Here is a 185,978-nt window from a genome sequence, read left to right on the forward strand (position 1 = left end):
TGTGTGATTGGCGGCGACGGCTTTGGCTTTGCCCCCCAGCCGGACGGCTCTTATAAGAAAGTACCCCAGATCGGTAACGTGGTGATCCATGACGATGTTGAAATAGGCGCCAATACCACCATAGACCGCGCCACCATGGGCTCTACCGTGATCCGTAAGGGGGTTAAGCTGGACAACCTGATCCAGGTGGCCCATAACGTAGACATCGGCACCAATACCGTGATAGCTGCACAAACAGGCGTTTCAGGCAGCACCAAAATAGGCAAAAACTGTGTAATAGGCGGCCAGGTAGGCATGGTAGGCCATATACACATTGCAGACAATACCAAGATCAATGCGCAGAGCGGTTTGTCCAAGTCCATTACGGAACCCAACACTTCCTGGAATGGGTCTCCCGCGTTCGATTATAAAAGTTCGCTGAAAAGTCAGGCAATTTTTAGAAATTTGCCGGACCTTGAAAAACGCGTGAAAGAGCTGGAAGACATGGTAAAACAACTTCTCTCCGAGCGAGAGGGGGTTTGATGGACGTATAGACAAACTTCTTATATATTATGATTGAAAATCAAGAGTCGCAGAACCAACATACGCTAAAGGGACCTGTCACCATATCAGGTGTTGGACTGCACACGGGCGCTCAGGTAAATATGACCCTGAAACCGGCCCCTCCGGGTTTTGGTATAAAGTTCCAGCGGATCGACCTCCCCGAACAACCTGTTGTTAAAGCAGATGTGGATTATGTAGTTGATACCACCCGCAGCACCACGCTGGAGCACAACGGCGCCAGGGTAAGCACCATAGAACATATTATGGCAGCGCTCGCAGGTACGGGTATTGATAACGTGCTGATAGAGCTCAACGGCCCTGAAGTGCCCATTATGGACGGCAGCGCGGCTCCCTTCATGGAAGTGCTGGACGAGATCGGCTCCCAGGAACAGGATGCTAAAAAGGTCTATTATTCTATAGATACCAATATATCTTATTACGATGAGGTGAAAAAGGTGGAAATGGTAGCCCTGCCCGCAGTGGATTACCGCATTACCTGCCTGATCGACTTCAACAGCCCGGTACTGGGCACCCAGCACGCCAACTTAAAAGGCCTCCATGAGTTCAGAAAGGAAATAGCAGGCAGCCGCACCTTCTGCTTCCTGCATGAGCTGGAATACCAGCTGTCGCTCAACCTGATCAAAGGCGGAGACATCAACAACGCCATTGTAGTGGTAGACAGGCCGGTAACCGAAGAAGAGCTGCAACGCCTGGCCAAAGCCTTTAAGCGCGACAATATCTCCGTTCAGCGCGAAGGCATCCTGAACAATATACAGCTGCGTTATCCCAATGAGCCGGCCCGGCATAAACTGCTGGATGTGGTGGGCGATCTGAACCTGATCGGCTTCCCTATCAAGGCGCATATCATTGCCAACCGCCCGGGACACGCTTCCAACGTAGAATTCGCCAGGAAGATCAAACAATATATCAAGAAGAACAGGCATGCAAAGGATATTCCTATCTATGATCCTAACCAGCCTGCTATCTTTGACCTGCGCCGCATTGAAAAAATGCTGCCGCACCGTTATCCCTTCCTGCTGGTAGACAAGATCATTGATCTGTCTGACACGCAGGTGGTGGGTATCAAGAACGTAACCTTCAACGAATACTTCTTCCAGGGGCATTTTCCCGGTAACCCGGTAATGCCGGGCGTGCTGCAGATAGAAGCCCTGGCGCAGACAGGGGGCATACTGGCACTGAACACCGTGCCTGACCCAGAGAACTATGACACCTACTTCCTGAAAATAGACAACTGCAAATTCAAACAGAAAGTATTGCCGGGCGATACCATGATCCTGAAGATGGAGCTGCTGAGCCCTATCAGGAGAGGAATTGTGGAGATGCGGGGTACCGTATTTGTCGGTAGCAAAGTTGTAACAGAGGCCGACCTGGTTGCTCAAATCGTTAAAACAAGAGAAGGCAAGAACTAACAGCATGATCCACCCGCTCACGTACATTCATCCGGACGCCAAAGTAGCGCCAAATGTAAAAATAGATCCCTTCACCGTTATCCATAAGAACGTAGAAATTGGGGATGGAACCTGGATAGGTTCCAACGTTACTATTATGGAAGGCGCCAGGATCGGTAAGAACTGCCGTATCTTTCCGGGATCTGTTATCTCAGCAATTCCACAAGACCTGAAATTTGCAGGAGAAGATACCATCGTTGAAATTGGCGATAATACCACCATCCGCGAATTCGTAACCATTAACCGCGGCACCAAAGACAGGTGGAAAACCGTGATCGGCAAGAACTGCCTGATCATGGCCTATTGCCATATTGCGCACGACTGCGAAGTAGGGAACAACTGTATCTTCTCTAACAACACTACCCTGGCAGGCCATATTACCGTGGGCGACCACGTGGTGCTGGCAGGGATGGTAGCCGTTCACCAGTTCTGCAAGATCGGCGATCACGCCTTTGTAACCGGCGGTTCGCTGGTGCGCAAGGATGTGCCGCCTTATGTTAAAGCTGCCCGTGAGCCGCTTTCCTATGTGGGCGTAAACTCCATAGGACTGAAACGCCGCGGCTTCTCTCTTGAAAAGATCAATCACATCCTGGATATCTACCGCGTACTGTTCGTGAAAGGATATAATATATCCAAAGCCCTCAGCATCATTGAAGCGGAATTCCCCGCCACAGATGAGCGGGATGAGATCCTCTCCTTTATCCGGGACTCCGGACGGGGTGTGATGAAAGGATATACCACCCGTAACAATGACGATATCGCTTAACCAGGCAGGCAAGCGTTTTAACTACGACTGGATCTTCCGTCGGGTTAGCTACACCTTCCACGAAGGCGGGCGCTATGCCATACTGGGGCCTAACGGATCGGGAAAATCCACTTTATTACAGGTTATCAGCGGACACCTTCATCACAACGAAGGCACCCTTTCATACAGCAATGCGGAAGAACCCATCGAACCCGATGCGTTTTTCCGCTATTGCGCTATTGCTGCCCCCTACCAGGAACTGGTTGAGGAATTTACCCTGGCAGAAAGCATCGAATTCCACTTACAATTCAAATCATTCCTACCGGGCTTCACGCCCAAAGATATCGCCGCCATTGTTGGCCTGGAAAAAGCATGGAATAAACAGATCCGGTATTTTTCTTCAGGCATGAAACAGCGTGTGAAGCTGGCGCTTTCCATTTTTTCCGATGTCCCAGTACTGCTGCTGGATGAGCCCTGCACCAACCTGGATGCCGCCGGCGTACAGTTATACCAGCAACTGATAGAAACGCATTGCGGCAACAGGATGCTGATCGTGAGCTCTAATGATGAACAGGAGTACTATATGTGCCCGGAGCGGATCAATATTGTTGATTACAAGTAAGAAGAAAAAAGAATTACTTTTAATTTATGCAGACTGCCAGTAAAAAGGTGATCAACGGCTGGGCCATGTATGACTGGGCCAACTCAGTATACAACCTCGTTATCACTACTACCTTTTTCCCTATTTACTTTACAGAGATCACCAAAGCCGAATTTAAAGGCGAGATCATTCCCTTCTTCGGCGCCGGTTTTGTAAACTCTGCCTTGTATGATTATGCCTCTGCAGCGGCTTACCTGCTGGTTGCGCTACTCTCCCCTATCCTTTCCTCTATAGCGGATACCAGGGGCAATAAAAAACGCTTTCTTTTATCCTTCACCATGCTGGGTGCAGTAGCATGCAGCTCCTTATACCTGTTCACAGGAAGGAATGTGGAGTTTGGCACCATCTGTTTCCTGTTGGCAACGGTAGGATACTGCGGCGGACTGGTATTCTATAATTCCTACCTGCCGGAGATAGCCATACCGGAAGACCGCGACCGTATCAGCGCCAAAGGCTTTGCACTGGGTTATATAGGCAGTGTGATCCTGCAGCTGGTTGGCTTTGCACTGGTGGCGCTGAAACCTTTCGGCATGGAAGGCACAGCACCCGTGCGGATCACCTTCCTGCTGGTGGGTGTGTGGTGGCTGGGCTTTGGCCTGTTCAGCATAAGCCGTTTACCTGCATCCAAAGCTACCGTGCAGAAGCACTACGCCAGCGCATTTACGGAAGGCTTTACCGAGCTGAGAAAAGTGTATGCACAGGTGAAGCTGATGCCCGTGCTGAAACGCTTCCTGCGTGGCTTCTTCTTCTACAGCATGGGTGTGCAAACCGTAATGCTGGCGGCTACGCTCTTTGGCAGCAAAGAGCTGAACCTGCCTTCTACCAACCTTATCATAGCAGTGGTGGTGATACAGCTGGTGGCCGTACTGGGTGCATGGGGCATTGCCAGGCTGTCTGGTAAATTCGGCAACCTGCGTGTGCTCATTGCCGTTATCATTGTATGGCTGGGTATCTGTATTGCCGGTTATCGTATGCAAACGGCTATGGACTTCTATATACTGGCCGCTGTAGTAGGCCTGGTAATGGGCGGTGTACAATCACTCAGCCGCTCCACCTACGCCAAACTGATGCCGGAAACAGAAGATACCACCTCCTTCTTCAGTTATTACGACGTAACAGAAAAGCTGGCAATCGTAGTTGGTATGTTCAGCTTTGGCTACATAGAAGAACTCACCGGCAGTATGCGTAACTCCGTACTTGCACTGATGGCTTTCTTTGCCATAGGCCTGGCGTGGATTGTATCGGCATTGCTGCAACAAAGGAAAGAAAGTTTGAATTTAAGCGTTTAAAAGTTTAAGTGTTTGAAAGTCTGAGCGTCAGAAGGTGTTTTGTTGTGGCAGGCGCAGCAGGTAGCTAACTTCTGATTTTTGACTACCTTCAGACGCTCAAACATTCAAACTCTCAAACATGGAATTATATTCGATAGACACCGGCTTTTTTAAACTGGATGGCGGGGCGATGTTTGGCGTAGTGCCCAAAAGTATCTGGCAGAAGCTGAACCCGGCAGATGAAAATAATATGTGCAGCTGGGCCATGCGCTGCCTGCTTATCAAAGACGGAAAACGGCTGATATTGGTGGATAACGGCATCGGCAACAAGCAGGAGGCAAAATTCTTCAGTTATTACTACCTGCATGGCGATGCAACGCTGGACAGCTCACTGGCCGCACACGGTTTTCACAGGGATGATATCACCGATGTATTCCTGACCCATCTGCATTTTGACCATTGCGGCGGCAGCATTATACGCGAAGGCGATCGCCTGGTTCCCGCATTTAAGAACGCCGTATACTGGAGCAATGAAGCTCACTGGAAATGGGCTACCCAACCCAATGAGCGCGAAAAGGCTTCTTTCCTGAAAGAGAATATCCTGCCCATACAGGAAAGCGGACAACTGCAGTTTATACCACAACAGCCCGGCGTTACCTTTACAGAAAATATCTCCATCCGCTTCGCCAATGGCCACACCGATGCCATGATGCTGCCACAGATACGTTACAAAGGGCGTACACTGGTATTTATGGCAGACCTGCTGCCTTCTACGGGCCACCTTCCCATTCCGTATGTAATGGCGTATGATATGTTCCCGCTTACCACCCTGCAGGAAAAGAAGAGCTTCTTACAGGAGGCGCTGGAACAGCAGTATATTCTCTTCTTTGAGCATGATCCTAAAACGGAATGCTGCACCCTCCGGCAAACAGAACGGGGCATACGCGCAGGTGAGCTTTTCACGGTAAAAGACATCGTATAAGAGCTGTCAGAATGGCACCCTGTTTCCCGGCAGCACGCATTTTGCAATACCTTTGTTCTGAAATTGAAAAAGGAACAGATAATGGCAATTCACCTTACACCCGACAATAAATTGAAAAAGCTGATCGTAGTAGGCGACCGTGTATTGATAAAGCCCACACAACCCAATGAGCGTACGGAAAGCGGTTTATACCTGCCGCCCGGCGTACAGGAAAGAGAGAAGGTACAACAGGGCTACGTGATCAAAACCGGACCGGGATACGCCATCCCCGTTCCGGCAGAAGAAACGGAAGCCTGGAAACCGGAAGAAGAGAAAGTGAAGTATATTCCTTTACAGGCCCGGGAAGGCGATCTGGCCATCTTCCTGATCAGTGGTTCTACCGAAGTACTATACCAGGGAGAAAAATACTTCATCGTGCCGCAGGGCGCCATACTGATGCTGGAAAGAGAAGAAGAACTATAAATACAGGCAAAATGCCGGATGCTGAACGCTTAACGCTGAGTGCAAATTGCAGGAGGTGTTAAGCGTTTTGCATTCAGCGTTCAGCGTTTATTAATTATCTTCAGGAAAAATTTTTACATCATGGCAAATCAAGCAGCCTTCCTGGAGACTATTAAGAACGGATACACCTTCAAGGGTGAACATTTCAAACTGGGTTGCGCTATATTGGATGGAACAGTAGTAACAGGCGCAGATGTATTCCTGCCCCTGAAAACGCTGAACAGGCATGGCCTTATTGCCGGCGCCACCGGTACCGGTAAAACAAAAACCCTGCAGGTAATTGCAGAAGGATTGAGTGATGCCAGCGTGCCTGTATTACTGATGGATATCAAAGGAGACCTGAGCGGGATAGCCGCAGCAGGTACCAGTAACGATAAAATAAAAGAACGCTACCAGAAAATAGGCGGCGAATGGTCGCCGGCGGCCTACCCCACAGAGCTGCTGTCGCTCAGTAAAGAAAAAGGATGCCGCTTACGGGCCACCGTCAGCGAATTCGGCCCCGTACTGCTGTCAAAGATCCTGGAGCTGAACGACACACAGGCAGGCCTGGTATCTATGATCTTCAAATACTGTGATGATCATACATTGCCCCTGCTGGACCTCAAAGATTTCAAAAAAGTATTGCAATACGCTACCGCAGAAGGCAAAGCGGAGCTGGAAAAAGAATACGGCAAAATATCCTCCACTTCCGCAGGCACTATCCTGCGCAAAGTAATAGAACTGGAACAACAGGGCGCCGACCGCTTCTTCGGAGAAAAATCCTTTGAAGTAGACGACCTGCTGCGCATCAGCGATGACGGCCGCGGCATGATCTCCATTGTGCGTGTAGCCGATATACAGGACAGGCCCAAACTGTTCTCCACCTTCATGCTCTCCCTGCTGGCTGAACTATATGCCACCCTGCCCGAAGAAGGAGACCTGGACAAACCCAAGCTGGTGATGTTCATTGACGAAGCCCACCTGATCTTCCAGGAAGCCAGCGCTGCGCTGCTGCAACAGATAGAAACCATCATCAAGCTGATACGCTCCAAAGGCGTAGGTATTTTCTTCTGTACACAGAACCCTATGGATGTACCACCTTCCGTACTCGGACAACTGGGCCTCAAAGTACAGCATGCCCTGCGTGCCTTTACCGCCAATGATCGTAAGTCCATCAAACAAACCGCAGAAAACTATCCCTTATCAGATTTCTATAAAACAGACGAGCTGCTTACCCAGATAGGCATCGGCGAAGCACTGGTAACCTGCCTGAATGAAAAGGGCACCCCTACCCCGCTGGCAGCTACCATGCTGGTATCTCCACGCTCCCGTATGGATATCCTGACTGATGCAGAAATGGACCAGCTCCTGGCCCAATCCAAACTCGCAAAGAAATATAACCAGGAAATTGACAATGAAAGCGCTTACGAGATACTGACCGCTAAACTGGAAGAAGCAGCAGAAAAAGCCGAAACGGCAGCACCTGCTAAAAAAGGCAGGCAGAAAGAAGAGAAAAGTGTGCTGGAAAGTGTGCTGGACAGCCCGGTAGCAAGACAGGTAGGCCGCACGGCAACAAGTATGATCACCCGGAGTTTGCTGGGAGCGCTGGGATTGGGGGGAAGAAGCAGGAAGAAGAGCAGCAGCAGCTGGTTTTAGAGAGGACGCAACTGAACACCACAGGAGGAGATTGCTTCCACCCCGCTGCACGTGATCTTATGTTTACAACTAATACGATGAATATTGCTCAACATCTATTTTCGCTGACCCTGGGCCTTACAGGACTGCTCTATATCCCCGGCGGATTATGGCTGTGGAAAAAACCGCCTGCAAAGATCAGCAGGATATACGGCTACCGCACGCCGCGTTCGATGAAAAGCCAGGCCGCCTGGGATTTTGCCCAGGTATATGCAGGCAAAGCCTTATGCTGTTGCGGTATTGCGCTAACCTGTTTAGCACTGTTATCACTGCCCTTTACGCTTGCGCAAGACATCAGTACGACCATAGCGGTGCTGGTAGTGCTTGTATTTACGGCCTTGCCTGTCTATCTTACAGAACGAAACTTAAAACTCAGATTCGGACAACAGCAGTAACCACTTAACTGATATGGAAAAGATCATTAAAACAGGCGTATGCTCTTACGGCATGTCGGGCACGATATTCCACGTTCCTTTTATTCATGTGCACCCGGGTTTTGAATTCACCGCAGTGGTGGAAAGAAGCAAAAACCTGGCAAAGCAGCAGCACCCTGATGTAAAAGTATACAGAAGCCTGGAAGAGATGCTGCAAGACAGCTCACTGGACCTGATTGTAGTGAACACACCCAACTATACTCACTACGATTATACCAAGGCCGCACTGGAAGCAGGCAAGAACGTGATCGTTGAAAAACCCTTTACCGTACATAGCGATGAAGGTGAAGCCCTGATCGCCCTGGCAAAGCAGAAAGGCCTGTTCCTGAGCGTGTACCACAACAGGCGCTATGACAGTGATTTCAGGATCAGCCGGGAAGTAGTGCAGTCAGGCATACTGGGCGATATACTGGAAGCAGAGATCCACTATGACCGCTTCAAGGAAGAGCTGAGCTACAAGAAACATAAGGAAGAACCCAACCCGGGTACCGGCTCCCTGTACGACCTGGGCTCTCATATCATTGACCAGGCACTGTTGCTGTTCGGTATGCCGAAAAGCCTGTGGGCCGATATACGCGTCATCCGCAAAGATTCTATTGTAGATGATTATTTTGAGCTGGTGCTTTTCTATGAGCAGCTGCGTGTAAGGGTTAAATGCAATTACCTGGTAAGAGAGCCGCTGGCCTCCTACCAGTTCCATGGACGCATCGGTTCCTTCATCAAAACAAAATCTGACATACAGGAAGCACAGCTGCAAAAGGGACTGCTTCCGGGCACACTTGACTGGGGCGTGGAAAGTCCGCATGAATGGGGGCTGCTGCATACCGAGAAAGACGGGAAAGTGCTGAAACAATACCTGCCTTCACCCAAGGGTAACTATATGGACTATTACCAGGGCGTGTATGATGCACTGGTAAACGGCGCTCCGCCACCGGTACAACCGGAAGATGCCGTACGCATCATCAGGGTGATTGAAGCCGCCTTCAGGAGCAGTAAAGAAAGAAAAGTGGTGGACCTTTAAGTTTGCGCCTATTGGCGCTTGCTTAACAGGCCGTCTTTGTCACGGATAATTTTCTCTTCGGCAACGAGGAACTGCAATACATCCATCAGCCGGTCCTCCGGGATACCAGGCAGCATCTGCAGCAGCGAAGCAAGCGATACAGGCTGTTGCAGATGCTGTATCACCAATTTCGCAATATGATCTACCGCGCCATGATCCAGCGGCCGCGTTTTACGCTTTACACATACATCACAAACGCCGCAGGCCGTGTCATTCTTTTCTCCGAAGTATGCTACCAAAGTTTGTGTACGGCACTGTTCATTACTGCGGATATAACCGAACATCGCTTTCAGCCGGGTAATATAGGCCTGCTTCCGTTCTTCCACCCGCGCCATGTTGATACGCAGGTTCCCTGCCTGTAATCTTTCCTGCAGAAAACATAATTGCGGCTCATCTCTTTTGGGCCTGTAACGAATAATGCCCTGCTGGTGCAGCTGCCACAGCTTCTCTGTTACCTGTGCTTCGGTTTGCCGTAATATGCGGCTGAGCTGCTTTTCAAAGATGCGCACTTCGTTATCGAAGATGCCTTCATAATTGCGCAGCAATGCTTTTATTAAAGGCTCCAGTGCGGGCTGCGCATCTTCCACCGCGTATAAGGTTTCCTTATTGGTAACGAACATGGCGCGGGAAGGCAGGTATACACTTTCACTCAGCTGCAGTATGCCTTCCTGTTCCAGTATGCGGATAGCGCTGTAAGTAACCGTGATATTGAGCTTGAACTGCTTTACAAATTCATTGATGTCAAAGTTGAAATAAAGCCCTTCGGCACTGCCCACCGGCAATTGCAGGTAGTTCACAATACACTGGTATACGTGCTTTATTTCCTGCAGGGAGGGAAACAGCAAAGGGATGCGGTCTTCCATATCGCCCAGCTCCTGCTCATCGTACAACAGCACGGCATAGGCTTTCTGCTCATCACGGCCTGCGCGACCGGCTTCCTGGTAATAGGCTTCCAGGCTGTCGGGCACATCATGGTGGATCACCACCCGTACATCGGGTTTATCTATCCCCATCCCAAATGCATTGGTGCAGACAATTACACGCACCTCATTCTTTATCCAGGCTTTCTGCCTGGCGGTACGGTCTGCAGGGGATAATCCCGCATGGTAGTAATCCGCTGCGATACCCCGCAAACGCAGGCCCTCTGCCAGTTGCCGGGTACGCAGCCTGTTGCGGCAATACACAATGGCGGAGCCAGGTACACGGTCCAGTATATGTTTGATCTTATCCAGGCGGTTGGCTTCTTCCGATACGCTGTAGGAAAGATTGGCGCGGGCAAAGCTTTTGGCAAACACTTTTGGTTGCTGCATTTCCAGCTTTGCACAGATATCTTTTTGTACAAGCGGGGTAGCCGTAGCCGTTAGCGCCAGTACCGGTACCCCGGGAAACAAGCGGCGGATGCTGGCGATCTGCAGGTAAGCCGGGCGAAAATCGTAGCCCCATTGGGATATACAATGCGCTTCATCCACCGCCAGCAGGTTCAGGGGCATGCCATCGCAATAGTCCAGGAAACGGCGGCTCTGCAATCTTTCCGGTGATACGTAGAGAAATTTATAGTGACCGCGGCGGGCGTTCTCCAAAGTTTGTTCCACCTCCCGGTTGGTAAGTCCGGCGTAGATGGCAACGGCTTTAATGCCGCGTTTTTCAAGATTGTCTACCTGGTCGCGCATCAGGGCGATGAGCGGGGTCACCACCAGGCAGATCCCTTCCTTCATCATGGCGGGCACCTGGAAGCAGATGGATTTTCCGCCACCGGTAGGCATGAGGGCCAGCGTATCGCTGCCCGCCAGTATAGCGTTGATTATATCCTCCTGTAGGGGGCGGAATTGAGCGTGGCCCCAGTATTGGCGCAGTATGGAGCTTGGATCGGTCAATCTTGTTTTTCCGCTAAATTACCCGTTTATATCTTAACCGCACGGAGTTAATGGCCAGCACCACATCTGATACCGCCATAATACCGGCGCCCGCAATAGGGTTCAGCAGGCCCACTGCTGCTACAGGCAGCGCCACCACATTGTAGATAAAAGCCCAGAAAAGATTCTGTTTAATGGTAAGGTAAGTATGTTTACCAAGGCCCATGGCCAGTGGCAAGGTGGCCAGGCTGTTATTGAGCAGCACTACGTTGGCGCTCTGCATGGCCACATGGGTGGCGTCGCTGAGGGATACGCCGATAGTGGCTTTGGCCAGTGCGGGGGCATCGTTGATGCCATCGCCTACCATGGCTACCGGCGCCTGTTGCATCAGCGCATCTATGCGTTGCAGTTTTTGTTCCGGTGTTTGTTCTGCGTATACTTCTGTTATGCCCACTTCCTGTGCAAGGTCTTTACATTTCCGGGCGGTATCGCCGCTTAACAATACGGGTTTGATACCGGCCTGTTTCAGTGCGGCAATGGCTTTGGCAGCGCCGGGGCGCAGTTCGTCTGTGAAATCGATCCAGCCGGCCAGCTTGCCGTTGCGCAGCAGGTAAATGTTGTGGCTGTCATCTGTTGTGGCTTCTCTGGCCATGATGTAAGAGCCCAGCTGCCACTGGTTGCCGTCCTTATCCTGGGCCTGCATGCCCCTCCCTTTATATTCGCGTACCTGCTGCAGCATCACTTCGCCGTTTCCCTTCCATTGAGCGCTGACAGACCTCGCTATGGGGTGGGAGGAGTATTTCTCCAGGCTGTATACGATCGCCTTAAATTCGGCCTCCTGCATATCAAAGCAGCGGAAATTGCCCATCTGCAGTTTGCCGGTGGTAAGGGTGCCTGTTTTATCAAACACCACGTAGCGGATGTTCCGGAATGCCTCCAGCGTTTGCGCGCCCTTGATCAGGATTCCATTGCGGGCGGCGCGGCCCAGCCCTACCATCACGGCGGCGGGGGTGGCCAGTCCCATCGCACAGGGACAGGCTATCACCAGTACGGCTATACTGCGCATCATGGCATTCCCCGCCGTATCCCGGGCAATCAGCCACCAGCCCAGGAAAGTAAGGAGCGCAATGCCCAGTACTGCGGGTACAAAAATGGCGCTGATACGGTCTGCCAGTTTTTGCATGGGGGGCTTGCTGCCCTGCGCCTGCTTTACCAGCTCTATGATGTAAGACAGCACGGTGTCTTTACCGGTGGCCGTCACAAACATTTTCAGTGTGCCTTCTTCCAGTATGGTGCCGCCTATAACTTTATCTTTCTCTTTTCTTTCTACGGGCGTGCTTTCGCCGGTGATCATGGATTCGTTCACCGTACCGCCGCCCCAGTAGATGGTGCCATCCATCGGTATCTTATCGCCGGTGTTCACCAGTACCTTGTCGCCCGTGCGAAGGGTCTGGTTATCTACTTCGTGAATATGTTCATGCCCGTGGTCGTCGTTGATCAGGCGGGCGGTGGTAACCTGCATTTTGGCCAGGGCGGTAATAGCGGTAGTGGTTTGCTTCACCGATCTTTCTTCCAGCAGGTTGCCCAGGAACACCAGGGTGATGATGGCGGCCGTGGTTTCGTAGAACATATAGTCAGGCCCCAGGTGCTGCAAGGTACCGATCAAACTGTATACATAGGCGGCGCTGGCGCCCAGCGTAATGAGCACATCCATATTGGCCATGCGGTTGGCCAGTGAGCGCCATGCGCTGCGGCCAAAATGCCACAGCCCGATAATATACACCGGGGTGGCAAGCGCCAGCTGTACGTTAGGGTTATGGAGCCAGGGCCATTTCACCCACATATGCAGCAGCAGCGGCGCCGTAAATACTGCGCATACCAGGAATTTGAAATACAGGCTTTTGAAAAACACTCCCCTGGGCGCTTCCTGGTTGGGCAGCACTACCTGGTATCCCAGTTCATTGATGCCTTTGAGCACGTCCTGAGAATTGCTGACGCCCGCAGGCAGGGTAAAGCTCAGCTCCTCCGTGGCAAAGCTTACCTGCACATCCTGCATGCCCTTGTTCTCCAGGTATCTGGATACCGTAAGCGCGCAGCTGGTGCAATTCATTCCTTTTACCTTGCAACTGATCGTTTCCATGTTATTCAACTGACGGTCATCAGACCGCTCCCAACAAATTTAGAAAAGGGGGGTATTTGGCGGTAAAATATTAATGCAACGGAAAGGCAAATTTGATGGACGGCGACTTGTAACCTGTTGACCATCCGGACAGATCAACCGGTTGTCCGGGAAGGGATTATTAATGCAACGGGATGGCTAATTTGACGGATAAATGACCCGGGAAACATTAATTTTGGTGATGGAATGGACATTTACCGAAGCGGAGCTGCCCGAAACAGCCCGCGCTTTCTGGACGCATTTTGACGGAGAGCGGGTTTTCACCCTGGAAGGGCAGATGGGAGCCGGCAAAACCACCTTTATCAAGGCGCTTTGTGCAGCCCGGGGGGTGGAAGATGCCACTGCCAGTCCCACGTTCGCTATTATCAATGAATACGTTTATCATAACGGGGAAAATCAGCCGCATACCATCTACCACCTCGATCTTTACCGGCTGCGGGATGAAGAGGAGGCGATAGCGGCAGGTATAGAAGATACCCTGTATCAGCCGGATGCCACCTGCTTTGTGGAATGGCCCGGGATCATCAGCCGCCTGCTGCCGCCAGACACGGTGCACCTGCACCTGGAAGTACTGCCCGATCAGCGGAGACGGTTAAGCACCCTGTAGAAACATGTGACAACATGTATTGAATCACAGGCGCTTATAAAACCTGCGGCTGGAATCGCAATCTTAAATAGCTTATCTTTGAATAAGACGTAATTTCACAGAACAATTTTGACACGAATATGGAGCAAAGGCAAAAACCTGTTGTGAGTGCTGGCTTTACTTATTCACCAATGGAGGAAACGTTGGATATTCCGCAGAAAAACTCACGTTTATTCATTGGCATCCCAAAAGAAACCTCTTTCCAGGAAAACCGGATTGCCTTAACGCCCGATGCTGTAAGCATTCTGGCCACCAACGGGCACCATATTGTAGTGGAACATAAAGCCGGCGATGGGTCGCATTTCTACGACACAGACTATTCAGAGGCAGGGGCCGAGATTGTTTACGACAAAAAAGAAGTATACAAGGCGGAGATCATTGTAAAATCAGCCCCCTTGAACGACGAGGAAATTGAACTGCTGCACCCGCACCAGATCGTAATATCCCCCATTCACCTGGCAGCGCTGAAGGCACACCAGGTGGAAAAGATGATGGATAAACGTATTACCCTCCTTTCTTTTGAGAACCTGAAAGATGACGCCGGCACCTATCCCATTGTAAGGGCCATGAGCGAAATTGCCGGCGGCGCAGTAATGCTGATTGCCGGACAGTATCTCAGCAATGGCAACAAGGGCAAAGGCATCCTTTTGGGCGGCGTTACAGGTATCCCGCCCACCAAAGTAGTGATCATCGGCGCAGGCATTGTAGGGGAATTTGCCGCCCGTACAGCACTGGCCTTAGGCTCTTCCGTGAAAGTATTTGACAATAATATCTATAAGCTGAAACGCCTGCAGAATAACATCGGCGTTCGGATATTCTCTTCCGTTATACAGCCCAAAGCGCTGGCAGAGCAACTGCGCAATGCCGATGTGGCCGTGGGTGCGCTCTCTTCCCAAAGCGGCCGTACCCCTATTGTAGTAACTGAATCTATGGTGAGCAATATGAAAGCCGGTTCCGTGATCGTGGATGTAAGCATAGACCGTGGCGGATGCTTTGAAACCTCAGAGATCACCAGTCATGAAAACCCCGTGTTCAAGAAGTATGACGTGGTACACTACTGCGTGCCCAACATTCCCTCCGGCTTTGCACGTACCGCTTCTGAGGCCATCAGTAATGTGCTCATGCCCCTGCTGATGGAAGCAGCCGACGATGGCGGCTTTGAAAACCTGGTATGGATCAAGCGCGGTGTGCGCAACGGCATCTACCTGTACAAAGGCGCGCTTACCAACTACCACCTCAGCGAAAAATTCAAACTAAAATACACAGACCTGGAACTGTTACTGGCCGTGAAAGGATAGGCAGGTACTGTTTAAATGTTTGAAAGTTTGAAGGAGTCCTGAATGTTTAAGGCCACCATCAAACTTTCAAACGTTCAAACCCTTACAACGCAAACCTTGCAATCACCTGTAGCGAGCGAACGCTTGTGTTGAGGCTGATGTAGGGAGAAAAGCCATTGCTCCACGCATAGCGGCCTTCTATTTGTATCCTTTTATACTGTACACCGCCTCCGGCGAGGAAAGTGGTTTCATGCTTACGGGGACCATTTATTGCTTTTTCCACATCATCTTTACGGTCTGTACGATACTTTTCGTTTTTGTTTTCACCGATCATAACACCGTTGCCCCAGCCCACATTGGCAAAAGGCTTCACCGTGCCTTTAGGATAGAGATAACGGAAGAGCAGATTCAGCTGCGCGTAAGAGAATTTCATGCTCACCTGCTCCTGCCAGGACTCCAGGATATTGGCATTCGTGAACGTTCCGGAAGCTGATTCCGTTTTATAGAACGCTTCAGCGCTGAGCCAGTATTGCTGCCTGTTACGGCTTACAGGAACATCAATGAACAATCCCGCTAATGGAGTAGTATTGCTTTTATAGCTGGCCCTGGTCATGGAATGACTGCCGCTGAAATTAAAGCTGTTAAAACCAGTTCCCGCCAGCAGGCCCCATCTCACATTTAATTTTTCCTTTGCTTTCACCGCGATCTTCTCTGATGGATTTCTACACTGGTGATAGTCCGTAAATAGTTTGCGCAGCGCATCTTCCGAATACCGCACATCAGCGGCTTTCCTGGCCACTTCGGGGCAGGCGGCAAACAGGTAGCTCAGCTGCCGCTGGTAAAGCGGAAAGGTAGCGATTGCGTTAGAGCCATCACTTGCCCTGCTTTTAACGAGCCTTAACTCTTTAGCAGGCACCCCGGCGCTGTCATACACGAAATGCGGCTGATCATTCCTGTCGTTGAACAGGTACAGGTTATAGGCGCCTTTCACAATAGTCAGCAGGAACACCGTATCATTCCTGGTAACCCGCTCTCCTGTGGCAAGCAGGTTGTCGATGGTCTGCACCGTTACATCCAGTTCTACCTGGCGGCTTACATACAGTTCATTTTCAGCAGTAACCAGGAAACCGGCTATGTCACCGGCGCTGAATCGCTGCTCATGGCCCTGCAGGTCTTGTTTAAATGAGATCTGTTCAGGATTGATACGCCAGTTGCGGTAATCTATAAAACCACGGAGCGAATCGTTTTGCTGGCTGATAATAACGGCTGGTACATAGTTCTTTTGTGCGCGGGCAACAACGGAGCTAAGGACTAACAAATACAACAGAAATTGTTTCATAAAAGTATAAGGATTGAAAGTTTGAGGGTTTGAACGTTTGAAAGTGGCCATAATTATCAGGGCACCTTCAAACGTTCAAACCCTCAAACCTTTAAACATCTAAACATTTAATTTATACCCCATGGCGATCGCCGCCAGGATGATAATGCCTACAACAATGCGGTAATAACCCCACATTCTGAAGCCGTATTTCTTTAATGAGTCAATGAAAAATCTGATGGCCAGGATGGCTACTACGAAGGCTACTATGTTGCCGATCAGCAACAGTTTCAGGTTTTCGGGGTAAGCGGTGAGCAGTTCTCTTCCTTTCAGCAGCTTATAACCCGTGGCGGCAGCCATGGTAGGCACGGCCAGGAAAAAGGAGAATTCAGCGGCCACATTACGGGTCAGCTTCTGCTGCATCCCGCCTATGATAGTGGCAGCGCTGCGGCTTACGCCCGGTATCATGGCAATACATTGCCAGAAACCAATGCGAAGCGCCTTGAAAACGTCTATTTTTTCATCTGTATCCACTTCCGGATGCAGGAACCAGTTATCTACAAAAAGCAGCACAATGCCGCCCAGCAGCAGGGTAATGCCCACCACCAGCGGGCTTTCCAGCATGGCGTCTATTTTATCGCCAAAAAGGTAGCCCACGATCAGCGCGGGGATAACGGCTATAAATAATTTGAAATAAAAATTCAGGCGGTGTTTGTCAAATACCAGGAACTTTCTCCAGTAAAGCACTACTACAGCCAGGATAGCGCCCAGCTGTATACATACTTCAAATAGTTTGGTGAACTCATCTTTGCTGATGCCCAGCAGCGCGCTGGTAATAATCATATGGCCGGTAGATGAGACCGGCAGAAATTCAGTCAGCCCTTCTACAATGGCAATAACAATCGCTTCAAATATGGTCATTCTTTACAGGTGTGATCGGGTCAGGCTTTAGGTTTCCGCATTATGGCATATACTTCAATGAGCAGGCCCAGTACAATTACAATGGGTGCAAGGGTGATCCTGCGGAAGCTGTATACTTCCTCCGGTTTGAAGTTATTGGGATCATCGCTGGAACCGCCCAGCATCAACAGGAAGCCGATTACGATCACTGCCAGCCCGGCCAGCATGATCTTAAAATTATCTTTTGCAAACAGCGGACGGCTGTCTGTGATCAGTTTGTCTGCAGGTTTAGTTTCTTTGACCATACCAGGTTAAATTTCTTATCAGTTAGAAATGATTGGTTTTAATAAAGATCATCCAGTTTCAGCTTCAGGTACTTCATTACAGAACGATGCGTGCTCACCAGGGAGATACAGATACCGATGATGATCATTCCCAGGAACAGCACGGTGATCATAAAGTAATCACGCAGACCGCTTAATTCAGGCAGCCACTGGTCGGCAAAATAGATCAGGCCTACCAGTCCGGCGATAGCGATGATAGCGCTCAATGCCCCGTTGATAATACTACGTATATCAAATGGCTTGGCAATGAACCAGCGGGTGGCGCCCACCATCTGCATGGTCTTTATCAGGAAACGGTTGCTGAACATAGCCAACCGTATCGTATTATCAATCAGTACGATCACGATGATGGCCAGCAGGGCGCTGATGGCCAGCATTACAAAGCCTATTTTCCGCACATTCTCGTTCAGCTTGTCTACCAGCAGGCGCTGATAGGATATTTCACGTACCACACTCTGGCGCGTCAGGTTATTTTCTATAATACGTAAACTGTCTGCATTCACATAACCGGCATTTGCCTTAATATTGATGCTGGCATATAAAGGATTATATTGCAGCAGGTTAATAAAGTCTTCCCCGAATTCCTTTTTAAACCGGGCGGCGGCCATATCTTTGGACACGTACTCAATAGACTTTACATATGGCTTTTGTGCAATAGAATCCCGGAGAGCGGTGGCCTGCTCTTCCTTTACATTATCGCGCAGGATCACCTGGATCTCAATACTTTCCTTGAAATAGGCGCTCAGCCGGTTGGCATGGATAATAATGAGGCCGAGGGTGCCCAGCAGGAACAATACCAGTGCTACGCCGATGATTGAGTATAAGTATGATGGTTTTGATCTCTTTGCTGATGATTTTCCCGGTTGCGCCATTAACCTAGAGTTTATCGGCGAAAATAATAAAAATTGGCAGTTATGTTTAATTTTGCCAATCCGAACGGATTTTTTTAACAAAATGGAATACAATTACAGAGATATAGAAAAAAAATGGCAGGAGCACTGGAAGCAGACCAATGCTTACCGGGTAAGTAATGATAGCTCCAGGCCCAAATGCTATGTATTGGACATGTTTCCCTATCCCTCCGGCGCCGGCTTACACGTAGGCCACCCGCTGGGTTACATTGCATCAGACATCTACGCCCGTTACAAACGGCTGAAAGGATTCAACGTACTGCACCCCATGGGTTACGACGCCTTTGGCCTGCCGGCAGAACAGTATGCGCTGGAAACCGGGCAGCACCCCGCCATTACCACCGGGCAGAATATCACTGCTTTCCGTAAGCAGCTGAATAACATCGGCTTCAGCTTTGACTGGGAAAGGGAATTCCGTACATCGGACCCCTCTTACTATAAATGGACCCAATGGATCTTCCTGCAGCTGTTTGACAGCTGGTACAACCGCCAGTCCCGCAAGGCCGAGCGCATCGCCGTACTGACCGCCATCTTCGAAAAAGAAGGCAACCAGGCGCATGAATGCCCGGGCGACCGCTCCATCCGGTTCAGCGCGGCTGAATGGAAAAGCTTTGACGAAAGCCGCCAGCGTGAAATACTGATGCACTATCGCCTGGGCTACCTGGCGTTTGCAGAAGTGAACTGGTGTCCCGCATTAGGCACCGTACTGGCTAACGATGAAGTGGTGAACGGCGTAAGCGAACGTGGCGGCCATCCCGTGATCAAGAAAAAGATGCGCCAGTGGTTCCTGCGCATTACCGAATATGCCAACCGCCTGCTGGAAGGCCTGGAACAGGTAGACTACAGCGAGGCCCTGAAAGAGATGCAGCGCAACTGGATCGGTAAGAGCCAGGGCGCGGAGATCACTTTTCAGATCCAGGATTCCTCCCTGCCCCTCACCGTGTATACCACCCGCCCGGATACTATCTTCGGAGTGGACTTTATGGTGCTGGCGCCCGAGCATGAGCTGGTGAGCCAGATCACCACACCGGAACAGAAGGCCGAAATAGAGAAATACCTGGACTATGTACAAAGCCGTTCAGAGCGCGAACGCCTGGCTGAAGTGAAACAGATCACCGGCTGCTTTACCGGCGCCTATGCCCTGAACCCCTTTAACGGAACACCTATTCCTATCTGGATCTCAGAATACGTGCTGGCTGGTTATGGTACCGGCGCCATTATGGCCGTACCCTGTGGCGACCAGCGCGATTTCCTGTTTGCCCGCCACTTTAATATTCCCATCACTAATATAATCGGCGATGCCTTTAACGGAACAGAGGCCAATCCCACCAAGGATGCCGTGCTGCAGAACAGCGATTTCCTGAACGGTGTGGACATGCGCTCCGCTATAGACATCGTGGCGCAAAAGGTGGAAGAAATGGGCATCGGCAAACGCCAGATCAATTATAAAATGAGGGATGCCGGTTTCAGCCGCCAGCGTTATTGGGGCGAACCCTTCCCTATTGTGTATAAAAACGGTATAGCTTATGCGGTAGATGAAAAAGACCTGCCCGTAGAACTGCCGCACGTAGAAAATTACAAGCCCGGCGAAGAAGGCGAAGGCCCGCTGGCCAATGTAGCTGACTGGGTGGACATTGCCCCCGGCGTTCGCCGCGAAACCAATACCATGCCCGGTTATGCAGGTAGCAGCTGGTACTTCCTGCGCTATGCCGACCCGCATAACGACCAGGCATTTGCAGACCGTAAAGCCACTGATTACTGGAACCAGGTGGATGTTTATGTAGGCGGTACCGAACATGCCGTAGGACATTTGCTGTACTCCCGTTTGTGGACAAAGGTGCTGTACGACCTTGGCTATATCAGCTTTGACGAGCCTTACAAAAAGATCCTCAACCAGGGTATGATCGGCGGCAGCTCCCGCCTGGTATACCGCGTGCGCGGCACCAATACATTTGTTTCCGCCGGTCTGAAAGACCAGTATGAAACAGATGAGCTGCATGTGGACGTGAACATCGTAGACGGTACAGAGCTGGATACTGCGGCCTTCCGCCAGTGGAAGCCTGACTACAGCGCAGCTGAATTTATTCTGGAAGATGGTAAATACATCTGCGGTACCCTGCTCGAAAAAATGAGTAAGAGAAGTTACAACACCGTCAACCCGGATGATATCGTAGAGAAATACGGCGCAGACACCTTCCGTATGTATGAAATGTTCCTGGGTCCCGTAGAGCAGTCCAAACCCTGGGAAACCAAAGGCATTGAAGGGGTGCACCGCTTCCTGAAAAAGCTGTGGCGCCTTTATGCAGACGAGCAGAAAGGCCTGATCGTAAAAGATGCACCCGCCACCCCGGAAGAGCTCAAAGTGCTGCACAAGACCATCCAGAAAATAGACAACGATACCAGCAACTTCTCTTATAACACCGCAGTAAGCCAGTTCATGATCTGTGTGAACGAGCTGGCCTCCCTGAAGTGCAACAAGCGTAGCATACTGGAGCCTTTGCTGATATTGCTGGCGCCATTTGCACCGCATGTCAGCGAAGAGCTGTGGCACCTGTTGGGTAACACTACCAGCATCCTCGATGCTGCTTACCCGGTGTTTGAAGAGCAGTATGTAAAGGAAAGCGCCTTTAACTATCCCATTGCCATCAATGGTAAAACCCGCACGGAAATGGGCTTTGCCCTCGATGCAGACAATGGATCCATCGAACAGGAAGTGCTGGCCAATGAAGTAGTACAGAAATGGATGGAAGGTAAGCCGCTGAAGAAGCTGGTGATCGTAAAGGGCAGGATGATCAATGTAGTTGTGTAAGAAAGATATAACAAAACAGAAGGGTGTTATGCCGTATACAGCGGTGTAACACCCTTTCTTATTGTATACAATTACCGCTCATAATAACTTAACAGCTAAGTACTACAACTTCGCTGCAGCATTGTTATTTTTATAAACCTAAACTAAAACCATTCATGAGAAAGACATGCTTATTGTACCTGTTGCTGCTCATTGGTACTGTAGCCGCAGCGCAGACGCCACTAAACGTTATGACCTTCAACATCCGCTATAACAACCCCGGAGACAGCCTGGACGCCTGGCCCTACCGTAAGGATAAGGTTGCCAGTGCTGTACTGTTTTACGAAGCCCAGCTGCTGGGCGTGCAGGAAGCTTTGTATGAGCAGATAACAGACCTGCAGCAACGACTGCCACAATACAAATACATCGGTGTAGGGCGCGACGATGGCAAAACACAGGGCGAATACTCCGCTATCTTCTATGATACCACCCGTTTACAGCTGCTGCAAAGCAAGACCTTCTGGTTATCCGCCACGCCTGATGTGCCGGGCAGCAAGGGATGGGATGCCGCTATCACACGTATTGTAACCTGGGGAAAGTTTCGCGATAAAAAGACCAAACAGGTATTCATCCATTTTAATACGCATTTTGATCACATAGGCACGGTAGCCCGCAGGGAAAGTGCACATCTGTTGCTGAAGCAGGTAGCCGCTATTGCTGGTAGAACACCAGCTGTGATCACCGGAGATTTCAACGCCACGCCCACTGATGAGCCGATACAGGTGATCATGAACAACAGCGATCCGCTGCATTTAACAGACAGCAAAGCCGTCAGCAAAACACCGCACTTCGGTCCTGATGGTACTTTCAATGGGTTTAAACGCGCAGAACGGGGAGATGCGCCGATTGATTATATATTCCTGAAAGGAAATATCTCTGTATTACAACATGCTTCGCTCTCCAATACCTGGAAAGGGCATTTTGCCTCAGATCACTTCCCGGTGTTCAGCAGGATCATTATCAAATAACTATTATAAAGCGCCGTGTTGCCTGAGAATGGTGGCAATTGCTTCAAGGCCCCTCCTGTTTGCCCAGGCCAGGGGCCTTGCCCATGCAGGGCTGACAGGCAAATTGGGATCGGCCTGATGCTCCAGCAGGAACAGTACCATCTCTTTTTTACTGAATTTTACAGCATAACCTAATGGCGTAGCACAGTACTCTTCATCCACCGCATTTACATCAGCCCCCTGCTTTATAAAGAGTGCTGCATTTGCGGTGTCTCCGTACTTGGCAAAGAAATGAAGCGGCGTGATACCCAGCCAGCTTTTAAAATTGGGATTCATACCATGGCTGAAAAGGAATGACGTCAGCTCCTGTGTCCTTATCGGGTCCTGGGATCCCTGTGTTCGTACCCCCACTGCAATTTTCCGGGCCAACCCGGGTTGATATCGCAGCATCAGGCGTACAAAAGCATCATGTCCCTGACCTGCAGCATTTTCAAGCGCATCCGGATTATTTGCCAGCGAGGGGTTTACTGCAAACATCGCAGCTGCGGTGCGTATATCTCCCATATAGCCCAGCATATGTACCCGTCTGGCTGCACCATAAGAACAAAGCAGTTCCACCATGTCAGTATGCCCGTTATTGATGGCCATACTAAGCGCATCAGCAGAACTTTCCACCTCTGGATTGGGAAAGGCGCCATGTTCCAGTAACAGTTTTGCGATAGCCAGATGTCCCCTGGCGGCAGCTTTATGTAAGGCATGGCCTTGCGGTGCAACACCTTCCTCCCGTAAATTGGGATCAGCGCCACGTTCCAGCAGCAATTGCACAATAGCTAAATGTCCGCCAGCCGCTGCATTGGTAAGTGCGGCGCCAGAACCACCATAACCGGTGAAGCAATCAGATATACGATTGACAAGTGAGGGATCCTGGTCCAGCAGCTCGCGTACCCGCTCTATGTTTCCCTTCAGCGCGGCCATGTAGATGTCCAGGTAAGCGCCCTTCGCCACCAGCAGCCGGTAGATATCATCTGGTGTGGCCACCGTATCTGCAGGTACGTCACGCCAACCACGGTAGTCATAATCGCCGTTGCAAAGATGTATGGGCCGTGCACCATCTCTGCGCGTTGCATTTATATCAGCCCCGCGCGCCAGCATTTCATCGATCAGCGCCGGTTGCCGGGTCATTACGGCCCAGTGAATGGGCTGATTGGTATTTTCATCACAGGCATGTATCAATGCGGGCGATGCATCCAGCAGTGTACGCACCTGCTCATGGTCGCGGTTCCTGATGGCAGCTGCAATGGCCACTCCTTCAGGCCGTCCTCCCTTCCCCGCAATGGTATTCTCCAGCAACTGTTGTATTGCAGTATACCCGCGATCTCTTGCCATCTGCAATAAGGTATCGCTGGCGCCCGACCTTAAGGGATTAGCACCCTGCTCTATCAGGTACGCAACTGCTTCCGGCTGATTTTCGCGTACAGCAAAATACAGGGGATTACGATAGTCGTAATGGCAGTTGACGAGCGCAGCATCCTTCTGCAGCAGCCGTCGGATAGCAGGCAGATCGCCCTGCATGGCTGCCTGGAATATGGCCCATACATCCGTCCCTGTTCCGGGTGACCAGCACAATTGTTCATCTTTGGCAAGCGCTTCCGGTTGTGTCATAGCGGTATTTTTGGGTGCATAAAAAAAGCAGGAATAAGGATGTAACCTGGCAAGCGGTTGTTATTCCCTATTCCTGCTAACGGAAATCAGTAAGATCTTTTCAGCTTAGCTTAGTCATTACCACGGCGATGATCACAGCTTACGCCGTTTTCAAGACCGTCTCTCACTTTCTTACCTCTCTTATCATTTACGTTGATGTTGATCACCAGGTGGCCGCCTTCCATTGTACCGGTAAAGTCGCCTACCTGCAATTTGGCCATTACCAGTTTCAGGTCAAGTTTCAGTTTGCCTTTGAAGGTCAGCGAGGTGTCAGACACCACAACGTTCTTTGCATCTGCTTTCATCGTAGCAGTCCCGGAAAGACGGATGGTGAATGGAATATCATTACCATCCCAGGTGATCTTCCCGCTCATGATCGCCGCAGGTTTAGGCTCTTCGCCGGCTATTTTTACGAATACTTTTACATACTTGTAAGTACCCTTTGGAATGTCTATTACCCCAAGAAAACCGATGGCTTTCAATACATCTACCAATCTGTCTACCTTTGCACTGAACTCAACTTCGCTATCCCCTTTTTTAGCTGCAAATTTTAATTCCCGTACCCTTACCATTACCTCGGTCCAGGTGAAGTCAAAGGCCGTGGTTTTAGCCATAGACGGGTTGTTCGTGATAGAAGCCAGCCGTTCAGCTCCGGTGGTGGCATCGCCACTGAGCCTTGAAGTGGGATTAACGGCTACCATTTCATAGCTGATCTTGCCCTCAGCTTGTGGGTCTGGTACCGTACCGGCAGAATCTTGTTTCGAACAGGCGGAGAACATTACAACTGACATCATTGCCAGTGCTCCGCAAAGTTGGTGGAGTTTAGGTCGCATTTTGATATGGTTTAAAATGTGGAGATAGTGGAATTCTCCCATGAAAATAACGCTTCTTTCTGAGAAAAAGTGTATTTCGTGGGAGAATCAGACAAAAACCATATACGTTACCGAACGGCTATCAGGGCTTTTTTGCAGAACCCGGTGCAAGGCTCTCCGGTTGAATGCGTGTGGGCGTATCCTTCCCGTCTACTATAGAAACGGCGCTTTTCGCAATCGCTTCGATCGTGTTGGTAATGTTCCGGATATCAAGACTTTCTACCTCATCATTAACGGTATGATACAGGGAATCCACATCGATCTGGTCAGTGGAAATAGTATGGGCGGGCACACCTAAACGTGCAAGGGTAGCATTATCAGAACGGAAGAAAAGCTGTTGTTCCGGGTATGGATCCGGGTGAAAGCGGAATACGGAACCTTCCAGGTTACGCTGCAGGATCTCTCCGAAATCAGAGCGTTCAAAACCAGTGATGAAGGCGCTGTTCTTCCCGAATTTGGCCTCTTTACCGATCATCTCTATGTTGAACATGGCCACTACCTTTTCAGGTGCAAACTGCTGCGAAAAGTAGCGGGCGCCGTAGCTGCCCATCTCTTCGCCGGTAAAGGCGGCAAATACCAGGGTGCGTGCGGGATGATGGTGCTTGTAGTAATTAGCCAGGCAGATCACTGCGGTGGTACCGCTGGCGTCATCATCGGCGCCGTTGGCGATGCTGTCCTGTGCTACCGCGGGTATAATGCCGAGGTGATCATAGTGAGCAGAGAAGATCACATATTCATCCGGCCGGGTGCTGCCGGGTATCATGCCTACTACGTTAAAGAGCGGAAGCGGCGTTACCTGCTGGCGCACTTCCAGGTTCACGCTGTGAATGGCAGAGTCAGCGGGCTCCTGCAGTACCAGCACCAGGTTAGCGCTGTCTGCCATCAGGTTGCTGGATTGCAGGTACTGGCGGTACTGGCGGAAGGCTTCACTCTGGGCGGCATCTACCCATACAAACGTATTGCCCTTATGCTTGCGCAGCTCACGGATGCGCTCGTAGAAATTTTCTCCGGCTTTTACATGCTGTTCTGCCACCTGTCCTTCCTGGTTCCAGGTAAGCTGGCCGGCAGTACTTTGCACAATAACGTTATCGGGTATACGGGGTTCTTTATTAATGGTAAGTTGTACAGACACCGGCTTAATGCGGTACATATAAAACGATTGCCGGAAGCCTTTGGCGTTCTGCCAGGGCTGCAGACTAGCCTTCTGGAATTCCTGTTCTATAAAAGTGGCAGCTTTGTCTATACCGGGCGTAAATGTTTTTCGTCCCTGCATATCATCTGCTGCAAGTGTGGTAATAATGCGTCTTACTTCCGAGCTGTCGATGGTATCCTGGGCGTGTCCGGCAGTGCAGAAGGCCAGTAGCACTAAACCGGTAAGGCAGATCCTGTTCATATTGGGTGTGGTTTTAAGCTGTCAGCTGTTGGCATTTAGCAGCCAGCTGAAAGCTGATAGCTGCTATTAATGCACAAATAAACTAATATACAAATAAACATGCAAACCCATACGCCATTAATTACGTATTTTTGGGCACTTTCAGCAGAGTATGTCCAATCCGCATATAAGACCAGATGAGACCCGCCTGAGTGCGGCCGAAAAAGAGTTTGAGAACAGTATACGCCCCCGGGAGATCATAGAATTTTCCGGGCAGGATCAGATCATTGAAAACCTGAAAGTATTTATCAAGGCCGCCAAAATGCGGGGAGAGGCGCTGGACCATATCCTGTTCCACGGGCCTCCCGGGTTGGGTAAAACCACCTTGTCGCGCATTGTGGCCAATGAACTGGGCGTAAACATCCGCGAAACATCGGGTCCGGTAATCGAAAAACCGGGCGATCTCGCCGGACTGCTCACCAACCTGGAAGATAAGGATGTGCTGTTCATTGACGAGATACACCGGCTCAGCACCGTGGTGGAAGAATACCTGTACTCCGCCATGGAAGACTACCGGATAGATATCATGATAGACACCGGTCCCAGTGCACGCTCCATACAGATCAACCTCCACCCGTTTACCCTGATAGGGGCCACCACCCGCAGCGGTTTGCTTACGGCGCCGCTCCTTTCGCGCTTCGGCATTAAATCAAGGCTGGAATATTATACTGCCGCCACCTTGCAGAAGATTATCTGGAGGGCGGCCGGACTGCTGCAGACAAAGATCACTTCAGAAGCCGCCATGGAAATAGCAAGGCGCTCCCGCGGCACCCCGCGTATTGCCAATGGATTGCTGCGCCGGGTGCGCGATTTTGCACAGGTAGTAGGCAACGGCACCATCGACCTGGACATCGCCAGGTTCAGCCTCAAAGCCCTGAACGTAGATGAATACGGGCTGGATGAAATGGATAACCGCATCCTGAACGTAATCATTGAGAACTTCAAAGGCGGCCCCGTAGGTATCACCACCATTGCTACCGCCGTAGGCGAGGAAGCCGGCACCCTGGAAGAAGTATATGAACCGTTCCTGATACAGGAAGGCTTTATTAAGCGCACACCAAGGGGAAGAGAAGTAACAGAAAAAGCGTATGTGCATTTAGGAAAGACGCCAAACAGAGGAGGGGCCAACATGTTGTTCTAGCTGTTAGCATTTAGCTGCTGGCACTTAGCTGCCGAAAGATTAACCAGCTAACAGCTAAATGCCGGCAGCTGATAGCTATTCCTTCACCACTAACCGGAAACCGTTTCCGTGTATATTCACTATTTCAATATCCGGATCATCTTTCAGGTACTTGCGTAACTTGGCAATGTACACATCCATGCTGCGGCCGTTAAAGTAAGTATCGCTGCCCCAGATCTTTTTAAGGGCCAGCTCACGGGGAAGCAGGTCATTCTTATGCTCGCAGAGCATACGCAGCAGCTCATTTTCCTTGGGAGACAGCGTATGAGATGCTCCATCGTGATTGAGGGTGCGCAGCCGCGCATTAAACTCATAGCGGCCTACGGTAAACTCATGCTGATCTTCTTCCTTACTGTTGAGCTCCTGGTTACGTTTCAGGATAGCCTTGATCTTCAGCAGCAACAGCTCGCTGTCAAAAGGTTTAACGATATAGTCGTCGGCCCCCAGCTTGTAACCCTGGATGATATCTTCCTTCATGGTCTTGGCAGACAGGAAGAACAGGGGAATATCGGGGTCTACATCGCGGATCTCTTCCGCCAGCTTAAAACCATCCATATTCGGCATCATAATGTCCAACAGGCACAGATCAAATTTATCGCGCCTGAAGGCAGCCAGGGCAAGGATCCCATCACGGCAAAGCTCCACGTCATAGTCATTCAGCTCCAGGTAATTCTTCAGTACCATACCAAGGTTGGTATCATCTTCTGCCAGCAATATCTTAGGTTTACGCTCTTCCATAGTACGTATGGGTTGATAATTTGAACAAATATAGAATTTTATACCGCAAGGAAGTGTTAAAATGGACCATCGACCATGAACTCCCCCGTTCACTTCTTCTTCAGCAAAGATGACAGCGGATGCCGCAGGTTCCTGTAATTGATCATGTCTACCACCACACTGCCTACAGATATCTCGCTTTCAATACGGAGGGGTATCTTATTGGCATCATCGCTTACCCATACATCCATTTTCTCACCGCCCTTGAACATGGTTCCTTCAATCAGCAAGGGCTTGAAGTGAATGGCCCTGAACTTCCCGAACTTGGTGTTCACCTCCTCCTTGCCGATATAGCGGATGTAGATGTTGTACACCTTATCGTCCAGGAACATGCTGAAAGTGATCTTATCATTCGGCTTGTACTTGTCAAAGTTGATGTTGCGTGCGTAATAAACAGCGCTCACCACATCCTGTATGCAATCAGGTACTTTAAAGGTACCGTTGGTGCTGCTGGCTGTATTATTAGGATGATCAAATGTAACGTTGTTGTATATAGTATGCCCGCCCTCACTCACATTACGTATAAATTTAAGGGGCTTCAGGGTGGCGGTATCCACATAACTTTCGTATCTGTCTCTCACTTTAAAGAACCAGTCATATGCGCGGTAAGTTTTGCCCTCTCCTACCAGGTGATATACGTCACGGCCGTTCAGCTTTTCTGCCAGGCAGTTAAAGGTGGCCTCTCCTGCGCCAATGTACACACCGGTAAGGCGGTAAAATACTTTCAGGGTCATAAACTCTCCGGCATGGAAACTTCCATTGGTAATACCACAAAACTCGTTCTGGGCTTTAACGGGATAACTGCAGAGTAAACCTACCAGTAAATTTATGAGTATAAAATACCTCATCGATGGATCTATTTATCCTTAAAAATCTTTACTCCCAGCAGCAGTATGCTCCCTAGTATAGCAGGTAACAGGAGGTTGATCAACCAGATACCTACGGTGGCGGCAATGATTGCTGCGGTATTGGTGCTCAGCAGGCCGAGGAAATACAGGCTTACTTTTCCTCTCAATCCCAATTCTGCTACGGCTATTGTGGGCACCAGGGCCATTACCAGGTAGATCACAGCATTCATCAGAAAACCTTGCCACCACAGCATTTCCACACCGAACGTGTCAAGCAAAATCAAATACTGTGCCGAGAAGACCACGTACCGGCAGGCGGAAAGGAGCAGGAGGTACTGCAATTCTGCATTGGTATAGCGGGTAATGATCTGTACAAACACCTTTGCCTTCCTTAGGGCTGGGATCCTTTCAAAAATGGCAACAATGATCTGTAACCGAAAATATAATAATATAGTCAAGGCGCCAATAAGGATCAGGAGGCCCAGTAAAATTTTTTCCCAGAAATTAGGGGCAAAATAACCGTTGGCCTTTACCAGCGGGAAGTTGTTGATATAAAATATCAACCCTGTTAACCCAAAGATAATAGTGATAATGAGCTGGCTGAGGCTTCCTACCACGGTAGCGGCAATGGATTTCAGCTTGTTCTGGTTGCTGAGATACAGCATTCGACCCCCGTATTCGCCTATACGGTTAGGCGTATTGATCGATAAAGACACCCCCGAAAGGATCGCGCTGAAGGCCTTCAGGAAGGACACCTCTTCGAGCGACCGTACAAGCAGCTGCCATTTACGGGCCTCCAGGCCCCAGTTAAAAAGCATGAGGATCAGCACAAGCGCCAGGGATATACCCCCCTTCTGCTGAAGGGTGAAAGACATCTGTTTCAGGGAAGTAGAAAGGTCTGGCTGATGTATTACCTGGTTGTAGATGGAATAGGCCAGCCAGCTAAAAAGGCCTGCGCCTAACAGGTAATTGAGAATTATTTTGGTACTTTTGTTCAGACATTCAAGATTTTGGCAAAAATAAACTCCGGTTGGCAAAGAAGTCAAAAATAATTCTTGGGATTGACCCGGGAACGCTGGTAATGGGGTACGGTCTGATAGCGGCGGAAGGCAAAAAGGCCAGTCTTATAAAAATGGATGTGCTTAAACTATCCAGTCATAAGGACCACTATGAAAGGCTGCAACTGATCCACGCCCGCGTAAATGAGCTGATCCATCTGTACAAACCTGACTGCTGCGCCATCGAAGCGCCATTCTTTGGCAAGAACGTGCAAAGTATGCTGAAACTGGGCCGCGCCCAGGGAGTAGCCATTGCAACGGCCATGCAGGCCGGGCTTACGGTTGCAGAATATTCTCCCAAAAAGGTTAAACAATCCATCACCGGTAACGGTAATTCAGACAAGGAGCAGGTATGGCAGATGCTGCAGCGCATCCTGGCATTCTCAGAACGACCTGAGTTCCTGGACGCCACGGATGCCCTCGCAGTAGCCGTTTGTCACTTTTTCCAGGAAAGCAGCCCCCTGGCAGGCCTTCCGAAAGCAAAAGGATGGGAACAGTTCTTGCAGCAAAATCCGGAGAGAGTGGCCAGTCGTTAGCGGTTATTTACCAGTCGCTGACAGAAACCTTTTAACAACTAACGACTTACAACTATCGACTGAACAGTGGCCCCCGTCAAAAGGTTATTTCTAAAATTCAGAAATTGTATTTACTTTGACTAAAATTCTAATAGGTAACTCCATGACAAGGGCCCGGGACAGCGCCATAACAATCAGTAATTACCATTAATGCGACTATGGTAGAGTATGTGACATTTTATATTAATCAGCATCACTGCAACTATGAAAGCAAGAATCCTATTTGTGGAAGATGATCCGAACGTTGGTGCGGCAACAAAGAAACGGCTGGAAGAGGTGGGATATGAGGTCAGACATTGTACAGACGGCCTTATGGCCTGGGAAGAGTTCCAGCACCGCACGTTCGATATCTGCCTCCTGGATGTGATGATCCCCAAGAAAGGGGGGACCCCCGAAAAAGATAACGGATTTGAACTCGCCAGGCAGATCCGCAAACGAAACGATGTGATCCCCATCCTGTTCATCACAGCCAAATCAATGGTAGAGGACAAAATTGCCGGTTTCAAGACCGGGGCGGACGACTATATCACCAAACCGATCAACCTGCAGGAACTGGTATTGCGCATAGAGGTATTCCTCAAAAGGACCAAGAACATGGTACAGGCCAGCCAGGCGGCAAAACCCTCCCAGTACGTGATCGGTAAGCTCGTATTTGATTATAACGACCTTCGCCTGCACGACCAGATACAGCAGAAGTCTGTTACCCTCACCCAAAAAGAGGCCGACCTCCTCAGGTACCTCTGCGATAACGCCAATAAGGCCCTGAAAAGGGAAGATATCCTCTTCAATGTATGGGGTAAGGACGACTACTTCCTGGGACGCAGTATGGACGTATTTATCACCAAGCTGAGGAAATATTTCAAATCAGACCCTGATATAAGGCTGGAAACCCTCCATGGCGTAGGTTTCCGGTTCAATGTGCCCCATGCCCCTAATGTGTCAACATCTCTGCCCTGATCTTTTCCTGCACTGCTTTAAACTCCGCTTCAGATAATTTCAGTTTCGGCCGGGCAAAGTTCATGTCGTCCGCTGAATTGATGGGTATCAGGTGCATATGCGCATGCGGAACCTCCAGCCCTACCACGCTTATTCCTACGCGGTTGCAGGGAAAAGAACGCTCCAAAGCTTTGGCAATCGGCCGCGCAAATACCAGCCATTCTGCCAGCAGCTCATCAGGCACATCAAAGAACTTGTCGACCTCCAGCTTCGGCACCACCAGGGTATGCCCCTGTACCAGCGGAAAAATATCCAGGAAGGCATAAAAACGGTCGTTCTCCGCCAGCTTATAGCTGGGAATCTCTCCTTTAATGATCTTGGTAAATACAGACATGGGATGACAACATTGAGTGGTGAAAAAAATCCCGTCCGGTTAACACGAACGGGATAAGTGGATTGTATCAGTTTTTCATCCGTGGAATCAAATCGAAATATGATCGATCTTGAATTTTAATTTTCCATTGGGAGCATGCACATCCGCAATCTCCCCCACCTGCTTACCCAGCAGCCCTTTACCGATAGGGGAGGTAACAGAGATCTTACCCGCTTTCAGGTCTGCTTCTGTTTCAGACACCAGCTGGTAAGTCACCGTTTTCTTATTAGCAACATTAGTGATCGTTACCTTACACAAAATCGAAACCTTAGATGTATCAATAGAATCAGCCTCCACTACCCTGGCCGTTGCAATCGCATTTTCCAGTGTGGCAATCTTGGCTTCATGAAGCCCCTGCGCCTCTTTAGCCGCATCATATTCTGCATTCTCCTTGAGGTCCCCTTTCTCCCTCGCTTCCGAGATGGCCCTGGCAATTTCAGCCCTTCCCTTAGTCTTGAGCATGTTCAGCTCCTCTTTCATTTGCTCAAGGGTTTCTTTCGTTACATAGTTAACGCCAGACATAACTTTTTGGGTTTTAGAAATAAGAAAAAAAAATCAACGCCTCCATTTGCACAGAAGCGTTGTACTATGTGGTATTTTTACAAATATAGCCCCCATGGTGGGAAATTCCAAATCGCAGTGCAAATACCAATACCAAATTCCAAAATGCGGAGATCTTCGCTACGATCACTTTGGAATTTGGGTTTTGGAATTTGGAATTTAAATATTCAACTTGTCTAACACATATTGCGGCATTTTAATGCTTGCTTCATGGGAGTAGCCGGCAATGTGGGGGGTTAATACAACATTGGGGAACCGTAACAGCTTTTCAAACTGCGCCTGTTCTGCTGCACTGTAGGTAGCCAGCTTTTCATTTTCCAGTACATCCAGGCATGCGCCCGCGATGGTACCGGTTTCCAGGGCGGCAATAAGATCAGGGGTGTTCACGATCTTCCCCCTGGCTGTGTTCAGGAAATATACCGGTTTGGCAAACGCGCTGAAAAAAGCAGCATTGGCCAGGTGATAGGTTTCATCTGTCAGCGGCAGGTGCACACTCACTACATCTGCTTCGGCATAGAGCTGCTCCATACTGGCTTCCTGCACATAACCGGCGCTGAAGCCGGTTTTATACTTATCATAGGCCAGTATTTTTACATCAAAGCCCTGCAGCTTGCGTGCAAATGCACCACCGGTATGGCCATAGCCAATAATGCCCACTGTCTTGCCATTCAGCTCAAAACCCCGGTTGCCGTCGCGCTCCCATATACCGCGCTGCAACTCCAGGTTGCTCTTCAGCACATTGTTCATAAGGCACAGCAGCATGCCCAGGGCCTGCTCGCCAACCGCATCGCAATTGCCTTCCGGGCTGCTTACACATCGTATGCCCTTGCTCTCAGCATACGGCACATCTATCAGCTCCATACCAGAGCCCAGGCGGCCTATCCACTGCAGCTGCACCGCGCGGTCCAGCAGTTGTTTATCTACTTTAAGGCGGGTGGTTACGATCATACCCGCGCACTCAGGGATGGCGGCCAGGGTCTCATCATAAGTAACAGAGGGCCGGTAGATCACCTCATAGCCGCTTTTTTCCAGTCTGTTGATCAGGTACTCATGTACTTTGGCGGTAATTAACGCTTTCCTGCTCATATCATCTTGTGCGATAATGCTACGAAATCTGCTACAGACAGCTCCTCGGCCCTTTTGCTGAAGATACTGTCCTGCAGGTATGTTTTGTCAAATAATCCTTTCAGCGGGTTCCTCAGCTGCTTACGCCGCTGGTTGAAAGCCGTTTTTACCAGGGTAAAGAACTTCCGTTCACTGGCAATATCATAGCCCTGCTCCAGGCGCGTAATGCGGATCACAGCAGATTTTACCTTGGGCGGCGGGTTAAAGCACTGCTCATGCACCTCAAACAGGTACTCTACCTTGTACCAGGCCTGTATCAGTACGCTCAGAATGCCGTAATCCTTGTTACCGTGCCCTGCAGCAATACGCTGGGCCACCTCTTTCTGGAACATCCCCACCACCTGCGGCACCTGGTCTTTCCACTCCAGTACACGGAACATAATCTGGGTAGAGATGTTATAGGGAAAGTTGCCGATAATGCTGAAAGGCCCTTCAAAAGGCGGCTGCATCTCCAGGAAGCTCTGGTTGATGATCTTCCCTTTAATAAGGGGGTAGGTCTGCTCCAGGTACTGCACCTTCTCGGTATCCAGCTCTACCGCCCGGAAGCTGATATCAGGGATCTCCAGCAAATACTTAGTAATGGCACCCGCACCGGGCCCCACCTCCAATACTTGCTGGCCGGGAATTACAGGTAAGGACTGGACAATCTTCCTGCTCATCTGCTCGTCTCTGAGGAAGTGCTGACCCAGCGATTTTTTAAGTGTATACATCGTTAGGGGTCAAAGTTAGTATATATGAGTATATTTGTAAGCTATTTTGGCGTTTCAAGCATGAGTAACACGCATATCAACAAGCCGGTAATCGGCATCACCGTAGGTGACCTCAACAGCATAGGCACAGAGCTGGTGATCAAAACCTTTGCAGATAACAGGATGCTGGAGTTTTGCACACCGGTGATCTTTGCGTCTAACAAGACCATCAATTTCTACCGGAAACTGATGAACGAGAGCAATTTCAACTACCAGAGCCTGAAAGAACTCAACCGCCTCAACCATAAGCAGGTGAACGTTTACAACTGCTGGGAAGAGGAAGTGCAGATAACGCCCGGCGTGCTGAATGAAACCGGCGGAAAATATGCCGCCCGCTCACTCGCCGCCGCCATCCAATGCCTGAAAGACGGGGTTATACAGGGACTGGTAACCGCCCCTATTCATAAGAAGAATATCCAGACCGCCAATTTCAGCTACACCGGGCATACCCCCTACCTGCGGGATGCCTTTAACGCCAAAGATGTGCTGATGTTCATGACGACAGATAATATGCGCGTCGGACTGCTCACCGAGCATGTGCCCGTGGCAGAAGTGGCTAAATATGTAACCAAAGAAAATATCCTGGCTAAGCTGACGCTCATGAAAGACAGCCTGGTAAAGGATTTCGGTATCGATAAACCCCGCATCGCCGTGCTGGGCCTTAACCCGCATGCAGGCGATGAAGGCCTGATAGGCGATGAAGAGATCAAATACATCACCCCGGCCGTTAACCAGGCCAAAGCCAGCGGCATACTGGCCTTCGGCCCCTACAGCGCCGATGCCTTCTTTGCCCGCAGCATGTACCTGCAGTTTGACGGCGTACTGGCCATGTACCACGATCAGGGCCTGATCCCCTTCAAATCACTGGCCAGCGGCGAAGGTATCAACTACACCGCCGGACTGCCCATTGTGCGCACCTCTCCTGACCATGGCACTGCCTTTGACATTGCTGGCAAAAACCTGGCAGACGCCGCCTCCTTCCGGCAGGCTATCTTCAGCTGCCTGGATATACTGGAAAAACGTCAGACCTACGAGGAAAACACCCGCAATCCACTAAAGAAGATGGAACTGGCATCGGAATAGCGCTGTTAGCTGCCAGCTATTAGCCATAGGCCATGCCAGCTGCTAACAGCTACAAATGGAATGCAGCCATTTCAAGCATGCCGTCACCGGGCTGGTAATAGTCCCTGTTGCGGCCGTGCATAATGTATTCTACGGCCTGCATATCATAGATGTTATATACTTCTGCGTTCAGCAGTTCAAGTGTGTTCAGTATTTTTTTACGGCTGTAGCGGTGAAACTTTACGTTCAGCGCTCTTTCTGCCAGCTCTCCTACTTCGATGGCCATGCTGCGGTGCATGGGATTGCTGATCTCCTCCGGTATCAGGCCATAGTCCATGATCACGGTATTGCGGCCGTTACGGGTAGTAAAGCACTGCATAATATCCCGGAACTGCTCTTCCGTAATGTAGTGGATGATGCCTTCAAATATGATGATGGTGGGCTGTGCCGCATTGTAGCCGGCATCTCTCAGCTGGCGTTTCAGTTGAATTGTATTGGTGATGTCTGTCTGTATAGACACGGGTAAAGGCAGGTGTGAGGACAACTGCGCATAGATGCTGATCTTTTCATCCATCCATGCCTGGTCTACTTCAAAGATGCCATTGAGCAGCTGGGGATAATCTTCACTGAGGGTAAGGGCCAGGGGATCAAGTCCCGCCGCAATGATGCACACCTGTTGCCTTGGGTACCTGTTAATGAACTGTTTGATCAGGTACCGCACCATTCTTTTACGCAGCCTTATTATCGCTCCAAAATGAGCGCTGATATTGTTCATCGCTACAGCCAGATCCTGTACAGCGCTGAAATCGATGTACTGCATGTACTTTCCGCTCAGCCCTTCGGTATACAGGTCTTTTACGTACGACAATACAAGTGCCGAGGTGGGAGCCACTCTCAGCCGGGATCCAGGGGTATTCATGGGAGTAACATTTACTGAATGAAAAGGCCGATCTATGGCTTCTTATAAAGTTATTTCTTAGAACTGAAGTAACACCGCAGTCATGGATGGCTGGTTCAACCGGTTTTCCCGGGTTTAAGGTAAGATTGAATGGCGTTTACGTAGCTCTCAAAAGCCAGCCGTCCTGCGCCGGTTATCCTGCAGAGGGTTTGCGGGTAATTATCACGGAACTGTTTAATGACCTCAATATAGCCTGCTTCCTTCAGCTTATTGATCTGCACACTCAGGTTACCAGCTGTAGCATTTGTTCTTTCCTTCAGTAAGGTGAATTCCGCTTCCTGTACACTCACCAGTATTGACATTACTGCCAGTCGAAGCTGCGAATGTAAAACAGGGTCCAGGTCTTTAAAATACATCATCACACGCTGCTCAATAGTTAACGATAAGTGTAAAGGTAAGAAATGAAGTTCATGGTCTATAGCCCACAGTCCATAGCCTGCCCCATCAGGTAAGTCGTCTACCTCGTTGGAACATGCCATAGACTATGGACCATGGTTTATGGACTACTTTCCTGCCTCCTCCAACAACTGTTTCGCTCTTGCTTCACCCCAGTGCGGAGCGATGCTGTCGGCGGGTTTGAAGGCGGCGAATTTTTCGAGGGACAGCTTCAGGGTTTCTTTTGCCTTCGCCTTATCGCCTCCAAACTGTTCGGGTGTGTAGTAGAGGGCCTGGCCTTCCAGCAAATACACCCTGGGGTTTTCGGGGTTGATCTGCTTGGCTTTCTGGATCTGCATACCGGATTCAGGGCCGTATTGAGCGCCCCGGCCCGGCGGATCTACAGAAATGCGTACGGTAGCGATCAGGGATTTGATCAGGGCTACTTCATCGCTGTTCTTGTTCAGCTCATCGGCTTTTGTGGCATTGGCCTCCGCCTTGTCTGCCAGCTCGTCCATCCTGGTTTTGTCCTGCTGCATGAAGGCAGACATCACCTGTGCATAGGCGGCATAGTAGTAGGGCAGCCACTGGCTTTGCTCGGTAGCGGCTATACGTTCAAAGGTGTTGGAAATCTCCAGCAGCGTTTGGGGGTTATAGCTGCTGCCCTGGTCTAAAAGAGCTACCTGTTTGGCCATGGCCTCCTGGTACTGCGGACTTTGCGCTTTAACGCCAACAGCAGCGAAAGCCGCTAAAAAGAAGAGAAGGGTAAACTGTTTCATATATCCGTTTTTAGTTTTTAGATGTATACAATGATGCAATAGTGATTACAGGTTGTTGATCACATCCTGGCGCCTGTCTATACCAAAGTTCATGAACATGCCTACAAACACGAAGCGCGGGGCATTGGGCACAATCTCTTCCCTGCGCAACCTGTCGGAAGAATAACGGTAGCCATACACCTGCTTGATGTCAAATACGTTGGTAACAGATACCACGAACACCGTGAATGCCTTGCCCACTGTGGTCAGGTAGCTGGCGCTGAGCCCCAGGGTATTGAAGTCGATTGTCTTTTCAGACATGAACTTGCTTTCCGGCAGGTTGGGATTATAATACGGCCGCCCGGTAGCAAAGCTGTAGGTAAGGCCTATATTGGTCGTGATCTTCGGGAAGTATTTCTTCATTACCAGGCTGGCGGTATGTTTGGCCGCAAAATCCGGCTGCACTTCAAAGGGATAGTACAGGTAATTGCGTTTGGTATCAAGGTAAGAGTAAGATACCCAGTAGTCCAGGTTTTTCACCGTCTTACGATCCCGCCAGAACAGTTCTATCCCTTTTGCATAACCGGTTCCCGTGGTAGATGTATCGGGCACCGTCTTTACCAGGTCTTTATACTTTTTGTAGAAAGCTTCCACGCGGAAGGTATAATCGCCTGCAACCCGCTGAAAGCTGCCAATGTAGTGGGTAGCTTTCATATACCCCAGCTCATCGCGTTTAAAGCGGAGGTACTGCGGCTCCGGCTTCTGGTAGTAATCGCCGTAGGCCAGGGAGAACTGGCTGTAATCATCCAGCTTATAGGCCAGCGATGCGCGGGGTGCAATATTCACTTTATCAAGGATGGAGGAATATTCTGTACGTCCGCCAAAACGCCCTACAAACCTGGGCGTGAAGTAAACATCCGTTTCGGCAAAACCGGCTGCATAGTTATCGTCATAGTTGGCGGCAAAGCTGTTAAAGCGGGACCTTTCCGTGGCATACTGGTATTCGCCGCCAAAACGCAGTACAGACAGTACGCCCAGGCTCTTGCTGAACATCAGCCTCAGCTGCCCCAGGTTGGAATTGCTACGTATACTGGTTTGCGGTGTCTTCTGCAGGGTGTCAATGGCGATCTTATCGCGGTTGGCGCTGAAAGAAAAACCGGTGTTCACCCGCCATCCCTTGCCCAGGCTTTCCTTATAGGTGAGGTTCGTATAGATGTTCTGGTTACGCACATCAAACTGTTCCTGGTAGCCGGGATATTCAATGCTGCTTTTGCGGAAGCCCATTTTGCTCCAGTTGCCATAACCATAGAACTTAATGATACCGGTAGAAGAGGTTTTCCTGCGGAAATTGGCAGATGTACCAATGATCTCCGGCGATATGCTGGGCTCCTGTTTAGGCTTGGCCACATCAAAATAAGGCCCCAGGTTGGTGTAATCCGCTTCAATACCATAAGAACCTTTCTTGTCTTTGGACAGTTCATCCAGTCCGCCGCTGATGCCGATCAGCGAAGCGCCCAGGCTATACGAAGAGCGGGCGGGCAGATCTTCCGATTCCAGTACCAGCGCAGAAGAAAGCCCCTGTCCATATTGGGCGGAGTAGCCGCCGCTGCTGAAGGTGGTGCCTTTAAACAGGAAAGGGGAGAAACGCCCCCTGCCGGGCATATCGGGCAAGCTGGTGAAGAAGGGGTTGCGTACCAGCAGGCCGTCTATAAAGATCTGCGTTTCGTAACCGGTGCCACCGCGTACAAAGAGGCCCTCACGGTCATTGGCCTGCTGTGTACCAGGCAGTGTTTTCAAGGCCTGCACAATATCTGCAGTGGCGCCGGCGGTGGTAACGATGTCCAGGGGTTTCAGCACGGTGTGCTGTTTATCGCTGCTGGCTTCAAAGCTCCCGGCAGAGATGGTTACCGCTTTCAGCTCATTTACCGCTGTTTTCAGCATCAGCGTAAGATGCAGCGGGCCGCCTACGGTAACGGGCTGTTCCAGGGTTTGGAAGCCCATCAGGCTGGCCACCAGCACCTGGTTACCCTGGGCAGTAGTGGTAAAGGAAAAGCTGCCGTCTGCCCCGGCAGTAGCGCCGTCATAGGTGCCTTTGATATAAATATTTACGCCCGGCAGGGGTCGTTTTCTGGCATCTGTAATCTTACCAGCGATCTTATGCTGGGCAGACAGCATGCCTGGGATGAACAGACAGAATAATAGGGAATAGTAAATTTTCGACATGGCGGAAGAAGATTTACGTCAAAAATAGGCTGGTTTACAGTGTAAACAAAGTTACAGGATAAACAAATCGGCCAACAAAGGGGCGATTTCCGGTAAAAGCGGGGAATTTGCCGGTAAACTTAGCCGCCTTTGAACCAATTGATTATCAACTGATTTCCATGTTCCATCTTCGTGAGCACCAATAGTTAACCGCGCTGTAATGCAGTACCATTCAGGCTTTGATAGGAGATATCTCCTTGTTGATCCCTTGTTACTCCCTTATTGATCCCTGGTTCATCCCATTCTAATAAGGAAGGAAATATCAAGGGATGGAAATGGAATAGAGATGATGTCGGGATGGGATCACCTGGAATTATAGCAGCAATAAAAAAGCCATCCCGCGTAAGCAGGATGGCTTCTTGACTAAGATTCAATATGTTATGCGAAGCGGGGCTTCAGCTCATTGGCTAAAGCTACCATACGCTTGATACCGTCTTCAGCGAGGTTACCTTTCTTGAACTCGTTGAGCACATCGGGCAGACGCACTTCCATTTCATGCAGGAAGGATTCTTCGAAAGCTCTTACGCTCTTAACGGGTATTTCGCGCAGCAGGCCCTGGGTACCCAGGTAGATCATGGCTACCTGTTTTTCTACAGAATAGGGGCTGAACTGGGCTTGTTTCAGGATCTCCACGTTACGGGCGCCTTTGTCCAGTACTGCTTTGGTAGCAGCATCCAGGTCGCCGCCGAATTTGGAGAAGGCCTCCATTTCGCGGTACTGGGCCTGGTCAAGTTTCAGGGTACCGGCCACCTTCTTCATGGATTTGATCTGGGCGTTACCACCTACGCGGCTTACGGAGATACCCACGTTGATAGCGGGACGTATACCGGCGTTGAACAGGTTGGATTCCAGGAAGATCTGGCCATCGGTAATAGAGATCACGTTGGTGGGGATGTACGCGGATACGTCGCCTGCCTGTGTTTCGATGATGGGCAGCGCGGTAAGGGAGCCGCCACCTTTTACCAGGTGTTTGATAGACTCCGGCAGATCGTTCATCTGGCGGGCAATTTCGTCCTTGGCGATCACTTTGGCAGCGCGTTCCAGCAGGCGGCTGTGCAGGTAGAATACGTCGCCCGGGTAAGCCTCACGGCCGGGGGGACGGCGCAGCAGCAGGGACACCTCGCGGTAAGCTACCGCCTGTTTAGACAGATCATCATAAATGATCAGGGCAGGACGGCCGGTGTCGCGGAAGAATTCACCGATAGCAGCGCCTGCAAACGGAGCGTAGAACTGCAGCGGGGCAGGCTCAGAAGCAGAAGCGGCAACGATGGTAGTGTAAGCCATAGCGCCATTGTCCTGCAGGGTTTTCATTACACCTGCAATGGTGGAGGCTTTCTGGCCGATGGCTACGTATATACAATATACAGGCTTGCCTGCATCGTAAAATTCTTTCTGGTTGATGATGGTATCGATACAGATCGCGGTTTTACCGGTCTGGCGGTCGCCGATCACCAGCTCACGTTGTCCGCGGCCGATGGGGATCATGGCGTCTATCGCTTTGATACCTGTTTGCAGGGGTTCTTTTACCGGTTCGCGGTAGATAACGCCGGGGGCTTTACGCTCCAGGGGCATTTCATACAGTTCACCGCTGATAGGGCCTTTACCGTCTATCGGTTCGCCCAGGGTATTGATCACACGGCCTACCAGACCTTCGCCTACCTTGATGGAAGCGATACGTCCGGTACGGCGTACTTTATTCCCTTCTTTAATTTCGGAATACTCACCCATTAATACCACACCCACATTGTCTTCTTCCAGGTTCAGGGCAATTGCTTTGGTACCGTTCTCAAATTCCACCAGTTCACCGGAGCGAACGTTATTCAATCCATATATACGGGCAATACCATCGCCCACCTGCAACACTGTCCCTACCTCTTCCAGGTCGGCAGCAGCATTGAAGTTGCTTAATTGCTGGCGCAATATCGCCGAAATTTCATCAGGTTTTATCTCAACCATAATTATGCTTTTTAAAAGGGTAATTGCTTATTTTTTAGCTGTTGGCGGTTAGCGGTTAGCGATTAAAGCGAGATTCAACTTCTAATAGCTAAAGCTAACAACTGATAGCTTTTTATCTGATATTGGGTGTGTAAATGTTCTGTGTAAACTGTTTCTTGATATCCTTCAGGTCGCGGAGCACAGAGGCATCATACAGCCTGTCTTCTGTTTCCAGCACAAAACCACCTATCAGATCCGGTTCTACGGCTATTTCCAGTTCGATCTTCTTATCTGTTCCAGCTTCTACTTTCTGCCTGATGGCGCCCAGAACGGCGGCATCTATGGGTACTGCAGTAGTGATCTTCACATTGCTGATGTTCTTCAGCTGGTTATATTGTTTTTCGAATGCTGTAGTTATTTCGGGCAGATTGCTTTCACGGCCTTTTATGACCAGCAGTTTGATAAAGGCGTTAGAGATCGTGCTGATCCTGTTCTCAAAGATGGCGGTGAGTATCTGCTGTTTTTTATCCGGTTTGATGATGGGGCTCTTCAGCAGGTTGGCCACGTCGCGGTTACCGCGAATGATCTGCTGCAGCACCTGCATATCTGCGCGCACTGCTTCCAGCTGGCCTTTTTCAGCAGCCAGATCCACCAAAGATTTTGCATACCGGGATGCGAGACGGGGATTTACCATATTTTAAGCTGTTGGCTATTAGCTTTTAGCTGTCAGCGTTAGACGCTGACAGCCGGCTGCTAACTGCTGTTAGTTCAGTTTAATGCTTTCTGCCTGTTGTTTAATGTATTGTTCCTGGGCTGCTTTATCAGACAGCTCTTTTCTCAGCACTTTCTCTGCTACTTCAATAACGAGGTTACCTACCTGGTTCTTTACATCGGTGAGGGCTGCCATCTTCTGGTTTTCGATAGCAGTGTATGCTTCGTTAATGATCTTTTTGGCTTCTGCCTGGGCCTGTGCCTTGGCTTCGCTGATAATCTGGTCTTTCGCGTCTTTGGCCTCTTTCAGTATCTTGCTTCTTTCTGCTTTAGCTTCTGCCAGTACGTGCTCATGCTCTGCCTTCATCTGCGCCATTTCCTCTTTTACTCTTTCAGCCGCTGTGATAGCGTCTGCTATAGAGGTTTCCCTTTCCTTGAGTGTGGAAAGAATGGGTTTCCACGCGAATTTCTTCAGGATGAGGAAAACGATAACGAATATTAAGAATGAAATGGTAAACAAGCCTAATGCCGGCATTAACAGATCCATGATTCAGAATTTATGTTTGGTTCGCATTTATTTAATAGCATTACTGCATCCATTGCCCTGTGCGCCGGATGCAGTAATAAATGTTGTCTTACAGCACTACTGCCAACAGACCTGCGATAACGCCGAACAGGGCAACACCCTCTACCAGCGCAGCAGCCAGGATCATGTTTGCACGGATGTCATTAGCAGCTTCCGGTTGACGAGCGATGGATTCCAGCGCGCTCTTACCGATGTTACCTACACCGATACCTGCAGCGATAGCAGCAATACCAGCACCAACGGCACCACCAGCCTTAGCCAGACCAGAAGTAGCAGCAGCCTGCAATAAAATTGTTAAAAGAGCCATAGTTTAATGTATATATGTTTGTTAAGAAAATTTGCTGTTTATTAATGATGATGTTCATCATGACCACCTTCCATGGCCTGGCCGATGAACACGGCTGTCAGGTTCGCGAAGATGAAGGCCTGGATAAATGCTACCAGCAGTTCCAGCATCATCATGACGATGTTGAAGGCGATGGTTACCGGTAAGAATCCGTAACCGGCGATCTTGCTGAGAGAACCGAAGATAAACACCAGTGAAATAATGCTCAGGATGATGATGTGACCTGCCAGGATGTTGGCGAACAGCCTGATGGCCAGTGATACCGGTTTGGTGAACACACCGATCAGTTCTACCGGGGCCAGGATGAATTTAACGCCAAACGGAACGGGCGGGTTAAATATGTGTCCCCAGAAATGTTTGTTGGAGCTGAACAATATCGCGATGAAGCTGATGATAGCCAGTGCGGCGGTTACGGCGATATTGCCGGTAACGTTGGCAGAACCGGGCAGCAGTCCCATCAGGTTATTGATCAGGATAAAGAAGAAAATAGTGAGTATGAAGGGTGTGTATTTTTCGTAGTGTTTACCGGGGATATTGGGTTTTACCACTTCATCACGCATGAAGATGATCACCGGCTCTATCAGGCTCTGGAAGCCTTTGGGCGCCTGTTTGGAACCACGTACGCGGTAGGCTTTGGCTACATTCAGCATCAGCAATACCAGGATGATGGCGGCCACCAGCATAGAGGTGATGTTCTTGGTCATGGAGAAGTCGTAGATCTTCTCGCCGGTAGGATTATCGTTAGCATCTACTGCGATCACTTTACCATCGGGGTACTGGCTGGCATCCAATCCTTTCTCGTGGAGATAGTGGGCGTTTACCAGGCGGTAACCTTCGTAGGAGGCGTGGCCATGCTCAAAGCGGGAAGAGGAGAACACTTTCAGTCCTTTTCCGGGGCTGTAGATGATCACCGGCAGCGGCAGTGTAACCGGGGTGCTGCCAAGATCCATCAGGTGCCAGTCATGGGCATCTTTTACGTGGCCCAGGATCACTTCCTTGGCGTCGAATCCCTTTTCTTTCTGCTCACCATGTGCAGCAACAGCGTGCTCATCATGCTGTGCAGCGGCATGTACATCTTTTTCCTCATGTGTTTGTGCCTGAACAGATGAGTTAATTCCAACTATGTTAAAGGCTAGCAAGAGCGCTATCAGACTATGTTTGAACAGTTTGCAGGGAATCACCGTTTTCTGAAATTTTGCGCAAAGATAACCGATTTTAGTTCAAAAAGAGAATCGTTTCAGAAAAAAGGTTAGAAGGAGATTAAAAGGAGAAAAATGGATTGGTAAATGATTGGAATGCAGGGGATTGTGGGGATGGCGTTCATTAAAAATCCCTTTATTCTTATTGTGTATTATATTATAAAAGTACTTTATTGGTTTGGAATGAAGACCTGCTTGCCGTTTGGAAGATTGCTTCGCCGCCACCTGCGCGCAGTGGTTCCGCGGCGCCTCGCAATGACGGGAATGAGGGCCTGTTTGCTCCTTATTACCGGTAAAAACGGCAAATCAAACACTGGCCGTTTTTTTAAACTGCATGCTGTGCAGTTTATAATAAAACCCTTCCAGCTTCAGCAACTCCTCGTGCGTACCCATTTCACGGATCTCGCCCTTGTCTAATACAATAATTTTACTGGCCTTGCTGATGGTACTAAGCCGGTGGGCAATCACTATCGCTGTGCGGCCGGCGATCAGTTTATCAATGGCGTGCTGGATCAGCGCTTCGGATTCGGTATCTACAGATGAAGTGGCTTCATCAAGAATAAGAATGGCAGGATCATACAGCAGTGCACGTACAAACGAGATCAGCTGGCGCTGCCCCAGTGAGAGAGTGCTGCCCCTTTCCATTACCTGGTAATCATAGCCGCCGGGCAGCTGCATAATGAAATCGTGCATGCCAATGAGGCGGGCGGCCTGCTCTACCCGCTCGCGGGTAATTTCAGGATTGCGCAGGGTAATATTTTCATAAATGGAGCCGGAGAAAAGGAACACATCCTGCAGTACCACGCCTATCTTGGTGCGGAGGGAACCGAGGGTATATTGGCTGATGTCCACGCCATCAATCTTTATCTGGCCCTTCTGTATTTCGTAGAGGCGGTTGAGTATGCTGATGATGGTGGTTTTGCCCGAGCCTGTATGCCCCACTATCGCGATCGTATCACCGGGATTGGCATGGAAGGAGATATCCTTCAGCACATAACGGTCTTCCGTATAGGCAAAATGAACATGATCAAAGATGATGTCTCCCCGCATGCCTGCCGCATCTTTTGTTCCTTTATCGGGGATCTGGTCTTCGTTGTCCAGTATCTTAAACACCCGTTCGCTGGCCACCATGCCCATCTGCAGCGTATTGAACTTGTCTGCCAACACACGCAGCGGACGGAACAGCAGGTTGAGGTACATGATAAAGGCGATCATCACGCCCTGGGTCACCTCGTAGCTCAGCACTTTATTGGCGCCCCACCACACCATGAGGCCCAGCGAGATAGCCAGGATAATTTCCACCACGGGAAAGAATACGGAGTAGGCGAAAATGGCGTCTATATTGGCGTTGCGATGATCTTTATTGATCTTCTTAAAACGGGCAAATTCCCTTTTCTCTGCAGAGAAAGCCTGCACCACTACCATACCGGTGATATGTTCCTGTACAAACGCGTTGAGGGCTGCAACGGCATTCCTGACCTGGTGAAAGGATTTGTTCACGCTTTCCTTGAAGATCCAGGTGGCAAGGATAAGCACCGGGAAAGGCGACAAACTGATGAGCGTCAGGCGCCAGTCTTCTATGAACATCACTACCAGTATGGCCACGATCATCAGCAGATCTGCCACAATGGAAATAATGCCTTCTGAAAAAACATCGTTGATGGCTTCTATATCGTTGATGGTACGTGTAGTTAAAGTACCGATGGGCGTTCTGTCAAAAAAAGACAGGTTCAGGCGCACGATCTTCTTATATACCGTAACGCGAAGATCCTTTACTACGGACTGTCCCAGCCAGTTGGTGAGATAACCGAAAAAGAAACGTACCAGCGTTTCCAGCAGCAGTACGCCAATCTGAACAATGGTGATAATGATCAGCATGCGCATCCACTGGTTGGCGATATACTTATCTACTGTTACCTGTATAAGCCAGGGACGTAAAGGTGATAATACGGCCAGTAGCACCGTAAGGAACATGGAAAGATAAAAGGAGCGCTTATATGGAGCAGCAAAAGAGAAGAGACGCCGCAACAAACTGAAATCAAATACCCGCTTTATAGTTAAGTTGTCCATGGATCATACAAACTTACGAAGAAAAAGTGGTTAGTGATTGCGGGGGACTTCAGCAGCCGTCATTGCGAGGCCCGGAGAGCCCTGGCGGGGCGCCGGGCCGAAGTAGTCTTTTAAATGACAAATGGCAAACGGTTGAATGTAGTCATTACCGTTTGCCATCTGGTATTTGGTATTTGCTGTTTAAAGATTGCTTCGTCGCGCCACGCGCATTGGCTCAGCGGCTTCCCGCAATGACGGGAGTGAAGACCCGGGGCTGCGCCAATTATTTATCATCTTTCATGATCTGCTTGTACGCTTTGATAAATATAGCGCCCAGGTTTTTGTGCGGAGGAACATAATCGCTGAAAAGTTCCTTGTTGCGCGCATCGCCGGCAAAGCGTTTGCCGAGTGCGGCCCACATATTTACCCAGTCTACATTCCTGCCGCTGCGGATCACTTCTTCAAGACTGCGGATGATGGGCTCATTTACAAAGCGCGTACCTACCTGTTTGGAGGAGATGATATGCGCTTCAGGAGATTTTTCCAGCACCTTGGCCAGGTTGTGGTAACCGCCGCAGGAGCCCAGCACTACTATCTTGGCAGAGCTTTGCAGGTTATCCATGGTAGTATTTACATGGTAACTGTGGCCACGGTGTATGAATACAGTGGGATGTATATCTTTTTCATCCAGGTACTCGCTGAGCTTCTCGATAGCCGTTTTGTCTTCCGGTTCATCCAGCGGGAGGTTGGCGAAGATGGTGATCGGCTTGCCTTTCTGAGAGGTGATGGTGGTCCAGTATTTACCACGGCTCACGCTCCAGTCTCCGCCGCCAAAGCTGGTCATAAAGCTGGCGTAGGATTCCTGTCCGTCCTTATCGCCGTAGAAGAACACCTGCTGATAGATACGGCCGCTGTCGTTCACCAGTCCGGAGAAGTTCACATAATTGATGGGCGGCAGGCTCAACCTGGCTGCCATATCTGAAGCCTTGGAAGAATCGTTCTGCTGGCCAGACTCCGTTTCAAACAGGCTGGAAAGCAGTTCGTAGATCACTTTACCGCGGCGGTCATTCTTGCGGGATACGAATACATAATTCTTTTTCACTTCTTCACGCAGGAAATCCAGCAGCTTGGGATCGCGTATGCTGCCAAAGGAGTTGGCCACATCCACCGCATCTTCCAGGTCTTCGGTTTTTTCCAGGCTGCTCACATATTTCTTCATGAGGTAGTTGGCGTTCTCCGGTTCCATGGATTTCAGGAAGTGGTCCAGCGTGTTAAAACCCGCAGCCATGGCGATGAACTTCTTAAAGCGGTCAAAGCTCACCAGCATCAGCAGGCTGTCTCCACGGGGTGGTTTCATACGGGCCATCATCTGATCGTATAAACCGGCGTTGCCATGGTTGGTATAGCTGGACGTGAACAGTTCTTCCTGTCCGTTCACGATCAGGTAATACAGTTCTTCGGGTGTAAAGTTCTTTACAACGGCAAAGCGCACATTGTTGGATTCTTCGTGCAGGTCGTTCACCTCGCGGATGTAGCGCAGGGAGCGGGATTGCAGGTTCTCCATCATGGCTTTCAGTCCCAGCGGGTTCTGCCCGTTACTTTTCTTCTGCTGCAGCACAATGGAGGTTTTCACCATCTGTTTAAAGTAGGAATAATCGCCGCTTACCACTCTCTCCAGGGAGTCTACGCTCATGGAACCATCTATCAGCTCGTCAATAAAGGGCAGGATGCGGGTAGACTGGCCCGAGTTACCGATTTTCACGATCAGCTGCACCACGGGATCCTGGTTCTTTTTGATGGCATTGGCCACCGGCGTATAAGAAGTAGCGTAGGTAAGCACCTGGTTGGGATACTTGCGGGCTACGGCCGCTACGATGGAGTCTGTTTCGGGGTAGTCAAGATACTCCCCTATCCTGGACATTACCGTTTCCAGGTTGTCATAAGCGTATTTGGCAAACATCACGCCCCTGGCCTCTTTGTAGCCGGGGTTATCTTTGAACACTTCGATCACTTTTTCGCCGGCGTTGAAAGACAGGCCCCGTACTATCGGCAATATGGTCTGGCCATGGATATCGGCTTTCATCATATCGCGGTAGGCGGCTACCATGGCGGGGGCTTCAGCCGGATCTATCTTGCGGTAGGCGCGTTTGCTGTTATAGTCGTGCAACATCACGTACAGCCCGGAGAGATACTTGGTCTTCAGGCGGTGGTCAAGCAGGGTATCCCGCTCAATGTCTAACTGCATATCGTCTACCTGCCTGATAACGGCATTGGTCACCTGCAGATTGATCGTTTTGTCATCGGACACTTTAACAAAATCATCCGCCTTGCCATCAAATTTGGCGGCGGCAGCCTGCTCTTTATCAATATTATCGTGAAAACCCTGGCGGCCGATAGGGATGTCTATCTTCTGCTCGCCCTGTGCAAATACCCGGCTACCTTGAGAAGCCACCAGGCATAACAGTATTAAAAATTTCTTCATCTATTATATTAATATATACTTTTCTCCTTCCCTTATAGCAAATTTACGACCAATTTCATAAAACGCCCTGCGGACGGGAAAAGTTGACGGGTTTGAGGCTGGAAGTTTGAAGTTTGACGTTTGAGGCTGGAGGTTGTTTCGAAGTGATAGGTTGGCCGGAGGCGGGGAGCCTGGTTGGAGCTGCTTAGCAATTGGAGTTTAGACCTGAGTCCGGAAATCTTTTTCTGAACTTTTAAACCTTTAACGAACTTCAAACTTCAAACTTCAAACTTCAATCGTTAATCGTTAAACATGCAGACATTTAAAAGCGACCTGTCGGGAAAACTGTTTCCTACCACAGAACGGGTGAGCGGACATGGCATCCGGCAGGAGCTGCTGGAACTGATACGTAAGGAGCACCCTGCGTTCAATAACCGCTGCAGCCTGGCCATTTCAGAACTGAACCATTATCGCCAGCAATATTTTGAGACCATTTTCTCCAAAGAGATCGGTGAGCTGACGGAATTGGAAAAAACAGTGATGGAAAAGCTACGCGACCACGAAACCCTGTCGGATAAACTGGAAGACAGCATGGAAAATACCCAGCTGAGCCTGGGGCAGCGGCTGGCCGATAAAATAGCCGACTTTGGCGGCAGCTGGTCCTTCATCCTCCTTTTCCTGGGCTTCATACTGGTTTGGATGGGCCTCAACCTCCTCTGGCTGTCCAATAAGGGCTTTGACCCCTACCCCTTCATTCTCCTGAACCTGCTGCTCAGCTGCCTGGCCGCCTTACAGGCGCCGGTGATCATGATGAGCCAGAACCGCCAGGAGGAAAAAGACCGCCAAAGGGCGAAAAATGACTATATGATCAACCTGAAATCTGAGCTGGAAGTGCGGATACTGCATGAAAAGATAGACCACCTCATTATCCGCCAGCAGCAGGATGTGCTGGAACTACAGCAAACGCAGATTGACATGCTGAATGAAATTACCCACGCCATCAAAAAGCTGCATGCTAAAAATGACCATATTAACCAAAAAGATACAGATAATACTAAATAGATATATTATCCCAGCCGCTGGCTGTCTCTGCATTATCAGTAAGTTTGCAGTACCAGCCGCTGTTGCTGACGGCTGTGTTAACAATTATATAATGTTAACTTAACCCGGTGGCGAATTAATTTTGTGCCATCTTAACAAAAGGATATTTATGATAGACCAAGCGGTTGCAGGTAAAATATTAGTGGTGGATGACGAATTGGATATTCTGGAAATCATCAGCTACAACCTCAAATCTGCAGGATACGACACCGTTACGGCCAAAGACGGCAGCGAAGCTATCCAGAAAGCCAAAATATTCCGCCCCGATCTTATTATGCTGGATATCATGATGCCTAATAAGAATGGGATAGACACCTGCCGCGAGATCAGGAAAATACCCGAATTCAGGGATACTATGGTGCTGTTCCTCACAGCGCTGAACGATGAAAAATCTGAAATAGACGGACTTAACATGGGCGCCGACGATTATATCGCCAAACCCATTAAACCCAAATTGCTGGTAAGCCGCATCAATGCACTGTTCCGCCGCCTGCACAAAACAGAAGAAACACAGCTGCAGCTGGGAGACCTGATCATTGACCGGGAAAAATTCACCGTTAGCTATAAAGGCCAGGAAATCATCCTCGCTAAAAAGGAATTTGAACTGCTACAGCTGCTGGCGTCCAAACCCGGACGTGTATTCCTGCGCAACGAGATCCTGAACCAGGTATGGGGCACAGAGGTGATCGTAGGCGACCGTACCATTGATGTGCACATCCGTAAAATACGCCAGAAAATAGGCATTGACCTGATCACTACGGTGAAGGGTGTGGGCTACAAGTTTGAAATGTAGGGGGACGCGGAATGTGCCAAGTAAAAAAATTGGCTTAATTTCCCACTATCACAATAATTACTCACACTGGAGTATGTTCAAAGCTAAAAACCTTTCCCCGCAGAAACTGGCGGGGTTCACTGCATTTATTATAGCAGCAATTATAGCCCTGGGAAGCCTTATTACCGACGGTAGCTGGCAGCTTATGCTCACCGCGTTCGTACTGACATTCCTGGTATCCTACTACCTGTACCTGTATACCTTACAGAACTTCATCTACCGTAAGATAAAGCTCATATACAAGTTCATTTACCAGACCAAGGCCTCCAAAAGGGAAGAATTCTTCAACAAGAATATCCTCCCCCTGAAGACGATTGAAGAAGTAAGCGCAGATGTGGAAAAATGGGCCGCTCAGAAAAAAGAAGAACTGGAATTGCTGCGCCGCAATGAAGAATTCCGTAAAGAGTTCCTGCTGAACCTGAGCCATGAGCTGAAAACTCCCGTATTTGCTGTACAGGGGTATATACACACCCTGCTGGATGGCGCTGTAGAAGATCCGAGCGTGAACAAGGTTTTCCTGAAGAATGCCACCAAGAACATTGACCGCCTCTGCCACCTGATAGACGACCTGGACGAAATATCCAAGCTGGAAAGCGGCGAAATGACCATCAACAAAGAACCTTTTGTAATACAGGATCTTATCAGGGACGTGTTTGATACCCTCTCGCTGAAAGCCAATACCAAAGGCATTAAGTTCAATATCAAAAAAGGATGCGAAGCGCCGGTAACCGTACTGGCGGACAAGGAAAAGATACGACAGGTGCTGATGAACCTCGTGGACAACTCCATCAAATACGGCAAGAACGACGGCCATACTATCGCCAGCGTATATACGATGGACGACCGGCAGGTACTGATAGAGATCTCTGACGATGGCATCGGCATGGCCGAAGAACACCTGCCCCGCGTATTTGAGCGTTTTTACCGTACAGACAGGGCCCGTAGCCGTGACATTGGCGGTACGGGACTGGGGCTGGCTATTGTTAAACACATCATTGAAGCACATAACCAAACCATTAATGTGCGCAGCAAACCGGAGATAGGATCTACTTTTGGGTTTACGCTGGAGACGGGGAAGAGTGATTGGGTGTAATTAAAAATTAAGAATTGGGGAGGGGGTGTGGGAGATGCAAGAATGTTATTACTGTATTGTCAGCCAAAGAGACATATGAAAACCAGGCTCCCCTAGCGGAAGATGAAGCCCGTACAGCATGGGAGGCGTTTACCCGGGAGGATGATATTGCGCCTTTTGAATGGCTGTACCGTAACTCCATTACTACCTTGCTGGACTACAGTTATAAAATAAGCGGCGAAAGATCGCTGGCAGAAGATGCAGTGCAGAATGTTTTTACTTACCTGCTGCAACACCGGCGGCAATTGCCTGTTCCCCGCTCTGTTAAATATTACCTGTTGCGTTGTGTGCGCAACGAACTGATAAAACTGCTCAAACGTCACCGCAAGGAACTGCCTGCACAAGAACTCTTCGATACTGTGCTGCAGCTGGAGCCTTCCCTGCAAACACCTGCGCTGGAAACGTACCTGCAAAAAGAACAGCTGTCTGTGCTACAGCATTATATTAACCAGCTGCCCAACCGGCAGAAAGAAGTGATCTACCTGCGCTTCTTTCACGGGCTGGGTTATGAAGAGATTGCGGCGATCATGGACATAGACCAGAAATCGGCCTACAAAACCGTATACAAGGCCCTTGATACCTTACGGCAGCTGCTGCCCGGCCCTTCTCTTGGCTGCCTCTGTTTCATTTTACAGGCCAGCAGGCATATTTAGACGATATTCAAAAAAGCCGCCGGTTTTTAGACAACATCCATTTCTGAAATATTTTCAGCCGCCGGGGGATAAAAACGGAGATCCCGTTACTCTGTATGCAAATGACACTGTGAATAGTCATTCGTCCTGTCTGCCAACCGAAGCCGATCCGGACTAATGACCGTCACTAACAGCTAACAACTAATGGCTAATGGCTCTTTAGTATGAAATCGTCTGCCTTCTATCAACATTACACTACCTGGCAGCTGGCGCTGGATGATGATTTCATCCGCTGGGTAAAAACACCTGACGCCGGTTTGAATGCCTTCTGGGAACAGTTTCTGCAGGACTACCCGGAAAAGGCGCTTACCGTACAGGAGGCCCGCAGCCTGTTGCTGCACTACCGCTTTGCGCAAACACCGGTTGAGCCGGCGGTAGTAGAAAGGATATGGCAACAGCTGGAATTGCAGCACCGTAGTCTCAGCGCCCGTCCGCGGCGTGCGGTGCTAAGACGGCTGATCTGGTATGCAGCGGCGTCTGTGCTGCTGTTAATAGCAGGTGTGTGCAGTTACCGTTACCTGGCCAATACGGCTACCGTTATTGAGACCCAGGCCGGAGAGCTGCGGCGCATCAGCTTCCCTGACGGATCGCAGATCATGCTAAACCAGCAATCGAAGCTTGTTTACCATCGTTTCAGTCCGCACCAGGTAACCCTGGAGGGAGAAGCCTATTTCTCCGTACCCACCCGGCCCCATGCGCCTGTATTCACCGTTCGCTGTGATAAAGGCGAGATACGGGTACTGGGCACCGCATTCAATGTAAGATCGCGGCAGCAGCAATTGCAGGTGGTACTGGAACAGGGCGCCGTGCAGGTAAACCCGGCCATGCGGAATGCGCGTGCGGTAAAAATGCAGCCCGGCGATATGGTAGTGATGGATGATAAAGGTATGCGCAGCAAAAAAGTGCACACACAATGGCACACTGCCTGGCGCAGCAACCAGCTGGTGTTCAGCAATGCACCGGTAGAAGAGATATTAGGATACTTAACAGATACATACGGATGGCATTTTAAGATAAATGCGCCTGTTACCTTAACGAATAAACGTTTTAACGGTACAGCGCCGGCGAATGAACCCGACCAGTTGCTGCAGAAGATCAGTACTATTTACCAGCTGAAGACAACCCGGCAGAAAGACACAGTGATAGTTGATGCCCGATAGTCCATCGGCCATTGACTTCCTAACACTCAACATTTTAAATTCCAGTTATGACGCACCTCCTTTACTTACACAGGGCGATGGTATGTTTCCTATGCTGTATGTTGTTCATACACCCTGATACCACCGCGCAGGATATTTCCTGGAACGGGCGGCAGGATCAGCATCAGAAAAACACCCGTATGAAAAGCATGCCGCTCACAGCTGCCCTTCACAACATCGCCCAACGATACCAGGTAAGCTTTGATTATGACAGCGAAACACTGCAGCAGAAACAGGTAACTGCAGAGAAAGTGCTGCTCCATCTTCGCAACCAGCAGGTACAGTACAACAACCTGGATGCGCTGCTGAAAGACCTCTTGCAGCCTTTTGGCATGAAGGTAAAACAGTTCGGGCAGCACAGCTACACCATCTATACACCGCGGGAAGCAACGCTTCCCGCCAATGAGCTAAGCGCGGTGATCAATACGTTCATCACCACGGATACCACCATTGCAGGCAAAGTAACAGACGCTGCCAATGGACAGGCATTGCCGGGTGTAAGCGTAATGATCAAAGGCAGTACTAAAGGCACGGTAACAGATGCCGACGGGCATTACCGTTTACAGGCGCCGGATCGTAATGCCGTACTGCTTTTCCAGTACATCGGCTTCGAAGCAAGAGAGCTGGCTGTTACAGACGGCGCTACTGCCAATGTAACACTGTTATCCGCCACGAGCTCTCTATCAGAAGTAGTGGTAACCGGTTATACCTCGCAGCAGAAAAAAGACATCACCGGGTCTGTAGCAGTGGTCAAAACCAAAGACCTGCTCTCAGTACCCGCCGGTAATTTTGGCCAGCAGTTACAGGGGAGGGCCGCCGGGGTTACCACCACCAGTAATGGCGCACCGGGCGCGGGGGTCAGCATCCGTATCAGGGGTATCGGCACCATCAATGATAACGGGCCGCTGTATGTAATTGACGGCGTATCTACCCGCAGCCAGAGCCTCAACAGCCTGAACCCGAATGATATTGAATCTATACAGGTATTGAAAGATGCAGCCGCCGCTTCTATTTACGGCGCGCAGGCCAGTAATGGTGTCGTGATCATTACCACAAAGAAGGGTAAGGCAGGCGTATCAAAGATCTCTTACGATGCTTACTACGGTATGCAATACCCGGGTAAAGGACCGGAGCTGCTGAACACCAGCGAGTGGGCAGACCTTATATGGACCAGCCTCAGAAATGCCGGACAGGTAGGCGCCAACGGCAATCCCACACATCCGCAGTTTGGAAATGGTATGCAACCGGTCATTCCTTACTACATACTACCTTCGGGCAAACAACAGGGTGAAGTAGATGAAAGCGCCTATGATCTTACTACCAACCAGATTGTACGCGCCAGCCAACAGGGAACGGACTGGTATAAACAGATCTTTGCGCCGGCCGCTATACAGAATCATCAGCTTACAGGCTCCGGCGGCACAGATAAGGGCAATTATGCTTTTGGTCTTAACTACTTTAACCAGGAAGGCATCCTGAAGTATACTTATTTCAAACGCTATTCAGCGCGTATTAACACCTCGCTGCTGGTGAAAAAGAATATCCGTTTCGGTGAGAACCTGCAGGTAGCGTTTACCGAAAACACCGGCGGTGATTATGCCAGCGGTGAAGGCAACGCCATTGTACAGGCCATGCGTGTGCCGCCTATTATACCGGTATATGATATTGACGGACATTTTGCAGGTACACGTGGCGCAGGGCTGGGCAACTCTTCCAATCCCTATGCATTGCTGTACCGCGGCAAAGACAACAAAACAAAAGGTTTCCGCGCTTTTGGCAATGCGTTTGCAGAGATCACTTTCCTGAAAGATTTCCAGTTCAGGTCCAGCTTCGGGATAGACTATACCAACTGGAACGGCTATAGTTTTTCCTACCTCAATCCAGAGCATTCAGAACCGGCGGCCAACAATGGTTTCAACGAGAACTCCAACTACAACCTGCGCTGGGTGTTCACCAACACCGTTAACTATAAGAAAACATTCGGACGGCACAATGTGAACCTCGTGCTGGGTACAGAAGCCATCTCTGAAAAAGGACGCAACCTGAGCGGCGGCAGGGTAAACTATTTCAGCACATCAGAACTGATCTGGAACCTGAATAACGGTGACCCCAGTACGCAAACCAATGCCAGCAGCCAAACGGAAACAGCATTGGCATCCATATTTGGGCGGGTGGATTATTCCTACCGCGACAAATACCTCTTTACCGGTATCCTGCGCCGCGATGGCGTATCAAGGTTTGCACCCGCAGAACGTTATGGCATCTTCCCCGCTGCCAGTGTGGGATGGCGCCTCTCTGAAGAGCCCTTCCTCAAAGGCCTCAGCTGGCTGGATGAGCTGAAGCTGAGAGCAGGTATCGGCGCTACCGGCAACCAGGAAATTCCCCGCGCATATAACTATGCATATGAATACAGCACCAGTCCGCGTAACTCCAATTACGACCTGGGAGGTACCAGCAACAGCACCGTGATCGGCTACTACCTGGCTAACCTCGGTAATCCCGCTACCGTATGGGAATCTACTGTGATGACCAATATCGGTCTTGATATCGCCATGCTGAGAGGCAAACTGGAAGTAAATGCAGAAGTGTACGACCGCCGCACCAACGATATGCTCACACAACCACAGCTCACGGCGCTCGCAGGCAGAGCCACCGCGCCATTCGTGAACATCGGCGACATGCGTAATACGGGTATTGACCTGGGTATTAACTACCGTGATAAAATACGCGGACAACTGCAGTACGATATCGGCATTACCTTCAGCCACTACAAGAATGAAGTGCTGCGCCTGGGAGAAACCGGAACGGAGCAGATATTCAGCGGCGGCACCCGCTATGGCACCATTACCCTTACCGAAAAAGGAAAGCCGGTATCTATGTTCTACGGCTACCAGATAGAAGGCATTTTCCAGAACGAGTCAGAAGTAAAAGCGCATGCTTTGCAAACCGGTATGGATAAAAGCAACCCTGCAAAATTTGTAGGCAAGTATAAACTGAAAGATATTGACGGAGATGGTACGGTAACGCTGAACGACAGAACCATCATCGGTAACCCGCATCCTGATTTTACCTACGGGTTCAACCTCAGCCTGGCCTGGCGAAATTTTGATTTCAACATGTACCTGTATGGCTCACAGGGGAATGATATTTACAACATCACCAAATACTATACAGACTTCCAGACCTTTGCAGGCAACCGCAGCAAACGCATGCTGTACGACTCCTGGCGGCCTGATAACCCGGATGCAAAGCTGCCGATACTGGACGCCAACGATAATATCAGCAACGGTATTTCGCACAGCTACTATATAGAAAATGGCTCCTACCTGCGTGCCAAAAATATACAGCTGGGTTACTCACTACCGGCTACTTTGCTGAAGAGAGTGAACATAGACCAGCTGCGGGTGTATCTACAGGCCACCAATCTCTTTACCATCACCTCTTACAGCGGGCTGGAGCCGGATATTATGAATGCTGGTTTTGGCGGCGGCGGCGATCTTAACAAAGGTGTGGACTATGGATTCTATCCCAACGCCAGGCAGGTACTGGTGGGGCTTTCGCTTACTTTCTAATTCCTGATGTAAAAAATCTACGCATGAAAAAACTCATATTCACCGGCTGTACTGCACTACTCCTGCTATTGGGCTGGCGCTGCTCAGACAGTTTCCTGGACAAACAGCCGCTGTCACTTGATGAAAACGCACTGGCCAACAAAAAAGGGGTGAATGCCATCCTGGTTGGCGCTTACTCCCTGCTGGACGGCATAGGCGCCGGCGGCAGCTATGAGCAGACCGCTTCCAACTGGAGCTTTGGCAGTATTCGCGGCGGCGAAGCCCACAAAGGCGCTGATCCCAGCAGTCAGCCGGATATCAACAACATTGAAAGATATGAATCCAACCCTACGGATAATTACTACCTGGGTAAGTGGCGTACCTTGTACGATGGCATTGTAAGGGCCAATAACACGCTGAAAGTACTGCGCAAGGTAACAGACATGAGCGAGGCAGAAAAAATCAATGTAGCGGCACAAGCACGCTTTCTGAGGGCATTCTATCACTTCGAGGCCAAGAAGCTGTGGAACAGGGTGCCCTACCTGGACGACAACGTAACAGAGCTGAACCCGAAGGTACCCAACGATCATGATATCTGGCCGGAGATTATGAATGACCTGCAGTTCGCAATGGACAACCTGCCTGAAACGCAGGACGCTGTCGGGCGCGTGAACAAGTGGGTGGCCACCGCCTATCTCGCTAAAGCGTATATGTATCAAAGCAACTACACAGCAGCCAAACCGCTGATAGAAGCCGTGCTTACCAATGGCCAGAACTCACGTGGGGTAAAATACCGGCTGAACGATTGCTTCCATGATAATTTCAACCCGGCAACAAAGAACAGCCCTGAAGCCATACTGGAAGCACAGACCTCTGTAAACGATGGCGCCAACGGCGGTAACGGCAACCAGGGCGACGCACTGAACTATCCCTATACAGGAGGCCCCGGTAAATGCTGCGGCACCTTTCAGCCCAGCCAGGATCTTGTGAATGCCTACAAAACGGATGTTAACGGGCTGCCCATGATGGGTACTTATAACCTGGAAGATGTGAAGAATGATGAGGGCATTCCCTCCGATCAGCCTTTCACGCCCTATACCGGTGCGCTGGACCCGCGCCTGGACTGGACCGTTGGACGCAGGGGCATTCCTTACCTGGACTGGGGCCCGCACCCCGGCGCTGCCTGGATCCGCAACCAGGCTTATGCAGGGCCTTATAGCCCCAAAAAAAACGTCTACTACCAGGAGCAGCAGGGCAAATTTACCGATGCCTCCAGCCCTACCGCAGTAGCCAATAATGTGAAGCTGCTGCGACTGGCGGAAGTGATCCTCTGGGCAGCAGAATGCGAGGCCGCCATCGGCGACCCGGATAAGGCCAGGCTGTATGTGAACCAGCTGCGCAGCCGCGCCCGCAACGGTTGTGTGGTACAGCTGCCCGATGGTACACCTGCCGCCAATTACAACGTAGATATCTACAAAGAAGCCTGGACATCCCGCAGCGCAGCCATGCAGGCTGTGCGGTTTGAAAACAAGCTGGAACTGGCGATGGAAGGCCACCGCTTCTTTGACCTGGTAAGATGGGGCATTGCAGATACAGCATTGAACACCTACCTGGCTAAAGTATCCGTAAAAAGAGTATATCTTAAAGGAGCCGTTTTCACGAAAGGCGTAGATGAATATTACCCGATTCCACAGACAGAGATACAGAACAGCTACCTGAACGGTCAGGCTACTTTACAACAAAACCCGGGATATAAATAATCAAACTAACATGATGAACATACGTAAACTAAGAACAGGCATTTTAACCACCCTGCTGGCATTACTGGCAGGCGGCCATGACGCTGCCGCGCAACCGGCAGACAGCTATGACATCTGCGTGTACGGCGGCACCGCTGCGGGCGTAACTGCAGCCTATACGGCAAAGAAACTGGGCAAGAGCGTATTGCTGGTAGAACCTGGCAAACACCTGGGCGGCATGACCAGCGGCGGACTGGGATATACGGATATCGGCAACAAATTTGCCATCACCGGACTGGCGCGCGATTTCTACCGGCGTATTGGCCGTCATTACGGCAAGTTTGAACAATGGATCTTTGAGCCGCATGTGGCAGAAAACATCCTGAATGACTATATACAGCAAGCACAGGTACCGGTGCTCTATGGTTACTATATTACCCAAGCTGATAAGCAGCAGGGCAGCATACAATCCATCACATTGGATAAAGCAGAAGGCAACGGCCCCGCACAGCGTACCATCAGGGCAAAGATGTTCATTGACTGCAGCTATGAAGGCGACCTGATGGCCCGCGCAGGGGTGAGTTATACCATTGGCAGGGAAGCCAACAGCGACTATAACGAAACATGGAACGGTGTTCAGCTGCTGGATAAGCACCAGTTTCCTGATGGCATTGATCCTTATAAAGAAAAGGGGAATGCTTCCAGCGGATTATTATGGGGCATCAGCCCCGAGCCGCCGGCTAAAAACGGTGCGGGCGATAAAAAGGTACAGGCCTATAATTTCCGTATCTGCCTGAGCAGCGATCCTGCCAACCTGATACCCATTACACAGCCTGACAACTACGATCCTTCCAGGTATGAGCTGCTGGTAAGAGTGCTGGAAAAGAACCGCTGGAAAAACCTATGGGGCGGACTGAAGTTTGACCTGATGCCGAATAATAAAACGGATATCAACAACAACGGTCCCTTCTCCACAGACATGATCGGTATGAACTATGATTACCCGGAAGCTGATTATGCCACCCGCAAAAAGATCATCAAGGCGCATGAAGATTATAACAAAGGCCTGCTGTATTTCATCGGCCATGATCCCCGGGTACCAGAAGATTTGCGTACCGAGATGCTGAAATGGGGTTACCCCAAAGATGAGTACACCGATAATGGCGGATGGTCTTTCCAGCTCTATGTGAGGGAAGCCCGCAGGATGATAGGCCAGTATGTAATGACACAACACAACTGCGAAGGCAGGGAAGTAGTAAAAGATGCGATCGGCATGGCTGCCTATACCATGGACTCTCACAACTGTCAGCGCGTAGTGGTAAATGGGATGGTAAAGAATGAAGGAGATGTGCAGAAAGGTACACCCGGCCCCTACCCTATTGCATACCGTTCGCTGGTGCCCAAACCAAAGGATTGTAAAAACCTGCTGGTGCCCGTGTGCTTATCTGCCACGCACATTGCCTATGGTTCTATCCGTATGGAGCCGGTGTTCATGGTGCTGGGCCAGTCTTCTGCCACCGCTGCAGTAATGGCTATCAATGACGGCAAAGCAGTGCAGGACATCAACGTAAAAGCTTTACAGCAAAAGCTGAAAGAAGACCCGCTGGTAGACGGCAGCATTCCTGAAGTACTGGTAGATGATGCTGATAAAACATTCCTGCAGACAAAAGGCCAGTGGCAGCAAACGAAAGCTTCGCACAACTATGGCACTTCTGTTACCACCGCCAACAGCGGCAGCATCCGCTTTACACCGCCCATGCAGCATGAAGGACGGTACACCATCTATTACTACAACATTGCCAAACAGGGCAAAGCGCCCGCTGTTAATTTCAACATCGTATCTGCAGATGGCAACAAAACCATGCGGCAGCCGCTGGAAGAACATGGCAATGAATGGGTGCCACTGGGATCTTACTCCTACAAGAAAGGTTCACCTTATTACATAGAGCTTTCCCTGCCGGAGGGCGTACAGGGCGATATGATGGCAGACGCGGTATTGTGTGTACCTGAGTAGCGGGTACTAAAACCTGAATTGCAGGCGGCAGGTAAATATGTCGTCTTTAACATCTGTGGTATAGCCTTGAAGGTCTGTTGACTCATTCCTTACAAGGTCATACCACAGTGTTAACCTGAGATGTTCATTAATGTGATAAAGATAGCCTGCGCCGAAAGTATCGAAGCGAAGATCGGCCTCGGTGGTGTTGCTGCCAGCCTGCCCTACCTGGTGGCCGCTGATATCGCTGTTGGGATCATACCAGTCGTATTTCAGGCCCAGCTGGTGCTGGGGGCTTCCCAGATGTTGCAGGAAGTAAAAGTAAGCGCCGTCAAATTTCCTTACATACAAAGGCAATTTAGCGCCGGCAGCATCTTCGGGAATAGCGCCCGGCGTTTCACTGGTAGCGGCGGTAGCGGTTTGTGTTCCGCGAATGTATTCTGCCCTGAACTCCGTAAAACCCTTTTTGCCATTTGGTATCTTCAACTGTACATCCGCACCGTAATAATGGCGGGGCGCTATCTTTCCTTCATTTGAAAGCGTGGAATCTACATTAAACCCTGGCTTACCATCCACCACGGTGCCTGATCTGTAAATGTAGCGGGTGAATTGCTGCATGCCGCCGTACAGGCAGGAGATACCTCCTGAGATACGCCAGCCTTTTGTATTCAACGTATAGGGTTTGAGCGCTATACGGGCAATGAGATCCTTGTGGCTGTCAAAATCAGACGGGCCGGCCAGCCCCTGGCCATTGAACAAGCCCGCATCTATCCTGAAATGCCGCAGCGGATGGTCTTTGCGGCGTGGCTCAAAAGTGACCATCGCGCCAAGATCGCGCTCTGTTCTCATAAGTATCTGCGACATACGTCCGCGTTCCGGGCTTTCGCGGTCTACAGAGGCCAGGTTCACTTCATAGCCGAAGGGTCTTGCAAACATCCCCCCGCTTATGGAAAACACATTCCACTTGTTTTCAAACACACGCCCGTAAAAATCTCTTGCAAATACCCCTCTCTCTGTGCCGTCAAACTGGAAAGCGAAGGCTACCATGGGCATGCCATTATCGTAATAACGTTCATAATCCAAACGAATGCGGCCCCTGCGCAGCATAAAGCGGTTATTGACTGCTTCCGGAAAATCGCCCCCGGAATAGTTTTTAGCGCCTTTACTGCCGGCATACTGGAACTGCGGCTGAATATAGCCACTGAAACGCAGCGCGTCGTACTTCTTGTACATAGAAAACATTCCCTTTCCCAGGGAGGTGGAAGTGTCTATCATATCCATAAGGAACTGTCCCCTGGCAACACCCGCCAGCAAAAGGAACAGGCACAACACCGGCAAACGTCTCATTGTCCGCATATTTTTTGGTTGAACATTAAGCCGCAAAAGTAGGGCCAGGACCGATACAATCAAAATTGGAAATAGATCGGTATCATGGGCTGCGTGGTTTTTACCTGGATCAGCAGCCAGATGAACAGCACCATAATGGCAATACTGCCTGCTACCGGTACCCGGGTCAGGGCTCGTTCCATCTGTTGCTGCCCCCCGGCGCCCGCGAGGAAATGCAGCGCAAAACCCAGCAGCATCAGGCCGAATACGGTACTGTAGCCCTGGTACAGCTCGCGCCATATACCGGGTTGAAAGTCGTACGCAATCTGGTGCAGCAGGGCCCAGGCGTCCTGGAAAGTTGCGGCCTTAAAGAAGATCCAGCAGAAGCACACAAAATGGAAGGTGATGAGGATGCCCAGTACTTTGAAGGCGTATTTGCCTACACCTTTGAACCCGATGCCGGAACGCTTTAACCAGGTGATCCTTACCTTATCCACCGCCAGCGCAAAGCCATGCAGGCCGCCCCAGAATATGAAGTTCCAGCTGGCGCCATGCCAGAAACCGCCAATCAGCATGGTCAGGGCCAGGTTCAGGTATTGCCTGAATTTTCCTTTGCGGTTACCGCCCAGGGGTATGTAGAGGTAATCACGCAGCCAGGAAGAAAGGGAGATATGCCATCTGCGCCAGAACTCCGTAATGCTGGCGCTTTGATAAGGTGTTTCAAAATTGGGGGGTATTTTGAAGCCGGTCCAGCGGGCAATACCGATGGCCATATCTGAATAGCCGGAGAAATCGCAGTAGATCACCAGCGCATAACCATATACGCCCAGCAGGCACTCCAGACCGGTGTGCCGGGTAGGATCGTCAAAAATATACTGAACAAAGTTCAGGTAGATAAAATCAGAGACCACTACTTTTTTGAATAGTCCGCTGATGATGAGATACATGCCTTTACCAATGTCTTCCGACTGCAGATGGTAGGGCTGGGAGATCTGCGGGATGAAGTCTGCCGCCCTTACGATCGGTCCCATCATCAGTTTCGGGAAGAAGGACAGGAAGAAGAGGTAGTCCATAAAATTGTCTACCGGCTTTATCTCCCGGCGATACACATCAATGGTATAGCTCAGGTTCTCGAAGGTGTAGAAGGAAATACCGATGGGCAGCAGCAGGTGCAGGGGACGAATATGACCGCCCGAAATATCATTCATGATACCGATAAAGAAATCGGTATACTTGAAATAGAACAGCAGGCCTATGTTGATGATAATACTGAATACCAGCAGGAATACCCGCAAGGGGCGTTTCTGCGCATGATAAATCCAGCGGGAAAGGTTGAAATCGACAATGGCCGATAAGATCACCAGTCCTACATAAAAGCCGCAGGCCTTATAAAAGAAGTACAGGGAAAACAGCGTGTATACCCATACCCGGCCTGTTTTACTGCGCGCTACGGCCAGATAGCACAGGAGAAAGAGCGCAAAGAAATAAAAGAAGAAGGCGCTGTTGAACAGTACGGGATCCTTAGGATTGTACAGGAGTACTGACAGCAGTTTGTGAATGTCTATATCAAATATCCTTTCCATGGTTTTCCAGGTATGCTTTATATGCCTGCTGCAACGCTTCGTACAGTAAACGGCCCTGCAGCTGGTAACCGCGTGCGTTAAAGTGTATATGATCCGGCGCCCATCCGGCGGCAAAGCTGCTCTTCATGGCTTTATTCAGCGCATTGAAGTTCCAGCAGGCCAGACCATTATCGCGGCAGTATTGAACGATCTGTTGTGTTACCATTCCTATAGCCGGGTTAGGATAGTGACTAACACGGTAATAGGTCCGGTATTTTTGCCCCACCTTCTTACGGAAAGCCTTGCGCGTAGTGCGCATACATTCCGGCGGTGTAGTCAGCAGGATGGGCACATCCGGCTGCTGTTGCCGCAGCAGGTGCACGGTACTGTCTATCTGTGCGGTGATGGCAGTTGCACTTAAACCGCTGTAAGCTTCGTTGGTGCCCAGTGAAATGATGACCAGCTGCGGTTGCAGCACCTGCATCTGCGCCGTTAGCGTGAGCGGGTTATCCATATAGTGCTGGAACATTGCACCATTGATGCCGATAGCGTGGTACAACACCCCATTGCTGCCATTCTGTATGATCGCACCGTAGAACAGGAAAGGCCCTGTGCCTTTGTTGTCCCAGCGCGTCTGAAAAGACTGCACGGCAGACCGAAATTCAAGCGTGGCCTTACTGAGCGTAGGTGTACCCACAAATGGCGCAGGCGTAATAGTGACTGCTGCACCCGGCGCCAGTACGCTGCCTTCGGTAGAACCCGCGTCGTAAAAGAGCTGCGCCCTGCTGACGGCATCATCCAGCCCGTTCACCGAGCGGCCATTGAAATACAAGGCAGGCGATTTGCTGCCTGTAGTGATCACAATAGCTCCCGGTCCCGGTGCATATTCTTTATATCGGTCTATCACCTTATCTGTCTGCCACCTTACCGTACTGTTCCAGCGGTAATCGTCCGGGCCGTTGGTACCTGCCAGGTTGTAGGGAAACGTCCATCCGCGGCCTGCATTCCCGAACTCCTTTTGCAGTGCTGCGCCGGTGGCCACGGGGTAGCTGCCCGCCTGAATGTGTGAATCCCCCAGGTGAAGGATGCTCACCACATTACTGTCTGCCTGCTGCAACGCTTCAAAAAAGCGGTACAGCGCAGTATCCTGCTGGATGGTGTTAGGCACAGCGGGTTTAACGCTTTGTGCCAGAACTGTTCCGCCGGTAATGACTGCTCCTATGAAAACCGTAAATGCGAAGCTGACGCTTTTTTTACGGGAGTTCCTCCTCGCTGAATTCATCCATGATCGCTTTGTACAACAGCGCTCCCACCCTGCGCGCTCCGTATGTGGTAAAATGTGTATGATCTTTTTTGCCGTAGGCAGGACTCTCCTGTACCCAGCGTGCCATTGAGCCTTCGCCACCCATGGCGGCAAAAAGGTTCCAGTAGGCAGTGCCGTTATCTTCGGCCAGCTCATGTTGTGTTTTGAGCAGCGGGCGTACACCCGGCGCCGTTACAAAATGATCTTCCTTCATGTATCCTCTGTCTGCAGTGCCTACGATCAGGAAGGAAGTATTGGGCCAGTTCTTACCAAAGGAATCCATTACTTTCTGCATGGACTGCCCGTACCAGTTATAATCTGTGAGTTCGGGGCGGAACAGCACGTTGGCGCCGTAGTGGATCACCACCAGGTCGTACGTGTGCGCCTGCTGCATTTGCCGGATCATCTGGCCGCTAAGGTGTGCCAGTTCCAGGCCGGTGATGCCCCTGAAAGAATAATTGTCTACAAACACGCCGCTATCGCTTTCAAAACTGAGGCCATAAAGAGCAGGCGGAGTGTCGCCGCCACCAAATTTCAGCGTCACGGATTGCTGTACATCGCTTTGCGGCAGCACCAATTCATTCAGCACATCAGCACCATTCAGCGTATAAGGTTTGTCGTTAATCAGCAGGTTGGTGTTGGCAGCCGGACCATAGAGCAGTCCTACCCGGTTAAAGTGGTTCAGTCCGGGCTTTTGTACGGGACTGTATTTCACCCAGCTTTCGGGTCCGGGTACAAATGCATGGCCGCAAATACCCAGGAGTGTATTTTCGGGCGGTTTATTCTTGAAGTGATAATCTCTCCAGTCTTCAGAAAAAGTGTGGCGGATAGATGTGCGCCATTGAGCCACCACGGAAGTGATCTGTACAAAACCAATGCCTTCGCCGCCAAAACGGGCCTGGAGACTGTCACGCAGATCGCCGGTGATCAGGTCAGCCTCTATCATGGAGTCACCAAAATAGGCAATACGTACTTTCTTTCTTTTATGGGCGTGAAGGTCCTGGAGCGCGTTGAGGAAGTGCGTCAGGTCTTTGCTCATACCGGTGGAATCCTGGTATTCCTGGATCCCGGTATAGGTCATGTAATCGTAGGTGCGGTGACGCCGGCCGGAGACCGGGGCCACTACTGCCTGGATAGTGTCTGCAGGCGGTGCAGGTTTGATGAGGGCTACCGGCGGCGCGGCAGGTGCGGGGGCAGGGATGGTGCGCCTGATATCCGCCAGCATATCTACCTGGCGAATGCTGAGCCCTTTTACGGAAATGTTTTTGCTGACTACAGACAATCCAAAAAGGCACACCATGGTACCCGCAATAATATAGAAAGGATGTGCAGACCTGTTGTTGGCTGGCATGTGATGTATAGTTAGGATGAATGCTGAATGCTAGTGGTGAATGTTTAATGCAAGTCACACCTGCGTTCAGCTTTCAGCATTCTTTGCATAATCCATTTGGGTGTCCAGTTTATACAATTTATACTTCTTAATGAGATTAGAGACCCTTCTGATCCATTCATGACCGGCGGTACTGTAACCGGAACGGTTCATATGGTCCAGCCATACGGCATATTCTGCTTTACCTTTCAGCTGGGGATACCATTTTTTACGGGCGAGCAGTTTTACGAAGTGCTCATAACAGGCGGTATCAGACTTGAACTCCCTGTATTTGGAGCGGTAGGTAGGATGTTTTTTAGCGAGCGAATTGCGGCCTACAATGCCGAAGTGGTTATGTAATAACCTGGCGTTACGGCTGGTGCCCATACCCGATTCCAGCATGCCTACACCCAGTATAACGCTGGCGGGTATACCGGTTTCGTTCATTAGTTTGATGGAAAGATCCTGGAACTTATCCAGGTAACGTCTTTTAACCTGTTGCGCGTGCGTAGTCTGCGACGGCAACAGGAAGAATATCACCGCACAAAACCATACCAATCCGCTGAGTAGTTTTTTGCCTCTCATGGCAGTACTTTTTTGTGTTTAGTCAATTTACAAAATTATGTAATATAATTGATAGTTGTGGTTAAATCCGCGCTTTATTTATAACAATCCCCTTTGATACCTTATTTCATGAGGCGTCAAAGGGGATCCTGGTTTAAAAGGGCAGCTGCCTATTGCAAAATATATGTCGTTATTGTTTTATTTCCTTTACGAGGTCTATCCTGAGCTCCTGCAGCTGGGCGTCGTCTATGCTGCTTGGAGCGTCGAGCATTACATCGCGGCCGGAGTTGTTCTTCGGGAAAGCGATGAAATCCCGGATGCTTTCGCTGCCGCCCAGCAATGAACAGAGGCGGTCAAAGCCGAAGGCGATACCGCCGTGGGGTGGAGCGCCATATTCAAAGGCCCCCAGCAGGAAGCCGAATTTGTGGCGTGCTTCGTCAGGGCTCATACCCAGTGCGGCGAACATTTTTTCCTGCAGGTCGCGCTGGAAGATACGTATGGAGCCGCCGCCTATTTCTGTTCCATTCAGCACAATATCGTATGCATTTGCTTTGATCTGTCCGTATTTCGTGGTGTCGTCCATCAGCGCCAGCTGGTCGGGCTTGGGCGATGTAAAGGGGTGGTGGCGTGCCACCCAGCGGTTTTCCTCTTCTGCATACTCAAACAGCGGGAAGTCTATCACCCATAACGGTTTAAACTCGTTTTTGTTGCGCAGTCCGAGGCGTTCGCCTATTTCCAGGCGCAGCTCACTCATGGCCTTGCGGGTACGTTCTTCCCGGCCAGCCAGCACCAGGATGAGATCTCCGGGTTGCGCCTGTGCTTTTTCGGCCCAGGTTTTCAGTTTGGTTTCGTCAAAGAATTTATCCACAGAGCTTTTCAGCGTACCGTCGGTGTTATACTTCACGTAGATCAGGCCATTCATGCCTATCTGGGGGCGTTTCACCCATTCTGTCAGCTCGTCCAGCTGTTTGCGGGTGTACTCGCTCAGGCCTTTGGCGTTAATAGCCACCACCAGCTCTGCTTCGTCAAACACTTTAAAGCCCTGGCCTTTTACCAGGTCAGTGAGGTTAACCAGTTTCATGTCGAAACGGATATCCGGTTTATCGTTGCCATAGAACTCCATGGCATGATCCCAGGTCATACGGGGGAAAGGCTCGTTGAAGGTAATGCCCTTGATCTCCTGGAAAACATGTTTTACCATGTCTTCAAAGGTGTTCAGGATATCTTCCTGTTCTACGAAGCTCATTTCGCAGTCAATCTGGGTGAATTCAGGCTGGCGGTCAGCGCGGAGGTCTTCATCGCGGAAACATTTTACGATCTGGTAGTAGCGGTCGTAACCACTTACCATCAGCAGCTGTTTGAATGTTTGCGGAGATTGCGGCAGGGCGTAGAACTCGTTGGGGTTCATACGGCTGGGCACAACGAAATCGCGGGCGCCTTCCGGGGTGGATTTGATCAGGAAGGGCGTTTCAATATCCATGAATCCCCTGCTGTCCAGGAAATTGCGTACAGACCTGTTCACGCGGTAGCGCAGTTCCAGGTTCTTCTTCACCTCATTACGGCGCAGGTCGAGGTAGCGGTATTTCATCCGCAGCTCATCGCCGCCATCGGTATCATCCTGGATGGTAAAGGGTGGCGTTTTCGCCGTATTGAGGATCTTATACGAACTCACGGTGATCTCTACATCACCGGTAGGGATATTTTTATTCTTATTGGTACGTTCGGTAACGGTACCGCTTACCTGCAATACAAATTCGCGGCCCAGGGGAGTTTCGTCCAGCTGGTTATTGAGGGACTCACCAAACAGCAGCTGGGTAATACCATAGCGGTCGCGCAGGTCAACAAAGGTGATGCTGCCGAATTTTCTTACTGTCTGTACCCAGCCTGCCAGGTTCACCTCCTGACCCACATGATCCATCCTAAGCTCTCCACATGTATGCGTTCTGTACATATCTAAAAATTGAATTGTTTGAGGTTTGAGGTCCGACGTTTGACGTTTGGCTACAGGCATGCTTCCCTGAACTTCAAACCCCAAACTTCAAACCTCAAACTACGTTTGTTGGGGGGCAAATATACATTTTAAGGCCTGCATTTGCACCAGTTCACCCATTAAAATATCGTCTAATATCAGTTTCAGGCAGCAGGGGAAGGCCCTCCAGGAGGTGACGGCTCAGCATATCTGCCATATAGGGAGCCAGTGAGCAGCCCTTGGTACCCAGGCCGTTAAACATGCCGAGCGCCGGACAAGCCGGGTGCAAACCCATGATAGGGCGGCGGTCTTTACCCGAGGGGCGTATACCCGCCTGCTGTTCCTGTACGGTGTAGGGCACTTTCAGCAATTGCCGGAGCCCCTCTTCCAGGTAGGCCCTTTTTTCCGGGGTAGGCAGTTCATCAGGATAGTCCCAGGCAAAGGTGGAGCCTACCCAGAAAACCTCTTTCTCCTGGGGTACCAGGGTGATGCTGCGTTTGATGATGTTTTCCGTGATCAATCCCGGTACATGTACTTTCAGCACCTCACCCTTGTTGAGGAGGTAGGGAATGTGAGGTCCGAACCAGGGGTTGGCGACCGTTTGCGCCCCTTCGCAGAAAATAAGGGCGCGGGCACTGATGCCTTTGTAATTTACTCCCTGTGCACTGATCTGTAAATGGTCCGTGTCCAGGCGCTCTTCCCGCAGCAGCTGTCTCTCCTGTAAATAGCTCCGCCAGGCGGGAAGGAGATTATGCAGCAGTACCGTAGCGCCTTTTACAATAGCTGCGCCATAAGGCTGGTGCAGCCAGGCGTCCCAAAAGGAAGTGTCTGCAGGCTGTGTATATTGCCGGGCCGCCCCGGAGGTGGTTTTGGTATTAAAAGCCGTTCGCAGCTGTTCGGAAGGCAGCACCATCCAGATATCTCTTTCCCGGAAAACCGGCACGTTTAACAGCTGTTGCAGCTGCTGATAGGTACGCATGGCAAAAGGGTATATCTCATCGTACATCCAGCCCATTTCAAACCGGCGGCCTGAAACCGGGTTGATCACACCGGCGGCAATGCGGGAGGCGCTGTTGGCCTTGTATTCATCGATTACGAGTATACGCTGCCCCGCCTGCAACAGTGTGTAGCTGAGCATAGTGCCGGCTATTCCCTGGCCTGTAATGATGTAGTCAAACTCCATGGCACTCATTTCACCACATTTACATTCATCCCTTCACTGTGTGCGCTGAACTCAGGCGCATACATACACTGCGCTGTGCTGATACCATTGGAGAACTTACCTTCATGCGTTACGAACAGGGTGTATTCAAACACATGAACACCTTTGGGCAGATAGCTGAAGAAGAAATCCGTGGAGGCATCTTTGGTGCTTTCGTAATAGCTCAGCCCATTCTGCCATTTGTTGGCGCTGATCACATTCAATGGTTCAAAGCAGGCAGCGCGCATATCGCGGAGATGAATGTATTCCATATCCTTGTCTGCACGCAGTACCACCCGCACTTTCACCCGGTCGCCTATTTTCAGCTGCCTGCCTGCTGTGATGGGCGTTAATACAGGGCCTTTCTCATTGATGGCCTGAATGAACAGCTGCTTTTCAATTGACAGCGGCGTTTGAGCGGCAGTTATTTTATCCAGCTGCTCAAAGTACTGCCAGTATACGGCGCCCCAGGCTGGCTGTCCCTGGCTGTTCTGCAATGATACCTGTATATTGCCCATGGCGGCCTTTACTGCTTTGGCATCTATACGTTTTTTGAAATAACCCGTACCTGCTTCTGCAGGCTGATTGGCGGAGCTGATAGTTTCAGCGCCCAGCTGTATGCTTACCTGCGGATTGGCAGTAAGCCAGTTATTGCCGCTGAGCAGCATGGCATAGCAGGCATCAGCTGTAGCTTTGGTGGTATGCCAGTTATTGGTTTGCTTATTCTTCAGCAGCCATGTTTTCATATCATCCACAGCGGCGGTGTCGTTGGCCACTACATCAAAAGCCTCTATTAGCATGGCCTGGGTTTCTATTGGCGCCTGGTACCACCAGTATCCCCATTGCTCTTTCCAGTACATACCCATTTCTTCACTACGGATGGCATGTTCTTTCAGTGACTTTAATATAGCCGCAGGCGTTACTTTGTCATTATTCCTGTACAGGGCAATGGCTGCCATAGCCTGTACATAGCGGTTCTGCTGCTGCCAGTATGTTTTAGCCTGGGAGAAGTAGTAATCATATGCAGGCTGTATTTCCTTTGCCACCGGTCTTTCCTTAAAGAAGCTGCGCATGTAGAGGTAGTGCAGCTGGATGCCGCTGACCTGCTGTTTCTTCATGTCCGCCTTTGATTTGAGCAGGGCATGATAGTCCTGGTCCAGGCGAAGGTCCAGATAGTTCAGGGCATTATTCATCAGCTGCTGCAGGTCGCTCTTTTGTTCAGGCGTAAGGGCATTCAGCTGTTGCAGGCGACCCATACCTGCAACAATGTACTGAGTAATAAAACGGTCTTCCCACATGCCGTTAAACCAGGGGAAAGCGCCGGAGGGCAGCTGCATTTGTTTCAGCTGGTCCAGCGCGTGAGACAGTTCTCCGCTCATACGGTGCAGGTCAAACAGCAGGGCAATACGTTTCTTCTGCTCAGCTTCGTTCCTGGCCTCCAGCACCCAGGGCGTTTGCTGCAGCAGTACTGCTTTCAGCGCTTCATTCTTCTGCAGGTTGCTTTGCAATGCAACCGTATCTGTTTTTGCCCATTTGCCGAAGATGGTTTTGATTTCAGGCAGGGCATTTACCATATGCGCTGCCAATGCATTTGCGTAGTAACGATTGAATACCTGTTCTGCACACTGATGCGGATACTCCATGAGATAAGGCAATGCCTGTACGGCGTACCAGGCAGGGTTGCCGGTAAACTCTACCGTTACCGCATGCTGACGCAGGGTTTCGGAAGTATCACTGTGCAGCAGTTTATTGAAGCTGAACTGGCGTGTACCATCGCCGCGCAATGCCAGGGGCAGGGTTTCTGTTACCAGCATACTGTTGGTGAGCACCGGTAATGCGTTCTCTTCCCCATCGCTGAAGGCGCCTGACTGGGCTACTATGCGGTACAACAATGCGCTGTTGAAGTTGTACGGTATCTGCACGGGGAAGGTGACCAGTGTGCTCTGTCCTTTCTGTACGGTAAAATGCTGTACCGGGAAGATATTCTGGAACCATCCATCTACCGGCTGCATGGTAGTGGCATCCAGCAATTCCAGCCGCGCCTGGCCAATGAGGGTGCTATCTGCCAGGTTACTGATCTTGGCGCTGAACTGCATGTTATCGCCTTCACGCATAAAGCGCGGAGCGTTGGGCTGTACCATTAAAGGCTTTTGTGTGACGATGCTTGCTTCCGTGTAGCCCATCGCCATCTCCCTGGTATGCGCCAGGCCCAGGAAACGCCAGCGGGTAAGGGCTTCGGGCACTGTGAATGTCAAAGAGATGTTGCCTTCTTTATCTGTATGCAGATCAGGGAAGAAGAAAGCGGTTTCATTAAAGTTCTTACGGGGAGTAACTGTTTGGGGGGCTTCTGGTTCGGGTGTGGGTGTGGGTGTAGCCGAGTCCTGCGCCACTACTGATACTTCCAGCCTGGCGTTGGCGTTCATGGCTGCCGGGGCAGGAGGCGCCATTGCCATCACCTCCCTGCTGTCATCTGCTCTTGCGGCCTCTGCTCTGACGGCTCCTGCATACATTCTTTTATACTGCACATTTCCTTCCAGCCAGTCAAACCAGTTCAGCGCATCATAGGTAATGGCGCTGTCTTTTACTGGCGGCTGCGGCGGGAAGCGGTTGAACGATTGCCGGCTGGTAAAGTTATCGGACTGTTCCCATTGCGGACCGGCGCTGAAGCTGGGGTAAATGGAGGGCAATGACCAATCCTGTTTCCGGAATGCATCCAGGGAAGCATCGTACATAGCGCCCAGCAGTTCTGCGGCTACCTGGTCTTTTTTAGGGCCTTTGATCTGCACTTGCCATTGTTCTGATGCACCAGGCAACAGTTTATCCCGATGTGCCGCCAGCTTTACTTCCAGTACTTTATCGCTCCAGGGCACATTTACTGTTTGTGTCCATTCAAATACACGGTTATCTCTCACGGCAGTGTATTGCAGGCGCAGCCCGCCGCGGTCCTTTTCTGTTAACGTAAGCGCAGCTGGCTGCCGGCGGTCTGAAAGCCGGATAAAGTTGTCTTCCGGCTGCTGATCCCAGCGTTCCAATGTTCTCAGTACATAAAGATCCTTTACAGTAGTGCCGAGTACAGGTGCTATTTTTTGTCCGGGCAGATAGGCGCTATCCTCAAATTGTACACTGAAATACGTTGGAAATGGAAGTGACTTTTCATCTTCATCTATCCGGTTGAATACTTTCTTTTGTATTACCGTATTACCCAGGCGGTCTTTAGCGCTTACCACCAGCTCATACCATCCGGGCGGGTTGTTTTTACTTGTCCAGTTAACGGCGCCGTTCGCAGTGGTAGTGAATTTCGCTTCATACACTGCAGTACCGCGCTGCCAATTTGCCGGCTGATCTTCCTGTTTATATACATCCAGGGGGAAATAGTTGAGGTATTCTTTTTCAGAAAGCACAAACTGATCGGGCGCTTTCCAGTAGCGGGGACGAATCAGCCTGCCGGGATGCTGCAAAGGCACCAGCTGCACATTTACTTCAGCCGGTTCAAATGTACCGTTCAGATTTGTTGTAGTGATCTTCAGTTTATCAAAACCTTTGGCGGTTACCTGGATGGGCAGGTCTACCTTCACTTCCAGCAGCTGGTAGGCGGCGGCTACTTTTTCCTGGCCGCTGCGGGTTTCGCCATTGAGATCTGTTACATCTGCATAAATACGGTAAGTAAAAATTGGCTTCAGTTCAGGTTTTACCGTCTTGTCTGGCACTGCGGCAAAGCGAATGGTGAAGCTGCCATCTGCAGCCGTCTGCAATTCGCCATGTGTTATTTCGCGGCCTGCAACGGAGGGAGCGGGCCTGAAGCTAAACATCCAGAAGTAGGGATAACGTGCTTCACGTACTACACGATACTTTACTGAAGCGCCGTCAATATTATTACCGGCGTAGGCAAGGGCTTTGCCGTGTATAGTAACTGTATCGCCTATACTGTAACTACCCTTTACGGTATCAAATTCTACGTAGAATTTAGGACGTTTGTATTCTTCAACAGAGAAATCCGTTACACCCGGCGCGCGGGTATCTGCCAGCGTGAATGAGCCATTAAGGCGGCCTTCGGGCAGTTTGAAACGCCCGTTGTAAGAGCCATAATCATTGGTGGTTACTCCGATGGTGTCTATTTGTTCGCCGTTGGCATCCATTAATTTTACGGTAGTGCTATAGTTGGGCAATACAGCACTTTCCCTGCTGCCATTATTCTTCTTAACAACGATGCCTTTGAAATAAACGGTTTGCCCGGGGCGGTAGATGGCGCGATCAGTGAACAAAAAGCTCTGGGGCAGTTCCGGTTCCCTTCCTTCCACTTCATTGTTCCGGTAAAGGTATTTGAAGTTATCAGGGAAGAGGGTGTCTTTACCTGATATCCATTCCAGCCTTACGTTGCGGTACTGGTTGCTGATCGCTTTCGCTGTGCTTAGCCTGCCGTTATTATCTGAAGTGGCGGTGCTGATCAGCTGCTGGGTGGTTTCCATTCCTGTACGGTTGCTTCTGAGTGTTTCCCATATACGTAACTGTACGTTTTGTAATGGTTGCCCCGTTTCGCGGTGCAGTACCACATAGTCATTTACACGGTTAATATAGCTGATCTGTGACACATGAATGAATTGTACGGCCAGCATGCTGTTCTTTAAAGACATGTGCGGCATATTGGATGCTACGATCATGTACTGGCCCAGGGGTAGGGCATCGGTCTTTATTTCAACGCTATGTTCCCGATAGTCGCCAGGGTTCGGCAATGTCTGCTCCCATTGTTTCAATGCCTGGCGGTATAGGATCAATCGCCAGTATTTGTTGGTGGTATCACGATAGTCCTGCTGGGCTTTACGCAGCTCCTGGCGGAAAGCTTCATCTACACGCATAATGCGCAGGTAGATCTTGTCCAGGTTACGGTAGCTGACCAGTGTGCGAAAGGGTTTATCCGGCAGGTTAACCAGTTCTGTCTGCAGCCCGATGGATGCTGCTGTGATTCCCTGCAGCAGCTGGCGGCAATGGATGGCGCCATAGCTGCCAGGCGCATGTTCAATTGCTTTTTTACAGAGGGCCAGCGCCTGGGCTGCATAGCCTTTGGCGGCGGTATCCTGCTGCTGATCCAGCTGGTAATAGTGCTGGGCTAACTGGTACATGACCTGTGTTACCTCCTGTTCCTGTGAGTATGCCTGTTGCATCTGCTCCAGCGCTTTTGCATACAGTTCCTCTTTATTTTCCATTACTGCCACCTGGTATACGTACCTGATGCGCTCCAGGTCTGCATCCAGCAGTGGCGCCCGCCCTCCTTTCGCATGAAAGCGCAGCAGCTCCTGTAACAGTAGCAAGGCTTTATACTGCAGGGAGCTGGAGTCTGTTGTTGTAAACAAATGTGCGGCAAAAGCAGCTGCAGGCGCAAAGGCCTGAGCATCTTCCAGTTCGAAGAGATTGGCGGGTTGTGACAAACCGCTTTCACCTGACTTGAAATAATCCAGGGCCCGATGGGCCAGCAGATCGAACAAGGTAGGGCGCAGCGTACGGGCATTGCCTTTCTCGATAATATCATCATAAGGGGCCAGAGAAGTTTGCTGCAGGGCGGGAACATCTTTCAGCGATGCGCTGTAGGCGGCGCTTATTTCACTGTGCAGGCGGTCTATCCCCCAGGTATTGAGATCAGTGGTGGTATCTCCTTCCAGAGTAGTGCGGTTGTATAGCTGGTAGCGGTTGCGGCGCAGGTATTGCTGCAACAGCTCTCCCTTCATACTCAGTAGTATGGCGCGGTGTGCGCCGCGGCTGGATTGGATCTCCTTATCTATTTCGGTAAGGCTGGCAGCCCGCCCGTTATCTGTCAGCTGCTCACTGTATTTCATCCGGAAGATAAGCGCTTTGAGCTGCTGGCTTTCCTGTTTATCCTTACGGGCCTGGCGGTAAATTGCATCTACCGCTTCCATCGCAGAGCGGGGAAGCCCTTTAGCATCCAGGTCGCTGACTTTCTTCCATTCGTTCGTATAGTTATACTGGGCCATAACAGACGTATAAGAAACGGTGAATAACAGGGCTGCTAAAACAGTTAACAAGCGCATATAAGAGGTGTATTTTCCGGAAATATACCCAATAATATTTTTTTTCATTCATGCCATTGGATTAAATTTACCTATGTAGAATGCGTGATTAGCTCCAGATACCCTCTTTTAACCGCGTATGCACAACTTAGCTATAACCCTGGAAGGGCCCTCAAAATCTCCCGGCAACCGGCAATTACGACCGGTTATTCTTACTGCTGATACACTTTTTCATGGCAGCATAACCACTACCATACCTGATCTGCAGGCGAGCTGTTTCCTTATTCCTTCATTAAAGCAAGTGCCTGAGATACTGCAGCCGAGCGGAGACGACCTGTTGTTATTTGTGGATATAGATGCTTATGGCATTGCATCGCTGGGCAGGTTTATCAAGCAGCACGCGGCCCCGCCACAGATCACGGTGATCGGGCTGTCTGACTGCAGTGAGCTGAACCTGGTGATCCGGTACCTGAGATCAGGCTTACAGGGCTATTTCCTGAAACAGGAGCTGAACGCGGAGCTGATCATACAGAGTATTACTACCCTGCTGGGCAATGGCTTTCCCTTATCCCCCGGCATTACGCTGAAGATCATTCAAATGCTGATCGGCCGGCAGCAGGTTTACCCGGCAACGCTCAGCAGCCGTGAACAGCAGATCCTGAACCGGCTGGTGAACGGCAGCAGCTACAAGCTGGTAGCCAATGAGCTGAATATCTCACTGGAAACGGTACGATACCATATCAAGCGGATGTATAAGAAGCTTGATGTCAATTCAAAGGGAGAGATCATTGCGAAGATGCTCAGGAACCGTAAGAGCCCTCCGCCTTTCATGGGCTAGCGATATAAAAAAAGCCCCCCGGGCCAGCCGGAGGGCGTTCATATACCAATTCACTATAATACGGTTATTTTACCAGCTCTTTCTTCAGCACTTCCGCCATTGTTTTACCAATGTTGGCGGGGCTTTCCACTACGTGAACGCCGCACTCAGACATGATCTTCATTTTAGCGGCAGCGGTATCGTCTGCACCGCCAATGATAGCGCCGGCGTGGCCCATACGGCGGCCGGGAGGAGCGGTTTGACCGGCAATAAAGCCTACTACAGGCTTAGTGCCGTTCTCTTTGATCCAGTAGGCGGCTTCTGCCTCCATGCTGCCACCAATCTCACCGATCATGATGATGCCGTCTGTTTCAGGATCGTTCATCAGCAGTTCTACGGCTTCTTTGGTAGGGGTGCCGATGATGGGATCACCACCGATACCGATGGCGGTAGAGATACCCAGGCCGGCTTTCACTACCTGGTCTGCCGCTTCGTAAGTCAGGGTACCGGATTTGGATACGATACCGATACGGCCTTTCTTGAATATGAAACCGGGCATGATACCCACTTTAGCTTCTTCTGCGGTGATCACGCCGGGGCAGTTAGGCCCTACCAGTCGGGTATTTCTTCCCTGCAGGTAGCTCTTGGCTTTCACCATGTCCTGAACGGGGATACCTTCTGTGATACACACCACCAGCGCAATACCAGCCTCGGCGGCTTCCATAATAGCATCTGCAGCAAATGCAGGGGGTACAAATATGATAGATACATCGGCGCCGGTGGTCTTAACCGCGTCACTTACCGTATTAAAAACCGGGCGATCCAGGTGTGTGGAGCCTCCTTTACCGGGGGTAACCCCTCCTACTACCTGTGTACCGTACTCTATCATCTGCGTAGCATGGAAAGTACCTTCTGTACCGGTAAATCCCTGCACTATGACCTTGCTATGCTTATTAAGTAAAACACTCATTGCGCTTGGTTTATTAGTTAACTGTTATTTGTATAATGGTTTTGATGGGCAAAAATATAACTACAAATGCCAAATACCAAACCCTGGGCTAGTCGTTCCGGTCGTTCTTTTTGAGCCGGTCCCGCCAGTTTTTGTCCCGGAACATCTCCATTTGCCGCATTTCCTTGGCGTCGCGGAGGAAGTCTGAGGCAAAAATAAAGTCGTTCAGCCGCTCATCTTTGGCAAAAATGATGTCTTCATTGCTGCCCTCCCACTGTTTCAGGCCTTCAAACATGTAGATGATATGGTCACCGCTTTCCATTACGGTGTTCATGTCGTGGGTATTAATAACGGTGGTGATATTGTATTCTACTGTCAGCTCTTTGATCAGCTTATCAATGAGCAGGGAGGTCTGCGGATCGAGGCCGGAGTTGGGCTCATCGCAGAACAGGTACTTGGGATTCAATACGATAGCCCTGGCGATGCCTACGCGCTTCTTCATACCGCCACTGATCTCTGCGGGAAATTTGCGGGCGGCTTCTGTCAGGTTTACACGGTCCAGGCACTCCATTACCCGTTTTTTCTTTTCCTTGTAATTGCCCATCCCGAACATGTCGAGCGGGAACATCACATTCTGCTCTACCGTCATACTGTCAAACAGCGCGGAGCCCTGGAAAAGCATGCCTATTTCCTGGCGGATGATCTTCTTTTCCTGGTCATTCATCACGGTAAAGTCCTGTTCATTATACAGCACCTGGCCACTGTCTACCGCTATCAGCCCCACAATGCACTTCATCATCACGGTTTTACCGCTGCCACTGGAACCGATGATAAGGTTCACCTTGCCGGCTTCCATCGTAGCGGACACGCCTTTTAACACCTGTTTGTCGCCAAATCCTTTTTTAATGTCTTTTAACTCGATCATAAGTTTGATATAGTCCGGCGGAACCGCTTAGAGTAATATTGCCGACAATGCATAGTCCATGAATAATATCAGGATACAGCTGACCACTACGGCGGTGGTGCTGGCCTTACCTATTTCCAGTGCACCTCCCTGTACGTTATAACCGTAGTAGGCAGATACGCTGGATATGATGAATGCGAACGTATATGATTTGCTGAGAGCAAAGAATATGTTATACACTCTAAGCTCCTGGCGCAGGCCCAGCATAAACTCATCGTTGGAAATGATGCCAGCGGCTGTTCCCGCCAGCTTACCGCCATAAATACCCAGGAAACCGGAGATGACCACCAGGCAGGGAATAGTGAGCAAAGCCCCCAGTATCTTAGGCAGCACAAGGTAGCCTTTGGTATTGATACCCATGATCTCCAAAGCATCTATCTGTTCTGAGATACGCATATTGCCGAGTTCTGAAGCTATCTTGGAACCTACCACACCTGCCAGTACAATGGAGGTTAGGGTGGGTGCAAATTCAAGTATGATGGTATCCCTCACTATCTGGGCGATGGTGGCTTTGGGGATGATTGGACTTACCAGCTGGTAGGACGTCTGAAGCGTAGTAACACCTCCCATGAACAGCGAGATGATAAACACGATCCCCAGTGAGCCGATGCCGATATCCACACTCTGCTGCATGAGCTGCTTCCAGTACATCCTGGGGTTCTCCGGCCTGGAGAACATGCCCTTCAGCATCAGCAAATAGGTACCAAAATGGTGAAAGAATTTAAATTCCATAGATGGTCAAAGATAGTAAATATAGTTGTCAGTCACTAACGGCTAAAGGCTAGCGGCTAAGCGCTTTACTTCAGGCTTTTCACCAGTAAACGTTTCAGGCTTCTTTCTATGATTTCGCCCATGGTGCGGCATTTGGCAAATACAGGATCTTCATAGTACTGGGCCAGTTCACTGCCCAGCTGCTGCACCTTTTCAGGGAAGGATACATAGTCTGTCATGATCACATCACGGAGGTCTTTGATACGGTGCCGCTGCCCTTTGATACGGCGGGCAATCAGTGCCCTTTCTTCCTGCTGATACTGTTTTACAACTTCAGCATTCAGGTGTTTCATGGCCAGCTCTACAAACACGCGGTTCTCTTTAAAATACTGCGGCATATAAAGCGTACGCTTCCCTTCATAGAACTGCTGGTCAAAATCAATGGCGCGTATGCGGAACTGTACATCATCAAAATCCGGCGTGATATCGAACACGAAATTGTAAGACCGCATATCGCCCAGCAAACGTACAAAGCAACGCTCATTGAACTTTACAAACTCCTTGGCTATACGTTTTGGATTAAAGCCGGGCCGGTGCATCCAGTGGAGGATGAACTGGTCTCCGGGCACACCGGCAATATGCTCTTCCACGAGGGTACTACCGTCTACCAGGAAGTTCATCCAGTAGGGCGAGAGGATATGTTCCAGCTCCAGGCCGTAAATACGGGAAGCATCTGCAATCTTAATATAGAAATAATCGTAGACCTCGTTGTAGTTGTTGACGATCTTAATGCGAAAAGGATGTGAGTTCCCAAAAGTGCAGTAATCTATCCGCTCAATGTGCAGGTGTTCTTCTGCTGCCTGGTCGCCACCGGCCTTCAGGAAAGAGTAAATCCGTTTGAGGCCTGCGTGCAGCTGGCCGATCATGCTTTGCGGATAAAGCACGGTTTCCCATAAAGTATCTTTCCCCTCTGCATCATATACCGGAATGCCGCCTTCAAAATAGCGCAGCTCCTCGTAAGACACCGGGAGATTCAATTCCCGCTCATACAGCTTCAGGTATTTTCTGAACGCCGGATTGAGCGGGAAGAATATTTTTTTACGGGAGATACTTTGCATAACCGATATGCTATATGCTTATCCGCACATTATTTTTTCTTTTTCTTTCCGTCGCCGGTGCTTACATCCTCGCGGCAGCATTTGTGCTGCGCATCTACCACGGCAATATTCACCATGTTAACGATCTGGCGTACGGTACTGCCCAGCTGCAATATGTGCACCGGCTTTTTCATACCCAGCAGAACGGGACCGATCGCGTCAAAACCAGCTACTTCCTGCAAAAGGTTATAGGCAATATTACCAGCGCTGAGGTTGGGGAAAATGAGGGTGTTCACTTCTTCTCCCACCAGTTCAGAGAAGGGATAGCTGTCTTTCAGTATCTCCTGGTTAAAGGCCATGGCCGCCTGGATCTCGCCATCCACGATAAGGGTGGGATCCATTTTCTTTACCAGCTCGCGGGCCTTGCTCACCAGCTGGGCCTCCGGCGTAGGACTGGAGCCAAAATTGGAATAAGACACCATGGCTATACGCGGTACAATGTTGAACAGTCTTACCTCTTTGGCCACCATGATGGTGATCTCTGCCAGCTCTTCCGCGGTAGGATTGAAGTTCACGGTAGTATCTGCCAGGAACAGAGGTCCGCGTTTTGTATTGATGATATACATACCGGCCACCCGCTTGGCGCCTTCTTCCATGCCTATTACATGCAGGGCAGGACGTATGGTATCCGGGTATTTGCGGGTAAGGCCGGAGATCAGCGCGTCTGCCTCACCGGTTTCCACCATCATACAGCCAAAATAGTTACGCTCGCGCATGATCTTGCCGGCTTCATACTTGTTAAAGCCTTTACGCTGGCGCTTTCTGAAGAACAGGTCACCGAAGTAGTGCCGTTTTTCATGCATTTCATCGCTTTTGGGATCGATGATAACGGTATCTTCCAGTTCAATGCCATTCTCTTCTGCCAGGCGGCGTATGCGGGCTTCATTACCCAGCAGGATAGGAAAGGCGATGCTTTCCTCGCGTACCACCTGGGAAGCTTTCAGCACTTTCAGGCTGTCTGCTTCTGCAAATACCACCTTTCGCGGATCTTTACGGGCTTTGCTGCCAATAACGCGGAACAGCTGGTTATCCAGGCCCAGGCGATGATTCAGCTCATCGCGGTAGGCGTCCCAATCGATAATGGCCCTTTGCGCCACCCCACTCTCCATGGCGGCCTTTGCTACGGCAGGGGCCACTTCAGATAAGAGGCGCGGATCCAGGGGTTTGGGAATGATATAATTCGGTCCGAAATAAAGGTTTCTTTCATTGTAGGCCAGGTTCACAATATCGGGTACAGATTCTTTGGCCAGGTCTGCCAGCGCGCGTACCGCCGCCAGTTTCATAGCTTCGTTGATCTGGGTGGCCCTTACGTCCAGTGCACCGCGGAAGATATACGGGAAACCCAATACGTTGTTTACCTGGTTGGGATGGTCTGAACGACCGGTAGCAAAGATGATATCCGGCCGCGCTTTAATAGCTACCTCATAAGGGATCTCCGGATCAGGATTGGCCATGGCAAAAACGATGGGATTCTTGGCCATGCTTTTCACCATCTCTGCGGTCACCACATTGCCTATGGAGAGACCGATGAATATATCCGCGCCTTTCATAGCGGCTGCCAGTTCCGTTACTTTGGAGCTAGTGGCAAACTGCATATGCATTTCGGTGAGGTCTGTACGCTCTTTCGTGATCACCCCGTTCTTATCGAACATGATGAAGTTCTCGGGTCTGGCGCCCAGGGCTACATAAAGTTTTACGCAGGCCATCGCTGCAGCGCCTGCGCCATTCACTACAAACTTTACTTTCTCTATCTTTTTCTTCACCAGCTCAAGCGCATTCAGCAGGGCCGCACCGGATATAATGGCGGTACCGTGCTGATCATCGTGCATGATGGGAATTTTCAGCTCTTTCTTCAGGCGTTCTTCAATGGCAAAGCACTCAGGGCTTTTGATGTCTTCCAGGTTGATACCCCCGAAAGTAGGCTCCAGGGCTTTTACCACCTTTACAAACTCATCTACGTCCCTACAATTCAGCTCAATATCAAATACGTCGATGTCTGCAAATATTTTGAATAATACCCCTTTCCCTTCCATTACGGGCTTACTGGCCTCAGGACCAATATCGCCCAGACCCAGCACGGCGGTACCGTTACTGATAACGGCCACCAGGTTGCTTTTGGCAGTATATTTATAAACCTTCTCTACATCTTTGTGAATTTCCTTACAGGGCTCGGCTACTCCGGGAGAGTAGGCCAGCGACAGATCCCACTGCGTTTTGGTGTTTTTCGTAGGAATGACTTCTATCTTCCCCGGTCTTCCCTGCGCATGGTAATCCAAGGCATCCTGCTTGTTCAATTTTTTCGCCATAAAGTAAATATAAAAGACAATTGGGGCTGCAATATACAAAGTATTGCAGGAACGGTCACTAGCACGAAAGAGGCAGGTATAGTTAGCATACTGTTAAAATTGCTTACATTTACGGCGGTTAAACATTCGCGAATATCATGATACAACGTATTCAGAGCCTTTACCTGCTATTGGCGGCCGCAGCCGGAACCGCTACCTGGTTTCTCAATCTATGGAAAGCCAAACTAAGCAATAGTACTGAAAGCTATTTCAATGCCCAGTCCAGCTACCTGGTATTTGTTGTATATATGATCATCGTACTGCTGGCCCTAATCTGTATTTTTCTCTACAAGAACCGTAAGCTGCAGTTCAGACTTACTGTTGTTAATATACTGCTGTCTGTTGGCGCCATTACTTTACAGTATTTCAAAGTGCAGGATCATGCCAATGCACTGGTGGCTTCCGGTGTAAGCATCATATCCGCCACTTACCTGCCCGGCGCCTTTTTACCGGTGCTGATCCTCATCTTCCTTTACCTCGCCGCCCGCGGCATTTATAAAGATGAGAAGCTGATCAAATCACTTGACAGGCTTCGCTGAGACAGTTAATAATTAAGAATTAATAATTCTGGGGCTAGTGTCCAGCGCAGATCACAGGCCCTGTGATTCTTAATTATTAATTCGATTGTCACAGAAACTTACCCGTGTAGCTGTCCTTTACCTTTTTGAGGCCGGTGGGTACGCCGGTATAGAGTAGCTGACCGCCGCCGGCGCCACCTTCAGGGCCCAGGTCTATTACCCAGTCTGCACTGCGGATCACGTCGAGGTTGTGTTCGATCACCAGTACGGTGTGCCCCTGGTCTATCAGTGCGTTGAAGGAAGCCAGTAATTTCTTGATATCATGAAAATGCAAACCGGTGGTAGGTTCGTCGAAGATAAAGAGAATATGACCCTGTGCGCGGCCTTTGCCCAGGAACGATGCCAGCTTAACACGCTGCGCCTCGCCACCGCTCAGGGTATCGCTGCTCTGGCCCAGCTTTACGTAGCCAAGGCCTACATCGCTTAACGGGCGGATCTTATTGCAGACATCCTTTTCATCCTTGAAGAATTCGAGTGCTTCATCTACGCCCATTTCCAGCACATCATAAATGTTCTTTCCTTTGTAGGTCACTTCCAGCACTTCTTCCTTAAAGCGTTTACCGCCGCAGCTTTCGCAGGTAAGATGCACGTCTGCCAGGAACTGCATTTCAACGATCACTTCTCCTTCACCTTTGCAGGCATCACAACGGCCACCGTCTACGTTAAAAGAAAAATGTTTGGGCAGGAAACCGCGCATCTTGCTCAGCGGTTGCTTGGCAAACAGATCGCGGATCTCGTCATACGCCTTAATGTAGGTAACGGGGTTGGAACGGGATGATTTACCGATGGGATTCTGGTCTACCATCTCCACCTGGGTAATGTCGTCTAATGCGCCTTTGAGGGCCCGGTGCTGTCCTACCCGCTCTGCAAACTCACCTTTCAGCTTCATGAGCGCAGGATAGAGTATCTGCTTTACCAGCGTGGTTTTGCCGGAGCCGCTAACACCACTTACAACGGTAAGCACCTGCAGCGGAAAATCAACATCAATGTTCTTCAGGTTGTGCTGACGTGCGCCTTCTACGGTAATGGCCTTTTTCCATTTACGTACATGCGTGGGCGGTTCTATGGTCATTTGCCCGCTGAGGTATTTGCCGGTAAGGCTTTTACCGTCTTTCAGTATCTGCTGGTAATTACCGGCGAAGATCACTTCACCGCCCAGGTGACTGGCCAGGGGGCCCATATCTATGATGTAGTCTGCTTCCTGCATCACCTGCTCATCGTGCTCCACGATCACTACGGTGTTGCCCAGGTTACGCAGCTCTTTGAGCACACCTATCAGGCGGTGCGTATCACGGGCGTGCAGGCCGATGCTCGGCTCATCCAGAATATAGAGGGAATTGGTCAGGTTACTGCCCAGGGAACGGGTCAGCTGTATACGCTGGCTTTCGCCACCACTGAGGGTATTAGCCACACGGTTCATGGTAAGATATCCCAGGCCTACATCCAGCAGGGTTTTGATGCGGTGGTGCACCTCTATGAGGATACGCCTGGCCACCTGCTGGTCAAACTCGCTGAGTTGCAAATCATCAAACCATTGTTTCAGATCTGTTACCGGCATGTCTACCAGGTCTGCAATGCTCTTACCGCCTATCTTGATATAGAGTGCTTCCTTACGCAGCCTTCCACCATTACATTCCGGGCATACGGTACGACCGCGATAGCGGGCCTGCAATACGCGGTACTGCACCTTGTACAGGTTCTGTTCTACCATTTTGAAGAACTCATCGATACCGTAGAACTGGTCGTTACCTGTCCACAACAACTTATATTGTTCGTCTGTCAGATCGGCTATTGGCTTGTGTACGGGGAAGTTGATCCTGCGGGAAGCCTTTATCAGCTGTTCCTTGTATTCTCCCATTTTTTCGCCGCGCCAGGGAGCGATGGCGTTTTCGTATACACTCAGCCGTTTGTCCGGGATCACCAGGTCGGGATCAATGCCCAGCACCTGGCCAAAACCTTCGCACACAGGGCATGCGCCGTAAGGGTTGTTGAAAGAGAAGAGGTTGGGCACCGGCTCTTCAAACTGCAGGCCGTCCAGCTCAAAACGGCTGGAGAAATGCTGCTGACGGTTGCCATCCACTTCCACCAGGCAATCGCCTTCGCTTTCGTAAAAGGCAGTTTGCACACTGTCTGCAATACGGTGCTTATCATCTTCTTCAAACGCTTTCACTACTACGCGGTCTATTAGCACGTAAGCATCCCCGGGCATTGCCGGCTTCTTCTGCTCCAGCAGCTCTTCAATACGCTGCAGCTGGTTGCCTGCTGCGCTGGTGAAGTACAGTCGGGAAAAGCCTTTCTGCATGAGGATGTTCAACTCCTCCTTTATATCGCGTTTGGCGTGACGGCGGAATGGTACAAGTATCTGCACTTTGGCGCCCACCGGCAGGCGGCTGATAAAGTCCACCACATCGCTCACCTCATGTTTCTTTACCAGCTGACCGGAAATGGGAGAATAGGTTTTCCCGATCCTTGCAAAGAGCAGGCGCAGGTAGTCGTATACCTCTGTCATAGACCCCACAGTAGACCGGGGCGTACGGGTGATCACCTTTTGTTCTATGGCTATTGCCGGGCAAATGCCTTTAATGTAGTCCACATCGGGCTTGTTCATACGCATCAGGAACTGGCGGGCGTAGGCGCTGAGGCTTTCTGCATAACGCCGTTGTCCTTCGGCATAGAGGGTATCCATTGTCAGGGAAGACTTGCCGGAGCCTGAGACCCCGGTCACCACCACCAATTTGCTGCGAGGGATGGCTACGCTTACGTTTTTCAGATTGTGTACCCTTGCACCCTTTATAAAGATATGATCCTGCGCGCTAACTGACTGATCATCAATTACTGCTTCCGTTTTCTTAGTTTTTGTTGCCATGGTTATTGCTTCGAAGTCCGCGGCCGGTAGTCCATTATCAGTACCCTGGACTATTGGCCATGGACTGATAAAAGTACGCCATTAAATCCAAAAATCAGCTCCCCGGCAGGGCGCATGCGTTCATGCTGACACGTAAAGTCCATAAATTGTTAGCACCCCTAATATCTTAGGAAAAAAATATACCTATTGATACTGTTGAAGTTATCGTTAAAAACCACGTATACGCTTCCCCAGACGGGGTTTTCCGTGTCAATTTTAGGTTACAGGATGTTGTTTATTTAAACTATTCGCCTATATTTGCAATAGACGTGAACTATACCTTGGAATTGGCGCTGCTATTGGACAATATCGAACTTTAACCAAAAAAACATCAATTTATAGCATAAACTCTACTTAACTAAACAACCTACAGACTGTTAAGTCCGTATTATTTACTAACCCGACTATTAGTAGATGTTTATGCAGATAACGTATAAATTAAGTGACGAGCAACTGATCACCCTCTTCAAGAAGGGTCATACTTCAGCATTGGAGGAGCTTGTACACCGGCATAAGGACAAACTGTTCACTTCTATCGTATTACTCGTAAAGGATCCCTTCCTGGCAGAAGACATTTTTCAGGATACATTCATTAAAATCATTGATACCATCCGCGCCGAACGGTATACGGAGAAGGGAAAATTCCTGCCCTGGGCCATGCGTATAGCTCATAACCTCTGTGTCGATCATTTCCGGAAGATCAAGCGGACACCTGTTATCAAGACCAGCGATGATAAAGACATTTTTAACATGCTGGGGTTCAGCGACTGCTGCGCCGAGGATATGATGATTACACGCCAGAGTCACGATCGCGTTCGTAAAATGCTGGACATGCTGCCGGAGGAGCAGCGGGAAGTAATTATCCTGCGACATTATGCAGAACTGAGTTTTAAAGAAATTGCAGACCTCACGCAAGTGAGTATCAATACCGCATTAGGCCGTATGAGATATGGCTTAATCAATCTCCGGAAGATGATGACGGAGAAGCAGATTTGTTTGTGATCCCTTTTTTGCTTGCCATCAACGGGCGGCCGGATGTACCGACCGCTCGTTTTTTTTAGCTGTGGACTGTTAGCATTTAGCTGCTGGCTTAAAGCAGCGCTTACCCGGCTAACCACTAAGTACCAAAAGCTAAAAGCTTCTCTCCACCACGATCGCAGCTCCCTGCCCCACTCCTACACACATGGTAGCCAGTCCGTAACGGATGTTCTGCCGCCTCATTTCATGTAAAAGCGTGGTGGTGATGCGAGCGCCGCTACAACCAAGTGGGTGCCCGATGGCAATAGAGCCGCCGTTCACATTCACTTTCTGAGGATCCAGCTCCAGGTCGCGGATACAGGCCAGGGACTGGGAGGCAAAGGCTTCGTTCAGCTCGATCAGGCCAAGATCGCCGGTGTGCAGGCCTGCCCGTTGCAGGGCTTTCTGGCTGGCGGGTACGGGAGCCACACCCATAATGGAAGGATCTACCCCGGCTACGGCCATGGCCTTTATTTGCGCCAGGGGCTTTAAGCCGAAACGTTTCAATGCGTTTTCAGATACGATCATTACCATGGAGGCACCATCATTGATGCCGGATGAGTTGCCCGCCGTTACGCTGCCATCTTTTTGAAAGGCCGGTTTAAGGGCTGCCAGCTTCTCGAGGGAAGTTTCACGGGGCGGCTCATCTTTGGAGCATACCACCTGCTCTTCCTTGTTGGGGGTGATCTGCACGGGGATGATCTCATGCTGCCACTTACCTGCTTCCAGGGCGGCCCGGTATTTCAGCTGGCTTTGCAGGGCAAAAAGGTCCTGGTCTTCGCGACTTACATTCCACTGGCGGGCTACATTCTCTGCAGTCTCCCCCATGGAATAGGGATGGTACATGGCGGCCAGTTTCTTATTTGTGAAGCGCCACCCAATGGTGCTATCGTATATTTCTGTTTTACGTGAAAAGGGCCCCTCCGGCTTGGGCATTACAAAGGGGGCCCGCGTCATGCTTTCTACTCCCCCTGCCAGGTATACATCCCCTTCTCCACACATAATGGCGCGGGAGGCGTCCATAATGGCCTGCATACCACTGGCACAGAGGCGGTTCACGGTATTGCCCGCCACGGTAACAGGCAGGCCTGCCAGCAGGGCTGCCATGCGGGCCACATTGCGGTTATCTTCGCCTGCCTGGTTGGCGGCACCCGCAATCACATCTTCAATAGCCAGGGGATCCACTCCCGGGTTACGGTCTACCAATGACCGGATCATCAGGGCCAGCATATCATCCGGCCGGATAGTGCTGAGCGCCCCGCCATAACGGCCGATGGGCGTACGCACTGCGTCAACTATATAAGCAGCCTGCATTTTTTAAAATTGAGGTGTAAATGTAGGGAAAAAGTATGTAGTCCATTGTCGATGGTCGATAGTCCATAGACCATGAACTATGGACTAATTTCCTTACCTTTGCGGTTGCTTTCCGACTGCCGTAAGGCAGCCATTTGCTCATTTAAGGACGATGACCGATCATAATACAGCACGTTCCATCTGGCTTTTTCGAGAACAAAACGGCGTAGGAGGCTTTCCAGGGCGATAAGGATTCAGCGCCTTAGCTGCCTGTAAACAAATTGTGAACGACGTAAAGACAAACAAATTTTTCAGATGAAATCTGATAAGCAAAACATCCGGCACTTAAGCTTGCCGGCCCTGCAGGAGTATTTCAAAACCATTGGAGAAAAACCCTTCCGCGCAAAGCAGGTGCATGAATGGCTGTGGCAGAAGCACGCCGGCAGCTTTGAAGCCATGACCAACCTTTCCAAACAGCTGCGCGGCTCCCTGGAAGAAAATTTCAGCCTCCCTGCATTACAGGTGGATCATACCCAGCATAGCAATGACGGCACTATCAAAAGCCGTTTCCGCCTGCATGATGGCCACCTGGTAGAAGGCGTGCTGATCCCGACGGAGAACCGGCAGACGGCCTGCGTATCTTCCCAGGTAGGCTGCAGCCTCAGCTGCAAGTTCTGCGCTACCGGGTATATGGACCGCAAACGTAACCTGGATTTTGACGAGATCTATGATGAAGTGGCACTGCTGAACCAGCAATCCCTCGAGGCCTCCGGCAAAAAACTCACCAACATTGTATACATGGGCATGGGTGAACCACTGCTCAATTATAAGAACGTGCTCCAGTCTATTGAACGCATAACAGCAGAAGACGGGCTGGCCATGTCGCCCAAACGTATTACCGTTTCTACCGCCGGTGTGGCCAAAATGATCCGCCAGCTGGGAGATGACAAGGTAAGGTTCAACCTGGCCCTGTCTTTACATGCCGCTAACGACAAGAAGCGCAGCGAGATCATGCCCATAAACGACAGCAACTCACTGAAAGTACTGATAGAGGCCCTGAACTATTTCTACAAGGCTACCCAGAACCAGATCACCTTTGAATATATCCTGTTCAAGGACTTCAATGACTCACTGAAGGATGCTGATGAGCTGATCAAGATCTACCGCCAGGTACCTGCAGACCTCATCAACATCATCGAATATAATCCAATCGATAAAGCCCGTTTCCAGAAGCCGGAGGAAGATGCCGTTGAGCAGTTCATGGCTTACCTGGGTAAAAACCGGGTGAACGCCCGCCTCAGACGCAGCCGCGGTAAAGATATTGACGCCGCCTGCGGACAGCTGGCCAATAAAGGATAAGATTATCACCTGTTCAACATATGGAAAGATCGTGGCAATCATGAGCTTTCAAATAAAACATTCAAATAAGAACGAATGAAGAAACAAAAACCCGCTGCAAGCAAAGGGTTCTCTCCTTTCAAAGAAAGTAAGGGCAGTAGTTTTAAACTCAATGACAACGCAGACCGTAAACGGGAAACCGGTGACAAGCCCGCCCGTCCAGCCCGCGGTAACCAGCAGGCTGGCGGTAATAAAAGAGCCGCGAAGCGGGATGAGGATAACAGCAGCTTCCATGGCAATTTCAGTGACCGGAAAGACAAGCGCCCGGCCCGGGAAACACCCAGCGGTTTTAACCGGCAGAAGTTCTTTGACCGCGCCAATGAACGTTTTGCCGACAAACAGGCCCGGAAAACCGAACGTAAACAATTTAAACAGGAACAGGAAAGCCTGGGCGGTAAACCGGAACGCAAAGCTAAACACAACGCCCCGCCCGCTGAAAGCGAAGGCATGCCCCTGAATAAATATATTGCCCATTGCGGGCTTTGCTCCCGCCGTAAGGCGGTAGACCTGATCAAGGAAGGAAAGGTGACAGTGAACGGTAAACCCGTACTGGAACCTGCTTTTAAAGTAACCGGTAAAGATGCCGTGAAGGTGGCCAACAAAGCTGTCTCCCTGCAGAAAAACCTGGTGTACATCCTGCTAAATAAACCCAAAGGCTACATCACTACCACCGACGACCCGGAAGGTCGTCAGACGGTAATGGAGCTCATCGCAGACGCCACCAATGAAAGAGTATTTCCGGTGGGGCGCCTGGACCGCAACACCTCCGGACTGCTGCTGCTGACCAATGACGGTGAGCTGGCACAAAAGCTGGCCCATCCCAGGCATAATATCAAAAAGATATATCACGTAGGCCTGGACAAAGCGCTGACCAAAGCAGACTTTGAACAGATACTGTCCGGCGTTACCCTGGAAGACGGGGTGGCACTGGTAGACGCCCTGGGTTATGTGGACAGTAAAGACAGAACCCAGATAGGTATTGAGATTCACAGCGGCAAAAACCGTATTGTACGCCGTATCTTCGAACACCTCGGCTATAACGTGGAAAAGCTGGACCGTGTAATGTACGCGGGGCTTACCAAAAAGAACGTTAACAGGGGTAAATGGCGCCTGTTGAGTGAAAAAGAGGTTATTATATTGAAACACTTTAAATAACAGCGGTTGGCTTTTAGCCTTTAGCTAGTTACCAGAGCGGATCAAAGCTAATAGCTAAATGCCAACAGCCAACAGCTCCCTTCAGATATGCGTGTAAACGACTGGCTGATCAAAATAACAGACGACTTTATAGTATTAAATAAGCCTGCAGGCCTGCTCACCATACCCGACCGGCATGACGGCGAGATACCCTCCCTGCAAACCTTACTCAAAAAGGCTTATGGTAACATATTCACCGTTCACCGGCTGGACCGGGATACCAGCGGGGTTATCCTGTTTGCCCGTAATGAAGCGGCGCACCGCTATTATTCCCAGCTGTTTGAATCCAGGGAGATTCGGAAATACTACCTGGGACTGGTAACCGGTCAACCGGAACCGCCGCAGGGCAGTATAGATGAGCCGATCATGGAACATCCCGTGCAGAAGGGAAAGATGGTGACTAACCGGAAAGGCCGGCCCGCCCTCACCGACTACGAGGTGCTGGAAACTTTCGGGTTGTACAGCCTGGTAAAGCTCCAGATCCATACGGGGCGCACCCACCAGATACGCGTACACATGAAACACCTGGGGCATCCCATTGCAGTAGACGAGCTGTACGGTAAAGCAGTACCCGTACTGCTTTCTGCTATCAAGAAAAAGTACAAGCTGGGAAAGTTTACAGAAGAGGAACGCCCCCTGTTAAGCCGCCTGGCCCTCCATGCCTGGCAGCTGCATTTTACAGATCAAAATGGTTTGGCACATGAGCTGGAAGCGCCGCTGCCCAAAGATATGCAGGCGGTTGTGAGCCAGCTCCGAAAGAGTAAAGGGCCGATTATTTAGTCCAAGGACCGCGGACTTTTTATGACAAAAAAAAACGGGGAAAAATCCCCGTTTCGTAAAAATCAAAAACCAACCATTAAAAAATCTTATATAATATCAAGTTTTATCTTATATCAGTCTAATGTACTGAAAAATCCTAAGAAATCATCAATTGGCCGCTATCCTCATGAGTAAAAACCAATTACCCATTTGTGCCGGCCCCTGATATCCTTCTTTTGCTGATCTGCCGCAGGTGGAGGCTTCCTGAACCATCGCATCACTATCCTGATCCACTTTTGCATAACAAACCATTTTATTTATTTGTTCGGTTGCGGCGTTGTTCTCAGGTAGGGCTTAATGATCTTATGCCCTTTTGGAAAACGCGCAGGAATTTCGTCTGTAGGCACTGCCGGTACCACTATCACGTCTTCTCCATCCTTCCAGTCGGCAGGGGTGGCAACGCTGAAATTGGCGGTCAGCTGCAGGGAATCTATCACGCGGAGCACTTCAAAGAAGTTCCTTCCTGTAGAAGCGGGATAGGTGATAGTCAGTTTTACCTTCTTATCCGGTCCTATTACAAACAGGGACCTTACAGTAAAGGTTTCTGACGCATTCGGGTGGATCATACCATAGAGGTTGGCCACTTTCTTGTCTTCATCTGCTATGATCGGGAAAGTTACTTCGCATTGCTGCGTTTCGTTGATATCGTTGATCCAGCCAAGGTGCTTTTCCAGCGGGTCCACGCTGAGGGCCAGCACTTTAACGTTGCGTTTGGCAAACTCGTCCTTCAGCAGGGCGGTTTTGCCTAATTCTGTGGTACAAACCGGCGTATAATCTGCCGGGTGCGAAAAAAGGACACCCCAGCCATTTCCGAGGTACTCGTAAAAATCAATATCCCCCTGGGTGGTCTTCGCCTGGAAATTAGGCGCTATGTCTCCTAGTCTTAAGCTCATGGTAAGATTGTTTTTAGCTGTTAGCACTTAGCTATTAGCAGTTAGCTATAGGTACTGTTTCGTTTAAAAGCTGGCAGCCGGCTGCCAATAGCTTTTTGCAGATTCAAATGTAATAATTTCCTATAAATATTATAGACTTTAGGGTTGTTTTTTGAAAAAAATTTCCCTACCCCGGGCGGGGTAGGGAAAGGTGTTAACAAACAACTGTGGATCAGGGGAATGGCGGGGTTAACGCAGCAATGCGGTAAAGGATAAAAAGGAACTGCATAGTGGGGTTTCTCAATCGGGGTTATGTGGCTATTCAATGTTGTTGTTTCCAGGCATGATAGGCCATGGTATATTTAAGATCGTCTGTCAGGTTGGCTTCCTGGCGGGCAGCAGCGTCTTCAAAATCCAGCTCCAGGTAGCCCAGGTACAACTCATAGCTTTTACCCAGTAAAGCCAGGCACTGATCTATCTCCTGCTGCGGTTCCGCGGCGGATCTGGCTGCAGGTGGCGCCGGTGCTACCCTGGTAATGTAATAGCACTCTCCTTCGGTATACTCTATCCATTTGCCATGCTGCTGCAGACGGGGGCGGCTAAGCTGGAAGCTGATATTATCGAACACCACGGCTTCTCCACGGCCGGCCTCCAGGTCTATCACCTCTGGGATATTGCGCATATCTTCCAGGTGCTGTACAATGCTCATCTGGATATTGTCATCCTGGTGACCGCTGTAACGCAGCATGTCGTTCAGCACATCGTAATTGGTAATGAAATCACAACGATGCCAGCCATCCTCCTTCCGGATATTACCCCAGAAAGTCAGGTAATTGGATTCATCCAGTATGATCTGGCTGATGGATATTGCCTCACATGTGGTTGCTGTTGCTGTATTGACCTTATTCATATCGTCAGGTGTTTATAACGATAGCAAAACTATCAGGGCAAAACGCAGGGAATTTGCGTAGTGACAAATCGAAATACCAAATACCAAAAAACAAATACCAAATCCCAAATTCCAAATCCCAAACTCGAAATGCAGGGATCTCCTGTAATTTGAAATGGGATGTTTGGTACTTGGAATTTGGTATTTGTTTTTTGGAATTCGGATTTTGGGATTTGGTATTTAGCGTTACATTTAAGGTTCAAAAAATCAATCATGCCAAAGAATAAAGATGCACTTTCACGCTATCGGTGGATAGATGAGCGGCTGCGCAACAAGCGCCTGCCCAAACCTACCCTGGAAGCGCTGATAGCTTATGTGTCAGAGAAAATGGATGCATCTATCTCCACCCGCACTATCCAGAAAGATATCCAGGACATGCGCCAGGACCCTGAGCTTAATTATATGGCCCCTATTGTATATGAGCGCAGCACGGGTACCTATCGCTATGAAGACGAATCCTACTCTATTGGTAACTTACCTATTGAAGAAGCCGATCTGCAGGGTCTCGAGATCGCCATCGGCATACTGGAGCAGTTCCGCAGCCTGCCCGTTGTGCAGCAGTTTGAAGACGCCATCCTGAAGATAGCCGCCAGTCTTAAAATGAACCGGCAGGCATTGGAACATAAAGGCCTTATCAAATTTGCCCGGGCTACCCAATACAAAGGAGCAGAACATATACCGGAGATAGTGGACGCGATCAAGAACCTAGAAGTGCTGCGCATTGCCTACCAGAGCTTTGACCGTAATGAACCCAAAGAGCACTGGGTAGAACCCTACCACCTGCGTGAATACCAGCACCGTTTTTACCTGATCGGTAAAAGTCAGAAAGCAAAGGGCGGCACGCTGCTCACCTTTGCGCTGGACAGGATCGTGAAACTATGGCCCACCAACAAACAGTTTGACGAGAAGAATTTTGACGACGCCAGCTATTATCAGCACGCCATCGGCGTTACGGTAACAGAAGGAGAACCACAGCACGTAGTACTGTCTTTTACTCCGCACCAGGGCAAGTACATTAAATCACAGCCGCTGCATGCCACACAACAGGTGCTCGCAGACAATGAACAGGAATGCCGTATATCCCTCAACGTTGTAATCAACCATGAACTGCAAATGTTGTTACTGAGCTATGGTGCCAACGTAAAGGTACTGGAACCCCGGCAGCTGGTGGATAAAATGGCAACGGAAACTGCCGCTATGAAAGCCCTGTACCAATAGCTGCAGCGCATTGTACAGTACGCTCCTGCCAAAGAATAGTACGCATAACAGACAACCTTTTTTGAGTTCCGGCGTATTACATAGTAGAACCAAAATCCACTGTCATGCGTACCATTCATTCCTTCCGCCCCAAAGCAGTGGCGATCTGTACAACACTTCTTTTTATTTCGTGGTCATTTAACGGATGTAAAAAACATGATGATCCACGCCCCAAAAAAACGTACACGGTGAGCGCAAAGCTCAACGGCGCCAATGAAGTGCCCCCGAATGCCAGTAAAGGGGTAGGCGTTTTAAGCGGCACTTACAACAGTGCCAACCGGCAGCTTTCATACAGGGTTGTGTGGACACTGCTCACCGGTGGCGCGCAGGCCGCGCACTTTCACGGCCCTGCGACACCTGGCGTAAATGCAGGCGTCCAGGTACCTATTATTGGTTTCCCTGCAGGAGGTGATGGAATGGTGTCGGGGAAAGCTACCTTAACACCTGCACAGGAAGCAGATATGCTGGCAGGCAAATGGTATGTGAATGTTCACACCGTTAAGTATCCGGGTGGGGAGATCAGGGGTCAGGTAAAAACTGTGCCCTGGTAATAAGCCGGGTTATCCAAACTGAATGCTGTACTACTGAACCTGAACGCTGAACGCTGCACGTATTACACGCAAAGCGTTCAGCGTTCAGGACCTCTTTATTTTTTGGGCATCTGGAAAAGCGTGTCATCTACCGGGTTATTCACTTCCATTTTAGTGAAGCTGATTTTGGTGCCACCCGGCTCCTGGGAAACAGAACCCGGATAGGCGTACCCGTTACTGGTCTTTTTATAATCGGAGAAGGTAACAGCAAATTCTGCTGCCTGCCCATTAGCCTTTACCTGCCCCTGCATTCTATCCAGGTAATAAGTAGCTGCATCAATAAACAGGTGCACCTCTGTACCATCAGGATGCGTAACTTTCAGCTTGTAGGCTTCCACACCGCCAGTGGTTTCTTTACCTTCCAGTGTTACCTTTTTTCCTTTTGCTTTATAGTCAAACAACTCCCCGGCCATATCAAGGCGGGGCTGCATGATCTTTACCATAGCAGAGTCCATTGGCTTGGGATCAGGCATGCCCATGATGGGCATCTGCATCCAGCCGCCGGTGCGGGTGGCCACCTGAACATTGGTATTGCCCATTACCTCCAGTTCCATACGCACGGCTTTATCATTTACCACCCATAATTTTACCGGTACTTCCATTCCATGCATTTCCATGATGCCTTCTGTATACGAGGTTTTCATTTCTTTCAGCTTATCCTTTCCGCCCATTGCAGCGATGTGTTTATTAACAATCTCATCTGCAGATTGCGCCTTTGCATGGCCCACCGCCAGCGCGGATATAAGCAGAAAGGTAAACGCCTTGTTTATTTTCATATAATCTGTTTTAAGCTTTACAAATTACAAGAATTACACCAATTACCGTTCCCTACAGTTATTTTATATTTAATTACTGGCCTATCTTTATTCAATGAACTCTTTCCAGCTTTCCGGTAACCTGATCGATATTCTGCAACAGCAGATATATCCTGCAACTATACATATTGAAAACGGGCATATCCGCCAGATTGTAGCCAATAGCAACAGTTATGATCAATACCTGTTGCCGGGTTTTGTAGACGCACATGTGCATATAGAAAGTTCTATGCTCACCCCGGCGGCATTTGCAAGGCTCGCGGTAGTGCACGGTACGGTAGCTACGGTATCAGACCCGCATGAGATTGCCAATGTGCTGGGCGTGGAAGGAGTGAACTACATGATCGACAACGGGCTGCAAACACCTTTTAAATGCTGCTTCGGCGCCCCTTCCTGCGTGCCCGCCACTACCTTCGAAACAGCGGGCGCCACCGTGAGTGTGCAGGACGTAGAAAAACTGTTGCAGCATCCTGAGATCAGGTATCTCTCTGAAATGATGAACTTTCCCGGTGTACTGCAACAGCAGCCAGAGGTAATGGCCAAGATAGCCGCCGCACAGCAGGCAGGCAAACCCGTAGACGGGCATGCGCCCGGACTGCGTGGTGCCGCTGCACAGCAGTATATAGCGGCGGGCATCAGCACAGACCATGAATGCTTTACACTGGAAGAGGCCCAGGAAAAGCTGCAGTACGGCATGCATATACTGATACGGGAAGGTAGCGCCGCCAGGAACTTCGATGCGCTGATCCCACTGATGCATGATCATGCTGAAAAAATGATGTTCTGCAGCGACGACAAACATCCCGACAGCCTGGTGGAAGGCCATATCAATGTGCTGGTTAAAAGGGCGCTGGCCTACGGTATTGACCTTTTCAAAGTATTACGCGCCGCCTGCATAAACCCGGTGCTGCATTACAAGCTGGGCACTGGCCTGCTGCGCGAAGGCGACCCGGCAGACCTGATCATTATCGACCATCCGCAGCATTTCAATATTAAAGCAACTTACATCAATGGCATACAGGTAGCCGACAACGGTAAAACGCTGATAGCCCCTGTAAAAGCGGCCATTATCAATAATTTTAACTGCCGCCTGCAGGAGGTATCCGATTTCCATATTGCAGTCAATGCTAAGAACGGGGATACCGTCCAGGTGAATGTAATTGAAGCGCTGGACGGGCAGCTCATCACCAACCGCATCCGGGCTTCACTGACTGTCAGCAACGGCGCACTTCACAGCGATCCCTCGCGGGATGTATTGAAACTGGCGGTTGTAAACCGCTACCATCCTGCTCCCGCAGCACTGGGCTTTATCCGCAACTTCGGCTTTAAGAACGGCGCTATCGCATCTTCCGTGGCGCATGACAGTCATAACATCATTGCCGTAGGCGTAGACGATGAGAGCATCTGTGCCGCCGTCAATGCCGTGATCAGGGAACAGGGCGGCATCAGTGTAGCCAGGGGCAGTGAAGTAGAGGTATTGCCACTACCGGTGGCCGGACTAATGAGCCACCTGGACGGGTATGAAGTGGCCGCACAATACAGCGCGTTGGACAAAGCCGCCAAAGCGCTGGGCAGCCCCCTGGGTGCTCCTTTTATGACACTCTCGTTTATGGCTCTGCTGGTGATTCCCCACCTGAAATTAAGCGACCAGGGACTGTTTGACGGGGATAGCTTTCAATTCACTTCCCTGGCAGGTTAATTTTTCTGGCAGGCAGCATGTAACAAAATCATGACAAATTATACTAATGCTGAAAAGTAGGCCCTGCATTTGAATAACAAGGAAAAAGAATTTCTGGAACTGATTGAGGCCCATAAAGGGATCATTCATAAGATATCCAAAATGTATATGGACACTGCAGAAGATCAGGAAGATCTTTTCCAGGAGATCATATACCAGCTTTGGAAATCGTATGACTCATTTCAGCAGCAAAGCAAATTCTCTACCTGGATGTATCGCGTGGCCCTGAACACCGCAGTAGTGTTCTTTAAGAAAGGTACAAGAAAGATCAATGGCTCAGCAACCATACCGGAAAACATGGCAATGGAAGAAAGCTCCTTCGCTGCTAAAGAACTACAGCTGGCACACTTTTATAAAGCCGTTCAAAAACTGGAACGGATAGAGAAAGCACTGATATTCTATCATCTGGAAAACTACTCCCATAGAGAGATCGGGGAAAACCTCGGCATCAGCGAAGTGAATGCAAGGGTAAAGCTCAGCAGAGCGAAAACCAAATTGAAAGAACTTATTAAACTACAGGGTTATGAATTTTGATGATCTGCAATCCGCCTGGCACAGCGACAAGGGAAATGATATTGTAGTACCTGACAGTGTAGCAAAGTTAAGGTCTGCGGTAACGCCGGTACAACATATCAGAAGGAATATGCGCAAGGAATTTGTTGTGATGCTTGTCATCATCATTGCCTTCCCGTTCTTCCCGCTGACAGTTGCCAAAGGCCTGGCCCTTGTTCCCTTTTACGCCATGTATGCTGCCATGGTGATCCTGACCGTATTCTACTTTATCAAATTTTATCTTTTCTATAAACGCCTGGACACTGTTACGCTCAATTCAAAAGACAGCCTGTATGAAGTATACTACGACATCAAGCTGAATATTGAAATGTACCGGTCTTTCAACTATGCCATCATACCCCTGTTACTGCTTTACCAGGTAATGGTGATGATCAGCCTTCCCTCCAGGGGCGCAGCGTTCGCCAACAGGAATGTCTATTTCATTATCATCTTCTCCGTCACATTCCTGGTTTTCATGGGGATCATGCTGGTATTTGTTGAATGGTGGATAAGCTATTTCTACGGCAGCTACCTGAAGCAAGTGAAAAAGGTGCTTGATGAGCTGAAAGAGGAATAGCCCGCTTTAAGATTGCCACAGTGCCCCGCCAACACTATCCTTTTGCGCTCCTGTAACAGAGGATAATACATTCGGCTCCTGCCGCCAGCGCAATGCCCCTATCAATGCCATGATCAACGCCTCCTTGTACTTGATGGTCTGCTCATCCGGCACTACTACCTTTATATTCAAAGGCTGCAGCCGCTCCTGTAACAGTTTTACCATAAACCGATTGAACGCACCGCCACCAGTGATCAGCAATTGCTGTTCTTCCTGCGGCACTAGTCCCTGCTGTAGTTTTTCCACCGCCTTTGCTACCTGCACGGCTATATGATTGGTGTAGGTATTCAACCTGCCCTGTACAGACAAGCGGGCACGTTGCACCAGCGGCAGTACAGTACCGGTGCCAAATTCGTTGGCCAGTGATTTGGGCCAGGGCATTTCATAATAGGGCAATGCGTTCAGCGCTTCCAGCAATGGTTTATCGGTAAGTCCGCCGGCCGCCAGCGCGCCGTTTTCATCATATTCTCGGCCCAGTTCTGCCGCCAGGGCATTCAGTACCCGGTTAGCCGGACAAATATCAAAGGCAATAAAGGTCTCTCCCTGGCGGGCAGATATGTTGGCAATGCCACCCAGGTTTAAATAGTATGCATAACCAGGCAGCAGCAGTTGCTCACCTATAGGAACGATCGGCGCTCCTTGTCCGCCGAGGGCTACATCCATGGCGCGCAGATCGCTGATCACCGGCAAACCGGTAACCGCCGCAACAGCGGCACCCTCTCCCAGCTGGGCGGTCATTTTTTCACCGGGCAGGTGAAAGGTAGTATGCCCGTGCGATGCAATGAAATGTACCTGGTGATCCAGCTGGTGCCTTGCAATGAACTCGTTAACTTTCTGGCCGGTATAATGGCCGTAACGGCTGTGCAACAGCAGGTATTCCATTGCGGGCAGCGCAGTGGCGCCGGACAGCTGCGCTACCCACTCCGGTTCATAGGGCAGGCATTCCGCTACCCTGATCTCGTATTCCCATTTGCCCCTTACTTCGGTCAGCTGCACAAAGGCTATGTCTAACCCATCCAGTGAACTGCCTGACATGATCCCTATTACGTTATATACCATGCTGAAAAATTTCAGCAAATATAATATGGAATTTTACCCGCCGGCTGCATCCTGTTGGCAGATCAAAACAATTCGTTATGCACAGATACCTTTTTCTGCTTTTACCGGCCTGCTTTAATGCCCTGTTGGCGCCCGCCCAGCAGCAACGTATGATCACCGGAACCGTACAGGATGCCGCCAGCCAAACCCCCTTAGCCGGTGTAACGGTCTCTCTCCTTGGCTCCCGCCAAGGCGTCACTACCGATGCAAAGGGCGCCTTCAGTATTGCTGTACCCCAGGGAAAGGCGTCACTGCGGGCTTCCTATATAGGCTACCAACCACAGACGGTCGTAGTGAAGCCCGATGAAAAAGAGGCCCACTTCAAACTGGCTATTTCAACAACGATACTGGCAGAACAAGTTATGGTGGCTGCATGTGTACAGACCAGTAAGGGGTGGTTGAAAAGATCCCGCGCTCTCGGCTACAGCCCGGGCCGCGGCAACATCCGCCATTACAACACGGAAGATTACAGCCCTATCAATGAAAATGATTTCCACACGGCCAAAGATCAGCCCCTCAGCACCTTCTCCATTGATGTGGACCGTGCGGCCTACAGCAATGTGCGCCGTTTCCTGAACAGTGGCCAGCTGCCCCCTGCCGATGCGGTACGTGTTGAAGAAATGATCAATTACTTTGACTATCAATATAAAGCGCCCACAGGGCCCGACCCCGTAGCCATTTACACCGATATGGCCGTTTGCCCCTGGAACACGAAACATCAATTGGTGCGCATCGCACTGAAGGGCAAGACCGTTAAAACGGAAGATATTCCCGCTTCCAACCTCACTTTCCTGATAGATGTTTCCGGTTCCATGGAATATCCCAATAAGCTGCCCCTGTTAAAACAAGCCCTGAAAGCACTGGTGCAGCAGTTAAGACCGGCTGATAAAGTAGCTATTGTAGTGTACGCAGGCGCCGCCGGACTGGTATTACCTGCCACTCCGGGCAGTGAGAAAACCACCATCCTGGATGCGCTGGATAAACTCCAGGCAGGCGGTTCTACCGCCGGGGGCGAAGGCATCCTGCTGGCGTATAAAACGGCTGCATCCAATTTCATCCGTGAGGGTAATAACCGGGTCATACTGGCTACAGACGGTGATTTTAACGTGGGCGCCTCCAGCGATGGAGAACTGCAGCGTATCATAGAAAAGGAAAGAGAAAAAGGTATTTCTCTTTCCGTGCTGGGTTTCGGAATGGGCAATTATAAAGACAACAAACTGGAACTGCTGGCAGATAAGGGCAATGGTAACTATGCCTATATTGATAACTTTGAAGAAGCCCGCCGCACATTTGTAACAGAATTTGGCGGTACGCTGTTCACCGTTGCCAAAGATGTAAAACTGCAGATTGAGTTCAACCCCAGATATGTAAAGTCCTACCGCCTTGTAGGTTACGAGAACAGGCTGTTGCAGAACGAGGATTTTAATAATGACAAGAAAGATGCAGGCGACATGGGCGCCGGCCATACCGTAACCGCCCTTTACGAAATTATTCCCTTAGGGGCGAATTCAGGCTCCGCGAGCGAAGTAGACCCGCTGAAGTACCAGCAGCGTCAAATGGTGAACAACAACAGCCAGGAAGTGCTGACGGTGAAACTGCGCTACAAGCAACCGGCAGACAGCCGCAGCAAGCTGCTGAGCCAGGTGCTACATTACCAGGTGCAGGATATTGACCAGGCGCCGGCAGACTTCAGGATGTGCGCTGCGGTAGCCGCCTTCGGACAACTGCTGCGGAATTCTGCCCATAAAGGAGCAACCAGTTACACCCAGGTATTGGCCCTGGCGTCCAATGCCAAAGGCGAGGACCCTGAAGGCTACCGCTCTGAATTTATACAGCTGGTGAAAAAAGCGGCTTTGTTAAAACAATGATCCCCATACCTATATACAATCATCCTCTCCCCTGGGGCCGGTAATGCTACCGGCCCCAGGGGTATATGGAAGGTAGGTGGAAGGTATATGGAACATGGAAAAAGGTAGGGGAAACGAAGGTTTTTTGGTATTTTGCCCCACAAACGGCTAGTAATGATAATCAACCTTAGTGATACTAACTCATTGGTAGGTGAATGGTTAAGTGAGATCAGGAGCATGGAAATACAGACAGACCGCATGCGTTTCAGAAGAAATATGGAGCGCCTGGGCGAGGTAGCTGCCTTTGAGATCAGTAAAACACTGGACTATGAAGAAAAAGAGGTGCAGACCCCCCTGGGTATTGCCACCTGCCGGGTGCTGAAACAGCAACCCGTACTAGCCACCATCCTCAGAGCCGGCTTGGCCCTGCACCAGGGCCTGCTGCACTATTTTGACAAAGCAGACCATGCTTTTATATCCGCCTATCGCAAACACAACCGCGATGGCTCTTTTGATATCAGCCTGGAATACGTTTCCAGTCCCTCCATTGAAGACCAGGTAGTGATCCTTTCTGACCCCATGCTGGCTACCGGCGCCTCCCTGGTGAAAACCATCGAGCACCTGACAGACCTGGGGAAACCCAGGCACATCCACCTGGTGGTAGCTATTGCCTGCACTATCGGTATAGAGTACGTACAACGCCATGCCAGTACCAACATCAGCATCTGGGCCGGGGACATCGACGACGAACTGACCGCCAAAGGCTACATCGTTCCCGGCCTGGGGGATGCCGGAGACCTTGCCTTCGGCAATAAGCTACAAGGCTGAGGCGTTACATATTATATGAATTTAATTTGAAATATTAACCACTTTTCGTACCTTACACTGGCAAAAGTGACTGTAATCCTATCCTATACCATAATGTATTAACCTTTATGAAAAAGGCATTACTTATTTTAACCATTATTCTCTATTTAATACCTGCTAGCCGGGCACAGGATCCGCATTTCTCGCAGTTCTTTGCCTCACCGCTGACGCTTAACCCTGCCTTTACAGGTCTGTTCTCAGGTGATTACCGCATTGCCGGTAACTACCGCTCTCAATGGAGAAGCATTGCCACTCCCTATATAACAGGTACCTTATCTGCCGATTTCAGTATATTGAAAAACGTTATATCCTATACGGATATATGGGGCGTAGGTATCATGGCACTGTATGATAAAACAGGCGGCGGCGCATTGGTTTCCAACTATATAGCTATCAGTACCTCCTATCATAAAGGCCTTGACCCCGAGGGTAACCATACCCTGGCCATCGGCCTGCAGGGCGCATGGATGCAGAAAAGGGTAGACCAGAGCAAACTGATTTTTGAAAGCCAGATTGATAACAACGGTTATAACCCGGGACTGCCCAGCAGCGAAACCCTTACCAATCCCAAGATCTCTTATTTTGATCCGAACATTGGTATCCTGTATAACGGCCTGGTAGGCGAAGCGTCCAACATTTACCTGGGTGCCTCCTACTATCACGTTACACAACCTACAGAGACTTTCATGAGCCAGAACAATAACCGGCTCAGCTACCGCTATACCATACACGGTGGCGGCTCCTTCCCGGTACATGGCATTAACCGCATTCACGCCAGCGCCCTGTATATGAAACAGAGTACGGCTTCTGAAACCTCTTTCGGCGCTGCTTACGGGTTTAACCTGAGCGGTGTGCCCGATGATAATCCTACCATGTTCTACCTGGGTAGCTGGTACCGTTATAAAGACGCTATCAACCCCTATGTAGGCCTGGAGATCGGCGGATTCAACGTAGGCCTCACTTACGACCTGAACGTATCCAGCCTTAAACCGGCCTCCAACTACCGTGGCGGTATGGAAATATCCGTCATCTATGTTCACCGCTCCAGCCAAAGCAGCAAGTACAAGACATTGTGTCCGAAATTCTAAAGGATTACAGCATTATAGTTTAAAAGTTAAAATGTTTGAGGGTCTGACATTAGCGAACGTGTCAGACCCTCAAACATTTTAACTTTTAAATTTTTTTAGTGTGGCCGATTTTTAGTTACTTACCACTTTATTCTGTCATAATAAAATCAGCGGACCTGTGTTTTCGTTCAGAGAAGTACTAGCAGCTATTCAATCTTACGGTAAGGCACACCAGTTCATCACCCAGCAACGGCTGTGGAAGTGGATATTGTTGCCCGGCATTATTTACTGCCTTTTATTTATTGCTGGTATTTACTTTGTATGGAGCTATTCAGGTGAGTTCGTGGAATATCTTTTCAACCTTCTGCCGTTGCGCACCTGGATACAGGACCTGGAAAGCAGCTGGGTAAGCTTTGTATTTATCCTCCTCGCATTTTCTATCCGCATCCTCTTTCTCTTACTTTATTTTTCCTATTTCAAATATCTCTTTCTGATAGTGGGCTCGCCCCTCTTTGCTTACCTGTCTGAAAAAACAGAAGCTATCCTGCAACGCCGGGATTTTCCCTTCAGCTGGAAACAGCTGCTGAAAGACATTGCAAGGGGTGTTCGCCTTTCATTCCGCAACATGCTGTACCAGACCATCTGCCTGCTGCTGTTGTTTGTCCTTTCCTTTATTCCCATACTGGGATGGCTTACACCACTGGCCGGCTTCATCATAGAATGCTATTTTTACGGCTTCTCTATGATGGACTACAGTTGTGAACGCCATCGCATGAATGTAAGGCAGAGCATCGCCTTCATCAAAGAGCACAGGGGTATGGCACTGGGCAACGGCATGGTATATTACCTGATGATGTTTGTACCAATTGCCGGATGGATACTGGCCCCCTCCTACGCTGTAATAGCCGCCACCATTCATTTACAGGATAAACGACTGTTGTAATGAACGCTCCCGGCAAAGTATACCTGATACCGACAATGTTGAGCCCCGATGCATTACAAACCATCCCGGCCTATATTACGGCCGCCGTACAGCCGCTCAGGATCTTCTTCGTAGAAAATGAACGTACCGCACGCCGCTACCTGAAAGCGCTTGACAGGAACATTAATATAGATGAGCTGCAGCTGCACCTGATGAACGAACACCATCCTCCTGATACAACGCTGGCTAAAAAATTACTGCTGGAAGGTCACAACATCGGTATTATGAGCGAGGCCGGATGCCCTGCCATTGCAGACCCCGGGCATCTGGTAGTACAGGTGGCACACCGTATCAATGCCGCGGTGATACCACTGGTAGGCCCCAACTCCATCCTGCTGGCCCTGATGGCCTCCGGTATGAATGGACAGCATTTTCAATTTGTGGGATACCTGCCGGTGAAACCGCCGGAGCGTGTAAAAACCTTAAAAGAATTGGAAATTGTTTCTCAAAAGAAAGGACAAACGCAGATATTCATTGAAGCCCCTTACCGCAATAACCAGCTGCTGAAAGATATACTGGCTAACTGTAAAGACCATACGCAATTGTGTATAGCCGCAGACATTACCGGGCCTGAAGAATACATCCGCACCAGGACCGTTAAAGAATGGAAGAACGCAGTACCCGAACTGCATAAACGGCCGGCTATTTTCCTGCTGTATGCAGACCGTTAATTCAGCGGCGGCTCATTTCTTACCGCCACAATACTATCCACTATATATTTACTGAAACCGCGCCAGGGAACGGCGCCGAGGTATTCTTTGTAATGCAGCTCCACCACTTTACCACTGCTGGTCATTAGCTTCTGCGCTACCTCTTCATTCACCACGGAGAACTCAAATTCATTGGACTGCAATGAGCCGGGCTGTTTGGAGCGATAGCCGGACTGTATCAGCCTTCCTTCATAGGTTTTAAAGATATAACCCTTCTGCACAAAATAATTCAGCTCGCCAGCCTTTACACCACGACCAAACACAAAGTAATATCTGTAGGAAAAGTATCCCAGCAGCAGCAGGAAGACAATCCCCACGATCATGAATACAAATTTGCGCATAACGATAATTTAGTTTGAGGGGTTGAATGTTTATATGTTTGAGCGTTTGAAAGTTTTGAAAGTGCGTCCCGCCATTAGAACATCATTAAACTTTCAAACGCTCAGCCTTCAAACCTTTCAATATTAAAGTCCATACTTGTCTACCAGGTGAAGCAATGCCGCCATACTGAATGCACCCAGCTCCAGCTCTCTTTTGTTCACTGCTTCAAACACATCTGACTGTGCATGGTGGATGTCAAAATAACGCTGCGAGTCAGGAGAAAGTTCACCAATGGGTATGCCCAGCTGCTCATTCAGCGGTCCCACATCTACGCCGCCGCCTTCTTCGTCAAAATCGTACAGGCCGTAGGGCAGCAACAGCTTAGCCCAGCTTTTTACTTTGGCGCGCTGCCCGGGTGATGCAGTGAGTGAAAAACCACGGGGCGTAAAACCACCGGCATCGCTTTCCAATGCAAAGATGTGCTTTTCACCGGCTGCCTTGGCAGTTTCGGCATATTTCTGTCCGCCTCTTGTGCCGTTCTCCTCGTTGGCAAACAGCACTACACGCAAAGTATGTTTAGGCCGCAACCCTGCTGCCTTTAAAGCGCGGAGCACTTCTATGGATTGTACACAACCGGCGCCATCATCATGCGCCCCCTCGTTCACATCCCAGGAATCCAGGTGGCCGCCCACCGTGATCACCTGTTCAGGATGCTCACTGCCTCTCAGCTCGGCAATCACATTATGACCAATGGTATCAGGCAGGAAATGACAGGTAGTGCGCAGATAGACCTTCATATCCTTATCATCGCTGATCCGGTTGCTCAGTTTATCGGCATCTTCCAGGCCAATCGCTACCGCCGGTATTTTAGGGAAAGAATCGTTATACCGCATAGCGCCGGTATGCGGGAAATTATTGGCTGCATGCGACATGGAACGGACAATCACCGCCAGTGCGCCATATCTGGCAGCCCTGCTGGCTCCCGCAGCCCGGTACATGAATGCATCGCCGTAGGCATGAAAAGTTTTGATGAAAGTTGGATTGAAATGGTAGTTGTAGAATACGATCTTCCCTTTCACCTGGTCTTTCTTAGCCTCCAGGTCGTCAAAAGAAGCCACTTCTATTACAGGAGCGGTAACGCCTTCGGGCCCGCTGCCCACGGAATTACCGAGCGCCAGCACCTCCAGCGGCGGAATAAAATCCCGGCGTTTTGATATAATACGTACTTCTTCCTTATCGCCCCTTACCCAGTGAGGCACCATACATTCCTGCAGATAAACGGTATCTGCACCGGCAGCTTTCAGGGCCGCAAAGCCCCATTGTTCTGCCTTCGACATTTGCGGAGAGCCCGCCAGGCGGCCTCCTATCTCCTTGGTAAGCACTTTCAGGTTAGCGTAGGCGGTGCTGTGTGTAAGCACCTCGTCGGCCAGCTTGCGTAGCGTAAGGGAATCGTCGTTCTGTTGTGCATGAGCTATAGATATGGAACAAGCTAAGGTTAGCGGTAAAAGAAAGCGTAGCATAAAGCAGGCAAATTTTTGGACCTAAGCTAATCAATTAACCCTGTTATTACAAATTTGTGACGGATGACGATGTGACGGCCGGCGACAATTGCTGATGGCAAAACGCTATCTTTGTACCCTGCTTTAGGCACTGAGCACTGTGCAGAAGCGCTAAGCGGAAAAAAATGTAATTCCATGCGAATCGGTATAGTATGTTATCCTACCTACGGGGGGAGCGGCGTCCTGGCGACTGAACTGGGCAAAGCACTGGCAGATAAAGGCCATATGGTTCACTTCATCACTTATCAGCAACCCGTAAGGCTCAACGCATTTCACGCGAATATTTATTATCACGAAGTTCAGGTGCCTACCTATCCCCTGTTCGATTTTCCACCCTATGAATCTGCGCTGAGCAGTACCATGGTAGACGTGATTTTGAACCAGCATCTTGACCTGCTGCACGTGCACTATGCTATTCCGCACGCCAGTACGGCCTACCTGGCCAAACAGATCGTGAGTAAGCAGGGCAGGGTTGTACCTTTCATCACCACCCTGCATGGTACAGATATTACGCTGGTGGGCAAAGACAAAACCTATGCGCCGGTGGTAACCTTTTCCATCAACGAATCAGATGCCATTACGGCCGTATCCAGCAACCTGCGGGAAGAAACGTATAAATCATTCCAGATAGAGAAGGATATTGACGTGATCTACAACTTTGTAGACATTGAGCGTTTCAAACGCCGCGAGCTGCCGCCATTCAGACAAGCCATTGCGCCTAACGGCGAAAAAATCTTACTGCACGTATCCAACTTCCGTAAGGTTAAACGCGTGCCCGATGTGGTGAAGATCTTCCAGCGGGTTCGTGAACAGGTGCCGGCCAAACTCCTGCTGGTAGGAGACGGGCCTGACCGTCCGGCTATTGAATGTATGTGCCGCGATCTGCATTTATGCGATGATATCCGCTTTGTTGGTAAACAGGAACAGCTGGAAGATGTAATGTCTGTCAGCGATCTGTTCATCCTGCCTTCAGAATACGAAAGCTTTGGCCTGGCCGCCCTGGAAGCAATGGCTTCAGAAGTACCGGTGATCTCTTCCAATGCAGGTGGTTTACCTGAGGTGAACATACACGGTAAAACCGGTTACCTGAGCCCTGTGGGCGATGTTGCCTCCATGGCTGCACATGTAATAGAGCTGTTTACAGACGAACGTAAGCTGGCTGTCATGCGTAAAGGCGCACTGGAACAGGCGCAGCGTTTTCACATCAACAATATTGTTCCGCAATACGAGGCTTTGTATGAGCGCGTGAGAGAGAAAGCAACTGCGGCAAGCTATTGACTTAAAAAGCTGTTAGCTACTAGCCGCTAGCTAAATGCTAACAGCTTTTTATCATCTCTTCATGATCCACCACTCCGGGTTTTGTTTCACAGTGCCTTTATAGATCTGTAGTTCTACTTCGCCCTGGTTTTCTATATCATTGGTGCTGGCTGTACCGATCATCTGGCCGGTGCGCACCTGGGAGCCGGTTTTCACGGTTACCGTTTGCAGGCGCACATAGTTGGTGAAATACTGACCGTGGCGTATCATTACCACGTATCCGCTACCGGGTATTACCATTACCCTTCTTACTTCTCCTTCAAATATGGCTTTTACGGCAGCGCCTTTCGAGGTGGCGATGATGATACCGTCGTTCTCTACGTTGATCCGTTCAACTACTGCGTGGTGCTGTTTACCAAAGTGGCCAATGATATTACCATTGCTCACGGGCCAGGGTAGCTTGCCACGGTTACTCTCAAAACTTTCTGACAGGGCCAGTGCTTCAGGAGTAGCTTCCAGCACGTTGGCGCTGCGGGTAGGCGCTGGCGCCGGTTTTTCCGGTTCGGGTTCAGGTGCTTTGGGGGTTTCCTTTACTACCGGCGGCGGCGGTGTGGCCGCTACACCGTTGTTATTACCGGCGGCCGCCTTAGCTGCCGCTTCCCTGGCGGCGGCTTCCCTGGCAGCAGCAAGGGCTGCTGCTTTGCGGGCTGCTTCTTCCCGCCGGCGTTTTTCTTCTGCTGCTTTGCGGCGGGCCAATTCTTCGGCCTCAGCACGTTTGCGTTCTTCCTCAATTTCACGGCGGATCACCGCGCGGATGGCAGCTTGTACATTCTGTGCATCCTTCTTTCGTTTATTGATATCTGCCAGCAGTTCTTTTTCGCGGCCTTTCAGTTTGGCCAGCACTTCATCTTTTTCCTTACGGTCCAGCTCCAGCGTTTTGCGTTCATCCTGCTCACTTTTCAGCGTGCTGGCCCTTTTCTCTTTCTGTTCCTGAAGGCTGGCTATTTTCTGGGACAGCAGATCCTGTGTTTCAACAATGTTGGAAGCCTGCCGCCGGCGATAGTCGCGATACTGTTTCAGGTATTGATAGCGCTTTACCGCATCGTTGAAGCTCTGTGCGGAAAAGATAAAGTTCATGAGGTCATATGCGCTGCGGTTCTTGTAAGCATATACCACCAGCTGTGCATATTGCGCCTTCAGGGTATCAAGGTCTTTCTGTAATGTTTTTACATCACGGTATGCGGTGTTGATATCACCGTTGATGAAGTTGATCTCTTCGTTGATGTTATTGATCAGGCGGGTGCGCAGGTAGATCTTGTTCTGCAGAGCCCTTAGCTGCCCCAGGCTTTCCTTGGTAGAGCGCTTGGTTTCTTTCAATGCTTCGTTGGCCTCGTCTATTTCTTTCTGCAGCTCTTTTTTCCTGCGCTCCAGTTCTTCACGTGAAAGCTGGTTATTGTTCTGCGCATGGGAAACCGCAGGTAACAACCATAATGCAAACAAAAACGGGATAAGCTTCTTCAGATACAACATTTGTTAAAAATACCAATTTTAAAATTCCAAATTCCAAAATCCAAATTCCTGATTCCAGCCCGGTTCCATATTCCTGATGCTGTACACTGCGATTGGGAATCTGGATGTTGGAATTGGAGATTTGGATGCCGGAATTTACTCCAGTGTATAGCCTGAAGCCGGCACCGTAAACGGAAAGCTGAGCGGCTGGTTAAATTCCACGCGGTTAAAGTCCATGGCTATCCTGGTGATATTCTTCTCCTCTACAAAAATGCGGCGGGTGGTTGCAAACCTGCGGCCATCCATCACCTTGTACTCGCCGTAGGTGAGTTCGCAGGACCTGTTGCTGGCGGGGTTTTTATCCATCACCTTGCTTTGCTGCAACAGGTAATCATCTGCAAAGACATTGAACAGACTGGTATATAACGTGCTATCGCAGCTGAATGATATAATGGCGGGTGTTTTTACCACCTGGAAAACTGAATCTGTGAGAAATACCGGGTTGCCGATGATCATGTCCTGCAGGGTACTGAACTCAAATGGAATGTTCAGCAGGTCACGGGCATCGTTGAGGGCGCGCAGGTAAAGCCGCTTGTTGAACTTGTCATAGGCCTTCAGGCTGTCGGGCGTAATGATGGCGCGGGCCACCTCTCCAATAATCGGTGCGGATACGGAGATCCATATCACGCTGTCTTTCTGCATGCGGATGTTGGTACTGATATTCTGCTGCCGCTGCTTATCGTTCTCAAAATCTATCTTGAGCTTGGCAGAGAAAGTAGTATACTGAACGCTGTTTTTCCTGACACCTTCCAGCAGTGTGCCCTTTATGGCCGCTGCCTCTGCAGCTGCGCTATCGGTAACTGCTGTTACCTGGGAGCTGTCTCCCACTGTGAACACAGGCCGTGCTATCTGGCGCGAATGCCTGCAGGATACTAATAAAAGACTGGCTACTCCTAGTAGAACTATTTGCTTCATAACCCAATTATCCAGTTACGCTGAATGCTCAATGTTTAATGCTGAACGCTATTGCTTAATGTATTTCGCGTTCCGCGCTCAGCGTAACACTATAAATCAATATACCTTTTTTCTGCAATTTTCCTGGCCAGCCCAACAGAAGAAGCTCCCTTCTCCCTGGCGCGCTGCCAGTATTCGAGCGCCTTCGCCACATCTTTCAGGTTAAACAGGATATCGCCGTAGTGCTCCAGTACGCTCGGATCTTTCTGTGCATCGGGATCCTGCAGCGCCTTTTCAATCCACTCCCTGGCCTGCTCATATTTACCCATGCGGAACAGTATCCAGGCATAGGTATCCATATAGGTGGCGCTTTCAGGCTGCAGCTCCAGTGAGCGGCGCGACATCTCTTCGGCTTTTTCCAGCTGCTCGCTCCGCATGGAAAGATAATAGCTGTAGTTGTTAAGTACTACCGCATCATCCGGCCGTATCATTAAAGCTCGCTCGTAGCTGCTGTCTGATTGCTGATGCTGCCCTACGGCATGGTAAGAGTCGCCCAGCAGGGAGTATACATCTCCCATAAAGCGCTTGTCAGCAGTGCCCATGGTCAGTGCATGTTTCAGTGAGCCAATGGCGTCCGGGTACTGTTGCAGCAGGTATGCCGCTACCCCCTGGAAATAAAAGCCCATAAACTCTTCCGGGAACCTGGCGGTAACTATCTTACTGGCCTTCAGCAATTCAGCCGGCGCTTCCTTGCGTGAATAGATCCACATCAGCTGGTACCAAACCGAAAAACGGGTAGAGTCGAGGCTGATGGCCCTGTTGTAATTATCCAGCGCGCTGTCCAGCATATCCGCCTGTGAATACATGTCTGCCTGCAGGGCATAGGCTTTCGCTTCTGCAGGATGGGCCTGTATTACAAGGTGGGTAAGCTGCAGCCCTTCATGCAGTTTGGTGCTGTCTATCTGCAGCATCTGCAGGTAGGGATATACAAAGGCTACTTTCTCGTCTATACTGTAATCCGGGTTGGAAAATGCTTTGGTAAGATATTGCCAGTAAACGGCGCTGTCGCCGCGCTGTTTGGCGTAATTGGCCAGGGCAATCAGTGAGCGGGCATTGGTGCTGTCGCGCGACAAAATGCTTTTATAAATGGCACTGGCTTCTTCTACACGGTCGTTTGCATCATACACTTCTGCCAGCAGCTGGTAATAACGTAATTCCTGCGGGCTTTGGTTGATGAGTTTGCGGATCTCATTTGCCGCTTCCTCTACCTTGCTCTGCTTCAGCAGCAGGCGTTGCTTCTGGTAGGTCAGCTCCTCTACCACCCCTGTTTTTTCTTCCAGCTGGTTCAGTACGGCGAGTGCATCATCTATTTTACCGGCTTTGGAAAGCAGCATGGCCTTATTAAACATATAGTCCTCGCTTTCCGGGTACTGCCTGCTGAGCCGCGCATATACAGCGGCTGCACTGTCAAACTGGTTATTAATACCCATGGCATCTGCCAGCGCCAGCTGAAACCAGCGGTTGGTAGTATCCATGTTGGCAGCCCTGCGCGCAAAGCCCAGCGCATAGGCTGGGTTGTTCACTTCCATGAAAAGACGGGCCAGCTCGTAATATACGGTAGGATTCTGCCTGTTCAGGCGGAGATAATCTGAGAACTGTGTAATGGCGGTTTTATAATCGCCCAGCATTTTGGAGCGCTGAGCGGCGAAGAAGAGGCTGTCTGAACGCTGCTGAAGCAGGGTAGGATCTTTGATGGCATAGGCACTGTTTGCCGCACGCGCTTTCCTGGCAGCCGGATATTTCTGACTACTGCAGGCACTCCATAAAACAAGAGCACATCCCAACCCTATTAAGGTTCTCAATACACGCATTCCTCAGGATTTTCCGGTGTGGCCGAAACCACCGTGCCCCCGATCTGTTGTTGTTAATATTTCCACTGCTTCCAGACTTACCTGGGTAACCGGGGCTACCACCATCTGTGCTATACGGTCGCCGGGAGCAATGATTTGCGGTTCGTTGGACAGGTTGATCATAATCACCTTCAGCTCTCCCCTGTAATCTGCATCTATCGTGCCAGGGGTGTTCAGCAGGGTAAGCCCCTGCTTGATTGCCAGGCCGCTGCGGGGCCTTACCTGTGCTTCGTAGCCTGCTGGTAATTCAATGAATAAACCAGTAGGCACCAGCATTCTTTCCAGGGGCTGTAGGGTGATTGCCGTTTCCAGGTGCGCCCGCAGGTCCATACCTGCCGATTCGGCAGTGGCATATGACGGCAGCGGGTTGGCCGACCTGTTGATGATCTTTACAATTATTTCAGCCATTTGACAAAGATAATCAAATAGTCAATAGTCTATGGTCCACAGTCCATAGAGTATCCTACTTTAGCAATATCTTAGGAAATGGCTAATAGTCCGTGGACCATCAACTATCTGCTCACCTGCTCCAGCAGGACGGCGGCATAGGCTACTACTCCCTCCTCGCGGCCTACAAAGCCCAGCTTTTCAGTGGTAGTGGCTTTGATAGATACATCGTCTATGCTGATATGCAGGATACGAGCGATGGTTTCCCGCATTTGTGGCACATAAGGCTTTATTTTAGGCGCCTGCAGGCAGAGGGAACTGTCTATATTCACCACCTGGTAGCCTTTTTCTGCTATCAGGGTGTTGCAGCGCTCCAGGAGGATCTTGCTGTCTATGTCTTTATAGGTATTATCCGTGTCCGGAAAATGGAAGCCAATGTCTCCCAGGCTCAGGGCGCCCAGCATCGCGTCGCAGATGGCGTGCAACAGTACATCTGCATCGCTGTGGCCCAGTGCCCCTTTATGATGCGGCACCAGTACGCCGCCTAACCAGAAATCACGTCCTTCTGTCAGCTGGTGGAAGTCTACTCCCTGTCCTATTCTTATTTTCGCCATTATTATCTTACCAGTTACTTGTAGTGCTACCGCCTTCTCCTTCGCCACCCAGGTTGAAACTAAGGGTAAAACGCAGCGTGTTGGAAAGCGGGTTACGCTGGATACCGGTGCCCGAAGGTACAAGATAAGAGAAGTTCAAACCAAATACATCATACCTTACACCGATACCTGCTGTGAAATATTTACGGTTGCCTTTAAACTTATTCTCGTTGTAATAACCGCCCCTTACGGCAAACATGTCGTTATACCAGTATTCTGCGCCTACAGAGAACATCAGTTCTTTCAGCTCTTCGCTGAAACCGCCGGGCGCATCGCCAAAGGAAGAGAAGATGGATTCCACCACGCCTTTATCACGCCACTCGTTGCTACCGTTAGCGGTATCAGGGGTGGGCACCAGCAGCTTGTTGATGTCAAGCGCCAGGGTGATCTTATTAAATTCATCCAGTCCGAAAGTATAGGCAGTACCAATACCCAGGTTGGTAGGAATAAAGTCTTTATACTGTGCAGATTGTGTGTAGGATATCTTGGTGCCGATGTTGGTAATGGCCACACCAAAGTTCCAGGTGTTCACCGTACCGTTATCCTTTTCGATCTCTTTGGTATGGAAAGCGCTGATATCGCCTGCAAATGCTTTACCCGGGCGTACCACACGGCCGTTGATATCGCCGCTGGCCAGGTTGGAGTAAATATAGCGAAGGGCCACTCCTACCGACCAGTTGTCAGACAGTTTACGCGCATAGCCCGCATCGAACGCGTATTCACGCGGACGGTAATCATAGGTGGGCATGCCGGTAATATCGGTAAAGTTGATGGTGCCCAGGGAGAAATACCGTAAAGAGGCACCCAGGGTCTCAATGTCGTTCAGTTTATAATAACCGCTGAGATTTGCCAGGAACACATCGTTCACCAGCTCTTTCAGCCATGGCGTATAGGTAACAGCCACACCGGCATTGCCAGGTGCAAAGGGCAATTTGGAAAGGTTCCAGTACGTGGAATTTGCATCTGGAGAGAGGGCAACCCCCACATCACCCATCGCGCCGCTTCTCGCATCAGGCGAAATCCGGAGGAAAGGCACGGCAGTATTAATGGTATTGCTGGTGCGCCCGTCCGTTTGCCCAGGATTAACAACTTGTGCTGAGGTTTCTAAACAGATGACAGTGCTAAAGATGAACACGAGGCTCAATGTTACCTTACGGATCATGTAATGATGGTATTTGGAATAAGATGTAAAAATAATGCCTAATTTAAAATATTCAACAAAAGGGGCCTGGCTTGGGACTTTGAAATTAGTGTTTTTTTTCATAGGTCTTTTAGAATATGATTAGTTTGCCACCTGAAACTCTTTTGCTCTCTTTGGTGCTGACAGTAATCCGGTAAAAATAGATTCCTGGTGGTACCCTCGCTCCGGAATCGGCCATCGCATTCCATTGCATGCCTTCATAACGGTTCCCCGATGCATTTATTGTTTCCTTGATCGTTTTTACCAGCTGCCCCTGGCTGCTGAAAATCTCCAGAACTACGTCCAGCTGTTGCCCTTGCTGATTATGTGTGAAGAAAAACCGAGTTTCCACGGTAAATGGGTTCGGGTAATTTCCCACCTCCTGCACTGCCAAAGTAGAGGAGCCTATCACCACAAAGCGCAAAGTGGCTGTGGAAGAGTTATTATAGTTATCCCAGGCCTTTATGGTCAGCTCATGCGGCCCTTCGGGCAAACCATACAGGGGGAAACGGATGCTCCCGCTCCTGAAATCATTTAACGAGGCCGTATAATAATCATTCAGCACAAAATACTTGCTGGCGGTATCCAGTATTGCCACCATATCATGCCCGATGCCATAGCCGGAGGTATTAATGCCGCTGCTGTCGCTCAGCTTTACCAGCAGCACAGGGTCTTGCCCCGTTATGCCGCCGTTGCGGAACAATTCTGTATCCAGGAAAGCCTGTATAGCCGGTCCGGTAGTATCCGGCCGCACACTCTCCGCCGTACCCCCTACCTGGTAGCCAGTGAACCAGCCCCCGGCATCTGCCTGCTCATTGGCCGCGTAGTAGCTGATCTTACCCGCACCGGGGCGATAGTCAATATCTTTTGGCACTACGAAGGTAACGCTGAACTGCCCGTTTTGTACCTGCTGCTGCCCGCGGAATAATACCTGCTGCTGCAGGGTATAATCAGCCGCTTCGCTGCCTGCATCATTGCCCCTGGTACGCAGGACAGACGGCTTATCATACACCGCGATGTCCAGGATGCCGTTAAAACCTGTTACGGGGTTTCCCTGGGCGTCTGCAATGTGACCTTTTATTACGTATTGGCCCAGGGCTTTCAGGGTATCCGTTACCGTATTTACATCCTTCCCGTTAATGGAATCTGTTAGTACCCGATAGCGCGGAAAGGCCAGCCGCAGGGCCGGATCGCCCAGCAGCTGAAACTTGCGGTTGTTGGCCACATCACTGTAATTAGTATAGGTAAGGTTCTTGCCCAGCATGGCGGCCTCTCCCAGGGTAGGCATCTGCCCGTTTTGCAGCGGACTAAACACCTGGCTCAGGTAATTGGCGTTCATGATCCGGTTGGAATAGGCAAATACCGCACGGGTAGTGGTCATCAGGGCAATAGCGCCACCCCGCTGCTGCAATAGTATCTGTTCGCCCAGGGAGTTATGGGCCGGGTTGTCAAAAGGCGCAAAATCACAGGTGGCGGTGATCATCAGCGGCAGTTTATTGACATTGGTCCAACCCCTGATGGAAGCGGCATCTACCACCACTTCTTCCGCGAGGCGCGAATAACTGCCATGCCCTGTATAGTTCCACACCAGGTTACCGCTGTTCATATCCCGCTGGATGGCGCTGTTCACCTCCGGGTAACGGCCGCCACCGGCGGAAGCTATCTTCGGATAAGCGTCCAGGTAGATCTTGTCGGCCACCATTCCAGGCCCGCTGGCAGCAGCGGCAGCGCTTACAGCTTCCGCATCCTGTACGTGCAGGTTATTATCTCCATCATCTGCCACAAAGGTGATGTGGTTGCGCCAGGGACCAAAACCTGCCGGCGTATTGTACCTTATGATTTTATCCACCATCTGCTGCGCCTGGTCCAGTGTCTGAACAGGCAGGCGGCCAACGGCAATATCCAGCAGGTTACGTGTATTGATATCAGTTATATCATCCGCATCGTCCAGGAAACCGAAGAAATCATCAGAGGGATACGAGTTAATGAGATCCAGGGAGGCTTCGCTTTCCCAGGTAGGCACCAGGTTGGTATTACCAGGCACACGGTTTTTATAGTCGAAGGAGGCATCGCCGAACAGCAGCAGGTACCTGGGCCGTTTGCCGCCACCTGCGGCCCTGTCGTAACACATCTTCACAAAATCGCGGATGGCAGCAGGGTCGGGTGTGCCGGATGCAAATTCATTATAGATCTCGTGCGCCATCACTACCTGCACCTGTAGCTGATCCTGCGCGGTATGGAAAGCGGCCAGCCTGTCGGCAGCTGCCTTCAAAGCAGGAATGGTGATGATCAGCATATCGGCAGGCGGGATGGCGTGCAGGTCCTGGTTGGGCACCGTACCTGCATATAAAGGCTGCGGCAGCTGCTCCGGGTTAAAGGCCACATACTCCCGCAGTATGGAAGCATCGCGGGCAAACTGCAGCTGGCTGCCATTGCGCTGCACATTCAGCTGTACCGGCTTCCAGGCGTCTGTCACATCCCATACCCGCGTATCCGGTCCGGTGTTGTTCACCATAAACAGGGCGGTTGTTCCCGGCGCCACACTGGCCGCATCCCTGAACTGCAGGGACGCCTGCCCCGGTATGATAAGAGGGCAGCGGGCATGCAGCTCCAGGTAGTCCAGCCAGCCCTGATCACCGTTATTACCGTTGTACTGCAGGCCAACTTCCAGCTGGCTGCTGTTCACCATCACGCTGAAGGTACCACTTGCGGACGTAGCAAATGCCTCGAAGATATTGCCGCTTACGGGCGACAGCTGCAGGCTGCCCGCCGTTTGCTGGTTCACGGTGATATCAAAACGGCTGCCGGTACTGCGGGCCGCCGCCCGGGCCTTCAGCTGCACCGGGCCCGAAGGCGCGGCCGGTAATGTAAATGTATAATTGCGGGTAAGCGTAGCACCCGGACTGTTGCTGAAAACAGGCCCCCACCATTGTTTGCCGCTGCTGACCAGGTTAATGCTGTCTTTTTCATAAAAGGCAATGTGATCAAAAGCGTTTACGGTTACAGAAGGGCTGGCCGCCGGTGTATCAGGCGTCAGACGCTGCCCGGGTTGATCCACATTCAGGAAATACCAGGCGGTGTCGCTGTACAGGTTATAGCGGTGCGTAAACGTATGCGAGGCGGTCTGGTACTCCCATGCATGCGGCCCCGGGGCGTAAAACAGCAAATAATCATCTCCGTTCAGCAACCCATCGCCACCGTCGGCCACCAGCACGGCCGTTTCAGGCAGGTCGTCTTTATAGGTGCCGCTGTTTTTTTCTGGGAGCATGGCGCCACCTTTACCTGCAATGCGTATATTGGCAGACGATAGTGCCTGTGTATTGATACCCATGCTGCCAAGCTGGGCCACCGTGATTTTGTAAACACCGGCTTGTGTTATGCCCAGTTTATACCAGGTGCCGGTAGCCAGCTTGGAATGAGGAACATAGGAACGCTGGCCCATGGCAGCGGGCAACCACGCACCTTGCAGCAGCAATAACCACAGGAAGTAAGGTCTCATAGAGGCTTTCGTTGGCTTAACAGAACCGTAACTTGGATCCCGGAGGACGAAAATAACTAATCCTTTGAAATACAAATAACTAAAGCTAAATTAAGGCCAAATCATTACAAATTAATTTTTTTCACTATAAAATAATTTATACTAAATTTGCGTTTACCTATAAAACCAATACTAAAGCTGAATCTCATATGCACAGATTAACCTCTCTGTCTTTGCTCTTAGGCACCAGTGTGATGCTGGCCATGACCGCCTGTAATAAGGATGGCGGAGGGCTTTTTGGCAAAAAAAAGGAAAAATCCTCAGCCACCGGCTGGAACTACAATGACCCTAAAATGGGTGGTTTCAGCGTGGCCAAGAACAGGGACCAACAAACCGGACCGGGCCTGGTGTTTGTACAAGGTGGTACTTTTGCCATGGGCGCTACCGAGCAGGATGTAATGATGGACTGGAACAACATTCCCCGCCGTATCACGGTTTCATCGTTCTATATAGATGAATCGGAAGTATCCAATGTACACTACCGCGAATACCTGTTCTGGGTACAACGTATGTACGGCGAATCTTTCCCGCAGGTATACCGCAACGCACTGCCCGATACACTGGTATGGCGTAGCGAACTGGCTTACAACGAGCCCCTGGTGGAATACTACTTCCGTCACCCTGCCTATAACGATTACCCGATCGTAGGTGTGACCTGGAAACAGGCTTCAGACTATGCGAAATGGCGCTCTAACCGTGTGAACGAAAAGCTGCTGATGGATAAAGGCCTGCTTTCCAAGGCTGATATCACCAACCAGTCTGACGACAATACTTTCGATACCAAATCATATATGGCCGGACTGTACGAAGGTACTCCGGGCAAAATGACCAAATCTACCAAAGAGCAGTTCAAGAATGCAGACGGCTCACCCCGCACCGCACAGTTTGAAGACGGTGTAATGCTGCCTAACTACCGCCTGCCCACAGAAGCAGAATGGGAATATGCGGCGCTGGGTTACCTGGGTCAGAACCCCTCTCCTTCCAAAAAAGAAGGTAAACGTGGTGAGGAGTTGATCATGAACAAACAGGTATACTCCTGGGGTACCAACACCAGCGGTCTGAGAGACATCCGCCGCGGTAACTGGCAAGGTCAGTTCCTGGCCAACTTCAAACGCGGTTCTGGTGATAACATGGGTATGGCCGGTGGTCTGAACGACCGTGCATCCATCCCTGGTCCTACCCGCACCTTCTTCCCGAACAACTTCGGTATCTATAACATGTCTGGTAACGTGAGTGAATGGGTACTGGACGTTTACAGGCCGCTGAACCCGATAGATGGTGACGACTTCAACTACTTCCGTGGTAACAAATTCCAGACTACCTACATGAACGCTGACAACGAGCCCGAAAAAGACAGCCTGGGTTCACTGAAAATGCGTGACGTTACTGACGAAGAAAGCGCTAACCGCCTGAACTATCAGAAAGGCGACGTGATCAACTACCTCGATGGTGACTCACTGTCTCAGGTTGAATACGGCTACGGCATCACTTCACTGGTGAACGACAAATCCCGCGTAGTAAAAGGCGGTAGCTGGAACGATCGCGCTTACTGGCTGTCACCTGGCACCCGCCGTTACATGCAGGAAGATATGGCCACCAACACCGTTGGCTTCCGTTGCGCAATGGACCGCGTGGGCAGCCCTGAAGGAAACAAGTTTAAAACCGGTCAGCTGTTCAAGAAACAAAGACAAAAGAGATAAACAGCCGTTAGCTTTTAGCTGTTAGCTGTAAACAAATAATACCAGTCAGGGGCTGAATAGAAAGTAGATAACACTACTGCTATTCGGCCCCTGGCCATTTTAACACGGTGACCGGCATATGAATATATTATCCCTCGTATAAGATTTCCTATATCCTATAACCATTTAAACCACGTCAATCATGTTCAACAACACGTTCTGCCGCAGGCTAATGCAAACGTATGCATTGCTTGCGCTGCTGCTGTCCGCAGCTGTTTCTTCTCCTGTACAGGCGCAAGCGCCCCGCTTCAAGGTCATTGCATTTTATAATGGCAACTTTGACAAGGCGCATATCAGTTTTGTAAGGGAAGCCAACAAATGGTTTCCCGCCATCGCCGCGCAGTACAATTTCTCTTATGAGGCCACCAACAACTGGAACAACCTGAATGCGAACTTCCTTTCGCAATACCAGGTAGTGCTTTTCCTTGACGATGCCCCCACAGGCGCAGCGCAACGCCAGGCCTTCCAGACCTACATGCAGAACGGCGGCGCCTGGATGGGCTTCCACGTATCTGCCTTTACACAAAACGCCTCTGAATGGAGCTGGTACCACAACACCTTCCTGGGCAAAGGTAATTTTGTGCGCAATACCTGGTTCCCCACCAGCGCCATACTGCGCTGTGAAGACAACACTCATCCCAGCACACAAAGGCTCACCACCACCTTCACCTCCTGCGTAAGCGAGTGGTACGCCTGGAGCAACGACCTGCGCACAAATCCCAACATCAGGATCCTTTGCTCGGTAGATCCGGCCAGCTTTCCGCTGGGCACAGATCCTAACCAGACCTTCTACAGCGGTTACTATCCCATTATCTGGACCAACCGCAACTACAAAATGTTATATGCCAACTTCGGGCATAATGATGTGAGCTACAACCCGGATGCCGACAAGTCTTCCACCTTTGCCAGCGAGATACAGAACCGGTTTATCATAGACGGTTTGCTGTGGCTGGGTGGCGTTACACCCGGCCCTGCTCCTGCCATTCCTGTTCCCGGCACCGTACAGGCAGAACACTATACGGCAATGAACAACGTCCAGACAGAAGTAACCACCGATGCAGGCGGCGGACTGAATGTTGGTTACATTGATGCGAACGACTGGATGGACTATAAACTGAACGTACAAACAGCCGGCGAGTATAACATCCAGTACCGCATAGCCAGCCAGAACGGCGGTGGCAGCATACAGCTCAGAAAAGACACCGCCATACTGGCCACCACCGCTATCCCCGCCACCGGCGGCTGGCAGAACTGGACCACCGTTACCGCCACCGCTACCCTCGCTGCCGGTGAACAAACCCTGCGCCTCTTTATGCCCGCAGGCGGCTTTAATGTGAACTGGATACAGTTCTCTGCCACTTCCAACCCCACCAATGTACCCATCGGCAAAGTGATCACGCTGAAAGGCAACAATGGTATGTTTGTAAGCTCTGAGAACGGCGCCCAGCCCATGAACTGCAACAGGCCCGCTGCACAGGGCTGGGAACAGTTTACCGTATTGGATGGCGGCGCAGGTAAAATAGTGCTGCAGGCGATGAACAAGTATGTATCTTCTGAAGGCGGCACTAAAGCCATGAACTGTAACCGTACAGTGATCGGCTCTTATGAAAAGTTTGACTGGATACAGAACCCCGATGGCACCATCTCGCTGAGGGGTAACAACGGGCAGTATGTTTCTTCTGAGAACGGCGCCCAACCCATGAACTGCAACCGCCCCACCATTGAAGGATGGGAGAAATTCACCTTTGCAGAAGTGTCTTCCGGCGCCAGGACCATGCAAATTGTGCCGGAAGAAAAAACGGCAGATGCAGCAACAGGTACTGCCTACCCCAATCCCTTCGGCAACCAGCTGTTTTACACCCTGCCCGCTAAATATACCTTCCACACCGTGGTGGTATATGACCTGAATGGCAGGCAGCATATCCGTGCAGTAGTGAAAACGCAGCAGTCCACCTACACGCTGGATGCCTCCAGGCTGCCTAAAGGATTCTATATACTGGATATTACCAGTGGTAATTATCACAAAAGGATAAAAGTGCAGAAAGCAGAATAAAAACAAGCGACCGTCTGTCAGCCGGCAGACGGTCGCTTTTGTAAAGTAATAGTATTTTGGCTGGTTTCTCCTATAGTTCTCCTTCGCTTCTCCCTTAAGTATCCTCTAAGAGTAGCAATTTGGGTAAAATAGTATTACTTACCCCAGATCTCCAGTATCTCCTGCGCATGGGTTTTACTATGCGGCTTATCAATGATTTTCTCTATAATACCTTTTTCATTAATGAGGAAGGTAGTGCGATGGGTGCCGTCAAAGATGCGGCCCATGAATTTCTTTTCTCCCCACACGCCATAGGCGCTTACTATCTGGAGATCCTCATCGGGCAGCAGGGGAAAAGGCAGTTCATGCTTCTTTGCAAATTTCTGGTGGCTCTTCTGGCCGTCTGTGCTTACGCCTATTACCGTGAAGCCCTGCTGCAGCAACACCTGGTAATTGTCCCGCAGGTTGCAGGCCTGGTCTGTACAGGTAGGTGTATTGTCGTGCGGATAAAAATAGAGAACCACTTTCTTTCCTTTCAGGCCCGCCAATGAGATCTTGTTCCCGTTCTGATCCACGCCTTTAAAGGCGGGCGCCTTGTCTCCTTCTTTCAGATGTTTCATTTGTAGCTGTTAGCCGCTGGCTGTTAGCCGTTAGCTAACAGCGCTTAGTTCGCTGCTATCTTTTAAAGTTTAGCGTATAAGTGCTTTCATTACCGGCAATATCTGTTACGGTAAGCTTCAGTGTATGCGTACCCGGCAGGCAATGCTCATCGAATGTATAGGTCAGTACATTGCTCTTGCGGGAAAACATCAGCCATTTACCATCCAGCTCTGCACGGTAGCTTTTGATGCCGCTGCCATCGCTCATGCTGAAAGACAGCCGCGTGGCGGCAGCAAGGTTACTGCCGTTGTGCACGCCGCCCAGGGGCGTGATCTTTGGCGCAACGGTATCTACCTCCAGGTGAAAATCTCCAAAGTCGCGGAAACTACCTTTGTACCAGCCATCTTCATAGACCGTGGCCGAAGTGCTTTCTCCCAGGCCGTTGCGCACCATTACTATTTTATCCCGCAGGTCTTCCGGCACTTCTCTGTCTGGCTTTATACGCAGGTCAAACGTATTGTGTACGGGCACCAGCGCGGTATGCAGGCGGTAGATTTCTGAATAATTCTTCGTTGCGTTGGCAGGCAGCTCACGGTAGTTAAAGCATACGCGATCATACAGTGCCGCTTCGTCCATGAAGAATTCTACCTGGTTGTTCTCGAAGATATTGCGCGACTCAGGATACATGGTATTGGCACAGGCCGCATCTGCAACCGGTGCGGCAAATTGCTGCAGTGTGAACTTTACCGTACTGCTGTTGCCGTAGGCATCTTTGACCAGCAGCTTCACCTGGTGCCGGGCGCCATCAGAGAGGTCTATATGACCATCCCCTTTCACATCATGATAAATGCCGAGCGGGTTGCCCGGTAAGGCAAACAGCAGCTGCAGCCAGGGGCCGCCGCCTTTCTTCACTTTGTAATCCACATGGGCATTAAGGTAGCGCGTTTCTTCATAGCCAATATCATCCAGCTGGAAACCAATATTCGGGATGTCATTATCAAACATCAGCACCTCGTAGATGCCGTTGGGATTGGTAGAGTTACTCTGGCGGTCAATGGCATTAACACCAATGCCCACTGTATTGGCGCGTACTTTTACAACCGGCTGGGTAGTAACGTATTCCCCTTTCACCTTCTTCACGGGCAGCAGGATGGGCTGCTGGCTGTATATGCTTTCTTCGGTGTTATAGATGGCAATGCGGTAAACTTCAGGCGCGCGGGTATCCGGCACATCAAAGCCAAACAACAGGGGATTAAGCGGCTTCTCCGTCTGTGTATTCCTGATCTCGAAATGCAGGTGAGGCCCTGCAGATCCGCCGGTATTGCCGCTCCAGGCCACGAACTGGCCCTTCTTTACAGGAAAAGCATCCGGTGGAATGTTCAGCTGCAGCGCCCAGCTTTCGTGTTCGTAGGCTTTTTGTTTTACGTATTGTTCCAGTTCAGGAAAATAGCGGTTCAGGTGAGCGTATACGGTAGTATACCCATTGGGGTGGGTAATGTACAGCGCATTACCGAAACCGGTATGCGATACGCTTACACGGCTTACATATCCATCTGCCGCAGCATGTACGGGCAGGTTCTCGCGCTGCTGCGTCTTTATGTCCAGTCCTGAATGGAAATGGTTAGGGCGCAGCTCCCCGAAATTGCCTGCCAGCACAATAGGAATATTCAGCGGATTACGGAAATACCCTTGCGGATATGTTTTTCCGGGCAGGTATTGTGCATGCAAAAGCTGGGGAAGTAAACAACAAAAGCCTATTAATTTCCTGATCATAATAGGTGCAAATGTAAGGGAGAAAAGGAAAACTGCTTCATCCCTTACAACAAGGCCTGTTTTAAGCAACCGCAAACGGCGGTCTCCGGTTTGATACATGCTGACTTTCTTGCATACGCCCCTTTACTATCGACTTATTTTTTTACTTTAGTGCCCGCAATACACAACCATGTCCATCCAGGTAACACAACTCAGTAAAACGTACGGTGAACAGAAAGCGGTAGACAATATTTCTTTTACGCTGAACAAGGGAGAGATCGTGGGTTTCCTGGGACCAAACGGCGCAGGCAAATCCACTACCATGAAGATGATCACAGGCTATCTGCCCCCCAGCGGCGGACAAGCCCTGGTCAGCGGTTATGATGTGACCAAAGCGCCGCTGGAAGTGCGTAAAAGGGTAGGCTATCTCCCTGAATCCAACCCGCTGTACTATGACATGTACATCAGGGAGTTCCTTTCATTTGTTGCCAACGTGCACCAGCTGGGTAATACAACACAGGAAAGGATCCGCGAGGTGATCTCCCTTACCGGACTGGAGCCGGAAAGCAAAAAGAAGATCGGCGCCCTTTCAAAAGGGTATAAACAACGGGTAGGACTGGCACAGGCCCTGCTGCACGACCCCGAAGTACTGATACTGGATGAGCCTACCTCCGGACTGGACCCTAACCAGCTGGCTGATATCCGCCAGGTGATCAAAAGCCTGGGCAGTAACAAGACCGTTATTCTCAGCACGCATATTATGCAGGAAGTGGAGGCCATGTGCAGCCGCGTCATCATTATCAACAAAGGCCATATCATAGCCGATGACACCCTGCAAAACCTGCAGCAGCAACGGGATGGCAAGGGTTATATACAGGTAAGCTTTGGCGAACCGGTGAATGCCACCGACCTGGAACAGCTGGCCGGCGTAACCAAAGTGGTGCCCGGCGATGCCAACAGCTGGCAGCTGTTTACCGCCAATGTGGACGAAGTGCGCAAAAACCTGCTGCAATTTGCTTTGATAAATAACCGGAACATCCTTTCTTTGCAAAGCAATTCGCAAAGCCTGGAGGCGATCTTCAGGCAGCTGACTAAATAGTCCATGGTCCATGGACTATCGGTTAAGGCGGGCAACAAGCACCATGTGATGCGCTATGGACCATGGACGATGGGCCATGGACTACTCACTATCTACTAATTTTTAAACACTAATAAAACCATGAGTACTATTACAGAGATCCATGCCAGGCAAATTTTGGACAGTCGTGGTAACCCCACTGTAGAAGTGGACATCACCACTGAAGATGGTCATTTTGGCCGTGCTGCCGTACCTTCCGGGGCATCTACCGGCAAACATGAAGCCGTAGAGCTGCGCGATGCCGATAAAGGCGTGTACGTGGGCAAAGGCGTGCTGAAAGCCGTAGCCAACGTAAACGAGATCATCGCGGAAGAACTCGTAGGATGGGATGTGAATGACCAGGCCGGTATCGATAAACTGCTGATAGATTTAGACGGCACACCCAACAAAGCCAAACTGGGCGCCAACGCTACTTTGGCCGTGAGCATGGCCGTAGCCAAAGCAGCTGCGGAAGAAAGCAACCTGCCCCTGTACCGTTACCTGGGCGGCGTAAACGCTACTACCCTGCCCATGCCCCTGATGAACATTCTCAACGGTGGTGTACATGCCGATAACAAGATAGATTACCAGGAATTCATGATCGTGCCCGTAGGCGCATCTACCTTCTCTGAAGGCCTGCGCTGGGGTGTTGAGATCTTCCATACCCTGAAATCCGTATTGAAGAAGAAAGGCTACAGCACCAACGTTGGTGACGAAGGCGGTTTTGCCCCCGATATCCAGAGCAACGAAGAAGCCATTGAAACGGTACTGCAGGCTATCGAAGCTGCCGGCTACAAAGCTGGCGAGCAGATCGGCATCGCACTGGATGCAGCCAGCAGCGAAATGTTCAACGATGCTGACAAAACCTACAAGTTCTACAAGAGCTCCGGTAAGATCATCAGCAGCGATGAGATGGTAGCCTACTGGGCTGAGTGGTGCAAAAAGTACCCCATCGTGTCTATCGAAGACGGGATGGCTGAAGACGATTGGGCCGGCTGGAAGAAACTGACCGAAGCCGTAGGTGCTAACGTACAGCTGGTAGGCGACGACCTGTTCGTTACCAACGTGAACCGCCTGAAACAAGGTATCGACCAGGATATCGCCAACAGTATCCTGATCAAGGTAAACCAGATCGGTACCGTAACAGAAACCATCGATGCCGTAAATATGGCGCACAAAGCCGGTTACACTTCCATCATGAGCCACCGCTCCGGTGAAACGGAAGATACCACCATCGCCGACCTGGCAGTGGCCCTGAACTGCGGTCAGATCAAGACCGGTTCTGCTTCCCGTACTGACCGTATGGCTAAATACAACCAACTGCTCCGTATTGAAGAAGCATTAGGTAACGTGGCCTATTATCCAAAAAATTCCGTTAAATTTGGTAAGAAGTAAAATGTCCTGAGATCAGGTTCCCGAAGTTGGGATCCGGACATTGGAATTTGAAAATTATCAATTAGTGGTCAATACTTCCGGGTTCTGGGCGGCTTGCTCAGTACCCGGATTTTTTAAATTGATAACCCACAACAGCCCGTGTCAGTATCCAAAAGCATAAAAATACCTGCCTACCTGCGCAATAAGTTCATCATTGCCAGTGCCGCTTTTGTGATATGGATCGGTTTCCTGGACCGTAATAACCTGCTGTCTCAATTCCAACTGCAATCAGAGGTCAATAAACTGGAATCACAGAAAGCGTTTTTCAGATCAGAGATAGACAAAACCCGTGAAGAACAACGCGAATTATTGTCAAGCCCCGAAAAACTGGAGAAATTTGCCCGGGAACAATACCTGATGAAAAAAGATAATGAAGATTTATTCATTATAAAGGACGAGAACGAAGCCGCCCAAGCCACCAAGAAGAAGGAGAAATAGCTTGCAGTTTTCTAAAAATTTGCTATAACTTAACAATAGATTCCACACAATTTCCGTTATATGTCTGAAAATTAATTTCTTGTATTAAAACTAATTTGCATGGGCAATTCTACACATTCCTTCTATGCCGCCTTAAGTTCTGATACTGATAGCAAAAACAACTTTTCTATGTCTAAAGATCCAGCGCTTTCCCGTGAAGAGCACATCTGCCATGCCCAAATGAAAAAGGCTTTGAACACCATCAAATTTTCTCCCCGCGCCGCTACCCTGAAAGCCGTTCTGGAGCACGCGAAGAAAAAGAGTTAACAGCTATCAGTTGGCAGTTGGCAAGCTGTAATTTATTTTTACAGCATGACCAAGAAAGAACGCTTCGCGTTTGTACTTAACTACTTTGAAGAGCATGCTCCCAACGCAGAAACAGAGCTGATCTACGATAATCCCTACCAGTTGCTGGTAGCCGTCATCCTTTCCGCCCAATGTACCGACAAACGGGTGAACATGACCACACCAGCCATCTTTGAGCGCTACCCCGATGTGTATGCATTGAGCAAAGCTACCTTTGACGAGCTGTTTCCCTACATCAGAAGCATCAGTTATCCCAATAACAAAACCAAACATCTGATAGGTATGGCCCGGATGGTGACAGAGCAATTCAACGGCGAAATACCAGCCACCGTGCAGGAACTCATTACCCTGCCAGGCGTAGGCCGCAAAACCGCCAATGTGATCACCTCTGTAATACACCAGCAGCCCAATATGGCCGTAGATACCCACGTTTTCAGGGTATCCGCCCGCATTGGCCTTACCGTCAACGCCAAAACACCGCTGCAAACGGAACAACAACTGCTGCAGTATATTCCCCGGGATAAAGTGCATATTGCACACCACTGGCTGATCCTGCACGGGCGGTATATCTGCGTGGCGCGCAATCCCAAATGCGGTGAATGCGGGCTGCGGCCTGTCTGCAAGTATTACCAACAGCTGATACGTAAACAACAATAGCATTTTATGAGCAGCCCCTTTCTTACCGCCAGCTGGCGAAACCTGCTGATGATCAATTTTGAAGCAAGTACCTCCCTGCTGCAGCCCTACCTTCCCCGGCATACCGAACTGGATACCTGGAACAACACCCACTACGTAAGCCTGGTAGGCTTCCTCTTCCAGGATACCCGGCTCAGAGGTATCTCCTTTCCCCTGCACCGTACATTCGAAGAAGTGAACCTGCGTTTCTATGTGCGCTATAAGGATGGCCAGCAATGGAAACGCGGGGTGGTTTTCATCAAAGAGCTGGTGCCGAAACGGATGATCACCTTTATAGCCAATACCATCTATAAAGAGAACTACGCCACCCTGCCCATGCGGCACCGCTGGCACGAGCCCGATACCCATACCCTGCAGGTAAGCTATGAATGGAAAGTGGACGATGAGTGGAACTACCTGAAGGCAAGCGCCTCAAAGGCCAGCCAGTCCATTGTCCCCGGCAGCGAAGCGGAATTCATTACTGAACATTACTGGGGCTATACCCAGGCAGGCCCCGCTGAATACCAGGTAACACACCCGCAATGGAATGTTCATGCCGTGCATGATTACGCCTATCAATGCAATGCGCTGCGCTTATACGGCCCAGGCTTCGTGGATGTGTTACAACAGCAACCGCTGTCTGCCCTCCTCGCAGAAGGCTCGCCAATAGCGGTAATGCCAAAGAAACGGCTGTAAGGTTCCCTGTGTAAAAAACAAGTGCTTGTAAACGCTTTTTTACTATCTTAAGCTGCTAATTATCTATTTATTAAAAAGCAATCACTTAAAGGACCGACTCGTATGAAATTAGCCGTCAGACTGCAACTATCCACCATGATGTTCCTGGAATTCTTTGTTTGGGGAGCATGGTTCGTGACCATGGGAACATTTTTACTGAACGATCTGCATACCAACGCCAGCGATGTAGGCTTTGCCTATCTCACGCAATCCATAGGCGCCATTGTAGCGCCCTTTATTGTAGGATTGATAGCCGACCGCTTTGCACCGGCCCAGCTGATACTGGGGGTACTGCACCTGATCGGCGCATTCCTGCTATGGCTGGCCGGATCAACCGCAGATTTCGCGTCCTTCTACCCGCTGCTGCTGGTATACATGATCCTTTACATGCCCACACTGGCGCTGGTAAATTCCATTTCATTCAGGCAGATGGATGATCCCAGTAAAAAGTTCCCTGCCATCCGCGTATGGGGAACCATCGGCTGGATCATTGCTGGCCTTACCATTGGCTGGCTGGGTTGGGAGAAGGCCAATACGCTTTCCCTTACCTTCAAAATGGCAGCTGTTGCCTCCGGCTTACTGGGTTTACTGAGCTTTACCCTGCCTAATACACCACCGCTTAAAAAAGGGGAAAAGGTATCCGTGGGCGAACTGCTTGGCCTGGACGCCATCCGCCTGCTGAAGCAGCGCTCTTACCTGCTGTTCTTCCTGTCTTCCGTGGCCATCTGTATACCGCTGGCTTTCTACTATAATTTTACGAACCCCTTCCTGAATGAAGTGGGTATGTCTTCTGCGGCCGGTAAACAATCCCTGGGACAAATGTCCGAACTGCTGTTCATGCTCATTATGCCGCTGTTCTTTGCCCGCCTGGGTGTTAAGAAAATGCTGGCACTGGGTATGCTGGCCTGGGTGATCCGCTATGTATTCTTTGCCTTCGGCGATGTGAATGCCAACTACTGGATGCTGATCGGTGGTATCGTATTACATGGCGTCTGTTACGACTTCTTCTTTGTTACAGGCCAGATCTATACCGATGCTGTTGCCGGCCAGAAATTCAAGAGCGCTGCACAGGGTATGATTACGCTGGCTACCTATGGTGTAGGCATGCTGATCGGCTTCCTGATCTCCGGCCCTATTGTAGACGCCCGCAAACTGGCAGACGGTACACACAACTGGCAGTCTATCTGGCTCATACCCGCCGGTATTGCCCTGGCAGTACTGCTGTTGTTCCTCCTGCTGTTCAGGGAAGGTAAAGCAGAGAAGAGCGTCACCATGAACAAAACTGCATAATCAGATCAACATTTATACGGTAACCACTAATATATTCTCGTCATGGCTAAAATCTCTATGTTAGGCTCGGGGTTCATCGGGCGTTTCTATGCGGATTCCCTGCAGGGACAAAGAAGCAGGGATAAAATCGTCAGTATTTACTCCCGCCGAGAAGAGAGCGCAAAGAAATTCGCCGAAGATTACCAGGTAGGGCACTGGACCACCGATATGGAAGCATCTATCGCCCATCCGGATGTAGAGGTAGTATGTATCTCACTGCCCAATAACCTGCACGAAGCAGCCGTAAACCTTTGCTGCAAACATAAAAAAGCGGTGATCTGCACCAAGCCCCTGGGCCGTAATGCCGAAGAGGCCAAACGTATGCTGGAAGCAGTAGAAAAAGCCGGCATCTTTAACGGCTACCTGGAAGACCTGGTGTATACGCCTAAATTTCTCAAAGCACTGGAAAGTGTGCAGAACGGCGCTTTAGGACGCATTCTCTGGGCCAAGTCCCGCGAAACACATCCCGGTCCGCACAGTGAATGGTTCTGGGATAAAGAACAGGCCGGCGGCGGTTGTATACTGGACCTCGGCTGCCACTGCGTGGAAATAGCCCGCAGCTTTATTGGCAAAGACATTAAACCGGTAGAGGTAATGTGCTGGGCAGATACACAGGTAAAACCCATAGATGCAGAAGATCATGCCATTGGCCTGGTTAAATACGAGAACGGCGCCATCGGCCAGTTTGAGGTAAGCTGGACCTTCAGGGGCGGTCTTGACCTGCGTGACGAAGTAATGGGCACAGAAGGCACCATCTGGCTGAACAGCTTTTTACGCACAGGCTTTGACATGTTCACCACCGGCAAAGGCGCAGACTATGTGGCAGAAAAAGCAGAAAGCAACTCAGGCTGGCTGTTCCCCGTGGGCGACGAGCTGAATGAGCTGGGCTATAATCACATGTTCACTGATATGTTCAATGCCATGGAGCAGCACAAAGCCGCCCGCGAAACTTTCTACGACGGTTACGTGGTAAATGCCGTACTGGATGCCGCTTACCGCAGCGCACAAAGCAAACAATGGGAGCCTGTAAAACTGGATATCTGGCGCGGCAAAACCGGTGTGGGTAAAGACAAAACCCTTACCGAATACGATGCAAAGTATTACCTGGTAAAAGAAGAGATGACGCACTTCGGTGCAAAGAAGCTGATCCTGAAAGATAAGCAAAGCGGTCAGATAGTAGAGAAAGTACTTAACTAGTTCTTACAATATAAGCCTTCCCAAGGGTGTGATTTACTTCCACCTCTACCAGCGCACCTTTCTGGTAGCGGTAGATGTTCTTCTTGCCTTCGGGGAGGCTTAATTCATAAGCGCCATTCCCCAATGGTTTTATAGACAGTAATTTACCCAGCGTTTCCGAATAAACACTTGTTACCTGCTGCGGTTCTGTAAAATAGAGATCTGATACGGAATGCCGTATCTGCACGTTATCCAGGGTGCTCTTATCCCCTTCCAGGTCTATCATATAACGTGTGCCGTTTCGCCGCGTGATCACTTCCTTGCCCTGGTCTGATTTGCCGTTGCTCCGCACCACCTTGGATGCTACGAGAATGTTATCAGCGTACTCACAGGAGATGTCCGTGAATTTGGACATAAATGCCGTTTCTATCTTGCTTTTGATCTGCATGTTCCTGGAGGCCCCGTTCACATTACAACGCGCCTCAACAGCGCCTATTACCCGGGAACCCAGCCGGATCTCAAAGGTATGCACCTGCGCCGGCAGCCGTACAAATGCTACGGTTAACAATCCTGTAAAAAGTATCTGCCGGGTAAGACGATTCATATAAGTAGCTGTTAGCAACTATATGGAAAATACAAAAAATCCTGCCCAAATGGACAGGATCCCTGTTAAAATATTTAAAAAAATAGTTATTCTTTCACGTTATACAGTATCACAAACTCAACACGGCGGTTCCGGGCACGCCCCCCTTCGGTATTATTGGCGGCAACGGGCACCCTTTCTCCCATTCCCCAGGTAAACATCCGGTCATCCCTTACCTGGTAGCTGTTTAACAGCTGCCGGGCGCTGATAGCCCTTTTTTCAGACAGCTCGCGGTTGTAATCCGGGCTGCCGGTATTATCTGTATGCCCGGTAATGAGCACTTTCGTTTTATCAAACTTGTTCAGTACACCGGCAAAACGCTGAAAGGCAGGTTTAATTTCGTCTTTCAGCTGATCGGAAGATGTTTCGAACAGCACACCGTAAGAAAAGATCACCTTGATACTGTCCTTAATGATGCTGACCTCCGCTTCGTTCAATGCATTTTTAAGTTCCCGGTACTGATCATTCATGTACTGCTGCTGCTTACTTATCTTCTTGGAAGCCGCACAGGATGCCAGGAAGAGGAAGGCAGCCACTACTACGATTCTCATAATTCGTTCATTTACATAGTTATATAAACAGATCACAAAACTATGCAAAAAACAAACCGGGCAGTTAAATTGTTCAGGCCAGCATCTCCCGGATCTTGGTAACCAGCTCTCCGCGGGTAATAGGTACGCCCATTATCTTATTATAACCTTCGGCGTCTATCAGGTATTGGTCGCGGATAATTTTGATCAGCTGCCCGTTATTGATCTCTGGTATCAGCACTTTATCAAAACTGTGCAGGATATCTCCCAGGTTTTTCGGGAAAGGACGCAGGTAGCGGATGTGCGCATGGGCTACCTGGTGGCCTTCAGCCAGCAGGTCCAGTACCGCGCTCTTGATAGCGCCATAGGTAGAGCCCCAGCCCAGTACCAGCACTTTACCGGTATCAGGCCCGACCTCTATTTCCTGGTGAGGAATATGATCCGCAATGCGGTCTACTTTTTCCTGGCGAATCTTCACCATCAGCTGGTGGTTTTCCGGGTCGTAGCTCACATTACCGGTAATGTTCTGTTTTTCGAGGCCGCCAATGCGGTGCTCCAGTCCGGGGGTACCGGGTACTGCCCAGGGGCGTACCAGGTTCTCGTCGCGGTGGTATGGCAGGAACTGCTCTTCTCCCTCCGCAAGGCCGGTCTTGAATTTTACTTCGATGGGCTCCAGGTCCGCACTCTTGGGAAAACGCCAGGGTTCGGAGCCATTGGCAATGTAACCATCACTCAGGAAAATCACCGGGGTCATGTGCCTTACAGAGATCCGGAAGGCCTCGTAAATAGCGCCGAAACAGTCAGACGGTGTGGAGGCAGAAACTATCGGCATGGGACATTCGCCATTACGCCCGTAGTAAGCCTGCAGCAGGTCGCTCTGTTCTGTTTTGGTGGGCAAACCGGTAGAAGGGCCGCCACGCTGTATATCTACTATCAATAATGGTATTTCCAGCATCACTGCCAGGCCCATGGCTTCGCCTTTCAGCGCCATACCCGGCCCCGAAGTGGTGGTAACCCCCATATGGCCACCGTAGGAGGCGCCGATAGCGGAGGTGATACCTGCAATTTCATCTTCTGCCTGGAAGGTACGGATGCCGAAATTCTTATAGCGGCTCAGCTCATGCAGGATGTCTGATGCAGGCGTAATAGGATAAGTACCCAGAAACAGGGGCAGGTTAGCCTTCTGGGAAGCTGCGATCAGGCCATAGGCCAGGGCGGTGTTACCGGTAATGCTGCGGTAAGTGCCGGGCTCCATACGGGCCTTTTCCACATGAAAACGGGTGCTGAAAGAGGCTTCTACGGTATCCCCGAAATTATAACCGGCATGCAGTACCTTCAGGTTACTGTCCAGGATGTCTGGCTTCTTGCCGAACTTTTCCTTCAGGAAGTTCTCGGTGCTTTCCATGTTACGGTTATAGAGCCAGTACAGGAAGCCGAGCACAAACATGTTCTTGGCGCGGTCTTTTTCCTTCATGCCCATGTTGATGTCTTTGAGCGCTTCCCGCGTCATTTTGGTAACATCCATGGTATGCAGCTGGTAATCTGCCAGGGAACCGTCTTCCAGCGGGTTGATCCCATCCGGGTAATTGGCCAGGCGCAGGTTCTTGGCGTCAAAACCGTCTGTATTGGCTATAATGATGCCTCCTTTTTTGAGGCCTTTCAGGTTTGCTTTCAGGGCGGCGGCGTTCATGGCCACCAGTACGTCACAGGCATCGCCGGGGGTGAATATCCGGTTGGAGGAGAAGTGCAGCTGGAAGCCGCTCACGCCGGGCAAAGTGCCCTGGGGGGCGCGGATCTCTGCCGGGAAGTCTGGAAAAGTGCTCAGGTCGTTCCCCACCAGTGCTGTATTGTTAGAGAACTGGCTGCCGGTCAGCTGCATCCCATCGCCGCTATCGCCGGCAAATTTTATCACAACATCTTCTATCTGCTGGATCGAAGTATTAGACATTCAGTATTTTATTTAAGTAAGAGTGCAAATTTAGCATTTCGGCGGGTAGTAATCTACTCGTATACGGAAAAACGCTATCCATTTACAAAAGTACACAAAGCAGGTAGACTTTAAACTGCCAGGGCCTTTATCGGCATTGCTTATGGTTATGGTTAATAACTTAAAGTTATGAATTGCCCCATTCAAACCAGGCAGGAATAACCGGCGTGGGTTCTCCATGACCACTGCGGCCTAAAACCGTTCCCTGCATTGACTTTCAGCGATTTAACAAGTCTATAACACAACAAATGCATGTCGCCACACGTTTTTCTTCAATACGCTGCAAAATCGCCACAAGGGCGGCAGGGCATAAAGAAATGTTAAATACTGTTAGCAGTTGCAAACGAAGTGAGGGGTGGCATGGAAATTGCCTTTACCTGAGTGTACTGGTAATCAGTATAAGTTCTTTAAACACAAGTCTATACACCGCTAACCTGGTTCCTGGCCATTATTTATGAAACATTAAACTGTGTGCTATGAAAAAGATCAAAGTTACGGTGATAGCTCTCGCAGCAATAGCTTTAGGAGCGATGGCCTTTCGTAGTTCGGAAGGCGGCTCCATTACAGGTAAAGTGAGGCCGATGGACGGCGCAACGGAGGCCTGGGCTATTCAGGGTTCAGACACTTTAAAAACGGCTGTATTTGATGGTGCTTTTACTTTCAAAGACGCCCGGGCCGGCTCTTACACGGTTATAATAAACGCCAAGGAGCCCTTTAAAGATGCCACATTGAACGATGTGAAGGTAGAAGATGGCAAAGCCACTGACCTGGGCGAGATCAATTTACAGCAATAACCAAGAGCAATAGTTGGTTTTCATAGGGGTTAATCAAAAAGCCGGTTCCATACGTCTGTATGGCCGGCTTCTTTTTTTACTGCATCCATCCCTATAGGGGTATTCTCCCCGTTTCCCGTCTTACTATTAAAAGCAACAGCAGGTATACCCGAAAAGTTACCGGCCCAAACAAGTCACACTATGCAAACACAAAGTATACCGGCGTATCAGACGGCCGGCACAAGTGATAGCATCCGTAACGGGAACAAAAGCTATTTTTGTGTCATGCCCGACAATACCAGGTTACATGAACTATTGCAGGAAGATGAACAGGCCTTTATGGAAACACTGTTCAAATCCTTCTTTCCCCTTGTTTGTAAAACCATTTACCGGCTGGTACTAGACACCGCCACCGCAGAAGATCTTGCCCAGGAAGTATTCATCAGGATATGGAACCGGCGCAGTTCACTGCAGGAGGTGTATTTTAAAGCGTACCTGCACAGAGCAGCTATCAATATGGCATTAGACCATCTGGACAAGAACAAACGGCAGGGCAGACACCTGTCTATCGAGGAGAATGTGATACAACTGCCGGCCAGCTCAGGGTCTGCCGAGAGCAACCATCATTTTAAACAAACCAGCGCCCATATTCAGCAGGCTATCGACCGCCTGCCGCAGAAATGCCGGGAAATATTCGTTCTCAGCCGGTTTGAAGAAATGACATACCGCGAGATAGCCGCTACACTGAACATTTCAGTGAAAACGGTAGAAAACCAGATGATCACTGCATTGAAGAAACTGCGTGTATCCCTGCAGGATTACCTGCCCGTGATTGCGCTGATTGCCTACAGCTGTTTATATACTTTATTATTACAATTTTAATGGTATGTCTTACGATTTAGACCATATAGAAACGCTCATCGCCCGCGATATAGATAAGAGCCTGAGCCCCGAAGAGAAGAAGACATTGCAGTCCTGGTTGGATGAGGACAGCGCCAACCGTGAATACTATGATGCACTGAAAAGTACATGGTCGCTGACTGCCACGGCAGACGCCGATTTTGTACCCGCCACGGAAAAGAACTGGGAAGTTTTCAGGCAGCATATCACAGCAACGGGCAAACGCAGCTTCCTGCATACTTACCGCAATGCCCTGCGTGTAGCAGCCACCGTTATACTGCTGTGCGGGGCTGCCACTGCGTGGTTCGTGTTCTTCCGTCAGCCGGAAGTAGCCGTGTATACCCAGTCCAGGGAGAAAAGAACGGTTACATTACCGGATGGCAGTAAGGTATTCCTGAACCAGCAGAGCAGCCTGCGTTACGCAGCCGGGTTCAGCGGACGCGAACGTGCCGTGCACCTGGAAGGAGAAGCCTTTTTTGAAGTAACTCATCAGACAGACAAGCCCTTTGTGGTATACACCCAACATACGCAAACACAGGTGCTGGGCACTTCTTTTGACGTGAAGTCTTACAACCCGGCTGAAGTGGAAGTAGCGGTGGTAACCGGAAAAGTGGCCTTCTCTGACAGGAAGAAGGCACAACGGCTGGTACTCTCCAGCGGTAACAGGGGCGTGCTGCAATCTGCCAGCACACTGAAGCAACTGCCCATAGAAGACCCGAATTTCATGGCATGGAAAGAGAACAGGCTTTCTTTTCAGGATACCCGCATCAGCGATGTGATCAACTCCCTGGAAGCTTATTTTGATGTACAAATCGTGCTGAAAGACCAGGAAGCCGGACGCTTAAGATATAATGGCACATTTGATCCCGAACAGCTGAACAGCCTGGATTCCGTACTTGAAGTGATCTGCCCTACCGTGAACTTACGCTGGAGCAGAGAGGGACAGGACGGGAAGTATGTATTGGTGCCAGCGCAGTAGTTTCCATGGATAGTGAATAACGTCGGGGCCTAAATGAAATTAAAGTAAAAGCCCGTTCTGACATAGTCGGAACGGGCTTTTTAATTAATTATAGTAAAGTTCCTGATCCGGTCGTGCAGACCGGATCCAGGCGGCTACTGTTCAGGTAACAGATCAGGCAGGTGTGGTTCCTCCGCCCAGTTTGCATTTCTGCAGTACTTCCCATGATTTGCCGTTATGGCGCAGGAAGTAGAGGTTGTTTACCTTAAAGGTAGCCTGGTACTCTTTCGTTTCATATTCAGGCCAGGCCTTGTTGAACTGTTCGTCTTCCAGGTCTTTGAAAGCCACGGTCACATGGGGAGTGAAGCCGGTGCGGGCCAGCATGGTGCTAAAGCCAAATTCCTTACGCAGGAAGTTGATCAGCTGACGGTGCATGGCAGACATGGTTTCGCTCTTTTCCACGTTAATGAACAGTACGCGGTTCTGTTTATTGGGGAAAGTGCCAAAGCCGTTCAGAGATACCTCGAAAGGCGCCTGTGATTTGGCAAATTCAGCCAGTTCATCGCAGAAGGCTTTTTCCAGAGCCGGATCAGCAGTGAAGGGTACCTGCAAGGTGATATGCGGCAATACTTTCAGTGCATAGGTAGGGCCGTATTTTTCTGCAAATTCCTGCTTTATCTTGATGATCTCCTTACCTACTTCTGCAGTTGGCAACAGCGCGATGAAGTAAATCTTGTTGTCTGGCTTAGGTGTAAAGGGCCTGCGCTGACCGCCGCCGCCAGGTCTTCTCTGGCCGCCGCCACCGCCGCGGTTATATCCACCGCCACCACCGCCGCGGTTGTATCCACCACCACCGCCGCGGTTGTATCCACCACCGCCGCCGCGGTCATATCCACCACCGCCGCCACGGTCGTATCCACCACCGCCACCGCGGTTGTATCCACCACCGCCGCCACGGTCGTATCCACCGCCGCCACCACGGTTATATCCACCACCGCCACGGTCGTATCCACCGCCGCCACGGTCGTATCCGCCACCACCACGGTCATATCCGCCACCGCGGTTGTAGCCGCCGTCGCCGCCACGGTCATATCCACCGCCGCCACGGTCGTATCCACCGCCACCTTCACGGTTGTAATTTTCGCGGGGCCTGTAGCCGCCACCTTCACGGTTGTAATCGGGCCTGTCGCCACGATCCCGGTTGAAATTGGGTCTTCCCTCCCGATCACTGCTGTTAAAGTCGGGACGATTGTAGCCACCCGGCCTTTCCTTGGGATCATACTCTTTGTCTTTGTTAATGTCTGAAGAGTACTTGCGGGGGCGTTCGTTTCTCTCAAAATTCATCTTACTTAATTAAGCGTTTGAAGCAATTATTAGCTATGATTTCATAAAAATGAAACTCATCTCCATAAGGAATATATAATACTAAGTGCCGGTGATACCCAGTATGGTCAATCTGGGCGTTCTCCAGTCCACGTTTATTTCCGGCTTGTTATCATTTGTTTTTAAGTCTCTTTACCTTATTTCTTGAAGAACAAAGATAATTGTGGCCACATTACTTTACAATTGTGGTGCTTAATTTCTAACTCTGCACCTGTCTCTTTTAGTGTTCGGCGAATCCCGGTATTTTTATATTACAGAACGACAGATTTGATGCTACTCAAAGCAAATATACGGGAATATCCATGTCATTCTGCCTGATCCACCCCATTTATTTTAACTGTCAGTCGCGTTTCATAACAAACTTTCTTTATTACCGCTCAAAGTACCGGCTGGCATAGGTAAATGGTTTTTCAACAACAATACTTAAGCTAAGCTACTACTTTGTTGGTAAATTTTACCTAAAATATCCCCGAAATCTTAAATTTTTTCTGCAAGCGGTTCCCATTTACTGATCAATCTCCATCCAGCAGGTTCCCAAGCCCTCCCAGGATACTGCCCTCTTCCTTACGCGGGCCGGTACCATAGGCAATAATCCGGCCGGCCAGGCGACTGATGGGCAGGGACTGGATCCATACCTTACCAGGCCCCCTCAACGTAGCAAAGAATAAGCCTTCGCCCCCAAACACCATATTCTTGATCCCGCGTACAAACTCTATATCGAAATCCACATTCTGTGTGTAAGCAACCACACAACCGGTATCGATCTTCAACACCTCTCCCGGCTGTAATTCGCGCTCTACCACTATACCACCGGCATGAACAAAAGCCATACCATCCCCTTCCAGTTTCTGCATAATGAAACCTTCCCCGCCAAAAAGACCGGTTCCCAGCCTGCGCTGCCATTCTATTCCTACACTTACGCCTTTGGCAGCGCAAAGAAATGCGTCTTTCTGGCAAACTACCTTACCACCCATCAGGAACAGGTCCAGCGGTATGATCTTGCCAGGGTAAGGCGCCGCAAAGCTCACCTTTTTCTTACCTTGACCTACATTGGTAAATGCTGTCATAAACAGGCTTTCACCGGTTAACATACGCTTGCCTGCTGAAAGAAGTTTTCCGAAGATGCCCTGGTTGGGTTGAGACCCATCACCGAACATGGTAGCCATCTGGATGTCCTGATCCATCATCATAAAGCTGCCGCTTTCTGCAATGGCCGTTTCCTGCGGGTCTAACTCAATCTCTACCATCTGGATCTCTTCCCCGAAAATTTTATAGTCGATTTCGTGGTTCTGTCGCATAATATACTGATCGTATTAAGGGATAATCTGGGTCAAAAATAATAAAAGCAGGGTGTTTCCAATTGTTAAATATTATAAAAAAACCGTCCCGATAGAGATCGGAACGGTGATCTGTTAAACCTACAACTGTTACACTATATTAGCTATTGTATAGCTAAGCTTTTTTAGTTCACTGAAACCTGTTTCTTTACTTTCCTGGCGTGATCATGACTATGGTCTTCCGTGCCCCCTTCATCACCAAAAAAATGATAGGGCTTGGGAGAAATATAGTCATGCCGGTGCAGTTTGGCAACCACCTCTTTCTTCATGAAAAGTTTCAGGATCAGCACCAGGAAAGGCACATATTTTAAACCACGCGGATACCCGTGGTAATCCAGTACATCGATAGAACGCTTGTTCATTGCGTACATTACCGGCACCAGTATCAGCGTAAGGAAAGTAGCGAAGATCAAACCGAACACCATTGTCCAGGCCAGCGGCCCCCAGAAGGCTACGTTGTCACCACCAAAGAAGATGTGCGGGTTACCTTCAGAGAACAGCGCGGCAAAATCTATGTTCAGTCCCACGGCAAGCGGTATCAGGCCCAGGATGGCCGCAATGGCTGTGAGCAATACCGGGGTCATACGGGTCTTGCCTGCCTCTACCACGGCATCATGTATGGAAGCACCCTGTTTTACCAGCAGGTCTGTAAATTCCACCAGCACAATACCGTTGCGTACCACGATACCTGCCAGCGCCATAATACCTACGCCTGTCATTACAATGGAGATCTCCATACCAAAGACGGCAAAACCAAGGAACACACCTATGATGGAAAACACGATTTCCATTGCGATAATCAGCGGGCGACCCACCGAGTTGAACTGGGTTACCATTATCAGGAACATCAGGCCTACCGCACCCAGCATCGCCATCAACAGGAAATCCATGGTTTCCTGCTGGTCTTCCTGCTCCCCCGTCATACGGATGGTTACCCCATCCGGCCTGCTGAATTGATTGATGGCATGTTGTATCTGCTGTACCACTTCATTGGCGTTATAGCCGGTAAGCACGTTGGAATACAGCGTCACCACCCTTTTCTGGTCTATACGCTTAATGCTGGCAAAGGTGTTGGAATAGCGGATGTCTGCCACAGCAGACAAGGGTACCTGCCTGATAGCACCGCCCATGTTCATATCACGGTAAGTAACGTTCGAGTTCATCAGCGTATTCACGTTGTTACGCTGATCTTCCCTGAAGCGTACCATGATGGGATAATCATCATCCGGATCGCGGAATTTGGAAGCTTCCTCCCCATACAGCGCACGGCGTAAAGCCTGCCCGATAACGCCGGTAGAGATACCTTCCTTGTTGGCCCGTTCGCGGTCTATGTTTACGATGATCTCCGGCTTGTTGCTCTGGAAATCGCTGCGAAGCTCTTCCACGCCGCCTATCTGCATGGAGTCCAGGTAACGTTTCAGCTTTTCTGAAGTAGTGGTGAGCTGATCAAATTCATCTGCACTGATCTCAATGTTGATGGGTTTACCGGTGGGAGGTCCGCCCTGCTCCTGTTCTACCGTGATCTCTGCGCCGGGAATGCCCTTTACCGCATCACGGATCTTATCCAGGTACGCCACGGTAGATTGTCCGTTACGGGCGCCGAATTCAACAAAGGCCACCGTAACCTTACCTTTCTGGGGTTGCACGCTCTGGTCCATCTGGCTGGGATCGCCGGCGCCCACTGCTACGTTGGAAATAATAGATTCTACGATAGGATTGTCCTTACCTACCACTTTGGTGATCCTTTCTTCAAGAATATGCGTGATGGAGTCGGTATATTTCTGATCTGTGCCGTTGGGCAGTTCCAGGTAAGTATAAATGAAGTTGGGATCTGCTTTCGGAAAAAAGTTTATTTTCGGATTACGCAATCCTGTAACAACTATGCTCATTACCAGCAGGCCAAAAGTAGCCAGCAGTATGCCTACAGGGCGCCATCCCACCAGGCACCACTCCAGCCGGCGGCGATACCACTCCTGCACCCGCGGCCATGCACGCTGTTGAAAGCGGCGGGCAATTGCAGCCAGCCAGAAACGTTCCAGCACGATCATCAGGTACATGAACACCACAAAGTTGCCCACGCCAAAACTATTGGCATAAGCGATCAGCGCTATTACGGCAAATACAATGGTAAGGTTCCTGAACTTGCGGTCAAACCTGGGTTTGGGGTGCTCTTCTCCTTCATGGCGGTCCATAAAATCAACGGCAAACACCGGGTTGATAATGTAGGCCACTACCAGGGATGCTCCCAGTGTAACAATCAGGGTGACCGGTAGAAAGACCATGAAGCCACCGATTACACCGGGCCAGAACAGCAGAGGTACAAAAGGCGCCAGTACGGTAAGCGTACCCGATAGTACGGGCAGGAACACCTCTCCTGCCGCTATCTTGGCGGCTTTTACAATTCCGAGGTCATGCCGCTCCTGGTAAATGCGGTGCACGTTCTCAATCACCACAATGGCATCATCTACCACGATACCCAGCGCCAGCAGGAAGGAGAACAGCACCATCATGTTCAGGGTGAAGTCCAGCATCGGCATCGTCAGGAAGGCGATGAACATGGAGATAGGTACCGACAAGGCTACGAAGATGGCGTTCACAGCGCCCATGAAGAACATCAGGATCACTGTTACCAGTATGAACCCGATGATGATCGTATTAATCAGGTCATGCAGGGTTACGCGGGTAGACTTAGACTGATCAGCCGTGATGGTCACCTCCAGCCCTTTGGGCAGGTAGTTTGCCTTCATGTCGTCAATGATACCGCGTATCTTGTCAGACGCGTCGATCAGGTTTTTACCGCTCTGCTTGATCACGTTCAGGGTGATCACGTTCTTGCCGTTAAGGCGTGCATAGCTTTCCTGCTCCTTGAAACCATCCACCACCTCTGCTACGTCTTTCAGGTATACTACGGCTCCAGACTGGCCGCGTATAATGATGTCGCCTATCTTTCTGGCGTCTTTATACTCTCCCTTTACGCTGAGCGTACGCTTTTGTCCGTCCATAGACACCAGGCCGCCGGAGATAGTACGGTTCTCTGCACCGATAGCCATGATGATGTCATCAAAGCTGATCCTGGCAGCATCCATCTTGTACTTGTCAACATTGATCTGTATCTCGCGATCCAGCGCGCCCACAATATCCACACGGGTGATCTCTGTGAGCGCTTCGATACGGTCCTGCATTTCATCTGCATACTTCTTTAAAGACTGCAGGTCAAAATCGCCGGAGAGGTTCACGTTCATGATCGGTATCTGCGATACATCTATCTTGATGATGCGTGGTTCCTGGCCATTCTGGGAAAGGTCTGTAGGCAGGTCGGGCTTGGCGTCGTCCACCTTTTCGCGCACTTCCTGCCGCGCCGTTTCCATATTTACATCCGTATTGAACTCAATGGTAATAACAGAGTAGTCTTGCAGGGAGGTGCTCTTGATCTCCTTTACGCCGGAGATACCGCCCAGCTGCTTTTCAATAGGTTTGGTCACCAGCGTTTCCATATCTTCCGGCGCTGTGCCATAGTACATGGTGCTGATATAGAACTGGGGGAACACCACTTCCGGGAACTGTTCCTTTGGAAGCGATATATAGGTAAGTACCCCCGCGAGGGCGATAATAATGGTGACCACGTAGATGCTCACCTTATTATCTATCGCCCAGCTGGTAGGCTTAAATTCTTTGGTCAGATTGTCTTTCATAAAATAGCATTTAGCTGTTGGCTATTAGCTGTTCTTACAGCTTGATCAGGTCGTTGTCATTCAGTCCCTGGTAGCCCGTGGTAATTAATCTTTCTCCCGGTTTCAGCCCGCTTTTTATTTCTGCTATGTCGTTATAGGTACGTCCCATTTCTATATGCCTGCGCTCTGCCACCATTTTTCCTTTATTATCCTTGGCTACTACTACATAGGGTTTACCCATGGTGTACTGGATCACGTTTACCGGTATTACCACCGCATTGGGAGCCGTGTAGTCAATGATCTTAATATGTACAATCATGTTAGGCCTGATGGCGGGATCAGCAGGTAAAGGCACTTCCACTTTGATAGTGCGGCTCAGCGGGTCAATGGTGCGGGATGCGAAATTGATACGGGCGCTGATTTCCCTGTTAATATCGGGGAAATTGATACGTACCTGGTCGCCGGTTTTCACCTTGCCTGCATAACCTTCTGCTACATTGGCCACCACTTTCAGGGAGCTGCTGTTCACTACACGGAAAGCAGGGTTAGGCGTACCGGGCCCTGCGTTGTCGCCCAGTTTAACGATCACGGCATCTACCGTACCGTTGATCGGCGAAACGATCCTGGTTTGGGCCAGTTGTTCATTCAGCGTAGCCAGTCTTCTTTCCAGGCTTTCCTTATTATTCTTGGCGGTCAGGTATTGTATTTCGCTGCCTATTTGCTGGCTCCAGAGGTTCCTTTGTTTTTCGAAGGTGGTAGTAGCCAGTTCCAGCTGCGTTTTCACTTCCTCCACAGCAGCCTTTGCGAGGCGGTCATCTACCTGGCCCAGCACCTGTCCTTTGCTTACTGATTGTCCTTCTTTCACGTTGATGGCCATTACAACACCCGGCACCTTGGAATAAACGTTTACGTTTTCGCGTGCATCCACACTGCCCTGCACGTCAATAAAATGCTGGAAGGTAGTATCGTCCAGCGTAGCCAGCGTAACCGTTTTTACCTTTTCGGTAGTATCTGTTTTTCCTACTTCCTGCTCCAGCTTCGCGATCTCCTGCTCCAGTTTTGTTTTTTCCTGCTTAAGCTGCTGCAGTCTGGCGGCTTTGTCGCCACCACCGCATGCGGCGAGGATAAGTGTAGTTAACGGGATAACGAAATATTTATTGGTCATATGTGTGGAGGTGTTTATAGTTTACCGTATGCTTTTAAGTAATCGATCTTGGCCACTATCGCCTGGTACAATGCATCAAAATAATTCCGCTGGGCGGTGAGCAGGTCGTTCTCTGCATTAGACATTTCCAGGCTGCTGCCTACTCCTTCCTTATATTTTGTCTGCGTGGTATTGTATACTTCCTGGGCCAGCTTCATGTTGTCTTCCTGGGCTTGAAGGGTAAGGAGATTATTGCGGAAGCTGGAAGCCGATTGCGACTGTTCAAAGTCGATAGACAGCTTCAGATTCTCTATATTCTCTTCTGTTTTCTTAACAGTAAGGAATGCCTGGTCTACCTGGCGCTTTCGCTGCAGGCCGGTGAAGATGGGCACGGACAGCTGCACACCGGTGCTTACATAACCGTACCATGACTGGCTCTGGAAGTAGTCAAACCTGCTGCTTCCCCGGAGGGCGCCGGTAGAGGCGAACAGTGAAAGAGAAGGCACACCTGCCAGTTTATAGCGTTTCAGATCGTATTCATACGCGCGTTTCTGCGATTGTAATACCTGGTATTCTATCCGCTGCGAATAATCAAAGTTATCTGTACTGACCGCAGACTGGTCTGCAATGGCTGCAGTGGTGAGCGAGTCGGTTAGTTCTATCTGCTGTACCATGGGCATGCCCATCTGGAATTTAAGGGCAGCAGTGCCCACCTCGATCACATTCCGCAGCTTGGTGATCTCCGTCTGCATATTGGTCATCTGTACAGAGAGCCGGTCTACATCCAGCTTTTCGGCCATTCCATTCCGGTAAATCTCTTTGGTTTCCCCCAGCAGTCTTTCAAGGGTAGCCATATTACCTTTCAGGATGGTAAGCGCCTTGTTCGCCGCCAGGATATTGTAGTAGGCTTTGTATACAGACACTTTCACCTCTATCTCTGAACGCTTCACGTTGCGGTTGGCCAGCTCTTCCAGCGTTTTGCGGGCCTGCAGGGCTACCAGCACGCTGGGATCAAAGAGCACCTGGTCCATACGCACTTCGCCGGCCACGTTGTGGGCAAGTCCAAAGGCCACCGGTTGATAGGTGCCGGGAGGCAGGCTGGGATCAAAGTTGTGCAGGTCTATCTGTTGTTTCTGAAGAATGGGGTTATACTGGTAAGACCCCGTGCCTTTAATGGTGGGCAGTGCCCGTCCGCTCACCTCTTTGTTGAGGGCAAGCTGGATGAGCTCATCCAGTTTAGCGGTTTTAACGGAGGATTGGTTGGCCAGTGCATAATCCACTGCCTGCCTGGCGCTAAGCTGCAGCGTTTCGGGCTGCGCTTTAGGCTGCTGCTGTGCCCGGACGGGCGTAACCAGCTGCAATGCCAGGAGTAGTGAACCGGCGAGGGCCATGTGCTTTCGTGTTAGTAGCATACGGTGGAATCGATTTATTTTGCGATAGTTTGATGTTGCCTGTATCCTTCTATCAGCTTCAATCCTTTTGCAGACGCCACTCCGTACAGGAAGTGCTCCAGCAGCACCCGCTGTACCTTTCCCATTTCAAAACCTGCAATAGGGAACACCTCCGGCTGGAAGCACAACATGGCGGAAGCGATCCGGAACTGTGTCAGGATATTCACTTCCAGGTCCTTGCGGTACAGTCCTTCAGCAATGCCCCGCTCCAGGTTTTCGCGTATCACGGTACGCAGGGAATTGTTGCGGTATTCCTGGAATACCAGGTAAGCCCTGGAATGAAATTTCTGAAGGTCCAGCATAATTACCGGGTTCATATTCCGTAAACGCTCGTCCATCATCCTCATCACCTCAAACAACTCTTCAATGGCATTGGCCGCGTTTGAGCGGAGTACACGTTCCTCCTCCTGTATCACTTCCAGGAACCGGCTGATAGCGTGCACTACCATATCGTCCTTATCTGCAAAATGTGCGTACAGCGTTTTCTTGGAGATGCCCATCCTCGTAGCAATATCATCCATGGTGATGGACCTTGTTCCATACTGGCGGAACAGCCCGAATGCCGTGTCTAAAATGCGATCCTGTGTTTCCATGGTCAGATTACGTTACGATGCTCAGTTACAGATTTCGATGCGTAACAAAACTATAGAAACTTTTTAAACTACCAAAGTTTCCATAAGGAATATTTTAAATAAGCGTATTGGCAAGCATCTTATCTCCTGGGAAGTAGGGGCCCTTCATAGGAAAACAAGGGGAAATCCGGTACCTTTGCTCACTTATATCCACCGAGTTCGAAACCATTTTACCATACTTCACATCACTTTTTATGTCTCCCAATCTGAAAATGAAGGCTATTGCCGCGCGTATCCTCCGGTACTTTTTTCAGGGCCTGCTGATCCTGGCTCCTATCGGCATCACTGCTTTTACCATATACTGGGCTTTTATTACGATTGATAACCTGATCCCGACCTCGCTGATCCCGGCAGACGCCATGGTGCTGAAATACCTGCGGTACAAGGGAGTAGGGTTTGTGCTGGTGCTGCTCCTGATTATCTTTGTGGGGTATCTGAGCTCATCTTTCATTGTAGGCCGTATATTCGATCTGTTTGATCACCTGCTGGAACGCACACCATTCATCAAATATATTTATACTTCTGTAAAAGATGTATTCGATGCCTTTGTAGGCGAAAAGAAAAAATTTGATCACCCGGTGCTGGTACAACTCTACGGGCTGGATGTATGGGAAATGGGCTTTATTACACAGAGCGATGTAAGCCACTTTGGCCTGGAGGGTTATATGGCGGTATATGTTCCCCACGCCTATGCCATTACCGGTAAGGTGTTCATGGTGCCCAAAGACAGGGTAAAACCGCTGGAGCATGTCTCTGCCGGCGAAGCAATGAAGTTTGCTGTAAGCGGAGGGGTAACGTCAATTTAGCCCATCACCTCATCGGCAAACTGTAACAGCAGGTGATTGAAGATCTGGGGCTGATCATAGTTAACAAGATGTCCTGCTGCGGGCACTTTGAAGATCGTATCTTTCCATTTATGCTGGAAACGGATCCCGTCCAGATAGTTGGGTTTCACTACTGCTTCCTGTTGTCCCAGCACAAAACATACCGGTAACTGGCTTTGCTGCAGGCCGCTAAGCTGGTTGAGCAGCTCACTTTTTCCGTTAATATATTCTCCGAAACGCTCCCTGAACACGGGGTCAGTATCATGATAGTACTGCTTGCATACTGCAATGAACTTATCGGTGGGTTTATACACCAGCCTTTTGGTGTAGGCCGTCAATACCGCGTCTGACGGTGGATTGGCAGTCAGTACCTGCGCAAAAGGCGAAGCCAGCAACACGGTATGTATCGGCAGGTTATTACCGGGTAGCGGCGCACCTGCAAAGAATAATCCGCTGGGCGCCAGCTTCAGTTGCGGCAGTGCTTCGCTGATCAGACTGGCGCCGGAAGAAAGGCCCACCAGTACATATTCGTCCGGCGTCATGCCGTTAATATAATCGGCCAGTTGCCGCGCCATGCCCGCAATACTGTAATCACGTTCCGGCGCTGCACTCCGGCCCGAACGGCCATGCCCCGGCAGATCCAGCGCAATCAGCCGGTACTGCTCCTGCAGCAGATCATCTTTGAGCTGCGTTTCCCATATGGCAGATTGCTGCAACCCGCCGTGAATAAAAATAATTGCTTTACCGGCTTCGCCGATACTACGCGTGTATATGTGCACACCATTTACGGGAATAGTTGTGATCTTCTCCATAGTTGTTGGTTTCCACTCCTTGGCATTGGGATAGGCTTGCAATGGGATTGCTGCTGTTTTGCCCGGAAGAGGGGGGAATTAGATAATAACTAAAAATAAAGCGCCTGTTGATCTTTACCCTGGCTTTAACCATATATTAACAAAACAAACCGCAGTCTTGTTCATCCTGTGTTTTTAACTATTTTCGCCAGCGCAAATCTTCTCTTCCTGTAAAATTTTCATTGATCTTATTTAATGAGTTAACCTGTATGTGCATACGCCTGTTCACTGCACTTTTAGTGTGTTTGTTATTTTTTCCTTCCCTGCTGCAGGGCTGGGGATTTTTTGCGCACCGGCGCATTAACCGCCTGGCTGTATTTTCGCTGCCGCCTGAAATGCTCGTGTTCTATAAACCGCAACTGGAATTTCTAAGCACCCACGCTACTGATCCTGACAAGCGGCGATATGCGCTCGCTGCGGAAGGACCGCGCCACTACATTGATATAGACCACTACGGCTCTCCGCCTTTTGACAGTCTGCCGCGTTCCTGGGAGGCAGCCGTTGCACGCTATACAGAAGATACACTGCAGCAGCATGGTATATTGCCCTGGCATATTCAACGCATGATGTACCGGCTTACCTGCGCTTTCCGCGAAAAGGATGCAGGCCGCATACTTCAGCTTTCAGCCGAACTTGGACATTATTTGGCCGATGCCCATGTACCGCTGCACGCAAGCTCCAACCACAACGGGCAGCTGAGCGGCCAGCAGGGCATACATGCACTCTGGGAATCGCGTATACCTGAGCTCATAGCTGATAAGGAATTCAATTACTGGAATGGCCGCGCCATGTATATCTCTGACGTTGCAATGTACAGCTGGGAGCTGGTGATCTCAAGCGCCATAGCCGCAGATACCGTATTGCGGCTGGAAAAAGCGCTGAGCCAGCGCTTCCCGCCTGCACAACGTTATGCCTGGGAAAAACGGAATGGTAAACTCACACGCAATTACGCTGCCGCCTACTCGCTGGCATATCACCGCCTGATGAACAACATGGTGGAACGCCGCATGCGCAGCGCTATTATTGCAGTGGCCAGCTGCTGGTATACGGCCTGGGTAGATGCCGGGCAGCCCCCATTGCAGGATCTGGCCCGCAAACCATTTTCTCCGGAGCAGGAGCGGCAGTTCAAAGCGCTGAACAAAGCCTGGAGAAAAGGCCGTCTGCCGGGCCGTGAGCATGATGATGAACGCTAAAAATAAAAGCGGTTTTTAAGAAAGTTTCGATTATCTTTGTCGACACTATACTGTCTATCTATTCTATTTTAACCTTTATCCTACACCACGCAAGGTTATTTGAAATGCCTACTTTTTTTAATCCGTTCCTAGAAAAACCAAAATAAAGTGGAAAAAGACAATAATGTATTTAATCAGGATCGCAACATGAAGGTGCACAATTTTAACGCAGGGCCTTCTGTACTACCTAACGAGGTATTATATAAAGCCAGCAAGGCGTTGATTGATTTTGAAGGATCGGGCATGTCCATACTGGAAATAGGTCATAGGACGGAGCTTTTCATAAACGTACTTGACGAGGCCCGCAGCCTCGTGAGAGAGCTGATGCAGCTGGAAGATGACTACGAAGTGCTTTACCTGCACGGAGGAGCCAGCACCCAGTTTATGCAGGTGCCAATGAACCTTCTGGAAAATGGAGAAACCGCCGCTTATGTAGATACCGGCGTTTGGTCATACAAAGCAATCAAGGAAGCCAAGTCTTTTGGTTATGTGGATGTAGTAGCCAGCTCACGCGAGAGTAATTACAACCATATACCCAGGCAGTTCAATATTCCGCCGCAGGCCAAATACCTGCATATCACCACCAACAATACCATTTACGGTACACAGTGGCAAACCACACCGGTAACTGATATACCGCTGGTAGCTGATATGAGCAGTGATATTCTGAGCCGTCAGCTGGATTTTAACCGGTTTTCCCTGATCTATGCCGGCGTGCAGAAGAATATGGGCGCCGCTGGCACCACCATGGTGGCGGTACGTAAGAGCGTGCTGGGCAAGGTAACCCGTAAAATACCAACTATACTGGATTATAAGGTACATGTAGAGAACGGCTCCATGTTCAACACCCCTCCGGTATTTGCCATCTATATCTCTATGCTTACACTGCGCTGGCTTAAAGAGCAGGGCGGTGTAGCAGCCATAGAAAAGCTGAATGAAAAGAAAGCAGCGCTGCTGTACAACGAAATAGATAATAACCCGCTGTTCCGCGGTACCGTGGTAAAAGAAGACCGCAGCCGGATGAACGTGTGCTTTATCATGGATAAACCTGAGCTGGAGGACGAATTCCTCAAGTTCTGCAAGAAGGAAGATATTGTGGGGATCAAGGGGCATCGCAGCGTAGGCGGTTTCCGCGCCTCTCTTTACAATGCACTGCCTTATGAAAGTGTTGAAGTAATGGTGGAAGCCATGAAATATTTCAGCCTTAAAAAGGCATGAAAATGATGTGTTGATGTGTTGTGACTACACCGTCATGTTGATTAACCGCTATAAGTCTTGTCCCGCTCCCGGTCTGCCCGGCGCGGGACTTTTTCTTTCCCTCTCCTGTACCGCCGGTACAATGTTTATGGCCTGTCTCCCGGTAAAACTGCGTAAAACGCCCTATCGCATTCCTGTCACCTTCCTGTTATGCTCCCATATGCGCCGGTGATGTCCCGTATATAAGCCGGTCATCCCCCTACCCTTTAAAGATCCGGAACATGCCCGGCGCTGTACCGGCGCTGTACCGGCGGTCGCAGCAACCCTGAAGCAATATGATATGAACCTGAATGCTGCAAAACAGGCAGCTTTCAGGGTTTGCCTTTTAACATCTGTATGTTATTTTTGCCCCTTCAAACAACACATTATGGCAATTATCAGACCGTTCAAAGGGTTAAGACCACAGGTAGCTCTGGCCGCCCAGGTAGCATCCAGGCCTTACGATGTACTCAGCTCTGCAGAAGCGAAAGTGGCAGCAGCCGGTAATCCTCACTCTTATTACCATGTTTCAAAATCTGAAATAGACCTGCCAGACGGTACCGATATCCATAGCCAGGCCGTATACGACAAGGCTGCAGAAAACCTGCAGCAGTTCATCAAAGACGGCACCCTGTTCCAGGACGAGCAGCCCAGCTACTACATTTACAAACTGGTAATGGACGGACGCGAGCAGACAGGATTGGTATGCGCCTCCTCCGTGGCCGATTACAATAACGGCATCATTAAAAAGCATGAATTTACCCGGCCCGAGAAAGAGCAGGACCGCATCAATCATATCAAAACCACCCGGGCCCAGACAGGCAACGTATTTCTGGCCTATACAGACGTTCCCGAGCTGAATGTGCTGATAGATCACTGGCAGCACGCCCATGCCCCCGCTTACGACTTTACCGCCGACGACGGCATTCAGCATACCATTTGGGTAGTGAATGAACCTGCCGCCGTTCAGCAGATCACCAGCCTCTTTGCTGAAAAAGTGCCCTGCACTTATATTGCAGACGGCCACCACCGCGCTGCATCTGCCTCACTGGTACAGAAGGAATTTGCAGAAAAACAGCTGATCGGTTCTGAAGAAGACCCGGCCAATTTCTTTCTGACCACCATCTTCCCCGCCAGCCAGCTGGCCATCCTGGACTATAACCGCCTGGTGAAGGACCTGAACGGCCATACCGCTGCCGACCTGATTTCCCGGCTGGAATATGACTTTACAGTAGAAAAAACAGGACATGCTCCTCAAAAGCCCGCCATGCTGCATGAATTCAGCATGTATCTGGAAGGGAACTGGTACCGCCTGGTGGCCCGTGAAGGCACCTATACCACAGACCCGATCGGCATCCTGGATGTGACCATCCTGCAGAATAATGTGCTGGACAAACTGCTGGGTATTAAAGATCCGCGTACAGACAAACGCATCGATTTTGTAGGCGGTATCCGCGGACTTGAAGAGCTGGTAAAACGTGTGGACAGCGGCGAGATGAAAGTGGCGTTTGCCCTCTATCCCGTTACCATCCAGCAATTATTTGATATCGCAGACAGCGGCAATGTAATGCCTCCAAAATCCACCTGGTTTGAGCCCAAACTGAGAGATGGGCTGATCACCCAGGTGATTTAAAGATATCCATAGTTCTTGGTCCATAGTCCATAGCATATCAGGAAGCTTAGCGCTGCCATAATATGCTATGGACTTCTTGCATATTACAGCAAACATGCATTGCCGGTTATGTCGTAATCTATGGGCTGTGGTGCTTGGACTAATTTTCCTTACATTTACAACAAAGCAAAAACAGGTAATGAACAGCAGCTTTTCTTCATTGAAAAAATTCTTAATAGGTGTTTTTTTACTGATTTCGCAGGTAGCCTGGGCGCAGGATGCAAATGAACTATTCAGCACCGCTAATAATTTTATCCGCACGGGAGATTATGCTAACGCTATCCTGGTGTTGAACCAGGCATTACAGCTGGAGCCCGATAATATCCAGTTCAGGAAACAACTGGGCTTTGCCTACTATCTGCGCGGAGATATGAACAAAGCCAAGAGTGTGATCGATCCCCTGCTGGACAAAAAAGAGGCAGACGCACAGATGTTCCAGATAGCCGGCAATATCTACCAGGCCAAAGAAGACTGGAAAGGGGCGCAGCGGCTTTACGACAGGGCTATCCGCCGTTTCCCGGAAAGCGGGGAACTGTATAATGACAACGGACAGCTACTGGCAGTGCTTAAAATGAACGATGGCGCGCTTACCAACTGGCTGAAGGGCATAGAAAAAGATCCTAATTTCCCGGGTAACTACTACAACGCCGCGCGCGCCTACTACTATTCAAAAGACCCGGTATGGGCGATATTGTACGGGGAGATCTTTGTGAACCTGGAAAGCTATACCAACCGTACCGCAGAAATGAGGGATATACTTATTGAGTCTTACAAGAAATTATACAGCAACCCGGATATGCTGAGCGCTCCTGTTCCCGAAATGGATGAGGGCGGCAAAAAGAGCAGGCGCGGCAAGAGCGCCGGCAGCGGAAGCGATTTTGTAAATGTCTACCGGCAGCTGATGTCTAAACAGACAAGCGTGATCAGCAGCGGTATTGACCCGGATGCCCTGATCATGCTGCGTACCCGTTTCCTGCTGGACTGGTATAATTTTTATGGTTTCAAATACCCTTTTGCGTTATTCGACCTGCAACGCAGGCTGTTAAAGGCAGGCCTGTATGAAGCCTATAACCAATGGTTGTTTGGCCCGGTGGCCAGTCAGGCTACCTTCCGTTCGTGGACTAACCTGCATAAAGCGGAATATGATAAATTCATGCAATACCAGCGCAATCACCCGTTCAAGCTGCGTGCTGATGAATATTATAACGATGGCAGGTTCTCGCTGAACCGGTAACCTGCCGGCCGGCAGATTGGCCGGCTATACCAGTTATTTAGTAATGATGAATGCAAGTGCTATTGATTCCACGTACGGTTAATTATTAATTATTAACTTTTAATTATTAATTATTTATATGCTTGCAACAAAACACCAAAACACCATCGAGAACGCGGTAAAAGCCAACCACGAAAGGGGCTTTTACTCCCAGTACCCCGAACACCCCAAAGCTTACGGTGAAGAGGCTGCCGCTAAAGGAGCAGCCAGATTTCAGGAGCTGCTGCACCAACCTTTTGACCAGTTACTGCAAACCGGCACCGGTACCCGCGTAGGGGAAGAAGTATCCCCCTATACCCGCGAGGCGTTGGGCATTACGTACCCCGCCTTTACCGTAGAAGAGCTGTTGTCTAAAGCCGGCGCAGCTGCCAGGCAATGGGCCAATACGCCGGTTACCAACCGCGCCGATATACTGGTGGAAACACTGGAAAGAATAAAAGGCTATTTCTTTGAGATCGCCTATGCCACCATGCATACCACCGGCCAGAGCTTTATGATGAGCTTCCAGGCATCAGGACCACATGCCAATGACCGCGCGCTTGAAGCGATTGCCATGGGCTATGAGGAACTGCACCGCTTCCCGGCAGAACAAATGTGGCAGAAACCCATGGGTAAAACCAGCCTGCAGCTGAAGAAAACCTACCGGGCTGTGCCCAAAGGTACCGGGCTGGTGGTAGGCTGCTCTACCTTCCCGGTATGGAACTCCCTCCCCGGCATCTATGCAGACCTGATCACTGGCAACCCCGTCATTGTAAAGCCGCATTCCAAGGCTGTGCTGCCCATTGCCATTGCCATTGCCGCCATCCAGCAGGTACTGCAGGAGAACGGTTTTGACCCGCATCTGTGCCAGCTGGCAACAGACACCAGCGCGCAGCCTATTACCAAATTGCTGTGCGAACATCCGCAGGTATCGCTGATAGATTATACTGGCGGCAGCAGCTTTGGCGAGTATGTAGAGTCTTTAAACGGCAAAACTGTGTTCACCGAAAAAGCCGGTGTCAACTCAGTGATCCTGGACAGTGTACAGGATATAGACGCCGTTGTACAGAACCTGGCCTTTGCCGTATGCCTGTACTCCGGCCAAATGTGCACCGCCCCGCAGAATTTCTTTATCCCTGAACAGGGAGTTGCCACTGACAAAGGCCATCTTTCTTTCAACGAGGTAGCGCTGAAGATCAGGGACGCCATCGGAGCGCTCGTTAATAATCCCAAAATGGGCGCTGGCACTTTGGGCGCCGTACAGAATGATACCACGCTGCAGCGCGCGCAGGACGCCGGTAAGCTGGGCGGCAAAGTACTGCTGCAGGGCGGCCCTGTAACAAACGAAGAATTCAACAATGCGCGGGTATGCTCACCTACCGTGATAGAAGTAACCAGTGCAGATCATGATATTTACGAGAAAGAGCTGTTTGGTCCGGTAATACTGCTGATCAAGACAAAAGACACCGATCATTCCATACAGCTGGCCAGGCAGATGGCCAGGCAACATGGCGCCATTACCTGTGGGGCATATACAACCGATCCTGTTATAAAGGAAAAGATTGCCGATGAGATGAACAGCGTTTTCACCCCGGTATCATTCAACTTTACAGGACTGATCTGGGTGAACCAGCACGCCGCCTTCTCTGATTTTCATGTAACTGGCGGCAACCCTGCGGGGAATGCAAGCTTTACTAACCAGGAGTTTATTGTGAAACGGTTTGTATGGGTAGGTAACCGGGAGGTAGTGGGCGGATAGCGGCTACAAAACATACATAGTATGAGGTACATATTACTGATAGCGGCTTGCCTGGCGGCCTGCCAGCAGGCGCCCAAAGCAGACAAGGCCACGATCACGGAGGCTCAGTCTGTACAGGAAGGCGAAGGCGCCGTATACCAGGTAAACCCGGAACAAAGCATGGTGCAGTGGATCGGCACCAAGCCCACCGGTAAACATACCGGCCGCTTTATGCTGCAGAAAGGTACTTTATACGTGAAGGACAGCGCAGTTACAGGAGGCACATTCACCATCGACATCCAATCGTTGGTGGATGTAGACCTTGCAGCGGATACCGCCATGAAGCATAAGCTGGAACGGGAACTGAAAGGCCCATTGTTCTTCGATGCGGATCAATACCCTACCGCCACCTTTGCCATTACCGGGATCAACGCTTACCATCCTGAAGGTAATGAGGTGCTGCTAAAGGATGCTACCCATACCATACAAGGCAATCTTACTATTAAACAAATCACCAAAAATGTGACCTTCCCGGCTAAAATTGTGCTGCAGCATGACCGGTTGACCGCTAACGCTAACTTCAATATAGACCGCACTTTATGGGGTATGACCTACCGCGCGGACAAATCGCTGCAGGATAAGCTGATCAATTCCATGGTCAATATCCAGTTCAACATCACCGCGAAAAGGCAATAATCTGGCGAAATCAAATAAAATTATTTAAATTTATTATACCTCATTTAGTCATAAACCTATTCATATGGAGAGTACACAACAACGGGATGAAAGACTCTGGCGCATCGCCAAGGCGAGAGCGTCTTTTAAATCCCACCTTATTACATACCTGGTCATCAACGCCGGTCTCTGGGCCTTATGGTTTATTACCGACCGTAGTGGTAATGGTATTCCCTGGCCTATCTGGCCGTCTATGGGCTGGGGCATAGGCCTTGCGTTCCATTATTTTGGCGCCTATCACAGTGATCACTACGGAGATACCCTGAAGGAATATGAAAAACTACAGAACGAGCAGCAGCGCAACCTGTGAGGATGAAAAACAGCAAACCACAACATAATGGATCAACCGAGCCGATTATTTGACGTAATAGCCTACCAGCTGGAGAAATATCCCAATGAAGATATGCTGGCCGGTAAAGTAGACGGGAAATGGATCAAATACAGTACTAAACAGGTGGCGGGGACCACCCTGCAATTTGCCTCCGGCCTGCTGCAACTGGGCATCAGCCGTGGCGATGGCAGCATGGAAGGGAAAGATAAGATCGCAATCATTTCGCGCAACCGGCCGGAATGGATGCTAACAGACCTTGCCTGTCAGCAGGCAGGAGCCGTACTTACCCCTGTCTACCCTACCATCAGCCAGCACGAATTGGTTTTTGTACTGAAGGATGCCGGTGCACGGATCCTCTTCATCAGCGACCAGGAAATACTGGACAAAGTGAATGCCGTGAGGGACCAGCTGCCAGACCTGAAGGAGATATTCTCTTATGACCCGCTGCCGGGCGTACGCCACTGGAAGGAAATATTATCCCTCGCGCAAGAAACTGACTATCCCAGGATAGAAGAGATCAAACGGAATACCAGCCCGGAGGAGCTGGTTACCATCATCTATACCTCCGGCACTACGGGTACTCCTAAAGGGGTAATGCTGAGCCACCGCAATATTGTAAGCAACGTTACAGCCTGTACCCCCTATCTGCCCGTACACACCAGTGCCCGGGCACTGAGCTTTCTTCCGCTCAATCATATTTTCGAGCGTATGGTCACCTACGTATACCTTACGGCCGGGGTTCCTGTCTATTATGCAGAAAGTATGGATACCATTGCAGATAACCTGCGGGAAGTAAAGCCCACCATCTTCACCACCGTGCCCCGTCTACTGGAGAAGGTGTACGAACGGATCATAAGCAAAGGACTGGAGCTGAAAGGCATCAAACGGGCGCTCTTTTTCTGGGCCCTGGAGCTGGGTAAAAAATATGAGATCAACAAACCCCTGGGAGCCTGGTACCGCTTTCAGCTGGCCATTGCCAATGCGCTGGTGTTCAAAAAGTGGCGGGAAGCGCTGGGTGGTAATATCCAGGCCGTTGTAACCGGCGCCGCCGCCTGCCAGATGCGCCTGCTGAAAATATTCACCGCAGGACGCATCCCTATATTGGAAGGCTACGGGCTGACAGAGACCTCTCCGGTGATCAGCGTGAACCGGGTAGATGAAAAAGAACGCATGTTTGGCACCGTAGGCCCTATTATCAGCGGCATTGAAGTAAAGATCGCTGAAGACGGAGAGATCCTCTGCAAAGGACCCAATATCAGCATGGGCTACTACAAAAGGCCTGATCTGACGGCAGATGCCATCAAAGACGGCTGGTTCCATACCGGCGATATCGGCGTGATTGTGAATAATAAATTTCTGAAGATCACCGACCGTAAGAAGGAACTCTTCAAAACCTCCGGCGGTAAATTTGTAGCGCCACAGCCTATCGAGAACAAGTTCAAGGAATCGCCTTACATAGAGCAGATCATGGTCGTAGGGGAAGACCATAAATTCACCTCCGCCCTGATTGTTCCTTCCTTCACCAACCTCCGGAACTGGTGCGACAAAAAGGGCATCAGCTACAATGGCAATGAAGGCCTGGTAAAGCTGCCTGAAGTAAAAGACCTGTTTCAGCAGGCGGTAGACAAATACAACCAGTACTTCAGCCATGTGGAACAACTCAAAAAGTTTGAGCTGATGCCGCAGGAATGGACGGTAGATGGCGGCGAACTGACCCCTACCCTGAAACTGAAGCGGAAAGTGATACTGGAAAAGTACCGCGACGTGATTGAAGGCATGTATGATTAAGTTGGATTTTGAATTGAAATATCTTAGTTTTGCACTCCCTTTCTATACCGGGTTACCGGGAGGGAGTGGAAATGGCCCTGTAGTTCAATGGATAGAATAGAAGTTTCCTAAACTTTAGATCCAAGTTCGATTCTTGGCGGGGCTACCAGTGAGAAAATCAACGGCGTTCAAACGAACGCCTTTTTTTATTGCAAACCCGCGTCCCTCTTGGCTTCCCGCCAAATAACCGGTCCAATTCAGTTCAAACCGGTTTAAACAAAATAGGGGGTAATTCAGGGGGTGATTCAAGGGGGTATCTTTACCCCCTGACCGCCACTCACCAACAACCACAATGCTTTAAACCCTGCCTGGCATTTTTCCACTTTAAAAAAATGTGTGTATGCTGGTACATCAAAAACTTTCTATCCTGTTTTACAGGAAAATCAAGGAAAAAAACAGTAAGGGATTGATCCCTATTTATTGTAGGGTAACCATTGACGGATTCTGGAAAGAAATAAGTACTTCTTTCTGTAAAGTCTTTTATGAACATTGGAACGATAAATTAAAGGAAGTCCTCCCGGATAATCCGGATCATAAAACCCTCAACAAAAAACTCGGCCAAATGAAAGCCGACCTGGAACGGCATTTTGATCTCGTAGTTGCCCAACATGGACTTGCCACCCCTGAACTGGTTCTTGCCTCTTATCAGACTCCCGTCAATGGCGAAAAAACAAGACAGGAAAACGCAGACAACCTGGCCTTCAGCCTGGAGCTTGACGAACTGGTGGCGCGTTTCATGAAATACGACAGGAAAAAAGAAAAAGCACAGAACGATCTTATTTACCAGGAAACTATGTCCGCCCGATTGCTTGAAGAAAAAAAACAGTTGGAAGACGATTTGGAAAAGCTTACGGAAAAAGGGGAAAAAATCTTCGAAGACAAAGCGAGAACCAAAACGCTGCGGATGGCCATCGATGAATATGAACTGGATTTTTTCCAGCATGTCCTGGCAGGCCAAAGGGCGCCCAACACCCTAAAAAAGAAATATGGCACCAAACGCAGGCTGCAGGATTTTATCCGGCAACAGTATAAACTGCAGGATATGCCCCTTTCCACGCTGGAATATAAATTCATTGTCGAATTTGTCAAAAAAGAAGTAACCCAGTACCATAGTGGGCAAAACACTATTTGGAAATATGTCCAGATCATCAAGGAAATCATTGACCGTGCAGTAACCAATGGGTGGATTCCCAATAATCTATTTGCCAATTACGAATGCTCTTATGAGGAACCGGAAGATAAAAGTTGGCCTACTATAGAGGAAATGCTTCACTTAATGGACTTTGTTTTTAAAGAAGAAGATAGCGAGCTCTTCGATATCCGGGACATAATGATTTATCATGCATTCGCCGGCCCATCCTATGCTGAACTTTATGGATTACGGGAAAGTCATTTAAAAAGAGAGAACGGGAAAGTGTGGGTTAAACAAAAGAGAAGAAAATCAAAGTCCAAAGAATATCTACCCCTGTTGCCCATCTGCCTGGAGATCATTGAAAAATTTAAAAACCATCCCAAATGCCAGCGGACAGGTAAACTTCTACCTGTTCCTACGGGGCAGCATTACAATAGGTGTATCAAGATCATTGGAGAGAGAACAGGAATTCCTTGCCTGAACAATTCCCACCAGCTGCGCTACTTTTTTGCCAACGAACTGGCTTACGAAACAAACGAAGATCTTCATTTAACGGGTTTGTTACTTGGCCAGCGGAATCCCAACTCAGTAAAAACCTATGTAAAACCCCAGGAAAGAAAGATCAATAAAGCGATGGGACTAGTAGAAGAACATCTTTATGGCCAGGGTGGAGTGCTTGCCCGGAAACAAAACGAGAAAAGTACCGGGAAGATCATCCGTATGCAAAGCATTCAAAACAAGTCAAGAGAAAACGAGCATGAATAACAATTCTCTAAACGCATAAAAAAGTATAGCTATAAAGGGCCAACAGGGAAAGTAAGAGATGGTTTGTCTAATCCGCTATAGCGATCTAATTGATTAAAATATTACGGAGTGTACTCTTGTTGCAGTAAGTTTTGTCACCTTAAGATTGTTATGGTTTTTCCATGACAACCACATTTTAACTCTACTGTCTCCGGGTCAGCGGGTTATTTTGCATTTTTCAATTTGGATATATGAAGTCTTTCAGCAATAAATAGCTGGAAGTTTTTCTCAAAAGAAAGTGGCATTTTATTCGTAGATAGTAGGAATATGTTGGCGTGGGCTGTAACGGGAACTCGACCTCGAATGCCGGGAGTTAGTTGGTAAGGTAATAAAAAGTTGTCGATCTTAATTAATGAACAGAAATTCCTTGAATACTGCGATTAAATCTGCAGTCCGTCGATATATTTTTACTATTGTCAGCAGACATAATGCCGTGTTATGTTTCTTGAAAATCTCCTTCAAGCAAGCTTCGTTGTCGTAAAAATGTCACATCCTTTTTGCAAGGGTTATTATTCGACGAAACTTTATCAGGAAGCAGTAGATCAATAGTCAAAAAGATAATTAGACAATAGTACAGCAAAGGGTAGAATTCCGTTTTCCTAGAAAAGCCCTTCTTGAGAGATTTGTTCTTTTTATATTCAACTTCAAAGCATTCTGTGGTAAAGGTGTTTTACTCATATCTGGAGCAAGCAAGATAGCCCTAATATGGTTTAGTTATAGCTTCTTTATTGTTCTACTCATGTTAGGTTTCACTTGCTAGTCCTGTATGGATTAATCCACCCGGATACTTGACTATTTTGAAATCCACTAAAATTGCTTCAATGTTCTGTATAAAGGTAGATGTAAATAATGCAAACAATAACTAGTAAAAAACATGCATCGCAAATTAATTATGACAAAAACAAGTTTGTTTTTATTATTTCAATTAATCAATTTGAATAATATTGTCGCGCAAAAAAAGACAATCAAAAATGACAGCTACGAAAACTGGACCACGCTGAAGGATATGGAATGGAATGTCAGCAGTTTGATCTCAAATGATGGAAAATATATTGCCTATAAGTACGGAGCCCCTAAGACTGGCGATTTTATCGTAATACGGTCCACTGATAACATATACAAGAAAGAATTCAAAGTTGAAGAACCTACAGAAGCGTCTTTTACCGGAGACAGCCGGAAAGTGATGCTTAAGCTTCCAGGAGATAGTTTAGGTATTTTAACCTTAGGTAGCGATAGTATTATATACATTAAGGACGTTTCATCCTTTTCGGCGCCATTAGGTGGAAACGGGAAATGGCTTGCCTTCATAAATTCAGAAAAGGAATTAACTGTAAAAAATCTTATTAGTGGATCGGAGAAAAAATACAGTGAAGTTGAGGAGTATAAATTTGATATGAATGGCACTGTTTTGCTAATAAAAACCATCAATGGGCTTCTTTGGCATGATCTAACTAAAGAAAAGGACATTTTCCTGGCAAGAGGAACAGAAATTCTTACTATAGCCCCAGACGACTCATTTAAACAGTTGGCATTTGTAAGTAATAACAATGAAAAGATTGAAATAAGATACTATAAACCCGGAATGGACAGTGCCAAAGTACTCGTCAATAGCAAAACTGATGGATTGAAGGAAGACCTGAGCATAGCAGATGGGAATCTTTTGTTTAGTGCTGATGGAACAAAACTTTTTTTTCAGCTAAAAGATAAAATACGACAGCAGAATACCATTACATCCTCTCCTGTTATTACCAATGATGTTGAGATATGGCACTATAAAGCACCCTATATTCCTGTTGAGGAACTAGCGAAACAGGTAAACCTGGTAACTTACCTAGCAGTTTGTAATATTACTCAACCTAAAATCGTTCAATTAACGACTCCTGCCACAGTTTTTGTAAGCTATTTCGGAAACGACAAAAGAGGTAATAACTATATACTCGCCCTTACTCGAGATACCTGGGACCAGGCAGAATTTTATTGGAGCAAGCGTACAATAGGCCTTTATTTAGTGTCTACCAATGACGGAAGTTCAAAAGAATTGTGTCGGTTTAGCAATTCCTTAAGTGAGATTATCCTGCTCTCGCCCAATGAGAAATTCGTAGTTTGGTTCAATGCAAATGATCATTATTATTATAGTTATGAAATAGCAACTGGAATTACGAGAAACATCTCAAATCAACTAAAAGGTGCCATTTATGATGATGAAAGCGAAATAATCAGCCGCCGTAAACCATTTGGAGTAGCTGGCTGGGTTAACGATGGCAGCCTCCTTATCTATGACCGCTTCGATATCTGGAAAATAGACCCTGGTGGCAATAAAATGCCGTTATGTGTGACCGGCGACGTCGGCAAAAAAAATAAGATAATCTTCAGACGAGTTGAGGATGAAGCAGGGTTATTTAAAGAGGTCGCTACTGCAGACACTTTATTGCTTGCAGGACTAAATAAAGCCAACAAAGACAATGGATTCTGGAAAGTTAAGCTAAGCAACCCGCCCACACTTACAAAATGCACCATGGAGCCTTATATATTTTATTTCCCAAGACCATGTAATAATATTCTTATCTCTCTGTCAGAATACCTCCCGAGAAAGGCAAAAGACGCTAATCTGTATGTTGTAAGAAGAATGGGTACCCGGGAGTCTCCGAACCTCTTTCTCACCCGCGATTTCAAAACTTTTAGCCCCCTGACCAACATTCGACCTGAAAGGGAATACAACTGGATGACTGCAGAGCTGATTAATTGGCAAATACCAGGCAGCAAACCGGCTGCTGGTATTTTATATAAGCCGGAGAACTTCGATTCAACAAAAAAATATCCGATTATTTTTTACTACTACGAAAAGTTAAGTGATGGTTTGAATATTTATAGAGTTCCTGAATTAAGTATCGGAACGCTCAGCATTCCCTGGTACGTAAGCAATGGCTACCTGGTTTTTGTTCCTGATATGTACTATGAAACAGGGAAAGTATCCGAATCGGTTATAAATACGATCACTTCCGCGGTAGACCGATTGTCCCGTTTTCCATGGGTAGACACAAGCAAGATGGGACTGCAGGGACATAGTTTCGGCGGATTTGAAACGTTGACCATAATATCCCGCACCAAATTATTTGCCGCTGCCCAGGAATCAGCTGGTTATACGAATGCTATCAGTTACTATAATCAGCAAACCGGCTTGACGTCAAACAGAAATCAGTATTTTGATATTGAACAGGGAAATCTTGGATTTTCTCCATGGCAAAAGCCGAAGCTATATCTCGACAATTCTCCCATATTCCATGTTAATAATATTACTACTCCATTATTAATAATGCACAACAAAGGCGATGACAATGTAGATTTTCATCATGCGGTTGAATTGTTCATTTCGATGCGTAGGTTAAGGAAGCCCGCCTGGCTTTTACAATATAAGGATGAAAATCATATGATTGGGCGAAGCGATAAAAATCAACTCGATTTTACGATTAGACAGCAACAATTCTTCGATCATTATTTAAGAGGAGTACCCGCACCTAAATGGATGACTACGCCCGGATCTACTGACTTCGGCGCGGATCCGAAAGAAACGAGATCAACATCCCAACCTGGGATCAAATAATTTTCCTATCAGCTATTGCAAAAAAAAGCTGACGTTTTTTACTTCAGCGTTTTTTCTCAAATCATTTCAATATTCAAGTTAATTTGGTCAATATCCGGGAAGTGCTAGGGTCGTCCTGGTAAAAAAGGGCATAGTACATACGCTGTTGGACAAAGTTGAACGATATACCGTTGTGTTCGGAGTACCAGCAGTTGTAGTTAGGTCATGCCTAGCAGAACAAATTGGCACCAAGGGACCACCAGGGGCTGTAGTGGTAGTTGTGGTGGCTATGAAGGCAAACCCTTGGCCAAACTTACTGGCTTTAAAGGCCAGCGTTCCACCTACTAAAGCAAATACAGCAATTGTGGTTAAAACTACTTTCGCTTTTTTCATAGAAAAATCGCTTTTATAGATCAAAAAGGCTAAACTTAGTGAATAAAAGATAGTGCCTACTCGTTTCTGATGGTTTTCGGCTTCCCCATGAATCGGCAGCTCCACACTGACCACACCAGATCTGATCAAGTAAAATTGAATATGGTATGGTCTTAAGGCACAGACAACGAAAATAACGCTGGAGTAAGGACTCCAGCGTCATTTTAAAACTCTGTTCGATTTAATGTGCTACCGATTAGATACCAGGAACAGTTAAAGTCGTCCTTGTAACAAAAGGAGTAGTACATACACTGTTAGCTAAAGTTGAACGATATACAGTTGTGTTCGGAACACCTGCAGTAGTAGTCAGGTTATTCCTAGCAGAACAAATAGGTACCAACGGGCCACCAGGAGTGGTAGTCGTAGTTGTGGTAGCTATGTAGAGAATTGGCTGGCCAAACGTCTTAGCCTTGAAAGCCAATGCTCCACCTACTATGGCAAATATGCCGATAGCTGTTAAAACTACTTTCGCTTTTTTCATAGAAATATCGCCTTTATAAATCAAAAGGCTAAACTTAATGAATAAAAAGATAATGCCTACTCGTTTCTGATGGTTTTCGGCTTCCCCATGGTTCGACCGGACTGGCCTATGTTACGTAACTAGCTTAGTTTTGAGAAATATCCCGGATCCTGGTCACATCCACCTGTCCGATCAACACTTCCTTCAACCGTTTTCTACTGTCGTATATGGCCATATAAGGAACCCCGGGAACGTTAAAATGTTTACCAAAAAAATCGTCATAGTCCACGCCTGCTGTGATATTTGGATATTTTCCCAACTGATATTCCTTGTAGAAACTCCGAAACTGCATGAGAGGTGCAACGGTGAACAAGCAGAACTGGATATCCTTTAATGTTCTCATATCCCTGATGATCGCTTCCGTTTGCGCCCGGCAATACGGACAGTCTGGGCTCAGATACAGCAGCACCAACGGCTTACTGTCATCGAACTTAGCGGTATTGTATTTTGTCGTACTGTCCAGGAGAAGCAAATCAAAGGACGGCAGTTTTGCTCCTTTCAGGTCAGGCTGCATAACAGGTGGCTCAAAACAGGCAGTCAGGCCCATCATCCAGATCACAGCAACAAGGAATATCTTCTTCATATATACTCATTTCACGGTTATCGATCAGGTCTTTAGACCCCATATTCCAACTTTGGAGCTTCCAACTGAACATTACCCATTTGTACGCCATTAATGGTCTTTCCTCTTGCCTCTTCAACAATATATTCTATGATCAAGAATGAAAAGGATAGAAAGACCAGCATAGGGAATAGCTGGAACCTCAGTGCAATGGGCGAAGCAAATACGCTGAACCCAAAATTTATCAACCAGAATCCAGCCAGCAGAAATAAGGCAATTTTAAATTGTGGATATCTTTTATGCCCCTGGAGAAACAAAAATCCTGCGACCACTACTATGAAAACAGCGTTGACGATACCGGTCATTATCGGGTAGAAATTAAGCACTGTAATCTTGGGATCCTTAAAGTAACTTTTCAACCGATTACTTTTATAGCCAAACCATACCTGTGCTATCTGCAACACAGTATCTACTCCTGTGCTGTAGCTCTCCAGGAATTCAACCGGCGGCGCATAATATTTTACGGCATTAGGCCACAGATAGTACTTTGCAAATTCTACAGGATACTGCTTTATCAGGTATGTACCATAATCAGCATACAACGGCGCTACTGTAGCCCATCGCTGTAAGATCCCGGCCGTTGAGTCCTTTTCGAACTGTTTGTGCATGTATTGCTGCAAGGGCGAAAAGTCAGACCACATATATACAGTACTAGCCAGCCACTGCTCATGTGGGTATTTTTTCACATCGCGGGTGGTATCAAAATAGGTGCGTACCATCTTGTCGATCTGTTTGAACCGGGGAGGCACCGGCTTGACATCACTGCCGTCTACATACCGGTAAGCGTACATGGCATTGTTCGCCAGCTGCCATCCGCTGAACGGAGAAAATTCCCGTTTCCCTATCAACTCATAATATTTGCTGCTGGTGAACTGAACAAATCCGGCAATCAATACAATACTTAATGCAAAACCCGAAACCTTTATCAGTACCCGCTGTTTGGACAACAGCAGCGCTATTATTGTAACCACAGGATAATATAAAGCATTGTATCTTACAGTGAAACATAAGAATAATATGACCGCATTTATTAATAACAGTTTCGCCGTAGGTTTGTATATTATCCAGAGCAACTGGGTGAACCAAATTAAGCTAAGGGAAATGAAAATAGCATCACTCGATACATAGTTGCTCAGATATAAGAATATAGGATTGAACAGCATTATCCCAAACAACAATATCTTGGTTACCTTTCCCGGTTTAAAGAAGTGGAATAGTGTAAAAACGAAAGACAGGATGCTGGCTTGCAAAAGAAAATACTGGAAAGCGACCAGTGCTGTATCCGATTTGGTGAATACGCTGAACATCCTCAAGAACTTTGAATAACCAATGGGATAAGTGTTGATATCCATATTATGATACGCCGTCTCAAGATACACGTAGGAATCTCCATTGATGAATCCGGCATAAGGATAAAAGAACTTGAAAACAATGAACTGCAGTAGCGATCCTAGTACACCTATCCAGAAGAACCACCTATTTACCGGGTTTTTAAACAGGAAATCCTTGAGCCCATGGCTCCATGACGGTTGTAATACAGTTTGTTCCTGCTGGACCTCTTCCCCGGCATTTGCTGTGGCTTTCTCTTCATGATATTCCTGCTCCGTATTAATAGACCATATGTTCGCTTTGGACACCACCCCTGCTGCAATATTATCCACTGCCACCATGGCCGTTAGCATGGAGTGATCGGAGTTGTTATACTTGTGCATGCCGTTACGTCCTACCAGGAACAGGTTCTCAAACCGGTCTATATATTCCCTCACCACATCAAACCTTTCATAGGTGCCAAAGTAGGCGGGGTAGGTCTTTTCCACACGCAGCACAGTGGTGTCCAGCACATTCGCAGCAGATGCCAGCCCTATCTTTTCCATCTCTGTAATGGCTAGTTGCTTGATATCCTCATCCGTCCTATTCCAGAAATCATCTGTCGTGTTACAGAAGAACTCCATGCCTACCCAGGCTGTATCCGGGTCTTTTACCATAAAGGGACTCCAGTTATTGAACAGTTGTAGCCTGCCTACCTTCACATCTTTTTCCTGTATATATATCCAGGTGTCCTTCAGCTGCAGCGGCTTCCACTCGCCGGTCTTCTTATCCTGAAAGGATAGCTTTTTCAGCAGGATGCCCACGGTAATAAAATCCCGGTATTGCAGGCCGGCGGCTATTTCTCTTACATCATCGGGTACCGCGCCGTCCAGTCCACCAACCAGTTCCTGCACCGGCATGGTGGAAAAGAAGTAATCGCCTTCCAGGTAGCTGGTCTCTCCTGTGATGTTGTTGATAGCGGCTATGGCCGTCACCTGGTTGTTAGTATTATTTGTATAGATCCGCTTCACATCGTGGTGCATCAGTATACGTCCGCCCATTTCTTCTACCTGCCGGGCCACTTCTTCCCAGAGCTGGCCGGGGCCGAATTTGGGATACAGGAACTGTTCTATCAGGCTGGTTTCGGTATCTTTCTGGGAAATATCGTTGCTGTTTTGCTTTTCCTTACGCTTCATGGCCGCTTGTACCGCATGCTGTATGGCCTTGCTAATGGACACACCTTTGATCCGCTGGGCGCCCCATTCGGCACTGATCTTATTACAGGGCAAGCCCCATACTTTCTCCGTATAGTCTTTAAAGAAAAGCTTGTATAATACCTGCCCGAATCGGTTCACCATAAAATCCTCCAGGTTCTTTTCCGGCTTACGCGGCAGCAGCTGCGCTTTTAGGTAGGAGAACATAATAGCAATAGTGGTCCATAGGCCCAGCTTGGCAAGAGTGTCCAGGGATAGTTGAATAGGGTAGGTAAAGAATTTCCGCAGGAAATAGATCCTGGATAAACGTTTGCGTACCAGCATCACTTTATCAGGATCTTTCCCCGCGTTATCTGTTGCCCCAATAGATGCGGTATCCACTTCCCGGGACTTGTGCTGGTAGCTGATATTAAAGGTGCTTTGCCCCTCAGCTTGCACCGGCATAATATTGAACCACCAGTTCATGACCCGGTCCGATTTGGAAAAGAAGCGATGCCCGCCAATATCTATCCGGTTGCCTTTATAATTAACAGTTTTGGAAATGCCGCCTATATCTCCCGATTTTTCCAGTATAATGGGAGTGATATCAGTTCTCTTCAGTAATTCATACGCGGCAGTGAGCCCTGCCGGTCCGGCACCTATGATTATTGCCTTTTTACTCATCATTCAAAGTTTTAAACTGTATCAGTTAACTATTAGATGCTTGAAATTTCCATTGAAGGACTCGTAACTCTTTTACTCATGGATAGGCTTTTCAAACATGGCATACAACACAACTATTAGGGTAAATCTGATTGGCATATTAGATTTTAACTCATTCATGCAAGAAATCTCTCTGTTGTTTAAATCTGCCACCTCCATGCTGAGGAGGTGGCAGCCATGAATAAAAACAAAAACATGCTGACAGATATCAGCTATTTATGCAGAATGTCGCTGGTGGAGTACCAGCCGGCGACACGAATAGACTTATTATATAGTCCTGCCTGAAGAAGCAGGACACTAGATAATGCTAAATTTAGTCACGTGAGTTTTGAGCTCACTGTGACCGGAAAATTCAAAACTTAAATATTTTTGTCAATTTTAGCTAAGGAAGATCAATTGCCGGAATCAATAATAAGAATGACCTTATATCGATTCAACTATTGATTCCGTAAAAAGTCTGCAATAGGAGAAACTATATACCAATGGATTTTCTTTGGAGCTTGCGCTGGACTTAAAGTTAACATAGTGCAATGCTATTTTGAGGGTTTCAATAAGTTTGATCATTCAGCTCAAGTTATTGGTATGGAAATAACAGTAGCCTGATCTTTTGCTTCTTTATCCTTTAGTCAATAAAACAAAGCTAAATCAAATCACTGCAATATAAACACACCGGTAATATTTTTCTAAGAATTTAAGTTCTCATTCTAAGTTATGAGTCATCAGATATTTTTGATGGCTATAAACTTTCCTTTTTAGCATAACGGCTATTTTGAGTTTCTGTATGGATCATGCCTTGCAATAGGCTTTAACACTTGTTCGAATTTAGAACACTATCTGGTAATGATTGTTATCATCTTGGAATTTTTTTTGTAGTCACTTTGGCCATTTAATATATGGGATAACAAAAAGTTCTACTAGGTAGTATAGACGTGTTGAAAGAAAAATAATGGTAATTTTGGAGTTATTCCATTAATTGTTGCAATCAACGATTAATGGGTCCTTTAATGTTTTAAAGTTTTGAGGAATCTATCCTCCCGGTTTTCTTTAGACCGGGAGCTTTTTTATTACGTCCATTAGCTTTAGCTTTACACTTATTGATCTCTCCTTTTCCCTACATCTTTGTTAGCTATTTACTCCTTGTTTTGATAGAGTGGTCTCATTAACAAATTCCCCTTTTTTAAAGAAGATACACTTACTGCTATCTAATTGCAGGCAAAATACTGAACTTACTTTGCCCTTACATTCCCTCAAAATGAAACTATTGATTATTATCCTTTTGAATGTAACAACGGGCGTTCTCCACGCATGGTCCCAGCCTCAACAATTAGTTCAGGTGAAAGGCTGTATAGTCGATAAGGATAACCAACAGCCCTTGGCTGGTGCCACGGTGGCATTACTATATTCCAAAGATTCTACGCGAGCTACATCTGGCTTTACAGATAAAAGTGGAATCTTTGTTCTGGAGGGAGTGAAGACAGGAAATTATAAATTATACGTTACTTATCTAGGATACCGGCCTATAGTCCGTTTGCTACAGATTCTGGTTGCAGATACACTGATCGATCTAGAAACCCTGGCTACCCAGAGGTCGGGGGTAACCCTGAAAATGGTGGAAATAGTGAAGGCCAGATCGCCAGTAGTTATAAAGAAAGATACGATGGAATTCAATGCTGAATTTTTTAAAATCCGTCAAAATGCCGTAATAGAAGAATTATTAAAGAAGTTACCAGGATTACAAGTAGAAAATGACGGGACTATCAAATTCAATGGAGAAACTATAAGAAGATTACTCATTGACGGGAAACCATTCTTCGGGAACGACCCCAAAATCGCTACTAGAAATTTGCCTGCAGACATGATAGATAAAGTGCAGTTGATAGACAAAAGTGGTAATCCTTCGGTATTTACAGGAATAGAATCAGAACGCGGCAAGACGATTAATATAACAATAAAAAAGGACAGGAAGGGTCATTTCCTGGGCCGTGCAGCTATTGGCTATGGAACGGATAACCGTTTTGCGTCGAATGTAAACTTAAACCGGTTTAGCGACAGTGAGCAGCTATCTTTTTTGGGAAGCATGAATAATGTAAATAATACCGGGTTCATTGATGGTGAAAGTAAAGGCATATTAGGCAACGGCGGTGGAATTATCACCAACAGAAATGGTGGCGTTAATTATAGTAGAGACATTAATGACAAACTGAAAATAAATAGCAGTTATATAATAAATACAGATAAAATTGACAACTCATGGGACAGTTATCGCCAAAATATGCTGCCAGATACTACTTATTATTATAATCAGCATGGCTACTCACAGGACGAAAACACAGTACAGACGCTGAATGTCCTCATGGAGTACAGGCCTGATTCTATGCACATGCTAAATTTAACGGGTAATTTTAGTCACGTGACTTCCAATAATAAACAGCAAAACCAATACGAATCACTGAACGGAAAGCAGGAAATGGTGAATGCAGGATACCTGGACAATGTAAGTAACGCCACCGCGCCTAACTTCTCAACTTCTTTAGTTTTCTCCAAACGATTCCATAAAAAAGGAAGAATATTCAACGCATCCTTTAATATCAGGTATAATAGCAATGATCAGGACAACATCAACAGGTCCAACAATCTCTTTAAACAACCTGATGATGTGATAATTTTGGATACTATTAACCAGTATAATAATACCGGTAGCAAAAACAATGTGTTAAATTTTCTCTTATTCTTTGCTGAACCTATTTTTAAAGACAGCTTTCTTGACCTCTACTTCTCTTACACGAGGGATTATTCATCAAAAAAGAAGTCAACTTATGACTATAACCACGTCAAAGGAGAATATGACCATTTCAACGACAGCCTTAGTAATTCTTTTAACAATATTTCGAAGTATTGCCATACAAGTATCGCCATACGTACTCAGAAGGCTAGGTACAAATATAGCATTGGCCTGAATATGCTACTAAACAGCCTGAACAACAACAACATCAGCCAGCGCACCCACTTTCAGAACAACACGACTAACTTCTATCCAACCGCCACCTTCAACTATGAATTTGTATCAGGCAGCAGACTGGATTTCAATTATGTCGGGAATCCCGAACAGCCGGACATTCTACAACTGCAGCCCGTACCCGATAATAAGGACCCGCTATACATTCAGCTCGGCAACCCGGATCTGAAACCTGGCTTTACACATAATGTAATGATGACATACAACAAATTGAATACAACTACCCTCCGCAATTTCACAATCAATGTCACTTCGAACTTCATGACTAACAAGATCATTAATGCGAACTGGTTTGACTCATTAGGGCGACAGGTAAGCCAACCACAGAACATAAGTGGAGCCTATAACATCAATGCTAATCTCCTAAACACATTTCCGCTAAAGAGAGAACAAACGTTTATCAATGCAAACACTATACTTGAACTCAGGCGAGATGTTAACTATATTAACGGTGTAAAGGGGAGTAGCACGAACTACAATATTTCGCAGGGTTTTGACGCCAACTATGCATTCGGAGAGCACCTTGGTCTTTCTGGTGGCGCCAGTGTCAGCTATAACCGAGTAAGGTATGACTTGACAAAGGAAAATAATACCGCTTACTTCAATTACAATATTTCCTGCAGCGTTAGGGGGGTATTGCCCCTCGGATTCTCCGCGGGTCTCAACCTTGACTACATTTTGAATGTCGGTCGATCTGAAGGATATAACCAAGGTGCTACCCTTTTAAATGCTTATATTTCAAAGGAACTGTTCCGAAGCAAACAAGGGGTCATTAAATTACAGGGATTTGATATACTGAACCAGAACCTGAATGTAAGGCGTACTGTAAATGAAAATTTCATAGAGGATATGCGAACCCGTGTTCTAAGACGTTTTTTTATGCTCAGTTTTTCGTATCTCCTGAAACCAAAGGAAGATGGAAATTAAGAAGCCGCTGATCAGCGGCTTCTTAAAATAATTATTGATCAAAATAGTCAGGCAGAAGTGTTAATTCCAAGTTTTTACACCACGCCTCATTTTCTCCAGGTTCTGTTTGACATCATCAATCCTTCCATTGCCCGGATTCAGTGTTAGCGCTATCTCTTGTATCCGGATAGCTTCTCTGGTTCTACCCAGTTTATAAAGAATGTTGGCATAGGTGTCATAATAATTGGCTGTCGGCTCCTTTTCGATTACCTTCCTACTCCAGGACAGCGCCATCTCCAGTTTCTCCGGGTCGGATGTGCTTATGAATAAAAGCCACGCATCATTATTCATATCGTAAACAGATGTTTCCTCAGGATACAACTCATGTATCTTCGCTTTAGTGGAACACCACTCTTCTAGTCCCGTATGATGCTGATGGAACCGGTAATAATAATAGAACGCTTTCTGTACTAGGAATACTCTTTCTCCATCGCGGCCATAAAGGCTCACCATTTGCTTTCTGATCCTTTCAAAATCAGAGGCATCAAGGTTGGAATAATTTGCGGTTCCCTCCTTGTCCAACATTACCGGGCTGAATTCGTTCCAGATAAGACTTCTTACAACAATCCCAGCGGCATCCACTCCTAAAACCTGATCTATCCTACTGGCGTTCTCAGAAAATATTCTAAACCCCGCGTCCTTTGTAGACAGCGTGATATGCTTTAGTAGTAGCAGGTTATCCTTAGCGAAGATGTTCTTTACCTTTTTCAAATAAGCGTCTGTCAATCGCCTAGTATTAGCACTGTCTTTACTTCTGAAAGACATCAACAACAATCTTCTTAAAAAGGAAGAGTCATTCCCCTCTTTTTGGTAAAGTTTTATCAATTCACCATAACGGACATCGGTGTCATTGATGTCGATATCTTTTGCGATAGCGCCGGGCCATTCAAAGATCTTTGTCTGTTTGACAAGCGCCTGGTTCAGTTCGCGGAGCTTCTTTACCGGCATCTTGATCATTTCCCTGTCATAGGTAAGCAGGCCGTTCTCCTCGCCTTCCACATCAAAAGGCTGGGTATAGATCGAAGCGCTTAAACCTTCTACCTCCAGCTTTTTCAACTGCTCCATCATCATTTTATACTTCTCTGCCAGCTCACTTGGGGTTCCTTGGACATATCCCCATCCCTGCAGGTCGTTCCATTCATGATCCGGAACCGAAACACCGATACCTCCAAATTCGCCCAGCACTCTTGCCTTACCAGGTTGCCCAGGCACCTGCATCGGATCAGGATAGGAATGAACATCCGTCATATCACTGCTGACCCAGGGTGAGTCTGCGGGAGCTCTCAGCTGCTCGTCCACATAGAGCAACTCCCCGGAGTGGCCATTCACCAGTCTGGAGGGATCATTTACTTTAACCCACTCGGTCAACCTTTTCTGATCATAAGCGCCCCATCGCTCATTGAAAAGCACCCAGGTAACGATACTGGGATGGCTAGACAGCTGCTGCATTGTTTCCTTTACTTCTTTCTCAAAGTGCTGCGTCGCACCTTCCGGTAACAAATGAGGTGGGTTCACAAAATCCTGCCAGACCAGCATCCCAATCTTGTCTGCATGGAAATACCACCTTTCGGGCTCCACTTTTATATGTTTCCGGATGGTGTTAAATCCCATCGCCTTGATAGCCTTAATATCAAATGCAAGAGCCTCGTCTGTAGGAGCGGTGTAGAGTCCGTCTGGCCAGAAGCCCTGATCCAGTATTCCCAGGTTGTAAGTATACCGGTTATTCAGGAAAATCCGGTCTACTCCCTTTTCATCCTTCTGGATCGATATCTTCCGCATGCCGAAGTAGCTTTCCACTTTATCCAGAGTCGTATTTTCCTCCACTAACTCGATTGAGAGATCGTAGAGGAAAGGATCGTCCGGCGACCAAAGGCGTGCATTTTTTACAGGAAGCGCGATGACTGTTCCCGGATTACTAGTTACTTGGCTGATCACCTTCCCTTCTATTTTTGCCGTTACCTTTATTTGTGAATTCGGGCCTCCGCCTACTGTATAAACAGTTACGTTCAGTATCCCCTTATCAATATCAGGAGTAGTTTTCAGATCTGCTATATACATACTAGGTACTTTTTCAACCCATACCGTCTGCCAAATACCACTACTGGGGGTATAGTAAATATTTTCAGGGTTCAGAACCTGCTTCCCGTGGGGGTTAGGACCCTGATCGGTCGGGTCAAAAACTTTTACCAAGAGCTCATTGTTGCCGTCCTTCAGAAAGTCAGTGATGTCAAAATAAAAACGCTGGTAACCACCACTGTGTTTCCCTACCTCTTTATCATTTATGAATACGGTCGTTTCCCAATCGACAGCTCCGAAATGCAACAACAGGCGTTCGTTGACAGCTAAATCAGGCTTCTTGATATTTCTCTTATACCAAAGATTCTCGTCTGGTTTTAACGGTTTCATCACGCCCGAAAGAGCGGATTCTACCGGGAAAGGCACCAGTATCTTACCATCAAATTTATCCGGCTTGAATGCACTAATTGGCTTAATAGCATATTCCCACATCCCGTTCAGGTTAATCCAATCTGGACGTACCATCTGTGGGCGTGGGTATTCATGCAGCGCATTAGCAGGGTTAACATCTTTGGCCCAACGAGAGGGTATATGTAACGGTCGCATTTTCCAAATGGTACCAGAATCTTGCGCATAAGTCCTAACGAGAACAAATGAAAGCGCAGCTATAACCATTAAAGTCTTCTTCATTAATAATATGATTTAAAATTTGATCCTTGAATAATTTCTACCTCATTGTTCCGGGTAACCAGGATTCTGATGTCCCTTTAAACTCGGATTGCGCTGTATATCCTGTACAGGAATTGGGTATAAAGCTTTATAAGCCGCCCAAGAACCTCCTTTTGCTGGTGCTACAATGTTCATTACTTCATCAACCTTTGCCGTTCGTTTCAGATCACACCAACGGTGCCCCCATTCTGTAAAAAATTCTACCTTCTTTTCCTGCAAGATTGCGTCTAGTATGGTAACCTGACTGGCTGCTGCAGTAGGGCCTAAACCAGCCCTACTTCTGACAGCATTAATATCTTCTTCTGCAGAGTTAGGTCCATTTAGCCGGCCTTGTTGTGCCCTGGCCTCACCACGGATCAGATATTGTTCGCTCAGGCGAAGAACAGTCAGATATTCTGTTCGTGGCTGATCAGGGAGATAAACCTTATACTTGGCCGGGTACGCATACGTTTTGTTATCGACAGTTACACTGTCAATCCAGGTGTTTTTACGGGTATCACCCGGTTCAAAGGCATTGAATATGTTCTTACTGAGAAAAACGGGCCTTGAAGAATTCGGGCCCATCGGAATGGCCTCCAATATGAATGCTACCGCATCCAAGGTATTATAAGAAGGTGCTACTGGCTGCAATTGCCAGATCGCCTCTTTGCTGGTACTTAAGAAAACTGCCTCAGGAGCCTCCAACTGATAGCTTGATGTAGCGGCAATGAGCTTACTTGCCTCCTGTTCAGCTAAAGACCACTGATTAGTATAAAGGTATGCACGGGCCAGCAATGCCGTAGCGGCTGCTTTATTGGGACGTACACGCTCTTGAACTACAGTCACTCCATCAGCACCAACATAATTCTCGTTTAAGTTATTCTGTGCATCCTGAAGGTCCTGAATGATCTGCTCATAAACCTTATCCTTGTTTGTGCGCGGGGCAACACTATTGGCCTTGATATCTGTATTTGTTAAGAGCGGGACGTCACCGTAAAAATTGACCAGATAAAAGTACATGAATGCTCGTAGAAATCTAGCCTCTCCCAGCAACTGCTGCTTCACAGAGGTGATTATCTGGGAAGAAGCACTAATGCCTTCGATTGCAGCATTCGTCCGGAATATATAGGCATACAGGTCAGACCAGAACAATTCATTTCCGTTATTTGTTAGAGAATTACTATACAACACGCTTAAGATGTCAGGCGGAGAAGTAACCGATACAAGCTCGTCAGCCGACAACCCCGTTTTTACCGCGATAGAAGATACCCCTGTAAATATGCCATAATTGCTCATGTCTGAATAGATGCCGGTCAGGACTGACGCAGCCGTTGCATTTGAACTATAAATATCACTCCCAACAACATCCTGTATAGGAGGATCCACTTCTATCAGTTTTTTACAGCCTGCAACGGGTATCATTACGATTGAAAAAGAGGCCAAAATCCAATGTAGCAGGATCGCCTTGCCTGATCTATTGCTTAATCTGTTATTATTGTCCATGATGAAGTTTTGTGAGAATAAATACATTAAAACGTCACATTCGCACCAACGGTTATAACTCTAAGAGGAGGTAATGTGCCTATCGACTGTGTTTCCGGATCCAGTCCCTTATAATTGGTAATAGTCCATAGATTCTGACCCTGTAAGTAAATCCTTATGTTGTTCAGATGCAGCTTTTGCTTAAATGATTTGGGTATAGAATAAGATAGGGACACATTCTTTAACCGGATAAATGATGCATCTACATAGTTCCAATTGCTTTCCATTAACCTGTTACTGGCATTTATCAAGTCATCATTAACTACACCGTATATTTTCTGAATGTCCGAAACATCGCCGGGTGTCTGCCACCTAAACAAATACTCTGCAGGTAGATTCCTGGCGCTCACTCCGGCTATAAGCAGATATGGCGATAACGGATTCAGGCCGTTCTGTTTCGTAAACTGAAAGTGGACGTCCAGACTGATCCCTTTATAGCTGAACGTATTCGATACTCCGCCATAAAACTTTGGGGATGTCATAATCCTGATATAGCGACCGCCATCCACTCTTGTGGGATCCTCGGGGCTCAACGTATTTTTCCCCTGAGTGTCTGTGAACTGGTACTGACCTGTATTCGGGTCAACACCTGCGGAATTATAGACTCTGGCAATACCGGTAAACGGCTGGCCAACTTCAGAAGTATAATATGCTGAATTGCCCAAATCGGGGAATGAGACCAGTTTGTTCCTATTTGAAGTAAAATTGATAGAAGTTGACCAGAGAAGGCTGTTGGTCTTTATATTTTCCGTGGTTAATGTTAGCTCTACCCCCATGTTTTGGATGACAGCAGGAAGATTATAAAGCAGGACTCCAGGCCCGGCCATAGTTGGAGCAGGATAGCCTAGCAACTGGTTATTTGACCGGTTCCGGAAATAGCTGGCATTAAGCAATATCCTTTCTTTAAAAAAACCAGTCTCTAATCCAAACTCCATTTTCTTCGTAACCTCCCACGCATAATAGGCATTAAAAAGCCCAGTGGACCGGTATCCCCTGGCTCCCTGGTAAGGATCAAGTCCTATAATAGGCTCATATCTTTCAAGATACTGGTAATCACCGATGCCGTCATTGCCGGAGGTGCCATAACTGAAACGTAGTTTACCGTAGCTTATGATGTTATCTGCTACCTTCATGAATTTCTCCTGTGTAAATATCCAGGCAACACCTACTGATCCAAAATTTCCGAACTGGTTACCAGGACCAAAGCGACTACTACCGTCCCTCCGGGCAGACAGGCTCAATAAATATTTATTATCCCAATTATAACTCAAACGCCCGAAGAACGCAGAATACCTATATTGGGAAGAAGTGTTGCTTGCCCATAACGTTGTCGCCGCGGCGAGATTGGACAACAAGGCGTCGTTAGTAAACCCGTATGCAACGAGGAATTCACTCTCCGCATCTGTGCTCTGATAGCTTGCTCCGATCAATGCGTCCAGTTCTCCCTTCGAAATATGACCATTATAGTTTATCTGTGGCTCAACGCTGAGGTTCTTGATATAACTTGTATTAAAAGCTGATCCGGCCTCCGACGCCATATCCTCCGGTTTTTTGCCGGCGAACGGATCAACTTTTCTAAATGAGTTCCCGCGCAATTCATTATATCCTACCTGTGCCTTTAATGTTATATGAGGAAATACTCGATAGCTGACAAGTCCGCTTGCGACCAAGTTCTTTACCTTGGCATCATATGTTTTGCTCAATTGTGCATATGGGTTATTCCAGCTACTTATGCCGGAGGACAAGGGTTCCCAATTCAAACTACCATCGGCATTGTAGGGAGACGGAGCGTTAGGAGATAGTGTGAGAGCTTCATTTGTAAAATCAATTCCTGGTAATGTGTTCCGGTCCGCCATATAGCTTACTGTTACAGTTGTATTTAACTTCTGGTTAGGAGATTCTCCAGTAAGGCTGAGATGTGCGCTTCCTTTCGTATCGGCATTATTTCCTGGGAAAACTGTTGTTTCCTTATGGTAATTGCCGCGAATCTGGTAACGGACAAGGCTGGTTCCACCGGAAACGGAGGCCTGCATATCATTGTACCTTGCTGTTCCTCCGATCAGCTCTTTCTGCCAGTCAATATTCCGGTTCTTATCCCAGGCAAAAAGATCTGGCGCAACTAAATCTGTGTATGCCGGATCTCCATATGGGAATGTGTTTATAAAATCAATTCCTGCATTATCATATCCCTCTTTGCGTAATTTCAGGTATTCCTCTGTGTTCAATAATTTCATCTTTTTAGGAACATCTGCCCAACCAGTCTGTACATTTATGTCCACTTTTGTTTGACCAGGTTGACCTTTTTTTGTGGTGATCAAAATAACACCGTTGGCTCCCCTGCTCCCATAGATAGAAGTTGCATCGGCATCCTTCAGCACTTCAATTGATTCTATATCATGTGGATTGATAAAGCTTAAGGCCGAGAACTGAGAGAGCTGGTCATGGCCTAAACCTGTGATATTATTTATGACTGGAAGACCATCTACTACAATTAAGGGCTCTGAAGCATAGTTTAACGAATTCTTACCGCGGATTTGTATGTTTACAGTCCCCCCTGCAAGGCCGGTAGTGGGTGTGATCTGCAGACCTGGAACGCGTCCCTGTAATGCCAGCAAGGGATTATTGACTGGTTGCCTTTCTATTTCCTTTGCTTTGACGGTACTGATATTACCAGTGCTATATCTTCTAGTTGTGGTGCCGTAAGCAATTACAACGGTTTCATCCAATTCACTGACCACAACATTCAGTTGTACCAGGATGGTTCTTCTTTTTACAGGTATTTCTCTAGTTTCATATCCAACTGATCTAATGAGTAATACAGATTTCTGGTTTACATTAGGTAAACTGAAATTCCCATCGGCATCAGTTGTAGCTCCTTGCTCGGTACCTTTCACTAAAACCGTGGCACCCGGTATAGGAGCACCGTCAACTTCGGTCACTTTACCAGTAACAGCAAAAACTGTGGAAGATGTATCCTGACCGTTATTGGTTTGAGCTATGTTTTTTTTTGCTGCATCCTCCTTTCTAATAATCAAGATCGTCTCTTTTTCAAGATACCAGGTCAGATTTTTACCTCGAAGTAAATGAGTCATTACATCGGCCAAGGGGGCTTTGTTAAAATTTACTGTTACTTTTTCGCTGCTGGATAACTGAGTCAATGATACAGAGTACATAACTGCATAACCGGTTTGCTCTCTTATGGTATTAAATACCTGCCTTAGAGGTATATTAGTGCCTTTCATTGTAACAAATAAATCTCCTTTATGACTGGTGGCCTGAGCGTTGCTCGCATAACAGGTAAAGGATAAAATAAAGGCGGTAATAAGAAGCCTGTAGAAAATACAGCCTCTAAGCAGTTGCAGCGATTGCATAAGCTCTTAGTTTTGCGTTGATAGTTTTTGTTTGTTCCTTGCTAAACCGGTATAGGGAAGCATCCGTTCATCATGACAACTATTTATATAACCGGAATTCATAATCCGGCGTACTATTCGGCTACTGCTATTTTTCAATGCATTGCCCGGTATGGTGAACAATATTCAATACCTGTATTTTCACGCTAAATATTATTTAAATTATTTACAATTAATTAACAATTTTTAAATCTAAATAATGTCTGAGGAATCTTTATTAAAAGTCTGCTAAAATCAAGGAGTTACAATAGGCTTCGCTGTTATATTGGAAATAGGAAGATTTGGATGGCGGGCTCATTAACAAAGCGATAACAAAGATGTTAAGAAATAATTAACCTTTTACTTTTATTTTTAACGCTATTTTTAAGTGAAAGCAAAAGACAGACAACTAATGGGGCAGGTAGCTGACTACTTTAATAGTAGTCTTATCATGCGGATCACCTTGCACAATATGTTTTATCTAACAGGGGGCGAGGGGTTAAAGTAATCTCTTGACCCAGTTTTAACGATTGCATGGCATTATTTTATTTATATTTTTGTATCCGCTAACTGTCATGTGTGTATGAAGCATGCATTTCCCGCTTCTCTAAGGCGGGTATTCGGGGGATTTCCATATAAAGAATGTAAAGAATGTCAAGTCAAGAGGACATAGTTTTACTGGAGCGTCTAAAAGCGGGCCAGGCTGAAGCGCTTTCCGACTTATTCGTTAAGTACCGTAAGCAATTACTAACGGTGGCTATAGGTATATTGGAGAAAGACCATGAAATGGAGGCACAGGATCTTGTGCAAGATATATTCGTTGCCTTCTGGGAGAAACAGCATTTTCTTAAAATTGGACCTCCGTTTAACGTGAAAGGGTATCTAATTAAGATTGTTTATTATAAGTGCCTGGATTTTGTTGAACACCAAAAGGTGCATCGGCATAGAATGCAGCGGATTCAGGAAAACTTGCCGGTTATTTTCAGCGAAAATTATTTGGAAAATAAAGAATTAAAACTGCAGATACACGCGGCCATACGGCAAATCCCCCCCGGCCGCGCAAAAGTATTCGAGCTTACTTATTTGGAGCATAAGTCCCGTAATGAAATTGCCAACTTACTGGGTACCAGCCCTAATACCGTTAAGAACCAACTAGTGGCCGCAGTCCGTGAAATCCGCAAAATTCTACAAAATAATTTAGCTCACTAGTCCGCCGAAGCGCCAAATCCCGTTTTATAAGTAAGGAATTGCCTATGCAACCCGATCAGCACTACATATATGAATTGATGTCAGGCAAGCTTATTGGAGAATTAAGCGAAGAGGAAGAACAACGCCTGGAGCAACTGATAGCGGATGATCCCGAGGTAAGAAAGCAATGGGAGCAATTCAAGGAAAAATTCTCAACGAAAGACATTGAAACCCGCCTGAGCCGCCTTGACAACGCGTCTTGGGGGAATATCGGGGAACTCATAACAAGTGAGCGACCTGGTAAGCGTAAAAGCAGAATCTTTAGCCTGGTGGGCTGGGCGGCTGCTTCACTAGCCGGAATTTTGCTGACGGTATATTTTATTACTAACCCTCTACAAAAAGAGGACGAGCCAACGGTGGCCACTATTAAACAAGAGAGAACTGTTGATCTGATACTGGCAAACGGGGTTACCGTAAATCTTTCGGGAGGACAGGATAGTATTCAATTAGGTAGCACGTTACTCAACAACAGGAATAAAACATTATCCTATTCCATCCATTCGGGCCAGCCGGCTGGTAGCGGCGGCCTGAATAGGTTAAATATCCTAACAGTTCCCGTGGGAAGGGATTATCATGTTGTATTATCGGATGGTAGCGAAATTTGGCTGAATTCCGCAACGAAGTTGCTGTTCCCCTTTGCCTTTGCCGGCAATAAAAGGGAAATCGCTATTAGCGGAGAAGCCTATCTGAAGGTGGCAAAGGATAGCAAGAGGCCTTTCCTTGTTCATTTATCAAACAGTTTTACTTCCCGATCAGCCAACATGAATGGGCCAACCTCCATTGAGGTCATCGGTACGGCGTTCAATGTGAACTCTTATAGTGACACAACTGTTAAAGTGGCCTTGGTGGAAGGAGCTGTACTTTTCAAGGCTGCAGGTGAAACGACCTCCATAAAACCAGGCATTGAAGCAGTATATACTGAAAATAAAGGGGTTATCACCCGAAAATTCAATAAAGATGACGTTTTGAGCTGGCGGGAGGGGAAGTTTTATTTTACCGAGGCGACTTTGGAAGAAATAACGTCTGTATTGCCGCGCTGGTATGGGGTTAAAGTGATAATAGATGATGCTGATATGGCTCAAGAACGCTTTACTGGTGTCATTAACAGGAATGAGCCCATTACTATTTTCCTGGATAAGATGTCCCAGATTATGCAAATAGACTATTATTTTGATCACGAAGGGATTTTGCATTTTAAGCATCGATAAGGGGAATGTAGTTTAATATCATACGCCCAGGTATTGGGATAGGGAGATGATTTTTGTGTAGTAGAAGGTCTATATCCGTCTTTTAGCGTTTGACTTTTAAACCGATGCATATGATGCTCAAGGGATGGGTATTGCTATCGCAAGAGTAGAAATACCAGGAAAATGCATTTGCCTTATTCGATTTAGATTTTTTTAAACCTAACGGTAGGGCTATTCCTGGCCTATACCTTTTAATACTATCCTATGAAAACCTTTTTTACTGGGAAAGAAGTTTCCCGAACACGAATGTTAGGAGATAGTGCCCCTGTTCTCCTGATAGCTGTCAGGAAAAGAACAGGAAGCTGGTAAATTATTGGCCGGTAATTCTTTTTCACCAATAGATTCTAGCTTCGAGGCCGTTCTCTAACGGCCTTTTTTTCTAAAGCAGAAGATTTTTGATCAATAAAGAACAGGAATACTATCATTATGAAAGTCTTAACGAATCTAAACCCTTTGTCCCTTGAAAAACTTAATCCCACGGCTATGCCGGTTACTGAAACCGATTGATGTAGCATTTGATCATGAAAACTTCATCCGGTTGTTACTCCGGCGTAAGGATGGTTGTAAGCCAGCGACCAACCCCATCTTTCTAACAACAAGTCCAGCTTTTAACTTA

At 49.0% G+C, this 185,978-nt stretch carries 143 protein-coding genes and 1 tRNA gene (1 of these 144 only partly in view); 71 read left to right on the top strand and 73 right to left on the bottom strand.

Annotated elements, in window-relative coordinates; all coding sequences use genetic code 11:
- From lpxD to Q0577_RS23800, 10 genes are all read left to right on the top strand, one after another.
- Positions 1-522, top strand: the final stretch of a protein-coding gene (gene lpxD, locus Q0577_RS23755; protein WP_298740767.1) for a UDP-3-O-(3-hydroxymyristoyl)glucosamine N-acyltransferase. 528 nt of this gene lie to the left of the window's left edge; the window shows 522 of its 1,050 coding nt (coding positions 529-1,050); the start codon falls outside the window, past its left edge; it ends in the stop codon at positions 520-522.
- A 29-nt stretch (positions 523-551) separates the two neighbouring features.
- Positions 552-1,973, top strand: coding sequence for a bifunctional UDP-3-O-[3-hydroxymyristoyl] N-acetylglucosamine deacetylase/3-hydroxyacyl-ACP dehydratase (locus tag Q0577_RS23760; RefSeq protein WP_298740769.1), 1,422 nt, complete (start codon positions 552-554; stop codon positions 1,971-1,973).
- A gap of 4 nt (positions 1,974-1,977) precedes the next feature.
- A complete protein-coding gene (gene lpxA / locus Q0577_RS23765; RefSeq protein ID WP_298740772.1) occupies positions 1,978-2,778 on the top strand; it encodes an acyl-ACP--UDP-N-acetylglucosamine O-acyltransferase in 801 nt (266 codons plus the stop codon).
- Complete coding sequence (locus Q0577_RS23770; protein ID WP_298740774.1) at positions 2,762-3,379, top strand: ATP-binding cassette domain-containing protein; 618 nt, start codon at positions 2,762-2,764, stop codon at positions 3,377-3,379. The genes lpxA and Q0577_RS23770 overlap by 17 nt, the downstream gene beginning before the upstream one ends.
- A 26-nt stretch (positions 3,380-3,405) precedes the next feature.
- Entirely contained in the window at positions 3,406-4,707 is a 1,302-nt protein-coding gene (locus tag Q0577_RS23775; protein WP_298740776.1) for an MFS transporter, read from the top strand.
- 118 nt (positions 4,708-4,825) lie between these two features.
- Entirely contained in the window at positions 4,826-5,668 is an 843-nt protein-coding gene (locus Q0577_RS23780) for an MBL fold metallo-hydrolase (RefSeq protein WP_298740778.1), read from the top strand.
- Between the two features lie 81 nt (positions 5,669-5,749).
- Positions 5,750-6,130, top strand: a complete 381-nt coding sequence (locus tag Q0577_RS23785; protein WP_298740780.1) for a co-chaperone GroES family protein — start codon at positions 5,750-5,752, stop codon at positions 6,128-6,130.
- Positions 6,131-6,250: 120 nt separating this feature from the next.
- Entirely contained in the window at positions 6,251-7,804 is a 1,554-nt protein-coding gene (locus Q0577_RS23790) for a helicase HerA-like domain-containing protein (RefSeq protein WP_298740782.1), read from the top strand.
- A 77-nt stretch (positions 7,805-7,881) separates the two neighbouring features.
- Positions 7,882-8,238, top strand: a complete 357-nt coding sequence (locus Q0577_RS23795; protein WP_298740784.1) for an SdpI family protein — start codon at positions 7,882-7,884, stop codon at positions 8,236-8,238.
- Positions 8,239-8,251: 13 nt separating this feature from the next.
- Complete coding sequence (locus tag Q0577_RS23800) at positions 8,252-9,298, top strand: Gfo/Idh/MocA family oxidoreductase (RefSeq protein ID WP_298740787.1); 1,047 nt, start codon at positions 8,252-8,254, stop codon at positions 9,296-9,298.
- Positions 9,299-9,306: 8 nt separating this feature from the next.
- On the opposite strand, the gene Q0577_RS23805 is transcribed toward Q0577_RS23800, so the two are convergent.
- Both Q0577_RS23805 and Q0577_RS23810 read right to left on the bottom strand, forming a co-directional pair.
- Entirely contained in the window at positions 9,307-11,211 is a 1,905-nt protein-coding gene (locus tag Q0577_RS23805; RefSeq protein WP_298740789.1) for an ATP-dependent DNA helicase RecQ, read from the bottom strand.
- A 13-nt stretch (positions 11,212-11,224) separates the two neighbouring features.
- Entirely contained in the window at positions 11,225-13,330 is a 2,106-nt protein-coding gene (locus tag Q0577_RS23810) for a cation-translocating P-type ATPase (RefSeq protein ID WP_298740791.1), read from the bottom strand.
- 220 nt (positions 13,331-13,550) lie between these two features.
- Between Q0577_RS23810 and tsaE the strand changes: the two genes are divergently transcribed.
- The gene (gene tsaE, locus Q0577_RS23815) at positions 13,551-13,976 is read left to right on the top strand and encodes a tRNA (adenosine(37)-N6)-threonylcarbamoyltransferase complex ATPase subunit type 1 TsaE (protein ID WP_298740793.1); all 426 of its coding nucleotides are present in this window, start codon (positions 13,551-13,553) and stop codon (positions 13,974-13,976) included.
- 170 nt (positions 13,977-14,146) lie between these two features.
- Entirely contained in the window at positions 14,147-15,313 is a 1,167-nt protein-coding gene (locus Q0577_RS23820) for an alanine dehydrogenase (protein ID WP_298740796.1), read from the top strand.
- 82 nt (positions 15,314-15,395) lie between these two features.
- On the opposite strand, the gene Q0577_RS23825 is transcribed toward Q0577_RS23820, so the two are convergent.
- The 4 genes from Q0577_RS23825 to Q0577_RS23840 all read right to left on the bottom strand — a co-directional run bounded on the left by Q0577_RS23825 (position 15,396) and on the right by Q0577_RS23840 (position 18,726).
- Positions 15,396-16,631: a hypothetical protein gene (locus Q0577_RS23825; RefSeq protein WP_298740798.1), complete on the bottom strand. Its 1,236-nt coding sequence runs from the start codon at positions 16,629-16,631 to the stop codon at positions 15,396-15,398.
- A gap of 99 nt (positions 16,632-16,730) precedes the next feature.
- Positions 16,731-17,531: an undecaprenyl-diphosphate phosphatase gene (locus Q0577_RS23830; protein ID WP_298740800.1), complete on the bottom strand. Its 801-nt coding sequence runs from the start codon at positions 17,529-17,531 to the stop codon at positions 16,731-16,733.
- A gap of 20 nt (positions 17,532-17,551) precedes the next feature.
- Positions 17,552-17,815, bottom strand: a complete 264-nt coding sequence (locus Q0577_RS23835; protein ID WP_298740801.1) for a DUF3098 domain-containing protein — start codon at positions 17,813-17,815, stop codon at positions 17,552-17,554.
- A 38-nt stretch (positions 17,816-17,853) separates the two neighbouring features.
- A complete protein-coding gene (locus Q0577_RS23840) occupies positions 17,854-18,726 on the bottom strand; it encodes a permease-like cell division protein FtsX (RefSeq protein ID WP_298740803.1) in 873 nt (290 codons plus the stop codon).
- A gap of 82 nt (positions 18,727-18,808) precedes the next feature.
- On the opposite strand from Q0577_RS23840, the gene leuS reads away from it, so the two are divergent.
- A complete protein-coding gene (gene leuS / locus Q0577_RS23845) occupies positions 18,809-21,574 on the top strand; it encodes a leucine--tRNA ligase (protein ID WP_298740805.1) in 2,766 nt (921 codons plus the stop codon).
- Between the two features lie 155 nt (positions 21,575-21,729).
- A complete protein-coding gene (locus tag Q0577_RS23850; RefSeq protein ID WP_298740807.1) occupies positions 21,730-22,581 on the top strand; it encodes an endonuclease/exonuclease/phosphatase family protein in 852 nt (283 codons plus the stop codon).
- A 3-nt stretch (positions 22,582-22,584) separates the two neighbouring features.
- On the opposite strand, the gene Q0577_RS23855 is transcribed toward Q0577_RS23850, so the two are convergent.
- The 3 genes from Q0577_RS23855 to Q0577_RS23865 all read right to left on the bottom strand — a co-directional run bounded on the left by Q0577_RS23855 (position 22,585) and on the right by Q0577_RS23865 (position 26,526).
- Positions 22,585-24,222, bottom strand: coding sequence for an ankyrin repeat domain-containing protein (locus tag Q0577_RS23855; protein ID WP_298740809.1), 1,638 nt, complete (start codon positions 24,220-24,222; stop codon positions 22,585-22,587).
- Positions 24,223-24,332: 110 nt separating this feature from the next.
- The gene (locus Q0577_RS23860) at positions 24,333-25,094 is read right to left on the bottom strand and encodes a hypothetical protein (protein WP_298740811.1); all 762 of its coding nucleotides are present in this window, start codon (positions 25,092-25,094) and stop codon (positions 24,333-24,335) included.
- A gap of 121 nt (positions 25,095-25,215) precedes the next feature.
- The gene (locus Q0577_RS23865; protein ID WP_298740814.1) at positions 25,216-26,526 is read right to left on the bottom strand and encodes a M20/M25/M40 family metallo-hydrolase; all 1,311 of its coding nucleotides are present in this window, start codon (positions 26,524-26,526) and stop codon (positions 25,216-25,218) included.
- Positions 26,527-26,677: 151 nt separating this feature from the next.
- On the opposite strand from Q0577_RS23865, the gene ruvB reads away from it, so the two are divergent.
- A complete protein-coding gene (gene ruvB / locus Q0577_RS23870; protein ID WP_298740816.1) occupies positions 26,678-27,706 on the top strand; it encodes a Holliday junction branch migration DNA helicase RuvB in 1,029 nt (342 codons plus the stop codon).
- 75 nt (positions 27,707-27,781) lie between these two features.
- Here the strand turns inward: ruvB and Q0577_RS23875 are convergent, their stop codons facing one another.
- The 3 genes from Q0577_RS23875 to Q0577_RS23885 form a co-directional block, all read right to left on the bottom strand.
- On the bottom strand, positions 27,782-28,483 hold the full coding sequence (locus Q0577_RS23875; RefSeq protein ID WP_298740818.1) for a response regulator transcription factor: 702 nt from the start codon (positions 28,481-28,483) through the stop codon (positions 27,782-27,784).
- A gap of 89 nt (positions 28,484-28,572) precedes the next feature.
- Positions 28,573-29,370, bottom strand: a complete 798-nt coding sequence (locus Q0577_RS23880) for a DUF3108 domain-containing protein (RefSeq protein ID WP_298740820.1) — start codon at positions 29,368-29,370, stop codon at positions 28,573-28,575.
- A gap of 8 nt (positions 29,371-29,378) precedes the next feature.
- Positions 29,379-30,407: a lysylphosphatidylglycerol synthase domain-containing protein gene (locus Q0577_RS23885; protein WP_298740822.1), complete on the bottom strand. Its 1,029-nt coding sequence runs from the start codon at positions 30,405-30,407 to the stop codon at positions 29,379-29,381.
- Here Q0577_RS23885 and ruvC point away from each other — a divergent pair.
- On the top strand, positions 30,401-30,964 hold the full coding sequence (gene ruvC / locus Q0577_RS23890) for a crossover junction endodeoxyribonuclease RuvC (protein ID WP_298740824.1): 564 nt from the start codon (positions 30,401-30,403) through the stop codon (positions 30,962-30,964). The two genes, Q0577_RS23885 and ruvC, sit on opposite strands and share 7 nt — an antisense overlap.
- Before the next feature lie 243 nt (positions 30,965-31,207).
- Positions 31,208-31,960: a response regulator transcription factor gene (locus tag Q0577_RS23895; protein ID WP_298740826.1), complete on the top strand. Its 753-nt coding sequence runs from the start codon at positions 31,208-31,210 to the stop codon at positions 31,958-31,960.
- On the opposite strand, the gene Q0577_RS23900 is transcribed toward Q0577_RS23895, so the two are convergent.
- From Q0577_RS23900 to rsmA, 4 genes are all read right to left on the bottom strand, one after another.
- Positions 31,935-32,333 (bottom strand): HIT family protein, encoded by a 399-nt coding sequence (locus tag Q0577_RS23900; protein WP_298740828.1) that lies wholly within the window; start codon positions 32,331-32,333, stop codon positions 31,935-31,937. The two genes, Q0577_RS23895 and Q0577_RS23900, sit on opposite strands and share 26 nt — an antisense overlap.
- Before the next feature lie 87 nt (positions 32,334-32,420).
- The gene (greA, locus tag Q0577_RS23905) at positions 32,421-32,894 is read right to left on the bottom strand and encodes a transcription elongation factor GreA (protein WP_298740829.1); all 474 of its coding nucleotides are present in this window, start codon (positions 32,892-32,894) and stop codon (positions 32,421-32,423) included.
- A 198-nt stretch (positions 32,895-33,092) separates the two neighbouring features.
- Positions 33,093-34,019, bottom strand: a complete 927-nt coding sequence (locus Q0577_RS23910) for an NAD(P)-dependent oxidoreductase (protein WP_298740831.1) — start codon at positions 34,017-34,019, stop codon at positions 33,093-33,095.
- Positions 34,016-34,768 (bottom strand): 16S rRNA (adenine(1518)-N(6)/adenine(1519)-N(6))-dimethyltransferase RsmA, encoded by a 753-nt coding sequence (gene rsmA / locus Q0577_RS23915; RefSeq protein ID WP_298740833.1) that lies wholly within the window; start codon positions 34,766-34,768, stop codon positions 34,016-34,018. The genes Q0577_RS23910 and rsmA overlap by 4 nt, the downstream gene beginning before the upstream one ends.
- A gap of 24 nt (positions 34,769-34,792) precedes the next feature.
- Here rsmA and pdxA point away from each other — a divergent pair, with 24 nt between their 5' ends.
- Positions 34,793-35,890, top strand: a complete 1,098-nt coding sequence (gene pdxA / locus Q0577_RS23920; protein WP_298740835.1) for a 4-hydroxythreonine-4-phosphate dehydrogenase PdxA — start codon at positions 34,793-34,795, stop codon at positions 35,888-35,890.
- 49 nt (positions 35,891-35,939) lie between these two features.
- Here pdxA and Q0577_RS23925 read toward each other — a convergent pair whose 3' ends face one another.
- The 11 genes from Q0577_RS23925 to Q0577_RS23975 form a co-directional block, all read right to left on the bottom strand.
- Complete coding sequence (locus Q0577_RS23925) at positions 35,940-36,788, bottom strand: class I SAM-dependent methyltransferase (protein ID WP_298740837.1); 849 nt, start codon at positions 36,786-36,788, stop codon at positions 35,940-35,942.
- 95 nt (positions 36,789-36,883) lie between these two features.
- Positions 36,884-37,306 carry a transcriptional regulator gene (locus tag Q0577_RS23930; RefSeq protein ID WP_298740839.1) on the bottom strand — a complete coding sequence of 141 codons (423 nt, stop codon included), beginning with the start codon at positions 37,304-37,306 and terminating at the stop codon, positions 36,884-36,886.
- A gap of 24 nt (positions 37,307-37,330) precedes the next feature.
- The gene (locus Q0577_RS23935; protein WP_298740842.1) at positions 37,331-37,981 is read right to left on the bottom strand and encodes a hypothetical protein; all 651 of its coding nucleotides are present in this window, start codon (positions 37,979-37,981) and stop codon (positions 37,331-37,333) included.
- A 45-nt stretch (positions 37,982-38,026) separates the two neighbouring features.
- Complete coding sequence (locus Q0577_RS23940) at positions 38,027-40,183, bottom strand: TonB-dependent receptor (RefSeq protein WP_298740844.1); 2,157 nt, start codon at positions 40,181-40,183, stop codon at positions 38,027-38,029.
- A gap of 417 nt (positions 40,184-40,600) precedes the next feature.
- Entirely contained in the window at positions 40,601-42,178 is a 1,578-nt protein-coding gene (atpA, locus tag Q0577_RS23945) for a F0F1 ATP synthase subunit alpha (protein ID WP_298740846.1), read from the bottom strand.
- Between the two features lie 112 nt (positions 42,179-42,290).
- Positions 42,291-42,851, bottom strand: coding sequence for an ATP synthase F1 subunit delta (gene atpH / locus Q0577_RS23950; RefSeq protein ID WP_298740848.1), 561 nt, complete (start codon positions 42,849-42,851; stop codon positions 42,291-42,293).
- A 69-nt stretch (positions 42,852-42,920) separates the two neighbouring features.
- Positions 42,921-43,415, bottom strand: coding sequence for a F0F1 ATP synthase subunit B (gene atpF / locus Q0577_RS23955; protein WP_298740849.1), 495 nt, complete (start codon positions 43,413-43,415; stop codon positions 42,921-42,923).
- 88 nt (positions 43,416-43,503) lie between these two features.
- Positions 43,504-43,761 (bottom strand): ATP synthase F0 subunit C, encoded by a 258-nt coding sequence (gene atpE / locus Q0577_RS23960; RefSeq protein WP_298740851.1) that lies wholly within the window; start codon positions 43,759-43,761, stop codon positions 43,504-43,506.
- A gap of 41 nt (positions 43,762-43,802) precedes the next feature.
- A complete protein-coding gene (atpB, locus tag Q0577_RS23965; RefSeq protein WP_298740853.1) occupies positions 43,803-44,939 on the bottom strand; it encodes a F0F1 ATP synthase subunit A in 1,137 nt (378 codons plus the stop codon).
- 366 nt (positions 44,940-45,305) lie between these two features.
- Positions 45,306-47,069, bottom strand: coding sequence for an ABC transporter ATP-binding protein (locus Q0577_RS23970; RefSeq protein WP_298740855.1), 1,764 nt, complete (start codon positions 47,067-47,069; stop codon positions 45,306-45,308).
- 262 nt (positions 47,070-47,331) lie between these two features.
- Complete coding sequence (locus tag Q0577_RS23975) at positions 47,332-49,530, bottom strand: hypothetical protein (protein WP_298740857.1); 2,199 nt, start codon at positions 49,528-49,530, stop codon at positions 47,332-47,334.
- A gap of 291 nt (positions 49,531-49,821) precedes the next feature.
- On the opposite strand from Q0577_RS23975, the gene Q0577_RS23980 reads away from it, so the two are divergent.
- The 8 genes from Q0577_RS23980 to Q0577_RS24015 all read left to right on the top strand — a co-directional run bounded on the left by Q0577_RS23980 (position 49,822) and on the right by Q0577_RS24015 (position 61,769).
- The gene (locus Q0577_RS23980; RefSeq protein WP_298740859.1) at positions 49,822-50,571 is read left to right on the top strand and encodes a DUF1003 domain-containing protein; all 750 of its coding nucleotides are present in this window, start codon (positions 49,822-49,824) and stop codon (positions 50,569-50,571) included.
- Between the two features lie 148 nt (positions 50,572-50,719).
- Positions 50,720-51,403 carry a response regulator transcription factor gene (locus Q0577_RS23985; protein WP_298740861.1) on the top strand — a complete coding sequence of 228 codons (684 nt, stop codon included), beginning with the start codon at positions 50,720-50,722 and terminating at the stop codon, positions 51,401-51,403.
- Between the two features lie 73 nt (positions 51,404-51,476).
- Entirely contained in the window at positions 51,477-52,535 is a 1,059-nt protein-coding gene (locus Q0577_RS23990) for an ATP-binding protein (RefSeq protein WP_298740863.1), read from the top strand.
- A gap of 56 nt (positions 52,536-52,591) precedes the next feature.
- Entirely contained in the window at positions 52,592-53,227 is a 636-nt protein-coding gene (locus Q0577_RS23995) for a sigma-70 family RNA polymerase sigma factor (RefSeq protein ID WP_298740865.1), read from the top strand.
- Positions 53,228-53,430: 203 nt separating this feature from the next.
- Complete coding sequence (locus Q0577_RS24000) at positions 53,431-54,426, top strand: FecR domain-containing protein (protein ID WP_298740867.1); 996 nt, start codon at positions 53,431-53,433, stop codon at positions 54,424-54,426.
- 98 nt (positions 54,427-54,524) lie between these two features.
- The gene (locus Q0577_RS24005; protein WP_298740869.1) at positions 54,525-58,037 is read left to right on the top strand and encodes a TonB-dependent receptor; all 3,513 of its coding nucleotides are present in this window, start codon (positions 54,525-54,527) and stop codon (positions 58,035-58,037) included.
- Between the two features lie 23 nt (positions 58,038-58,060).
- The gene (locus tag Q0577_RS24010) at positions 58,061-59,776 is read left to right on the top strand and encodes a RagB/SusD family nutrient uptake outer membrane protein (protein WP_298740871.1); all 1,716 of its coding nucleotides are present in this window, start codon (positions 58,061-58,063) and stop codon (positions 59,774-59,776) included.
- A gap of 10 nt (positions 59,777-59,786) precedes the next feature.
- Positions 59,787-61,769 (top strand): FAD-dependent oxidoreductase, encoded by a 1,983-nt coding sequence (locus tag Q0577_RS24015; protein WP_298740873.1) that lies wholly within the window; start codon positions 59,787-59,789, stop codon positions 61,767-61,769.
- Positions 61,770-61,775: 6 nt separating this feature from the next.
- Here the strand turns inward: Q0577_RS24015 and Q0577_RS24020 are convergent, their stop codons facing one another.
- The 8 genes from Q0577_RS24020 to Q0577_RS24055 form a co-directional block, all read right to left on the bottom strand.
- Positions 61,776-63,095 (bottom strand): porin, encoded by a 1,320-nt coding sequence (locus Q0577_RS24020; protein ID WP_298740875.1) that lies wholly within the window; start codon positions 63,093-63,095, stop codon positions 61,776-61,778.
- A gap of 59 nt (positions 63,096-63,154) precedes the next feature.
- On the bottom strand, positions 63,155-64,657 hold the full coding sequence (locus Q0577_RS24025; protein ID WP_298740877.1) for an MBOAT family O-acyltransferase: 1,503 nt from the start codon (positions 64,655-64,657) through the stop codon (positions 63,155-63,157).
- Positions 64,641-65,918: a GDSL-type esterase/lipase family protein gene (locus Q0577_RS24030; RefSeq protein WP_298740879.1), complete on the bottom strand. Its 1,278-nt coding sequence runs from the start codon at positions 65,916-65,918 to the stop codon at positions 64,641-64,643. The genes Q0577_RS24025 and Q0577_RS24030 overlap by 17 nt, the downstream gene beginning before the upstream one ends.
- Positions 65,890-67,290 carry a hypothetical protein gene (locus Q0577_RS24035; protein ID WP_298740880.1) on the bottom strand — a complete coding sequence of 467 codons (1,401 nt, stop codon included), beginning with the start codon at positions 67,288-67,290 and terminating at the stop codon, positions 65,890-65,892. The genes Q0577_RS24030 and Q0577_RS24035 overlap by 29 nt, the downstream gene beginning before the upstream one ends.
- Before the next feature lie 66 nt (positions 67,291-67,356).
- Positions 67,357-67,893 carry a glucosaminidase domain-containing protein gene (locus Q0577_RS24040; RefSeq protein ID WP_298740882.1) on the bottom strand — a complete coding sequence of 179 codons (537 nt, stop codon included), beginning with the start codon at positions 67,891-67,893 and terminating at the stop codon, positions 67,357-67,359.
- 169 nt (positions 67,894-68,062) lie between these two features.
- Positions 68,063-69,823: an aspartate--tRNA ligase gene (gene aspS, locus Q0577_RS24045; RefSeq protein WP_298740884.1), complete on the bottom strand. Its 1,761-nt coding sequence runs from the start codon at positions 69,821-69,823 to the stop codon at positions 68,063-68,065.
- 151 nt (positions 69,824-69,974) lie between these two features.
- Positions 69,975-71,033, bottom strand: a complete 1,059-nt coding sequence (locus Q0577_RS24050) for an FAD-dependent oxidoreductase (protein WP_298740886.1) — start codon at positions 71,031-71,033, stop codon at positions 69,975-69,977.
- Positions 71,030-77,083 carry an alpha-2-macroglobulin family protein gene (locus Q0577_RS24055; RefSeq protein WP_298740888.1) on the bottom strand — a complete coding sequence of 2,018 codons (6,054 nt, stop codon included), beginning with the start codon at positions 77,081-77,083 and terminating at the stop codon, positions 71,030-71,032. The genes Q0577_RS24050 and Q0577_RS24055 overlap by 4 nt, the downstream gene beginning before the upstream one ends.
- Before the next feature lie 118 nt (positions 77,084-77,201).
- On the opposite strand from Q0577_RS24055, the gene Q0577_RS24060 reads away from it, so the two are divergent.
- Positions 77,202-77,900 carry a response regulator transcription factor gene (locus Q0577_RS24060; RefSeq protein WP_298740890.1) on the top strand — a complete coding sequence of 233 codons (699 nt, stop codon included), beginning with the start codon at positions 77,202-77,204 and terminating at the stop codon, positions 77,898-77,900.
- A 64-nt stretch (positions 77,901-77,964) separates the two neighbouring features.
- Here Q0577_RS24060 and sucD read toward each other — a convergent pair whose 3' ends face one another.
- From sucD to Q0577_RS24085, 5 genes are all read right to left on the bottom strand, one after another.
- A complete protein-coding gene (gene sucD, locus Q0577_RS24065) occupies positions 77,965-78,849 on the bottom strand; it encodes a succinate--CoA ligase subunit alpha (RefSeq protein ID WP_298740892.1) in 885 nt (294 codons plus the stop codon).
- A gap of 88 nt (positions 78,850-78,937) precedes the next feature.
- Positions 78,938-79,753, bottom strand: coding sequence for an ATP-binding cassette domain-containing protein (locus Q0577_RS24070; RefSeq protein ID WP_298740894.1), 816 nt, complete (start codon positions 79,751-79,753; stop codon positions 78,938-78,940).
- 27 nt (positions 79,754-79,780) lie between these two features.
- Positions 79,781-80,524: an ABC transporter permease gene (locus Q0577_RS24075; RefSeq protein ID WP_298740896.1), complete on the bottom strand. Its 744-nt coding sequence runs from the start codon at positions 80,522-80,524 to the stop codon at positions 79,781-79,783.
- 65 nt (positions 80,525-80,589) lie between these two features.
- Entirely contained in the window at positions 80,590-81,621 is a 1,032-nt protein-coding gene (locus tag Q0577_RS24080) for a hypothetical protein (protein ID WP_298740898.1), read from the bottom strand.
- A gap of 29 nt (positions 81,622-81,650) precedes the next feature.
- On the bottom strand, positions 81,651-83,966 hold the full coding sequence (locus Q0577_RS24085; RefSeq protein ID WP_298740900.1) for an NADP-dependent malic enzyme: 2,316 nt from the start codon (positions 83,964-83,966) through the stop codon (positions 81,651-81,653).
- 137 nt (positions 83,967-84,103) lie between these two features.
- Here Q0577_RS24085 and Q0577_RS24090 point away from each other — a divergent pair, with 137 nt between their 5' ends.
- Entirely contained in the window at positions 84,104-84,544 is a 441-nt protein-coding gene (locus Q0577_RS24090) for a DUF4293 domain-containing protein (RefSeq protein ID WP_298740902.1), read from the top strand.
- A gap of 88 nt (positions 84,545-84,632) precedes the next feature.
- On the opposite strand, the gene uvrA is transcribed toward Q0577_RS24090, so the two are convergent.
- The gene (uvrA, locus tag Q0577_RS24095; RefSeq protein ID WP_298740904.1) at positions 84,633-87,449 is read right to left on the bottom strand and encodes an excinuclease ABC subunit UvrA; all 2,817 of its coding nucleotides are present in this window, start codon (positions 87,447-87,449) and stop codon (positions 84,633-84,635) included.
- A 459-nt stretch (positions 87,450-87,908) separates the two neighbouring features.
- On the opposite strand from uvrA, the gene Q0577_RS24100 reads away from it, so the two are divergent.
- Positions 87,909-88,490 carry a sigma-70 family RNA polymerase sigma factor gene (locus tag Q0577_RS24100; RefSeq protein WP_298740906.1) on the top strand — a complete coding sequence of 194 codons (582 nt, stop codon included), beginning with the start codon at positions 87,909-87,911 and terminating at the stop codon, positions 88,488-88,490.
- 129 nt (positions 88,491-88,619) lie between these two features.
- Here Q0577_RS24100 and Q0577_RS24105 read toward each other — a convergent pair whose 3' ends face one another.
- Positions 88,620-89,819: an acetyl-CoA C-acyltransferase gene (locus Q0577_RS24105; RefSeq protein WP_298740908.1), complete on the bottom strand. Its 1,200-nt coding sequence runs from the start codon at positions 89,817-89,819 to the stop codon at positions 88,620-88,622.
- 294 nt (positions 89,820-90,113) lie between these two features.
- On the opposite strand from Q0577_RS24105, the gene rlmN reads away from it, so the two are divergent.
- From rlmN to Q0577_RS24120, 3 genes are all read left to right on the top strand, one after another.
- On the top strand, positions 90,114-91,157 hold the full coding sequence (rlmN, locus tag Q0577_RS24110; protein ID WP_298740910.1) for a 23S rRNA (adenine(2503)-C(2))-methyltransferase RlmN: 1,044 nt from the start codon (positions 90,114-90,116) through the stop codon (positions 91,155-91,157).
- A 75-nt stretch (positions 91,158-91,232) separates the two neighbouring features.
- Complete coding sequence (locus Q0577_RS24115) at positions 91,233-92,351, top strand: pseudouridine synthase (RefSeq protein WP_298740911.1); 1,119 nt, start codon at positions 91,233-91,235, stop codon at positions 92,349-92,351.
- A gap of 87 nt (positions 92,352-92,438) precedes the next feature.
- Positions 92,439-93,170 carry an RluA family pseudouridine synthase gene (locus Q0577_RS24120; protein ID WP_298740913.1) on the top strand — a complete coding sequence of 244 codons (732 nt, stop codon included), beginning with the start codon at positions 92,439-92,441 and terminating at the stop codon, positions 93,168-93,170.
- A gap of 296 nt (positions 93,171-93,466) precedes the next feature.
- Here the strand turns inward: Q0577_RS24120 and Q0577_RS24125 are convergent, their stop codons facing one another.
- Together Q0577_RS24125 and Q0577_RS24130 are read right to left on the bottom strand one after the other, a co-directional pair.
- On the bottom strand, positions 93,467-94,102 hold the full coding sequence (locus Q0577_RS24125) for a peroxiredoxin (RefSeq protein ID WP_298740915.1): 636 nt from the start codon (positions 94,100-94,102) through the stop codon (positions 93,467-93,469).
- A gap of 301 nt (positions 94,103-94,403) precedes the next feature.
- Positions 94,404-94,991, bottom strand: a complete 588-nt coding sequence (locus Q0577_RS24130) for a hypothetical protein (protein WP_298740917.1) — start codon at positions 94,989-94,991, stop codon at positions 94,404-94,406.
- A gap of 252 nt (positions 94,992-95,243) precedes the next feature.
- Between Q0577_RS24130 and Q0577_RS24135 the strand changes: the two genes are divergently transcribed.
- Positions 95,244-96,248 carry a WYL domain-containing protein gene (locus tag Q0577_RS24135; protein WP_298740919.1) on the top strand — a complete coding sequence of 335 codons (1,005 nt, stop codon included), beginning with the start codon at positions 95,244-95,246 and terminating at the stop codon, positions 96,246-96,248.
- A gap of 104 nt (positions 96,249-96,352) precedes the next feature.
- Complete coding sequence (locus tag Q0577_RS24140; protein ID WP_298740921.1) at positions 96,353-96,838, top strand: CHRD domain-containing protein; 486 nt, start codon at positions 96,353-96,355, stop codon at positions 96,836-96,838.
- A gap of 95 nt (positions 96,839-96,933) precedes the next feature.
- Here the strand turns inward: Q0577_RS24140 and Q0577_RS24145 are convergent, their stop codons facing one another.
- Entirely contained in the window at positions 96,934-97,653 is a 720-nt protein-coding gene (locus tag Q0577_RS24145) for a hypothetical protein (RefSeq protein ID WP_298740923.1), read from the bottom strand.
- A 94-nt stretch (positions 97,654-97,747) separates the two neighbouring features.
- Here Q0577_RS24145 and ade point away from each other — a divergent pair, with 94 nt between their 5' ends.
- The 3 genes from ade (at position 97,748) to Q0577_RS24160 (ending at position 100,559) form a co-directional block, all read left to right on the top strand.
- A complete protein-coding gene (gene ade, locus Q0577_RS24150) occupies positions 97,748-99,391 on the top strand; it encodes an adenine deaminase (protein WP_298740925.1) in 1,644 nt (547 codons plus the stop codon).
- A gap of 69 nt (positions 99,392-99,460) precedes the next feature.
- Positions 99,461-99,964, top strand: a complete 504-nt coding sequence (locus tag Q0577_RS24155; protein WP_298740927.1) for a sigma-70 family RNA polymerase sigma factor — start codon at positions 99,461-99,463, stop codon at positions 99,962-99,964.
- Positions 99,954-100,559, top strand: a complete 606-nt coding sequence (locus Q0577_RS24160) for a hypothetical protein (RefSeq protein WP_298740929.1) — start codon at positions 99,954-99,956, stop codon at positions 100,557-100,559. Before Q0577_RS24155 ends, Q0577_RS24160 begins: the two co-directional genes overlap by 11 nt.
- Positions 100,560-100,565: 6 nt before the next feature.
- On the opposite strand, the gene Q0577_RS24165 is transcribed toward Q0577_RS24160, so the two are convergent.
- The gene (locus tag Q0577_RS24165) at positions 100,566-101,657 is read right to left on the bottom strand and encodes an anhydro-N-acetylmuramic acid kinase (RefSeq protein WP_298740931.1); all 1,092 of its coding nucleotides are present in this window, start codon (positions 101,655-101,657) and stop codon (positions 100,566-100,568) included.
- A 77-nt stretch (positions 101,658-101,734) separates the two neighbouring features.
- On the opposite strand from Q0577_RS24165, the gene Q0577_RS24170 reads away from it, so the two are divergent.
- From Q0577_RS24170 to Q0577_RS24190, 5 genes are all read left to right on the top strand, one after another.
- Positions 101,735-103,564, top strand: a complete 1,830-nt coding sequence (locus tag Q0577_RS24170; RefSeq protein ID WP_298740933.1) for a von Willebrand factor type A domain-containing protein — start codon at positions 101,735-101,737, stop codon at positions 103,562-103,564.
- Between the two features lie 153 nt (positions 103,565-103,717).
- On the top strand, positions 103,718-104,371 hold the full coding sequence (upp, locus tag Q0577_RS24175) for a uracil phosphoribosyltransferase (protein ID WP_298740935.1): 654 nt from the start codon (positions 103,718-103,720) through the stop codon (positions 104,369-104,371).
- Between the two features lie 107 nt (positions 104,372-104,478).
- Positions 104,479-105,498, top strand: coding sequence for a PorP/SprF family type IX secretion system membrane protein (locus tag Q0577_RS24180; RefSeq protein WP_298740938.1), 1,020 nt, complete (start codon positions 104,479-104,481; stop codon positions 105,496-105,498).
- Positions 105,499-105,655: 157 nt separating this feature from the next.
- A complete protein-coding gene (locus Q0577_RS24185; protein ID WP_298740940.1) occupies positions 105,656-106,420 on the top strand; it encodes an EI24 domain-containing protein in 765 nt (254 codons plus the stop codon).
- Positions 106,420-107,130, top strand: a complete 711-nt coding sequence (locus Q0577_RS24190) for an SAM-dependent methyltransferase (protein WP_298740942.1) — start codon at positions 106,420-106,422, stop codon at positions 107,128-107,130. The genes Q0577_RS24185 and Q0577_RS24190 overlap by 1 nt, the downstream gene beginning before the upstream one ends.
- Here the strand turns inward: Q0577_RS24190 and Q0577_RS24195 are convergent.
- The gene (locus Q0577_RS24195) at positions 107,127-107,510 is read right to left on the bottom strand and encodes a hypothetical protein (protein WP_298740944.1); all 384 of its coding nucleotides are present in this window, start codon (positions 107,508-107,510) and stop codon (positions 107,127-107,129) included. The two genes, Q0577_RS24190 and Q0577_RS24195, sit on opposite strands and share 4 nt — an antisense overlap.
- 123 nt (positions 107,511-107,633) lie before the next feature.
- A complete protein-coding gene (locus Q0577_RS24200; RefSeq protein WP_298740945.1) occupies positions 107,634-109,010 on the bottom strand; it encodes a M20/M25/M40 family metallo-hydrolase in 1,377 nt (458 codons plus the stop codon).
- 174 nt (positions 109,011-109,184) lie between these two features.
- Here Q0577_RS24200 and bshA point away from each other — a divergent pair, with 174 nt between their 5' ends.
- Complete coding sequence (gene bshA / locus Q0577_RS24205) at positions 109,185-110,327, top strand: N-acetyl-alpha-D-glucosaminyl L-malate synthase BshA (protein WP_298740946.1); 1,143 nt, start codon at positions 109,185-109,187, stop codon at positions 110,325-110,327.
- Positions 110,328-110,378: 51 nt separating this feature from the next.
- Here bshA and Q0577_RS24210 read toward each other — a convergent pair whose 3' ends face one another.
- From Q0577_RS24210 to porU, 7 genes are all read right to left on the bottom strand, one after another.
- On the bottom strand, positions 110,379-111,836 hold the full coding sequence (locus Q0577_RS24210; protein ID WP_298740948.1) for a peptidoglycan DD-metalloendopeptidase family protein: 1,458 nt from the start codon (positions 111,834-111,836) through the stop codon (positions 110,379-110,381).
- A 135-nt stretch (positions 111,837-111,971) separates the two neighbouring features.
- Complete coding sequence (locus Q0577_RS24215; protein ID WP_298740950.1) at positions 111,972-112,790, bottom strand: DUF4292 domain-containing protein; 819 nt, start codon at positions 112,788-112,790, stop codon at positions 111,972-111,974.
- Between the two features lie 89 nt (positions 112,791-112,879).
- Positions 112,880-114,640, bottom strand: coding sequence for a tetratricopeptide repeat protein (locus Q0577_RS24220; RefSeq protein WP_298740952.1), 1,761 nt, complete (start codon positions 114,638-114,640; stop codon positions 112,880-112,882).
- A gap of 3 nt (positions 114,641-114,643) precedes the next feature.
- Positions 114,644-115,087 carry a dUTP diphosphatase gene (dut, locus tag Q0577_RS24225; protein WP_298740953.1) on the bottom strand — a complete coding sequence of 148 codons (444 nt, stop codon included), beginning with the start codon at positions 115,085-115,087 and terminating at the stop codon, positions 114,644-114,646.
- Positions 115,088-115,191: 104 nt separating this feature from the next.
- Positions 115,192-115,680 (bottom strand): 2-C-methyl-D-erythritol 2,4-cyclodiphosphate synthase, encoded by a 489-nt coding sequence (gene ispF, locus Q0577_RS24230; RefSeq protein ID WP_298740955.1) that lies wholly within the window; start codon positions 115,678-115,680, stop codon positions 115,192-115,194.
- A gap of 7 nt (positions 115,681-115,687) precedes the next feature.
- On the bottom strand, positions 115,688-116,881 hold the full coding sequence (gene porV / locus Q0577_RS24235; RefSeq protein ID WP_298740957.1) for a type IX secretion system outer membrane channel protein PorV: 1,194 nt from the start codon (positions 116,879-116,881) through the stop codon (positions 115,688-115,690).
- Between the two features lie 109 nt (positions 116,882-116,990).
- Positions 116,991-120,398, bottom strand: a complete 3,408-nt coding sequence (porU, locus tag Q0577_RS24240; protein ID WP_298740959.1) for a type IX secretion system sortase PorU — start codon at positions 120,396-120,398, stop codon at positions 116,991-116,993.
- A 188-nt stretch (positions 120,399-120,586) separates the two neighbouring features.
- Between porU and Q0577_RS24245 the strand changes: the two genes are divergently transcribed.
- Together Q0577_RS24245 and Q0577_RS24250 are read left to right on the top strand one after the other, a co-directional pair.
- Positions 120,587-122,137 (top strand): SUMF1/EgtB/PvdO family nonheme iron enzyme, encoded by a 1,551-nt coding sequence (locus Q0577_RS24245; RefSeq protein ID WP_298740961.1) that lies wholly within the window; start codon positions 120,587-120,589, stop codon positions 122,135-122,137.
- 181 nt (positions 122,138-122,318) lie between these two features.
- Positions 122,319-124,229, top strand: a complete 1,911-nt coding sequence (locus Q0577_RS24250; protein ID WP_298740963.1) for a carbohydrate-binding protein — start codon at positions 122,319-122,321, stop codon at positions 124,227-124,229.
- A 134-nt stretch (positions 124,230-124,363) separates the two neighbouring features.
- Here Q0577_RS24250 and bcp read toward each other — a convergent pair whose 3' ends face one another.
- Both bcp and Q0577_RS24260 read right to left on the bottom strand, forming a co-directional pair.
- A complete protein-coding gene (gene bcp / locus Q0577_RS24255; protein WP_298740965.1) occupies positions 124,364-124,828 on the bottom strand; it encodes a thioredoxin-dependent thiol peroxidase in 465 nt (154 codons plus the stop codon).
- Between the two features lie 55 nt (positions 124,829-124,883).
- Entirely contained in the window at positions 124,884-126,581 is a 1,698-nt protein-coding gene (locus Q0577_RS24260; protein WP_298740968.1) for a peptidoglycan DD-metalloendopeptidase family protein, read from the bottom strand.
- Positions 126,582-126,750: 169 nt separating this feature from the next.
- Between Q0577_RS24260 and gldA the strand changes: the two genes are divergently transcribed.
- The 8 genes from gldA (at position 126,751) to Q0577_RS24300 (ending at position 133,830) form a co-directional block, all read left to right on the top strand.
- The gene (gldA, locus tag Q0577_RS24265; protein ID WP_298740970.1) at positions 126,751-127,659 is read left to right on the top strand and encodes a gliding motility-associated ABC transporter ATP-binding subunit GldA; all 909 of its coding nucleotides are present in this window, start codon (positions 126,751-126,753) and stop codon (positions 127,657-127,659) included.
- A gap of 120 nt (positions 127,660-127,779) precedes the next feature.
- A complete protein-coding gene (gene eno / locus Q0577_RS24270; protein WP_298740972.1) occupies positions 127,780-129,072 on the top strand; it encodes a phosphopyruvate hydratase in 1,293 nt (430 codons plus the stop codon).
- A 138-nt stretch (positions 129,073-129,210) separates the two neighbouring features.
- A complete protein-coding gene (locus Q0577_RS24275) occupies positions 129,211-129,549 on the top strand; it encodes a septum formation initiator family protein (RefSeq protein ID WP_298740974.1) in 339 nt (112 codons plus the stop codon).
- 168 nt (positions 129,550-129,717) lie between these two features.
- Positions 129,718-129,855 carry a hypothetical protein gene (locus Q0577_RS24280; protein WP_298740976.1) on the top strand — a complete coding sequence of 46 codons (138 nt, stop codon included), beginning with the start codon at positions 129,718-129,720 and terminating at the stop codon, positions 129,853-129,855.
- 45 nt (positions 129,856-129,900) lie between these two features.
- Positions 129,901-130,551, top strand: coding sequence for an endonuclease III (gene nth, locus Q0577_RS24285; protein ID WP_298740978.1), 651 nt, complete (start codon positions 129,901-129,903; stop codon positions 130,549-130,551).
- 6 nt (positions 130,552-130,557) lie between these two features.
- Positions 130,558-131,265 carry a DUF2071 domain-containing protein gene (locus tag Q0577_RS24290; protein ID WP_298740980.1) on the top strand — a complete coding sequence of 236 codons (708 nt, stop codon included), beginning with the start codon at positions 130,558-130,560 and terminating at the stop codon, positions 131,263-131,265.
- Between the two features lie 102 nt (positions 131,266-131,367).
- A complete protein-coding gene (locus Q0577_RS24295; RefSeq protein WP_298740981.1) occupies positions 131,368-132,594 on the top strand; it encodes a nucleoside permease in 1,227 nt (408 codons plus the stop codon).
- Between the two features lie 42 nt (positions 132,595-132,636).
- Complete coding sequence (locus Q0577_RS24300; protein WP_298740982.1) at positions 132,637-133,830, top strand: Gfo/Idh/MocA family oxidoreductase; 1,194 nt, start codon at positions 132,637-132,639, stop codon at positions 133,828-133,830.
- Here the strand turns inward: Q0577_RS24300 and Q0577_RS24305 are convergent.
- The 3 genes from Q0577_RS24305 to Q0577_RS24315 all read right to left on the bottom strand — a co-directional run bounded on the left by Q0577_RS24305 (position 133,823) and on the right by Q0577_RS24315 (position 136,930).
- A complete protein-coding gene (locus tag Q0577_RS24305; protein WP_298740983.1) occupies positions 133,823-134,413 on the bottom strand; it encodes a DUF6134 family protein in 591 nt (196 codons plus the stop codon). The genes Q0577_RS24300 and Q0577_RS24305 overlap by 8 nt on opposite strands.
- A gap of 86 nt (positions 134,414-134,499) precedes the next feature.
- Positions 134,500-135,003 carry an OmpA family protein gene (locus tag Q0577_RS24310; protein ID WP_298740984.1) on the bottom strand — a complete coding sequence of 168 codons (504 nt, stop codon included), beginning with the start codon at positions 135,001-135,003 and terminating at the stop codon, positions 134,500-134,502.
- Positions 135,004-135,076: 73 nt separating this feature from the next.
- On the bottom strand, positions 135,077-136,930 hold the full coding sequence (locus Q0577_RS24315; RefSeq protein WP_298740985.1) for a 2-oxoacid:acceptor oxidoreductase subunit alpha: 1,854 nt from the start codon (positions 136,928-136,930) through the stop codon (positions 135,077-135,079).
- 515 nt (positions 136,931-137,445) lie between these two features.
- Here Q0577_RS24315 and Q0577_RS24320 point away from each other — a divergent pair.
- The 3 genes from Q0577_RS24320 (at position 137,446) to Q0577_RS24330 (ending at position 139,621) form a co-directional block, all read left to right on the top strand.
- Positions 137,446-137,763 (top strand): carboxypeptidase-like regulatory domain-containing protein, encoded by a 318-nt coding sequence (locus Q0577_RS24320; RefSeq protein WP_298740986.1) that lies wholly within the window; start codon positions 137,446-137,448, stop codon positions 137,761-137,763.
- A gap of 180 nt (positions 137,764-137,943) precedes the next feature.
- Positions 137,944-138,624, top strand: a complete 681-nt coding sequence (locus tag Q0577_RS24325) for an RNA polymerase sigma factor (protein WP_298740987.1) — start codon at positions 137,944-137,946, stop codon at positions 138,622-138,624.
- A 4-nt stretch (positions 138,625-138,628) separates the two neighbouring features.
- A complete protein-coding gene (locus Q0577_RS24330) occupies positions 138,629-139,621 on the top strand; it encodes a FecR domain-containing protein (protein ID WP_298740988.1) in 993 nt (330 codons plus the stop codon).
- 153 nt (positions 139,622-139,774) lie between these two features.
- Here the strand turns inward: Q0577_RS24330 and Q0577_RS24335 are convergent, their stop codons facing one another.
- The 6 genes from Q0577_RS24335 to Q0577_RS24360 form a co-directional block, all read right to left on the bottom strand.
- Positions 139,775-140,944 (bottom strand): 2'-5' RNA ligase family protein, encoded by a 1,170-nt coding sequence (locus tag Q0577_RS24335; protein WP_298740989.1) that lies wholly within the window; start codon positions 140,942-140,944, stop codon positions 139,775-139,777.
- A gap of 551 nt (positions 140,945-141,495) precedes the next feature.
- Positions 141,496-142,281, bottom strand: a complete 786-nt coding sequence (locus tag Q0577_RS24340; protein ID WP_298740990.1) for a TIGR00266 family protein — start codon at positions 142,279-142,281, stop codon at positions 141,496-141,498.
- A 164-nt stretch (positions 142,282-142,445) separates the two neighbouring features.
- Entirely contained in the window at positions 142,446-146,012 is a 3,567-nt protein-coding gene (locus Q0577_RS24345) for an efflux RND transporter permease subunit (RefSeq protein WP_298740991.1), read from the bottom strand.
- Positions 146,013-146,046: 34 nt separating this feature from the next.
- Entirely contained in the window at positions 146,047-147,156 is a 1,110-nt protein-coding gene (locus Q0577_RS24350) for an efflux RND transporter periplasmic adaptor subunit (RefSeq protein WP_298740992.1), read from the bottom strand.
- Between the two features lie 14 nt (positions 147,157-147,170).
- On the bottom strand, positions 147,171-148,547 hold the full coding sequence (locus tag Q0577_RS24355) for a TolC family protein (protein WP_298740993.1): 1,377 nt from the start codon (positions 148,545-148,547) through the stop codon (positions 147,171-147,173).
- A gap of 14 nt (positions 148,548-148,561) precedes the next feature.
- Positions 148,562-149,179 (bottom strand): TetR/AcrR family transcriptional regulator, encoded by a 618-nt coding sequence (locus tag Q0577_RS24360; protein WP_298740994.1) that lies wholly within the window; start codon positions 149,177-149,179, stop codon positions 148,562-148,564.
- 233 nt (positions 149,180-149,412) lie between these two features.
- On the opposite strand from Q0577_RS24360, the gene Q0577_RS24365 reads away from it, so the two are divergent.
- Positions 149,413-150,024 carry a DUF502 domain-containing protein gene (locus Q0577_RS24365; protein ID WP_298740995.1) on the top strand — a complete coding sequence of 204 codons (612 nt, stop codon included), beginning with the start codon at positions 149,413-149,415 and terminating at the stop codon, positions 150,022-150,024.
- Here the strand turns inward: Q0577_RS24365 and Q0577_RS24370 are convergent.
- Positions 150,021-150,854 (bottom strand): alpha/beta hydrolase, encoded by an 834-nt coding sequence (locus Q0577_RS24370; RefSeq protein WP_298740996.1) that lies wholly within the window; start codon positions 150,852-150,854, stop codon positions 150,021-150,023. The genes Q0577_RS24365 and Q0577_RS24370 overlap by 4 nt on opposite strands.
- Positions 150,855-151,132: 278 nt before the next feature.
- Between Q0577_RS24370 and Q0577_RS24375 the strand changes: the two genes are divergently transcribed.
- The 11 genes from Q0577_RS24375 (at position 151,133) to Q0577_RS24425 (ending at position 166,453) form a co-directional block, all read left to right on the top strand.
- A complete protein-coding gene (locus Q0577_RS24375) occupies positions 151,133-152,086 on the top strand; it encodes a zinc dependent phospholipase C family protein (protein WP_298741029.1) in 954 nt (317 codons plus the stop codon).
- A gap of 186 nt (positions 152,087-152,272) precedes the next feature.
- Positions 152,273-153,343 (top strand): 3-phosphoserine/phosphohydroxythreonine transaminase, encoded by a 1,071-nt coding sequence (gene serC, locus Q0577_RS24380; RefSeq protein WP_298740997.1) that lies wholly within the window; start codon positions 152,273-152,275, stop codon positions 153,341-153,343.
- 406 nt (positions 153,344-153,749) lie between these two features.
- The gene (locus tag Q0577_RS24385) at positions 153,750-154,994 is read left to right on the top strand and encodes a DUF1015 family protein (protein ID WP_298740998.1); all 1,245 of its coding nucleotides are present in this window, start codon (positions 153,750-153,752) and stop codon (positions 154,992-154,994) included.
- A gap of 178 nt (positions 154,995-155,172) precedes the next feature.
- Complete coding sequence (locus tag Q0577_RS24390) at positions 155,173-156,267, top strand: tetratricopeptide repeat protein (RefSeq protein ID WP_298740999.1); 1,095 nt, start codon at positions 155,173-155,175, stop codon at positions 156,265-156,267.
- Between the two features lie 118 nt (positions 156,268-156,385).
- Positions 156,386-158,044: a phenylacetic acid degradation protein PaaN gene (gene paaN, locus Q0577_RS24395; protein WP_298741000.1), complete on the top strand. Its 1,659-nt coding sequence runs from the start codon at positions 156,386-156,388 to the stop codon at positions 158,042-158,044.
- Positions 158,045-158,065: 21 nt separating this feature from the next.
- A complete protein-coding gene (locus Q0577_RS24400) occupies positions 158,066-158,719 on the top strand; it encodes a YceI family protein (protein WP_298741001.1) in 654 nt (217 codons plus the stop codon).
- 64 nt (positions 158,720-158,783) lie between these two features.
- Positions 158,784-159,068 (top strand): 2TM domain-containing protein, encoded by a 285-nt coding sequence (locus tag Q0577_RS24405; protein ID WP_298741002.1) that lies wholly within the window; start codon positions 158,784-158,786, stop codon positions 159,066-159,068.
- 27 nt (positions 159,069-159,095) lie between these two features.
- Positions 159,096-160,877, top strand: coding sequence for a long-chain fatty acid--CoA ligase (locus tag Q0577_RS24410; RefSeq protein WP_298741003.1), 1,782 nt, complete (start codon positions 159,096-159,098; stop codon positions 160,875-160,877).
- A 73-nt stretch (positions 160,878-160,950) separates the two neighbouring features.
- Positions 160,951-161,025 (top strand) — tRNA-Arg (locus Q0577_RS24415).
- 231 nt (positions 161,026-161,256) lie between these two features.
- Positions 161,257-162,813 (top strand): phage integrase SAM-like domain-containing protein, encoded by a 1,557-nt coding sequence (locus tag Q0577_RS24420; protein ID WP_298741004.1) that lies wholly within the window; start codon positions 161,257-161,259, stop codon positions 162,811-162,813.
- A 913-nt stretch (positions 162,814-163,726) separates the two neighbouring features.
- Positions 163,727-166,453, top strand: coding sequence for a prolyl oligopeptidase family serine peptidase (locus Q0577_RS24425; protein WP_298741005.1), 2,727 nt, complete (start codon positions 163,727-163,729; stop codon positions 166,451-166,453).
- A 607-nt stretch (positions 166,454-167,060) separates the two neighbouring features.
- Here Q0577_RS24425 and Q0577_RS24430 read toward each other — a convergent pair.
- From Q0577_RS24430 to Q0577_RS24440, 3 genes are all read right to left on the bottom strand, one after another.
- A complete protein-coding gene (locus Q0577_RS24430; protein WP_298741007.1) occupies positions 167,061-167,345 on the bottom strand; it encodes a hypothetical protein in 285 nt (94 codons plus the stop codon).
- 124 nt (positions 167,346-167,469) lie between these two features.
- Positions 167,470-167,967 (bottom strand): redoxin family protein, encoded by a 498-nt coding sequence (locus Q0577_RS24435; protein WP_298741009.1) that lies wholly within the window; start codon positions 167,965-167,967, stop codon positions 167,470-167,472.
- A gap of 32 nt (positions 167,968-167,999) precedes the next feature.
- Positions 168,000-171,191, bottom strand: a complete 3,192-nt coding sequence (locus Q0577_RS24440; protein WP_298741011.1) for an NAD(P)-binding protein — start codon at positions 171,189-171,191, stop codon at positions 168,000-168,002.
- 1,291 nt (positions 171,192-172,482) lie between these two features.
- On the opposite strand from Q0577_RS24440, the gene Q0577_RS24445 reads away from it, so the two are divergent.
- Positions 172,483-175,173: a TonB-dependent receptor gene (locus Q0577_RS24445; RefSeq protein ID WP_298741013.1), complete on the top strand. Its 2,691-nt coding sequence runs from the start codon at positions 172,483-172,485 to the stop codon at positions 175,171-175,173.
- Between the two features lie 60 nt (positions 175,174-175,233).
- Here the strand turns inward: Q0577_RS24445 and Q0577_RS24450 are convergent, their stop codons facing one another.
- The 3 genes from Q0577_RS24450 to Q0577_RS24460 are packed head-to-tail and all read right to left on the bottom strand — an operon-like array spanning position 175,234 to position 182,849.
- Positions 175,234-177,918: a sugar-binding domain-containing protein gene (locus Q0577_RS24450; RefSeq protein WP_298741015.1), complete on the bottom strand. Its 2,685-nt coding sequence runs from the start codon at positions 177,916-177,918 to the stop codon at positions 175,234-175,236.
- Between the two features lie 42 nt (positions 177,919-177,960).
- Positions 177,961-179,439, bottom strand: coding sequence for a RagB/SusD family nutrient uptake outer membrane protein (locus Q0577_RS24455; RefSeq protein ID WP_298741017.1), 1,479 nt, complete (start codon positions 179,437-179,439; stop codon positions 177,961-177,963).
- A gap of 26 nt (positions 179,440-179,465) precedes the next feature.
- Positions 179,466-182,849, bottom strand: coding sequence for a SusC/RagA family TonB-linked outer membrane protein (locus Q0577_RS24460; protein WP_298741019.1), 3,384 nt, complete (start codon positions 182,847-182,849; stop codon positions 179,466-179,468).
- Between the two features lie 669 nt (positions 182,850-183,518).
- On the opposite strand from Q0577_RS24460, the gene Q0577_RS24465 reads away from it, so the two are divergent.
- Positions 183,519-184,076: a sigma-70 family RNA polymerase sigma factor gene (locus tag Q0577_RS24465; RefSeq protein WP_298741021.1), complete on the top strand. Its 558-nt coding sequence runs from the start codon at positions 183,519-183,521 to the stop codon at positions 184,074-184,076.
- Positions 184,077-184,120: 44 nt separating this feature from the next.
- The gene (locus Q0577_RS24470) at positions 184,121-185,323 is read left to right on the top strand and encodes a FecR domain-containing protein (RefSeq protein ID WP_298741023.1); all 1,203 of its coding nucleotides are present in this window, start codon (positions 184,121-184,123) and stop codon (positions 185,321-185,323) included.
- Positions 185,324-185,978 lie beyond the last annotated feature (655 nt).

Origin of the sequence: uncultured Chitinophaga sp., assembly GCF_937898475.1 — a bacterium.
Taxonomy (GTDB): domain Bacteria; phylum Bacteroidota; class Bacteroidia; order Chitinophagales; family Chitinophagaceae; genus Chitinophaga.

Coding starts and splice junctions, on each gene's coding strand:
- Q0577_RS24105 (WP_298740908.1), bottom strand. CDS start 89,819: ATGCAGGCTGCTTATATAGTTGACGCAGTGCGTACGCCCATCGGCCGT.
- Q0577_RS24200 (WP_298740945.1), bottom strand. CDS start 109,010: ATGCTACGCTTTCTTTTACCGCTAACCTTAGCTTGTTCCATATCTATA.
- Q0577_RS23830 (WP_298740800.1), bottom strand. CDS start 17,531: ATGACCATATTTGAAGCGATTGTTATTGCCATTGTAGAAGGGCTGACT.
- Q0577_RS24390 (WP_298740999.1), top strand. CDS start 155,173: ATGAACAGCAGCTTTTCTTCATTGAAAAAATTCTTAATAGGTGTTTTT.
- bcp (WP_298740965.1), bottom strand. CDS start 124,828: ATGAAACATCTGAAAGAAGGAGACAAGGCGCCCGCCTTTAAAGGCGTG.
- dut (WP_298740953.1), bottom strand. CDS start 115,087: ATGGCTGAAATAATTGTAAAGATCATCAACAGGTCGGCCAACCCGCTG.
- Q0577_RS23855 (WP_298740809.1), bottom strand. CDS start 24,222: ATGACACAACCGGAAGCGCTTGCCAAAGATGAACAATTGTGCTGGTCA.
- bshA (WP_298740946.1), top strand. CDS start 109,185: ATGCGAATCGGTATAGTATGTTATCCTACCTACGGGGGGAGCGGCGTC.
- Q0577_RS23985 (WP_298740861.1), top strand. CDS start 50,720: ATGATAGACCAAGCGGTTGCAGGTAAAATATTAGTGGTGGATGACGAA.
- porU (WP_298740959.1), bottom strand. CDS start 120,398: ATGAGACCTTACTTCCTGTGGTTATTGCTGCTGCAAGGTGCGTGGTTG.
- Q0577_RS23790 (WP_298740782.1), top strand. CDS start 6,251: ATGGCAAATCAAGCAGCCTTCCTGGAGACTATTAAGAACGGATACACC.
- Q0577_RS24360 (WP_298740994.1), bottom strand. CDS start 149,179: ATGGAAACACAGGATCGCATTTTAGACACGGCATTCGGGCTGTTCCGC.
- Q0577_RS24120 (WP_298740913.1), top strand. CDS start 92,439: ATGCGTGTAAACGACTGGCTGATCAAAATAACAGACGACTTTATAGTA.
- Q0577_RS24295 (WP_298740981.1), top strand. CDS start 131,368: ATGAAATTAGCCGTCAGACTGCAACTATCCACCATGATGTTCCTGGAA.
- Q0577_RS23775 (WP_298740776.1), top strand. CDS start 3,406: ATGCAGACTGCCAGTAAAAAGGTGATCAACGGCTGGGCCATGTATGAC.
- ruvB (WP_298740816.1), top strand. CDS start 26,678: ATGTCCAATCCGCATATAAGACCAGATGAGACCCGCCTGAGTGCGGCC.
- Q0577_RS24145 (WP_298740923.1), bottom strand. CDS start 97,653: ATGAAAATAAACAAGGCGTTTACCTTTCTGCTTATATCCGCGCTGGCG.
- Q0577_RS24090 (WP_298740902.1), top strand. CDS start 84,104: ATGATACAACGTATTCAGAGCCTTTACCTGCTATTGGCGGCCGCAGCC.
- Q0577_RS24420 (WP_298741004.1), top strand. CDS start 161,257: ATGCTGGTACATCAAAAACTTTCTATCCTGTTTTACAGGAAAATCAAG.
- Q0577_RS24080 (WP_298740898.1), bottom strand. CDS start 81,621: ATGCAAAGTATCTCCCGTAAAAAAATATTCTTCCCGCTCAATCCGGCG.
- Q0577_RS23970 (WP_298740855.1), bottom strand. CDS start 47,069: ATGGACAACTTAACTATAAAGCGGGTATTTGATTTCAGTTTGTTGCGG.
- Q0577_RS24365 (WP_298740995.1), top strand. CDS start 149,413: ATGTCTCCCAATCTGAAAATGAAGGCTATTGCCGCGCGTATCCTCCGG.
- rlmN (WP_298740910.1), top strand. CDS start 90,114: ATGAAATCTGATAAGCAAAACATCCGGCACTTAAGCTTGCCGGCCCTG.
- paaN (WP_298741000.1), top strand. CDS start 156,386: ATGCTTGCAACAAAACACCAAAACACCATCGAGAACGCGGTAAAAGCC.
- Q0577_RS23825 (WP_298740798.1), bottom strand. CDS start 16,631: ATGAAACAATTTCTGTTGTATTTGTTAGTCCTTAGCTCCGTTGTTGCC.
- Q0577_RS23820 (WP_298740796.1), top strand. CDS start 14,147: ATGGAGGAAACGTTGGATATTCCGCAGAAAAACTCACGTTTATTCATT.
- Q0577_RS23875 (WP_298740818.1), bottom strand. CDS start 28,483: ATGGAAGAGCGTAAACCTAAGATATTGCTGGCAGAAGATGATACCAAC.
- Q0577_RS24455 (WP_298741017.1), bottom strand. CDS start 179,439: ATGGACAATAATAACAGATTAAGCAATAGATCAGGCAAGGCGATCCTG.
- Q0577_RS24100 (WP_298740906.1), top strand. CDS start 87,909: ATGCAGATAACGTATAAATTAAGTGACGAGCAACTGATCACCCTCTTC.
- Q0577_RS23800 (WP_298740787.1), top strand. CDS start 8,252: ATGGAAAAGATCATTAAAACAGGCGTATGCTCTTACGGCATGTCGGGC.
- Q0577_RS24210 (WP_298740948.1), bottom strand. CDS start 111,836: ATGTTGTATCTGAAGAAGCTTATCCCGTTTTTGTTTGCATTATGGTTG.
- Q0577_RS24410 (WP_298741003.1), top strand. CDS start 159,096: ATGGATCAACCGAGCCGATTATTTGACGTAATAGCCTACCAGCTGGAG.
- aspS (WP_298740884.1), bottom strand. CDS start 69,823: ATGTACAGAACGCATACATGTGGAGAGCTTAGGATGGATCATGTGGGT.
- Q0577_RS24030 (WP_298740879.1), bottom strand. CDS start 65,918: ATGAATTCAGCGAGGAGGAACTCCCGTAAAAAAAGCGTCAGCTTCGCA.
- atpF (WP_298740849.1), bottom strand. CDS start 43,415: ATGGATCTGTTAATGCCGGCATTAGGCTTGTTTACCATTTCATTCTTA.
- Q0577_RS24075 (WP_298740896.1), bottom strand. CDS start 80,524: ATGGAATTTAAATTCTTTCACCATTTTGGTACCTATTTGCTGATGCTG.
- ispF (WP_298740955.1), bottom strand. CDS start 115,680: ATGGCGAAAATAAGAATAGGACAGGGAGTAGACTTCCACCAGCTGACA.
- Q0577_RS24115 (WP_298740911.1), top strand. CDS start 91,233: ATGAAGAAACAAAAACCCGCTGCAAGCAAAGGGTTCTCTCCTTTCAAA.
- leuS (WP_298740805.1), top strand. CDS start 18,809: ATGGAATACAATTACAGAGATATAGAAAAAAAATGGCAGGAGCACTGG.
- upp (WP_298740935.1), top strand. CDS start 103,718: ATGATAATCAACCTTAGTGATACTAACTCATTGGTAGGTGAATGGTTA.
- Q0577_RS23880 (WP_298740820.1), bottom strand. CDS start 29,370: ATGAGGTATTTTATACTCATAAATTTACTGGTAGGTTTACTCTGCAGT.
- lpxA (WP_298740772.1), top strand. CDS start 1,978: ATGATCCACCCGCTCACGTACATTCATCCGGACGCCAAAGTAGCGCCA.
- Q0577_RS23760 (WP_298740769.1), top strand. CDS start 552: ATGATTGAAAATCAAGAGTCGCAGAACCAACATACGCTAAAGGGACCT.
- Q0577_RS24035 (WP_298740880.1), bottom strand. CDS start 67,290: ATGCCAGCCAACAACAGGTCTGCACATCCTTTCTATATTATTGCGGGT.
- Q0577_RS23980 (WP_298740859.1), top strand. CDS start 49,822: ATGCAGACATTTAAAAGCGACCTGTCGGGAAAACTGTTTCCTACCACA.
- Q0577_RS24315 (WP_298740985.1), bottom strand. CDS start 136,930: ATGTCTAATACTTCGATCCAGCAGATAGAAGATGTTGTGATAAAATTT.
- Q0577_RS23835 (WP_298740801.1), bottom strand. CDS start 17,815: ATGGTCAAAGAAACTAAACCTGCAGACAAACTGATCACAGACAGCCGT.
- Q0577_RS24405 (WP_298741002.1), top strand. CDS start 158,784: ATGGAGAGTACACAACAACGGGATGAAAGACTCTGGCGCATCGCCAAG.
- serC (WP_298740997.1), top strand. CDS start 152,273: ATGAAGGTGCACAATTTTAACGCAGGGCCTTCTGTACTACCTAACGAG.
- Q0577_RS24430 (WP_298741007.1), bottom strand. CDS start 167,345: ATGAAAAAAGCGAAAGTAGTTTTAACAGCTATCGGCATATTTGCCATA.
- Q0577_RS24290 (WP_298740980.1), top strand. CDS start 130,558: ATGAGCAGCCCCTTTCTTACCGCCAGCTGGCGAAACCTGCTGATGATC.
- Q0577_RS24220 (WP_298740952.1), bottom strand. CDS start 114,640: ATGCGTGTATTGAGAACCTTAATAGGGTTGGGATGTGCTCTTGTTTTA.
- greA (WP_298740829.1), bottom strand. CDS start 32,894: ATGTCTGGCGTTAACTATGTAACGAAAGAAACCCTTGAGCAAATGAAA.
- tsaE (WP_298740793.1), top strand. CDS start 13,551: ATGGAATGGACATTTACCGAAGCGGAGCTGCCCGAAACAGCCCGCGCT.
- Q0577_RS24425 (WP_298741005.1), top strand. CDS start 163,727: ATGCATCGCAAATTAATTATGACAAAAACAAGTTTGTTTTTATTATTT.
- Q0577_RS24350 (WP_298740992.1), bottom strand. CDS start 147,156: ATGACCAATAAATATTTCGTTATCCCGTTAACTACACTTATCCTCGCC.
- atpH (WP_298740848.1), bottom strand. CDS start 42,851: ATGGTAAATCCCCGTCTCGCATCCCGGTATGCAAAATCTTTGGTGGAT.
- porV (WP_298740957.1), bottom strand. CDS start 116,881: ATGATCCGTAAGGTAACATTGAGCCTCGTGTTCATCTTTAGCACTGTC.
- Q0577_RS24135 (WP_298740919.1), top strand. CDS start 95,244: ATGCCAAAGAATAAAGATGCACTTTCACGCTATCGGTGGATAGATGAG.
- Q0577_RS24000 (WP_298740867.1), top strand. CDS start 53,431: ATGAAATCGTCTGCCTTCTATCAACATTACACTACCTGGCAGCTGGCG.
- Q0577_RS24125 (WP_298740915.1), bottom strand. CDS start 94,102: ATGAGCTTAAGACTAGGAGACATAGCGCCTAATTTCCAGGCGAAGACC.
- Q0577_RS23910 (WP_298740831.1), bottom strand. CDS start 34,019: ATGAGCAGGAAAGCGTTAATTACCGCCAAAGTACATGAGTACCTGATC.
- Q0577_RS24195 (WP_298740944.1), bottom strand. CDS start 107,510: ATGCGCAAATTTGTATTCATGATCGTGGGGATTGTCTTCCTGCTGCTG.
- Q0577_RS24305 (WP_298740983.1), bottom strand. CDS start 134,413: ATGAATCGTCTTACCCGGCAGATACTTTTTACAGGATTGTTAACCGTA.
- Q0577_RS23840 (WP_298740803.1), bottom strand. CDS start 18,726: ATGGCGCAACCGGGAAAATCATCAGCAAAGAGATCAAAACCATCATAC.
- atpE (WP_298740851.1), bottom strand. CDS start 43,761: ATGGCTCTTTTAACAATTTTATTGCAGGCTGCTGCTACTTCTGGTCTG.
- Q0577_RS24005 (WP_298740869.1), top strand. CDS start 54,525: ATGTTGTTCATACACCCTGATACCACCGCGCAGGATATTTCCTGGAAC.
- Q0577_RS23900 (WP_298740828.1), bottom strand. CDS start 32,333: ATGTCTGTATTTACCAAGATCATTAAAGGAGAGATTCCCAGCTATAAG.
- Q0577_RS24010 (WP_298740871.1), top strand. CDS start 58,061: ATGAAAAAACTCATATTCACCGGCTGTACTGCACTACTCCTGCTATTG.
- Q0577_RS24345 (WP_298740991.1), bottom strand. CDS start 146,012: ATGAAAGACAATCTGACCAAAGAATTTAAGCCTACCAGCTGGGCGATA.
- ade (WP_298740925.1), top strand. CDS start 97,748: ATGAACTCTTTCCAGCTTTCCGGTAACCTGATCGATATTCTGCAACAG.
- Q0577_RS24020 (WP_298740875.1), bottom strand. CDS start 63,095: ATGAGACGTTTGCCGGTGTTGTGCCTGTTCCTTTTGCTGGCGGGTGTT.
- Q0577_RS23925 (WP_298740837.1), bottom strand. CDS start 36,788: ATGAATACCCCTGGATCCCGGCTGAGAGTGGCTCCCACCTCGGCACTT.
- Q0577_RS23940 (WP_298740844.1), bottom strand. CDS start 40,183: ATGTCGAAAATTTACTATTCCCTATTATTCTGTCTGTTCATCCCAGGC.
- Q0577_RS24055 (WP_298740888.1), bottom strand. CDS start 77,083: ATGCGCTTGTTAACTGTTTTAGCAGCCCTGTTATTCACCGTTTCTTAT.
- Q0577_RS23865 (WP_298740814.1), bottom strand. CDS start 26,526: ATGAACAGGATCTGCCTTACCGGTTTAGTGCTACTGGCCTTCTGCACT.
- Q0577_RS24335 (WP_298740989.1), bottom strand. CDS start 140,944: ATGAATTTTGAGAGAAACGAACGCCCCCGCAAGTACTCTTCAGACATT.
- Q0577_RS24435 (WP_298741009.1), bottom strand. CDS start 167,967: ATGAAGAAGATATTCCTTGTTGCTGTGATCTGGATGATGGGCCTGACT.
- Q0577_RS24070 (WP_298740894.1), bottom strand. CDS start 79,753: ATGATCGAGTTAAAAGACATTAAAAAAGGATTTGGCGACAAACAGGTG.
- nth (WP_298740978.1), top strand. CDS start 129,901: ATGACCAAGAAAGAACGCTTCGCGTTTGTACTTAACTACTTTGAAGAG.
- Q0577_RS24450 (WP_298741015.1), bottom strand. CDS start 177,918: ATGAAGAAGACTTTAATGGTTATAGCTGCGCTTTCATTTGTTCTCGTT.
- Q0577_RS24040 (WP_298740882.1), bottom strand. CDS start 67,893: ATGAGAGGCAAAAAACTACTCAGCGGATTGGTATGGTTTTGTGCGGTG.
- Q0577_RS24060 (WP_298740890.1), top strand. CDS start 77,202: ATGCACAACTTAGCTATAACCCTGGAAGGGCCCTCAAAATCTCCCGGC.
- Q0577_RS24085 (WP_298740900.1), bottom strand. CDS start 83,966: ATGGCGAAAAAATTGAACAAGCAGGATGCCTTGGATTACCATGCGCAG.
- Q0577_RS24050 (WP_298740886.1), bottom strand. CDS start 71,033: ATGAGTGCCATGGAGTTTGACTACATCATTACAGGCCAGGGAATAGCC.
- Q0577_RS24160 (WP_298740929.1), top strand. CDS start 99,954: ATGAATTTTGATGATCTGCAATCCGCCTGGCACAGCGACAAGGGAAAT.
- Q0577_RS24165 (WP_298740931.1), bottom strand. CDS start 101,657: ATGGTATATAACGTAATAGGGATCATGTCAGGCAGTTCACTGGATGGG.
- Q0577_RS24400 (WP_298741001.1), top strand. CDS start 158,066: ATGAGGTACATATTACTGATAGCGGCTTGCCTGGCGGCCTGCCAGCAG.
- Q0577_RS24385 (WP_298740998.1), top strand. CDS start 153,750: ATGGCAATTATCAGACCGTTCAAAGGGTTAAGACCACAGGTAGCTCTG.
- Q0577_RS24015 (WP_298740873.1), top strand. CDS start 59,787: ATGATGAACATACGTAAACTAAGAACAGGCATTTTAACCACCCTGCTG.
- pdxA (WP_298740835.1), top strand. CDS start 34,793: ATGAGTATATTTGTAAGCTATTTTGGCGTTTCAAGCATGAGTAACACG.
- eno (WP_298740972.1), top strand. CDS start 127,780: ATGAGTACTATTACAGAGATCCATGCCAGGCAAATTTTGGACAGTCGT.
- Q0577_RS23895 (WP_298740826.1), top strand. CDS start 31,208: ATGAAAGCAAGAATCCTATTTGTGGAAGATGATCCGAACGTTGGTGCG.
- Q0577_RS24215 (WP_298740950.1), bottom strand. CDS start 112,790: ATGAAGCAAATAGTTCTACTAGGAGTAGCCAGTCTTTTATTAGTATCC.
- Q0577_RS24190 (WP_298740942.1), top strand. CDS start 106,420: ATGAACGCTCCCGGCAAAGTATACCTGATACCGACAATGTTGAGCCCC.
- Q0577_RS24300 (WP_298740982.1), top strand. CDS start 132,637: ATGGCTAAAATCTCTATGTTAGGCTCGGGGTTCATCGGGCGTTTCTAT.
- Q0577_RS24370 (WP_298740996.1), bottom strand. CDS start 150,854: ATGGAGAAGATCACAACTATTCCCGTAAATGGTGTGCACATATACACG.
- Q0577_RS24440 (WP_298741011.1), bottom strand. CDS start 171,191: ATGAGTAAAAAGGCAATAATCATAGGTGCCGGACCGGCAGGGCTCACT.
- Q0577_RS24325 (WP_298740987.1), top strand. CDS start 137,944: ATGCAAACACAAAGTATACCGGCGTATCAGACGGCCGGCACAAGTGAT.
- Q0577_RS23810 (WP_298740791.1), bottom strand. CDS start 13,330: ATGGAAACGATCAGTTGCAAGGTAAAAGGAATGAATTGCACCAGCTGC.
- Q0577_RS23780 (WP_298740778.1), top strand. CDS start 4,826: ATGGAATTATATTCGATAGACACCGGCTTTTTTAAACTGGATGGCGGG.
- Q0577_RS24260 (WP_298740968.1), bottom strand. CDS start 126,581: ATGATCAGGAAATTAATAGGCTTTTGTTGTTTACTTCCCCAGCTTTTG.
- Q0577_RS24180 (WP_298740938.1), top strand. CDS start 104,479: ATGAAAAAGGCATTACTTATTTTAACCATTATTCTCTATTTAATACCT.
- Q0577_RS24280 (WP_298740976.1), top strand. CDS start 129,718: ATGTCTAAAGATCCAGCGCTTTCCCGTGAAGAGCACATCTGCCATGCC.
- Q0577_RS23935 (WP_298740842.1), bottom strand. CDS start 37,981: ATGAAACAGTTTACCCTTCTCTTCTTTTTAGCGGCTTTCGCTGCTGTT.
- Q0577_RS24340 (WP_298740990.1), bottom strand. CDS start 142,281: ATGCGACAGAACCACGAAATCGACTATAAAATTTTCGGGGAAGAGATC.
- Q0577_RS23785 (WP_298740780.1), top strand. CDS start 5,750: ATGGCAATTCACCTTACACCCGACAATAAATTGAAAAAGCTGATCGTA.
- Q0577_RS24445 (WP_298741013.1), top strand. CDS start 172,483: ATGAAACTATTGATTATTATCCTTTTGAATGTAACAACGGGCGTTCTC.
- Q0577_RS24245 (WP_298740961.1), top strand. CDS start 120,587: ATGCACAGATTAACCTCTCTGTCTTTGCTCTTAGGCACCAGTGTGATG.
- atpA (WP_298740846.1), bottom strand. CDS start 42,178: ATGGTTGAGATAAAACCTGATGAAATTTCGGCGATATTGCGCCAGCAA.
- gldA (WP_298740970.1), top strand. CDS start 126,751: ATGTCCATCCAGGTAACACAACTCAGTAAAACGTACGGTGAACAGAAA.
- Q0577_RS24460 (WP_298741019.1), bottom strand. CDS start 182,849: ATGCAATCGCTGCAACTGCTTAGAGGCTGTATTTTCTACAGGCTTCTT.
- Q0577_RS23770 (WP_298740774.1), top strand. CDS start 2,762: ATGACGATATCGCTTAACCAGGCAGGCAAGCGTTTTAACTACGACTGG.
- Q0577_RS24465 (WP_298741021.1), top strand. CDS start 183,519: ATGTCAAGTCAAGAGGACATAGTTTTACTGGAGCGTCTAAAAGCGGGC.
- Q0577_RS24310 (WP_298740984.1), bottom strand. CDS start 135,003: ATGAGAATCGTAGTAGTGGCTGCCTTCCTCTTCCTGGCATCCTGTGCG.
- Q0577_RS24140 (WP_298740921.1), top strand. CDS start 96,353: ATGCGTACCATTCATTCCTTCCGCCCCAAAGCAGTGGCGATCTGTACA.
- Q0577_RS24355 (WP_298740993.1), bottom strand. CDS start 148,547: ATGCTACTAACACGAAAGCACATGGCCCTCGCCGGTTCACTACTCCTG.
- Q0577_RS24470 (WP_298741023.1), top strand. CDS start 184,121: ATGCAACCCGATCAGCACTACATATATGAATTGATGTCAGGCAAGCTT.
- Q0577_RS23975 (WP_298740857.1), bottom strand. CDS start 49,530: ATGAAGAAATTTTTAATACTGTTATGCCTGGTGGCTTCTCAAGGTAGC.
- Q0577_RS23860 (WP_298740811.1), bottom strand. CDS start 25,094: ATGCGACCTAAACTCCACCAACTTTGCGGAGCACTGGCAATGATGTCA.
- Q0577_RS24320 (WP_298740986.1), top strand. CDS start 137,446: ATGAAAAAGATCAAAGTTACGGTGATAGCTCTCGCAGCAATAGCTTTA.
- Q0577_RS24250 (WP_298740963.1), top strand. CDS start 122,319: ATGTTCAACAACACGTTCTGCCGCAGGCTAATGCAAACGTATGCATTG.
- Q0577_RS24130 (WP_298740917.1), bottom strand. CDS start 94,991: ATGAATAAGGTCAATACAGCAACAGCAACCACATGTGAGGCAATATCC.
- sucD (WP_298740892.1), bottom strand. CDS start 78,849: ATGAGTGTTTTACTTAATAAGCATAGCAAGGTCATAGTGCAGGGATTT.
- Q0577_RS24025 (WP_298740877.1), bottom strand. CDS start 64,657: ATGGAAAGGATATTTGATATAGACATTCACAAACTGCTGTCAGTACTC.
- rsmA (WP_298740833.1), bottom strand. CDS start 34,768: ATGTATACACTTAAAAAATCGCTGGGTCAGCACTTCCTCAGAGACGAG.
- Q0577_RS24170 (WP_298740933.1), top strand. CDS start 101,735: ATGCACAGATACCTTTTTCTGCTTTTACCGGCCTGCTTTAATGCCCTG.
- uvrA (WP_298740904.1), bottom strand. CDS start 87,449: ATGGCAACAAAAACTAAGAAAACGGAAGCAGTAATTGATGATCAGTCA.
- Q0577_RS23990 (WP_298740863.1), top strand. CDS start 51,477: ATGTTCAAAGCTAAAAACCTTTCCCCGCAGAAACTGGCGGGGTTCACT.
- Q0577_RS23795 (WP_298740784.1), top strand. CDS start 7,882: ATGAATATTGCTCAACATCTATTTTCGCTGACCCTGGGCCTTACAGGA.
- Q0577_RS23850 (WP_298740807.1), top strand. CDS start 21,730: ATGAGAAAGACATGCTTATTGTACCTGTTGCTGCTCATTGGTACTGTA.
- Q0577_RS24330 (WP_298740988.1), top strand. CDS start 138,629: ATGTCTTACGATTTAGACCATATAGAAACGCTCATCGCCCGCGATATA.
- Q0577_RS23930 (WP_298740839.1), bottom strand. CDS start 37,306: ATGGCATGTTCCAACGAGGTAGACGACTTACCTGATGGGGCAGGCTAT.